The organism is Amycolatopsis sp. GA6-003 (genome assembly GCF_046267895.1).
Lineage (GTDB): Bacteria > Actinomycetota > Actinomycetes > Mycobacteriales > Pseudonocardiaceae > Amycolatopsis.
This window is the reverse complement of record NZ_CP176499.1, coordinates 7,328,776-7,559,461: the sequence shown is the minus strand read 5'-3', so window position 1 is coordinate 7,559,461 and position 230,686 is coordinate 7,328,776. Positions and strand designations below refer to the sequence as shown.

The following is a 230,686-nucleotide window of genomic DNA, read 5'->3' as shown; positions in this document are numbered from 1 at the left end:
ATTACTAAGCAGCGCATTTCTGCTCACCGCAGCCTTGCTCCTCCCCACCCCGGCCGCATCCGCCGCAGCGGGCTGCACCTGGCATCCCACGGCACTTCCTGTGCCAGGCCAAGGTGGGCTGCCGACTGCGACCGATCACCAGGGCGGCTTCGCCGGCACTGCCGAGACCGCCGACGGTTTGCGGGCGATTACTTGGAAGAACGGCTCCTACTCCGTCTTCCCCCGGATCGGCACCTTGACCGACTACGAAGTGGCCGACGAGAACCGCGCGGGCACGATTGTCGGGACTGCGCGGGTCAGCTTTCCCGGGGTGTCCGTGAGCACCGCGTTCCGCTCTCGGGGCGGCGTGCTGGAAGAACTGCCGAAGCTGGGCAGCAACACCAAGGCCGCCGCGCTCGGCATCAATGACGCGGGCGACATCACCGGCTACGTCTGGGGCGACAGCAGCGGTCTGACCACGGTGGTGCGGTGGCCTGCCGCGCAGCCGGGCACCGTCACCACGCTCCCGGGGCTGGCTCCGGATCCCACCTCGCCTCAGGCGGTCGACGAGGACGGGTCGGTGTTGCTGCTGCGCGACTCCGGTCTCGCAATCTGGCGGGCGGGCACGATCACCCGCCTCGGCACGCTGCCGGGCCTGCGGTTTCCCGACGGCACAGCGTTCTCCAACGGCCGCGTGGTCGGCCACGCCACGTACAACGGCAAGAACGTCGGCGTCTACTGGGACCAGCAGGGCGCCGCGCACGTGCTGCCCAACTCGAGCTACAACCTGTCCAACGGCAACCCGGACTTCGACCTCAATCGCGACGGCCTGATCACCGGCCGGATCGACGAGGCGCACGGCGGCAACGACCTCAACGGCACCGGCTACGGCGTGTGGCGGCAGGGTGCCTGGGTGTCGAACTTCGGCGACCTCAAGCTCGACCTTCCGTCCCGGATCGGCGACGACGGCACGGTGGGCGGGGCGCGCATGAACGCCGACCAAACTTTCCGTCCGTACACCTGGCGCTGTTCCTGACCGCAGTGCGCGCGTCGGCCCCGGTCGCCTTCTCGGCAGCCGGGGCCGATTCGCGACGGCTCCACTGTGGACGGCCGGACTGGCTATGCCTGGCTCGGCATCGAGACGACCGCAATGGGCATTGGACACGCATCTGGCCCGCGCCACATGCTGATGCCGCGCACATTTCAACGGCGAAAGGGTACCTTCCGTGACCGCACCGTACGTCCTCGTCCACGGCGCCTGGCACACCGGCGACCACTGGGAACCGATCGCCGACCGGCTGCGGCGGGCCGGTCACACCGTGCACACCCCCACCGTCGCGGGATTCGGCGAGGGCGCGGACCCGGACGTGACCCATGCCGACGGGGTCGATTCGATCGTGCGTTACGTCGCCGACCGCGGCCTGCACGACTTCGTCCTGGTCGGCCACAGTTTCGGCGGCACGATCATTTCCAAGGTGGCCGAGGCGATGCCGGAACGCATCCGCAGGCTGGTGTTCTGGAACGCCTTCGTGCTCGAAAACGGAAACAGCATCAATGACGAATCGCCGGCCAGCTACCGGGAAATGGTGCGCGGCTCGGCGGTGGACGGCAGGTTCTCCCTGCCGTGGCCGGTCTGGCGCGAAGCGTTCCTCAACGACGCCGACGAGCCAACGGCCCGCGCCGCGTTCGAAACGTTGTGCCCCACTCCGGTTTCCATGCTGGAGGACAAACTGGACCTGGCGAAGTTCCACGAGCTGATCGCGGCGGGCCGGCTGCGGTGTTCCTACCTCAACTGCACCGAGGACATCGCGATGCCGCACGGCGAGTACGCGTGGCACCCGCGCTTTTCCTCCCGCCTCGGGCTGTGCCGGATCGTGCAGATGCCCGGCAGTCACGAAGTCCTCTTCACTCAGCCGGATGCCTTGGCGGCAAAGATCATCGAGGCCGGCCGCGACTGAACGACCGCACCGGCAGTTGCCCGTCGCAGATCCTCTCCCCGGAGCGTCCTATGTGTCCTGTCCCTGGTTCGACGGCGGCTGCTGCCGCTTCGGTCACCCGCCGCTCGCTGATCGGCGGGGTGGGCGCCCTCGCCGCTTCGCTCGGCGTGGCGGCCGCTGGCGGTCCCTCGACGCAGGCCGCGGCGGCGTCGGTCGCTTCGCCCGCGCGGTCCCGGCTGGAGGTGATCCTGTTGGGCACCCAGGCCGGGCCGCCCGTGTCGTCGGACCGCAGCGGGATCGCCACGGCGCTGGTGGTGGACGGGCGCACCTACCTTGTCGACTGCGGCCGGGGCGCGACCACCCAGTTCGTGCGGGCCGGGTTGAAATTCCGGTCGCTCGAAGCCATTTTCCTCACCCATCTGCACGCCGACCATGTCGCCGATTACTACGACTTCTTCCTTCTCGGCGGCAGCGTGCCGGTCTACGGCGGGGACAACGTGGCGCGGCCGGTCAAGGTGTACGGGCCGGGACCGGCCGGCGGCCTGCCGCCGAAGTTCGGGGGCGGCGAGGCGCCCACGGTCTCCCCGGAGCATCCCACGCCGGGAACCGCTGACCTGACGCGGCGCTGTCACGACGCCTACGCCTACAGCAGCAACGTTTTCCTGCGGGACATGGGAATCGCGGACATCCGGACGCTCGCCGACGTCCGCGAGATCGCGCTTCCCGAGGTGGGAGCCAGCTTCCGCCGCACCCACCCGGCGATGCGGCCGTTCCTGGTGCTGGAGGACGAACGGGTCCGGGTCACCGCGACGCTCGTTCCCCACGGGCCGGTGTTCCCCTCCTTCGCCTTCCGTTTCGACACCCGGTACGGCTCGGTGACGTTCTCCGGCGACACCACCTACAGCGACAACCTCGTCACCCTCGCCAAGGGTTCGGATCTGCTGCTCCACGAGGCCATCAACCTCGAAGGCATGAACCTCTCCCCGGTGTTCCGCGACCACCTGCTGGAGTCCCATGTGGAAGTGCAGAAAGTCGGCGGAATCGCGGAAAGCGCCGAAGCCAAGCACCTCGTGCTCACGCATTTGGGCAGTGCGAACGGCTCCCGGATCAATCCGGCACAGTGGAGGAAATGGGCTCAGCGCGGATACGGCGGCCGGGTAACCGTGGGCGAAGACCTGCAACGGATCGTCGTGGCTTAACCGCCGTTTCGGGCCAGCCCGACGTACTCGTAATACCCGGTCCCGGAAACGGGTTGGCCGTTGTGGGTCCCCTCGTAGTCCATTCCCCCGAGCCAGCCTCGGCCCAAGCCGTAGATCACGTGGGAATCGGTGACGACGGACAATTCGGTGGGCGAACCCGAACCCGCCGGAATGAGCCAGCGGAACCGGCGCGGCAGCCTGGTCCGGGCGCCGTCCGGGGCGATCACCGGTTCGTCGTGGTATTCGAGCACGTCCAGGCGCACTCCCCGGACCTGCCGCCGGTCTTCGCCGTCGAGGTCCTTCAGGTAGGCGGCCGGCGCCATCCGGCCGCCCATTCCCATGCCCGCCAGCATCAGCAGGGTGCGCGGCCCGAGTTTGATCACCTGCCAGGTGAAGACGTCGATCGGCATTTTCAGCGCGCGGGGAACCGGGCGGTCGGCGATCGCGGTGGTCGAACTGATCCGTGCGTATTCCAACGACAGCAGCCCTTCGACCGGGCGGGATTCGCCGTGCCAGCGCAGCGTTCCCCGGTAGGTCGCCGGGTATCCGAGATGGTCGTAAACCGGGCTGCGAATGAACCGGGTGATCCGGTCGGCGCATTCGGCCTCGAGGTCGAGAGCGAAATCCGGCCGGCGGATCTGTATCCGGTAAGAGGGGAACTGTCCGGCGATGGTCAGCACGTCGGCGACGCGGAGCCGGGAACCGTCGGGGAGCAGATCGCAATCGTCGAAGACGTGGTAGGCGGAAAACCAGTCCGGCGCGGTCGCCGCCGTGCCGACCGCGAGAGTCAGGGTGGTGCGCGGCGACCCGACAACCGCGTGGTCGATGTCGAACGCGCGCATTCCCGGCCGGCCGACGAGGGTCGCGCATCCCAGGAAACGGTGCGGCGCGGGCAGATCCGGGATGACCACGTTCCAATGCGCCGCGGTGTATCTGCGCCCGGTCGTGTGCGGACGCAGGAATTCGCGGTGCGGGAAGGGCGCGTCGGTCTCCGCTCCCCCGTTGAGGAACCGGCGTGCCGCCGCGATCAACGCCGCCGCCGAGCGACGGCGAACTGCTCCGCCCATCCGTTCCGCCCTTCTTTCGCACCCGCGACGGACCGCGTGCGCGTGGTTCGATTTTCGAACCACCGTATAGTGAGCCCGTGAGCGAAGCAAGACCGCCGATCCCGGGCCAGCCCGTCCGCGGGTCCAAGACTGGACAGCCGCTCATGGCGGCTTTCGACCTTCTCGGGCGGCGCTGGGCCATTGTCATCCTGTGGCAGCTGCGCACCGAACCGGTTGGATTTCGAGATCTGCGGCGGGCTCTGCCGGACATCTCCTCCAGCGTGCTCAGCACGCGCCTGCGGGAACTGGCCGGCGCGGGCGTCACCGAAACCGCCGCGGACGGCAAGTACACGCTCACCCCGATCGGTCTCGAACTCCTCTACGCCCTCGCGCCGCTCAAGGCCTGGTCGCACAACTGGGCCAGGCACCTCGGAGTCAGCACCTTCGCCCTCGGCCATCCGCCGGAGAAGGACGGACTGATGTGACCGGCGCGCGGCTTCATCGCGCCGGACGCGGCGGCAGCGTGCCGAGCGGGCTGCGGCCGGTGCAGCCGCTGGCTCCGCATTCGCAGGCCCAGCGGTAGGGCGCGGTAGTACTGCCGGGAATCACGTCGCGCCCGGTGGCCTCTGCCCAGAGCCGTCCTTGCCGCGCCGCGGCGTCGTTTTCGAAGGCTCGCTGCTCCGCCAGTTCGCGTCCTGGAGCGAGCTTGCCCGCGATGCCGGGTTCGAGAGCGGAGCACACGGCGTCGTACGTCGCTGACCAGTCCGGGTTCTCGGGCACCTCGATCACCGGACGACCGGCGGCGGCGGCCTCGCCGCGGACCCGGTCAGCGAGCACGGTGTCGCGGGCGACGAGGCGTTCGAGACGCTCCGGGCCAGCGTCCGACCGAGACGCGCGCGCCGCACGGGTGCGCCCCGGCGTGGGAAGGAGGAACACCGCGCTTCCGACGGGCAGCGGGGCGGCCATCGACGGCATCAGCTGCGGCCCCTCGACCAGGACAGGCACGGGATCCGCGGCCCGGGCGCGCACGTCGGCGAGGACGAGCGGCAGGCGCGCGTGCGCCGTCGCGACGAATGCGGCCGCGGCGTGCTCGGGGCCTCGCGCGAGTTCCTCGTCGAGTGTCGTGCTCGCCGCGGGGAGCCGCTCCTGGTGGTCGTAGGTCCACAGGTCCACTGGGTGCAGCGGCAGGTCGAGATGCCGGCTCAACAACCACGCGATCGTGGACTTGCCGGATCCCGGAGCGCCGCCGATCCAGAGCATGGCCGGCCACGAAATCTCCCCCACCGGTTCGACCATACCGGCCGCCGAAGGTCACGAAGGGCGGATGAGGCGGCTTTCGTAGGCGAAGATCACGGCCTGGACCCGGTCGCGGAGTTCGAGCTTGTGCAGGATTCGCCCCAGGTGGGACTTCACGGTCGCCTCGGCGAGGTGCAGGGCGGCGGCGATCTCGGCGTTGGACCGGCCGGCGCCGACCTCGACGAGGACCTCGCGTTCCCGGGAACTGAGCCGGCTCAGCCGCTCGTCGCGGGCGGTGGCGGCGGGGTCCGGGAGGTGCGGGCGGAATTTCTCCAGCAGGCGGCGGGTGACGCGCGGCGAGACGACCGCGTCGCCGGCTGCCACGGTGCGGATCGCGGCAAGCAGTTCCTCGGGCCGGGTGTTCTTCAGCAGGAAGCCCGAGGCCCCGGCTTTGAGCCCGGCGAAGGCGTACTCGTCCAGGTCGAAGGTGGTGAGGATCAGGACCCTGGTCCGCGGGCAGTTCCGGAGGATCTGGCGGGTCGCCTCGATTCCGTCGGTCCCGGGCATGCGGACGTCCATGAGGACGACGTCGGGGCGCAGCTCGGCGGCGAGGCGGACGGCGTCGGCGCCGTTCCCGGCTTCGCCGATCGGCTCCAGGTCCGGCTGCGCGTCCAGAACCATGCTGAATGCCATGCGCAGCAACGCTTCGTCGTCGGCGATCAGGATGCGGATCGTCATGCGGACGCCGTCAAGTCGAGGCAGGTATGCACTCCCCAGCCGCCGCCGGGAAGCGGGCCGGCCTGCACCGTTCCCCGGTAGGCGGCCGCGCGCTCGCGCATTCCGGTGATGCCGTTGCCGAAACGGGTGACCGCAGAAGTCGGCGGGCCGGTGTCGGTGACGTCCACCGTGACGGTCTCGGCAGTGCATTCGATCCGGACCTTCGCGTGCGTGCCGGCGGGAGTGTGTTTGAGGGTGTTCGTCAAGGCTTCCTGTACCAGGCGGTAGACGGTCAGTTGCGCGGTCGCGGGGAGCTGCGCGTGGTCGCCGTGGAGGTCGAGTTCGGTCGGGAGCCCGGCGGCGCACATCTGGTCCGCGAGGGACTCCAGCTGCGCGATGCCGGGCAGCGGGTGCCGCGCCGCGTCCGGTTCGTCGGCTCGCAGGACGCCGAGCGAACGCCGCATGTCGGTCAGCGCCTGCCGGCCGGTTTCGGCGACCTGGAGCATCGCGGCGGCGGCTTTGCCGGACGACGGCTGCGCGTAACCGGCGGCGTCGGCGAGCGCGACCATGACGGACAGGTTGTGGGTGACGATGTCGTGCATCTCCCTCGTGATCCGGGCTCGCTCCTCGGCAACTGCCCGTTCCCGCGCTGCTTCCAGGTACGCACGGGTGGTCCGGTTGTTCCTTCCGAGGGCGGCCGCGGCGGCGACCATCGCGGTGAGCGCGACGAACGGGGTCAGGAACCCGCCGTCTGTCGCCCAGCGCAGGCAGGCGAGGACGGCCCCGATTTCGGCGACGACGACTGCGGCGAGGGTGGCGCGCTTGCCGGAGTTCGCGGCCACTGTGTAGAGAGCCACCAGCAGAGCGACGTCCGCGGGCAACTGCACGCCCGCCCACCACTGGACGAAAGCCGCAGCCGCCACCGCACCGAACACGGTGAGCGGGGCCCGGCGCCGCCAGGCCAAGGGCAACGCGAGTGCGACGGTGAGCGCGGCGGCCACCGGCAACTCCGCAGGTGCCCACATGGTCAAGACGTTGAGCAGCAGAAGCGCGGGCAGCAGCGAGTCCCACACTGTCGGCGGCAGCCGGGACGCCCAGCGCCGCTCGGTCCTCACAGCGCGATCGTAGGCCGCCGACCCGCCGCGCACATGAGCCTGCGGGCTGACCGCGGCGAGCCGGATTGCGACCGCGGAAGGAGTCCCGACACCTCCTGCGGTCGCACTCCGGCCGCTGGTTCCGGGGTTCGATTGCCACTGGAGACGCCATCGAGATCGGGTCCGGAGAGCGATGCGGCCGCGCAGGCCCGCGGCCGAACATGGCCCGGTGACCGAGATCATCCCGGGACTGAACCTGTCCCTGCTGGAAATCCTGACCCTGCTCAGCGCCGTCACGCTGGTGGTAGCGCGCTGGCTGCCCGCCCTGGCACGCCGGCGCGGCGCCATCGCCGCGGGAGTGGTGTTCCTGCCGTCCGCGATCGCGCTCGCCGTGACCGGGATCCGCTGGCAGCTGCTGCCGGTGCTGGCAGGCGCCATGCTCGCCTTCCTTCCGTTGGCGCGAAACCGTCCTCGGCGGATCCGCTTGGCGCTGCCGGGATCGCTGGCCTGCTTCGCCCTGATCGCCACCGGCCCCGTGACCGCGTGGGCCTTCCCCGTCCCCGGCTTCCCCGCGCCCTCCGGCGGCTTCGCGGTCGGCACCCGCGTGCTGCAGTGGACCGACCCGAACCGCCCCGAGACCTTCACCGCCGATCCGCAGGACCGGCGCACGGTCGTCGCCCAGCTCTGGTACCCCGCGCGAGACAGTGCTGACGCACCGCGTGCGCAGTACCTCGGACGCACGACGGACGAAGCACGCACGGTCGCCGAAGCACTCGCCCGCGGAGTCGGCCTGCCGGGTTTCCTGCTGGACGATGTCCCGCGCGCCCGCACCCACGCGATTCCCGACGCCCCGGCGGCCAGCGAAGGCGGACGGTTTCCGATCGTGCTGTTCTCGCCGGGGTCGAGCGGCGTGCGTACGCAGAACACCGCGTGGGCGGAGGAACTCGCCAGCCACGGCTACGTGGTCGCCGCGCTAGACCACCCGTACGACTCCGCCGCCGTCGTGCTCGCCGACGGCCGGACGATCACCACCGCGACCGTCTCCACCGGAGACCGGGACGAGGACAACCGCCTTGGCGAAACCTGGACCGCGATCCGGGCCGCCGACCTCAGCTTCGCGCTGACCCAACTGGAAGCCCTCAACCAAGGCGGCTCCGATCCGCTGGCCGGACGCCTGGACACCAGCCGGGTCGCCGCGACCGGCCACTCCATGGGCGGTGCCGCCGCACTGCAAGCGGCCAGACAGGACCACCGGATCGCCGCGGTCGTCGATCTGGACGGCTACCCGCGCGGCCCCCTGTCGCCCGCACTGGACCAGCCGACGCTCGCACTCACCCAGGCCGTCACCCCGGCCACCGACCCTCGTTACCTGCCCCAGCTCACCGAGGTGCTAGCCCGCGGGACAGCGACGAACTACCGCCTCACCCTCCCGGGCGCCGCACACCTCACCTTCACCGACGGTCCGCTGTACTTGCCGCCGGTGCCTTCGATAACCGGTTCGCTGGGCCGGGCCGAGAGCCCGCACGTGGTCGCGGCTGCCACTCTGGTGTTCTTGGATTCGGTTCTGCGTAACGGGTCTGGTGATGTGGCGGGGGTTCTGGCGGGGTATGGGGAGGTGCGCGTTTTTTCTCCGGGGCACAATCGCTGAGTGAGCTTTGTTCCGCGAAACCTTCAGCGCTCGCCAGCTCTCCTCCACGGACAGCCGACCTGCCACGACTTGATCGTCCAGTTCGGCCTGGTCAGGCCAGACTGGCAGCCTTGAGCCACAACGTGAGCGGGACCGTCAACGGATACAGCACGAAAACCCACAACGACCGATCAATACGTCTTCCTCGCCCCTCGACCTCCGTGTCACGGACCGCACGGCTGTGCTCCAACGCAGCGGACAACCGACGTTCGTTCTTCCCGGCGCGTGAACGGTAGCGGCGGGAAATCTTGGACAGCAGCCAAAGATGGTCGAACTCCCACCGGATACTGCTGTTTTCCAGCCCAATTTCAATCTGGTTTCCGCGCTCGCGGACGAAATAGACCTGTTTCCAAGGAACTTTCAGCGACCCGACCGCGTACACGACCTCCACCTCATGCCCGTCCCAGGCGATTCGGGGTCGCAAGCCGCTGCGGCGGATCACTTCGAGCAGCACTGCGGCCAGCGGCAGGGAAACCCCCAGCGGAGGCAACCCTCCGACGTCGTAGACGGCCGGGACTCCGGCGCTGAGGAACACTACGACGAAAGCGGCGAACACATTGATGAATCTGCTGCGCCTGATCTCGCCGTGCACCGTGTCCTCGTCAGTAGTCAGAGCCGCGCTCCCGCCGCGCCGCTGAGGATACCGCTGTCCGGACGAGGCGCGGCCGGGCAGCGCAGCGAAGCAAGCGGCTCCCCGGCAGCACCCCCCTTGACACAGCGTTTCATCAGACAATACGTTCTTGTCACCAGATGAAACACCCTTCAGCAAGGGGAGGCCGCTCGGATGGTTCTCGACACCGCCTGCTTGCTCCGTCGGGCCGGGGCCGCGCATCGGGGTCTTACGGCAGTCGACGACGGGCGTACGGCGCGCACCTTCGGCGAGCTTCTCGACCGCGCGGAGCGGCTGGCCAATGCGATGGACGCGCTCGGCGTTCCGGAAGGCGCGAGTGTCGGGATCCTGTCCGACAACCGCACCGAATTCGTCGAGACCGATTGTGCTCTGGCGCTCGGGCGACGGGTTCGCGTGGCACTCAACGCGAGGCTGCATCTGGAGGATTTCCGTTACGTAGCCGAGGATTCCGGACTCCGTGCGCTCTTCTTCGCCCCGAAATTCGCCGCCGAGGCGCACGCGCTGGCCGAGGAGTTCGGGATCGCGGTGATTCCGTTCGAGGACGATGCCAGCTTCCAGCACTCGTACGAGATGCTGATCGCCAGCGCACGAAGCGGGCCAGTGTTGCGGGACAGCGATCCCGAAGGGGCGGCGTGGATTTCCTACACCTCCGGGACAACTGGGCGGCCCAAGGGAGTCGTGCTGTCGCATCGGGCATTGCGCGAGGTGGCGTTGAACTTGCTGCTGGAGCTGGCACCGGTCCGCGAAGGGGAAAGGATTTTGCTCACCCAGGCCGTTTCGCACGCGTCGGGGTATTTCGTGTTGCCGTATTTGATCAGCGGCGCTGGCGTGCATGTCCTGCCGAAGTTCGATCCCGACGAGGTGTGGCACCGGTCCCGTGAAGAGCATTTCCGGACGCTCAAAGCGGTTCCGGCGATGCTCGAACCATTGCTGGACGCGGCGCGCGGCGAGTGGGGGTTCGAGACAATCGTCTACGGCGCGTCCAGCGTCGCGTTGCCGGTGCTGGAGCGCGCACTCGACCGGTTCGGGCCGACGTTGGTGCAGGACTACGGGCAGTCCGAAGCGCCGATGACGATTACCTGCCTCAGCAAGACCGATCATCTCGACCCGCAGGCCAGGCAATCCGCGGGCAGGCCGTGGAAATCGGTGGCGGTTGAGGTGCGCACCGACGATGGACGGGTCGCGCGGGCGGGCGAGATCGGGGAGGTCTACGTGCGCGGGTCGCATGTGATGACCGGATACCACCGCAAACCCGAGGCGACGGCAGCGGTGCTGGTCGACGGATGGCTGCGCACCAAGGACCTCGCGAGGGCCGACGAGCGCGGGTTCATTCACCTGCAGGGGCGCAATGACGAAATGATCAACTCCGGCGGGTACAACATCGCGCCGCGCGAGGTGGAAAACGAACTGTCCGCGCACGCGGCGGTGAGCGAGGCAGTGGTGCTCGGGCTGCCGGACCCGCGGTGGGGCGACGCGGTCACGGCGGTGGTGCGCTTGCGGGACGCCCAGGTCGCGTCCAGTCAGGAGTTGATCGAGTTCGTCCGTCCCCGGCTGGGGATTCGCACGCCGCGGCGGCTGGAGATCTGGGACGCCATTCCGCGCACCCCCTACGGGAAGGTCGACCGGGTGGAACTGCGGGACAGGCTGATCGGAGGGCTGGAATGAGCGTCGACGACATTGAGATCTTAGGCGTCGGGATGCATCCCTTCGGACGTTATCTCAACTCCTCGTTGAAAGATCTCAACCGTGTCGCGTGCGTATCCGCGCTGGTGGACGCGGGGCTCGAGGTGCGTGACGTCGACGCGGTCTACGCGGCCAACGCGATGGCGGGACTGTTGCAGGGCCAGGAGATGATCCGCGGGCAGTCGGTGCTGCGCGAGATCGGGATCGAGCGGGTTCCGGTGACGAATGTCGAGAACGCCTGTGCGAGCGGGTCCACCGCGTTGCGGCAGGCGGTCCTCGCGATCCGCGCCGGATCGGCGGACGTCGTGTTGGTCGCGGGCGTGGAGAAGATGTTCGTGGAGGACCGGTCTCGGACGCTCGCGGCGCTGGAGTCGGCGGGCGATCTCGACGTGGTGTCCGGGATCGGGCTGCAGTTCACCGCGGTTTACGGGATGCGGCTGCGCAAGCTCATCGCGGCGGGCAAGCTCACCATGGACGATCTGGTCGCGGTTTCGGTGAAGAGCCACGCCAACGGCGAGCGCAATCCGTATGCCCAGCACCGGAAAATCGTCAGCCGGGAGGAAGTGCTGGCGTCGCGGCCCATCGCTGACCCGTTGACCTTGCTCATGTGCAGTTCGATCTGCGACGGCGCGGCGGCGGTCGTGGTCGCCCGGCGTGGGGCGGTTCCGGCGACAGAGAGACCGACCGTCCAGATTAGAGCAGCACAGGCGGCAACTGGATATACCACCACCGGGGACGAGCCATCTCTGACCGAGCTGTGCGCGGCAGCGGCCTATGCGGAAGCGGGGTTCGGCCCCGAGGACATCGACGTCGCCGAGGTACACGACGCGATGGCTCCTGCCGAACTCATCGCGTACGAGCAGCTCGGCTTCTGCAGTCCAGGCGACGCCGGCGCGCTGCTCGCCAGCGGCACGACCCAGCTCGACGGGGCCCGTCCGGTCAATCCCAGCGGCGGGCTGTCGTCGCGCGGCCACGCGGTCGGGGCGACCGGGCTGGCGCAGATCGCCGAGCTGACCTGGCAGTTGCGCGGCGAGGCCACCGGACGGCAGACACGGCAGCCGCGCATCGGCCTCGCCCACAACAACGGCGGCTGGCTGGAGGGCGAATCAGCCGTCTCGTGCGTACATCTGCTGGAGAGGACCGACCCATGGGACTGAACGCCGCCTTGAAGGTTCCGGCCACCGGCGAACGGCCGCGCGACAACGGGCACGCGCTCGTCGGCAGCCGTTGCGGGCAATGCGGCGCGGCCTCGTTCCCGGCGCGCGCGGTCTGCCACCGATGCGGGACGGCCGCGCCGGCGGAGCACGCGTTCGCGGCGACCGGCGTGCTGCTCACCTACACGACCGTGCACGTCCCCCGGCCAGGGCTGCCCGCGCCGTACACGCTCGGCCAGATCGCCCTCGACGACGGCGGGCCGATGGTGTTCGGCCAGGTCCGGACCGGCGGGTCCGCACCCGAAGCCGGGATGGCCGTGCGCGTGCGGATCGGCGAGACCCCGCGCTACTGGTTCGAGCCCGAGCGTTTCGCTGGTTGATACGGTGACCTCACTCGACAAAACGCAGAGGTGGCCAGTGACTGAAACCCCCGACGGCTCCACGGTCCGCGCGGTGAGCCGGGCGATCGACATCCTGTTCGCGCTCGGGCACAGCCCGCTGACGCTCGGCGACGTGGCCGAGGTCGTCTCGCTGTCGAAGCCGACGACCTACCGGCTGCTGAGCACGTTGCGCGCCAAGGGAATGGTCGTGCAGGACCAGGCCAGCGGGCATTACGGACTCGGCCCCGGCTGCTTCCACCTGATGTCGTCGATTTCCAACGGCAATGCGGGTTTCATCTTCGAGGCGACCGACGCGCTGGAGCAACTGCGCGACGTCACCGAGGAAACTGTCGCGGTGCACGTGCGTGCCGGCCGGTCCCGCATTTGCGTGAAGGAACTGCCCAGCCCGCACCTCATCCGTTACATCGCGGGCGTCGGCGTTTCCGAGGGCATCCACACCGGTTCGGCGGGCAAGACGCTGCTCGCGTTCATGCCCGAGGCCGAGCGCGAGCGCCTGCTCAAGGACCTTCCGCTCAACCCCACGACGCCGAATACGATCACCGACCTCGAAACCCTGCGCGCCCAGCTGACGCGGATCGCGGCCGAGGGCATCGCGCACAGCCACGGCGAACGGGCGGTGGGCGCGGTCGGCGTCACCGCGCCGATCACGGACGCGAACGGTTTCGCACTCGCGGCGTTGAGCGTCATCGGACCGGAAGGCCGGCTCGGCAAAGAAAAAATCGCCGCGATCGAACGTCACGTCAGGGAAGTCGCGGCGCGGATTTCGGCGACGGTGTCCGGAGCATCCGAAGTGGACTGAACGAGACGGAGGCCCAGTGCCCCACCACGACGACATCACCACGGCGAACGACGGCCGGGTCCCGGTTCGCATCCGGTACGAGCCGACCGCTGCCGAGCCCGCGCTGAAAGCGTGGAGCGACAACAGGATTGCCGAACCCGGACCGTTCCGGCCGCGCTTCATGGTCTACTCCGGACTCGGCTCGCCCGCGATGACCGCGGAACGACTCGCCGTGCTGCAGGAGGTCGGCGCGGAATCGTTCCTGCTGGCCGCGGACCTTCCGTCGCAGCTCGGTTTCGATCCCGACCACGAGCTTTCGCACGCTCAAGTCGGCCGGGCCGGAGTGTCGTGCGCGACGCTCGACGATTTCGGCACGATCTGCTCCCGGCTCGACCTCGCGACCGCCGACAGCCTTGGCATGCTGCAGAACTCGCTCGGGCACGTCGCGCTCGGGATGGTCCACAGTGTACTGTCCGATCGCGACGCCCGGCACGTGAAGCTAGTGATGCAAAACGATCCGCTCAAGGAATTCACCGCGCGCGGCACCGAAATCCACTCCCCCGCGCAAGCACTGCGGATCGCCGCCGACTGCGTCGCGTTCGCGATCGACGAAGGAATGCCTGGTGCGGCGCTGACCGTCTGCTCCAACCATTACGACGTCGCGGGCGCGGGACCGTTGTTAGCGGTCGCTTTCGCTTTCGGCAACGCCATCGCGTACCTGGACGAACTGGTCGGCCGCGGCTACGAACCCGCGGCCGTCGCCGAGAAGTTGATGTTCTTCCTCAACGAACGCAGCGATTTGTTCGTGGAAGCCTCGGTTTTCCGCACCGCACGCATCCTGTGGAGCGAGATTCTGCGCGACCGCTACGGAATTCCGGTCGCCGAGCAGCCGGTCGCGAAACTCATGGGTTACGCGCATGGGCTGGAATCCGCCGACGAACCGCTGGTCAACATCCCGCGCGTGACGCTCAGCGTCCTCGGTTCCATGCTCGGCGGCGTCGATTACCTCTGCGCCACCGGTTACGACGAGGCGTTGCGCATCCCGTCCGCCGACGCCGCCGCGCTCGCCGTGCGCACGATGCAGGTCGTCGCGTACGAACACGGCACGCTGACGACGATCGACCCGCTCGCGGGCAGCGCCAAACTGCGCGACGTGGACGAGCAGGTGCTGCGCAAAGTCCGGCTCGAACTCGACCGGCTCGCCGAAGCCGGCGGTCCGCTCGAAGCCATCGAGAACGGCTATATCGCCGGCCGGATCGACGAAAACCGAGGTGCCCGCCAGGAACAACTGAGAACCGGCGAGCGGCTGATGGTCGGCCACGGCGTGTTCGACGCCAAGGCCCGCGCGGAGTGGTTCGCGGGCAGGAGTTCGGGCGAGCTCGATTTCGCCAAGGTCGAGCGGGAGGCCGTCGAACGGATCACCGAGCACAAGCGGCGCCGCGACACCGCGCTGGCCGACCGGGCGCTCAAGGCCGTCGAGACCGCGGCCGCGGGCACCGAGAACCTGGTCCGGCCCAGCATCGAGGCGCTGCGGGCGGGCGCCACCTCCGCCGAGATCGTCGGCGCCACCCGGGAAGGGTTCGAGAGATGAAGCGCGTAGTGCTGGCGAAACTCGGGCTCGACGGCCACGACGTCGGCGTCCGGCTGATCGGCAAGCACCTCGCCGACGCCGGGTTCGAGGTCGTCTACCTGGGCAAACGCGTGGCGACGGCGACGATCGTGCAGGTCGCGGTCCAGGAGGACGCCGACGCGGTCGGGCTCAGCTGCCTCAGCGGCGGGCTCGGCCACTTCGCGTCGCTGACCGTCGAGGGGCTGCGCCGCGAGGGCTCCGACGTCCCGGTCCTCGCCGGCGGCATCGACGAGCCCGCCGAAATCGACCGCATGCTGGCGGCGGGCGTCCACCGGCATTTCGGGCCCGGGGCGTCGATGGAGGAGATCGTCGAGGCCTTTCGAGAGGCGACCTGACGCCTTCCGCCGCCCACCTCCCGCTCGGCCGAGCCGGAGGTCCCGATCCTGCCCCGCGGAAGCCCGGCACGAGCCCCCTTGACCTGCGTGACCAGGGCGAGTAGACAATCCATATCACGTAGTGATTCACACGTTTCACTGGATGAAACGTTTCGTCCCACGGCCGTCGAAAAGTGGCGGAAGGAGCGGGCAATGGCGCCGGCGCAGGAACCCCCACAGGCACGACCCGAAACGAGACTGGCCAAGGTCGCGGTGACCGCACTCTCGGCTTCGAGCATCGAGAACTACGACTTCTTCATCTACGGCACCGCGGCGGCGCTGGTCTTCCCGCAGCTCTTCTTCCCCGAGCAGACCGCGTTGACCAGTGCGTTGCTCAGCTTCGCGACCTTCGCGGTCGGTTTCCTCGCCCGGCCGCTCGGCGGCGTGCTCTTCGGCCACATCGGCGACGTGCGCGGGCGCAAAACGGCGTTGATCGGCGCGCTCGCCGGAATGGGCCTCGCCTCGACCCTCATCGGCCTGATGCCGACGTATTCGGTGCTCGGGGTCGCCGCGCCGATCCTGTTGGTATTGCTGCGTTTCCTGCAGGGCATCGCAGTCGGCGGACAGCTCGGCGGCGTTGTCCTCCTCGCGATGGAAAGCGCGCCGCCCCGCAAGCGCGGCTTCTTCTCCAGCTTCGCGCAGGCGGGCGGTCCGGGCGGCATCATCCTCGGCAACCTCGCGTTCATCGCGGCCATTCGATTCACGTCGCCCGCGGCGTTCGAGGCGTGGGGCTGGCGCGTTCCGTTCCTCGCGAGCGCGGTGCTGGTGTGGCTGGCCATTCACTTGCAGCTGCGCTTGGAGGACACCGACGCGTTCCGGCGGCTCAAGCAGGTCAAGAAGCCGGAACGCTCCCCCGTGCTGCGCGCGTTTCGGGTGCACTACAAGCAAATCGCGTTGGTCGCGGCTGCCTACATCGGCATCAACGTGACCTACTACCTGTTCATGACGTTCGCGGTCTCGTACAGCACGAACCCCGCGATTTTGGGGCTGTCGAAGGACACCGTCTTGCTCGCGGTACTCGTCGCGGCTGGCGTGCAACTGGTATTGCTCCCGGCGTCCGGTGCCATCTCAGACCGCATCGGCCGGCGCACCATGCTGCTGGCAGGTTCCGGGTTGCTGTGCGCCTTCTCGTTCGCTTTCTGGCCGCTGCTGAACACGAAGTCGACCTTCCTGATCCTGGTCGCGTTCATCGTCGGCCTCGGCCTGCTGCACACCACGATGTACGGACCGCAGGGCGCTTTCTTCGCCGAAGCGTTCACGACCGGGCTCCGGTACTCCGGCGTCTCGCTGGGCGTGCAGCTCGGCGCGGTCATCGGCGGCGCGTTCGCCCCGCTGATCGCCACGTCGCTGTACGCGGCGACCGGGTCCTCGATGTCGGTGGCCATCTACATGGCGGCCGTCTGCGCGATCACCTTCGGCGCGGTCCTGCTGATGCCAGAGACCCATCTGAAAGATATCAACGAGCCGGTGGTGGCATCCGAACCGGCCGCCGCCAGCGATCCGTCCCGCTAGGCAAAGGAGAACCAGCATGGCGATGCCCCTTCGGCATCTCGGCAAGCTCGACGTCGGCGCGCAAGGACTCGGCTGCATGGGAATGAGCGATTTCTACGGCAGCGGCGACGAAACCGAATCCATCGCGACCGTGCACCGCGCGCTCGACCTCGGCGTCACGCTCCTCGACACCTCCGACATGTACGGCTACGGCGCCAACGAGGAACTGGTCGGGCGGGCGATCGCCGGACGCCGCGACGAGGTCGTCCTGGCCACGAAATTCGGCGTCGTCCGCACGGAGGACGACTCGAGGGCCCGCTCGGTGCGCGGTGACGCGGAGTACGTCCGGCAGGCCTGTACCGCGTCCTTGCGCCGGCTCGGGGTCGACCACATCGACCTCTATCAGCAGCACCGGGTCGATCCCGCGGTCGAGATCGAGGAGACGGTCGGAGCGCTGGCAGAACTGGTCGCGGCCGGGAAGGTGCGCTACCTCGGGCTGTCGGAGGCGTCGGCGGAGACGATCCGCCGGGCGCACGCCGTGCACCCGATCACCTCAGTGCAGACCGAATGGTCGCTGTGGTCGCGCACGATCGAGGACGAGGTCGTGCCGGTGTGCCGCGAACTGGGCATCGGGATCGTGCCGTACTCGCCGCTGGGCCGCGGCATCCTCACCGGGCGCTACCGTTCGACCGACGACTTCGAGAAGGACGACTTCCGGCGGACGGCCCAGCCGCGTTTCGCCGCCGGGAACCTCGAACGCAACCTGGAATTCGTGCGGGCGCTGGAAAAGCTCGCCGAGGAGCGGGGCGTCACGGCGGGTCAGCTCGCGCTGGCGTGGGTGCACAGCCACGGCGACGACGTCGTGCCGATTCCGGGGACGAAGAAGCGGAGCAGACTGGAGGAAAACGTCGCGGCTGTTGATATCTCACTGTCCACCGCTGACGTGGCAGCGATCGAACAGGCCGTGCCCGCCGATCAGATCGCCGGCGAGCGCTACTCGCCCGACCGCATGTCGTTGCTCGAAGCGCCTTGATGGGTGGGTGAAATGCGTTTCGCAGAGCGGGTGGTGATCGTGACCGGCGGCGGTGGCTCGGGACTGGGCCGGACGTTGGTCCGCCGCTTCGCCGCCGAGGGCGCCGCCGTGGTGGTAGCCGACCGCGACGAGGCGGCTGCCGACCAGGCCGCCGCCGACGTGGAAGACCAGGGCGGCCGAGCGCTGGCCGTGCGGACCGACGTCCGCAGCGACGACGACGTCCGGGCGCTGGCCGAAGCCGCCCGATTCGCCTACGGCCGCATCGACGTCTTGGTCAACAACGCCTTCACGTCCAATCCAGCGTCCATTCTGGACACTCGGATCGAGGACTGGAACCGTGACCTCGACGTCGTGCTGACCGGTGCCTTCCGCTGCTCCCAGCAGGTGCTCCCGACGATGATCGAACAACGGCGCGGAGTGATCATCAATGTGTCGTCGGTGAACGCGCACACGCACGTGGGCGCGGCGGGATACAGCGCCGCGAAGGCCGGGGTGGAGGCGCTGACCCGCAACCTGGCCGTCGAGTTCGCGCCCTTCGGGATCCGGGCCAACGCGCTGGTGCCGGGCACCTTCCGCACCGACGTCTGGAAGGAACGCGAGAAGATCGACCCGGACCTCCTCGACCGCCTCGCCACCTGGTACCCGCTCGGCCAGGTCGGCATGCCCGACGACATCGCGTCCGCGGCGCTCTTCCTGGCTTCGGACGAGGCGTCGTTCATCACCGGCAGCTTGCTTCCCGTCGACGGGGGCTTGCTGGCGGGCAATCCGCAGTTCGCGCGCGACGTGCATCCGGAGAACCATCGATGAAGGACGAGGTACGCGTTTCGTTGGTGCAGTTCAGTTCCGCGGTGCTGGACTGTCCAGGCAACGCCAAACGGATGGCAGAGTTCGTCGAGCGCGAGGCGCAGGAGCACGGTGCCGAACTAATCGTCTTCCCCGAGTTGAGCAACACCGGCTACATCCGCTCCGCGCGCGACGACGCTTACGCAGAGAGCCTCTACGCGGCGTCGGAACTCGTACCGGGTCCGACCACAGAGGTGCTGGGTGAAGCGGCCCGTCGTGGTGGGGCACACGTCGTCGTTGGTATGTCACAACGGCACCCTCGGATACCAGAGGTGCTGTACAACAGCGCCGTGGTGATCGGCCCGGACGGCGAGGTGGCCGGGGTGCAGCACAAGGTGCACCCGTGCCGGGACGAGAAGGAATACTACGTCCCCGGCGATGAGATCTCAGTGTTCTCTACTGCACTGGGCACGCTGGCGCTCAACGTGTGTTACGACGTCCGGTTCCCCGAGATGGCCCGCGTCCAGACGCTCGCGGGGGCCGAGATCGTCGTCTCGTTGTGGGCGTCGGCGGTGCAGCCGGGGAAGGTTCCGTCGGACAGCATCGTGTCGCGGTGCGCGACGAGGGCAATGGAGAACGCTGTCTTCTTCCTGGGCTGCAACCGCACCGGCACCGACGGCGAACAGCACTTCTACGGCCGGAGCGCCATCGCGGGCCCGAGCGGCGACGTCCTGGCACGCTCGGACGACGACCGGGAGGACGCGGTCCGAGCGGTGCTGCGGAACTCAGATCTCAAAGCACAGCGCAGATATCTCACGATCTTCCGCGACCGCAGGCCGGAACTCTACGGCCGCGTTGCCGAACCGCTCTCCCGCCCGGAGCACCCATGACCCCGGATCTCTGCCAATGGACGGCCGAGCAACTGGGTGCCGCCTATGCGTCCGGCGAGCTTTCGCCGGTAGAAGCGACGAAGGCGGCGCTGGCGGCCATCGACGTCCACGACAACCTCCGCGCCTTCGCGCACGTCGACTACGAAGGTGCGCTCAATCAGGCTGCGGTGAGTGAACAACGCTGGGCCGACGGACGCGCGCTGGGGCCATTCGACGGAGTTCCCGCGTCGATCAAGGATCTCTTCCTAACCCGAGATATCCCAACGCTGCGCGGTTCGCGTCGCACCGACCCGACCCAGCCATGGCAGACCGACAGCCCTGCCGCGGCAGCACTCCGCGCGAACGGTCTCGTCCTGCTCGGCAAGACCACGACTTCCGAACTCGGCTGGAAAGGCGTTACCGACAACCTCATCGACGGCATCACGCGGAATCCGTGGGATCCGACCCTGACCGCGGGCGGGTCGAGCGGCGGGAGCGGCGTGGCAGTCCGGACCGGGATGGGCGCGGTGTCCGTCGCCACCGACGCCGCCGGTTCAGTGCGCATCCCGGCCGCCTTCTGCGGAGTCGTGGGCTTCAAGCCGACACACGGACGCATCCCGATGTACCCGCCCAGCGTCCTGGGCACGCTGGCGCACGCCGGTCCGATGGCCCGCTCGGTGGCCGACGTCGCCGCGCTGACCGACCTCCTCGCGGCCCGGGACCATCGCGATCCGTCCTGGACACCGACCATCGGCGAGCCAATCGACCCCGTCCGGATCGCGTACTCGCCAGCGCTGGGCCGCGTCGACGTACACCCGGAGGTCGCCGCCCTCGTCGCGGAAACCGTCGCCGCGTTGGCCGGAACCGGCCTGCACGTCGAGGAGGCCGACCCCGATTTCCCTGACCCGGCAAGCGCATTCGACGTGCTGTGGTCTGTCGGCGTCGCGCACATCGTCCGCCGCTACGGCGGCACCGCACCGCTCGACCCGGGCCTGCAGAGGTTGATCGACAGGGGCGCTCAGCATCCGACGGCCGACTATCTCGACGCACAAAGCGAACTCGCCACGCTCGGCGTCGCCATGGGCGAATTCCACACGAGGTTCGACCTCCTGCTCACGCCGACCGTGCCGATCGAGCCCTTCGCCGCGGGCCACGACGTGCCGCCGGACAGCGGGCTGACCGACTGGCCACAGTGGACACCTTTCACCTATCCGTTCAACATGTCGCGGCAACCCGCGCTGAGCGTCCCGATTGGACTGACGTCCCGCGGTTTGCCGGTCGGCATTCAGATCGTGGGGCCTCGGCACTCGGATGCCACGGTGCTCGCGGTCGGCGCACTGATCGAGAAACTACGACCCGCGCTCGGTTATCCGCAGGAGAACTCATGAAGTTCGGCGTCAACACGTTCGTCACGGACGAGAGCATCCGCCCGGACACGCTGGGCCGTGCGCTGGAAGAACGCGGTTTCGAGACGCTGCTCGTCACGGAGCACTCGCACATCCCGGTCAAGCGGGAGACGCCCTGGTCCGGCGGCGGCGAGCTGCCGCGCGAGTATTACCGAACTTACGACCCGTTCGTCGCCCTCGCGCTCGCTTCCGCGGCGACGACGACCCTCACGCTCGGCACCGCCGTCGCCCTGCTGGCCCAGCGCGATGTCTTCCAGACCGCCAAAGAAGTCGCGACGCTCGACGTCCTGTCCGGCGGCCGGGTCCTCTTCGGAGTCGGGGCCGGGTGGAACCGCGAAGAAATGCGCAACCACGGCGTCGATCCGCACCGCCGCGGCCCGCTGCTGAACGAGAAAATCGCCGCGCTGAAGGCGATCTGGACCTCCGAGGAGGCCGAATTCCACGGCGAGCACCTAGACTTCGCCCCGGTCTATTCCTGGCCGAAACCAGCACAACACCCGCACCCGCCCATCGCGATCGGCGGCGAAAGCAAAGCCGCCCTCGACCGCCTCGCCCGCTACGGGGACGAATGGCTGCCCCGCGCGAAAACCCCGCCCGCCGAACTGCGCCGCGTAGCATCGTGGCTGGCCGACACGGGGCGGGCCGACGTCCGCATCACCCTCTGCGGAGCCGCCCTCGACTCCGACCTCGCCGCCTACGCGGAGTCCGAAGTGGACCGGGTGACGTTCACGCTGCCGCCCCAGCCGGAACGGGAAACGTTGCAATACCTCGACAAACTCGCGGATCACATCGAGCGGCAAACCCGCTGAACCCTGGGGGCGGTGCGCGGGCCGCCTGACTGGCCGACCAGGGGGGCCCAGAACAAACCCGGACGGAACGAGAAGCCCCGCGGTACCCGAAAAACTAACGGACGACATCAAACAGCAAACACACCGAACACGAGCGACCAACTGCCTCGCACGGCAGCGCAAGGATTCGGCTTCGTGGGCACACGGTCGTTCGCGCGGCCACAGCGGCAACGGTGTGCTCGAAGAGGTCAAGTCAGTGATCAACGTCGCGCGCCACCCAGGGAAGCCAGGGTCGAGGCACCGACACCCGCAGCACACGCCGCGGACCGCCCTCGACTCTGACTTCGCTGGCAACGCGGAGTCCAGAGTGGATCGGCGACGTTCACTCTGCTGTCCAGCTTGACTGACTGGCCAAAACCGAACCGATCTTGGTAGTCCAGGTTGTGGATCCACCCACGACTCCGGCCTCACCGCGCACATCGAGCCCTAAGCAGACAGACCGCAGACATGCCGAATGCGGCCACCACCACCCCCGGCAGTGACCGCATTCGCCTGCCACCCTTAAATACCCATGCTCGCCCCAAGGCTGTCCAGCGCCTTGTTGACCATGCCCTGCGCGGTAGCGTTCAGGTTCGCATTGGTCCCGTTCACGACCCAGTCCGAACCGGAGAAAATCACCACGGTCACGCCATTGTCGACGCCGCCCTCAGTGCCGCTGCTGTTGATCCCCAGCAGGGAAGCCGCCTTGACCGAGGCTTCGCCCAGTTCCCGGGAGTCGTTGTCCGAAGTGTCCTGGTCGTTGGCGGTCTGCGTGTCGCCGAAGATCGCGCCGATCACCTTGCTCTTGTAGAACATCAGCGCGAACTGCCTGCCCTTGATGCCGTGTTCCTTGTAGAAGAAGTGCGGGCAGGGGCTCTTCTTGTCGTAGCAGTCGTCGCCGAGGACGTAGAACGGGACGTGGTGCGCGCCGAGCGATTTCCCGTTGCTGTCCTTGAAAGTCGTCGTTCCCTGGTGGTCGGGATCGGGGTCGGGGTCGCTGCCGTCGGTGTCGACGGCCAGGCCGGAACCGTAGGCGTAGACGCCTTTCGCCACCTGGTAGACGTTGACGTTCTTGGCCCGCGTCATCGTGTTGATGTGCGGTTTGGAATTGACCTTGTTCGCGTCCGTGCTGTTCTTCTTGACGCCGGCCAGCACTTCGGCGGCCGTATAGGACTTGGCGGCCGCTTCCGGGGTGGCCGCGTGAGCGGAGTTGACCGCGAGCGGCACGGCGAGCGCCAGAGCGGCGCCGACCACAGCGAAACGCCTACGGGAGGATGACATGACCGGGCGACCTCCAGCCTTCATTAGGAAAATTTCCTAACATAGTGAACCACCGGTGACCGGACGTTGTCACGAGGCGACCTGGAGAAAATTCGAGGCGGATGCCTGGTGCTGGGAATCCGGGCGGGAACACGTGCCGCTGAGCGGAAACGGCGCCCGCGGAGCAGCCGGCTACCTCAGTTCGAAGCTGTAGAACTGCCGCCCTTCCACCAGCAGGTAGACCTGGACGACCGGGCTGGCCTGGCGCGGCAGTGCGTCGCGCATCGCGAAGAAGATCTTCTTCATCGCCTGGAACATCGCGGTGCGATCTTTCACCAAGCGGTAACTGGCCGGGAGATCCATGCGCACGCTGGTCCGGTTGTTCTTCTGCGCGTCTTCGAGAAGCGCCGCGGCGGTCGTGGCGAATTCGTTCGACAGGGGATAGTCGCCCTCCCGCTCGGTGCCGCGTGCCTCGAGCGGCGTCAGCAACAGCCGGTCGAATTGCCCGGCCGCGGCCAAGACGGCCGGGCTCGGCGGCGCCGGGGCGGGACGCGGTTTGGACGGATCTTTCCGCGGGGAGAAGTCGAACGGAACCGACGGGCCCTTGATGATCGTCTCGCCGGGCGCGGACGGTACCGGCGGCGCGATCGACGGCGGCACGACCGGCGCGTACGGGCTGCCCGCGCCTTCCTGCTGGCGTTCCATCGAGGCGCCCGGCTGTTGTTTGATCAATCCTTCCACAAGGCTGTGAATAGAGTTCCGTTCCTCAGGGGTGATGCGCGCGTTCGCTATCGCCGTGTCGACCAGTTGAAGCAAGCCTGAGGCGACCGCCGATTTGGCACCGTCCACGATGAGCTTCTTGACGCTGTCGGGCACCTTCATCCGGCGGAGGATCGGCGCGAGGGTCGTGTCGACGAGCACGGCACCGGCCGCTTCCCCCACGTTCTTCGGCCGATTGTCCGGAGCCGCTTTGGCCGGGCCTCCGCGCAATCGCCCCAGCCGCTCCGCTGGGATGGCAGCGGGCAGCTGCCTGGCGACTGCGTGCGCGAAGCTGGCCGGGGTGCCAGGCACCGTGCCGGACAGCCAGGCCTGCACGGACGCCGACCGCACCGGGTCTCCGATGAGCAGCGACAGGACCGCGACCTTCACCTGCTCGGTATTGTGCAGCGTCTGCCCGCCCTGGTCCTGCTGCACTTCCTGCAGGTAGGCGGTGAGCACCTTCTCGACTTCGTCGCGGCTCACGACCGTCTTCTCGCTGGTGCGATCGACCTGCCGCTGGACCGCGGCCACTGGACCGCCGGGGATCGCCGACCCCGCGTCGGCCGCCCGCTCGGCCGCGTCGCCGGGGGAACTGACTCCCGGCACGAGCCTGCTGGCGTGCCGCTGGTGCACGACGTGCGCCGCCTCGTGCGTCAGCAGGTGCTCGTCGGGATCACCCGCCACCACAATGTCTTCCCCGGCGGTGTACGCGACCGCGCCCAGGTCACGTGCGGAGCGAGCCGCTTCGGGACCGGTGTGCACCCGGACGCCGCCGAGGTCCTCGCCCCACCGTTCTTCCAGCTGGTGCCGCACCTCGGCCGGGAGCGGAGTTCCCGAAGACCGCACTGGGATATGACTGAAGTCCGTTGAGATGGCAGTTGGCCTCGCCTGGTCCTTCTCCGGCCCGGCCTGAGGCGCCAGATCAGCCGGTTGCCTCGTCGGACGGTGGCCATGAGCCCGCATCCCGCGCCTCGCTTCCGATCGCCTGGCCGCAGCTTCCGCCCAGGATCGGACTGGTCCGTCACCGCGGCATCACCCGCTCCGCCCAGGATCGGACTGGTCCGTCACCGCGGCATCACCCGCGACGAAACCCCGGGCGCGGCTCGCCAGGCGGCCGCCGGGATCACCCGGCGGCCACCCGCCCCGCCCGACCGGATCTCACGACGCGCAGTAAGCCTTGAACGCGGCGTTGCCGAGCGTGGTCTGCCCCCGGGTCGCGACGCCCGCCAGATGGTTCTCGTTGGCCGCCACCAGCACCTGCTTGCTGCCGTCGTCGCTGGTCAGCCACAGGTTGAAATATCCCAGCACCCCGCCGCTGTGATTCCAGGCCAGTCCGCAGGGCGTCGGGGACAGGCCGATTCCCAGCCCGTACCGGGTGCCCGCGTTGTCGGCCGGCACCGTCGTCTTCAGCTCGGCCTGCTGCCGCGGCGGCAGGAGTTTTCCGCTCAGCAGTGCGCGTTCGAAGGTGGCCAGATCGTCCTCTGTGGACACAATGGCGCCCGCGGTTCCGAACGCCTGCACGTTGGAGACGGTGACGTCGTTGTAGAACACGCCGAGCCAGATGTAGTAGCCGGTCAGGTAGTTGCCGGTCAGCGAAGGGTCGGAGGTCGGGAAGGACGTGTTGGTCAAGGAGAGCGGCTCGAAGACGCGCCGCTGGATCTCCGCGGCCGGTTCGTTCCCGGTCACCGCCTTGATCACCATGCCGGCGAGGATGTAGTTGGTGTTCGAGTAGTGGAACGCCGCGCCCGGCGCGCCCAGCGACGGATGCGACGTCGCGATGTCCACCAGCGTCTGCGGCGGCCACGCCTGCCGCGGGTTGGTGTTCGCGACGTAGGAGTTGATGAACCGGGCGTCGGCCGCGTAGTCCGGCAGCCCGGAGGTCTGGTTCAGCACCTGCCGGACGGTGATCTTCGTGCCGTCGTTCCCGTTGGCGTTCACCGAGCCGGGCAGCCAGCGGGCGAGCGGGTCGTCGAGGGAGAGCTTGCCCTCGGCCTCCAGCTGCAGCAGGACGGCGGCGGTGAACGCCTTGGTGTCGCTGCCGATCCGGAACCGCGCTTTCGGGTCCGCCGGGGTCTTGGCGGTGAGATTTCCGTACCCGGCGTGGATGTACTGCGCGGCTTCCCCGTTCCGGACCAGTCCGATCACCCCGGGGTAGCCGACGCTGACCCCGGCCTGGGCGGCCGCTTGGAGGATCTCGGCCGGAGTCTCCGCCGAAGCCGGGGCGGCCAGGCCGGTCAAGGCCGCCGCCACGGCCGCCGCGACGGCTCCGAAAGCTTTGCGTCTCATCGCACTCCTCAGTTCGACGGTCGCCGAAGCCGCCGTTTCCCGAACGGGCACAGCGGTTTCCGGCGAGAGGAGTGCACACCGTATCCGCTCCCGATCAAACCTCGATGAACCCGCGGATCACAGCTTCGCCGCGTCCACGATCGCCTGCGCGAACGGCCGCGGCGCCTCCTGCGGAACGTTGTGCCCGATCCCGTCGAGGATCCGGTGCTCGTATTTTCCGGTGAACTTGGCGCGGTAGCCCTTGCCGTCCTTGGCCGCGCCGTCGAAATCGCTGGCCAACGTGATCGCCGGGACTCCGATGGTCGCCCCCGCAGCGAGTTTCTGTTCGTACGCCTCGTACTGCGGTTCTCCGGGGGCGAGGCTGAGCCGCCAGCGGTAGTTGTGGATGACGATCGCGACGTGGTCCGGATTGTCGAACGCGGCGGCGGTGCGGTCGTACGTCGCGTCGTCGAAGTGCCACGCCGGCGACGCCGTTTTCCAGATCAGTTTGTTGAAATCGTGCCGGTTCGCCGCGTAGCCGGCGCGGCCGCGCTCGGTCGCGAAGTAATACTGGTACCACCAGCCCAGTTCGGCGGCCGGCGGCAGCGGCTGGAGGTTCGCCTTGAGGTTGGCGACGATGTACCCGCTGACCGGGACGACGGCCTGGCACCGCTCGGGCCACAACGCCGCGATCACCGCGGCCGTCCGGGAACCCCAGTCGTATCCGCCGAGAATCGCTTTGTCGATTTTCAACGCGTCCATCAGCGCGACGACGTCGAGCGCGATGGCCGTCTGCTGCCCGTTGCGAACCGTGCCGGCCGACTTGAACACCGTCGGACCGAACCCGCGCAGGAACGGAACGATCACCCGGAACCCTTGTGCGGCAAGCAATGGCGCGACATCGGCGTAGCTGTACGGGTCATAGGGCCAGCCGTGCAACAGCACCACCGGTTTGCCGTTCGCCGGGCCGAATTCGGCGTACGCCATGCTCACGAGACCGGCGTCGGCGTGCTTGATCGTGCCCAGCGAAGTGTGCTCGCCCGACCCCGCCCGCAAATCGGCCCCCGCGGCAGGTCCGGACCCAGGGGCAGACCCGGCCCCAGCGGCAGGTCCGACCCCAGTGGCAGGCGAGGAGCAGGCAGCGAGAGAGGTCGCCGCCACCCCGGCCGCGAACATCTGGGTGAATCGTCTCCTGCTGATCATCTGAACTCCTGTGCGCGAGACCGTGGGACAGCCTCGACGCTAAGGAGCCCGGCCGCCGCCCGCGCCCGTCGGATGACGCAACCGGCGTACGTCAGTCGCCGAGCGCCTTCACCGCATCGGCCAGCTCAGCACGGGAACTCACGCCGAGTTTGGGGAAGATCCGGTGCAGGTGGGTCCCGACGGTCCGGTGCGAAAGATAGAGCCGCTGCCCGATCTCCCGGTTCGTCAGCCCCTCGGCGGCCAGCTGCGCGATGCTCAGCTCGTGCGGCGTCAGCTTGTCGCGCGCGTCCGGGCTCCGGTTCGGGCTCGACTCCCCCGCGCTGCGCAGCTCGCGCCGCGCCCGCTCGGCCCACGCCGTCAAGCCGAGCGCGTCGAAAGTCTCCCGCGCGGTGCGCAGGTGCGCCCGCGATTCGACGACCCGGCGCTGCCGCCGCAACCACTCTCCGAACGCCAGGTGGACCCGCCCGCGTTCGGCGGGCCATCCGCTCAAGTCCGCCCGCAACGCCGTGGTGAACAGGTCTTCGGCGGACTCCTTCGGCGCGAGCACGGCCCGCGCGTACCGCAGCCCGATGTGCAACGCCGGCGCGGAGGTCGTGGTCGCCAACGGCTCCAGTCCGGCCAGGATTTCGCGCATCGCGGCGGTCTGCCCGGCCCGGACGGCGGCTTCGGTCAGCTCCGCGACGCAGTACGCGCGCAGGGCCAGCTGGTAAGCCGGATCGGCCGGGTCGAGCAAGCGGCGCAGGTCGGCGAACGCGTCCTCGTACCGGCCTTCGCTCACCGCGACGAGCCCGCGCGCGAGCTGGACCGTGGCCAGCACCGGCCGCGCACCGGCGGCGAGTCCAGCGCGTTCGGCCTGGTCAGCGAGGGTGCTGGCCTGTTTGTGGTCGCCGCGCAAGGCCGCGATCTCGGCTTGGACCGCCAGCGCCAGCCCGCCCATGAACGGCTGGCCGGTCTCCTGCGCGAGCCGGACCGCCTCCGCGGCCGACGGTGCGGCCCCGGCCAGGTCGCCGAGCCGGACCCGGCTCCACGCTTGAACCGCCAGGGCCCGCGGCAACAATCCGAGCCTGCCTTGCGCCCGCAGGCCCGGCACCGCGGCCGTCGAGAAGCGGGCCGCCAGGTCGAACGCGCCCACCTGCAAGGACGCGCTGCCCAGGTACCGGTCGGTTTCCGGATCAGCCCCGGCCGCGCCGGCGAGGACGCGCAACTGTTCCAGCACCGCGGTGCCCCGCTCGAACGGCGCGACGTACGCGGCGACCGCGAGCAGGCGCGGATCGTCGTCCGGGATGGGCAGTTCGGCGGCGACGTCCAGCAGGGTCCGGCGGACCGGCTCGCCGGGTTCGGCCCAGAAACACCGCATCGCGGCACCCCACAGGATCCGCATCGCCGCGTCGTGCTGCCCGTCCGCGGCGACGGATCCGGCAAGCGCCGCCAGCTCCCCGATCCGGGCGGGGTCCTCGCGGACGCCGTCCTCGAAGCCGCTGAGCAACTGGCTCGCGGTGGCCTTCCGGCGCGGGGAAAGCGGTCCGTTCCGGGCGTCGCGCACCAGACGTTCGGCAGTCTCGCGGCGACCGGTTTCCACCGCCAGCTCGGCGGCCCGCAGCAACCGGTCCGCCCGCGCGTCCGGGTCTTCGCTGAGCCGCGCCGCCTGCTCCAACGCGGCGATCGCGGCGGCGGCCCCGCCTCTCCGGCGCGCCCGATCGGCGGCGGATTCGAGGGCCGCCGCCACCGTTTCGTCCGGCCCGGAGGCCGCCCGGGCCTGGTGCCAGGCGTGCCGATCGGGCTGGTCACGCACCGTCTCGGCCAACGCGAGCTGCGCGCGCCGCCGGTCGCCGAGCGGCGCGGCGGCGGGAATGGCCGAACGCATCAGCGGATGCCGGAACCTCACGCAGCCGACCGCGAACTCGACCAGCCGGGCGTCGGCAGCGGGGCTGAGCACCTCGGGAGCCACCGGGCTGCCGAGGAAAACCCCGGTCGCGGCAAGGGTTTCGGCGAGTGAACCGGCCTCGTTGAGCGCCGCGATCAGCAGCGCGGCGCGGGTGGCCTCCGGCAGGGTCGCGACCCGGGAGGCGAACGTCCGCTCGAGGCGTTCGGTCAGCGGCAGGACCGGATCGAGCACGTCGAGGTCGGCCACCGCAGCCGGAAGCTCGGTCAGCGCGAGCGGATGGCCCGCGGACTCGGCGAGCAGCCGGGTGCGGACCATCGGGTCGAGCCGCGGCGCGACCGAGTCGAGCAGTTCCGCGGCGGCGTCGTCGGGGAGGCGGTCGAGCGGCACCGGGGAGAGGCCGGCGTCGAGCAGCGGACTGGACGCGTCCCGGAGCGTCGCGATGAGCGCGACCGGTTCGGTTTCGATCCGCCGGGCGACGAAAGCCAGGACGTCGGCGCTGGCGCGGTCGAGCCAGTGAACGTCCTCGGCGAGCACCAGCACCGGCTTCGCGGAGGCGGTATCGGCGAGCAAGGTCAACGCGGCGAGGCCGACCAGGTAAGCGCTGGGTTCCGGCCCGTCCGCGAGCCCGAGCGCGGTCTCCAGCGCCGTCCGTTGCGGCGCGGGCAGCTCGGCCACGCCCGCGCGAACGGGGTGCAGCAGCTGGTGCAGCCCGGCGTAGGCGAGGTCCTGCTCGGCCTCGGTGCCGGTCGTGCGCAGCACTCGCGTCCCCGCGACCGAGGCAGCCTCGGCCGCCGCGGCGACGAGCGCGGACTTCCCGATCCCGGCCTCGCCCCGGAGGAGGACGCCGACACGTCCTTCCGGGCCGTCGACCAGCTCAGTCAGCTCCTTGAGCTCGGCGTCCCGTCCGTACAGCGTCATGGTCCTCCCCTAGCCACTGCCAGCGACGATACCGGGCGACGTACGACGACGACGTCGTCCGACGGGCGCGGAGACGGTCGCGAGCGCCTTAGCTTCAGGCGACAGCGACCCTCCACAAAGGAAAGCGATGAGACGTACTCTCTTGGCGTTGCCGCTCGCGGCGCTGCTGGCGACCACGGTCACCCAGCTCGCGCCCAGCGCCGCCGCGGCCGAAACGACCGCCTGCGCCACAGTTCCGGTCGCCGCGCCCAGCGGCGCGAAAATCGAATCGGTGCGGGCCGAGCCGAAGCCCGGCTATTGCGAAATCACCGTCACGCTCACCCATCCCGGGGCCAACGACCACGTCAAGGTCGCCGTGGCCTTGCCGCAAACCGGATGGACCGGACGGCTCCAAGCGGTCGGCGGAAGCGCGTACGCCGCCGGGGACTTCGGCGCACCGCTGGCCCAGGCCGCCAAGGACGGCTACGCGGGCGTGACCACCGACGCCGGGGTCGGCGCCGGATTGGACACCTCGTGGGCGCTGACCGCGCCCGGCAAGGTCAACCGGCCCCTGCTGACGAACTTCGCCACCCGCTCGGTGCACGAGGCCGCGCTGGTCGGCAAGGACGTCGCCCAGCAGTTCTACCAGCGGCCGGTGACCTATTCGTACTGGAACGGCTGCTCGACCGGCGGCCGCCAGGGCTACTCCGAGGCGCAGAACTACCCCGGCGACTTCGACGGCATCCTGGCGAACGCGCCCGCGGTCCACTGGACGCAGTTCGCGGTCGCGACGCTCTGGCCGCAGATCGTGATGAACCAGGAGCACGACTTCCCGAGCGCCTGCGTCTTCACCGCGTTCCGGCAGGCCGCGATCAAGGCGTGCGACGCGAACGACGGCGTCCGGAACGGCATCGTCGACCGGCCGGACGAATGCAGCTACGACCCGCGGTCGCTGATCGGCACGAAGGTTCTCTGCGCCGGCGAGGAAATCCCCGTCACGGCCAAGGACGCCGACGTCATGCGCAAAATCTGGGCCGGGCCGACCGACGAACGCGGCCGGAAGCTGTGGGACGGCCTTCCGAAAGGCGCCGATTTCGCCTGGCTGGCCGGAACCGGCGACAGCCCGTACGCCACCGGGTTCCCGGTCGCGGTCAAATGGGTGCAGTCGTTCGTGGCCAAACAGGCTGATTTCGACGTTTCGAAGCTCAGCTACGCGCAGTTCGCCCAGGTGTTCCGGCAGTCGGTGCGGGAGTACGACGACGTCATCGGCACCGCCGGCCCGGACCTGTCGGCCTTCCGCCGGACCGGCGGGAAACTGCTGACCTTCGTCGGTTCGGACGACCAGCTCATCCCGCCCGGCGGCACGCTGCGCTACCGCACCGAGGTCGAACGGGCGATGGGCGGCCCCCACCGGGTGAACGACTTCTACCGGCTGTTCCTGGCCCCCGGCGTCGAACACTGCGGCGGCGGGAAGGGCGCGGCGCCGGTCAACCCGCTCGGCGCGCTCGTCGACTGGGTCGAACACGGCAAGGCGCCGGCCACCTTGCCTGCCGCGACCGCGGACGGGAAGCAGACCCGCGACCTGTGCGCGTACCCGCGGGTTTCGCGGTACCGGGGCTACGGCGACCCGGCCGTGGCGTCCAGCTACCGCTGCCGCTGACCTGTGCCGTGCGTGCCGACCCCAGCGGCACGCACGGCACTTCCCTTACGAATTCCCTTATGACGTACAGCAATGCGGTCAGCCGACCGACGCGAAGGTGATCAACAGCGGCCTAGTTTTCGTTCCATGGCTCATTTTCTTCGCACCGCGATTCTCGGCTCGGTTGTCTTGCTGGCGACGGCTTGCTCCGCTTCTGCCGCACCTCCTCCTGCCTCGCCCCCGGCGCCCGCCGCGCCTCCCGCCGCGGCCTCGGGATGGCCGCCCGCACCGGTCGTACCGCTGCCGTCCCAGCCGCCGCCCGCGCTCGTCGTCGACGCACCGCTGCCGGAACAGCTCGCGAAAGGCCTCGTCGTCCTGCGCTACCGGGCGGAAAATCTGCGCATCGTCCCGGTCTACGGCCCCGCCGCGCTCGACGTTTCCCCGCGCATCGGCCACATCCACGTCACGGTGGACGACGCGCCCTGGCACTGGGCCGACGGCAGCGGCGAACCGCTGATCATCCAGTCCCTGCCGCCCGGCCCGCACAAGGTGTGGATCGGACTGGCCGACCCGACGCACAAGGTGCTAGACAGCAAAACCGTCAGTTTCGTCGTGCCGCCGGGCGGCCAGCACCACTGAGCGGACCGGCAGAATCGAACGCATGACCGACCGCGCCGATCTCGTCGACGGCAGACTCAAGCTCCGGCATCTACGTTACGCGGTGGCCATCGCCGAACACGGCTCGCTGGTCGCCGCCGGCGAGCGGATGCACGTCACCCAGCCGGTGCTGACCCGCGGGCTGCGCGAACTCGAGTCGATCCTCGGGCTCGAACTGTTCGAGCGCGGCCCGCGGGGAACGACGCCGACCCTGTTCGGCGAGGTGTTCGTCGACCACGCCAAGGCGGTGCTCGCCGAGCTTCGCCGGGCTGGGCGGCATCTCGAAGAACTGGTCAACGGGCACGCCGGCACCGTCACGATCGGCATCTTCCTCGCCGGCGCGAGCGTGCTGTTGCCCCGCGCGGTCGCGCGGGTGAAAGCCGTCGCGCCGGACCTGACCGTCGTCATCCGGCACGGCGGCCCGGAAGCGCTGTACGAGGCGCTGCTCGCCGGCGACGTCGACCTTGTCGTCGGCACGCTCGAACCGGCGAACAACGACCGGCTGCGCCAGCACCACCTCTACTACGAGCCCGCACGCGTGGTGGCGCGCAGCCAGCATCCCGCGCACCAGCGGCCGGGAGTGACACTCGCCGACCTGGTCGGCGAGCTCTGGTCGCTGCCACCCGCGGACAACCCGCAGCGGCGGCAACTGGAGGAACACCTCCTGAGCCGCGGCCTCCCGACCCCGGCCAACCGCATCGAATGCGGTTCGTTCCTCGCCGTGCGCGCCATCGCGCTGGAGACCGACACCCTGGTCGTGATGCCGCAGCTGGTCGCCGAGACCGAACCGGGGCCGGCCGTGCTGCCGATCGACCTCGGCATCGTGGAATCGGTCGGCGTCACGCTGCCCGCGGGCAGGCAGCTCACCCCGACGATGTTGCTCGTGATGCGAAGACTGGACGAGGTGGCGGCCGAGATCCGGGCGGCGATCACCGGCTATGCCCTACCGGCATAGCGGAGCACCAATGCCGCATTGGACGGGCATGGCCACGACTTCTAGCGTGCGAATCATGGAAATGAATTCCCCGTGCCGCATTCCTCCCGGTTCCGGTTCTGGTTCGGTGGCCAGTTCCGGTTCGGCGGCCGTTTCCGATTTCGCTTCGGCGGCCGTTTCAGGTTCGGCGGCCGGTTCCAGCAGCCGGCGGAAGTTTCCGGCCGGTCGGTGATTCCGTCAGCCCCGTGCTCCCGTTTCGGCACATACCTGCTCGCCTTTTTCGCCCCCCCGCGCCCGGCAGGTGCGGATCACCGGACTGACCCAGTCAGCGACCGCCCTCGGGAACAACGGCGGCTTCATGCGCTGCTCAGCCGATCACCACCACGTGCTGCCTCGGCCGCCGTCGCGCTTCTTCTGATATCTCAAAAGACCCGGCCGGATATTTCAGCGAGCAATCGACTGCGACCTCGGCGCGCGCATGTCCGGACAGCATTCCCCAGACACCCTCGAAAAGGAGAGACATCGTGACAACCGCCCTGTACGTCCCGCAGATTCCGGACAGCCTCAACATCCGCTTCGTCGAAAACCGCATCGTGGTCAACCGGCCGGTGCAGGAGGTCTACGACTGGGCGACCACCTGGCCGAACCTGCCGAAGTGGCTCCCGATGGCGTCCGGAACCGAAGTCCGCCGCGGCACGGCGGACGTCCCCGCGGAACTCGGCGACGTACTGCTCGAAACCATCGTTCCGGACCTGAACGAAAAGCCGAAGCTGTACAGCGTCGTCGCGCGGGTCCCGGGCAAACTCTGGACGGTGGCCGGCCGCGACGTGCTCGACGACGGGACCCTGGCGCCGTCGCTGCACGCGATCGCCACCTTCACCACCTTCGACCTCGGCGACGGCACGACTTTGTTCTGCCGCCTGTTCGAGCGCCTGGTCCCGCCCACCGAACCGGCCGGCCCGCACCCGGTCGAGGATCCAGCACGCATTCAGCCCGGACTGGAACTGCTCAAGGCACACCTCGAGGGCACCGCCGCGTAAGACCCGCGGCCGGCCTCCCTTACCGCGTGACGGTGACCGTCGGCCCTTCCAACGTCTCGTACGAGTAATTGTCCCCGACGAACTGGTGCTCGATTACATACTGGCCGGCCTGCGCGTTGGCGAAAACCCCGATGGAGAAGGTGAAGGTTTTGCTGCCGTTGAGCGGGACGTCGCCCACGTCGTAGCGAATGGTGTTTCCAGCCTGATAGCACAGCGCGCAGGTGCTGACGTCCAGAAGCTGATTGATCGCCCCGTTCGCCACGCCCAAACCGAGCTTTCCGCCTTTCAGCGGATCGGCGTCCGCGTTCGACAGGGTCACCGAGAAGGTCAGGGCCGCCCCGGGCGCGACCGTGGCCGGGGTAATGCTCACCGCACTCGACGGCGCCGGATCGGCGCTCGCGGACGTGCTGATCGCCAACAAGCCAAGAGCACACAAAGCCGCGACAATGATTTTTCTCATGACAGCTGATCACCCACTCCATGCTGGCACCACACAAGAAAGGAATTGACCCGCCTCGGCCGGTTTCGCACTCGCACCGCCATTCGGAGCACGCTGCTCATTCTTTCGGCCGCACCGCATTTCGTCGCTTTCCGACCGGATTGACCGAGAACGGGGATTACGACCTCCTTCTAGGCCAGACCCCCGACAGGCCGACGTAAACCCGGAAAGGATAGCGGGAATCAAGCCCGTCGCGCGAGAACTGTTTGGCCGATCGCCGCTATCGTCGGAGACCAGTCGACGAAAGGGCTAACCTGCTCGTGGGGACGGCAGCAGCACCCGATCCGAACGGCCCCGCTGATCAGCCAGCGGGACAGTGCGGATCTCCCATCGGGACGCGAGCACCTACGTCCTGCCCGAGCTCGACCTCGACGCCCCGGTCCTCCGTTCAGTCGCGCTCGAGCACGAACTCCTCGGCGCGTCCGGCCTGCTGGCGAACGGCTTCGAGGACGAAGACAGCAGCGCGACGCTCTTCCTAGACATCACCGACGGCACCGTGATATCTCAGGCCCGCGCGCACGATCCACGGTCGCGGGGCCTAGCGAATTCCCCACCGGCGAGCAGGATTACGGAATCTTCCGCGCAATACGGACCGCGCCGGGGCGCACTGGCCCAACCACGTTTTGCTGCCCATCAATCGACACGGCGGCATTCGGTGTCCCGAATCCGAAAACATCCGCCAATCGCGCTCTCGATTCCACAGTCTGACCGAAAACGCCCCCTACTCCGCGAACCGCTGTTGCGCGATCCCTACACCACGCAACCGGCGCTGGACCGCGACGGCACGGCCGTTTTCGGGACAAAAGGACGGAGGCACTAGTCAGCAACCAGCCCAAACGACGAACCGTCCCCGCGCCACGGAGGCCATCTCAACGACAACCCGTGAGATACCAGCAACACCGTCACCGCACCACAACATAACCTCCCCCAACCCGCGCCGCAGCAAGATCGGCGTGCGTGGAGGCACTGGTCAGAAACCGTCCCTGGACGACGCGCACCCATGAGCCCTCCAGAGGGAAGACGAGCACCAGCTTCGTCCCGTCAGTTCCGCGCACCATCGCGCCCTTCCGCAAGTTTCCGAGAAACTCGATGACGTCGCGCTCGATCTCCTCCGCGAACTCCCGGTACTTGGCCTGCGAGATGTCGTACAGATCCGTGTCTATGGCGTAAGTGGTCCGCTTGCCGGTCGCCGGGTCCCAGGCTTCGAACTCCATCCCGAGCCAGCGCCGCGGATCGACGATCACCGTGGCCTGCCACGTCAACCCGCTGAGTTGCCATCTCACCGAGGCGTCGTCGGCGACCACCGTCCACGGGGTGGTTGTCGGGAGTTCGCGGAGGAATGCAAGAAGCCCTTGGCCGGTCACGCGGCCCAGTCTATGCCGCGGACCTCCGAATCAGCGGACCGTGAACGGCAAGATCGAATAGGAATGCTGGCAGTCCAGCGCCACCCAGTAATTCCCGTTCCCCGCCGGAGTCACGTCCGGCCGGACACTCGCCTGCGCGGTGCCGACATAGGTGGGCGGGTTCGTCGGGAACCCGGTGAGCACGTTCGACCACAGCTGGCGTACTGGTCCGTCGTCCTTGCTGCACTGCCAGCTCATCGTCACCGTATCGCCAGGTGCGCCCGAGGTCGGATCGAGAGTCAGCTGCGAGGTGGCTGACGCGGGCGCCGCCGTCCCGATTCCCGCCAGCCCCAGTATTCCCAGCAAGACAATTGCCCTACGAATCATGACCCCTCCCCAGGTTTCGAACTCCTCACAATAGAACCTCGCGCTTCCGGCTGTCCAGGCGTCCGTCAGGAGGCGGCATTGCCATACCACCGGGCTGGCGTTCGTGTCTCAACCGACCGCCGTGTCATGTTCAGCGGCCACCGGCAATGGACCGCTCCGGAACAGCAGTGCGGCCAGTACCGCACTGCCGAGGAAAACCGCCGCCGCGATCCAGAACACCAGGTGGTATCCGGCGAAGGTCGCCGCGGCGAGGGTCTCCGGGCCAGTCGCCGGATGAGCGGCCAGGTATCCGGCGACCGCGGACGTCGTGAGGGAGCTGAATACCGCGGTCCCGATGGAGCCGCCGATTTGCTGGGCCGTCGTCACGAGCGCGGATGCCACCCCGGCGTCGTGCGGCTGGACACCGCTGGTCGCCGCGTTCTGGACCGGGCCGAAGATGAAGCCGAATCCGACGCCGGTGACCAGCAGGGCGGGGAGGATGTTCGCCGCGTAGCTCGAATCCGCGCCCAGCCCGGTGAGCAGGACCATGCCAGCCGCGGCGAGGAGGCAGCCCAGCGGAACGATCGGCCGAGGCCCCCAGCGCGGCAGGAGCACCGCCCCGGAGAACACCGCTCCCGCCATGACCAGGCCGATCATCGGCAGGAAGGCCACACCGGTCTGCAGCGGACTGAATCCCAGCGTGTTCGCGAGATAGAACGTGAGGAAGAGGAAGACCGCGAACATCCCGGTCCCGGTGATGCCCAGGGTCAGGTACGCCGCGCCGCGGACCCGGTCGAGGAGCACCCGCAACGGCAGCAGCGGATGCGCGGTGCGGCGTTCGATGACCACGAAGGCGGCGATGAGCACGACGCCCGCGAGCACCGGACCGAGCGTCCGGATGTCGTGCCAGCCGTTTCTTTCCGCGGTACCGAGCCCGAACACGATCCCGATCAGGCCGGCCACGACGGCGGCCGTGCCCGCGACGTCGGGACGCACCCGCTGAGTCCGATCACCGTCGCGCAAAAGGATTAGCCCGCCGACGAACGCGACCGCCGCGATGATCAGGTTGACGTAGAGGCACCATCGCCACGACAGGCCCTGCGTGAGGACGCCGCCCAGCAGCAATCCCACTGCACCACCCGCACCCGAGATCGCGCCGAATATGCCGAACGCACGGCCGCGTTCCTTCGGGTCGTCGGCAAAAGTGATGGACAGCAAGGACAACGCGGCTGGTGCGAGCATCGCGGCGAACGCGCCTTGACCGATGCGTGCGGCCAGCAGCGTCGCGAAATTCCCGGCGGCACCACCGACCGCGGAGGCGAGCGCGAACCCGCCAACGCCGATGAGGAACAGCCGCTTCCGTCCAAAGTAGTCAGCGAGCCGTCCGCCGAGGAGCAGGAGACTGCCGAACGCGAGCGCGTAGCCGGTCAGCACCCATTGCCGGTAATCGGCGGGGAATCCGAGATCGTGCTGCGCGCTCGGAAGGGCGATGTTGACGATGGTGGAATCGAGGATGTCCATCAGCTGGGCAAGGCTCAGCACGACGAGCGTCAGCCAGCGATGCTTGTGGCGCACGGCGTTTCCGGGCGCGCTTCGAGGAGCCGGCTGGGCGATCCCGGTCGGCGAAAGGTCAGAATTCATGGAGTTCTTTCGATTGAGTGAGGGGCCCGTCAACTGGGCAGCAGGACAAGCTTTCCGCGCACGCGGCCCGATTCGCCGACCCGGTGCGCTTCCGCGACCTCGGTCAGCGGGAACGTCTGCCCGACCGGCAGCGTGAACTTCCCGGCTTCGACCAGTTCGCCGAGCTGAGATATCACATACAGCGCGTGCCCGCCGTCGCCGCGGCTGAACCGCACGCCGTACTGCTGGGCACCGGCGAAATCGGCGATAGTGAGGACGTGGTCCGCGCCGCCGGCGAGCTGGATCAGCTCCGGCAAGACGCCGCTCCCCGCGACGTCCAAGGCCAAGTCGACGCCATCGGGCGCGAGCGCGCGGACCCGATCTGACATACCAGGGCCGTAGGCAACGGGCTCGGCACCGAGCGAGCGCAGAAAGTCATGCGTGGCAAGGCTTCCGGTGCCGACCACGCGCGCACCCCGGGCCACGGCAAGCTGAACCGCGGCACTGCCCACACTGCCGGAAGCACCGTTGACGAGCACCGTGACACCGCTGCCGACACCTAGTTGGTCGAGCGCACGCGCCGCAGTCTCCGTCGCGGCGGGCAATGCGGCGGCTTCCGCGAAACTGAGCGACGGCGGGATGGGCGCGTAGCAGGACAGCACGGCCAATTCCGCTTGTGCGCCACTGGAAGCGGTGAAACCGAACACGCGGTCGCCGATCTCGACATCCGTCACGCCCTCGCCGAGTTCGTCCACGATGCCCGCTGCTTCGTGCCCCATGGCCTGCGGGAGTTCCTGATCCATCAGGCCCTGCCGCTTCTTCCAGTCGCTCGCGTTGATTCCCGCCGCACGCACGGAAATCCGGACCTGATCGGGCCCCGGACGCGGATCCGGGACCTCGGCGAGTTCGAGGACTTCCGGGCCGCCGAACCTGCTGAACCGGACCGATTTCATGAGGCAATCCCTTCCCGGTCCGAGACCGAGGATCGAAGCGGCAGGCACGGCAATCGCGACCAGCCCACCCGTTCGCGGGGCAGCGCGACGGAAGACCGTGAGGTCGCCCTCGCTCGTGCCGCGGACCCGGCCGGGAGCGGACGTCGCCACTGGCCGCCGAGCCGCGATGAAGGCACCTGCCGGTCCGGTGAACGCAGGCCCGCGATGTACGAACACCGTTCTATCAACGAACGGTGTTCCTGTCAAGGCGCGCGAAGTCCACCGCGGGGAGATTTCAGCTAGACACACGACCGACCGGAGGGCCCTGACCTGGGCTTACTCACCCCGGGGGCCTGCCAGCAGGGTGGAACTTGCCGGGGGCCAGACCGGCAGCCGAGTACTGGCCAGCGCTCATCCGAGGCCGAACCGCTGATATCCGTCCGGTGGTGCGCTGGCATGGCAGACGGCAGCGGCTGATCGCCTCACAACGCGTCCGGCCGCCGGGCACCGACCTACCGACGGGCCAGACCGTCGATCATCACCTCGAGCGCGAAGTCGAACCGGTCGTGCCCCTCACCGGCAGTCAGCTCGGCGGCATGGCTTGCGGTATAAGGAAATTCCTCCGCGGGCAGCGAAGCGAGACGACGCCGCATCTCCTCCCTCCCCACAATCCACACGGCATCCTTCTCCGCCACCCGCCGGCGCACGATCGACGTCTCGAGGCAGTAGGCGGCCACATAGAGCAGGAGCGAATCCACGCCCCAAGCCGCGGCCTGCGCCGGGACGCCGCCGTTCAGCAGGATCGCCAGCATGCCCTCGGTGAGCCGCGCCGTGTCGAGGTCGGTGGGCGCCACCGCGAACGCGGCGCCGGAGATCCCGGGGTAGGCCAGGTACAGGTCGCGCAACTGGACGCACACGTGGCGAATCTGCTCGCGCCAGTTCGCGGGATCCGGTTCCGGCAGGACGATTTTCGCGCTCAGCCGCGCGATGAGCAGCTCGTCGAGATCGGTTTTGTTGACCACGTGCGCGTAAAGCGAAGCGGGACCGGTGTTCAGCGCGTCGGCCACGCGGCGCATGGACAACGCCTCGTACCCCTCGGCGGCGATGATCGCCAACGCGGCGTCGACAACCTGCTCCACGGTGATCGGCACCGTGCGCCGCCGGGGTTTCGGGCTGGTTCCGGGCTTCGGCGGCTGATGCCGTGCCGCACGCCGCTGCTTGGGGTCCACCGGCCCACCTTATCCGGGACGGCAGCCGTTCGTTCGCCGAACACCGTTCGCCCGGAGGCTAGAACCGGTACCGAAGCACCCGGGTGCCCTGCCTGGACAACCAGGCGCTGCACCCCATCGCCCGGGTCGTCGCCCGCAGCGGCTGCGGGAACTCGCGGACTTCCGGAGCGCGGGTCAGCAGCTGCTCGTCGGCCAGGGTCAGCCCGGCCTGCCAGGTCTCGGGCTCGTGTGCGTCGTCGAACCCTTGCGCGGCGCTGATTCCGATGGCCTTGATCGCCGGGTGGTACTTCATCGACCAGGCGGCGAACCGGGTGTAGCCGTTGAGCGCCAGCTCCCCGGTGCGGAAGTGCTCGGTGAGCTGCCGCGTCAGCCGCTGGAACGCGGCACCGGGCAGGAAGGGCAGGACGCCCTCGGCGACGATCATGGCCGGCCGGTCGCGCGGCAGCGGATCGAGCCAGCCGAACGTGGTCAGATCAGCACCTACCCGGTGAGATATCTCAGGCAGGAACTGGGATCGCAGCGCGACGACGTCGGGAAAATCGACGTCGTACCAGTCGATGCCGTCAGGCAGGTCACAGCGCAGCACCCGGGTGTCGAGGCCACACCCGAGGTCGAGCACGACCGCGTCGGGATGCGCCGCGGCGAACGCCCGGACCGCTTCGTCGAGTTTCTTGGCCCGCAGGGCGGTTCCGCAGACGAGGCTGGGTTTGACCTTGAGCCGGGCGAAGTCGTAGTCGATCCGCTCGGCGATCCGGGCCGAATGAAGGTCGCCGAGGATCGGCCGCGGCGACCGGGCGTCCAGGGCCCTGGCGTGAAGGGTGAGCAACAGGGTTTCCCGGAGCGGGTCCAGGTCGGGACGCAGGCGTGGCACGAGAAGTCCTTACGTTTTCAGGGGGTGGCGCGCGGCGAGGTCGCGCAGCCAGGTCAGCGACCGCTGCGCGGCGCGGATGCGTTCGGTGTTCGGGCCGCCCCCGGCGAGTTTCATGCCCTCGTCGGCGATGTCGCCGAAGGCGCCGAGGCTGTCGAGCTTGCGCTGGACCACCTTGTGCCAGGCGTCGTCCTCGATGCGGTAGTACGTGGTGCGGTCGCCGGGGACGCGGACCTTGCGGACGAGCCCGATCGTGGTCAGGAAGCGCATGTTCGACGTCAGCGAGGCGCGGCTGGCCTGGATCGCGTCGGCGATCCGGCCCGCGGACTGCTCGGGCGGGTCGCAGATCATCAGCAGGCCGAGGATGCGCCCGGTGATCGGCGGGAGCGCCCATTCCTCCACACAGAACGTCGCCACCCGCTCGACCCACTGCAGCACCTCGGCCTGCTTGTCCTCATTGGACATCGCGCGTCCTCCTCGACCTGCTCTCCGGCAGCTGTCACTCTGTCATGGCAGCCCCCGCACCCGGGGAAGGCACCGGGGTGACGCCGGGCTGCGGCACCTTGCGCAGGTGCTGGTCGAACCAGTCCACGGCCAGCGCCATCGCCTCCTCCAGGCCCGGTCCGGTGTAGAGGCCGAGCACGTCGTAGGGCAGCACCTCGAGCCGTTTCGGCTCGCCTGCCTTGGCGAACGCGCTCTGCGCCTCATCGAGCAAGTGGTAGGGATCCCAGCCGCCGTTGGCGATCATCAACAGCGGGGTCGGGGCCAGCCGGTGGATGAGCTGCTCCGGCGCGAAGGTGAGCAGATGCTCGGTCGAGTCGAGGGTCTTTTCGTTGCGGTAGGAGGGAAACATCTGCGCGGCGACGTCCGGCGCGTCCCGCACGCTGTCCCCCAGTTTCAGGTGCGGGACTCTCGCGCTGGCCCCGCCCTCGTAGCGCCGCTGCCAGTCCGCGTCGAGCTGATCGCGCATCGCGCGCACCCCCGCCCAGCCGGCGAGCCGTTCCAGATACCGCCACCCGTTCCACACGCTGGGGCTCTGCACGACGACACACTTGGCGCGCCGGTCGAGCACGGCGGCCTGCACCGCGACCGAACCGCCGATGCTGACACCCCACAGCCCAATCCGTGCCATATCAACTTCCGGCCGCTGTTGTAGGTAGGAGATCGCACTGCGGAAATCCTCCGCCTGCCGTTCCGGGTAGTCCTGTCCCCGCGGCTCTCCCTCGCTGCCGCCGACCGTGCGGTAATCGATCGCCAGCACGGCGAACCCGGCGCGCACGAAGTACGGCGCGAAGACGGCCAGCGCCTCCTTGACCATCACCCCGCTGTGCCCGAGCACCAGACCCGGCACCGGGCCTTCGGCGTCCGGCAGATACAGGTCACCGGCACACCAGGTGCCGAGACTGTTGAACCTCACCTGTTCGGAGTCCATTGCCGCCCCCTTCTTGCTAGTTATTTCAGTCTGCACTGAAACTTCTAGCATCGTCAATACGCCAGACTGGCCGCCATATACAGCTCGCCGGTATATGCTGCCGAGGTGAACGACAGTGCTCTGCGCGAGCCGACCTTCCTGATCCTCACCGCGCTCGCCGCCCAGCCGCAGCACGGGTACGGCGTGCTCCGCGACGTCGAGACGATCTCCGACGGCCAGGTCAAGCTGCGAGCGGGCACGTTGTACGCCGCGCTGGACCGGCTTCACGCGGAGGGCTGGGTGGAGGTGGACCGCGAAGAGGTCGTGGACAGCAGGCTGCGCCGCTACTACCGGCTGAGCGAACCGGGAGCCGCGCGACTGGCCGCCGAAATCCAGCGACGGAACCGCCACACCACGGTCGCCGAACTACGGCTTCAGCTCCGCAATGGGGGTAAACGGGCTTAAGCCCCCGCAGCCGCCGGGTCCTGCCCCACGTGCGCATCGAGCTGTGCACGGCGAAGAGGCTCTGGGCGCATCAGCGCACCGGCGGACCGCCGACTGTTCGACGCCGCAGAACACGCGGAGCGGCCAGGAAGCGGGTTTCACCCATCGGCGCGGGCGGCCCGGTATTCAGCACGATCGCCAAATCCCCAAGGCGCGACGGGATTCACTGCGGCGTTGATCGCGGCGGAAGCTGGCGCGCTCCCGCCGCGATCCGCAGACCGCTACCCCGCCGCGATTTCCTCCACTGTGGACCCGAACCGCACCCAGCTCGTCGCCCCGATGGTGTGCAGGAACGGGAGGTCGTGGCTGACCACCACGAGGGCACCAGCGTACGACTTCAGCGCCTGTGCCAATTGCCGGACGCTGGCCAGGTCCAGATTGTTCGTCGGCTCGTCCAGCAACAGCAATTGCGGCGCTGGTTCCGCCAGAAGCAGCGTCACCAGCGTTGCCCGGAAACGCTCGCCCCCGGAAAGGCTCCCTGCTGGCTGGTCCGCCCGGCTGCCGCGCACCAGGAACCGCGCGAGGTGAGCGCGGATCTCGTTGTCCGACGCGGAGGGCGCGGCGCGGGCCACGTTCTGCGCGGCGGACAGCGTGTCGTCCAGCAGGTCGAGCCGTTGCGGCAACCAGCGCACCGGCACCGGGACTTTCACCGTCCCGGATCGCGGCTCGATCGCGCCGGTGATCGTCTGCAGCAGCGTGGTTTTGCCGGAACCATTGGGACCGACCACTGCGACCCGCTCCGGCCCGCGCAGTGCGAAATCCACCACGAGGCCGTTCCGAAGCTCCACATCGGACAGAGTGAGCACTTCTTTCCCGGACGCCACCGAGGTTTCCGGCAGTTCGATCCGGATCTCGTCGCCGGTGCGGACCGCCTCCTCCGCCTCCTTCACTCGGTCCTTGGCCGCCGCCACCTTGCCAAGATGCATCGTGCGGTGCTTGCCCGCGGCGATTTCCGCGTCCTCCTGCCGCTTGCGCATCCGCACCTTGGGCTCGCGCTTGTTTTCCCACTGCTTCCGGCCGTACCGGGCGCGCCGGTCCAGTTTCGTCCGAGCCTCGGCCAGCTCCCGTTTCTGCCGCTTGAGATCCGACTCCGCGGCCCGCAGCAGGCGCGAAGCCGCCTCCTGCTGGACGGCCACCGCCGCCTCGTAATCGTCCAGATCGCCGCCGTATAAGGTCACCTCCCCGGAGCGGAGATCGCCGATCCGGTCGACGTGCCGCAGCAACTCGCGGTCGTGAGATACCAGGACCAGCACTCCTTTCCACGTCCGGACCGCCTCGCCGACCAGCCGCCGGGCCCGCAGGTCCAGGTTGTTGGTCGGCTCGTCGAGCACGAGCACGTCCGGTTGCCGCAGGAACTGCGCGGCGAGGCCGAGCAGGATCAGTTCACCGCCGGACAGCTCCCCCGCCCGCGCGTCCGGGGCGACGTGCGCGAGGCCGAGCCGATCGAGGGTCGCGCGGGTGCGTTCCTCGACGTCCCACTGCTCGCCGATGGTCGCGAAATGGCGTTCGTCGGCCTCCCCGCGTTCGATCGCGGCGAGCGCGGACCTGATCTCCGCCACGCCCAGCACCTCGTCGACCCGGCGTTCGGCGTCGAGAATCAGGTTTTGCGGCAGATAACCGAGTTCGCCGGACACGCTGATCGAGCCCGAAGCCGGCCGCAGTTCGCCGCAGAGCAGCCGGAGCAGGGTCGATTTCCCGGAACCGTTCACTCCGATCAGCCCGGTGCGGCCCTCGCCGATCGCCAGGGAAAACCGATCGAACACGACCTCGCCGTCCGGCCAGGCAAAGCTGAGGTCCGAGCACACGATGGACGAAGACACAGGCGTACCTCCCCGTTCGCGGATGGGACAAGAACGTGGGGACACCGCGGCGGAACCGGCGAGCACGGGACGGATTCAGGATGCCGTCCTCCGAGGCCAGACGCGCGACGGGCGGAAGAACCCGAGATCGCGGTGTCTCTACACCTCAGAAGATCAATGCACCTCTCCGATGAACGGCAACAACGGAGAAGAGCGTACCCAACAGACCCGGCCGCTCCAACGAATTAACGCAGCGGGCGCGGTACCCGGACCGCGCCCGCTGACCGTCACCCGCCGTGTTTCCCCGGTGCCGCGCTGCCGGTGTACTCGGCGAGGCCGGAGATGAGGTCCGCGATGTCCGGCACGTTCTCGAACCGGGTCCGGTGCACGTCGGCGATCTTCGCGCCGATCTCCGGGTCCGGGTCGTCGGTGATGTCGGACGACATGAACTCCTCCACCAGCGGCAGCCCGACCCGGTCCAGTTCGAGGTGCGCGGGATGGTTCATGTACTCCGCGTATCCCTCGATGTCCTCGAGCACCAGTACGGCGCCCAATTCGTATTTCCCGCCGAAATCACGGCCGACGACGCGCGCCTTGATCGCCGGGATCGCGGTGAACAGTTCGGTCATTTTCGCGACGACAGCGGTCTTTTCCTCCGGCGTGACCTCAGGTTTGAGCGCGAACCGAATGCTGTGGTAGATCATCGGAATTCCTTTCAGAGGGCCGCGAACGCGGCGGCGTAGTCCCGGGCGAACTCGGTGAGATCACGGGCAGGTCGTCCGGTCAGCTCGGCGACGGAGGTGTGCACCTCCGCGGCCTCGCCCCGGGAGTAGTGGGCGTAGTCCTCGACCAGACCGTCGATCTGCCACGACGGGAGCAGCCCGGTCAGCGCGGCGGCGAACTGGTCGGCGGGCGCGTCGTGGAAGGCGATGTCCCGTCCGGTGACGGCGGAGAGCGCGTCGGCGATCTGGGCGTGGGTCACGGCGCGCGGGCCGGTCAGGGTGTAGGTGCGGCCGGAGTGACCGGTGCTGGTTAATACGGCAGCGGCGGCAGCTGAGATATCTCTGGTGTCGATGGCGCTCACGGCCGCGTCGCCGATGGGCGCGGCGAAGAATCCCTGCGCGATGGTGGCGGAGAAGTTGAGCAACGCCTGCAGGTAGAGGTTGGGCCGGAGCACGGTGTAGTCGAGCCCGAGTTTCGCGACGTGCGCCTCGACTTCGGCGTGCCAGCGCAGGAAGCGCACCGGCGAATCGGCCCGGGCCGCGTACTGGGAGAGCAGCACGAGCCGGTTGACCCCGGCGTCGCGGGCCAGGTTCGCGAACCGGATCTGCAGCTCGGCGGCGTCGGGGGCCGAAGGGCTGTTCAGGAAGACCGCGTCGACGCCCTTCAGCGCCGCGGCGATCGAGGCCGGGTCCCGCAGGTCGGCGACGACGGTCTCGACGCCGTCGACGGGACGGCCCCGCGTCATGGCGCGGACGGTGCCGCCGCGGGCTTGCAGGGCGGGAATCAGCGCGGACCCGACGGTCCCGGTAGCGCCGGTGACAAGCACTGTGTCCATTGTGGAATTTCCTTTCCTCGGGTGACCTGCCACCACCATCGCCCTGCCCTCCCACCGCTCGCGTCGGCGACTATCACCTACTTCGCCTACGCACCTGCCCTAAGGTTCGGACCATGCCCACGACGTCCTCCCTCATCGGCCGGCACGACGAGATCGACCGCCTCCTCGCGCTGGTCCGTTCGGCGGAACAGGGCGAGGGCGGCGTCCTCGTCCTGCGCGGCGAGCCGGGCATCGGCAAGAGCGCGCTGCTGGACCACGTCGAGCAGGCGGCGGAGGGGTTTCAGCGCATCCGCGCGTCCGGGTCGGAGTTCGAGGGCGAGCTGCCGTTCGCGGCGCTGCACCAGCTGTGCGTTCCAGTGCTCGCACACCTGGAGACCCTGTCGACGCCCTACCGCGACTCCCTCCTGGTCGCGTTCGGGCTGGCCGACGGCGCGCCGGACCCGTTCCGCGTCGGCCTCGCCGCTCTCGAACTGCTGGCCACCGCGGCCGCGGAACGCCCGATGCTGTGTGTGATCGACGACGCACATTGGCTGGACGCCGCCTCGGCGCGCGCGTTGACCTTCCTGGCCAGGCGCATCTCGGCCGAACCGATCGCGATGGTGTTCGCCGCCCGCGACCAGGACCCGGTCCCCGGCCTGGACGAGCTGCCCGGACTGACCGTCGGCGGGCTGAGCGACGCGGACGCGCGCGCCCTGCTGGCCGGGGAGAAGACCGGGACGCTCGACGAACGGGTGCGCGATCGCCTCCTCGCCGAGGCGCGCGGCAACCCGCTCGCCCTGATCGAACTGCCGAAAGCAGGCGGTTTCGCGCTGCCGACGCCGTCGCCGATCGCGAGCCGGATCGAGCGGAGTTTCCTCGCGAGAATGGCGGAGCTTCCCTCGGACGCGCGGGAGCTGCTGATCCTCGCCAGCGCCGATCCCACCGGCGACCCGGGCCTGCTGTGGGCGGCCGCCGAACGGCTGGACCTCGACGTGTCCGCGGCGAGCGCCGCCGCCGAGGCGTCCGGGCTGATCCAGTTCGACACGCGGGCGCGCTTCTGCCATCCGCTGGCGCGCTCGGCCGCTTACCGCGCGGCTGAGCCGAAACAGCGGCGAGCGGCGCACCGTGCGCTAGCCGATTCGACCGACCCGGACACCGCTGGCGACCGGCGCGCCTGGCACCGCGCGCAGGCCACCGCCGGGCCGGACGAGGAGGTCGCGGCGGAGCTGGAAGTGTCGGCGTCCCGCGCGCAGGCCCGGGGTGGCGTCGCGGCCGCCGCCGCGTTTCTCGAACGCGCCGCCGCGCTGTCGCTCGACCACGGCAAGCAGGTCGAACGCACGCTCGCAGCCGCCCGGGCGACGCTCGCCGCGGGCCGGACCGAAGCCGCGGCTGACCTCCTGACCAGCATCGACGCCTCGACTTTGGCGGTCCCGCAACGGGCCTCCGTCGACCTGCTGCGCGGGCAGATCGCCTTCGTCCAGGGCGCGGACGGGGCGGTTCGCGGGCCGGAGATCATCCTGGGTGCCGCGCAGCAGCTCGCCGCGAGCGACCCGGAACGGTCGCGCGAGTTCTTGGTGGCGGCGCTGGAGATGGGGCTCGTCGTCGGGAGGGCCGCGGGAGTGCTGGACCGGGTGCTCGCCGCCGCGCCCCCGGCCGGACCCGCGGATCTCCTCGCCGCGCTCGTGCGGTTGACCGCCGAAGGACCTCGCGCCGGGGTGCCGGCGATCCGGCGGGCCCTCGCCGGCGACGACTGGACCCGCACGCCCGCACTGGCTGCCGTGCTAGCGGGCGAGCTGTGGGATCTCAGCCTGCACCGGACGATCGTCGACTGGCTGACGCGGACCGGACAGTCGACCGGCTCGCCGATGACCGTCCGGCTCGGTCTGTCGCAGGCGGCGATCTACGCGGTGCTCACCGGGAACTTCGGGCAGGCGATGGCCGCGATCGCCGAGGAAGAAGCCATCGCCGACGCACTCGGCGACCCTCCCCAGCTCTACCCGCGCGTGCACCTGGCGGCGATGCGCGGACGCCGGCAGGAGGTGCTCGACCTGTTCGCCGAGGCCACGAGCCGCCGCACCGGCCAGCTGACCGCGAACGCCCACTGGGCGACGGCCGTGCTGTACAACGGCCTCGGCGACTACCCGGCTGCTCTCGCGGCCGCGACGCAAGCAGTGGCGAGCGGTGATCTCTTCCTCGCCGGCATCGCCTTGCCCGAGCAAATCGAGGCCGCCGTGCGATGCGGGGAGGACGCCGTCGCTCGGTCCGCGTTGGAAGACCTGGTCGAGCGCACGGAACCCGCCGGCACCGACTTCGCACTCGGCGTCGCGGCTGGCGCGCGGGCGATGGTCCACGACGCCGAGGACGAGTACGTCGCGGCGCTGTCGTACTTGACCGGTACTCCGCTTTCCGTGCAGACCGCGCGGGCGCACCTGCGGTACGGGGAATGGCTGCGCCGCGCTGGCCGCCGCCGGGATGCGCGCGAACATCTGCGTACCGCACATGAGCAGCTGTCGGAGATCGGAATGGAGGCGTTCACCCGGCGGGCGGCCGATGAGCTGCGCGCTACCGGAGAGGTGGCGCGCAGCCGATCAGCGCATACCTACGACCGGCTGACCATGCAAGAGATGCACATCGCGCGCGAGGTCGCCGCTGGGGCCACGTCGAAGGAGGTGGCTACGCGGCTGTTCCTCAGCCCTCGGACGGTGGATGCCCATCTGCGTAATATCTTTCGGAAGCTCGGTATCACGTCACGGAGGCAGCTCAGAGATATGCCTGATCTTCGGGACCCGAGCTAGGCGCCTCCTGCCGACGACGTTCTCCGCGGCGAAGCGGCCCGCGCCGAGAGAAGCCCGCCGATTCCCGGGATCAACGCCAGCAGCCACACCCGATGCCGGCCTTCCATCACGAGTACGGCGCCGATCACCGTCCCCATGTAAGCCAGCCCGTGAATCGGGCCCAGCACCCCCGACACCGTCGGCTGATGCACGGTCGCCACATTTCCCAGCATCAGCACCAGCGTGACCAATTCCACCGCGCCGATGATTTCCAAAATCCGTCGCGGGCTCACAATCCCACCCCCGTCGTCGAGCCGGGACGGTAGATCATCAAAACGACGACCGCCGCCCACAGCAGGTTGAAAATTCCGGTGGTCATTCCCAGCCGGACGGTCACCGGCCGGTCAGAACCGAGCGCGTCGACGACGCGTTTCTGGCCGGGCAGGATCAACCCGACCAGAATTCCCGCGGCGGCGACGGTCAGGACCAGCGAGACGATCAGCCACGCGTCCCCCAGCACCCCGATCCGCGCACCGGTCGCGAGGCCGAAGACCGGGACCAGGACCCCGATCACCGCGTAAACCCGGGTGGTCCGGTGGAGAACCTGCAGCGTCGCGGCCTTCTTCGGGTCGTCGGAAGCGAGCCGGGCGGCGCTCGGGAACATGCTCGCGGCGACGGCGACCGGCCCGATCGCGAGAATGGCCGCCAGGACGTGCACCGACAAAAGAAAAGCGTTCACGCGGAGATCCGTTCACCCGTCACGCTGGTGCGCGGAAGCCGCCCGGCGCGGGATTCGCCGGAAAGGGAGTCGCCGTGCACGGTGACGGCGTAGTCGAGATTGAGCCGCATCGGCCGGGTGATGCGTTGCCGCCAGGTGAATCGGTCGCCGGAGGCCGCGAGTTCGGTGAGCGGCGTGGTTTCCCCGAAGCCGCTCGCACTGCCCTGGAGCACGCCGTCCGTTTCTTCGAAAGTGTAGGTGGCTTCCATGGTGCCGATCGGGGTTTTCATCCGCAGCAGCCAGGTTCCGACAATGGTGTTCATTCTTTCCCTTTCAGTGCGCGGCTTTCCAGGTGGTGCCGCGCCGTTCGTACTCGAAAAGCTCCTCGACGGCGTGTGCGGTGTGCGAGCCGAAATCGCGCTCCAGCACGTAAAGCGCCACATCGAGACCGGAAGTGACCCCGCCGCCGCTGATGAGGTCTCCGTCGTCCACGACGCGGGCGCGGACGGCGTTCGCTCCGGTGGCCTCGAGCAGGTCGATGCCGAGCACATGCGTCGTCGCGGTACGGCCCTCGAGCAGACCCGCCATCGCCAGTGCGAGTGAACCCCCGCAGATGGTCACGACCGTGCTGTCCGGATTGTCGAACGCGCGCCGCAGCAACGGCATCGCGTCCCCCGACGCGAAGCGCGACAACAGGACGGGGATGGTCTCGACACCCGTGTCCGGATCGCCGTCCACCGGGCCGGCCGCGCCGGGGACGAGGACATAGCCGGACGCGTCGGGGTCGAACGCGGCGGTCGCGGTCAGGGTGAGCCCGGGGTTGCCGGAGCGCACGACGCCGGGACCGTCCGCGCTCACGAGTTCGACGGCGAGCTTGCCGCCGAGGAACCCGCTTCCGGCTGACAGCACCTCGAACGGCGCGACGACGTCGAGCGGGTCGAACCCGTCGAAGAGGACGAACTGGGCCCGAAGCATGAGTGGTTCCTTTCGATGGACGCTTTCGTCCATCGAAGCCCGTCGGCGATGATCTTCCCAGTGGCTATCTGGACAACTTCCACTCAGATCTGGCCACGCCGCCGATGCCTTATCCTGCAGGTATGTACACCACGGTGGTGCTTGCCCTGCCGGACTCGATCGCCTTCGATCTGGCCACGCCAATCGAGACCTTCGGGCGGGTCCGGCTCCCCGACGGCCGCCCGGGGTACCGGACGCTCGTCGCCGGTCCGGCGCGCGACGTCGAGGCGGGCCCGCTGCGCCTGGCGGTCGACGAAGGCCTGGACGCCCTCCACCGCGCCGACCTCATCGTGGTGCCCGGACGCAACAACCCGCTGGCCCCGACGGCGCCGGAAGTCCTGGACGCGTTGCGCGCGGCGGCCGACCGCGGCACGCGCATCGCGTCGATCTGCGTCGGGGCGTTCACGCTCGCCGAAGCGGGATTGCTCGACGGCCGGGACGCGACAACGCATTGGCTGGCCGCCGACGGATTCAAAAAGAAATACCCGGCAGTCCGGATGAATCCCGACGTGCTTTACACCGACAACGGGAAAATCCTCACCTCCGCGGGCGCGGTCGCCGGAATTGATCTGTGCCTGCACATCGTCCAGAACGATTACGGAACCGCCGTCGCGGCCGACGCCGCCCGGCTCGCGGTCGCGCCATTGCACCGGCCCGGCGGACAGGCGCAATACCTCGTCCGCAATCGCCCGCCCAGCCGCGCGACCGCACTCGGCCAGATACTGCCGTGGATCGAGGAAAACGCCTACCGCGACCTCGCTCTCGCGGACATCGCCGACGCGGCCGGGCTGAGCGTGCGCACGCTGACCAGGCGGTTCAAGGACGAAACCGGGCAAAGCCCGATGCAATGGGTGGCCGGAGTGCGCATCCGGCAGGCCCAGGAACTGCTCGAAACCACCGATCACACCGTCGACCGGATCGCCGCGCAGACCGGATTCCCGACGACGAGCAACTTCCGTTCGCAGTTCTGCCAGGTCGTCGGGGTGCCGCCGGGCGCTTACCGGAAAGCGTTCCGGCCGGGGCCGCGCGGAGCAGCCCATTAGGCCGGCTTATCGAATGCGATGCCGGTCTTCTTGCCGAAAAACCTGACCCTTCTCTAGTTTTTGCCGACAGGACGGTGAAACCGAGGGGGTGGCCAGGTGACCGAACCCCAGGCCGCCGGGACCCGGGCGGAACCGGAATCCGGCGGCGGGCCGTGGCGCCGGGGAATCCGGGCGCTGCTCGGCAATTCCCGGGTGATGGCGTCGGCGGCGGTCCTCGTCGTGATCGTGGTGCTCTGCCTGCTCGCGCCGCTGTACGCCAGCCAGGTCTCCGGAACCGATCCGTTCGTCGCCGACCCGGTCGGCACCACCGTGCTCGACGACGGAACCGTGCTGCCGTTGCTGCAACCCGCGTCCCAGGGCGTCGGCGTGCTGCCGATCGGCCCGACCGGACAGGCGCATTTCCTGCTCGGCGCGGACGGGGACGGCCGCGACGTCGCCGCGCGGATCCTCTACGGCGGCCGGAACACCCTGGTGATCGGGGCGCTCGCCGGCCTGGTCGCCTGCGCCGGAGGCCTGGTGATCGGGCTGCTCGCCGGATACGTCGGCGGCGTGGTCGACGGGGTGCTGTCCAGGATCCTGGACGTCGTATGGGCGTTTCCGGTGCTGATGCTGGCGATTTCCCTTTCCGCGATCAGTTTCGCGTCCGGGATCAGCCTCGGTTTCGTCCGGATCAGTTCCGGCAGTCTCGCCTTGCCGGTCCTGATTATCGGAGTGGTCTATGTGCCTTATGTCGCGCGGCCGGTGCGCGGGGCGGTGCTGTCCGTGCGCGCCGCGGACTACGTCGGCGCGGCCACGTCCTACGGCGCCGGGCACGGCCGGATCATCCGCCGGGAAATCCTGCCGAACGTGCTGTCCCGGGTGCTCGTGCTGTTCCCGCTGATGGTGGCGACCGCGATGCTGCTGGAATCCGGCCTGTCGTTCCTCGGCATCGGCGTGCATCCGCCCGCCGCGAGCTGGGGCACGATCATCGAGGACGGCACGCAATTGCTGCGCAACCGGCCGCTGATGGCGATCGTGCCCGGTGCGCTGCTCGCGATCACCGTGTGCGTGCTGAACATCCTCGGCGACGCGATCCGGGACGCCTTCGACCCGAAGGCCGAGCTGCGGATGCGTGCCCGGTGATCGGCTACGTCGTGCGCCGCGTGTTCTCCGCGGCGGGCGTGCTGATCGCGGTGAGCGTCCTGGTCTTCCTGATCTTCTTCAAGACCCCGGGCGTCGACCCGGCGCGGCAGATCGCGGGCAAACAGGCGACCCCGCAGGTGATCGCGCAGATCCGGGCGGATTTCGGCCTCGACAAGCCGTTGCCTGCACAGTACTTCGAGATGATGAAGCGCCTGGTCGTCGACCGGGACCTGGTCTCCTACACCGATCGCGGCCCGGTGCTGTCCCGCGTCGCCAAGGCCGTTCCGGTCACGCTGTCGCTGGTCGGCGGGGCCGCCGTGCTCTGGCTGCTGCTCGCGCTCGGCGCGGGCACGCTCGCCGCCGTCTTCCGCGGCCGCGCGGTCGATCCGCTGCTGATGGGGCTCGGGCTGATCGGCATGTCGCTCCCGGTGTACTGGCTAGGCGGCGTGGTTAACCTGCTCACCCAGGGCACCTGGCATACCAGCGTCTTCAGCTGGCTGCCCGAACTCGGCTACACGCCGATCAACGTCGACCCGCTGAAGTGGTTCGGGCAGCTGCTGTTCCCTTGGATCACGCTGGCGATCGGCACCGCCGGGCTGTACGCACGCGTGCTGCGGGCCGACCTGATCGAGGTCGACCGGTCCGAATTCGTGCTCACCGCCCGCGCGAAGGGCCTTCCTGAATCCCGCGTGCTGCTTCGCCACGTGCTGCGGAACTCGCTGATCCCGTTCGTCAGCCTCTTCGGCCTCGATCTCGGGGCCATGCTCGGCGGGGCCGCGGTGCTCACCGAGCAGGTGTTCGGCCTGCCCGGGGTCGGCAACCTCACCTTCCACTCGCTCAGCCGGTTCGACCTGCCGGTGCTGATGGCGGTGACGCTGTACGGCGCGTTCGCCGTCGTGCTGGTGAACCTCCTGGTCGACCTCGGTTACGCGGCCCTTGACCCGAGGATCCGAGTGCGATGACGACCTTGTCCGCGGAAGGCCTGACCGTCGAGTTCCGCACGCGCAACGGCTTGGTGCGGGTGGTGGACGACGTGTCGTTCTCCCTGCCGGAGGGCGAAACCCTCGGCGTGGTCGGCGAATCCGGCTCCGGGAAGTCGGTCACCATGCTCGCGCTGCTCGGCCTGATCCGCGACAGCAACGCGATCGTGCGCGGCCGGGTGCTGTTCGACGGCCGGGATCTCCTCGCCCTGCCGCCCAAGCGGAGGCGCGAGTACCGCGGCAGCCGGATCGCGATGATCTTCCAGGACCCGATGACGTCGCTGAACCCGGTGTACCGCGTGGGATGGCAGATAGCCGAACAGATATGTCACCACCAGCGCGGTGGCATGCGAGCCGCCCGCCGCCGCGCGGTCGAACTGCTCGGCCTCGTCGGCATCCCGAGCCCGGACGCCCGTGCGCGGGACTATCCGCACCAGTTCTCCGGCGGCATGCGGCAGCGGGTGATGATCGCGATGGCACTGTCCTGCGAACCCGACGTCCTGATCGCCGACGAACCGACCACCGCGCTGGACGTTTCGGTGCAGGCGCAGATCCTGCGCATCATCCGGGACCTGAGCGCGCGCAGCGGGACCAGCGTCGTCCTGATCACGCACGACCTCGGTGTGCTCGCCGGAATCGCGTCGCGGATACAGGTGATGTACGCGGGACGGATCGTCGAGCAGGCACCGACCGCGCAGCTGTTCGCCCATCCGCGGCATCCGTACACCGTCGGGCTGCTCGGCTCGATTCCGCGGCTGGATGTGCCCCGGCCGCCCCGGCTGCCGTCCATCGAGGGCTTGCCGCCGCTCGCGGCCGACATCGGGCCGGGCTGTGCGTTCGCGCCGCGTTGCCCGGACGCGCAAGCGGTGTGCGTCCAGCAACGGCCGGTTCTGCTGCCGTCGGCCGCGGAGCATTTCCACGCCTGCCTGCTGCGGCACGCGCCCTCCCCCGACGAAAAGAGAACCGCCTGATGTCCGAACTCATCAGCACCACCGACCTGGTCAAATGGTTCCCGGTCCGGCGAAACCGCTTGGGCCGTCCCGCTCGGCTGCACGCCGTCGATCGCGTCACGCTGTCCGTGCGGCGCGGCGAAACGCTCGGTCTGGTCGGCGAATCCGGCTGCGGCAAGTCCACCCTCGGCCGGTGCCTGGTCCGGCTGTACCGGCCGAGCAGCGGGTCGATCAGTTTCGCCGGCAGAGATATCAGCCGGACCGGCCGGCGCGGGCTGCGCCCGGTGCGCCGGTCGGTGCAGATGATCTTCCAGGACCCGTACGCCAGCCTGAACCCGCGCCGCCGGGTCGGCGATTCGGTCGCCGAGCCGCTGCGCGTGCACCGGCGGCCCGCGACCCGCGCGGACATCGCCGAACTCCTTGTCCTGACCGGGCTTTCCGCCGAACTCGCCGACCGGTTCCCGCACGAGCTGTCCGGCGGCCAGCGGCAGCGCGCGGTGATCGCGCGAGCGCTGGCGCTGCGGCCGCGGGTCGTCGTCGCCGACGAACCGGTGTCCGCGCTGGACGTCTCGGTCCAGGCGCAGATCCTGAACCTGTTCGACGACCTCAAGGAACGCCTCGGCCTCACCTACGTGTTCATCGCGCACGACCTCGGCGTCGTCCGGCACACGTCCGACCGGGTCGCGGTGATGTATCTCGGCCGGATCGTCGAACAGGCACCGGTCGCTGAGATCTTTGCCGCGCCGCACCACCCTTACACCGCGGCACTGCTGGCGTCGGTGCCGATCCCGGACCCGGCGGCGGGCACGGGCTGGCGGGACACGACGCTGGCCGGAGACGTGCCGAGTCCGCTCGACCCGCCGCGCGGCTGCCGGTTCCACCCGCGCTGCCCGCGCGCCACCAGCGTGTGCCGGACGACGGAACCGTTGCTGGCCAAGGAAAACGCCCGCCACGAGGTCGCCTGTCACCACCCGCTTGAGCCGGCCGTCCAGGTGGCGCCGGCCGAACCGAAGGCCGCTCGCGATGACTAGCGCCGAGACCGACCAGTCCACCCGTCCGACGCTCCCGCAGCTCGCGGCGCTGATCGCGATCTCCGCGACCGGTTCGTTCGCCGGGGCCGCGACCGCGCTCGGCTGCACGCAGTCCGCGGTGAGCCAGCGGGTCGCGAGCCTGGAGCGCGGGCTCGGGGTCCTGCTGGTGCACCGGTCCCGGCAGCAGCGCCGGGTTTCGCTCACCGAAGCGGGCGACACTCTGGTCGCCGCCGCGGAGCAGGTCGGCGGGATCCTCTCGGTCGCGATCAGCCAGGTGGAGACGATCCGCAAGGGCCTCAACGCGACCGTCCGGATCGGCCTGTTCACCAGCGCGAGCGAGCGGGTGATCCCGCCGATGATGGCGGCGCTGCGGCGGCAGCCGGTCGACTACCGGATCGAATTGGTGGAACTGGACCAGCAAGCCGAAGTGTCGCGGCTGGTGCGCAACGGGGACGTCGACCTCGCTTTCGTGAAGCTGCCGATCGCCGATCCCGCGCTGCTCACCGCGGAACTCATCACCGACCCCTTCGTCCTGCTGACGCCGGCCGGCGCCCCGCCGGTCTCGCCCGGCCGGCTCGCCGGGCTGCCGCTGATCGGCCTGCGCGGCCAGCGCGACCCGATGGAGGCCTGGGCCGCGTCCGCGGGCGCGGAGCTGAACTGGGTGCTGGAGATGGAAACCAACCACGCCGTCGAGGCGATGGTCGCCGCCGGGCTCGGCTACGGCACCGTGCCGCGGCTCACCCTCGGCGGCCGGACTCCCGGCGTGCGAAGGATTTCCCTCGCCGGCACCGTGCCGGCGCGGACCGTTGGGATCGCCTGGCGGCGGTACCACCCGAGGCTGGCGTTCATCCGCGGGGTCATCGACATCATCCAGCGGGTGTGCGCCCGTTCGGCGGAGATCCTGCCGCCGGTCGACGGCGAAGGGCTGGCGCGATGAGACGGAAACCGGCCGTGCTCGCGGCGCTGGTGCTCCTGGCGGCGAGCGGATGCGCGGTAGACGACACGCTGGATCTGACGTCGGTCGCGCCCGGCGATCGCGGACATCAGGGCGGGATCGAGGTTTTGCTGTCCTCGGGCAATGTCGGCACCGCCGATCCGATGGTCAATTTCTCCACGTCGTCCTGGACGCTTTTCACCGCGACCTACGACGGCCTCACCGCGTTCACCAAATCCGGCCCGGAAACCGGCCAGCACGTGGCACCCGATCTCGTCACCGAAATCCCGAAACCCGCTGCCGACGGTCTCAAGTGGACCTTCACCCTGCGCTCCGGCATCCGGTTCAGCGACGGACGCGAGGTTCGGCCGAAGGACGTCAAAGCGTCCTTCGAGCGGATGTTCAAGGTGCACGGGCCGACCACGTCCTCGCAATTCGACGTCCTCGCGGGCGCGAAAGAATGTCTCGACGCTCCGGAAACCTGCGATCTGTCACAAGGCATCGCGATCGACGAGACGACCAACAAGATCACTTTCACGCTGACCGAACCGGATCCCGAACTCCCCCAGCAACTCGGGCAGCCGCTGGCGTCGATTCTGCCCGCGGACACCCCGCCCGCCGACGTCGGCTCGGACGTGGCGAAACTGCGCTCGACCGGACCGTATTACTGGGCGAGCTACGATCCGACCGACCGCGTCGTGCTGAAACGCAATCCGTATTTCCGCTCCTGGTCGCCGCTCGCCGCCCCAGAGGGATATCCGGATCAGATCGTGCAGAAATTCGGCCTCGAACCGACCGACCAGATCACCGCGGTGATCAACGGCCAGGCCGATCTCGCCGCCGACCAGCCGCCGCCGGACCGGTTGAACGAGATCAGCGTCGACCACCCGCGGCAATTGCACCTCGACCAGCTCGGCCACGTCTGGTATTGGGCGTTGAACACCCGGATTCCGCCGTTCGACAATCTCAAGGCCCGGCAGGCATTGAATTACGCGTTCGATCGCAACTCGGCAGTGCTGCAGGCGGGCGGCCCTGGGCTGGCCGTGCCGACCTGCCAGATCCTGGTGCCGAACATCCCGGGCTACCAACAGTATTGCCCGTGGACGAGCAACCCGGGCCCGAACGGCCGCGGACCGTGGCGCGGCACTGATCTCGCGAAAGCGAAGCGGCTGGTCGCCGAATCCGGTACCGCCGGAGCCGCGGTTTCGGTGGTACCGGGAAACAACCGGATGCATATCGCGATGGGCGAATACATGCAGACGCTGTTGACCGATCTGGGCTACCGTGCGACGCTGAAACCGATGGACGAAGGATTGCAGTATCCCTTCGTCCAGAATTCCGGAAACCACGTCGAAGTCGCCTTGACCGACTGGTCCCAGGACTATCCGGCCCCGAGCGATTTCCTGAAAGTGCTGACGTTCTGCGCCTCGTTCGTGCCGAATTCGGACGCGAGCCCGAACGTCGGCGGCTTCTGCGATCCGGCCGTCGACGCCCGGATGGCCGAGGCCTTGCGGCTGGCCAACACCGATCCGGACGCGGCGAACGCGCTGTGGGCCGAGGTGGACCGCGCGGTCACCGATCAGGCTCCGTGGGTCTCCATGTACGTGCCGAAATGGATCGACTTCGCCTCGGCGCGGCTCGGCAATTACCGGTTCAGCGGCCAATTCGGCTTTCTGCCCGGAGTCGCCTGGCTGCGCTGAGCTTTCCCCGGAAGTCCCGCCCAGCGAAGGAGTGGCATGCCGAATCCCGACGGTTCCTCTCGATACGCACCCGACGCCGCCACGTTGCGCCGGCATCTCCTGCCGCTGCTCGCCGCGCGCGGGCCGTCCGGCTACGAGGACGAACCGGTGCGCGCCTGGGTCGAATTGGCGGGCGAATTCGCGGACGTGCACGTCGATCCGCTCGGCAGCGGGCACGCGGTGGTCAATCCGGGCGGCAACCCGCGAATCACCCTGATCGGGCACATCGACGAAATCGGGCTGAGCGTCAGCCACATCGACGACGCCGGGCGGCTGTGGGCGGTCAGCATCGGCTGCTGGGACGCTGCGATCCTGTACGGCCAGCATGTCGTGGTGCTCGCGGAAAACGGCCGGGTGCCCGGCGTGATCGGCACCGCGCCGCCGCATTTGAACGACGGTGATTCGACCCCGAAAATGGCCGATTTGTGGATCGACATCGGCGCCACCAGCCGGGCCGACGCGCATTCGGTCGTGACGGTCGGCGACCCGGTGGTCTTCGGCGCGCCTCCGGTCGACCTGCGCAACGGCCGGATCGCCGCACCGGCGCTGGACAACCGGCTCGGCGCGCTGGCCGTCCTCGAAGCAGCTCGCGCAGCAGCCGCGGCAGCGGGCACCGCTGAGATCTCAGCGGTCGCCAGCGTGCGCGAGGAAACGAGCTACCACGGCGCGATGGGAGCCGTTTACGCGACGGAGCCGAATTTCGCACTGGCGATCGACACCACGTTCGCCAGCGACATCCCGGAAGACGGCATCGAACGCAAAACCGGCGACCACCGCCTCGGCTCCGGCCCGGCGATCGGCCGCGGCGCCGTCACCGACGAACCCATGGCACGCACCTTGCGCACCCTGGCCACAGAACTCGGAATCCCTTACACCATCGAGGCATACGGCGACGAAAGCGGCTCGGACGCCGATGCCATGGCAGCTGTCGCCGCTGGTATCCGTTGCGGCGTCATTAATATCCCAATCCGGCACATGCACAGCTCCGGCGAGGTCGCCGATCTCGCCGATCTGGCCAGTACGATCGATCTCGCGGCCGCGTTCTGCCTCGCCGGAGGGACCCGATGAGCCGCCCGCAGCGGGAACCTTGAGGATCCCGCCCTCGCAAGGAGGCCAGTCCATGACCGGCGCGGAACGACGGAACCGGCTCGGCCGGGTGGTGCTGGACGCCATCTGGTCCGACGGAGGCCGGCTCACCCTGCTGCAGCTGAGAGCCCTTTACGCGGTCGCGAACGAAGGCTCCTTCGCGGCCGCCGCGGTAGCGCTCGGCTGCAGCCAGCCCGCGGTCAGCCAGCGCATCGCGTCGATCGAACGGAGGCTCGGCGTCGTACTGGTCCGCCGCATGTCCGGCCAGCGCCAGGTGCGGCTCACCGACGCCGGGATCGCCCTGGTCAACGCCGCCGAACAGGTGCAGGTCGTCCTCCGCACCGCGACGAGGCACATCCAGGACATGCGCGACGGCCGCGAGCCGACCGTCCGGATCGGCGTGTTCTCAAGCGTCGCGGTGCGGGTGACGCCGCTGGTGCTGGCCGCGATGCGCACCCAGCAGCTGCCGTGCCGGATCAAGCCCGTCGAGGTCGACGACGACGTCCGCCTGCAGGAACTGCTGCGGTTCGGCGAGATCGACATCGCGTTCGTCATCTTCCCGCTGCAAAGCGGGGAAGCCCACGGCCTGGAACTGTTCAGCGACCCGTTCATCCTGCTCGCGCCCCGCGGCTCCCCGCTGGCCTCGATCGCCCGGATCCGCCCGGCGGATCTGCGCGGCCTGCCCATGGTGTGCCTGACCAGCGAACAGCTCGAGGTCGCCGCCGAACTCCGCCGGCAGGGCATCGAACCGAACTGGGTCTTCGGCACCGACAAGATCCACGTCGTGGAACCGCTGGTCGCCGCGGATGTCGGGTACTCGATCGTGCCGCAACTGGCGCTGGGGCAACGGCATCCGGGCGTCACGCGGTTCTCGCTGAGCGAGATCATCTCGCCGAGGGAGATCGGGATCGCCTGGCCGCCCCACCACCCGCGGCTCGGCCTGCTGCTGCGGGTGGCGGACGTGATCCGGGGCGTGTGCGCGGATCCGGCGGACATTTTGCCGCCTATCGACGAGCCTGGATGCGCTGCTGCGTCCAGCAACTCCCACTCGGTCCTGCGCTGACTCCACCCGGTGGGCGGAAAGGTCCGGCACCGGCGTACACCGCTTCGTCGTGCGCCGCCACGACGACCACCCGTGGCTGATCGGAAACGACCAGCAGGAAATGGAAACCAGCGGCAATGCCGAGTCGGTCGCCGAGGCTCGGGACTTGTATCCGTTGCTCGACCAGGCAGGCGCGATCTTCGTCGACGCTCCCAACTACGAGCCGGGCACGCCGCCGGACCCTCCGTCGCTGCGGCCGGTGCCGCCGGTCAAGCCGCATTACCTTGAGCAGTAACCGATCCCGACCACCACGGCCAGCACCGGGACGATCGCCAGACCGAACGGCGAGCGATGGCGCGTCCTGTGGCTCATTGCGGAGTTCTTTTGCCGAGATCCGAAGGGCACACTCGATTGACGGTGCGCAGTCTGATTCCCTGCAGCCAGGAGGTACGCCAGAATTCTCAGCATTGGACCAGCTTCCGCCGGTCGCTCGCCGCGCGGCGACTCCCGATTCGACCAATCGGACGCCTGGCGACCATTGGCACGCCGATGTTTCCGGCTTGCTTTCCATCGAGACGATCGCTGAACCACTGCGCTGTCCGCCGCGCGCCCCTGCGCAAGACTGAGTTCGCCGGACAGACCCGTCCGGTCGCCACCAGCAAGGCCTATTCGCGGTCGGCTTGGGCATGCCGCTGCGGTGGAGATGCGGTGCCGGGACCCCGTTGGCCCGGCACCGCACCATGGTGATCGTGCCCGGAGACGTCAAGCCACGATCACGCGTTGGGGTTGCAGCAGGGGCAAGCCCAGCCGCCCTGACGCGGGCGTTGGACCAGAAACCCGTACCGCTTGTCCTTGGCGGCTCCGATGGCCGCCGTCGAGCGGTGGCAGTTCGTCGGGTGGTTGCAATCCGAGGAGCAGCCCTTCCCGAGGCGACGGCGACGCGTTCGCGGCCGAACGATTCCCGCGGACCTGACGACCGCGAGCGAAGCGACCGAAGCCACCCCGGCGATCTTCAGAGACGCAGGCCCCATCGTCATGATCCCCATTCTTTTCCACCCCCTTGAGCGGAGTGCTCCCCTTGGCCTGAGCGAAACCATTCAGGTTTACCCCGGCGCAGTAATGCCGGGCGGAACAGCCCCGTCGCGCCCGTCGGCCCCCAACGCCGACGGGACGTGTGCACCGGACCATTCCGGCGGGCAGGCGCGGACGAGAAGGACCGGCGCATACGCACCCGCCGTCGTGAGCCCGCTGACCCGCGGCGACAGTTATTTCGTCACAGAGCGCCGCGGCTCGTGCGCGGTGTGAAGAAAAGCGGTGAAAACACCTGGGATCCCCCTAGCGCTCGACTCCCCCATCTGACGCTGGAACAAAACACTACCGAACGTGCCCGCAAGCGGCCAAACGTCTTTCCGCGACGTCACTGGGATGGCGTAGCCGTTCCCGCAGCGTCGCGCCGGTTACTGCCACTCAGACCAGCCAGCACCGCCGAATGCCGCCGGGTGCTTTCCTCCTTGCTTTCGACGGATATTCGGCACCCGTTTCCGAATACCGTCCGCTGCCGGACTGGTAGAATCGCGGGACAACCGCGGACAGGAAGGACCCGCGCGGTGTCACGCGCTGCAGAGCCGGAAACGCCCGTCGAGCGCCCCGGCGCCTACCGGAGCCGCTTCACCGGCGCGCTGGAGTCGCTGCTGGCGGAAAAACGCTTTCCGAAGATCACGATCGGCGACCTCGTCGGCCGGGCCCACACCTCGCGCCGCGGCTTTTACGAGCATTTCGACTCCAAGGAAGCCTGCCTGCTCGCCCTGCTCAATGAAGCGGCCGAATCCGGATGCGCGCAGATCTCCGCCGCGGTCGACCGCACCGCCCCGTGGCAGACGCAGGTCCGCCAGCTCGTCACGGCCTGGATCGGCGTCGTGGATGCCCGACCGGCCGTCACGCTGAGCTACCTCCGCGACGTACCGCTGCTGGACGCCCCGATTTCCGCCGGTCTGAACCACGACGCGTACGTCAACGTCGTACGCGCAATCTCGGCCGGCGAAGAATTCCAAGAGTCCGGAGGTGCTCCGCTGTCGCGAGTCCGCGCCCTGGTTCTGTTGGGAGGACTGGGAAAACTAGCCGAGGATGCGCTGCAGCACGGCGAAGCGGCAAGCACGCACCTTGAGGAAGCGGTACGGGCCGCGCTTCTCCTTGCCGCTTCGTGATATCTCAACTCGCCGGAGCTGATACCGCATCGACCCGCGTCCGGTAGGCCAGGGTGACCACAGCCGCGCCCGCGATCACCGCTGCGGTGGTGAGCGACGTTAGCGGCCAGCCGATCCGCTCCGCCGCCGTCGCGCCGAAGGCGGTGCCCAGGCTTCCGCCAGCGAAATACACCACCATGTACGCACTGTTGAACCGCGCTGGCGCGTTCGGCTCGATCGCCAGGACCGTGCTCTGATTAGCGACCTGCGCGGCGAAAAGACCAGCGTCGAAGAGAGCCAGACAGACCAGCGTCGAAACAGTGCTCGGCAGCGCGAAGGCAAGCACCGCACTGGCAACGCCAGCGAGAATCAGTCCACAAAGGACGACCCGGCGAGCACCCACGCGGTCGGTCCAAGCGCCCGCGACCCGGGTGGCGAGAATTCATGATATGCCAGCGAAAGCGTACAAGCCGATGCGTTCGGCGGAATACGAGAACGGCGGTTTCGACAGAGCGACCGCGATCCCGGACCACACCGCGCAGAACGCGAAGAACCAGAGCGTGCCGCGCACTGCCGCGAGCCGAAGAGCCGGATAACGCAGGTATAGTCCGGGAATCGAACGCAAAGTGGCGAGATAGCCACGATTGTTCGCACCGGCCACCGACGGAAGCACAAGCAGCACCGCGACCGCGGCCACCGCGCATCCGGCAGCGAAAACCCCCAGCATCGCGCGCCAGCCGATCAGGTCGGCCAGCCAGCCGCCGACGATGCGGCCCGCGAGGATTCCCGCTGAGATACCAGCGGTGACGATTCCCAGCGCGGTAGCTCGTCGGTCCGGGCTCGCCAGCCGGGCAGTCACCGAACTCAGTCCGGCGCCGACCGACGAGCACGCGCCAAGCACGCCGAGCACCAGGCCGAGCAACCACGCCTCGCCGACGATCGCGTTCAGTCCCAACGCGATGGCGAGCGCACCGAACTGTCCGGACAGGACGTAGCGCGGCGGAAACTGATCGACGAGCGGCACCAGCAGCGCGAGTCCGCACAGGTAACCGATCGGCGCGCAGGCGAGCGCGACCCCGACCGCGCCGAGCGACGTGCCGAGCGCGTCGGCGACCTCGGCGATGGCGGGCTGCAGCGGGTAACTGGCGGCGGTGCCCAGCGCGGCGGCGAGGGAGACGAACCCGACGACCGAACCGCGAAGACGCGGGCTGAGATCTGAATGCACGGGCCGAGCGTAGAAAGGACGGAGCGGCAAGCGCTGGCGAGAAACCGCCATCACCCATGCTCGCGCGAAGGACCGGACAAGGTGCCGCGGTTGTGGGATGATCGAGTTCCATGACGACGCCACCACCTGTGTCCGCCGAGCCGCTGGGGTCCAGACAGTTGGCCGGGTCATGACCGGCGAGCGTGCGCAGCAGGTCGACATCGGACGGCTTCCCGCGGACGTCGTGGACCTCATCGACGCACTCAGTCCCGGCGAAAACCTCGTCCTCACCAGGGACGGCGACCCGGTCGCGACGATCTCCAACGCTGGTTCGCGGCCCGGGCACCCGCGGACGGAGTACGACGACGTGACGGTGGTCGCCACCGCGATGAAGCTCTCGGCCTCGGCCCGGATGTCGCTGTCTGCCGAACTCGGCCCCGACTATCTCGTGCTCGACCTGCACTCCGCGCCGGCCACCGCCGACGTGCTGCTCGTGCCGCCGGTCAGCCCGCAGCTGATCGGGAACCTGCGGGCGAAGTTCCCGAAGGCCCGGGTCGTGCTCGCCGAGGTCGAGGACGCGGAACTGGGCGTCAGCTACCACGGTCCGGTCCGGCGGCTGCTCGACGCCGGCGCGGAGACCTACCTGACCTCGGCGAACGTCCCGCACCTGGCGCGGCAGCTCGACCACGCCGTCACCCAGCGGCAGCAACTCGCCGCCGGAACTGCCGCGCCGTTGGAGATCGGTCCCGCGGATTCGTGATGTTCCAGCTCCCCCGTCTCTGCCGCACGGTTCGGTGCCGCCAGGCCAGGGCGGCGAGACCGAACCGAACCCGTCAGCCGGGTCGCGGAGACAGGTGCGGAAGCCGGGTTCGACATTGTCGTGCATCCGATAGCCGGATCCGCAGCGCGACGAACCCGATGACCTCTCGGGCCACGCGCAGACGTGCGTGTGCGCGTTCACCGACGACCCACCGATGATCACTCCGCGCCGCTGTCCGATCATCGTCGGGAGCACCTGCTGGGAGCAGCGGAAGGAACCGACGGTTCAGCGCCCAGCCACCCGTCGATCAGGACGGCGCCGCCGAGGTCGCGCGACGTGGTCCGGCGTCGGTGAGATTTCGCCGCCCCGCAGCGACTGGTCCCGGAAACAGCTCCGCACCGTTGTCGCGTACCGCATCCGAGATAGCGAATTCGCCGCCCCGCGGATTCCCCTGCCCCGACTTTCAACCGCCAAACCGACGTATCTCACGCCGCCGCTCGTCATATGCCACCCATCCCGGATTCCCCTCCTTCGCGAACGCGACCCACGCGCCATGCACCTCCGCGGCGAGACCGGCCGGAGCGGCGTCCGGGCCGAGCAGGCCGGTGTCGCCGTGCAGCCACGGTTCGTCCGCGACATCGAAGACGAACGGCAGCTCGACCGTATGCGCCGCACCGAGCCGTCCGTCCAAGGCAGTGGAGCGGTAGCCGAACGAATAGACATAAGTTCGGCTCGTTGATATCTCAGCGTGCGCCTGTGCCATCCGAGCGGTGCCAGCTCCGAACAGCAACTCGCCCAGCTGGTCGGCGGGACCGTCCGGTTTTCCCTGCGGCACCAGGTACAGCCGCCCCTCCTCGGTGTTCGTGCCGATCAGCAGGTCGACGTCGTTGACCAGGCTGTCCGCCGGCTGCACCGGCAGCACCAGGCTGAACGCGCTCAGCCCGGCAAGCGGGTCCGCGGCGGTGGCGGTACGCAAGTCCAGTCCGGCGAGGGCGGGCAAGATATCCAGAAACCGTTCGTCTGAGATCTCAGCGAACGCCGCTGGAGTCGCTTCAACACCCAGCGCGGCAGCCGCAGCGGTAGTGACCCGGCGCGCCTGCTCTGGAGTGAACGCACCCGTGCCGCTTCCACTTTGGACAATCGCGCGGCGGAACAGTCCCTGCGCTTCCGGAGTCGCGAGCAGCGCACCGGTGAGCGTGGCCCCGGCCGATTGCCCGAACACCGTGACGTTCCGCGGATCCCCGCCGAACGCGGCGATCGAGTCGCGCACCCAGCGGAGCGCGGCGATGACGTCGAGCAGCCCGCGATTGTCCGGAGCCCCTTCCAGAGCAAGGAAACCAGGAATGCCGAGCCGATAGTTCACCGTCACGAGCACGATGCCGTCGCGAGCGAAGGCGCTGCCGTCGTAAAGCGCGGCGCGGGTCGAACCGGTGACAAACCCGCCGCCGTGCACGAAGACCATGACCGGGCGGTTACCAGCGTCCGCGGCTGGCGTACGAACGTCGACCGTCAGATATTCCTCGCCGCGCACCCAGCCCGGACCGAAGTACGGAGTCAGGTCGAGGCGGCCGAAGTCGCGGACGGGCTGCGGAGCGGTCGGCGACGGCTGGGTACCGTCGCGGACTCCGGACCAGCCCGGATGCGGCTCGGGCCGAGCGAACCGGCCGGGACCGACCGGGGCCGCCGCGTAGGGAATGGCTCGGTAAAGCTCCCCCGCATCGTCAACAATGCCGCGCACCGCGCCCGCCGCGGTCTCGACAATCGGATTTTCCCGCTGAGACACCAGAATCACTTCCTTCAGGAGATCCGGGAGAACCCGGCCCACTTCTTGATCGCGAATTTCGCCCCGTCCCGCTCGACCTCCGCCGCTCCCGATCCGGGGAAGTGCGCGGGGAAGAGCAGCGCGTTGTCCTCCGCGGCCCGGCCGAGCAGGGTGCGCCGAGTCGCCCGCGCCTCGGCCGGGTCCTCGCAGAAACAGGAGTTGGTCTCCGGCTCCGCGATCTGCAGCGGGGTGTGCACCAGATCGCCGACGAACAGGGCCCGGTCGCCGCCGGATTCCAGCGTCAGCACGGACGAACCGGGGGTGTGCCCGGGAGCGAGGTCGAGGCGGAGATTCTTGTCGATCCGCCAGGTCCCGTCCCACAGCTGGACCTGCCCCGCCTCGCGCACCGGGGCGACGCTGTCCTCGAAGACGTTCTGGTTGCCGCGGCCGAGCACGGTCTCGTTCTCGTTGGCCGGGTCCCAGAACTCGAAGTCCCGCGCCGGCATCAGGTAGGTGGCGTTCGGAAAGGTCGGCACCCAGTCCCGGCCCTCGAGGCGGGTATTCCAGCCGACGTGATCGATATGCAAGTGGGTGTTGATCACGACGTCAACGTCCTCGGGTGAGATACCAGCGGCGGCGAGGTTCTCCAGGTAGCTGGTGTCGAGGCGGCTCCACACCGGCGCGTACGGCCGGTCCTTGTGGTTGCCGACGCCGGTGTCGACCAGGATCGTCCGGCCCTCGCTGCGCAGCAGCCAGGACTGGATCGCCGACTGGCATTCGCCGGTGTCCGGGTCCCAGAAATCGGGGGCCAGCCAGCCGCGGTGCTCGTCCCACGCGCCCGCCGGGCTGTCCGGGAAGAACTGGCCCGGACTCATCTCGACCGACCCGTAGAACTCCTTGACGCGGGTGACCGTGACGTCGCCCAGAATGATCTCGTCCATGCGACCGAGACTGGGCGGCCCGGGCGGCCGGGACCACTCCCGCGTTTTCCTACCCTGCGCAGGGAGTGGCAGTGATATCTCACGCGGTGGATAGTGGAATCCATGACCGCCGGCCCACTCGGAGACTTCCTGTACGCACGACGCGCCCGGCTGCGCCCCGAGGACGTCGGCCTGCCCGACGTCGGACCGCGCCGCCGGGTCGCCGGCCTCCGGAGGGAGGAGCTGGCGCACCTGGCCGGCGTCAGCGTCTCGTACTACACCCGGTTGGAGCAGGGCCTCTCGCGCGGCGCGTCAGCCGAGGTACTCGACGCGATCGCCCGCGCCCTGCGCCTGGACACCCACGAACGCGCCCACCTCGACCGCCTCGCCGACGCGGCCCGCCGCACTCCTCAGCCACGCCGTCCCCGCCCGGAGAAACTGGCCGACGAAACGCGCGACCTCCTCCGCGCGGTCGACGGCGTCCCCGCGCTGGTGCTCGGCCGCCGGACGGACGTGCTGGCGTGGAACCGCCTCGGCCACGCCCTGCTGGCCGGGCACCTGGACCTGGCCCAGCGCCCAAACCTGAGCCGGATGCTGTTTTTGGACCCGCACTGCCGCGAGCTGTACGCGGACTGGAAACGCAAGGCCCGCGCAGTGGTCGGCAACCTGCGCGTCGCCGTCGGGAAACACCCGGACGACCCGCTGCTGGCCGAGCTGATCGGCGAGCTGACCATGAAGAGCCCGGAGTTCGTCTCGCTGTGGCGGGACCACCGGGTCGGCCCCTGCGACGCCGATTCGTACGAACTGCGCCATCCGGTGGTCGGCCGCGTGACGGTGACGCAGCAGACGCTGTCGGTGGCTCGGTCGCCGGAGCAGGTGCTGATCGTGTGCACGACGCCGGCGGGGTCGGCTTCGGAAGAGGCCTTGAGCTTGCTTCGGCAGGTCAGCGAACAAGCGACGGACGCGGCCGAACCGGTGCGCACCGCGAGCTGAGCGATCCGCTCCCCGACCTGCGGATCAATCAGGCTCCCCGGCCCCGCTCACCAGGTCTATCTCGGCCGTCATCTGCGACTTGGCCGCCGCCCCGAGGAACGAAGCCTCCACCGCGTTCTTCGCCAGCTGAGCCACCTCCGCCGCCCGCAGGCCGAGCGCCGTGGCCACCGCAAGGTACTCGCCTTCGAGCGTCGCGCCGAACATCGGCGGGTCGTCGGTGTTGAGGGTGACGACCAGGCCGTGGTCGAGCATGCGCCGGACCGGGTGGGCGGCGATCGAGGGCGCCTGGCGGGTCCGGACGTTCGACGTCGGGCACACCTCGAGCGGGATCCGGTGTCCGGCGAGATATCTCAGCAGCTCCGGGTCCGCCGCGCAGCTCGTGCCGTGGCCGATGCGTTCCGCGCCGAGGTCGTGCACCGCCGACCAGATCGTCGCCGGCCCGCTCGTTTCGCCGGCGTGCGGGACGCTGTGCAGGCCCGCCTCGCGCGCGGCGGTGAAAAACGGCTCGAACTGTGCTCGGCCGACGCCGATTTCCGGGCCGCCGAGGCCGAAACTCACCAGTCCGTCCGGGCGTTCCCGCAGCGCGAACACCGCGGTCTCCCGTCCGGCTCGGACGCCGTTGTCCCCGGGAATGTCGAAGCACCAAGCCAATTCACGCCGTGCTCCGCCTTCGCGCCGGCGCGGCCTTCGACGAGCCCGGTGAGCAATTCGTCGCCCGGCATGCCGTCGAGGACGGCGTGACAGTCACTTCGGCGTAGCGGACGTTCTGGCGGGCGAGTTCAGCGGCGAGGCCGAGCACGAGCGTGCGGATGTCGTGGCGGTCTTTCAGCATCGATTGCACCGCCCGGTACACCGTGAGGAAATGCTCGAAATCGCGAAATGCGAAGAAATGTTCCAGCTCCGCGCGATCCGCGGGCACGACCGCTTCCGGATGGCGGCGGGCGAGAGCGAGAACTGTGTCCACGCCGGCGGAACCGACGAGGTGGACGTGCAATTCGGCTTTGGGCAGGGCGTGGATGAAGGCGCGCAGGCTTTCGCCGGGCATGAGGAAGCTCCCTGAGAGAGGAAGAGGTGTCGGAGAACGAAAAACGGGACGACGCAGGGAGCGAGGTCGGCTCCGTAGAGCGGCACCTGGAACTCCGGCACGGGATCCACTGCAACGGAGCGCCCGGAAGAGAAAAAGCTACCGGCGATGGCTGGGCCGGGCCTGGTTGAACAGCACCGCGCTGCAGATCAGCACCAGCCCGGCGACCGCGACCCCGACCACCGGGCTGATCAGCAGCGCCACGGCGCTGATCACGCTCGCGGCGAAAGTCACCTGCACACACCCCCACAACACCGGGGCCAGCCACGACAGCGTCTCGGACGCCGCGCACACCCACCGGCGCCGGGCGACCGGCTTGCGATGCCGTCCGGGGCCGCGGCGGGCGAAGACTTTCGTCGCGGCGGCCAGCATCTCCTCGCGGGTGGCGATGCGGCGACCGCCGCGCGCCGGGGCGACCGCCGCCCCGAATTCGACGCGTTCCACCCGTCCGGCGCGGTCGTCGTCTAGCGGGCCGGTGTTCTCCAGCGGTACAGTCATCCGGTCTGTTCCTTTGCCTAGAAGGGGATAGCAGACGTCCGCGTGGCCCCCTGTTCCAGCAGGGGGCCACACCTTTTTCTCCGGGCGCGTGACCCAGTTCCCATCTTGGTCACGAGTGCGCGCAGACCTCGATACCCACTGACGGTTGTCTCGCCAAGCGGCGCGCAGCCGTCGGTTAACGGCAAAGAGACACGACGAACTACGGTGCGCGAGACCAGTCCACCGGTTCAGCGCGGCAGTCGCGGTAACTTCGGCGAACACGAACTCCCCGGCCTAACTTCGGATCTCCGCCGGCGAACCGCGTTCCGACCTGCCTCTGCCTGCGTTAACAGCCGCGCCGCGGCATTGCACGCGAAGCCCTCGGCAGGGGCCGAAACGCTCGTCGAACCGGGAGACAGCGGCGATTCCTAGCGCATCGGGAACGCATTTTCATCACTCACAAGAGTGGTAGGATGCGGTTGCCGTCCAGCGCTCGCAGCAGAACTGCGACACCCCGCCACCGAGAGCCCTGACCAGTGATTTTCCCGCGAAAACCCGGACCGCCGGAGAACATTGGCATTCCGCCAACCCACCGCGAAGTTCCCCGCTCATCGCATCCGTCACGACATCTGCCGACTGGAATATGCATGGCTGACCGGCCTGGGCAGAATATTCTGACATGCCTGGCCGCGACGGCTTCCGGCGCCCCGGCCCCGGCTCCCCGGAAAGCCGCCGAGCAGCCCATAACCCGGTCCCGGCGGGCAAATCCCGGCCAGGAAAAGGACAGAGCCGGTATCCTCGATCACCGCGAGAAAAGTGTCCCGACGCCAAACAGGTGAACCTATCGGGCCATTTCGGCATGGCACAAGTCCTCGCCTTGCCTTCGGCATATTCCGTCCTCGATGCTGAGGTTGAATATTCCGGAAAAGGTCAACGGCTTGACAAGGACGAAACCATGAGTTCTTACGATCCGAACACCGTGGGTTCTTCGCTCGACGACGCCGCCTGGCAGCGTCCGTCGGCGTGCGGCGGCAACGGCGGAGACTGCGTCGAGATCAATCTCAGCGATCCCGACGTCGTCGCGCTGCGGGATTCCAAGATCGGCCGTTCGCCCGCGCTCGTCTTCGACAATCGGGAATGGGCGGCATTCGCCGGCGCGCTGCGCGAGGGGCAGTTCGACCGCTGAGCGCGCCGATCGCCCGCCCCGGTCCCCCATTCGGCACCCCGTCCGGGCTAGCCCGTCCGTCTTGGCCGCGCGTAATACGAGGGACTATCATGAATTCGTGCCCGGAAAAGGTGTCGTTTTCTCCCCCGATCGGACGGCTCGCGTCTCGTGAGCCGGCTTTCGGTCGAGGCCCAGCTTGTCGAACTGGGCAGAACTCTCGTCGCCGCCCGCGTCGAACGCGGGCTGACCCAGGGCGAACTCGGCGACGCCCTCGGCTACACGCAGCCGAACATCAGCAAGATGGAGCGCGGCAAGACCCGGATCCATCCGCATTTGCTCGACAAATGGATCGACGTGCTCGGGATCGATTCCGCCGAGGCGGAGCGGATGCGGCAGTACAACCAGGCCGCCCGCGCCGACCGGGTGTGGAACGCCCGCAGGCTCGCGGCCAGCCCGGCCTGGTTCCATCCGGTGTTCGAGGCCGAGCAGGAAGCCGCGATCGTCCTGAAGTGGACCGGCGAGCGCATCAGCGGGATGCTGCAGACCGAGGACTACATGATGGAGCAGTTCCAGGCCTACGGCCGCACGGACGTGACCGACGCCGTGCACGAGCGCAAGCTGCGGGCCAAGCTCCTCGACGACTACCCGGACCGGACGTACAAGTTCATCCTCAGCGAAAGCGCGGTCCACCGGCTGACGCGGGCGCGCACGGACAATCCGTACGTCGCGCTCGGCCAGGTCCGGCATCTGCTGAACCTCTCCCGGAACCATCCCGGGGCGACGATCCGGTTCGTTCCGTTCGACAAAGGCCCGTTGCACGTCGGCCCCGATTTCACCATTTTGCAATTCGCCAACAACAAGCTCGACCGTTCGTTCGCCGAAACGTCGAACGGCGTCCAGACGTTCATGAACGACACGGAAACCTACGACACCGATCTGCAATCGTGGGAATCCCTTTCGAGTGTCGCCCTTTCGGCGGAGGAATCGGCAATTCTGCTGGAAGAGGCCGAGGCGGATCTGCTCAGCACCCGTCCGCCCGCTCCCCGCAGGCCCGGAGAGACGCTACGCTGATCCCGCGCCGTCGACCACGAGGAGAAACTGGTGACTGGCCTGGAGCACGAGTCTTTTCCGCCGCCGGGGATCGATCTCAGCCATCCCAGCGTGGCCCGCGTCTACGATTATTACCTCGGCGGTACCGCTCATTGGGAAATCGACCGGCAGTTCGCCGGGCGCATGCTGCGCGATTATCCGATGGTGCGCCCGATCGCGCGGGCCAACCGCCGTTTTCTGCACCGGGCGGTCCGGCATCTGGTGCGCGCGGGAATCCGGCAGATCGTCGACCTCGGTTCCGGCCTCCCCACGATGGGGCACGCGCACGAAATCGCCGAGCAGATCGCGCCGGGCGAGGTGCGGGTCGCGTATGTCGACAGCGAACCGGTCGCCGTCGCGCATTCCACCAGCCTGCTGCGGGAAACCGGCGACCCCGCCCGGCAGGTCGCCCTGCACGCCGACCTGCGCGACCCGCGGCGGCTGTGGTCCCTGCTCGCCGGGTCCGGTGTCATCGACCTGGACCGGCCGATCGCGCTGCTGCTCGTCTGCGTCCTGCACATCCGGCAGCCGCCCGCGCCCGGCAGCGGAAGCACCGCCGACCTCGGGCCCAGTCTCACCGCCGAGTACCGCGATCTCCTGGCGCCCGGGTCGTACCTGGCGCTGTCCCACGTCACCCACGAGGGCGTCCCGCCGCACTGCGAGCAGCTGCTCGCCGACGCCAAGGAGCGGTACGCCGAGGCAGGCACCGACCTGATCTACCGCAGCCGGCGCGAGATCGCCGGCCTGTTCGGGGATTTCGCCCTGCTCGAGCCTGGTATCACCTGGACCCCGCTGTGGCATCCGGAGGCGGGCGGCCCGGACGACCAGACCTTCCCGCCGGAGAAGGCCAACGAGGCGCTGCTGCTCGCCGGGGTGGCGCGCAAGGAGCCGCGACACTGATCTTCCGACCACGGGCGGTGGTCGCGGGCGCTCCCGCGGCGGCCCGGCGCGGCAGGTAGGCTTCACCAGTGTTTCGCCAGGTGATGTGCCCAGTTTGATGGCCGATACCTACCCCCCCCCCGGACTTTTGTCACGGAGAGTGCCCGTGGATCCTGGGTTCGCCCACTGGTTGACCGTCGGTTTCGAGCGCCGGGTCCTGGTGGTTGTGCGGACCGTGACGACGCTCAACCGGTTGCTGGACGTGCTCACGCTCTTCGGCGGCGACCACCGCGTCCAGATCGTGTTCACCTTCGACCGGGAGCGTCCAGCCATCCTCGGGGCGGGGGTTCCCCGGCTGCTGGAGCGGCTGGGCGCCGCGGTGCTCCCGTGGCGGCAGGCGGTCGCCACCGAGTTCGACCTCGCGATCGCGGCCAGCGAGAACGACGATCTCCACCTGCTCCGCGCCCCGGTCGTCCTGCTGCCGCACGGGATCGGGCACCAGAAGTACTACCCCGGCAGTTCGGTCGTCGCCGGGCTCAATCCGGAACGGCTCGTGCACGACGGCGAGGTCGTCCCGGCGCTGATCGCGGTCGCGCACGCCGAGCAGCGCGACCAGCTGCGCGCGGCGAGCCCGGAGGCGGCGGAGCGGGCGGAGGTCGTCGGCGATCCGTGCCTCGACCGGCTCGTGGCCGGCGCGCACCGGGCGGACGAGTACCGCGCGGCGCTGGCCGGACGGGGCAAGCGGCTCGTGACGATCGCGTCCACCTGGGGTCCGTCCTCGGTGCTCGGACAGCGTCCCGACCTTCCGCTCCGGCTCGTCGCCGAGCTTCCGGTCGACACCACGACGGTGTGCGCGATCCTGCATCCGGGCATCGCGGCGGCGCACAGCTCGTGGCAGCTCGACGCGTGGCTCGCCGAGGCGAAACAGGCCGGGCTGCTGGTGATTCCGTCCGAAACCGGGTGGCAGACCGCGATTACCGCGTCCTCGTGCGTGATCGGTGATGAAAGTTCGGTGTCGCTCTATGCCGCGGCACTCGATCGGCCGATGCTGATGGCCGGGAGCCCTTCTCCGGCAACGGTTCCCGGCTCTCCCGCCGCGATGCTCGCCGCGCGCGCGGACTCGCTCGCCGACGACCGTCCGCTGGCCGCGCAGATCGACGACGCGATCGACCGGCACGTTCCGGGGAGCTACGAACCGATCGCCAAGCAGGCGGTCGCGGTCCCCGGGAAATCGGCTGAGCTGGTGCGCGCCGCGTGCTATCGCCTGATGAAGCTGCCGGAACCGAGTTCGCCCGCGGAATTCGCCAGCTACCCGGTCACCCCGTCCGACCGGACGGAACCTGCCGCGTTCGTCGCGGGCCTCCGCGCACACGGGTCGACGGAGGTGCTCGTCCGGCTGCCCGCGACCGAGGTGCCGCAGCGACTGCATCATCTGCACGTGCTCGCGCACCACACCCGTGCGTCGCTGCGCGAATTGTCGGCGGCGGCTGTCGTGTTCACCGACGACGCCGAGGTCGACTTCCCGGACTGGGCCGCCGCCGTCCTCAAGCAGTGGCCGGACGCGCGATTCGCCGCTGCCCGGCTCGAAAACCGTTGTCTTGCCGCGGATCGGAGCGGTCGCCGGTACGAACTGATCCCGGCGTCTCGCCAGGTCGATCCGCTCGCGGCGGTTTCGATGCTCTACTTAGGACTGTCCGAACTGGACTTCGGACGGCAGCGGGTCAGCGTAGCGATTCGAATTCAGTGAGATACTCGTTCGTCCGCGGGTGACCGAGCTTCCAGGCGTCGCCGGCCAGCTGTCCCCACGCCGTGCGAGCGGCCTCCAGCTGGCCTTCCTCGGCGAGGAGGCGCGCCTCGATTTCCCTGACCTCCCACTGGTATTGGTCCGCGCCGGTGGATTTCAGCTCGGCGCGGGCCCGGCTCCAGCACTCACGTGCGCGCCCCACGTCGCCGAGCGCGAGGAACGCCCGCGCGGCCACCATGTCCAACCGGCTGAGGTTGCGTCCGGTGGCGTGGCGGCGGCCGCTTTCGATCTCGGCCATCGCTTCCGCCGGACGTCCGGCCTTGATCAGCACCGAAGCGAGCATTCGATGGTGAATGCCGAGCGCGTAGCCGTGTTCGAGGTGCTGGTCGAGCGCGATGGCTTTCCGCAGCCAGCCCTCGGCTTCGACGAGCAGGCTGGCACGCTCGGCGGCTCCCGGAGCGAGAGTGTCGGCCCGTTCCTCGAAAAACCGCGCCCGGAATTCCGCCACTGACGCCTGCAACCGCTCCCGCCGCGCCGGTCGGAGGTGCACGACTTCGGCGATCTCCCACGCCTGCCGAAGATCGGCCTCGGCGGTGTCGAAAGCCCTTGCCAGGAACCAGGTTTTAGCCCGCATGGACAGCGTTCGCGCGTAGAGCGCCTGCGGCTCGCCGTCGGCAAGAGCTGCCGCCGCGCGCACCGCGAGGTCGCTGATCTCGGCGTACTCGCGCCACAGCCAGCGCGCGGTGATCAACACTTCCAGCGCGCCGGCGAGCTGGCACACCTCCACGTGCTTCCCCCGCCGAGCGGCCGCGCGCACCACCTCGGTAATCATGCCCAAATGCCGGTGCAGCCAGTCGATCCGGTTTTCCGCGAGTGTCCACGACAGACCGGGCGGCACCACGTACTCGCGCAACCGTCCGGCGTCGCCCGCGAGATCGGCGGCGACGGCTCGGTCCCGGACATGGCTCAACAGCCGGAGAAACGCCGCGTCGCGGTCTGCCGGAAGCTTTGCCGCGTACTGAGATACCAGTGCGGTGAGCCGGTGCCAGCCGCCGACCTGTTCGGTCAGCATCGCGCTGACGACCGCGTCGAAGACATCGTCCGGCATCCCGAGATAGGCGACCGCGGTTTCCCGGGTGAACCAGTGCCCGGGGAATCCGGCCAGCAACGCGACCGCTTCCGCGGTTTCCGGTGCCAGGGAAGAAAAAGTCTGGTCGAGCGAGTCCTTGACGACTCCCTCGGCGTCCACGATCCCGTTCGCCCGGTAATGCTCGAGGACTCCGTTGACCGGATACGGATCCCCGCTGTGCCGCGCGAGACTCAGGCCCACTTCGCGAATCGCGGACGGCATCCGGCCGGACATTTCCAGCAGCGCGTCGGCCGCTTCGGGTTCGGCATCGAGCCGGACCGCCCCGCAGTAGTGCGCGAGCATTTCCCGCGCGCCCTCGGGTTCGAGCCCGCCCAGCAGGATCGGCGAGGGGTCGAGCGCGTCCAGGTCCCGGGTGCGGACGGAAGAGGTGGCCAGCACGAGGTTCATCCGGAATGGCCGGAAGAGTTCGACTTCGCGGGCCGAAACGACGTTGTCGAGGATGACGGTGAACAGCCGGGTCGCCAGCACGGAGCCGAACTGCTGGTCCAGACCAGCGTCGTCGGTGGCGATCTCGCCGCCGGGAATGCCGAGCTTCAGCAGTGCCTGGCGTTTGACGAGCGCCAGATCGACGACCGCGCCCGTGCGCATTTCCGCGATGTCGATCTCGATCCAGCCGCCCGGGAACCGGTTGCGCAGGAGCCCGGCGATCTGCCGGGCAAGCTCGGTTTTCCCGGACCCGACCGGACCGTAAATGAGGCAAATCCCGGATTCGCGCGGCGCACGAAGGTGTTCGGCGTGATTGAAAAACGGCTCGACACCCTCCGCCGCCGGCGGCCGCCGCTCCGCCGCGTTCACCAGCGCGACGGCCTCCATCAGTTCGGCGCGGAACACCGGATCGTCCTGGCAAGCGGCCAGCACCTGTTCGCGAAGATCGGCCACGGTGCCCGGCCCGGAGCCGAATTTCGCCCCGAGCTTGGCCCTGGCGATGCCCGCCAGCCTCCCCAGCCCTTTGTCGACCCGCCCGACCAAGGCGGTGGCCAGCAGTTTTGCCGCCTCAGTGGAAAACACCGCAACCGCGTCGATCAAGCCCCACCCCTAGTTCCTCGTACGCGCGCAACCACGCTAGCAGTGCGACGGGTGCGCGTCACCCCACGTCACACCCGCGCGCCCGGCCCTCCGTGAAGGCCTTCCTGGAATCCGATCCCCCGCCCGACCCGTCGAGCGCTTCAGGACAACAGCCGCTGCTCCTTGGCCACCGCGACCGCCCCGGCCCGGGTGTCCACCCCCAGCTTCTCGTAAATCCGCCCCAAATGGGTCTTCACCGTAGCCTCGCTGATAAACAACCGGCGCGCGATCTCCCGATTCCCCACCCCTTGCGCAAGCTGCCCGAGAATATCCCGCTCCCGATCGGTCAAGGCCGGCCGAGGAGCCCGCAACTGCGCCATCATCCGGTCCGCCACCGGCGCCGACAACGCAGTACGGCCAGCCGCGGCAGCCCGAATGGCCGCGTACAACTCATCCGCGGATTCAGCCTTGAGCAAATATCCGGTCGCCCCAGCCGCAATAGACCGCGTGATATCCGCGTCGGTGTCGTAAGTAGTCAATACCAGCACCCGAGGCGGCTCCGCGGCGGACCGAATTCGCCGAATCGCCTCCACCCCGTCCATTCCGTCGCCCAGCTGCAAATCCATCAACACCACATCCGGCCGCAACGCGGCGGCGAGATTGATCGCCTCCTGCCCGGTCGCGGCCTCGCCGATCACCTCGATCCCGCCGGCACCGGCCAGCAACGCACGCAGACCGGCCCGGACCATGGCGTGGTCGTCGCAGAGCACGACCCGGATGAGCTGGTCGTCAGACATGGCTTGGTCCCAACGGAATCGCGGCCGAAATGGCGGTGCCCTGTCCGGGCGCGGATTCGACGGTCAACCGGCCGCCGAGCTGCGTCACCCGCGCGCGCATGGCGGGCAGGCCGTGCCCGCGGCCGTCGGCGGTCGGGGCGGCCGGGTCGAAACCGAGGCCGTCGTCGGTGATGTCCAGCACGACCTCATCGTCGAGGTAGGTGAGGGTGAGCGCCACTTCCGACGCGTCGGCGTGTTCGCGCGCGTTGGCCAGTGCGCCTTGCGCGATCCGCACCAAAGTGGACTGCACCCGGCCGGGCAGCGGCCGCGCGGGCCCGTCGACCTGGACGCGCACCGGCTGCGGTTCGCGCTCCGCGACGTTTCGGAGGGCTTCCTCGACCGAATGCCCGTCGAGGTCGGCGGGGGCGAGGTCCTGCACGAGACCGCGGGCTTCGGCGAGGTTTCGCGCGCCGATCTGTTGTGCCGCACGCACATGCTCCCGGGCCAGATCCGGATCGGCCCACGCCCGGTCGGCCGCTTGGAGCAGCATCGCCTGGCTGGACAGACCTTGCGCCAGCGCGTCGTGGATCTCACGGGACAGCCGCTGGCGTTCGTCCAGCATCCCCGCGCGCCGCTCGGTTTCGCGCAGCCGCACCGCCTGCCGCCGCAGGTACGTGATCACCGCGGCGGTCACGGCGGCGACGGCCACCGGCACGATCGTCAGGTTCGGGTCGAAGCCGCTAGAGAGCCGGTTCTGCGAGATCACCACCAGTGCGGTCACCAGCGTCACGAGCACCAGCGCGGGTCCGGTGGGCAGCGTGCGGAGGCCGGTGACGAACAGCGGGACCGCGCACCACGCGAAGCTCGGCGCGAGCAGCACCAGCACCACCCACAGCACGGTCACGACGGTCAACCAGGCCAGATATGGCACGGTCACCTGCTCCGGCCCGGTGACCCGCAGCACCAGGCCGACCGCGTAGACCGCGGCGAGGCAGCCGGTCAGCGCGATCACCCAGGGTGCGGCCGGTTCGCCGCGATGGTGGTCGAGGTACCGCACGATCGACGCGACCAGCAGCAGGAAGAACGCGGTGTGCATGGTCGCGGCCAGCCACCGCGCGTCCCGATCGGTCATCGCCGCCCTCCGTTTCCCGTTCCGCTCTGGAGCCTGACCGGTGCGAACCCGGTCGGCATCAGCCGATCGGATGACCCGAGTGTCGGCCGTTCCGCGCCGCGAGGCGAGCCGGGACTCCGATCCGGTGAGGGCGGCCGGCGACGCACGATGACTGCGTCAGCCGGACAAGCCAAGGAGCACCCGATGAAGAACTTCACCGCCAAGACCCGCATCGCCACCGTCGTCGGCGGACTCGCCGTGATCGGAGCCGCGACCACCGGGGCGCTGGCCGCCAACGCCGCCACCTCGGCCGCTTCGGCCGCTCCCGCCGCTCCCGCCGCCGCGCCCGCGCAGGCCGCGCAGGCCGCGCCGAAGGGCTTGGTCCAGACCACGCACCTGTCGATCGCCGCCGCGCAGAAGGCCGCGCAGGCCGCGCTCAACGCCGCCGAGAAGGCGGGGCAGAAGGTGTCGGTCGCGGTGGTCGACCGCGACGGCAACACCATCGTGACCCTGCGCGGCGACGGCGCGGGCCCGCAGTCGTACTCGTCGGCCGAGGAGAAGGCGTTCACCGCGGTTTCGTGGAACGCCAAGACCTCGGAACTGACCGGCCGGCTCCAGCAGACCCCGACCCTGAAGGACATCAAGGGCACCCTCTTCCTCGCCGGAGCGGTTCCGGTGGACGCGAACAACGCCCCGATCGCGGCGGTCGGCGTGGCCGGTGCGCCGTCGGGTGCACAGGACGAGACCTTCGCGCAGGCCGGGGTGGACGCGCTCGGCAAGTAGGCCCCGCGCAGGTGAGCCCGGCACTGGTTCGGTGGGCCTCGTCGTTCCCGGCGAGGCCCGCCGGCGACCGGCTCTGTCACTGGCCGATGCGCAGTCAGGTCAGCCGGATTCTCCCGGTCCAGTTCGGACCCGGCCGCTCGCGCGCGCCCGGTACCGCAATCCGTCCAAGAGGATTTCGGTGATCCGGACCGCTTCTTCCTCCCACCCCTCCGCGAGCCGCATCCCGCAGATCCCGCCGAGCGCGCGCAGCACCGTGCGCTCGCCCACATCGGCGCGGAGCGTCCCGTCCGCCGCCCCGGCTTCGAGCAGCTGGCCTAAAGCACCGGCCAGCTGAGCACGGGCGTCCTCGAAGACCGGCGAATCCGTCGCCATGATGCTCTCCAGCGCGACCGCCATTCCCTTCCCGACGGACGCGTGTTCCACCAGCCGCAGCAGGAAATATCTCAACGCCTCGGCCGGCGCGTGCTGCCGGAGCAGTTGAGATGGCACAGCACACAACTGGTCGACTTCCTGCCGGTAGACCTCCTCGACGAGGGCTTCGCGCGTCTCGAAGTGCCGGTAAAGCGTCCCGACCGCCACCCCGGCCCGCTTGGCGATTTCGTCCACATGCGCGTCGGCCTCTCCGGCGAGAAACGCTTCGCGCGCGGCGGCGAGGAGCGCGTCGCGGTTGCGTCGTGCGTCGGCGCGCAGCGGTCGTGAGGGAGACACCGCACCTCCATAAGGTGAGTCAGGTTCAGTTTAGGGTTGAGTTTCCGGAGTCCGGACGAGGGTCTCGCCGGCCTCCGAGTACTGGTCACCGGCGGCAGCCGCGGCCTCGGCGCGGCAACGGTCCGCCGCTTCGCCGCCGCGGGCGCGACTGTGCTGACAGCCTCGCGCAGCGCTCCGCCGGACGATCTGCCAGCGACATTCTTCCCCGCGGACCTCTCGTCCGAAGCCGGTGCGGCCGACCTCGGCCGCCGGATAACCGAAAGCGTCGGCGGGGTCGACGTGCTGGTCAACACGCAGGAGCAGCGACCGGCCCGGCACCGACATTGGAGCGGACAGACGCGTCCTGGCTCGCCGATCTGGAGATGAACCTGCTGGCCGCGGTCCGGCTGGATCGGGCGCTAGTGCCGGGAATGACCGAGCGCGGGTCGGGCGTGGTGGTGCACGTGTCGTCGATCGCGAGCCACCTGCCGCAACGTGGCGAAGCTTCCTACGCGGCGGCGAAAGCGGCGCTCAACGCGTACAGCCGTTCGCTCGCGACGGAGGTCAGCACACAGGGCGTCCGGGTCGTGTGCGTGGTGCCGGGGTTTGTCGCCACGGAGGGCGCGGTCGCACATCTTCAGCAGAGCGCGGTGCGGGAAGGCGTTGGCGTGGACGAAATTCAGCAGCGGATCGTGGACCGGCTGGACGTTCCGATGGGACGGCCGGGCGATCCGTCCGACGCGGCGGAGATGATCGTGTTTCTCGCCTCCAGCCGGGCGAAATGGCTGACGGGCGCTGAATTCCGGGGCGACGGCGGGATCCTCCCGACGATCTGAAATCCGCGCCAAGCTGCCGCCGCCGGGTCCACCGACTCCGGCACTCGCCCCCGACGCCGCATTCAACAAAACGCCCCACCCACACCCGGCCGAGCGCATTACCCCAGCATTCCTCGTCGCGGACAACCGCCCCGTCTACCCGCCGAACCGCTTCGCATAGTCCTCCACGATGGGCCGTTCCGGGGCGATGAGGTCTTCCGGGAGCCGGTCCAGTGCGAAGAACTCGTAGCCGGTGATCTCCGTGCCGTCCACGGTGACCTCGGTGTTTTCGACGGTCGCGGTAAACGCGGCGGTGACGTTGTGGACCTCGTCGCCGTGCGGGTACCGGTAGAAGTACTCCGGTCCGGAGTAGACGCCGAACAGTTCGAGGTCCCGCACCGTCAGGCCGATTTCCTCCCGCACCTCGCGGCGGCCCGCGTCCTCGAAGGACTCGCCGGGGTCGAGGAATCCGCCGGGCAGTCCCCAGTCCTGGCTTTCCCCGCGGAACACCAGCAGCAGCCTGCCGCGCTCGTCGGCGATCAGCACCGACGTTCCGGGCAGGATCAGCGGGCGGGCGCCGACGAGTTCGCGCAGTTCGGCGATGTAGTTCATCAGTGGTCGGCACCTTCTTGGTCGGATGCGGTTCCGCCGCGCGGGCGGAAGGCGACGATCGGCAGCTGCTGGACCATCCGGAGCCGCGCCGCGTCGGAGCCGTCGTAGCGCCAGCCCAGCAGTTTGCTCAGCACCGGATGCAGAATCGGCCGCAGCAGCAGATTTCGCCGTTCGTAGTCGGCGATCGCGTCGGCTGCTTCGGATTCGCCGAGGACGCGGTGCGCGGGGACGAACTTCCGCCGGCCGATCGCGACCTCCGCCGCCGGGGCTGCCTGGAGGTTGCGGTACCAGTCGGACGACGGGCCCAATCCGGCAATGGCCAGCACCTCGCCGGTTCGCGGACGGACTCCGATCACCTCCAGCACCGTGCGGTACCGGCGGCCGGATTTGCGGCCGACGTGGGTCAGGCACAGGAAACGCTTGCCCAGCAACCATCCCAGGTCACGGTCGTACAGCTTCGCCGGCGCCTTGAAGACCGTGCGCGCGATCGGGTTCACGGGCGAACTCCTTCCCTGGCCGAATGGTGCGGGTTCGTCATGAGCGCGGTGGATTTCCCGGTCGAACTCCCGGCCACGAATCGGTCAATTCGCGGCAACCGACGGGACGCCACAGCCGTTCGCATCCCAACAGTCCTTCGGAAATCGACGACGCGCGGTTCAGCTGCTCGGCCAGTACGGACATGCCCAGCGACGCTCCCTGTCCGGCCAGCAGCGACAGTGCACGCCGCGTCTCCGACCAGCGTGGCACGGCCTGTGCTCCACGTTGATATCTCAACCTGGGCGGTCTGGTCGCAGTCCAGCAGAGGCCTCCGGATCCTCAGCGCACTTCGCCTCCCCGGGAACGCGTGACCAGCCCCCGCAGGACGGTGTTGACCGCCGCCGGGTCTCCCCCGGGAGCGAGACCTCGGTGCAGGAGCAAGCCGTCGATGGTCGCCACCAGCACCTCCGTGGTCGCGTCCGGCTCGGGAACGCCGCGTTCGGCGAGCCAGCGGCTGAGCTGCGCGCGGAACGCCAGGAGCAGTCCCCCGATCTGGTCCCGAAGCTCGTCGTCGCGCCGCGCCGCCAGATACGCCTCGACGAACAGCACCGACAACGGGTCCACCCCGGTGTACGGCTCGACCGACCTGAACAGCGCAGTCACCAGGTCAGCCGGGTTCTGCGTCGCGGCCAGCGAGGGGCCGACGCTCTCCAGCACCTCGCGCATCGCGTCGAGAACCGCCTCGCGCAGCAACGCCTGCAGCGACGGGAAGTGGTAGTGCACCACGCTCGGCGTCACCCCGGCCCGGTCCGCCAGCACCCGGGTGCTCACCGCCGTCCAGCCGCGTTCCGGCACCAGCTCGGTGGCCGCTGCCAGCAGTCGCTGCCGCACGTCGCGTCCGCGTGCCGCCGCCGGTGAACTCATCCGCTTTCTCCTGGTCGATCGCCCTGGGCGTTCGTACAGGGCGATCGTCCTGTACGACTGCCCTGATCGTAGCGCGGCGGCTCTCCACGGGAAAGATGCACAACTCGGGAGGCTGAAACGCTGTCCAGGGGAACCAGCGTCAGCTGGCCAGCACCGCTGCCCGCTGCCGGATCCGCGGCCGGACAGTGAACCCGCTCGGCTTCAGCGTCAGAGATTCGACGATCTTCAGCTCGTACGCCGGATCTGCTTCGAAGTCGTAGCGCTGCAGCATGATCCCCAACGCCAGCACCGCTTCGTGCAGCGCGAACTGGCGGCCGATGCACGCGCGTTCCCCGGTGCCGAACGGTTTGTACGCCTGGGCCGGACGCTTCCGCACCGCAGCCGGCTCGAAGCGGTCCGGGTCGAATTTCTCCGGATCCGGCCCCCATACCGTCGGGTCGCGGTGGAGCATCGGCAGCGGGACGATGACCGAATCGCCCTTGCGCATCGGGTATTTCCCGCCCAGCACCACGTCTTCGCGCGCTTCCCGGGAGTAGCCCGGCGCGGTCGGCCACAGCCGCATCGCCTCGTCGAGCACCCGGCGGACGTACCGCAGCTTCGCGACGTCCCCGAAGGCCGGTTCGCGATCGCCCCACACCGCGTCGACTTCGGCGCGGGCCTTCTCCATCAGCTCGGGGTGGCGCGTCAAGTAGTACAACGCGAACGACAGCGCGCCGGACGTCGTCTCGTGGCCCGCGACGACGAACGTGATCGCCTGGTTGCGGATGTTCACCGGATCGAGCTGCTCGCCCGTCGCGGGGTGGCCCTCGGTAAGCATCAGGCCGAGCAGATCGCGGGCTTCGCCGCCCTCGCGTCGGCGCGTCTCGATGACCTCGTCGACCAGATTCGTCATGGTCGCGATGTCAGCCTGGTTCTGCGCCGCCGACCCGGCCAGCACGCGCCGCACGAACGGGATCTTCACGTTCTCCAGCTGCGCGAACCGCAGCGCCCGGATCATCGCGGTGACGAACGGATGCGGTTCAGCGCGTTCGAACGACCCGAACCGGTAGCCGAAACCGGCGAGGCCGATCGTCTCGAGGGTCAGCCGCGTCATGTCGGCGGCGACGTCGACCGGCCCGGTCGCGCGGTCCCACGCCGCGGTCAGCTCGCCGGCGACCTCGAGCATCGTCGAGTGGTAGCGGCGCATCGATTCCGCGGAGAACGCGGGCTGAAGGATGTCGTGGGCCAGCCGCCAGTTCGGCTCGCGGGTGTGCGCGGTGAACAGCCCGTCGCCCGCGACCGCGCGCAACCGCTCGACACCGAGCCCGACGTGCTTGCCGAACTTCGTCTCGTCGTTCAGCTCGGTGACCAGGTCGACCCCGGTGACGAACACGATCTCGAGACCGAAGAACTTGCGGGTGAAAATCGGCCCGAGCTTCTCGCCGGCGCGCATGGTGCCCTGCAGGGGCGTGCGAAAACTGGCCCCGAGCAGGTCGCCGACGACGGGCAGCCGCCCCGGACGGTGCGGAATCGCGGTGGTGTCCAACGTGTCGCTCCCCTACTGAACCCACATCCAATAGGGTCACGATCCCCCGCTGCTGAACCGGTGTCAAGTAAGCTGGGAGGATGCGGACGCGCCTGAGCACGGAGCAGCGGCGCGAACAGCTGCTGACCATCGGAGCAGGCCTGTTCGCGGGCCGCCCGTACGACGAGGTGTGGATCGAAGAGGTAGCCGAAATCGCCGGCGTCTCGCGCGGTTTGCTGTACCACTACTTCCCCACGAAGAAGGATTTCTTCGCCGCGATCGTCCGCGAGCAGCGCGACCAGCTGCTGAAGATGAGCGAACCCGACCCCGCGCTGCCAGTGGCCGAACAGCTGCGCGCCGGACTGGAGGTATACCTCGAGTTCGCCCGCACCCACCCCGACGGCTACCGCATCGTGCACCGCAGCGCAGGCGACGCCGACCGCGAGATCCGGGAAATCTGCGAAGCAGGAATGGCAGCGAACGCCGAGCGAATCCTGTCCGCAGTGAGCCTGCTGCGCCCAGTCACGCCAACGACCCGCCTGGCAGTCCGAGGATGGCTTTCGTTTGTGGCGACACTGATTCTCGACTGGCTGGACGAGCCCAAGATCAGCACGGAAGAACTGCGAGATCTTTGCGCGAGAATCCTTTTCGCCGCAGTAGAAATAGACCCGAACACACTCTGACCCAGAAGCAAAGCGTCCGCCAGGACGCCCCTTCCCCGCCACCCAACCGCACCGATGCACCCAAAAGCGAGGCACCCACCCCTCCCCCACCCCCGATACACAGCCAAAAACACGGCGCTGGGGTGCTTGTCAAGGCATCTTTCCCGCCTTGACAAGCACCCCAGCGCCGTAGTCACACTAAAAAATCGGGGGGCCAACGCACCCACCCGGGCGCAATGTCGCCGCCAGGCGACGAGCCGCCGCCCCACACTTCACACAGTCACCACAACCTCATCCCCCACCACCCGAACCGGAACCCCCCGCAACCGCACCCGCCCATCCGCCGGATGCCGCCCAGTCAACACATCGAACTCAAACCCATGCCAAGGACAAACAATATTCCGATCAGCCGGATGAAACGCAGGCCCAGCGCTCTTCCGATCCTCCCGAACCGGCTGAACAGTCCGAGGCATGATCTTCCCCTGGCACACCGGCCCGCCCTGATGCGGACACACATTATGCCAAGCCCGCACCTCCCCGGCATGAAAGTAAACCCCCACCTCCAGCCCGTCGACCTCCACCACGATCCGCCCCCGCGCCTGGAGATCCGCGAACCCGGCGACAACGACCTCCCGCCGTACCGCACTCATTCGGCCCTCCGATACCAGATCGCCATATCGAAAAGATTGACATCCGCGGCGTCCAGCAACGCGGTAACCAGAACCACAGTCTCCGTAGCAGTCAACGCGTCCTCGCGAATCGGCCAGGAAATCTTCCCCACCCGATCAGTCTTGGCGGAGAACAACCGGGCCGCCGCGTACAACAGATCAGCGATCTCCTCATCGGCCACCGCGGCGGCCTGGTCCCCGGAAGCGATCTCAGATGTCAACGGCCCGAGCCGAGATACCAATGACGTCAGTTCGGATGTCATGATCACGAAACCCCCGGACGCTCACGGAGCACGCTCTGCGCGGCGGGCTTCCGGCGGTCAGTAGGAAGGTTGAAAACCCGGGCGGCGTTAAGCCCAAGAATGTTCCGCTTGGCCTGCTCCGACAAAAACGGCAGCCGCGTGATGGTCGACGGTGCGTCCCAGTCCCAATGCGGCCAGTCCGACGAATACAACAACTGCGTCTCCGCGTTGAACGCCTTCATCCCGGCCTCCAGCAACTCCATGCTGGTACGCTCCATCGGCTGGCTCGTATACCACATGTCCTTCATGTACTCGCTGGGCAACCGAGTCAGCCCCGGCGCCTCGCTGGGACGCATCAGCACCTCATGGTCGAGCCGCTGCATCAGGAACGGGATCCACGCGAGTCCGCTCTCCACCCACACCATCTTCAGCCGAGGGAACCGCTCCGGCATCGCGTTGATGATCCAGTTCGTCACATGAATCTGGTTGTAATGCGTAAAGGACAACGCGTGCATCGACAAGAACCGGTTCAGCTGAGCGAACGACGGATCCCCCCAGTGATACCCGGAGTGGAACGCGAGCGGCTTACCGCTGTCCTCGATCAGCTTGTACAGCCGGGTGTAGACATCCGAATGCACTGGATTGTTGCGTGTCGAACACACCGTGTACCCGATAATCCCGGCGTTGTCGGCGTATTTCTCGACCAGCTCCTCGCAAACCTCCGGCGTGTTGTACGGCAGATACAACATGCCCTTGAGCCGATCGTCCTGCGGCAGAACGACTTCAGTCAGCCAGCGGTTGAACGCCCGGCCGAGCACGACCTCGATCTCGTCCTGCGGGTGCATGCCCAGCAACAGCATCGCGCTCGGGAACACGACCTGGTAGTCCAGCCCCATCGCGTCCATGCCGCGGCGAGCAGCGGCGACGAAGGGATGCCCGTCCACCCCGTCGAGCGGCTCTTTGCGGCCCTGGTGCCCGAGCCGTCCGCCAACGCTCTGATGTGACATACCAGGCTGGATGTTCAGCAACGCGTTGTTGCCGGCGAACTTCCCGAACTGGTCCATGCCGATTTGGCGCCACACGTCGTTGTCGATGAGTTCCAGCACCTCGCCCCAGAAATGGTCTTCCGAGACGTGCGCGTCGATGTCGACGATGAAATAGTCGTCGTACTCCCGTTCGGCCTGTTTGGTCGCGTGGGCGAGCACGTCGCGGGTGTCGGTGCGCCCGCCGATCTCGGCGAGTTCACGGATCCGCGGCCCGTCGGAACGAGGAGTGGGCAAAGCGGGCACGGATTCTTCCCTTCGTCCGGCGTCAGCGGGGCGCGACGGCGGCATCGGTCATCGTGGTCAGGTAATCGTCGTCGGAGGGAGCCGCGTTCTCGTGCGGGATGACGACGGCGCGGTCGGGGCTGACCGCGAAAGTGTGTTCCTCGCCCGCGGTCGGGACGGATTCCGCGGACAGTTCGGCCGTTTCGGTGCGCACGCGCATCGGGAGGCCGTCCGCGCGGACGAGGAGGTTGACGGCGCTGCCGAGGTAAGTGGTGCGCTCGACAGTCCCGCGAAACGCGCCGGGAACCCCCGAACCCTCCGAGGACAGCCGGGCGTGCGCCGCGCGGAACGCGATGTCGGCCCGGTCCCCGAGCGAAACCTCGCCGGTCGTGATCCCGGAAAAGACCAGCGAGGTGTCGTCGACCCGCACCTCGGCGGTTTTGCCGCGCACCCCGGTGACGGTTCCGGGAAGAATGTTCTGAAATCCCATGAAATCCGCGACATACGCCGAATTCGGGCGGTCGTACAGGTCGCTCGGCGTGCCGGACTGGACGATGACGCCCTCGCTCATCACGATGATCCGGTCGGACAGCGTGATCGCTTCCTCCTGGTCGTGCGTCACGTAGACCGACGTCGTCTCGAACCGGTTGTGCAGCGAGCGCACCTGCTGGCCCATCTGATACCGCAGTTTGCTGTCCAAATTGGACAACGGTTCGTCGTAGAAAATGATCCCCGGCCGGGCGGCCAGCGCACGGGCGAGTGCCACGCGCTGCTGCTGACCGCCCGACAAAGCGGTGACCGAACGTTTCCCGAGATCGGAAAGACCGACCGCGTCCAGCATTTCCCGCACCCGCTGCGCGCGCTCCCGGCCGGGCATCCGGGCCACCTTCAGCGGATACGCGACGTTGTCGGTGACGCTCAGGTGCGGCCAGAGCGCATAGCTCTGGAACACCATGCCGACCTTGCGTTTGTCCGCGGGCACGAACGTGCGCCGCGCGGTGTCGACCACGACCCGGTCGCCCATGACGATCCGGCCGGACGTCGGCCGCTCCAGCCCGGCCAGGCAGCGCAACGTCGTGGTCTTGCCGCAGCCCGAGGGGCCGAGCAGCGTCACGAACTGCCCCGACTCGATCGTCAGGTCCAGTTCGTGCAGCGCCGCCTTCGCGCCGTACTTCTTGGTCAGTCCGGATACCTGGACCTCGGTCATCGTGACCTGCGCTTTCTCTTCGGCCGGGAGGCGAGGTGCTACTTCTTGAACGCCTGGGTGATGAAGTCGAAGTACGGCTTGTTGAACGCGGGGTCCGGGTTCGAGAACGGCAGCCGCGGCAGCTTGTCCAGCGACGGCAGTCCGGGCGGGCCGGGCGCGGTCGGAGTGCGGCCGTAGGAGTTGTCCTTCTCCGCCAGCGCTTTCTGCCCTTCCGGCGAGTACAGCCAGTTGACGTACAGCTGGGCCGCCTCTAAGTGCGGCGCGTCCTTGATCACGCACAGCGCCGAGCGCGCCATGTAGTTTCCGCCGTCCTCGAGCGGGAACACCATCTCGATCGGCGCGCCCTTCTGCTTCTGCGCCTCGAAGTAGCCCTGATATACCGCGATGCCGACGGGGAACCGGCCGCTGGCGACATCTGTGGGCACCATCGGCTCGGATTGAGATATCTGCAGATCCTGCGCGGCGAGCTTCTCGAGGTAGGAGCGGCCCCACTTCTTCTCGTTCTCGGGCAGCATCAGCGATTCGAGGATGTACCGGATGCCGCCGGGCACGGTCATGTCGCCGACCGCGATCTTGCCCTTCCACTTCGGGTCGAGCAGGTCGTGCCAGTTCTTCGGCGCGTCCTGCTTCTGCACCTGGTCGGTGTTGTAGACGAACCCGAAGTAGCGCAAGGCGAAGTAGGTGAGCCTGCCGTCGTTGTCGGTCGGGATCTTGAACCCCGGATCGGCCGTGCGCACGTCCGCCGGAGTGCAGATGTTCGGTTTCGCGGCCGCCTGCGGGGATTCGCCGCCGACGTAGATGTCCGCGATCCGGTTGCCGCTCTGCGCCTCGGTGTCCAGCTTGGTGAGGATCTGCGCGTCCGCCTGGTCCTGCGGGAGCAGCTTGATCCCGGGGAAGCGTTTGGTGAACACGTCGTTCATCGCCTGGTTCGCGGTCACGCCGGGTCCGTACAGCACGAGCTGGGTGTGGTTGGCCGCGAAGGCCTTGTCGTACAGCTCGTTCATATATTTGTTGGCCTCGGCTGACGCACCAGGGACCTCGACTGGCGTACTCGGCTTGGTCGCGCCCGCCGACGCGCAGGCGGTCAGCGAGGCGAGCAGGCCGGCGGTGAGCGCCAACGCCGGCGCGCGCAGTTTCGTACGGGAGAACTTCATTGTTCTTCCTCTCGGATCAGGGAGTGAGGCGGGAGAGCGGACCTGCGGAACGGTCGCGGCCGAGGAACCGGCCGCCGAGCTTGACGGACACCGCGGCGAGCGCGAGGACGGCGAACGCGGCGAGGAGGATGATCATGAACAGTGCCGCGCCCCGTGACATCTCACCGGTGAGGAACTGCTGGAAGGCGGTCAGCGACACGGGTTCCAGGCCGGGCGGCGCGAGCAGCATCGGCACGGCGAGGTTGCCCGAGATGAACAGCGCGGACAGGAACCAGCCGGCCAGGAAGCTCGGGATCACCAGGCGCAGCACGATGGTCACCAGCACCCGTCCCGCGCTCGCGCCGGACATCCGGCCCGCTTCCTCGAGTTCGGGGGACAGCTGGGCGAGCGCGCCCTCGGCGATCCGGCTCGACACCGGGATCGTGGCGACGACCAGCACGAGCGTCATCAGGAACGCCGAACCGTAGAGCCCGCGGAAGGCCGGGAGGTAGAGCACGGCGAACATGTAGGCCAGGCCGAGCACGACCCCGGGCAGCGCCCACGGGATCCAGACCGCGAACGAGGTGTAGCTGCGCAGGAATCCCCGGCGCCGCGCGGTGACGTAGGTCGTGAGCAGCGCGATCGAGATCGACCCGAAGCCGCCGATGACCGCTAGCCACGCGGTGAGCGCCAGGCTCGAGCTGAACTGCGGGTCGGTGAGCATCGTGACGTAGTTGTCGAGGGTCAGCCCGGTGCTCATCACCCCGAAGATCGGCTGGAGGCTGCCGAGCACCATCGCGAACAGCGGCAGCAGGAAGTTCAGCAGCACCACCACGACGATCAGCGCGGACAGCACCCACCGGATCGGGCCCAGCTCCTGCGGATCGCGCCGGGACGTCTTGCCGGTGAGCGTGGTGAAGCTGCGGCCGCGCAGCATCCAGCGCTGCGCGAGGAACAGCAGCAGCACCAGCAGGATCAGCACGAGGGACAGCGCGAACGCCTTGGTGTATTCGGCTGGCGCCTCATCCCGCACGTAGTGATATATCTGCGTCGAGAACACGTAAATCCCCGCCTGCCTGCCGATCAGCTGCGGTCCGTCGAACGACTGGAACACCAGCACCGCGATCAGCAGCGCCGCGCCGGTGATCGCCGGGCCGACCGACGGGATGGTGATGGTGAAGAACGTCCGCACCGTTCCGGCGCCGCTGATCGCCGCGGCCTCGTCGAGCGACTGGTCGCGGTTCTTGAACGCGCCGAGCAGCAGCAGGTACGCGAACGGCATGTAGCCGAGCGAAGTCAGCAGGATCAGCCCGCCCCAGCCCTGGATGTTGATCAGCGGCCCGTGCGTGCCGAGCGCGCGGCCGAGCTGGTTGAGCAGGCCGTTCTGCGCGTTGCCGAGCATGATCCAGCCGAGCGTGTGAAACAGCGGCGGGACGAAGAGGTTGATCACCATGATCGGGGTGAGCAAGGTGCGGCCGGGCACGTTCGTGTTGGCCGCGATCCAGGCGAACAGGCCGCCGCCGGCCACCGAGATCGTGCCGCACACGACGACCAGCACGATCGAGTTCCACAGCGTGTGCCACGTTTCCGGGGATTCGAACGCGGCGAGCAGACCGCTCGTCGTGAACGGCATGTTGTCCGAGGGCAGCCCGTCGCGGAAGGCGCCGAGCACGATCATCGCGACCGGATAAACGAAGATCAGCGTGAGCCCGGCGAGCAGGGTCGCTTTGAGCACGCCGCCGGTCACCGAGCGGCGCGTCGAGGCCCGCCGGTCGTGCTCGAATAGGCGCTCCGTCACTGCAGTCGTTCCTTCCTGCGAGCGGCCGGTTGCCCGCCGCGGGGACGAACAGCTCCGTCCGTCCTGCCGGTTAGCGTAAGAACTCGGGTGCGGCGGCTCATCGAGCGGCTCTCCGAAGTCCTTCCGGTTTCCTCCGACACGGTGTCGGAGGAAACCATTGGTCACCTGAGAGCGGAAAGCACCGCGTCGTTTTCTTCGGGCAGCCCGATCGTCACGCGCGCGCCGCCCGCCTTCGGGAACGGCCGGGCGAGCACGCCGCGAGCCTCCAAACGGGACAGCAGCTCGGCGGCATCTCCGGGCAGGAAAAGGAAATTCGCTTGGCTGGGCAGATACGCGACGCCGGCCGCGGTCAGCTCGGCCTCGACCCGGGCGCGCTCGGAGACGATGACCGCGGTTCTTTCCTTGGCCACAGCCAAACCTTCCGCGCTCAACGCCGCGATGACCGCCGCCTCGGCCACGCTGTTGAGCGCGAATCCGACGGACGTGCGACGCAACGCTTCCGCGATCCGTGGCGCCGCAGCGGCATAACCCACGCGGATGCCCGCCAAACCGTGTGCTTTGGACAATGTCCGCAGCAGCACGAGATTCTCGAACTCGTCGAGCAATCCGACAGTCGCGTCCACCGGTTCGGCAGACACGAACTCGCGGTACGCCTCGTCGACAACAACCAGCACGCGCGCCGGGACGCTTTTCAGGAATTCGCGGATATCCTCGACACCGCGCAGCCCGCCCGTCGGGTTGTTGGGATTGCAGAGGTAGACAATGCGGGTTTCCGGGCCGACGGCGGCGAGCATCGCGTCGAGATCCATCGCGCCGTTCGCGTCGAGACCGACCTCTGTGGACTCCGCGCCGGCGAGCGAAAGCGCGGCCGCATACGCCTCGAAGGACGGTGCCGGACGCACACCGTGCACGCCGGGTTCGCACACCAGCCGGGCGAGCGCGTGCAGCAGAGTGCCGGAGCCGTTGTCGATCGCGATGCGCCCGGCGTCCAGGCCCATCGCCTCGGCGACGGCGGCACGGGCCGCGGCCCGGTGGTAATCGGGGTAGCGATGGGCGTTCCGGGCCGCGTCGGTCATCGCGGCGACGATGACGTCGGCGGGAGCCCACGGCATTTCGTTCTGGGACAAGCGGATCGGCGGCTGCGCACCGCGGGACGAGCGATCCGGGGCGGCGAGCACGCGGTCGACCACACTGCGGAGCTCCAGCAGCATGCATCCTCCTCAAGCCGAGCGATTAACTGTAATGAATATACATAATTCTGAGCGCGTGTACATCCATCAAGTTCGCCCGCTTGAGATATCAGGAAGGCCGGGCTGCCACAGCAGGTCGGCGGTGCCGCGCAATCGCCGACTCCGCCAGGTCGTGGTCGCGCTTCATGACCGCCTCGGCGAAATCGAGGTGCGTCCGCAACCGCTCCTGGGTGGTCGGCGCGGTGACGCCTTCGAGCCGTGCGGCGATGATGTAGTCCACGAGATTCGTGTACAGGCTGCGCAAAAGCTCATTCGGCGACACCTGCGCGATCCGCGCGTGCAGCGCCCAGATCGCAGTGGGAGCCTCGGCGGAATCCCAGGCCGCCTTCAGCGTCTCGGCGCACGCTGAGATATCAGCGATGTCCTCGTCGCTCGCGTTCTCGACCGCGTCGTGCAGCACCGAACCGTCGAGCGCGTCCAGGACGCGCAGACAGTTCTCCACGGTCGCCTTCCCCTCCCGCAACTGGAGCAGCTGATCGCTCAGGTGCGTGAACGGCGAGCGCGTCGCGACGAAGATCCCGCCGCCCGGGCCGGGCTTCGCGTCGACGATGCCGCGGGCGCGCAGCAGCTGGATCGCCTCGCTCAGCGTCGCCGGAGCGACCCCGAAGCGCGCCATCAGTTCTTGACGTCGGCCGACGAAGTGCCCGGCGCTCCAGCCCTCCGAGACGATCTCGTCCTCGAGCGCGCGAGCGACCTGGACGGCTGCGGCGGTGTTCGTGATCTGCGGCAAGGGTCCTCCGAAGTACTCGGTCCGGTGACGTCGCCGACGCGGGTCACGCGTAGTGACAGATTAGAGGCGCACCGGAACCCCGAACACCCGGCATCGTCTATATTGATTGTAGACATTAGACGCTGGCGTCACCAGCGCGGCACGCACCGTTGCCTAAGGAGCCCCATGCCGGTTTCCGCCTCGATCCTCGCCGACTCCGCCGCCCTCCTGCCAGACCTGATCGCCCTCCGGCGCACCCTCCACGCCCAGCCCGAAGCCGGGTTCGCCCTTCCCCGCACTCAGCGGACAGTACTGAACGCGATGGCCTCACTGGACCTGGAAGTGACGCCCGGCCCGCACGATTTCACCTCGATCGTCGCGGTACTGCGCGGCACCCGGCCCGGACCGACGGTCCTGCTGCGCGCGGACATGGACGCGCTGCGCGTCACCGAGGAGACCGGACTGCCCTTCGCCTCGCAAACGCCCGGATTGATGCACGCGTGCGGCCACGACCTGCACACCGCGGCGCTCGTCGGCGCAGCGAAACTGCTGAGCGCCCACCGCGACGAAATCGCCGGCTCAGTGGTCTTCATGTTCGAACCGGGCGAGGAAGCCGGCGGCGGCGCACAACGATTGATCTCCGAGGGCGTGCTCACCGGCGTCGAGGCGGCATACGGCATCCACGTCCTGCCCGGACGCGCCGGCGTGTTCACCACCCGCCCCGGCCCGGTCATGGCAGGGGCCAGCAGCCTGACCGTTCGCGTACTCGGCCGCAGCGGACACGGATCACGCCCGCATCAGGCAGTGGACCCGGTTCCCGCGGCAGCACAGATCATTTCGGCACTGCACACCTATGTCACCCGGCGGTTCCCAGTATTCGACCCCGTGGTGCTGTCGGTGACCAAAATGCACGCGAGCGAGATCATCAACGCCATCCCCGACGAAGCAACGCTCGGCGCAACGATCCGCGCCCTCTCCCCGGAGAACGTGGAGACCCTGTCCCGCGAACTGCCTTCACTGACCGACGGGATCGCATCAGCCTTCGGTTGCCGAGCAGAAACGGAATTCAAGTCGGTTTACCCAGTCACCTCAAATGATCCAAAAGCAGCCACCCATGCGCTGAACGTACTCGGCGACCTGTTCGGCGCAGAACGGGCCGTGCCGCTAGAACACCCAATAATGGCGTCAGAAAGCTTCTCCGCCGTACTGAACGAAGTCCCCGGCGCCTTCATCTTCCTGGGCACCACCCCAGAGGGAGAAAACGCGGACACAGCGGAAATGAACCACTCCCCCCGCGCAGTCTTCGACGACAACGTCCTAGCCGACCAGTCAGCAGCCCTGGCAAGCCTCGCACTAAGCCACGTCCACCACCCCTGAAACGCAGCAAACGCACCCAAACAAGCGAGGCACCCACACCCCTCCCCCACCCCCGATACACAGCCAAAAACACGGCGCTGGGGTGCTTGTCAAGGCATCTTTCCCGCCTTGACAAGCACCCCAGCGCCGTAGTCACACTAAAAAATCGGGGGGCCGACGCAACAACCGTCTGCAAAGTCGCCGCCAGGCGACGAGCCGTCAACGCTTCTCGTGAATCAACGGCCAAGGCGAAGGAAAAACCCCGACCGGCACCTTCACCACCGCAGGCCGCCGAGCCGCCACCGCCGCCCCCACGCACTTCTCCACCGCGGCAGCATCCTCCGCCAGCGCAAAATCCAGCCCAAACGCCTGCGTAAGCAGTTCAAAGTCCGGATTAGTCAAGTCCGACCCAATGAACCGCCCCCCGTAAGTATCCCGCTGAATCCGCCACACATTCCCAAACCGGGAATCCTCGAACAACACAGTCACCAGCGGAATCCCGTACTTCTTGGCCGTAGCGAACTCCTGCATCGACCACCCGATCCCCCCGTCCCCGGTAACCGCGACCACCGGCCGCCCGCCAGCCCCCACCGCGGCCCCCAGCGCAGTAGGCATCGCGTACCCGAGCGTCCCCTGATACCCCGGCCACACATAAGACCGAGGCGCCCGCACCGGAAACCCATACGTCGACACATACCCGATCTGCGTCAGCTCGTTGACGAAAACCCCATCCTCCGGCAATGCGGCCCGGATAGCGTCCACGAACTCCATCTGCGGCCCAGCCTGCTTCCGAATCCGAGCGTCGCAATCCTCGCGCAACCGAGTCAGCTCGGAACCCCACGCAACCCGAGGCGAGAGCCGTTCCACCAACGCCGCCAACACCGCCACCGCATCAGCATTAATTGCGAGATCCGGACGACGAGGCGCGCGAAGATCAGCAGCATCGATATTGACCAACGCAAGCCGAGCGTCGCCGATATTCAACTGCTGCCCGAACGGCGTCAGGAACCGGCTGCCAAACGACACCACCAAATCCGCCGTAGCCCGCAACTCCCACAACGCGAACGCGGGCAACGCATGCGGATCCCGGGCATCGATCGCCCCTCGCCCGTTCTCGCTCATCACCACCGGCGCGTCCAGCAATTCAGCGAGCCGAGCCAGCAGCTTGAACGCCCGCGGGTCGCGCATCCCCCCGCCGACATGAATCACCGGCCGCGCAGAAGCCGCCAGCAACCGAACAAGGTCAGCCACCTCCCGCTCCGGAGCCTCCGGCTCCCGCACCCCGAACGGCTCCCCCGGCTTGAGATCCGCCACCGCGTGCAGCAAATCCGGCCCCAGCTCAAGCGCGACCGGCCGCGGCCGCCCGGTCCGCATCTGCCGGAATCCCTCGTGCACGAGGTCCGGAATCTCCTCGACCCGCTTCGGCCGCGCCGACCATTTCGTCAGTCCCTGGACCGTGTCGGTCTGCCGGGGAATCTCGTGCAATGCCCCGAGCCCGGACCCGACGAGCGGCGACGGGACAGTCCCGGCCAGCAGCATCACCTGCGAGGAACAGGCATAGGCCGTTGCCATGCCAGCGCCGGCGTTCAGTACTCCAGGCCCCGGCACGACCATCGCCACGCCGGGCCGCCCGGAAGCGCGGTAGTAGCCGTCCGCCATGTAGCTGGTCGCCTGCTCGTGCCGCGGGACGACCAGTTCCAGCTCGTCGCGCTCGCGGTACATGCCGTCGGTGAGCCCGTCCAGCTGGACCCCGGGAATGCCGAAGACCGTGTCGACGCCCTCGCTGATGAGCGCCCTGGCGAGCGCGTCACCGCCTGTCATCTGTGCCATGCGGAGCCCTCTCGTCAAATGTCTATAATGAATATAGATCAAATCTCCGGCAGCTGGCAACGGAAGAGGCGGGCATGACTCTCGAAGGACAGGTGCAGGCCTACGCCGACCGGCTCGGGCGGCCGGTCATCGTGTTCGACGTCGACTTCACGGTGATCGCGTTCAGCGTGCACGACCAGGACGTCGACCACGCCCGGCTGGCGATCATCCTGTCCCACAAAGGATCTTCGCGCGCCCGGGAGTCCATTAGGGACTATCGGGTCGGCCAGGCGCGGGAGCCGGTCCGGATCCCGCCGCTCGACGGCGGGCAGTCCCGGCTGGTCGCGCCGGTGCGGCACGAGGGGCGGCTGGTCGGCTACCTCTCCTCGACAATCCCCGAGGACGACGAATCCGCCTACGAGGACGACGACGAGCTGCGCGAACGCCGGGACCAGATCGGATTGCTGCTGGCCGCCATGGCGCTCGGAAACCGGGAAGACGAGGACCGGGCCCGACGCCTGCTCGCCGCGCTTCTCGAAGGCAACGAGGACCAGCGCGTCCGCGCCGCCGACGAACTGCTCGCGAGCGGCCTGCTCTCCCCCGTCCCGCACTACACGGTCATCTCCATCGCGACCCCGCCACGGGCCGAGCCCAGTTCCGCGACACTCCGGCTCGTGCTGGACCGGGCGTTGTCGAGCATTCCGGTCTTCCCCACGTTGAAAGCGGCCGGCGCGGTGCTCGGCAGCGAAGCGGTCTTGCTGGTGCCGTACGAAATCGACACCGACCGACTGTCGACCCTCCTTGCCCAGCCCGCCTTTTCCGGACTGCACGCGGGAGTCGGCGGGGCGCACGCGCCGCTGTCCGCGGCGCACCGGTCGCTGCGGGAAGCCCGGATTGCCTTGCGCGGCGGCGACACCGGCTGCGTGGTCCACTGGTCGGAGTTGGGATTGGACCGGCTGCTGTTGCAACTCCCGCTCGAAGACGTTGATATCTCAGATCTCCCCGATGCTGTCCGCCGGCTGCTCGCCGCGCAGTCCGGACCGGATCTCGCGCAGACCCTGGAGACCTATCTCGACTGCGGCTGCGACGCCCAGCGCACTGCGCTGACGCTGCACGTCCACCGCAGCACCCTCTACTACCGGCTGGATCGCGTCCGCGCGGTCGCGGACGTCGATCTCGCCGACGGGAAGGTGCGCCGCGAACTCCACACCGGACTGCGGATCGCGACGCTCGCCGGCCTCCGGTAGCCGCGCCTGGTCGCACCTGGTCCCGCCGCCCGCAATTGACTATATTCAATGTGAACTTTTACGGAAGGGTCCCGCATGAACGCACTGCTGACCACCGTCTCGGTCGCCGACGACCGCGGGCGGCCCGTCTTGGACGCCGCGACCAGGGAAGTCGTTGGCCACGCACCGGTGCACACGGTCGACCAGCTGAACGCCGCGGTCGCCGCCGCGGCGGCCGCACAGCCGTCTTGGGCCGCGCTGGGACACGCTGAACGGTCGCGAATCCTGCACGTCGTCGCGGACGACATCGACGCGCACGCCGAAGAACTCGGCGAGATCATCACCGCGGAGCAAGGCAAGGCCGGCGGTGCCGGTGAGGCGCACGGCGCCGCGCATTGGCTCCGGGCCGCGGCGGACACGGTGCTCGAACCGCAGCCGCTTCCGGATGGCGCGGAACAGCACTACGTCCCGCTCGGCGTCGTAGCGTCGATCGGCCCGTGGAACTTCCCGGTGATGATCGCGGTGTGGCACGTCGCGCCGGCGTTGCGGATGGGGAATACGGTGGTGCTCAAGCCTTCCGAGCAGACGCCGCTGAGCGTGCTCGCGCTCGCGGAGATCTTCCGCCGCCGCCTTCCCGCGGACGTGCTGACCGCGGTCTCCGGGGATCGCGAGGTCGGCGCCGCGCTGGCCGCGCATCCGCGGATCGCCAAGATCGTGTTCACCGGCTCGACCGCGACCGGACGCCGGATCGTCGAAAGCTCGGCGGGCAACCTCGCGCGGCTCACCCTGGAACTGGGCGGGAACGACGCCGCGATCGTGCTGCCCGGCACGGACGTGGAAGCCGTCGCCGACAAGCTCTTCTGGGCGGCTTTCATGAACACCGGCCAGGTGTGCGCCGCGCTCAAACGGCTTTACGTGCACGAATCGCTTTACGACGACGTCGTCTCCGCGCTGGCCGAACGCGCCGAGAAAGCGCCGATGGGGCCGGGACGGGACAAGGCGAACCGGCTCGGGCCGGTGCAGAACCCCGCGCAGTTCGAGATCGTCTCCCGGCTGGTCGAAGAAGCGCGGGCGCGCGGTGCCCGGATCGTCACCGGTGGCATGCCAGCGACCGAACTGGGGCCGCTGTTCTACCGGCCGACGATCATCGCGGACGTCGAGGACGGTGCCGCGGTAGTCGACGAGGAGCAGTTCGGACCGGTGCTGCCGGTGATCCGCTATACCGACGTGGACGACGCGGTGCGCCGCGCCAATGGCACTGACCAGGGGTTGGGCGCTTCGGTCTGGGGTGCCGACGCGGACCAGGTGAACGCGGTAGCGCAGCGGCTGGAGGCGGGCACCGTGTGGATCAACCAGCACGGCGGCGTCGACCCGGCCATCCCCTTCGGCGGCACGAAGGCGTCCGGGTACGGGCTGGAGTTCGGCGTGGAAGGCCTGAAAGCCATGGCGGCCAGCAAAATCATCCGCCGGTGAAACCAGTGAAGGCCTCCTCGAGGGGTTTCCTCGAGGAGGCCTTCACTGGGGGCCAAGGGGTCAAGCGCCGCGAAGCTTTTCCCACAACTCGGCCGCGGCCGCCCGGTCGGGCGGAGCACCTCGCCAGACCACAGTCTGGTCCTGACGTACCAACGTGACGGGGCAAAGATATTCAGCTGGCAGCGTGGTCACTTCAACGACCGCGAATGGGATACCTCGGCGTGCCGCTTCACCGGTCAGCGTTGAGATATCAACGCCGCGCCCGGTGATCGCCGTGTAGCCGGGCGAGAAGTGGTCGTACAGGGAGGAGCCGTCCGCCAGCGTGAAGTGCGGGGCACGGCAACCGGGCACAGTGGACGGTGTGTAGCTGCCCATCGTGTAGCCGGGTGCTTCTTCGCCGTCGTAAGCGATGATCGGGGAATCGTGGTACGCATACCCGTAATTCAGCCCAGCGGCGGCGAACTGCGGCTCGTTCAACTCCCGTACGGCAGCGCCGAACGCCTTGCGCGCGGCGTCACCGGCCGGGGTATCGTCCTCCAGTTCCGCAGGAAGCCCTGGCCGGGCCAGCTTTCGCTGGTGGTTCATCGCGAAGTGCGACACCTGTTCGGTGATCGGCCGCCGTTCGGCTTCATAGGCGTCCAGGATCCCTTCCGCCGCCCAGCCACCAAGGTGGGCACCGAGCAACCAGGTCAGATTGAGCACGTCCGCGATGCCCGCGTTCATCCCGAATCCGGCGAACGGCACCCACAGATGCGAAGCGTCCCCGGCGAGGAACACCCGCCGATCGCGGAACCGGTCGGCGAGCAGACGGCGCGCGACCCAGTCCTCTTTGGACACGACGGCGTACTCGAACGCCTCGTCCACACCGAGAATCGCGCGGATCGCCGCGTCCCGGTCGACGGATTCTTCCGGCGATGAAAGGTAGGTGTGCACGAGGAAGGTTTCAGTGCCGTCGATCGCGTACACGTGCCCGACTCGGCGTGAATTGAACGTGTAGTACCCCCACGCTCGCGGTTCGTCGGCGGACATCAGCGAGTACAGCTTCGGTGCACGGATGCAAGTGGACTGCACATGCTGGAGCACCGGATCGCCGCTGAGCTTCGCGCCGATCTGCTTGCGCACCGCCGAACGGCCGCCGTCCGCTCCGATGAAGTACCGCGCGCGCAGAGTCCGTTCGCCCGCGCCGTCGGACACTATTGCCGAAACGGATGATTCGTCCTGGCTCACCGCATGGAACCGGGTGCGGTTGAGCAACGTCACGCCGGGGGCGGCAGCGGCGTTGCGGGCGAGAATCGGCTCCAGGAACGTCTGGTTGATCCGGTGCGGCGGCTCAGGCGTCGCCCAACTCGTGTCGGGACCGACCCGGGAGGTGTACCGCTCCCCGCTCGCCGGGATCGGGATGCGCGACAGTTCCCGCCCGGTCAGCGAGGTCCGGAACGCGACGTCCTGCGGATAGTCGCGCGGCAGTCCGGCGGCGCGCACCTCCGCGGCGATTCCGAGCCGGCGGAAGCTTTCCATGGTGCGCGAGGCGACGTGATTGCATTTGACGTTCGGCGGTTCGAGAAACTCCCGCTCCTCGACGACGATCACCGAGACCCCGCGGCTGCTCAGGTCGAGTGCGGCGACCAGGCCGACCGGACCGGCCCCGACGATGAGGACGTCTGCGTCCATGGTTTCTCCGTTCAGCACGGCATTCCTTGCGCCACCACGCCAAGGTGCTCGGTCATCAGCCGACGCGCGGCCTCCTCGTCACGGTCCTCAATGGCCTGAAGGATGCGGCGGTGCGCATCGACCGCACGAGTCGCCCGCTCGGCGTTGGTGTGCACGGCATAAACGCTTTCCCGAGGGCGGTTCAGCGCGCCGACCGACGCGGCGATCGCCGGATTTCCGCTGAGCAAGCCGAGCCGGGCGTGGAATTCCAGCGACAACGGGTTGTACCGGCTTGCGTCGTGGACGTGTTTCTCCGATTCCTCGACCAGCTCCCGCAATTGTGCGACTTGGTCGTCGCCGGCCGCCCGTGCGGCGAGCGCGGCGGCCGCTGGTTCGACCGCGTGCTGTGCCTCCAAAAGCTGTTCGGTGCGCATGCCGTGCAAATGCAGCTGAATGGAGAGCGAATCGGCGATCCGCCCGATGTCCGCTTCGGCCTCTTCCGCCGTGCTGAGTTCGCGGTATTCGCCGGACCAATACAGCAGCGGCTGCCCGGTTCCCCCGCCCGCGGAAACGACTTCGCCGACGAGGATGATGTGGTCGCCGCCGCCCAGCATGGTGTGCACAGTGCAGTCGAACCAGCTCAGCGCGCCGGTGACGACTGGTGCGCCGGTGGCTTCGGTGTGCGTCTCGACCTCGTCGAACCGTTCCTTGCTCCGGCCGCGACCGCGTCGAGCGAAGCACGCGGAAACGTCCTGTTGATGGCGGCCCAGCACGTTGATCGCGAAGACTCCGCTCGCGCGGATTTCGTCGAGGATCGGGCTGTGCGAATTGATCGATACTGTCACCAAAAGGGGGTTCAGCGAAAGGGAGACGAACGACGTCGCGGTGATTCCGTAAAGGTGACCGTCGAGCGCGGTCGTCACCACCGTGACGCCGGAAGCGAATCGTCCAGCGGCCTGGCGGAAACTGTCGATCCGTTGCTGGTCGGAGGTCATCGGGTCACCTCCCTTCGTCCGGGACGCCGAGGCCGCGAAAGTCGTAGACGTCCAAAGTGGTCTCGCCGGAACGGAGCCGGTCCAGATAGGACTCTTCCTTCTCCGCACGGGCGCGGGACGCGGCCAGCACCCGGTCGTACTCTCCGGCCGGGAGCACGACGACGCCGTCCCGGTCGGCCACGACGACGTCACCGCGGCGAACCACCCGGCCGCGCAAGGTGATCGGGCGGCCGACGGTGCCCGGCCAGTTCTTGATCGTGCCGCGGATCGAGATCGCCGTGCTGAACACCGGGAATCCGAGCGACGCGAGCTGCCGGGTATCGCGGACGCCGCCGTCGATGACCAAACCACTGATCCCTCGGGCCTGCGCCGCGACCGCCATCACCTCGCCCCAGTACCCGAACGGCGCGCCACCTGCGTCGACCACAAGCACGTCACCAGGGCCAGCGGCCTCGATCCCGTGGTGCAGCGCGAGGTTGTCGCCGATTTGCGCCGACACCGGCACCGCGCTCCCCACAATCTGCGCACCGTCCCAGGCTGGTCGGAACGCGGCATCCAGGAAGCAGTCGAGGCCAGAAGCTTCGTACAGGGTGGCCGTGCCGAGCGTCAGCAGTTCCTTGCTGTCTTCGGCCAATGTGGTCATGCGTCCGCCCGCTGCAGATCGTGGTAGCCGTACTTCGCGCGGGCCTCGGCGATCGTCGCGCCACCGAGCGCCGCGGCGAGGATCGCTTCCTCCCGCGCTCGGATCATCTCGGCGACCTCCAGCACGTCGTCCTCGCAGTCGCGCGGAATCGCCACGACCCCGTCCGAGTCGCCGAGCAAGATGTCGCCGTGCCGGACTGTTACGCCGCCGATCGTCACTGGCCCGCGTTCCTCGGCCACCTCGACCCGGTCCTTGCCGGTGCGCATGAACCGACCGCGGCTGTAGATCGGATAGCCGATGGACAGCGCGCGGTGTGTATCGCGGCAGACCCCTTCGATGACCGTGCCTGAGATACCACGTTGGTGCGCTACTGCGGTCAGGATGTCGCCCCACACGGTGCAGTCGAGCCGGCCGTCATTGTCGAGCACGATCACCTGACCCGGTTCGACCTGGTCGATGAAGTCGCCGACGGTGCCCGCGGGGACCTGCGCACTGACGTACCGCACGGTGAACGCGCGGCCGACCATGCGCTGTCCGTCCGCGAGCGGAGCGAGACCGAACAGGCTGCCCGGGCGCTTGAGCTTGTCGAGGGCGTCGGAGACCGTCGCGGTGCCGAGCGCGGAGAAGCGGTCAAGGAGAGACATCAGCGCTGCTCCACGGTGACTGAGGGGAATTGGGAATCGTGCATGACTTCTTGCACGTCACGACCGGACCGGACCGCCTCCGCCATCCGGGCTTCCCGCTCGGCGATCCGCTGCGCGAGTTCGATGACGCGTTGAGCGGCTCCGGCGGCGACGAAAACGACACCGTTGACATCCGCGAGCACAAAGTCTTGCGGGGCAACTGAGATACCAGCGATCTGGATACGCTCGTCCATCGCGGCCTGGACGATGCGGCCCCGCGCGCTGACCGGAACCGCAGTGCGCGCGAAGACCGGAAGCTTCCGCGCTTCGCTCTCTTGGACGTCGCGGCAGGCACCGTCCACGATGACGCCTGCTACGCCGCGCCGGACCGCGGCCTCGGTGAGCAGGCCACCCCAGCACGAAACATCCGTGCGGCCGTGGTTGTCGATCACCACGACGTCGTCCGGCTCGGTGATCGCGACCAGCGGGGTGGCGATGTGCGTCGCCGGTCCGGCGGTCGCTTTGGGCGCGGCGGTGACCGTGCGCACCCGACCAGCCAGGACCGTTCCCACAGGCCACATCGGCTTCAGCGCGGTGACCGCGCCGGGCAGGCCGAGGGTGTCCAATGCGTCCGAAACCGCGCAGCTGTCGAGTCCGCGCAGCGCGGTGATGATCTCTTCGGGAGACATAGTCACTTCCGTTCCCAGGTAAGGAAACCCATCGCGTTGCCAGTGCCAGCTTCCGTTCGGTAGCACGGTTCGTAGTCCACGCTCGTCACCGCGAGCCCGGCTTCGTCGGCGATACCGGCAACCGCGATCCAGTTGCGCAGCTCCGAGGCACCGGATCGCATCTCGGCGGCTGGGACGCTCGAGAGGTAGCCAGCGTCGTGGTCCCGCAACGCTTGGAGGAACTCCTGGTCCAGCTTCTCGTCGATCACGAAGTGGCTGAGCCCGCCCGACGCGACGACGCCGACGCGCAGGTCCCCGGGGAACGACCGGATCGCCCGCGCGACCGCGCGCCCGAAGTCGTAGCAGCGTTTGGCTCCCGGCGGATTCGGCTCCCAGAAGGTGTTGATGAAGATCGGCACCATCGGCAGCGTCGATTCCTGGCCGAGGAACCGCTGGTAGATGAACCCGAAGCCGTGCGGAATGGCGTGGTTCTCGTACCGCCCGGCCGGGATGACCTCGGTGGCGCCGGTGTCGAAGTCCTCGGCCTGGGTGGACTGGATGAGGTGCTTGCCGAGCGCGCGGTGCGTGGGCCGCATGATCGTGCGGTCCGGGACGTCGCCGGCCGCGGCCTCGGCCAGGCCCGGCGCCATCGCGTCGAGCTGCGCCTGGGTGAACGGCACATGCGCGACCTCGTCGCCCCAAAACACCGAGAACGGGGCGAGCCATTCGTCGCCGTAGGTTTCCTTGTGGTCGCTGGAGACGATGACGACGACATCAACGTCCTGAGCACGAATGAAGGCCGCGAGCCGGTCCATCGACCGCTGGCAGCTCTCCCAGCGACGCGCCATCGCCTCCGGAGTGATCTCCTGCGAGAAGTCCTCCCGCAGCTCGCGCAGTTCCTCGTAGCGGTAGGTCTCGCCGCGGAACTTCAATGCCTTGCTGGCGCGGTCCGCCGTACCCCTGATATCCCAGGCGTGCGGTGGTGGCGCCTTCAGCTGCGGTCCGTGCGAGGTGCCGAATCCGGCGACGATCTCCGTCATGGTCGTCCCCCTCAGAGCTGGAAGAGCGCGCGGGCGTTGTTTTCGAGGACGTCGGCGCGTTCCTTCTCGCCGAGCCAGGCGATGTCGTCGATGAGCAGGTGGATGTCGTCGAACCAACGGCCGGTCTCCGGGTCGATCTGCGATCCGGTGCCCGGTTTCTCCGAGCCGAACAGCACCCGGTCGGTGCCGACGACCTTCATCAGCAGCTCCAGGCTGTCCTGGGTGTACAGGCAGGAGTCGAAGTGCAGCCGGCGCAGTTTGTCCAGATAGGACACTCCAGTGCGCACCACCGACGGCAGGAACCGGCCCACCTGGTACGGAATCGCGCCGCCGCCGTGCGAGACGATCACCTTGAGGTCCGGGAAGTCCTTCAGCACTCCCGAGTTCACGAGACTCCACACCGCGACGGTTTCTTCCTGGATGAAGTGCAGGCTGTACGGTTCGCGCGCGGGCGGCTTGCACCCGGCCGCGTGCAGCAGCACCGGCACGTCGAGTTCGCACAGCACCTCGTACACCGGGTACCAGTACCGGTCGCCGAGGGCGAGCGGGGTTTCCGTGCCCTCGTAGGGATCGGTGTTGAGCATCGCGCCGACGAAGCCGAGCTCCGTCACCGTGCGGCGCAGTTCAGCGGTCCATTCCCGCGGCGTCAGGTCCGGGCTCTGCGGCAGCCCGGCGACGCCCTTGAACCGGCCGGGGAACAGTTCGGTCGCGCGGTGGATGAGGTTGTTGGTCTCCTCGGTGAACCACTGCACGAGCTTGGCCGGCCGTTCGCTGTGCATCATCTGGAACGGGCGGGGCGAGATCATCTGCAGGTCGATCCCGGCGCCGTCGAGGTGCGCCAGATGTGAGATATCACCGAAACTCGGATGCGGGTGGTGGTACGCGGCGGCGAGCGCGTCGTCGCTGATGGCCGGGGGTTTGCCACCGTGCGCGCCGCGATGCGACAGCAGCGAGGCTTTCCAGGCGTAGTAGGCGTCCGGCGCGGACATGTGGCCGTGGACGTCGATGATCACGGAAGGCTCCTTGCGGTCTCAGGCGAGCGGCTTGCTGATGAGTTCGTCGACGCGCGCGTCCGTCGCCGACGTGTCGTAGAAGCGCAACAGCCGGGTGCGGCCCGCGCCGGGGTCGCCGCGGTGCAGGTACTCGTACAGTTCCTGGCGCATCCCGAAACTCGAGCCGGCGAGTTCCCAGCCGAGCCGGAACAGCCGCGCCTTCTCCGCGGCTCCGATGTCGTGGCCGCGCATGTAGAGGTCCAGGAAGGGGCGCAGTTCCGGATTCGCCAGGTCGGCTTCGGTCGGCTGCATGATGAGGCCGGACGCGGCGACCTGGCGCAGGATCTGAACCATCCGCGCTGAGATGTCAGCCGACCAGAAGCCGACGCCGTTGGTGTTGCTCGGGGCGAGGTGCCCGCCGGGCGTCACGACCGCGTCCGCCTCGGCGCCCTTGATCGCCAGTTCGAGCGTCTGGACGTAGGAGAGGAGTTCGCCCAGCTGTTCCTGGATGCCGCGGAAGGTGTCCACGCCGATGGAGTGCGCGAGCTTCTTCGCGACCGAGGCGAAGAACTTCATCCGGGCGAGGAAGCGGATGTGCGTGCTCTGCAGGCTCCAGACGTTGATCCGGCCGAGGCCCTTGAGCGCGCGCAGGGAGTCGCCGAGCAGGAAGATGCGTTCGCGCGGCAGGAAAACATCGTCGAAGAACAGCATCGCGTCCTGCTCGTCGTACCGGTTGCCGAGCGGGTGCGAATGCCCGCTCTCCGGCGCGCCGAGCGGTTCGCGCAGCAGGATTTTCAGGCCCGGCGTGTTCATCGGCAGCGCGAACCAGATGACAAAGTCTTCCGCGCCGCGCGCGGCAGTGACGCCGTTGAGATATACCAGCACCTCGTGCGAGAACGGCGCGAGCGTGGCGAGTTGCTTCGCGCCGCGCAGGACGACGCCGTCCTCGCGCTCCTCCACGACGCGCAGGGCGAGGTCCGGGTCGTCGAGCGGGCTGGCGCTGCGGTCGATCTGCGGGTCGCCGAGCGCGTGCGTCAGGACCAGGTCGTGCTCCATCGCGAACCGGCGGTAATCGCGCGCGTTCTGGCCGAACCCCTCGCGGTTCTGTTCGAGTTCGTCGGCGTAATCGGCGAGTCCGGCGGCCACATTCGACATGAAGTCGGGCGAACGACCGAGCTGCCCGAGGCTTTCCCGCATCCACCATTCCGACGCGGCGAATTTGGCGCGCAATTCCTCGGGGGTCTTCGGCAGCGAAAACGCGTAACTGACCTCGTTGCCGGTCTCCTCGGACTTGAACAGGGTCGCCGCCCGCCCCTCGGGAGTGGCGAACCGCAGGTCGAGCAGCCGGGCGAACTCGTCGACAGTCGGCTTCAGCGCCGGGTGCTCCGCGACGTTTTCGATGCGCTTGCCGTCGAGCCAGACCTCGCGGCCGTCGTTGAGGCTCTTTTTGTACTGCTCGCCGGTCAGCGCCCCGGTGGCACCGGAAATGTCCATGTACTCCGACTCCTTTGTCTGTGACGGGCCCGCACCGGGCGACAATGCGAAGCTACGGAAATCGCGACGCCAGGTAATCGGCCCGCTGCGGGAATCTCCGCCGCGGGCGTCCGACACCGTGTCGGAAAGTCCGACGCGGTGTCGGAAACGCTCAGTGCTGGATCGTCGGCACCGTCACCCATTGCCAGTAGGTGAACTCGTCCAGGTTCCAGTGCCCGCCGTGCCGTCCGCCGTTGCCGGACGCGCCGAGGCCGCCCATCGGGATGTGCGCGGCGTCGTAGATGGTCTGGCCGTTGAGGGCGACCATGCCGGCACGCAACCGGGAGGCGAAGCCGAGGGCGCGCGCGACGTCGCGGCTGTGGATCGCGGCGGACAGGCCGTATTCGGTCGCGTTGGCCAGTTCGAGCGCTTCTTCCTCGGTCGAGAACCGGGTTACCGGCGCGACCGGACCAAATATCTCACTTCGGAAAGCTGCGTTGTCAACTGTTACGCCGTCCAACACGGTCGGTTGGTAGAACGCACCGTCGTGCGCGGCACCGTGCACGACCCGCGCGCCCCCGGAGACCGAGGCCTCGACGATGTCGTGCACCCTCTCGGCCTGCGCGGTCGTGATCAGCGGACCGAGTGTCGTTCCAAGGGCCTTCGGATCGCCGAGCCGCAGCTTCTCCGCCGCCGATTTGAGCCGTTCCACGTACTCGTCGGCAATGCTGTCGTGCACCAGATGCCGTCCGGTGGCCATGCAAATCTGGCCTTGGTGCCGGAAAGTCCCGCCGGCGCCCGCGGCCGCGGCACGCTCGAGATCCGCGTCCGCGAACACGATGAAGGCGTTGTTGCCGCCGAGTTCGAGCACCACGCGCTTGAGCAAGCCGCCCGCGATCTCGCCGACCCGACGGCCAGCGGCGGTTGATCCGGTGAACGAGATCGCGTTGGTGTGCGGCGAACGCACCACCGCCTCGCCGGTCGCCGCACCGCCGGGCAGTACGTGCAGCACACCGTCCGGCAGACCCGCTTGCTCGAAGATGTGCGCGAGCACCGCACCTCCGGAGAAGGCGGTCTTCACGTCCGGCTTGACCAGCACCGCGTTGCCGAGCGCGAGCGCCGGGGCGACCGAGCGGATGGCGAGCATCAACGGCGCGTTCCAGGGGGCGATCACCCCGAGGACGCCGACGGGGACCCGCCGGGCGATGCCCAGCGTCGTCGGGTCCTCGACGGGGAGAAGGTCGCCTTGCGACATCGTGACCAGCCCCGCCGCGGCGATCAGTTCGTCGATCGCTTTGTCGACTTCATGCTTCGCCTTCGCGGGCAGCGAGCCGCTCTCGCGCACGAGGACGTCCTCGACGTCGGCGCGGATGTCGCGCAACGCGTCCGCGGCCCTGGTGAGGACGTCGGCCCGCTCGCGGTACGACGCACGGCTCCACTCAGCCTGCGCTTGCGCGGCACGCGCTCCGGCCCGCTCGACGTCGTGCTGATCGGCAAGGCCAGCCAGGCCGACTTTTCCGCCGTCGCCCGGCGAGACGACCGGCTGCGTGCCACCGCCGCCGGTACGCCAACCGCCGGAGTAGATATGCCCGTCTGCCTCGCTGAGATCCCACCGGGCCATCGTCGTCGCCTGCCAATCCTGGTGCGGGTGCGGAGATCGCCGCGATGCTAGGTCGGCGCGAGCGCTCGCTTCATCGCTTCGGCGACGCAAATCCCGGGCCCGCGACTGGACACGGTGTCGGAATCAGGCGGTCGGGATCACTGCCGCAGCTGGCCGTTCACGCGGATTTCGATCAGCCGCGGACCGTCTTCCGGTCCCGGGTCCTCGGCGAGAGCGGCCCGCAACTCCTCGGCTCCGTCGACCGTCGTCGCCTGGATGCCGAACGCCGTCGCCAGCGCTGATATCTCAACGCCGCTGATGTCGGTGAGCGGATACTCCTCTCGTTCGCCTCCGCTTTTCCGCATACCAGCGACCACGGCTTGGTATCTCCCGTTGTTCACCACGAGATATGTCACCGGCAGCCGGTGGCGTACCACGGTCCAGAACGCGGGTACGCCGAACTGGACCACGCCGTCGCCGACAACCGCCAGCACGCGCTCTCGCCGGGCCATGGCAACCCCTGCCGCAGCGCCCATTCCCCAGCCGAGCGAACCGCTCGCGGTGGCGAACAGCGAATCCTCCCGAGTGCGCTGGAGAAAACGCAGCAACGGCAGCGTCGAGGTGACCGCGTCGAGGACCAACAACCGTTCCCCGCCGATGACGTCCGCCACGGTGCGCATCGCGACCGCGGCACTGAACTCCCCGGCTAAGCAAACTTCGGCTTCCCAACGGGCGCGCAGGTCCTCGCTGTCCTTCCGTACCCGGGCGAGCCACTCGCTCCGCGATGGTGCGCACTCCGGACGAACCCCTTCGGTCAGCCCGCGGAGCACCGCCGCGGTATCGCCTACGACAGCTCCGGCTGGGACGTACCGGCGGCCGGGCTCAGCAGCGTCTTCGGAGAGATGCAGGATCGGCACGCCCGGCGGTAGCGCCGCGACCTCGGCCGAGAACTCCACCGGTGTCGGCATGCCTGCCAGCACCAGCAGATCCGCTTCCTCCAGCAACGGTGCGCGGGGTTCGAATAGCCCGGCGTAGAGCGGGTGATCCGTGCGGAACGACCATCGTTCGAGATCCCGCCGGGACTCCACGAACACCGGTGCGCCGAGCCGTTCGGCCAACCCCGCCAAGTCTCCGGTGGCTCCGCGCCGCGCGACGTCCGAGCCGGCGACGACCACTGGCCGCCGGGCCGCATCGAGCAACGCGCTCGCATGCCGAACCGCCTCCGCGGCTGGGCCCTGCCGCGCACCCCAGCGGACCGGAGGAGCGACACCGGGTTCGGCAGTCAGATGGTCCTGCGGAATCGCGAGAATCGCCGGTTGCTCCGGGACGACCGTGGTATGCCACAGCGTCCGGCTGATATCTTCCAGCAGGTCTTCAGCGCGCAGGTTCTGCCAGGAATAACCCACGTACGGCGCGGCCGTTTCGAGCAAACGCGGCGAAGTCGTCAGCGCGCGGTGCGGAAGGGTCGCTGTTCCCTTGATGCCAGCGAGAATCGCGACGCTGCTGCGCGCGACCTGCGCCGCATACAGATGCGCCAAGCCATTCGCGACACCGACGTTCGTGTGCAGATAAGCCACGCCGATCCGTCCGGAGGCGCGCGCGTAACCGTCGGCCATGGACACCGAGATCGCCTCGTGGGTGGTCAGCACGAACTCGGGACCGCCGCGACTGGTGGCAAGAGCTTCGAGCACTGGTATCTCAGTGGTGCCGGGACAGCAGAAAACGTGCTCGACTCCCCACTGCGCCAGGGTTTCCAGCAACCGCGCGGCAGCCGTCATGTCGTCTCCTCACCGCATCGACGGCCCCGCACGTTACGCAGCACACCGGGCGGTGCGCTCGGACGCGGCGACGGAAGAACCCTCGCGGACTGTGCGACACGGTGTCGAGATCGGAGTAAGTTGCGGTCTCGACACCGGCGAAAGGCAAGGCGGCTCAATGACTTCTGCCCGGCACGACGGAGACACCTGGGATCTGGCGTCCAGCGTCGGCGCGACCGCGACCATGGCCGCGGCGGCGCGAGCGATCGCGACCCGCGAGGACAGCACGCTGTTCTCCGACCCGTTCGCCGAACCACTGGTCCGGGCAGTCGGCGTCGACCTGCTCGCCAAGCTGGCGTCCGGCGAGACCGCCTCGGGCGCCCTGGTCGGGCAGGTCTGGATCGACGCGGCCAAGATCCGCGGCAAGTTCTACGACGAGTTCTTCCTCGACGCGGCCGCGGCGGGCATCGCACAGGCGGTGATTCTGGCGTCCGGATTGGACTCCCGCTCCTACCGGCTGCCCTGGCCGGACGGAACCGTGGTGTACGAGATCGACCAGGAGCCAGTGGTCGAGTTCAAGTCCCGCGCCCTGGCCGACCTGGGCGCCGAGCCCACCGCGGACCGGCGGCCGGTCGGCGTCGACCTGCGCGACGACTGGCCCGCCGCCCTGCGCGCCGCCGGTTTCGACCCGGCGCGGCCGACCGCGTGGAGCGCCGAAGGCCTGCTGGGATATCTGCCCCCGGAAGCACAAGATCTTTTGCTGGACACCATCACCGAACTCAGCGCGCCGGGAAGCCGCGTCGCCACCGAAAACCGGCCCAACCCGCGCCCGGGCGACGAGGACAGGACGAAGGAACGCCTCGACCGCATCTCCGAACAATGGCGCGGCGAGGGTTTCGACACCGACATGACGAGGCTGCGCTACTTCGGCGAGCGCAACGAGGCGGCTCCGTACCTGACCGGACTCGGCTGGACGGTGCGGGGAAGCACGGTCCGGGAGCTGCTCGCGGCCAACGGTCTGCCGCCGCTGGAGGACGACGATCTGCGCATGGGCGAGCTTCGGTATATCAGCGGGGTCCTCGCTTAGACGTCTCGCGCAGCCGGCCCCGCCGTCGGCAGTGGTCAAACCATCACGCCTGGTCACAGACGCTTCGCGACCGGATTGTGAGGGTGGTCACGAGGCATACCGCGGGTTTGCTCCCGGCTCGCGAGAATCCCGAGCACAGCCCCCGATCCCGAATAGTTTTCCGGTTCGACCGCCCGTCCACGCAGGTCAACGGGAGATAACGGTTTCATGGAGATCCGTGCGTTCCGGGCGAGGATCTGCGTGTGCTCGCGCCCGCCGACCAGGTTCGTTTCGCCTTCGAGCCGCTGTACAGCCTCTACAGCGGCTCGGCTGTCGCAGTCGAAGCGGTCGGGCATCCGGCGGCGGGCTGGGTGCAGGATCTTCTCGACGCGGCGGGCGACCAGGCCCAGCTCGTCGACGCGGACCTCGACCTCGTGGCCCGCGCGGCCGCGGCGGCCGGACGGACGGCAGCCGGGGTGTCGTTGCATCTCAACCTGAGCGCCAGTGCCGCGGGCGCGCCCGCCGAGCGGTTCATCCCGCTGCTCCAGACCCTGGAACGCACCGGCCGCCGCCCCGCCGACGTCGTGCTGGAAGTCACCGCGCCGCTCGCCCTCCCGAAGCCGGGCACCCTGCTGCGGGGCCTGCACCGGCTCCGCGACCTCGGCTTCCGGCTGGCCTTCGACCGGCTCGGGGCCGCGGGCCTGCCGATGAACCTGCTCGCCGAAGCGCCGATCGAAATGATCAAACTGGACCGTGCGACGCTGCGCCGGCTCCCGGCGAACGCGGCGACCGTCGCGCTGGTGGAGGCGCTGGTCCAGTTCGCCGCGCAAACCGACCTGCGGCTCGTCGCGACGGGAATCGAGAACGACGCGGAACTCGACGTCGCCCGGCGCTCCGGAATCCGTCTCGTGCAAGGGAATCTGTTCGCCACCGCCGCTCCGGAGCGTGTGCTGCCCGCCGCCGAACGCGGCGACCAGCCGGGCACCATGGTGGTCTCGCCCGCCGCCGGACTGCGGATCCCGGAATTCCTCCGGCAGGCCAAGACCCTGCCGGACGACGCGACCTGCGACGACGTCCACGCGATCCTGTCCGCCGAGCACGCGCCGAAGGCGATCGTCGGCCTCGACCAGCAGGCGCGTCCACAGTGGACGATCGACCGGATGCGGTTCCTGCTGGCGGTGACCGGCCGGTACGGGCACGCGCTGTACTCCGGGAAACCCGCGGCGAAACTGGCCGGTCCGCCGCGGCTGGTCCGGATCGACACCGGCACCCGCGAACTGCTGGAACTCATCGCCGACGGCGGAGCCGAGCACAGCGGCGACGACCTCGTCGTGACCGACGCGTCCGGCCGGTACCAGGGCGTGGTGCGGCCGAACGAGGTGATGCGCCGGATGGCCGCGGTGAAGGTCGAGGCCGCGGTCGCGCTCAACCCGCTCACCCGGCTGCCCGGCAGCGACGCGATCGCCCAGGACGTCGCCCGCCGGGCCGGCGCCGGACGGCCGTTTGTGGTGGCCTGGCTGGACATCGACCACTTCAAACGGCTCAACGACACCGCCGGGTTCGCCGCGGGCGACGACCTGATCCGCGCCATCGGCCGGGCGTTGACCGACCACGCCCGGCGGCTCGGCGACGTCACCATCGGGCACGTCGGCGGCGACGATTTCCTTGTGGTGTGCGGGGTCGAGGACATCACCGCCCTCGCTGACGCCGTGCTCGGCCAGGACTGGTCGACCGACGGAGTGCCGATCACGCTTTCCCTGGCGAGCCTCGTCCAAACCGGCGCGTCGGCGGGCACGTACCGCGAAAGCGCACGGCTGCTGGCCCCGTTGAAGAAGCAGGCCAAGGGGATCCGGGGGTCAAGCTGGGTCAACAGCTGGCCCGGTGCCGGACGGGCGCAGGTTCTTCGTGGCGGCAAGGAAACGAGCAGTCGGTCGCCGATGCTGATATCTCAGCAGTAGTCGACACTGATATCTGCGGCCAGGCAGCGAAAACCGCCCGGCCACCGTCAGCACCCCGGCAGCTCACCCGCAGACAGCAACCCATGCAATCGCCCAAGCCGCGACCACACCGCCGCAGCAAGCTGATCGAAAAGAAACCAGCAGCCACTCGCCAACGCTGATATCTCAGCAATAGCCGACACTGATACCTGCAGCCAGGCAGCGAAAACCGCCCCGCCCACGGTCAGCACTCCGGCAGTTCGTCCGCGGAAAGCAACCCATGCAACCGCCCAAGCCGCGACCGCACCGCCGGAGCGAGCTGATCGACCAGCACCGCGCAACCGGCCAGCTCCGCGCCCGCCTCGGTCACCAAGTCGCGCACGGCCAGCGCCTGGCTGCCCGTCTCGATCCAGTCGTCCACCAGCAGCACGCGGTCGCCGGGCGAGAGCGCCGACCGCTGCATCCGCAGGACGTGTCGGAAACCCCGGTAGTCCGGGTCCGTTTCGCGGGTCAGCTTCTCGCCGGGGAACAGCCCAGCAGCCTTCCGGACCGCGGCGAACCCGACGCCCAGTTCCAGCGCGACGGCACCGCCGAGCAGGAAGCCCCGCGATTCGATTCCGCACACCGCGGTCACGCCCGCGTCGCGGAACGGCTCGGCCAATGCCTTCACCACCTCGGCGAACGCCTCGCCGTCCCGGAAAACCGGCCAGAGATCGGCATGTCCGCCAGTCCAGCGGAACCGCTCCAGCAGAAGAGCACGTGTCATTCGGCGATCCTGGCCGGTCACCCGGTCGTCAGGCGAGGCGATTTCTCCGTCACCTGGCGAGCCGGGCGCGGGCCTCCTCGGTCTGCGGCGCGAACAAGTTGACCAGGTTGCCGTCCGGGTCGCGGAACAGCAGCGAACGGTTGCCCCACGGCATCGTCGTCGGCTCCTGCACGACCTCCGCGAGCAGCGGCCGCAGCCGCGCGAACACCTGGTCCACGTCCTCGACCAGGAACTCCAGGATGACGGTCCGGTTCGATTCCGGCACCGCCGCGCCCGCGCTGAACAGCGCCATCGTCTCGGCGCTGCCGATCGCCAAGGTCGCGGTTTCGCCGACGAACTCCGCGAACTGCTTCGCCGGCCGGCTCGCCACGAGGCCGGTCACCTGCTCATAGAAGGACGTCAGACGGTCGACGTCACTGGTGATGATTCGGACAGAAGTCAACTGCACGGCCATATTCCTCTCTAGGTGTCTGCTTGCCACGCTAGAAGCAATAGTGGACAGGATCCGCCCGGTATTGCGAGAATGCCGGCCATGACCCGGCCGATCGCCCGCGTGCTGGCGCTGCTGGAAATCCTGCAGGGCGGCGGCACCCGGACGGTCGCCGAACTCGCCGGGCGGCTGGACGTGGACGAGCGCACCGTCCGCCGCTACGTCGAGCACCTGCTTGACCTGGACATCCCGGTCCGTTCGGTACGCGGCCGCTACGGCGGGTACCGGCTCGCCCCCGGTTACCGGATGCCGCCGCTGATGCTCACCGACGAGGAGGCGCTCGCCGTCCTGCTCGGCCTGGTCGCGGGACAGCGCGCCGGCCTGGTCACCACGTCGGTCGCGGCCGTGGAAAGCGCAGCGGCGAAGGTCCGCCGGGTGCTGCCCGAGGCGCTCGGCCGTCGGCTTGACGCGTTGCTGGAGGTCGCCGATTTCACCGCACCCGCCCGCACCTCGCTCACCGCGGAGGCCGAGGTGCTCCTCGCCGTCGCCGAGGCAGCCCGCGACCAGCGGCCGATCAAACTCGCCTACACCGCGGCTCACGGGCGAAGCAGCGAACGCGTCGTCGAACCGTACGGTGTCGTGGCACACTCCGGCCGTTGGTATCTCACCGGCTTCGACTCAAGTGCCGGACAGGTGCGCACGTTCCGCGTCGATCGCATCGAGCGCGCCGAACCGCAGGACGGAACCTTCAGCGCCCCAACGGATTTCGATCCCTCGCACCAGGTGCTTACCGGGATCGCCGAGGCACCGCACCGGCATGACGTAGCAGTGCGGATCGACGCGACCGCGGAGGAGATCCGGGCGGTGTTCCCGCCGTCCATCGCCATCCTCGAGGCGGACCCCCCATGGATCCGGGCACGCATCCGGGCCGAACGCCTGGACTGGATCCCGCCGCGACTAGCCGCGCTCGACCGGCCGTTCGTCATCGAGCAGCCGGACGCGCTGCGCGACCAGATGCGCGCCCTCGCCGACCGGCTGACGGGTTACGCCGGAGCAGATTCGGGTGCGGTCTCCGGCATCGCGCCTGGCTCGGCGGACTGAGCGACCGCACCTCGACACCACGCCGACTGGCTCTTGGACTCCACGGAGCCGACTCGAACGCGGTCTCCCGCAACGCCCCCTGGCGCGGCAAGCTGAGCCACCCCCGACCCGCCACCACTCCCCGACTACGCCAGAGGAGACCGGAACGCGGTCACTGCAAACGCACCCCACCCGGCGAACTGAGCCCAACCCCAAGTCGACACGACCCGACTGGCTCCCGAACTCCGGCAGACCAGACTCGAACGCGGTCGCCACGCACCTGGCGCGGCAGTGCCGAGCGACCCCCGACGCACCATCCGCCCCGACCGGCCCTTCGCCTACGTCAGAGCAAACTCGAGCGCGACTTCCCCAACCCACCCAACCCGGCGATCTGAGCCGCCGCCACCTCGGCACCACCCCGGCGGCTCCCGGCCTACGCCGAATCCGCCTCCAAAGCGATATCCAGCAACGTACCCAGCTCATTGAGCTGCGCCGCCGAAAGCCGGCTGAACGACTCCTTCACCACGACGTCCACGACTTCCTGCCCCGCCGCCCGCAGTTCCGCGCCCTTCTCCGTGAGGCGGTGCCGCACTGCGCGGCCCGGTCCCGGCACTCGTTCGATCAGGCCGCGATCGACCATGCGCGCGGCCAGCGTGCCGAAGGACTGATCGGTCTGGAAGGTCAGCACGGCGAGGTCGTGCAGCGACGCCTCCGGGTGATTGTCCAAGTGCCGCAAGGTATCCCACTGCACCAGCGACAAACCGAGCGGCTGCAGCGCCTGGCTCAGCGCACGGTGATGGCGGTGCTGCAGGCGCTTGACGGCCAGAGCGACGTCGGCGTGGCGGTACTTCATGGCCGCGCAGCCTACCCGACCACAGCACAGGTTGCTTATCTAAGGTTGTTTATATAAGGTTCCTGATATGACTTTCTCCCAGACTCTTCAACTCCGCTCGCCCGGCCCGGTCGAGATCACCGTCCAAGACCAGGACCGCACCCAGACGTTCCTGCTCCTGCACGGCGGAGGCGGAGTCGCGACAATGGCCGGTTTCGCCGATCTCCTGGCCGAACGCACCCGCTCGCGAGTCCTGCTGCCCACCCACCCGGGGTTCAACGGCACGCCGAAAGCCGCCGAACTCACCGACGTCACCGCGTTGGCCAGGGCCTACGTCGCGATGCTCGACCACCTCGACGTCTCGAACGTCACCGTGCTCGGCAATTCCTTCGGCGGCTGGCTGGCGGCGGAAATCGCGCTGCTGCACAGTCCGCGCGTCAGTCGCGTGGTGCTCGTCGACGGCATCGGCATCGAGGTCGACGGCCATCCGCTGGCCGACGTCCGCGGCAAAACGGTCGCGGAAATCCAGCAATTTTCCTTCCACGACCCGGCGAAGGCACCGACCCCGCCAGCGGGCGGCAGTGGTCCGAGCCCGGACGTCCTGGCACTGGTCGGCTACACCGGTCCGTCGATGTCCGACCCGACACTGGCCGAACGGCTTGGCAAAACAGACCTCCCCGTCCACGTCCTGTGGGGCGAAAGCGACCGAATCGCCGATCCGCAGTACGGCGAGGCCTACGCGGCCGCGATCCCGGGCGCGACGTTCACCGTGCTTCCCCGCACGGGACACTTGCCGCAGGTCGAAACTCCGGAAGAACTGCTCGACGCACTGCTCGCCCTTGACGCATAACCACACCGCCCGGACGAGCACTCCCGCCCACTGCGCGCAGAGCGCCACGGCCCGCTGCCCTGCTCGACGCCCCTCGCACCGAGCATCTGCCACCAAGCCGTAGCCGCCCCGGAACATCTGCCCGGGACGCCCAGACGATCACCGGGGCCAGGAAATCCGCAGGTCCACGCCCTGCTCCGGACAACACCCGCAGTCTTCAGCAATACCTCCGGTCACCTCCTGCTACGACCAGTTAAGGATTAAAAAATGGCAACTACTGCTTGCTGATATCTCAACTCAGACCTACTGTGATCCCAGTCGCTCGCTGAACGAAGGAGATCGCAGTGCCTCGCAGTCACGATCCTCGACCGGCCGGCTGGCGGGTCGGCGCCGACATCGGCGGCACGTTCACCGACGTCATCGCGCTGGGCCCGGCCGGGGAGGTCGTCCCGATGAAGGTGCCGTCGACGCCGCCCGACTACGGCGCGGGCGTCGTGACGGCGACGACCGCGGTGCTGTCTTCCGCCGGAACGCGGCCGGAGTCCGTCGTCGCGATGCTGCACGGCACGACCGTGGCCACCAACGCGATCCTGTCGATGAGCGGCGTCCGGACCGCGGTGGTCACCACCCGGGGTTTCCGCGACGTGCTGGAAATCGGGCGGCTGCGGCGGCCGAAGCTCTACGACCTGTCCTGGTCGAAGCCGGAACCGTTGGCCCGCAGGAGGAATCGCTACGAACTCGACCAGCGCATCACCGCCGACGGGCAGCTTTCCCCCGCGACTGACGCGGGCGAAGTCCGCGCGCTGGCCGAGCAATTGCGCGCGGACGGCATCGAAGCGGTCGCGGTGTGCCTGCTCAATTCTTACGTCCGGCCGGACGAAGAGCGGCGGGTCGCCGAGCTGCTGCGCGCCGAGCTGCCGGGGGTCTACGTCACGGCATCGGTCGACGTTTCCCCGCAGCCGCACGAATTCGAACGCACCAGCACGGCGACGGTCAACGCTTACGTCGGCCCGGCGGTGCACGGCTACCTCACCCGACTGGAAGCGGGGCTGCGCGCCGAAAACGTCCACGCGCCGCTGCTGGTCATGCAGTCCAGCGGCGGCCTGCTCGACGCCGCGTCGGTCGCGCAACGGCCGGTGCAGATCATCGAATCCGGTCCGGCCGCCGGGGTCACCGCGGTGCAGAAGCTCGCGCAGCTGATCGGTCTGTCCACAGTGGTCGCTTTCGACATGGGCGGAACCACGGCGAAGGCCTCGCTGATCGAGCACGGGGAACCGTTCGTCTCGGCGGATTACGAGGTCGGCGGCGGGATGAACGTGGCACGCGGGCTCAGTTCCGGGGCCGGCTACCCGGTGCGGGCCCCGTCGATCGACATCGCCGAGGTCGGTTCCGGCGGCGGCAGCATCATCTCCGTCGACCCGGCGGGCGCGCTCCACGTCGGACCGGCGAGCGCCGGATCGCGGCCAGGCCCGGCCTGCTATGGCCAGGGCGGCGAACTGCCGACTCTGACGGATGCCAACGTGACGCTGGGATATCTCAGCCCGCAGTCCCTGGCCGGCGGCCGCGTAGCGATTCACCCGGACCTTGCCGAAAAAGCCCTGTCCACAGTGGCCGAACAGCTCGGCGATGACATCCCAGGTGCCGCACGCGGGGCATATCAGGTCGCCGTCTCTAGTATGACAACCGCGGTCAAAGCGGTTACCAGCGAACGGGGCCGGGACCCGCGAGAGGCCACGATGGTCGCGTTCGGCGGCGCCGGCCCGCTGTACGCCGCCGCGCTGGCCCGCGAACTGGGCATCGACACCGTGCTCGTCCCGGTGCACCCCGGGCTGTTCAGCAGTCTCGGCCTGCTCGTCGCCGACACCGAACGCCACGAACTCTCGCCGTACCGCGCCGAATTCGCGGAGATCTCCGCGCTCGCCAAGGAATTCGCGCGACTGTCCGAAAAGGTCCGCGAGGAACTCGGCGAGGACGCGGTCGTGGACCGGCTGCTGGACATGCGCTACCGCGGCCAGCGCTTCGAACTGCGGATCCGCGTACCCGACGGCGAACTCACCGAGGACCTGCTCGCCGAGACCCGCGCCCGGTTCCACGCCGAGCACAAGCGCACCTACGGCCGCGCTGGCACCGACGATCTGGTCGAGCCGGTCAACCTCCGCGTACGCGGCAGGCAGCCCACCCCAGTCTCTATTTCGGACATACTGGCGCTCCCCGAGGACGAGAGCACGGCACCGAAGACCCGCGAATGCCGTTTCGCCGAAACAGTTTCCGCGCCAGTCCTCACCCGGTCCGCGCTCGGCACCGAGCCGGTGGACGGACCGATGATCATCGAGGACATGGACGCCACCACCCTGGTGCCGCCCGGCGCGCAGGCGCACCGAGACCGGTTCAACAACATCGTGATCACCTGGAGTGCCGCATGATCCGCGACGCCGTGACGTTCGAGGTCTTCCGCAACGCCGTCACCGGGATCGCCGACGAAATGGCGATCACCATTCTGCGCACCGCGCATTCGCAGCTCGTCGCGTCCAGCATGGACTTCTCGGCCGCGCTGTGCGACGCCCGCGGCCGCGTCATCGCCCAGGCGAACACGCTGCCGGTGCACCTCGGGTCCATTCCGGACGCGATGGAAGCGATCTTCGCCGAGTTCGGCGATTCGGTGCGCCCCGGCGACCTCTACCTGCTCAACGACCCGTCGCTCGGCGGCATGCACCTGCCGGACATCTTCGCGGTCTCCCCCGTGTTCACCGGGGAAACGCTGCTCGGCTTCGCGGTCACCGTCGTCAACCACACCGACGTCGGCGGCTGGGCGGCCGGGTCGATGGCAGTCCAGTCCACTAATATCTTTGCCGAGGGAATTCAGATCCCACCGGCGCGGCTGATCGACGCGGGCGCCACGAACGAAACCTTCCTGCGGGTGCTGCTGCGCAACGTCCGCGAGCCGGAACTCCTGCGCGGCGACCTGGAATCTCAACTGGCCGCCTGTCATACCGGAGCCGAAGGGCTGCGCGCCCTCGCCGAGCGCCACGGCGTCGAACGGCTCACCGAGCTGATCGACGAACTGCTCGACTACTCCGAAACCCTCCTGCGCGCCGCGCTCGCCGAAGCCGTGCCCGGCACCTACGAGTTCACCGATCACATCGACGATGACGGCCTCGGCTCCGGGCCGATCCCGATCCGCGTCAAGGCGACGCTGTCGGAGTCCGGAATCGAACTCGACTTCACCGGTTCCTCGCCGCAGGTCGGCTCCGCGCTCAACGCGACCGCGTCGTTCACCCGCTCCGCCGCCTACGCCGCGCTGCAAGGCGTTCTCGCCTCCGACATCCCGGCCAACAGCGGCTTCTACCGGCCGTTCAGCTTCGTCATCCCGGAAGCGTCCATCCTCAATGGACAGCGCCCGGCCGCTCGCGGCGCCCGCGGACTGGTCGGCTTCCGGATCATCGACGCGGTGCTCGGCGCGCTCGCGCCGGTGTTCCCGGACCGGGTGCCCGCCGCGGGCGAGGGCGGTCCGGACGGAATCGCGATCGGGCTCGTCGGGCCGGACGGCGAATCCATGGTGCTGTGGGATCCGCTCGCCGGTGCCTGGGGCGCCCGGCCCGACCGCGACGGCGTCGACGGGATCAGCTCGCTGGGCGCGAACCTGACCAACACGCCGGTCGAGGAACTCGAACGCTCCGGGCACCTCCGCATCGACGGCTACGGCTACCTGCCCGACAGCGGCGGCGCGGGACGCTGGCGCGGCGGGCTCGCGACGTTCCGCGACATGACGCTGCTGGCTCCCGAGGCCAGCGTGCAGATCCGGTCCGACCGGCGGAAGTTCCTGCCGTACGGGCTGGACGGCGGCGCACCGGGGACTCCGTCGCTCAACGTCCTCGACCTGGGCGGACCCGGCGAACGCGTGCTGGAGTCCAAACCGCACTTCACCATGACCGCCGGCACCCGGCACCGGCACGTGACCGCGGGCGGGGGCGGCCACGGACACCCGTTCGGCCGGGAGCCGGAGCGGGTGCTCGAAGACGTGCTGGACGGCAAGGTCACCCGCGAAGGGGCCGTCCGGGACTACGGCGTCGTCATCGACGACGGGGGGATCGACCAGGCCGCCACCGCTGCCATACGAGGCGGAGCGCGCTGACATACCACCACTCCCATTCCCCGACAGATCGGACTTCGCCATGAGTTCCCATGTCGCCGCCGGCCGGAGCACCGTCTCGCCGCGCACCTGGCGGAAAGCGGGCCTCCGGATCATCCCGCTGGTCGGGCTCGCCTACGTGGCCAGCTACATCGACCGCGCCAACGTCGGCTACCTCGCCGCCCCGATGTCGCGCGACCTGCACCTGAGCACCGGCCAGATCGGGCTCGCCGCCGGGCTGTTCTTCATCGGCTACATCCTCGTCGAGGTGCCGAGCAACCTGGCGCTGCGGCGGTTCGGCGCGCGGAAGTGGATCGCGCGCATCATGGTCACCTGGGGCCTGGTCACCGCGGCGACCGCGGCGGTGAACTCGGCCGCGACGCTCTACCTGGCCCGGCTTCTGCTCGGGTTCGCCGAGGCCGGGCTCGCCGCCGGGATCCTGCTCTACCTGACGCTGTGGTTCCCGCGCCGCCAGCGGTCCTGGGCGTTGTCGGCGTTCTTCCTGATGACGCCGGTGTCTTCGATCATCGGCTCTCCGCTGGCCGCCGCGCTGCTCGAATGGGGCCAGCAGTTGTTCGGCATCGCGGGCTGGCGGTCGCTGTTCCTGGTCGAGGGCATGCTGACGGTGGTGGTCAGCGTCCTGGTCTTCGTCTTCCTTCCCGACCGCCCGGCCACCGCGCGCTGGCTCGACGACGACGAGAAGGCCGCGATCGAGGCGACGCTGGCCGCGGAAGCCGAGGAACACCGGGCCCACGGCGCGCTTTCCGGTCTGCGCGAGGCGCTGACCAGCCGCCGCGTCTGGATCATGGCCGTGACGTGGTTTGCCATCGCGTTCGGGCTCTACCCGCTCCAGTTCTTCCTGCCGACGATGCTCCGGTCCATCACGCACAGCATCGGCGGCGCGGGAGACGTCAGCAGCGTCCTGTTGTCCGCGATCCCGTACGCCGTGGCTTTGCTGGCGCTGCTGGTGTGGGCACGCTTCGCGGCCCGGCGTACCGCAGTCACCGCCACTGCCATACCAATGGCCGTCGGTGTTGTCGGTCTGCTGCTGGCGACGTTCACCAGCAGCGGCACGCTGTTCGTGATCGCGGTCTGCCTGAGCGTCTCCGGGATTCTCACCGCGATGCCGCAGTTCTGGCGCATCCCGGCGATCGGGCTGACCGGCGCGGCCGCCGCGTCCGGGATCGCGCTGATCAACTCGGTCAGCAATCTCAGCGGGTTCATCGGCCCGTACTTCACCGGCGCGGTCGCGTCGGCGACCGGCAGTTTCACCTATGCGCTGCTGGCGATCGCGATCATCATGACGCCAGGACTGGCCGCCCTGCTCACCACGGGGCGGCGGATGGAACGACTGGACGGGAATCTTTCATGACCACTGCACTGATCGTCGGCGACCTCCAGCGGGGCATCACGGACGGCTACCCGTTCGCCCGCCAGGTCGTGCCTCCGCTCAGCGCCCTGCTGCCGCGGGCCCGGAAGGCAGGCGTGCTCGTCGTCTTCGTGCACTTCGCCATGCGGGGCAACGGAACCGACCTGCCCGACGGCGCGCTGTACCGCTCGTTCTTCGACGCCGGCGACGCGTTCCACGAGGGTTCGCCGGGCACCGAATTGACGCTGCCGACCTCCGAGGAGGACGTCGTCATCCTGAAGCGGCGGGCCAGCGCCTTCGCGGGCACGGACCTCGACCTCGTGCTCCGCGCCCGGGGCGTCCGCGAGGTCGCGGTCGCCGGGGTGGCGACCAGCGCGATGGTCACCGCCACCTGCTACGACGCGGCGGATCGCGGTTACCAGGTGACCGTGCTGCGCGACGGATGCGCCGACGGCGACCAGACCGTCAACGATTTCTTGCTGGACAAGGTCTTCCCCAGCCGGGGGTTCGAGGTCGTGTCCTGTGCCGAGTGGACCGGAGGCACCGCGTGAACACCGCGTTGCTCGACCGGCTCCGCACCGATCTCGAGAGCCGCCGGATTCGGCGCGACCTGGTGGTCTCCGGTGCGCAGGGACCGACGCTGAGCGTGGCTGACGAGGTGCTGGTCAACCTCGCTTCCAACGACTACCTCGGTCTCGCCGGCTCCCCGGAAGTCCTTGCCGCGGCCCAGGAAACGCTGCGAGACCAAGGACTCGGCGTGGCCGCGGGCCGGGTGCTCTGCGGCGGCCGGAGTGTCCACAGTGCACTCGAAACCGCCATCGCCGACCTGGTCGGCGCCGAGGACGCGGTGTTGTACAGCTCGTGCTTCGACGCGAACCTCGGTGTCTTCGCCGCCCTGCTCGGCCCGGACGACGTGATCTTCAGCGACGCGCTCAACCACGCCAGCCTGATCGACGGCATCCGGTTGGCGCAGGCCCAGCGGCGCGTCTACGCCCACTCAGATCTCAACGAGCTGGAGCGATATCTCAACGAGAGTGCGCAGGCACGGCACCGGCTGATCGTGACCGACGGCGTGTTCAGCATGGACGGCGACCTCGCCGCTCTCCCCCAGCTCGCCGAACTGGCGCGCCGCTACGACGCGGTGCTGCTGGTCGACGATTCGCACGCGACCGGGGTGCTCGGCGGCGGGACCGCAGAGCACTTCGGACTCGTCGGCGAGGTCGACCTCGTGACCGGGACCCTCGGCAAGGCGCTCGGCGGCGCGGCCGGAGGCTTCGTCGCCGGGGCGCGCGCGGTTACCGAGACCCTGCGCCAGGTCTCGCGGCCGTACATCTTCACCAACGCGATGGCACCTCCGCTGGCGGCCGCCGCACTGTCCGCGATCCAGCTGGCCACTCGCCGTCCGGAGCTGCGAGAACGCTTGGCCGCCAACACTTCCTGGCTCCGCAGCGCGTTGCGGGGGCTCGGGTACGAGGTGCTGCCCGGCGAACATCCGATTGTCCCGGTGATGCTGCGCGGCGGAACGCTCGCCGTTGATATTGCAGCAGCCCTGCGGCGCGAAGGCGTCCTCGTCTTCGCGCTCGCGCACCCGGTCGTCCCGGCTGGTGAAGAGCGGATCCGGGTACAGGTCTCGGCCTCGCACACGATGGAGCACCTCGAACGGGCAGCCGCTGCTTTCGGCCGGGTGCGCAGCTTGGTGGCGGCCGCATGAGCGCCGTCGAAGGCCTCCGCGCGCCTACCCGCGCCGACAGCAGCGAACTCGCCGGCCGGGTCGCGATCGTGACCGGCGGCGCGAGCGGCATGGGACTGGCGACAGTGCACGCGCTGGCCTCCCGGGGCGCGACCGTCGCGGTGTTCGACCCCGCCGCGCGTGCCGTCGAAGAACTGGCGGCGACGCTCTCGGTTCCGGCTGAGCGGCTCCGGTCGATCGCGGTGGACGTCACGGACGCCGACCGGGTCGGCCGCGCGTTCGACGCGGTGCTGGCCGACCAAGCCCGGCTCGACATCCTCGTCAACGCGGCCGGTATCGCACCACCGACGGCGTTTGAAGATATCACCGAGGCCGAGTGGAATCGCGTGCTCGCGGTGAGCGTGCACGGGACCTTCCTGTGCTGCCAGCGCGCGCTGCCCGCGATGCGGACCGGCGGCTGGGGCCGGGTCGTCAATTTCTCCTCCACCGCGGGCAAAACGATCAGCACGGCGGGCGGGGCGCATTACACGACCGCCAAGCACGGCGTCCTCGGCCTCACCCGGCACCTCGCGAAGAACTACGGCCCGGACGGAATCACGGTCAACGCCGTCTGCCCTGGCCTGATCGACACGCCGATGGTCCGCGGCCTGCTTTCCGCGGAAGCGCTCGACGAAGCCACCCGGTCGTTCCCGGTCCCGCGCGCCGGGCTGCCGTGGGAAGTAGCGGAACTCGTCGCGTTCCTCGCCTCCGACCGGGCGGCCTACATCACCGGCGCCGCGATCGACATCAACGGCGGCGACCTGATCGTCTGAGCCGCCCCCGGCGAAAACCCTTGCCCCGCATCAGCATCGGCGTCCGATGCTGCCCCGAAACCCTGACCAAGAAGGCGAGCCCCTCGTGCACCCCATCATCCGACACCGCATCGGCGGCCGGGAAACCACCGGTCATTCGACCCGGACCGCGCCGGTGTGGAATCCCGCGACCGGCGAGCGCCAAGCCGACGTGCTGCTCGCCGAACCCGCCGACGTCAACGCCGCGGTGCAAGCCGCGCGCATCGCGCTGCCGGACTGGGCCGACACGTCGGTCATGCGCCGGTCGCGGCTCATGTTCGCGTTCCGCAATCTGGTCGAGAAACGCCTCGACGACCTGGCCCGGATCGTTTCCGCCGAACACGGCAAGGTTTTCGAGGACGCGAAGGGCGAGCTGGTCCGCGGCCTGGAGGTGATCGATTTCGCCTGCGGCATCCCGCAATTGCTCAAAGGCGAGTACTCCGACCAGGTCTCGACCGGCGTCGACCTGTTTTCGTTCCGGCAGCCGCTCGGCGTCTGCGCGGGCATCACGCCGTTCAATTTCCCCGCCATGGTCCCGATGTGGATGCACCCGATCGCCATCGCGACCGGGAACACGTTCGTGCTCAAACCGTCCGAACGCGACCCTTCCGCGGCCAATTTCGTCGCCGAACTCTACGCCGAAGCGGGATTGCCGGACGGCGTTTTCAACGTCGTGCACGGCGACAAGGTCGCGGTCGACGCGGTGCTGGACCATCCGGACGTCGCCGCCGTGTCGTTCGTCGGCTCGACGCCGATCGCGCGGTACGTGCACGAACGCGCGACCGCGAACGGCAAGCGCGTGCAGGCGCTCGGCGGCGCGAAGAACCACGCCGTCGTCCTGCCCGACGCCGACCTCGAAAACGCCGCCGAGCACCTGGTTTCCGCCGCGTACGGATCGGCCGGCCAGCGTTGCATGGCGATCTCCGTCGCCGTCGCGGTCGGCGACGTGGCCGAGCCGCTGCTCAAGCTGATCAGCGAAAAGGCGCGGGCGATCAAGGTCGGGCCGGGGCTGACGCCGGGATCCGAGATGGGGCCGGTCGTGTCGCCGGAAGCGCTCGACCGCGTCCGCGGCTACATCGACGCCGGGGTCGCCGCGGGCGCCGAACTCGTGGTCGACGGCCGGGACGTCGCCGTCAAGGAGAGCGGATTCTTCGTCGGGCCAACGCTTTTCGACGCCGTTACCCCCGACATGAGCGTGTACCGCGACGAGATTTTCGGCCCGGTTCTCGTGGTCGTGCGCGTCGATTCGCTGACCGAGGCGATCGAACTGATCAACGCGAGCGAATGGGCCAACGGCACCGCGGTTTTCACCGGCAGCGGCCGGGCGGCCCGGCAATTCCAGCGTTCGGTGCAAGTCGGGATGATCGGCGTGAACGTGCCGATTCCGGTGCCGATGGCGTTCTACTCGTTCGGCGGCTGGAAACAGTCTCTGTTCGGCGCGCACCACATGCACGGCCCCGAGGGCGTCGCTTTCTACACCCGGGCCAAGGCGGTGACCAGCCGCTGGCCGGAATCGCCGGAGGAGGCGAGCCTGCATTTCCCGACCGCAGTCTGAACGGGCGGCGGCCCGGGGAGAGCGCTCTCCCCGGGCCGCACCGGTCAATTCAGCGGGATTTCGATGTTGGCCCTGCTGACCGACGTGCTCTTGGTCAGCACCTGGAGCACGTCGCGGCGCACTCGCTCGCACCGCGCCTGCATCGCCATGCGCGCTGCTTTCGGGTCACGGTCGCGCAGGCTCTCGAAAATCGCGTGCAGCTCGCCCGGCGGGCTCGCGACGTCCGGCGCGATCATCAGCACCATCCGCAGCACCCGCTCCAATTCGTCGAGCACCTCGACGAGCGATTTCGTGAGCCGGTTGTTGCCGCTGAAATGGGCCATGATGGCCTCGAATTCGATCCCGACCGGGAGCCAGTCGTCGAGTCTCGTCTCGGCCGGAACGTAATCGGACGCGATTTCCGCCAGTATTCCGAGCCGTTCGAGCGCCGCCGGCGGGACTCCGTTGCTTGCTGCCTCGGCAGCCGCCTCGGAGGCCAGCAGCGACCGCAGGCCGCACAGATCGTCGGTGTCCTGCAACGTGATCGAACTGACGATGTAGCCCGCGCGCGGAAGCGCGCTCACCAGTCCGTCGCGCCGCAGCCGCGCCAGCGCTTCTCGCACCGGCGTTTTGCTGATCTTCCACTGCTGCGCGAGCGACGTCTCGGTGAAGCTGCTGCCGGGCCGCAGGGTCAGATCGATGATCTGGCGCCGGATCGCCCGGTACGCCTGACTGGTCCGGTCTAGGGCGGATTCGTCCTTGCCCACCAGCAACAACGCGGGAATGTGCGCAGTGCTGGGAAGGACGTCGTGGATGTCGGACACCCGTTGAGAATACCAGTACGACCCGTTGATATAGCACTCAGACATCTCTATACACCTCCAGAGATATCTACCATTGATACTGATATCTCAGTGTGCGAAGCTGGTGTCATGCCGCGAAGCAGCTCGACCTCCTGGGTTCTCCCCGCTTCCCGCGAGGTCCCGGCGCTGGGCGCACTGAGCGCCCGCGACCGGGCCCGCCGGACCGGACTCCCGATGCTCCCGCTGGTGGGCGCCCCGGTCCTGCCGATGCCCGAGCACGTGCGCGAAGCGGTCCTCCGCGCAATGGACAAACCGGACCCGCGCGACAGCCGGGGCCTTCCCGAACTCCGGTCGGCCATCGCCGCGGAACTCGGCCCGGACATCGACCCCGAGCGCAGGCTCCTGGTAACGCACGGTGCGCAGCACGGCCTTTCCCTGGTGCTGCGCACCGTCCTCGAACCCGGCGACGAGGTGCTCGTGCCGACCCCGGCGTACTTCTTCGACGGCGCCATCCGCGAATCCGGCGCGGTGCCCGCGTATGTCCCGTCCCGAGAGGACTGGAGCTTCGATCTCGACGGCATGGCCGCCGCGATCACGTCCCGCACCCGCGCCCTTCTCCTGTGCAATCCGGTCAATCCCACCGGCTACCTCCCCGATGCCGAAACCGTCGCCGCGGTGGTCGGTCTCGCCGCCCGCCACGGCCTTGTCGTGATCTCCGATGATTCGTGGCGGCAGTTCGCCTTCGATCAGAACGAACACCATCCGATCGAGCGACTTTCCGGGCAGTGGCCGTATCTGATCACCGTCACCAGCCTCAGCAAGTACTACGCGCTCGCGACCTGGCGGATCGGCTACGTGCTGGCGCCGCCGGAAATCGTCGACGCGATGGAACGCCGGCTGCAATGGGAAGCCGTGTGCTGCGGCGCGGTCGCGCAGTACGCGGCGACCGCCGCGCTCACCGGGCCGCGCGAATGGCTCGACCGGGAGCTCGCGACGTACCAGCGGAAACGCGACCTCGTGTGCGACGGCCTCGCCGCCAGCGGCCTGCCCGCCCCGGTGCGCCCCGGCGGCGGCGCGTTCCTGCTGGCCGACTGCGGCCGGCTCGGCGGCACTCCGGAAGACATCGACCGGGCCTTGCTGCGCAACGGAATCACCGCGATCCCCGGCGCCGACCTGCACGCGCCGGAGACCCACGTCCGGCTCACCTTCGGCGCGGCGGAGCCGGTGCTGGAGGCGCTGGTCAGCGCGGTGAAACAAGCCGTCGAAGAGGCATAACCGAACCGGTTTCGCACTGCGCGGGAAGTCCGCTACGCTCGGTAGGAGCATCTATCACCGTGTCAACACGCGGGAGGTACGCGTCGTGGCCGACGCACTCAACGCACCGCCGGGGGTCAACCCGAACCAGTCGAGCGCCGCCCGCGTTTACGACTATCTGCTGGGCGGGAAAGACAATTACGAGATCGACCGCCAGGTCGCGCGGGAAGCCGCCCGGGTGATGCCGGACATCGCGGAAACCGCGCGGGTCAACCGGCACCTGATGACCCGGATCTGCCGGTTCCTCGCCTACCACGCGGGCATCCGCCAGTACATCGACTGCGGTTCCGGGATGCCGACCTCGGAGAACGTGCACCAGATCGTGCAGCGCGCGGATCCGACCGCGAAGGTCGTCTACGTCGATTACGACCCGGTGGTGGCCAGCCACGGCCGCGCGCTGCTCGACGAAAACGAATTCACCGAATACATCCAGGCCGATTTCTTCGACCCGCCGAGCATTCTCGACCACCCGACGGTCAACGAGCACCTCGACTGGAACCAGCCGATCGCGGTCCTGTTCCTGCTCGCCCTGCACCACCAGACCGGCGACCGCGAGCTGCCGGGAAAGGTCACGAAGGAATTCATCGACCGGCTCCCGTCCGGTTCCTACGTGGCGATCTCGCACCTGCTCGACGCCCACGACGGCTCCGAGGACGACCACGTGGTGCAGGGCATCATCGAATCGGTCCACAATGGATCGATGAAGGACGTCTCGTCCCGCACCCGCGCCGAGATCAAGGCGCTGTTCCACGACCTCGAGCTGATCCCGAGCGGACCGAACAAACCGGCCGAAATCGTGCCGGTGGTGGAATGGTGGCCGGACGGCCCGCTGCTGGGCGAGCCGACGGTCGCGCAACGGATCGTGGCGGTCGGGGTCGCGCGGAAACCCTGACCCGGCAACGGATTCCCGACCGCGGGCCGATGCTCCGGCCGAGCAGACCGCTCGGCTGGAACACCGGCCCGGACCGGTTCACGACGCGACCGGCACCGGTTCCTCCGCCTTCGCCGCCGGGGACCGCCGCAGCGCGACCATCCCGACCACCGCGAACACCACCACGACCGCCGCGCCGATCCCGGCGACCGTGTGCAGCCCCGAGCTGAACGCGTCCCGCGCGGCAGCCAGCAACTGCCCGCCGAGAGAACCGGGCAGCGTCGCCGACGCCTCCATCGCTCCGGCCATGCTGTCGGTCGCCTGCGCGGCGGCCCCGGCGGGCACGTGGACCGGGAGCGCGATCTGGTCGCGATACACCGCTGTCGCGACGCTGCCGAACACCGCGATCCCCATGGCGATCCCGAATTCCGCGCTGGTTTCGGACATCGCCGAAGCCGCGCCCGCCCGCTGCGGCGGAACCGAACCGACCACCATTTCGGTGCACAGCACGCCCTGCGGCCCCATTCCGAAACTGGCGATCGACATGCCCAGCACCACGAACGCCACCCCGCCGGATCCGCCGGCGAGCGTGAACAACACGATTCCCCCGGCCGCGATCAGCATTCCGAAGCCCAGCACGAATTCCGGGCGGAACCGGCGCGCCAGCCGCGGCGCGATCATCGACCCGGCGACCACCGCGAGCGCCTGCGGGACCAGCAGCAGCCCCGCCTCGGCGGCGCTCAGCCCGGCGACCAGCTGCAGATACTGGCTGACCAGCATGAACACCCCGCCCATGGTGACCGCGCCGACCAGCATGATCGCCACCGCCGCGCTGAACGCGCGCACCCGGAACAGCTGGAGGTCCAGCAGCGGATGCTCGAGCCGCCGCTGCCGCCGGACGAACGCCGCGCCGACCGCGAGACCCGCGGCGAGCACGGCGATTTCGGTCAGGGACAAGCCGTTCTTGGCGATTTCCTTGAGCGCGTAAATGACCGGCAGGATCGCCGCGAGCGACAGCGCGACGCTGGCGAGGTCGAGGCGTCCGGCGGCGGCGTCGCGGTATTCCGGCAGCAGTTTCGGCGCGGTCGCGAGGAGCAGGAGCATCACCGGCACGCCCATCAGGAACACCGAACCCCAGCGGAAATGCTCAAGCAGGAACCCGCCGATGACCGGGCCGGCCACCATGCCGCCCATGAAACAGCTCATCCACACCGCGATCGCGGTGCCGCGCTGTTTCGGGTCGGGGAACATGTTGCTGATCAACGCGAGCGTCGACGGCATGAGCGTCGCCCCGGCGATCCCGAGCGCGGCCCGCGCGGCGATCAGCATCTCCGGGCTGGTCGAGAACGCCGCCGCGACCGACGCGAGCCCGAACGCGCCGCCGCCGATCATCAGCAGCTTCCGCCTGCCGATCCGGTCGCCGAGGGTGCCCATCGTGACGAGGAACCCGGCGATCATGAAGCCGTAGATGTCGATGATCCACAGCAGTTGCGTGCTGGACGGCCGCAGATCCGCGGCGAGGTGCGGAACCGCGAGGTGCAGCACGCTCATGTCCAGCGACAACAGCACGGTCGGCAGGGCCAGCACCGCCAGGCCCAGCCACTCGCGTCGTCCGGCACTCATTCGTCTCTCCCCTGAAGTCGTCTCGTCGGTGGTCTCACTGAGGCGACGATCGGGGCGCGCGCGGATCGACATCCCCCGGCAAAACTTTTCGAGCGAATTCGGGGGACGGTTTCGGCTCAGGCCACGGCGTAGTCCCCGAGCGAGGGTTCCAGCAGGTCGAACGCCTGCGCGGCCTCCGCGGCGACCGTCTCCGCGACCTCGTCGACCGGCCGTCCGGCCAGGGTGAGTTCTTCGATTCGCCGGAAAAGGATGTGGTGCACCGCGCCCAGCAGCCCGGCCGCGGTCCGGACCGTGATGTCCGACCGGGAGCCGCCCACCGCGTCCGCGAGTGCGTCCGCCAGGGCTCGTTCCCGCTGTTCGTGCAGGCCGCGCAGACACGCGGACAGCGTCGGGCTCTCGGCGATCATCCGGCTGAACTCCAGCCCGGCGAACCCGACCACCGGATCCCTCGCCTCGACCGCGGCCTCGAACGCCCGCCGCAGCGCCGCGAGCGCGGACTCCCCGGGTTTCCGCGCGGACACCGCGTCCGCCAGGGTCGCGACGAACTCGTCCTGATGGTCGAGGACCAGGTCTTCCTTGCGGGCGAAGTAGTTGGTCACCGTTTTCTTCGCGACCCGCGCGGCCGCCGCGACCTGGGCGATCGTCGTCTCCTCGAAGCCCTGCTCGAGGAACAGCCGCGTCGCGTGGTCGGAGATCAGCTGGCGCGTCTCCTGCTTCTTGGCTTCCCGCAGGCCCAGCTCCATGGAAACTTACCTCCGACGTAATTTTGCCTTGACACCCTTCTGGCGTCTCGGCATACTTTTACTACCGACGTAAATATAGCCCGAAGGAGCCCCTCTTGTCGATCGCCGCTCTCCCGTCGCTCGCGGACCAGGCGGACCAGCTGATCGCGCTGGGAGTGCCCGAGATCGCCCGGATTTCCGCCGCCGAGCTGCGTGCTTTCGCCGCGGACCGCAGCGGCGCGGACGGCGCGCTGCTGGCGGTCCACCCGGATCGGGCTCCCGCGTCGGCGCTCTCGCCGCTGCTCCGCCGCGAAGGGAAAGCCGGGTTCGTCGTCACCGACATGCCGGACGTCGACCAGTTCGCGCCCACCGGCATCGAGCTGCCCGACGCGCCGCTGTACCTCGTCACCGGCGTGGACCGCGGCGACGAGATGGCCAACTGGAGCCCGGAGGAAGCCCTGCCCGCGATCACCAAGGCCGGACGCAGTCCGCTGCTGCTCACCGAGGGGATCCACTGGGTGCTGCAGCAGCCGGCGGCACTCGAGCGCAATCATTGCTTCATGACCATCGGCTCCCGGCTGCGCAAGGAAAACGGCAAGTTCGACGCCCGCACGCCGGCGCTGTGGATCAGCAACGGCACCGGCCGCGACGGCAGCGAGCGCCGCGACGCCCCTAAGGTCGGCTGGTGCTGGTGGGGCAACCGGCACACGTGGCTGGGCTTCGCGTCGGCCACCGGCCGCCGTTGACATATCACCGAGGAGAGTTCCCATTTTCCCTGATCCGAACGTCCTGCACCCGATGCCCGGCCAGCCGCGGGTGGTGCTGCTGAAACCGCTGGTCGCCTCGCCGCTGATCGACGTCGGCGAGTTCTCCTACTACGACGACCCGGACGATCCGACCGCCTTCGAGACCCGCAACGTGCTGTACCACTACGGGCCGGAGAAGCTCGTGATCGGCAAGTACTGCGCGCTCGGCGAGGGCGTGCGGTTCATCATGAACGGCGCGAACCACCGGATGGACGGTCCGTCGACGTTCCCCTTCCCGATCATGGGCGGCGACTGGGCCGAGCACTTCGACCTCATCACCGGCCTGCCCGGCCGCGGCGACACGGTGCTGGGCAACGACGTCTGGCTCGGCTACCGGGCGACGGTCATGCCGGGCGTCCGCATCGGGCACGGCGCGATCGTCGCGTCCGGTGCCGTCGTGGTCGACGACGTGCCGGACTACGGCATCGTCGGCGGCAATCCGGCCAAGCTGATCCGCCGCCGGTACCGCGACGAGGACGTCGAGCGGCTGCTGGCGATCGCGTGGTGGGACTGGCCGCTGGACCACCTCGCCAAGCACGTCCGCACAGTGATGTCCGGCAGCGTCGACGACCTGGCGAGAGCCGCGGAGGGGCTCGCGTGACTCGGTAACGTGGCAGGCGTGCCCAGTGAGATACCAGAGGAAGCCCGCCGAAGCACCGCGCTTTTCCTGTCCACAGTGGACCGAGCCGCTCCCGGACTGGTGACCGGTTTTTACCTGGTCGGCTCGGTCTGCTTCGGCGACTTCCACGCCCCCGGCGCCGGACGCGGGCGGCTGGGCACGGCCAGCGACATCGATTTCGTCGCGGTCACCGAGCGCCGCCCAGGGCCTGCTGAGATATCAACCCTGGCGCAGGCGCATGCCACCACGGTGACGCGGTTCCCGAGGCCGCATTTCGACGGAGCGGTGCTGACTTGGGCCGACCTCGCGGCCGGACCGGATGCCTGTCCGGACGTTCCGTGCGCGCAGGAAGGGCGGTTCACCGCGGCGGGCCGGGACGGCGTCAACCCGGTGCTGTTCTGCGAACTCGCCAGCCGCGGGATCGCGCTGCGCGGACCGGAACCGTCCGACGCGGACGTCTGGGCGGATCAGGACGCCTTGCGCGAGTTCACCGCCGGGAACCTGAGCGGCTATTGGCGGCCGTGGTGGGAGAAGCACCGGAAGATCAGCGCGTTGTCGCTCGCGGTCGGAACCAGCCCGTGGTTCCCGGTGTGGGCGGTGCTGGGCGTGAGCCGGCTGCACCACCTGCTGGCCACCGGGGAAATGACGTCCAAGACCGGCGCGGGCCGTTATGCGGCAAGGGAATTCGACTCGCGCTGGCAGCGCATCGTCGCGGAAAGTTTGAGCCTGCGCACCGGAGGCGCGGAGGGGCGGCGCAGCTACCGGAATCCCTTGGCTCGGCGCCGCGACACGCTCGCGTTCCTCGACGCCACGATCGACGACGCGCTCGCGCTGGCCTAGCGGAATGGGTGACGGTGTCCCGCTGGCCGAGCGGGTGAGGGAGCTGGCGCCCGGCTGTCCCGGGGGCCGGGGAACTCCGGCGGCCCCCGCGGTTGACCTTCAAGCTGCTTGAAGCCTGATGATGGGCGGGTGCCTGACCTGCTCACCATCGGGGCGTTCGCCCGCCGTTGCGGCCTGACCGCCAGCGCGCTGCGCTTCTACGCCGATTCCGGCCTCGTGCGGCCAGTCCGGGTCGACGAGGACTCCGGCTACCGCTACTACTCCCCCGGCCAGGTCTCGGCCGCGCTGCTGGTCCGGCGGTTGCGGGAGATCGGCCTGCCGCTGGAGCGGGTCGGCGCGGTCCTCGCCGCCGAACCGGCCGAGGCGGCGCGGATCGTCGACGACCACGTCTCCGGGTTGATATCTCAGGTCCAGCAGGCGCGGGAGGCCGCCGCGGCGGTGAAGGCCACGCTGGGTTCCCCGGCCCTCGCACCGTCGGTCCAGGTCACCGGGGCCGTGTTCACCGCTGCCGTCGAGCAGGTGCTGACCGCTACGACGCAGGACCTGCCGGTGCTGAACGGCGTGCACCTGGAAGTCTCCCCCGAGGCAATCGTGCTCACCGCCACCGACCGGTACCGGCTCTCGACCCGCACGCTGGTCCCCGCCAGGCCGGGCACTGCCGATTGGACCGCCACCGTCGACGCCGACGACCTGCGGCTCGCGATGCCGTGGACGCGACGCCAGCACGACCTTCGCCTCAGCCTCCGTGCCGCCGAGGTGTGCTTCCAAGGCGACGAAGCGGAACGAACCTGCCGCACGGTTGCCGACGACTTCCCCGACTACCGGTCAATGCTCGCGGCCTTGCCAGAAGTCCTTACGCGGGCAGTGATATCTCGAAACGCGCTCGTGGCATGTCTAGAACGCCAGTACACCCCGCAGATCCGGCTGGACCTCTCCGCCGCCGCGGTCACGGTGGGCACCGAAACGCTCCCGGCAGCCGTCACCGGACCGCCGATCTCGCTCTCCCTCGCCGTGAGCACGCTGCACCCGGCGATCAGCACTGCCGTCGGCCCGGACGTGATGCTGGACGTCGCGGCCCCGCACCTGCCGGTCGTCGTGCGCTCGGCCGACGACGGCGACCTCACCACCCTTGCCATGCCAGTGAAAGGAACTGCCATATGACAGACACGATGGCCGAGATCACCGCCGCGGTGACGCAGGGCCGAACGGGGTCGGCGGATGCCGCACGAGCGCGTCTGCAGGAACTCTGGGATGAGATCGGCCCGGGCGGAGATCCGTTCTACCGCTGCGTGCTCGCGCACTACCAGGCAGATCTGTTCACTGACCCGGCAGAGGCCCTGGTGTGGGATATCAGAGCGCTGGACGCCGCGGCGACGGTGACCGACGAACAGGTCCAGGCCCACCACGCCGGGCTTGGGATCGCGGGCTTCTACCCGTCACTGCATCTGAACCTGGCGGACAACTTCCGTCGCCTGGGATCCTTCTCCGCGGCGGCGGAGCAGATCGAGGCAGCGCGCGATCGACAGGACGCACTGGCCGACGACGCGTACGGTGCGATGATCCGCCAGGCGATCGACGGCGTCGCGGAAGCCATCGAACGCCGGTCCACCGAACGACGTCCGACAGCACCGGGAGTCGAATAGCGGGGACCGTGGCTGTCGGGTTGGTATCGCACAGCCCACGGCTGCCAAGTGCAGGACGAGCACCGCGGTCCAGGCTTTGGTGTTGCTGCCGATTCGTCAGTGCTCGTCGCCGGTGCTCGTGCGGCCGGTCTCGACGGCGGCTTTCCCCGGCCGCAGGAACACGCGACTGCGGAAGCCGTGGGCTAGTGCCGCGGTCACAGCGCTCGCCCAAGCTCGCATCTCCTCAGGCTGCGAAGAGAGTTTGCGAAGCGACGGTGTGCTCGCGCAACGCGGCCGGATCGACTGTGACGCCGCCGCCTGGGCCATCTGGAACGGACAGACAGCCGTCCTCGAGTTCGAACGGCACGGTGAGATCTGTGGCGTAATACCGGTTCGACGCTGAGATATCATTGGGCAGCACGAAACCGGGCAGTGCGGCGAGGGCGAGGTTCTGCGCGCGGCCGATCCCGGTTTCGAGCATTCCGCCGCACCACACCGGGATTCCGTGTGCGGCACACACGTCGTGGATCCGGCGTGCTTCGAGGTATCCGCCGACGCGGCTGGGTTTGACGTTGACGATCCGGCACGCGCCCAGCCGGATCGCGAAGGCGGCGTCGCGGGCGGAGCGGATCGATTCGTCCAGGCAGATCGGGGTGCGCAGGAGTTTCGCGAGTTCGGCGTGCCCGCCGAGGTCGTCCGCGGCGAGCGGTTGTTCGAGCTGGACCAGGCCGAACTCGTCCAGGCGGCGCAGCCAGTCGGCGTCGGAGAGGGAGTAGGCGGTGTTCGCGTCGGCCTGCAATATCACGGCAGGGCCGAACTCGGCACGGACGGCGCGCACTGGTTCGAGGTCCCAGCCGGGTTCGATCTTCAGTTTGATCCGGACGTATCCCTCGGCCAGGTATCCGGCGACGGTGTCGATCAGTTCCGGCACGGTGTCGGTGATTCCGACCGAAACTCCGGCGGGGATGCGATCGCGCACGCCGCCCAGATAAGTCGACAACGGCATCGCGTAGGCGCGGCATTCGGCGTCGAGAATCGCGGTCTCCAGCAAGGCTTTCGCCAGCGGATTTCCCTTGACCGGAGCCATCGCGCCCGCGACCCGGGCAGCGGTCAGCTCCGGCAAGGCGGTGACCCGCGGGACGAGATGGTCGCGCAGCAGCCGTTCGGCCCCGGCCGCGAACTCCGGGCTGTACACCGGTTCCGGATCGCCGCCGAATTCCGCCCAGCCCTCGCTGACGTCGGTCGCCACCCGCAGCAGCAGAGTATTGCGTTCGGTGTCCACCGAGCACGAAGTCCGAAATGGACGGACCAGCGGGAGGCTGACCTCGATCAGGTCGATCCGTTCGATTTTCACGCCAGCTCCCCTTCGGTCAAGCGGTACCACCCGGACCGGCTGAACCCGGTCGCCGTGCAACCTTCGGCGAACAACGGGACCAACGCGTCCCGGATCGCGTAGCGCCACTGCGCGCTCAGCCGCGCGTCCAGGCGGCGGACGTCCACGATGTCGGCCGGGACCCGGCACCAATACCCGGAACTGTCGCGGGCCAGGAACGGCTCGCCGTCGGGCGCGCGGCGCGGGTCGACCTCCGCGGCGGCCAGATCAGGGCCAGTGAGTCGGGCGGGATTCGGTTCCCGCAGCGGCCATACCGCGGTCAGCCGGTCGGTTTCGTCCGTCCCGTTGAGGCCGTCCTCGATCTGGCCGTAGAAGTCCACTGTGTACTCGGTCCCGTGCGCTCCGAGCTTCGCCAGGTTGAAATGCGCGTTGCGGCTGACGAGCGGATCAAAGGTCCAGACCATGGTTTCCGCGCCTCTGTCGAGTGCCCATACCCGCTGAGCCTGTTTCAGCGCGAAGCCCACTCCCCGGTCGCTCGCGCGCGCGGCGGCGATCAGCGAGTAAACCGCGCGGGTCGCCGGCGGGCAGAAAATGAGCGCCGAGGCCGCCAAGATGCCCTCGTCGTCAGCCGCGTAATGCACCGCACCGCCCGCGTGGACCACCCCGCGCAGCACGTCCGCGCCGAACGGCGCCTGGGTTTCCGGCGTCTGCCACACCCGGGCGAAGAACCGCGACACCGCTTCGAGCGTCCGGATGTCCTCAGCCAGCCGGATCCGGACGCCGGCCCGGTTCGCGGCGCGCAGGGCGGTCGAGACGGCCGAGTCCGGGGCCGGAGGGGGTACGGTCGCGGGTGCGCCTGGTGAAACGTGCATGCTGACAGCCTCGCGGCCGGACCCTCCGGGTGCGTGCAGTGCCGGTCCAGAGATTCCGCGGATGTTTTGTGCGTCTGGCTAAAGAGGTGAAGATGCTCGATCCGGAGGCGCCCGACCTCGGACAGGTCCTCGACGCGCTCGGCGCTTCGCTGCTGCGGCCGGTCACCCCGCTGCCGGACCGGCCGGTGCCGGTGTCCGGCGTGCTCATCCACGAGCGGCGCGGCGGCGCACCGCCGGGGCAGGACACGATCCTGCTCGCGGTCGGAGCCGATCCGGCCGAGGTGAAAGATCTCATCGGCTCGGCGGTGAGATATGCGGCGCTGGTGGTGAAAAGCTTCGGCGAACCCCTCACCGAGCTTTCGGCCGCCGCGCAGGACGCCGGTGCGGTGCTGCTCGCCGCCGACGAGGCGGTGCCGTGGCACCACCTGGAGGCGATGATCTCCGCAGCGCTCGCGCCCGCCGTGCGGACGCCCGGCGCGCCGGCAGCGGGCGATCTTTTCGCGCTGGCCAACGCCATCGCCGGAATGGTCGGCGGCGCGACCACGATCGAAGACCCGCACCGGCGGATCCTGGCGTACTCGACGCTGCCCGGCCAGCCCATCGACGAAGGCCGCCGCCAGAGCATCCTCGGACTGCAGGTGCCGGAGGTGCCGGTTTTCTACGAGAACCAGTACCGCGAACTCGCGCGGGTCCGGCGGACCTGCCGGTTCCGGTCGCTGCCGGGCTCGCTGCCCCGGCTCGGCGTCGCGGTGCGGGCGGGCAGCGAAATGCTCGGGTCGATCTGGGTGGTCGACGCCGAGGACAACCTCGACGAGGCCGCCGAACAAGCGCTGTTCAACGCCGCCGAGATCGCCGCGTTGCATCTGCTGGCCGCGCGCACCGCGGTCGACGTGGTCCGCCGGCGGCGCGCTGACCTGCTGCGCCGCCTGCTGGCCGATCCAAGCAGCGTTACCGCCGTCGCTCCGCAGCTCGGTTTGGACCCGGACACCCCGGTGGCGGTCGCCGCATTCACCGTCACCGATCCCGAAGACGTCCTGGCCGCACACGCGGCGACGCGGCTGGCCGATTTGGTGAGCCTGCACTGCGAAGCGCACTACGGCAAACACGGTTGCGCGCTGATCGACGGAACGGTCTATGCGTTGCTGCCGAAGGGTCCCGCGCACCGCGAACTGGTCGCCGACATCGCCCGGCGAGCACACGGCGCGCTGCGGATGCCGGTGCAAGCCGGGCTCGGGTCGACCGTCCCGGGGCTCCGGTCGATCGCGTCCTCCCGGGCCGACGCGGACCTGGTCCTGCGGACGCTGGCGGAACAGCGGACCTCGCCGGAACCGTGCCAGGTGGCGGCCATCGAGGAGGTCTGGGCCGGGGCGACGTTGTCGGTGCTGGCGCAACTGCTGGCCGGGGACTCGGCGCTGCCTCGCCGGCTGGGTCCGGCCGTGCGGGCCCACGACGTCGAGCACGGGACCACTTACGCGCCGACGATCCTGGCTTACCTCGACACGAACGGCGACATCGCGGCCGCGTCGGCGCGCTTGTCGGTGCATCCGAACACGATCCGGTACCGGCTCTCGCGGGCGGAAGAGATCTTCGGGTTCGACCTGTCGGATCCGGACGAGCGCCTGGTGATGTGGCTGCGGTTGCGGTTGGGGGATCAGCTCGGCTGGTAAGGCTGCGTTCCGGTTGGGGGATCAGCTCGGCTGGTAAGCCCGCGTTCCGGTTCGGGAACCAGCAGCCGCGGCGAACGCGAGGGGTCGGCGCGGTGTGAACCGGCATGGCCGCACGACCCTTCCGCGCCGCACGGCCCGCGAGCACTCCGGTCGGTTTGCCGTCTCACAGCGCGTTCGCTAGCACGGTTGGTGTTCGTGTCGAGTACAGCCGCTGTCGAGGTTGACCGCTTAGTTGGCGAGACAAGCGGTCCGGCCGTCCTGGAATTTCGCGCCGGTGCGGAGTGACCACGCCATGTCAGCGGCAGTGACGCCGCCAGCCGTCAGCCGTCAGCACACGACGGCCAGCAGCGCCACTGCCGCGCGGCGGAAACGGTTTCTCCTCAACGCCGCCTAGGGCGTGAAGGTGCGGTAGAGCGGGCATCCGCAGTAGTCGGCGCGGACCGCGACCCCGTTGAGCACGACGTCGAACTTCAGCCGTTCCGGCAGCCGTTCGTCCTCGCCGACGCGGAACGAGCCGTCCGGCAGCGGGACGAGTTCCTCCGGCGGGCGGCCGGCGATCGACACCCACAGCCGGTCGTCGTGGGCGTAGACGCGCAGATTGGACAGCCACGGGTTGTGGCAGCGGTAGTGCCCGACAATCTCGGCCCACTGCGCGGGCGGGTCGTCCGGGGCCGGCGGTTCCGGACTTTTCCCTTCCGGCAGAACGAATTCCGGCACTGGTTCTCCGCTCCGGGCGGCTCGCGTCGCGGCGATGAGGTGCACGACGGTCTCCTGCCACGGTCCCCTGCCGTTGGCCAGCACGACGGCCCCGATTCCGGCGTCGACGTCGCAGGCGATCGCCGCGGCGTAGCCGATCATGCCGCCGGTGTGCCAGACGTGCGGGCGGCCGTCGAACTCGCTGATCAGCATGCCGAGGCCGTACGAATAGTCTTCCCCCTCGATCCGGATCTCCGGGCTCGTGAGATCTTTCAGCGCTTCGCTGGAAAGCACCGTGGACCCAGAGCCCATCAGGAGCCGCAGCCAGGCCGTCATGTCGCGCGCGTTCGCGACGACGCTGCCGTCCGCGGTGGCGGTCTCGATCCAGGTCGCCGGGACCAACCCGTCCTCGCGAACCGGGAAGCGGTCGTCGTAGCGCGGCTCGTATCCCACGGCACTGCGGGCTCGGATCTCCTGGGTGACCGCGGGGACGGCGTCCGGCATTCCGGCTTCGGCCAGGAAGTCGCCGAGGATTTCCTGATACGGCCGTTGATATATCACTTCCAGGACCAGCCCGAGCGCCTTGTAACCGGCGTTCGAGTAGTGGAACCAGGTTCCCGGCGGCGTCGTGGCTTCGGTGTCGCGCAGCGTCCACACCTCGAAGGCGGAATCGCCGGAAACGTCGGTGCCCCCGACGATCCCGGCGGTGTGGGACATCAGATGGCGCAGGGTGATCGGCGCGTGCGCGGACCGGACGGAGAACCACGGCAGGTACTCGGTCAGCGGCCGGTCCAGATCGACCAGCCCGGCGTCGCGCGCCCGCAACAGCAGCGCGGCTGTCATGCCTTTGGAGATGGAGCCGATCTGGAACAGCGTGTCTTCGGTCGTCGGCCGGGCGGCGGCGAGATCGGCGTGTCCGAACGCACCGGACGCGAGAATCCCGTCGCGGTCGGTGACCGCCATCGAGAGCCCGCCGGCGAACGACTTCTCGTGCAACACGGTGCGACAGGCCTGGTGAAGCGCCTCGTCCACGGTCTGGGGCAGGGGCGGCGTCATCTGCTGGGAACCTCCGGAGCCTCGATGTCCCGACCGCGGTGGGTCGATGGGCGCAAGTATCGATCCGGCCTGATCGCGGCAGCCTTGGACGGGAGCCCAGAGATTCGGCCCGGGCGTTGTGGCGGTCGCCAATGCAGGGGGGAGCTACCGCGTCCCGGAACAATGTCAACTGAACGCCGGTGAGATCTCACGCGGTCACAACTCGCCGACGAAGGCAGCGTTGTTCGACCCGGTGCGGCTGATTCGCGCGGGCGTCGCCAACCGTCGCACCGCCGAGGCTGACATCGACCTCATCACGGGCCGGTTGGCCGTGCCGGGACCGTCCTTTGTGGACCGCGTCGAATGGGCGTGGCGGTGGGCGAAGACCGAACGACTCCTCGCCGCGTCACCCGATCGGGTAGAAAACCGCGCGAGGCCGCCCGTTAACCGCCAGCTAGCCTTGCCCGTCCAGAATCCGGCGATCCGGGACGCCTCCCCAGCAACCACAACGCCCCGGCAACCAGGATCCGCGCCTTGACCCGCGAGCCGAACTAACCCGGCACCTTCAGCGCCCGCATCCGCGCATACAACGTCGTCCGCGAAATCCCCAGCGTGCTCGCCGCCCGCACCTTGTTCCCGCCCGCCGAGCGCAGCGCCGCGACGATCGCGTTTCGTTCGGCTCGCTCGATCGGGGCCAGCTCGGGTCCCGAAGCGTCGGCCACCAAAGCGGGCGGCAGGTCGGCCGGGCCGATCGCGCCCGCCGAGCGTTTGCGGATCGCCTGGCTCAGCACGCCGCGCAGTTCCGGCAGGTTGCCCGGCCAGTCGTACGAGCCGAGGATCCGCAGCGCCCCTGGCGTGATGTTGTGCGTGCGCGCGGCCCCGAGTTCGGCCAGCATTCGTGCCGCGACCTCGGGAAAGTCCGGCCGGTGCGCCAGCGGCAGCAGTTCGACGTTCTCCGCGCACGACGCGATCAGCGCCCGTTCCGGGCCGGTCAGCCCCTCGCGCGGGCCGGTCGTCAGCACGAGGTGCGGGCCGACTCCGCGGGCGGCGTGCGTGGCGACCAGGTCGACCAGTTCGGCGGGCAGCAGGTCCGCGCCGTCGACGCAGATGCTGCCGGAGCCCGTCTCGACCGCGGCGGTGAAGCGCGCGGCCCAGGCCGCTGACCCGCCGAGCACCGCTTCCGAGCCGGTCAGCGTGGTGCACGGTTCCTCCGGCACTCGCAGCCGCGCCTCGGTGGTGCGGCCGGTCCCGGGCGGGCCGGAAATGTGCACATGACCAGCCGTCGGACGCGGCTCGACAGCACCGCGACGGCGTGTGCGCCGGACCTCGGTCCCGCTCAGCGGGCGGATCTCGACCAGCACTCCGCCCCGGGCGCCGGGCACCGGTTCGGCCCGGACCCGGGCGCGCTGGCCGGAGCGGAGTTCGGTCTCCATTTCGGACGGTCCGGCCGCGTCGCCCGCCAGGTTCCACAGCAGCGCGACGTCCGCGCCTTCCAGCAGGTCCGCGGCGGCTTGGTTGCACAGCAACAGGTCCGGGCCGATCGCGACCACCGGACGGGTCGGCCGCGACGCCGCCTGGAAAGCGGCCAGCAGCGACCGTTCCGAGACCCGGCTGCCCTCCAGCAGCTGCCGTTCGATCTCCTCCACGGCCTTCGCGACCAGCGGCGCGAGCAGCGGATTCGCCTCGGCGGCCAGCAGCGTGATGTCGAGCGCGCCTTCCAGCCTGCGCGTGACGGGATGGAAAATCGGGTGCCCGTAGCAGCTGAATCCGCGCAACGCCTCGGCGTAGTGCTCCTCCCCGTGCACCACGATGCTCGACCGGGTTTCCAGCGCGGTGCCCGGACCGGTGGTCCCGACCTCGTCCTCCAGCAGGCAGGTGCCGACCCCGATGCCCAGCCGGTCGAGGCAGTCTTCGACGGCGCGGTCGGCGCTCCACCGGTGCACGAGCCTGCCGTCGTGGTCGACGAGCACCGTGGACATCGCGGTTCCGGCGAGCCGGTCGTCGAGGTCCGCCAGCACCGGCGCGGCCGCCGAGAGCAGCCTGCTGGCCGGGTCGACCTCCTCGGACCGCAGGTCGAGCAGCGCGGTTTCGGGACGCACTCCGGCGAGCGAGGCACGCCGCCAGGACTGGGCGATCGGTTCCCGCAGCACCACGCTGCGCGAGGACGTCATCGAGCTCACGCGGATCTCCACCTTCGTTGGTGACGCGCAGCAGGATAACCATCGCTCTCCGCTGCCGCTGTACAGAACTTGAACACTCACACCCCGATTCACCCGGCAAGGTGGTCCCTCACCACCACCCGCGTGCACGTGTTGCCTTCCGGCACGCGGTCCTTACCTCGAAAGGGGAATCAGCGTGACTCTCAGTCACTCCGAGCCGGACACCGGGAAGGAGCGCGCGGGCGTTTCCCGGCGCGGGTTCCTCGGGTACGTCGTCGCGGCCGGGACCCTCGTCGTCGCCGCGGACGTCGGGCTCTCCACCCCCGCCGCGGCCGCCGTCCCGTCGGCTCCGCAGCCGCCCGAGCTGTACGACCTCAACGACGCGCTCACCGACGCCGGGCTCCCGACGTCGCAGCTGATCACCGTCACCATCAACAAGGACGGCAGCGCCTCGTTCGAAATCCCGCGCGCCGAGGTCGGCCAGGGCATCACCACCTCGACCGCGATGATCATCGCCGAGGAACTGGACCTGCCGGTCGAGAAGGTGCACGTCACGCTCGCCCCGGCGCGCCCGGAACTGCTGTTCAACCAGCTCACCGGCGGGTCGAACACCACGGTTTCGACCTACACGCCGATCCGCGTCGCCGCCGCGATCGCCAAGCAGCAGCTGCTCGAAGCGGCGGCCGTCCTGCTCGGCGGGACCGCGGAACGGTTCATCGTCAAGGGCGGCGTCGTCACCGCGCCGAACGGCAAGACGGCGACGTACGGCGAGCTGGCGACGAAGGCCGCGTCCAGCACCACCAAGCAGGTGCAGCTGGACCCGAGCAAGCTCAAGGGCTCCAGCGAGTTCAAGGTGCTCGGCAAGCCGCAGACCCGGCTCGACGCGCTCGACATCGTGACCGGCAAGAAGCAGTTCGCGATGGACCTCGACATCCCCGGCGCGCTGCCGACGATGATCTGCCGTCCGCCGACGCTCAACGGCACGCCGAAGGCCATTCGCAACAAGGCCGACGTGCTGAAGCTCCCCGGCGTCACCGACGTCGCGATCATCCCGACCGGCGTAGCGGTCCGCGCGGAGACGTTCGGCCAGTGCATCGACGGCGTGCGTGCGCTGCGGGTCGACTGGGGCCCCGGCAGCGTCGAGGGCGAGAACGACGAATCCGTGCTCGCCAACCTGCGCCGCGCCGAGCTTCCGCTGGCCGTGCCGAAGGTTCCGGTGCTGGCCAAGACGGTCGAGGCGGATTTCGAGTTCATGTTCCGCTCGAGCGCCGCGCTGGAGCCGTACTGCGCGGTCGCCGACGTCCGCGACGGCAGCGCGGAGATCTGGGCCGGGCTGAAGTCGCCGATCGTCGCCCAAGGCGAGGTCGCGCAGGCGGTCGGGTTGCCGCAGGGCAAGGTGAAGGTCCACGTCGTCACCGGCGGCGGTTCCTTCGGGCACAAGCTTTTCGGCAACCACGCGGTCGAAGCGGCGCAGGCGTCGAAGGCGTTCGGCAAGCCGGTCCGGCTGATGTGGCACCGTGCCGACGAACCGCGGCAGGGACGGCTGCACCCGATGGCGACGTCGCGGATCCGGGCGACCGTGCTCGCCGGGAACGTGCTCACCTTCGAGCAGCGGCACACCTCCGTGGAGACGTCGTTCCGGCACGGGCTCGGCGAAATGCTCACCTCGGTCGCCACGAAACTCCCGACCGGGCTGGGCAACCTCGGGGTCGCCGAGGCGGTTTTCGTGCTGAGCCAGGAAATGCCGTACAACTTCGGCGTCGTCGACCAGACGCTCACCGAAACCGACCAGCGGTTCAACACCGGGTCGATGCGCAACGTCTACTCGCCGGACGTCGGCTGCGCCAACGAGCTGGTGGTGGACATGCTCGCCAAGGCGATGGGCAAGGACCCGTACGACTTCCGGATGGAATTCCTCAAGAGCGACAAGGTGAAGGGCGTGCTGCGCAAGGTCGCCGAGGTCGGCGGCTGGGGCAGGAAGATGGCCCCGGGCACCGCGCAGGGCATCGCGATCCACAAGGAATACAAGGGCGCGAGCGCCTGCCTGGTGGAAATCGACTGCCGCCCGGAAACGGTCAACCGCAAGGTGCGCGACGGCGTCACCGGACCGCGCGTGACGAAGGCGGTCATCGCGATCGACGCCGGGCTGGTGATCAACCCGCGCGGGCTCGAAGCGCAGATGATGGGCTGTTTCTCCGACGGGCTGGCGCTCGCGCTCACCAGCAGTGTCCACCTGAAGGACGGGCACTTCCTGGAAGCCAGCTGGGACAACTACTTCTACACCCGCCAGTGGAACATCCCGCACGACTTCACCGCGATCGCGATGCCGTCCAACGGCGAGCAGCCCGGCGGCGGCGGCGAGGCGGGCGTCGCTTGTTCCGTGGCGGCCGTCGCGTGCGCGTACGCCCGCGCGACCGGGAAGGTCCCGAAGCGGTTCCCGATCAACCACGACGACCCGATCGGCTTCGAGGTCAAGTCGTTCGTTCCACCCGTTCCCGAATCGCCGACCGACGGCCTCGACTGGACCTTCTGAGGAGCACTCCACCGATGAGCAAGCACACCTTCATCCTCAACGGGAAGCCGGTGTCCGTCGACGTCGACGACAACGTGCGGCTGCTGTGGGTCCTGCGCGACGTGCTCGGCGTGCGCGGCCCGAAGTACGGCTGCGGCATCAACGTGTGCAAGGCCTGCACGTCGCACTTCAACGGCAAGGCGTTCAACCCGTGTTCGGTGCGGGTGGCCGACATCAAGGCCACCGACGAGATCACCACGATCGAGGGTCTGCCGGACACGGTGAAGGCCGACCTGCACCCGATGCAGGAGGCCTGGCTGGAGCACGACGTCGCGCAGTGCGGCTACTGCCAGCCCGGCCAGATCATGGCGGCGGTCGCGAAGGTCAAGGAGGCCAAGGCGAAGGGCCGCGAGATCACCGACGCCGACCTGGACGAGATCCGCAACGTCTGCCGCTGCGGCACCTACTCCCGGATCCGCGAGGCGATCAAGGTCGGCGCGGCGAAGATGTAACCGGGTTCGCTTGCCCCGCAGCCGGTTCCGGTCGCGGGGCAAGCTTTCCCGTCTGTGCCAACGTTCCTCCGCCGAGCAGCACCGCCACCCCGAGCAGCTGCACCGGACCCAGCGCCTCGCCCAGCAAGAGCCACGCGAGCAGGGCGGCGACCAAGGGTTCGGCCAGCGCCAGGACTCCGGCCAGGGCGACCGGCAAGCCGCTCAACGCGTGCAGCCCCGCCAGATACGGCAGCACCGTGCCGAAGACGGCCAGAATCAGCAGAACCAGCCAGACCGGGATCGTCGCGCTGCCAAGCGGCACCGGACTCGAGGCGATCTTTAACGTCCACAATGGACTTACCGCGATGGTCGCCACCGCCCCGATCGCCAGCCCGGCCGCGGTCATCCCGAGCGGATCGTGCCGCCGCGCACCGCGTTCGCCGAGCAGGAAGTAGCCCGCGGAACACACCGCCGACGCCACTCCCGCCGCGACGCCCAGAAAGTCCAGCCTCGCACCCGGTCCGAGACCGGCGATCAGCACCAGCCCGGCGATCGCCAGCGCGATGCCCAGCCACACCGCCGCCGGCAGCCGTGTCCGCCGCACGACGCGCACCCACAGCGCGACCAGCACCGGCGACAGGTTCACCAGCACCATCGCCACCGCGACCGGAATCCGGGACACCGCAAGGAAAAAGAACAGCTGCACGCCCGCGACGCCGAGGAGTCCGTAACCGAGCGGCAGCCACCATTCCCCGCGCCGGAACCGCAAGGCCCGAGGCCGCAGCAGCGCGACGCCGGGTACGAGCAGAACCGCGGCGAGGCCGATCCGGACCGCCGTGACCGCCGCCGGGCTCCAGCCCGCGTCCAGCACCGCCTTGGCGAGCGGGCCGGAACTCGCGAACAGCGTCCAGGAGACCAGGCTCAGCCCGGTCGCCCGCGCGGTCCCGCCGTGGTCGGCCATCTCCGCATTCTGCGTCCCGTCCCGGCGGCCGGGCCACCCGTTTTCCGGATGCGACGCGGGTCACAGCCAAAGCTGTCACATCCGGCGGGCGGCCGGCATCTCATGGGCATCCGCTTCACCACACTGGAGGATCTGATGAGCGCACGGTTCGACCTGATGAACAACGACCTCGGCAAGTCGCTCGCCAAGCGGTTCGCCGGGCTGAGCATGCTGCTGAACAACGCGCCGCTGCCGAAGGCGACGCAGGAGCTGGTTTCGCTGCGGGCCAGCCAGATCAACGGCTGCGGCTTCTGCACCGACATGCACACCAAGGACGCCACCGCGGCCGGCGAGACCGCGGAACGGCTCCACCTGGTCGCCGTCTGGCGCGAGGCGACCGTGTTCACCCCGGCCGAGCGGGCCGCGCTCGCGCTGACCGAGGAAGCCACCCGGATCGCCGACCGCGGCGAGGTTTCGGACGAAGCGTGGGCGCAGGCGCGCGAGCACTACGACGACGACCAGCTCGCCGCCCTGATCTGCCTGATCGGGCTGATCAACGCGGCGAACCGGATGAACGTCATCGTGCGCACGCCGGCCGGGCTGTACCAGCCGGGCCAGTTCGCGAACGTCGTCTGAACGCGACACACGGGCCGCCGCCGGGCAACGGTGGGACCCGGCGGCGACCCGTCGCCAGCACGGGGCGACCCGTGCGTCTTCATTCGATGCGGGCGATCGGCGCGCCCTGCTTCACCACTTCGCCCTCCCCCACCAGAAACCGCACCACGCCGGAAGCCGGGGCCGGCACTTCCGCGTCGACCTTGTCCACCGCGACCTCCGCGATCAGCTCGCCTTCGCGGACCGTCGCCCCGTCCGAGGCGAACCAGGTGGCGAGGACGCCCTCGCCGTCCGGGTCGTTCTCGGACAGGACGGGAAACGGAACGTCGGTCATGCGCCCACCAGGTTGAGCACGGCCTGGCGGATCCGCGCCGGGGTCGGCAGCACCGCGTACTCCAGCGGTCGCGCGTACGGAATCGGCACGTCCGGTACCGCTACGCGCGCCGCGGGGGCGCGCAGCAGGGTCGGATCCCGCTCCACGACGCGGGCGATCACCTCGCCGGACAGCCCGAACGACAGGTAATCCTCGTCGACCACGAGCAACCGGCCGGTTTTGCCGACCGAGCCGAGAATCGTGTCGGTGTCCAGCGGGACCAGGCTGCGCAGATCCACGACCTCGCAGTCGACGCCCTGCCCGGCCAGCTCGTCGGCGACGTCCAGCGCGTGGTGGACCGACAGCGACAGCGTCACGACGGTGACGTCGCTGCCCGGGCGCACGACGTTCGCCTTGCCGATCGGGACCTCGTGGTCGCCTTCCGGGACCGGGCCGATGGAGCGGCGGTTCTTCGCCATCCACGGCAAGCCCATGACTCCCTTGTGGAACAGGTACACCACCGGGTTGTCGTCGCGGATCGCGGAAGTCATCAACCCCTTGGCGTCCGCTGGATTGCTCGGCACGACGACCTTCATCCCGGGCAGATGCGCGAACGTTCCCCACAGGCATTGGGAATGCTGTGCCCCGTCCGAATATCCGCCGCCGACCGCGGCGGTCAGCACCATCGGCACGGACACGTTCCCGCCGGATTCGTAATGGATTTTCGCCATGTGGTTGTAGATCTGGTCCATGCAGACGCCGAAGAAATCGACGAACATCAGCTCGACCACCGGCCGCAGGCCCTCGACCGCCGCTCCGATCGCGGCGCCGATGAAGGCGGTCTCGGAAATCGGCGTGTCGAGCACCCGGCCCGGGCCGAACCGGTCGAGCAACCCCGTGGTGGAGCTGAAGATCCCGCCGTAGGACCCGACGTCCTCGCCGAGCACGAACACCCGCTCGTCGTGCTCCATTTCCCGCGCGATGGCCTCGACCATCGCTTTCGCGGTGCTGAGTTTCCGCCCGGCGGGCGCGGAGGGTTCGGTGAGCGTCATTGCTGCGTCTCCTCGCTGTGTCGTCAGGCTCGCGCGAATACGAAATCCAGCGCGGTGGCGGGGTCCGGCTCGGGGCTTTCCTTGGCGAACGCGATCGCCGCTTCGACTCGTTCGCTGGCCGCGGTTTTGCATTCGGCGACTTTCGCGTCGTCGAGCACGCCGTCGGCACGCAGCTGGTTCTCGTAGGTGGGCAACGGATCCCGCCCGGGTACACCGTCCAAATCGGACCGATAACCCTGTGCGTCGCCCTCGAAGTGGCCCCACAACCGCAGTGTGTGCACCTCGAGCAGGCTGGGCCCCGCACCAGCACGAGCCCGCGCGACCGCCTGGCCCGCGGCTTCATGGACTGCCTCGACCGAGTTGTCCTCGACGCGTACGCCCGGAATCCCGTACCCGGCGGCGCGGTCCGCGTTCGACGTGACACACGTGGACGCGCTGCGCGGCACCGAGATGCCCCAGTCGTTGTCCTCCACCACGAAGACCACCGGCAGCTTCCACAACGCCGCGAGGTTGAGCGATTCGTGGAACGCGCCCTGGTTCGCCGCGCCCTCGCCGGTGACCGCGACGGCGACCCGGTCCGTGCCGCGGCGCTGGAACGCGAGCGCCTGCCCGAGCGCGGGCGGGTAGCCCTCGGCGATGATGCCGGAGCAGGAGAAGTGCACGGCGGGGTCGAACAGGTGCATATGCCCGCCGCGGCCGCTGCCCAGTCCAGTTGCCCGGCCAAATATCTCAGCGGTCATCCGGTGGAGATCGACGCCGTGCGCGATGGCGAAATGGTGCGGCCGGTGCGTCGCGGTGACCGCGTCGTCGCCGGTGAGATGCGCGCAGACGCCCGCCGCCACCGGCTCCTGCCCGGCGGACAGGTGCATCTCGCCGGGGATCAGGCCGGCGCCGATGTCGAAGACGGGTTTCTTGTCGGCGTGGTACTCGCGGAGGATGGCCTCCTCGTAGGTGCGGATCAGGACCATCGTGCGGTAGAGGGCCAGCCTGTCCTGCGGTTCCATCGGACCTCCCGTTCGCTCTGGAGGCCACTTTCGCCGGGCTTTCCCCGGCGGACAACGGGCGGGATTTCAGATGGTGATAACGGGCCGGTTCAGCGCGTGACGGCCAGTGCGCGAGACACCCGTTGGGCTGCTCGGCGCAACGACTGCAACGGCGCGGAGCCCAGCCGTCGCGCGGGCAGGGAGATCGCGACCGCACCCAACGCACCCGGCGTGCGGACGGTCGTCGCCAAGCACGCGGTGCCGAGCAGATACTCCTCGCGGTCGTTGAACACATCACCGCTCTGCGACAGCCGCTGCTCCAGGACCCGGCTGTCGGTGATGGTGTGCGGCGTGAGGTCGGCCAGCTGATGGCGCGACAGATAATCCCGGCGGCCCTCGCTGTCGAGACCGGACAGGATGCACTTGCCGAACGCCGTCGCGTGCGCCGATTCGTGCACGCCGACCCACAGGTCGACCGACGGGGCGGCCGGGCCGTCGGCGATGTCGATGAGCTTGATGTCGCCGTCGGAGTAGAGCGAGAGGTAGGCCGCGCCGTGCACCTCGTCGCGCAGGGCTCGCAGCACCGGGCGGATCTTCGGCAGCAAGGCGTGCAGCGACGTGTGCTGGCGCAGTTCGCTGACCTGGCTGCCGAGCGCGTAGCCGTCTTCGAGTTTGCGGAGATATCCCTCGTGGACCAGGGTGCGCAGCAGGTGATACGTCGTGGGCAGCGGCAGCCCGACCGTCCGGGCGAGCACCTTGGCCGGCACCGGCCGTTCACTCGCGCCGACCGCGTCGAGCAGGTGCAGCGCGCGCTGCACGGACCCGATCAAGGTCGGCTCAGCCGCCATGGGTGTCACCTCCGCCGCGTCCCTGCGGAGTCCAGCATGCGCTACCGCCCTGACCTGGGCAAGAGCGGTTCCACCGGACGGCTCACGGGGTGCCGCGGCGGGTTCGTTCGGCGGCGATCAGGGTGGCCAGCCGACGACACCCGGCCGCCACCGGTGAGATGGCACAGACCGTTCCGAGAGATCCGCTGCCTGCCGCTTGGATCGCTGCTTGGTCGCGGTCGGCGAACCGGGCGTCGCTGGCCAGCCCCCGAAGCGACCGGCCAGCGCACCATTTCCGGCCTGCCTCGTCCTATCCGCGGGCGGGCCGAGGCAAGGGAGCTACCGGTCGGCGACCGCGGTTCCCTCCAGTTCGACCAGCAGGGTCGGGATCGCCAGCCGGGTCACGCCGAGCATCGTGGTCGCCGGGGCGGCGCCGGCCGCGGCCAGGCGGGCGGCGAGGACGCCGTAGTGCTGGAAAAGCAGGTCGACGTCGGTCGTGAAGACGTTGAGCCGGACCAGGTTTTCCAGCGACATGCCCGCTTCGGCGAGCACTGCTTCCACGTTGTCGAGGCTCAGCGCCACCTGCTTCGCCATGTCCCCGGCGTGCTGGGGTTCGCCGTCGCCGTTCATCGCGGTCTGCCCGGAGCAGTACAGGGTCCGGACCGGCCCGGAGACCAGTTCGCCCTGGTTGTATCCCATCGCCGTCGACCACGGCCACGGGTTGACAGTCGTTCGCTCCACCACTTGCTCCATTCGCGTTCTCAGCAGTACCCGGAGCAGCCTCGCAAGCAATAGACGACATCTTGTGTCACGTATTAGGTAGAGTTTCCGGCATGCGCGCCGACCGGTTGGTCTCGCTGGTCCTGCTGCTGCGCCAGCGCGGCCGGCTGTCCGCGGCCACCCTCGCGCGCGAGCTGGAGGTGTCCACTCGCACCGTGCTGCGCGACATCGACTCGTTGTCCGCGGCGGGCGTCCCGGTCTACGCCGAACGCGGGCGGAACGGCGGTTTCGCGCTGCTGCCCGGATTTCAGACCGAGCTCACCGGGCTGAACCACGACGAAGCACTCGCCTTGCTGGTCGCCGGGTCGCGGCGCGGCGCGCAGGCGTTCGGTCTCGGTTCGGCGCTGGCTTCGGCGATGCTCAAGGTGGTCGACGCGCTGCCGGAAAGCCATCGGGCGACGGCCGCGGGCGTCGCCGAACGATTGCTCATCGACCCGGAAACCGACCTCCTCTCCCGCCGCTCGGTCGCCGACGAGGTGCCGGACGCCGTGGTCGCCGAGATCCGCCGCGCGGTGTTCGCCGGACATCAGGTGCGCATCCGCTACCAAGCGGTGAACCAAGCCCCGAAATGGCGCACAGTGCACCCGATTGGACTGGTCACCGTGCGGGAGCTGGGATATCTGCTGGCCACGCGCGACGGTGCGGACCGGACCTACCGGCTGTCCCGGGTGCTGGCCGCCGAGGAACTCAACGAACCCGCGCAGCGGCCGGATCGAGTGGACCTGGGCCGGGCGTGGCAGGAACGCAGCACCCGGTTCCGCACCGGAGGCGACCGCATCGTCGCACTAATCCGAATTCGCCCGGAGCAGCGAGAAGAATTGACCCGCACCGCGCTCGCGATTCACCGGGAAGAAACCAGTACCAACGGATGGCTTCAGCTGGAGGCGGCTTTCCAGGATTCCCGGCACGCCGAATGGGCGCTGTGGCAGCTCGCCGGGAACGCGGAAGTCCTTGCCCCGCAAGCGTTGCGCACCGCGATCCACGACCGCGCCGCCGCGCTCGCCGCCGCCTACGCCGGGCCCGCCTGAGCCTCCCGCGCCGGCCGTGCCTGCACCTTCCGTAGTTGTGCGAATACCTACTCGCTGGTAAGTTACCCGCCAGTCGTGATCCACTTCATGGTTCAAAGGGGAGTCATGATCCCGAAACCCGTCCGTGCGCTGATCGCCGCCGCCGCTCTCGCGATCACGTCCGCCGTCGCGCTGCCCGCCGCGGCCTCGGCCGATTCCTTCTACAGCTACGACGGCAGCACGCCGCTTTCGTCGTACGCGCCGGGCACCGTATTGAAGACGCGGACGTTGACATATCACGTCTTCGGCTTCCCGACCCCAGTACAGGCCACGCAGCTGCTCTACCGGACCGCCGACGCGCGCGGCAACCCCACCGCGAACGTCACCTCGGTCGTCCGCAATCCCTTGAACAACAACGGAAAAGCCGTGTCGTACCAGTCCGCGTACGACTCGCTGGACCCTGCGGACGCACCGTCCCGCGCGATCGCGGGCGACGTCCGGCTCGGCGGCCTGCTGCCGAACGCCGAGTCGCTGCTCATCGCGCCCGCGCTCGCGCTCGGGTACAGCGTCGTCATCCCGGACACCGAAGGCCCGACCGCCGATTTCGCCGCGGGTCCGGAATACGGCAAGACCACTTTGGACTCCATTCGCGCCGCGACGCACGCGTCCGGAACCGGAATGACCGAAAACACCAAATTCGGCCTCCTCGGCTATTCCGGCGGGGCGATCGCGACCGGCTGGGCGTCGGCGATCGCCGGGAGCTACGCGCCGGAGGTCGAGAAGAACCTCGTCGGTTTCGCCGAGGGCGGGGTGCTCGTCGACCCCGCGCACAACCTCAAGTACGTCGGCGGCAGCCCGATCTGGTCCGGCGTGATCCCGATGGCGTTGATCGGGGTCGCGCGCAGCTACGACATCGACCTCAAGCCGTACGCCAGCGAGTACGGCCTCAAGGTGCTCGCCGAGCTGGAGCACGCGTCGATCGCCAACGCGCTCGGCCACTACCCCGGGCTGACCTGGCAGAAGCTCGTGAAGCCGGAGTACGCGGACCCGGATTCGGTGCCGCCGTTCGTCGACGCGGTCAACAAGGTGAACATCGGCTCGGCGGCGACGCCGTCGATTCCCGGATTCATCGCGCAGGCCAACAACGGCGCGCTCGAAGGCACGGTCAGCAACGAGCCGGGCATCGGCACCGGCGACGGCGTGATGGTGGCCGGGGACGTCCGGGCGCTCGCGAATCAGTACTGCGACACCGGAAACACCTCGATCAAGTACACGCAGTACGACGCGCTCAGCCACGCCACCGCGGTCCCGGTGTGGGCCCCGGCCGCGACCGCCTGGCTCAACGACCGCTTCGCGGGCAAAGCCGCGCCGTCCAGCTGCGGGCACATCCCGCCGGGGAACTCGCTGGAACCGGAGCAGCACACCGGGTCCTGACCGGCTGATTCCGGGCAACGGTTCGGCGACGAAATCCCTGCGACTGCGTCACCTTCGTCGCCGAACCGCCCGGTCCGCCCGCACACTGACCGCATTCCGCCCGGCCTGCCCCGGGACCTCCGACCGCCCTCGCGGCGGCTACCCAGGCAGGCACGTCATGAACACCACTCCTCCACCGCTGCGCAGACTTCCCCTCCGGTGCGCGCTCCCGGCCGGGATTCTGCTCCTTTCCGCGTGCGGCGGGCCTACTGCCGTCCCAGCGCCGTCGAGCATCGCCGCTCCCAGTACCACGGCAGCCCAGAAGGCGACCGCAGGACCGTCCCGTTCGGACGGTCAGCCCTCCTGCACCTCGACGCGGAATTGGGGCACCGGAAGCAATGAAAGCTCCGGGGCGACCACGAATGCGTTATACCTGGTCACGGTCAGCCGACATGAGTGTTACGACGAAGTGGTATTCACCGTCGATGGCGCGGGCGCAGCCGGATTCACCGTGCGGTATGTGCCGCTCGTGACCGCCGATCCTTCCGGGAAGCCTTTACCAGTACCCGGAAACGCAGTCCTGCAAGGTGTAATTCGCGCACCTGCGCAAGGCTTCGACGACAGTGGACACCAACCCGGTCGCGTGCTCGCGCAAATCGGCGATTATTTAGCACGGCCGACCGGTTGGGCGTCCTTGCGCGCGGTCCGTTTCGCGGGTTCTTTCGAAGGTCAGTGCACTTTCGCCATCGGTGTCCGGGATCGGGTGCCGTTCCGGGTGAGCAGCCAGGAAGTGCCTGCAGACCAGATCCGCCGGGTAGTAGTCGACATCGCGCATTGAGACCCGGATCAGTGGCGCAACGCGTCGGCGGGCCCTCGGGTGCCAACAGTGCCAGCCGCCACCAGTGCTCCACCACCGCACGCACGTTGAGATATCACGGTGGCCACCTGGAAAGCGGGGCGTCCGCGACTTGCCCGCCCCACGTCGGGGCTGAAACCGAGAAAGCCTCTGCCCGCACACCGGCGGACAGAGGCTTCCCCAGCTACTGGATCAGCCGTCCGAATCGGCCGACGGGATGAACGCACCCGGCACCTGATCCGGCGCGAAGATCTTGTCCTCGCCCGGATACGGCTGGGTCCATCCGTGCACCTGGTACCACGTGAAGTGGTCCATCTGCGCGGGGTTGGCGTAGTCCGCCGTGGCGTTCGGGCCGGTCAGCTTTTGCTGGGCCTGCCATTGCTGCCACTGCTGCGCCAGCTGCTGCTTGTCCGCGGGCACCGCCGCCGAGGCCGCCGCGGTGGAGGCGGTCGGGACGTTGTCCGTGCCGCACGGCGGCGGGGTCTTCAGTCCCGCGGTCAGCGACGTCTGGTTCGGCACCGCGGTGAACGGCGTGTAGTCCGGCCGCGGCGTGAACGCGGTCGCCATCGGGGTGGCCGCGCTGTCCTTCTGGTTCATCGGGTGGATGCCGAGGATCTGCTCGATGGTGCGGATCATGGTGATCTGCGAGTAGTACCGGCTGTCGGTCAGCTTGCGCTGCGCGTACGGGCTGATGATCTGGACCGGGGCGCGGTGCCCGTCGACGTGGTCCAGTCCGGCCTGGGAATCGTCCTCGACGACGAAGATCGCCGAGTCCTTCCAGTACTGGCTGTGCGAGATCTTGTCCACGATCTTGCCGACGGCCAGGTCGTTGTCGGCGACCTGCGCGGCCGGGCTCGGCGGTCCGCCGGTGTGGTCGCTCGACAGCCAGAACATGTTCAGGTCCGCCGGGCCGTTCTTCTCGAAGTCGTTCTTCCAGATCTCGTACCGGTACTGGTCCGGCACCGCGGTGTCGAACTTCGGGAAGCCCGGCACCGAAACGCTGTTCAGCGACGGGATCGGCGACGACGAGACCAGCGGGTAGGCGGTCGGCGCGCCGGTCGCGGCCATGTTCTTCGAATCGCAGTACAGGTTCTGCCAGCTCGCGCCCGCGGGCTTGGTCAGGAACTGGTGGAACTCGCCGAAGTCGCGGACGGTCTTGCCCGCCGCCTGCGCCCCGGTCCACAGGAAACCGCTGCGCTGGTGTCCCAGCGCGTCGTCCTCAGTATCGTAGCTGCGCTTGTACTCGCCCGCGGACGACTCGGTGTACTCCGGGTTGTCCGCCTGCATCAGCCAGTTGTGCCCCTCGGCCGAGTTCGTGCCGATGTCGTAAGTGTTGTCGTACAAGCCGAACTGCTCGGCCAGCGCGTGCTGATTCGGCGTGACCGCCTTGCCGAACTGCGCGAGCGCCGGGTCGCCGTTGCCCTTCGCCATGTCGCCGAAGAGCTGGTCATACGTCCGGTTTTCCTTGACCAGCAGGAAAACGTGCTTGATCGTGGACGGGTCGCCGAGCCGTCGCGGCACCGGAACCGGCTTGACGTCGCGGTTGCCGTACGCCTTCTGCACCGAACCCGGCGTCCAGCCGTTCTGCTTGAACACCCGGGAGGTCTGCGTCCAGGTCTGCCAGTCGGTCGGCAGGGTGAACCGCTGCAGGCTCGACGTGGTGTCGTGCGTGGCGTGCCCGGCCGCGGTGGTCGGACGGCGGGCGTCGATGCCGCGGGTGTTCGCGACGAGGATGTTGTTGCCCGAGGCTGAGATACCAGACGGGAAGTAGTCCGTCGGCAGCAGGCCGATGAAGGCGGCGGGGGCCTGCGGGAACCAGTAGCGGTAGACCGCGACCGCGTTCGCCCGGCCGAGGGTCACCAGCAGGTGCCCGTCGTCGGTGAGCGCGATGTCGGTCGGTTCGTAGCCGACCGTCGCTTCCGGCCACGGCTGCGTCGCGATGGTCTGGACCACGACGTCGCGCTGGGCGTCGATCACCGAAACGCTGTCGCCGCCGGTGTTCGCCACGAACAGGGTGTTGTTCTTGGCGCGCAACGCGGTCGGGTGCAGGCCGACGTCGATGCTCTTCACCGGAGCGGACGGGTTCGCCAGGTCGATCACGCTGACCGTGCCGGTGGTGGCGGCCGCGGTCTTCGGGTCGGCGACGATGTCGGTGCCGTACGAATTGATCGTGGTGTCGCCCGGCTTCGCCGCGCGGCCGCCCTCGTTGCTGACGTAGATCCGGTTGCCGATCCGCACCAGCGCCCGCGGCGCGTTGCCGACGGTCCAGCTCTGCTTGAGCTGGCCGCTGGCCGCGTCGATCGCGACGACGCGGTTCTGGCCGTTCACCGCCGAGTACACAGTGGACCCGTCCGCGGAGAAGATCGCCCCCGCGGCAAGGGAATGCTTGTCCCCGTCGGCCGGGATCGGCACGAACGCCGGGTTCGCGACGCTGCCGTCCGGGTTGACGGCGAACTTGCGGTAGCCGTCGATCTGGCCCAGCCACAGCGTTGTGCCGTCCGGCGAGTACGTCGGGCCTTCCTGGCCGACGTCGTTTCCGGGCAGCTGCAGGTCGGCCTTCTTGTCCTTGCCGACGAGCTGCTGCACCTTCCAGCTCTTCAGGTCGACGATGGTCAGCGCGATGCCGCCGTCGGCGGTCAGCGCGGCGAGGTGGCTGCCGTCCGGGCTGACCGCCGACGACATGATCTTGCCGCCTCCCAGGACCAGCCGCTCGCCGATCGGCTTGAGGTACTGGTCGCTGGAGATGGTCAGGCCGTTTTCGGTTTCCTGGCCGACCTGGTCGGTGCCGAACTGCTTGGTGGAGGCGAGGCCGATGCCCGAGCCGGCGGCGACGAGAGCGACCGCGGACGCCCCCGCCGTGACGAAGCGCAGCTTGCGGGATCCGCGGAGTCCGTTCTTCCCGCCACGCCTGCGACGGCGCGTTACTTGCATGTCCTCATCCCTTCGTGGAGGAGAGCAGCTCGACGTTGCCGTCGAACTGCCACAGCGGGTTGGGCCGGTCCCCCTCCGGGGTCCGCACCTGGAAGTAGCCGTTCACTTCCTTCGGTCCGTCGCCGTCGGCGACATACCGCCCGTCCGAGGTGACATCGAGCTGGTAGATCGCCTGCCCGGTCGCTGAGATACCAGGGAGATGCCACGAGACGACGCACCGCCAGTCGTTGCCGGGGCCTTCGGCTTCGACGAGGCCGCCGCCCTTCGTGCATTCCGTGCTCGCCGCGAGCTGCTCCTCCGTCACGTCCGGCCGGTGCAGCTGGGCAGCCTGGATCCGGTAGAGGTGCGCGAACTCGGTGGACAGCGACTGCTGCAGCTTCGCCTGGTCGATGCCCGAACCGGACGCCGGCGTCGCGACCGCGACGACCGCCGCCGTGACGCCGATCAGCGCGGCCAGCGGCAGCAAGCCCGCCGTTAAGATGCGACGACCGGCTCCGTCATATGTCAGATCGGTGAAGTCGCGTCTCAGGAACAGCACGTAGGCCAGTGCAGTCGCGACCACTGCCCAGACCAGGCTCACGCCCACGCCGATCAGCAGCGGACCGAGCTGGGCGGGATCGGTGAAGAGTCCGTTCCACGAGATGAACGCGTACGTCGGCAACGCGAGCCGCACCACGACCGGCAGCGGCAGCAGCTGCGCCACCGCCATCACGAGCGCGACCACCGCGGGCAGCAGCAGGCCCATCGGCGACCGTCCTAACGCGACAGAGCCGAGCAGGCCGATTCCCGCCAGGGCAAGGGTCGGAGCGAGCACGCAGATCCACGCGAGCACGACCTTCACCGCCGCGTCGCCCGAGGACAGCAGGTGTCCGTCGAGCCCGATCAACGGCTGCCCGCCGACCGCGACGAGGCCGCCGACCGTGCCGGACACCGCCAAGCCGAGGACCAGCAACAGGATCACGGTGAGACTGGCGAGTGCCTTCGAGACGAAAATCCGCCGGTACGACCGCATCGCCACCAGTAGATGCCGCCAGGTGCCGAGCCGGTCCTCGGCGGAGAAGACGTCCCCGGCGACCAGCGAGGTCAGCAGCGGAAGCGCGTAGCTGCCGGCGAATCCGAGCAGTACGAGCGGACCGGCCCAGCCGGTGAGGTTCATCAGGCGGCCGAAGAGAGTGTCCACCGGCAGGTCGCTTTGCTGGCTGACCGCGGCGACGAACACCGCGGGCGCGAGCCAGCAGGCAAGCAGCAACACGCGGATCCGCCACTGCGACACCAGTTTCACCAGCTCGAACCGGTAACCGCGGCCCAGTCCGACCGGGCGGACGGAGGCCGGTGCTTCCGGGGCCTCGAGGACGGTCATCGCTTCTCCCCCTGCTCCGTCAGCTCCAGGAATGCCGCCTCCAGCGGCAAAACGACCGGAGCCAGCTCCCGAACGCCGATGCCCTTGCCGACGACCCGCGCGACCAGGTCGTCCAAGGCGGGCACGAGGCCGCTCACCACCAGGACGTCGGCCTGTCCGCGCGGGGTCTGGGTGTCGTCGATCCGCAACCCGGGGACATTTTCAGCGATCTCGCGCGCGGCTTTCTGGTCCGAAGTGACCAGACGGTAGGCCAGCTCTCTGTCCTCTGAGGACAGTTTCGCCAGCGGGCCGGTGAAAGCCACGCGGCCGGCGGACAGGATGGTGACCTCCGAGCAGAGCGCTTCGAGGTCGTCCATCCGGTGGCTGGACAGCACCACCGCGGTGCCCTCGTCGGCGAGCCGGGTGAGCACGCTGTGCACGTGTTTCTTGCCCGCCGGGTCGAGGCCGTTGGCGGGCTCGTCGAGGATCAGCAGCCGCGGTTTGGTCAACAGCGCGGCAGCGAGGCCGAGGCGCTGGCGCATGCCGAGGGAGAACCCGCGCGTCCGGTCGTCGGCGACGTCGGTGAGCCCGACCTGCGCGAGGAGGTCGTCAAGGTCGACGGTCTGTCCGCGCAGCGAGGCCAGCGCGGCGAGGTTCTGCCGCGCGGTGAGCGAGGGGTACAGCCCCGGCCCGTCCACGAAGCCGGAGATGCCGTCCGGGGTGGCGAGCGCACGGCCGACCGGACGGCCGAGGATCTCGAGTTCGCCCTCGTCCGCGACCGCGAGTCCGAGCAGCAGGCCGAGCAGGGTGGTCTTGCCCGCGCCGTTCGGTCCGACAAGCCCGTGGATCTCGCCGTACGCCACGTCGAGATCGACGGCGTCCAGCGCGAGCACGTCGCCGAAACACTTGGTGATCGCGCGGGCTCGCACCGCGTCGCTGGTGTTCATGATTCCCCACTTTCCGAAGCCGTGAGGAACTTAGGCACGACAAGTGACATGCGAACCCGCGCCAGGTTGAACGTTGGGGAAACCCCGTGCGCCGGAGCCGGTTTCGCGGCGATCAACCGGACAAAACGGGATCAATCGCGCGACGGCAAGGCGTCCGAGATCTCCCGGACCAGCGCATAGGACCGTTTCCGCTCCGCGTGGTCGTGCACCGCAGTGGTGATCATCAGCTCGTCCGCGCCGGTTTCGGCGATGACTGTGCGCAACGAATTCCGCAGTGCCGCCGGGGCTCCGGCGAGGACCGGGCCGGGGCCGACCGCCGGGTCCACGACCGCGTCTTCCGGGCGCGGCAACAAGATCCGCTCGCCGCGCGAACGGCTCAATGCCTTAGCCCGAATGGACCTGGCCAGCCATTCGGCCCGGTCTTCGGTCGCCGCGGCGATGACCGCGACGCTGACCACAATGGACGGCTCGAGTGTCCGACCGGGACGGAAGTTTTCGCGGTAGATCCGGGTCGCGGCGGCGGCTTCGGCGGGGCGGAGGTGGTAGGCGAACGCGTAGGGCAGACCGAGTTCCGCGGCGAGGTGTGCGCTTGCCGTGCTTGAGCCGAGCAGCCAGATGTCCGGAACGTTCCCTTGGGCGGGAGTCGCGCGCAGCGGCTGGTCGGTATCGGCGAAGTAGGCCAGCAATTCCTTGACGCGGCGGGGAAAGCTCTCCGCCGGGCCGGGTTTCAGGGCTTCCGCCACCCGTTGCGGACCGCCGAGCGCGCGGCCGAGTCCGAGGTCGATCCGGCCCGGATGGAACGCGGCGAGCGTGCCGAATTGCTCGGCGACGACGAGCGGCGGATGGTTGAGCAGCAGGACGCCGCCCGCGCCGACGCGAATCCTCTTCGTCGCGTCCGCGATCCGGGCGGCCGCTACCGCGGGCGCGGCGCTCGCGACCCCGCGCATGCTGTGGTGTTCGGGCAGCCAATAGCGGTGATATCCCAGTTCGTCGGCCAGTTCGGCGAGGTCGACCGTGCGCTGCAACGCCTCGCGCGCGGTCGATCCCGCGACGATCGGCGACGTGTCCAGCACTGAAACCCGCACCCGGGCATCATCCCGGACCCGGCGCGGCAGGACAACCGGACCGCCCACGTCCTCAGTGGACGGTCCAGCCGCGGCTTACGTGGTCTCCCGCACCGGCGCGGGCTCGGCCTCTTCCTCCACCGCCTCGCTCAGCTGCCAGCCGCCCCGGCGACGCAGCACCACGAGGTAATATCCCAACGCCAGCAACGCGATCCCCGCCGTGACGATGAGGCTGGGCCGCCCGATCACCGGGTCGGTCGCGTTCACGTACAGCACGAATGCCAGCGCCACCAACGCCACTACCGGCGCGATCGGGAACCCGGGCATCCGGTACTTCGCCCCCGCCGTCGCTCCGGAGCGGCGGCCGAAGATCGCGCCGAGGCACAGCGCCGCGTACACCACGACGATCGACGTGCTGGTCACGACTGTCAGGATTTGCGGGTCCACAAAGCACAGTGCGGCGGCGATGAAGCCGGTCGCCAGCGTCGCGACCCACGGGGTGCCGAACTTCGGATGCACCGCGGACAGTGCGCGGTTCATCGCCTTCGGCCACGCGCGGTCGCGGCCGCTGCTGAACACCAGCCGGGAGCTGATGAGCACGATCGCGAGCACGGCGTTGATGATGGCGAGCGCGACCGCGAGGCTCAGCACAGTGTCCAAAGTGGTCCCGCCGCGGGCCTGCACGAAGTACGACAACATGTTGGGAGAGCTGAACAAAGTGCCGAGATCCGGTGCGCCCATCAGCACCGCGGTGACCGGGACCAGTTCGGCCAGGACGGTGACCCCGAGTCCCATGAGGACAGCGCGCGCCACCCCGCGTCCGGCGTCCTTGGTCTCCTCTCCGAAGTAGACAGCCGAGCCGTAGCCGTTGTAGGCGAAAATCGCGATCGCGGTCGCGATCATCACCGCGCTGATCGTCGCCGGACCGCCGCCCGGCGCGACCGGATGCGCGAGCAGATCGGTGAACGGACGCGCCGGGCTGGCCAGCCCGAGCACCGCCACCACGGCCAGCGCGAGCAGCTCCACCGCGAGGAAAACGCCGGTGACCCAGGCGTTCAGCTTGATGTCGAACACCGCGACGATCGCGGCGAGCACGCACGTCACCGACGCCACGACCGCCGGGGACACGCCGGGCAGCACCACGCTCAGGTAGGTGCCGACGCCGAGCGCGATCACCGCGACGATCAGCACCTGCGTCACGATCATGATGCCCAGCACCATGAAACCGGGCAGTTTGCCCAGCGTGCGGGCGGCGATCGTGTACTCGCCGCCCGCGCTCGGGAAGGCCGAGCCCAGTTCGGCGTACACGAAGGCCATGAAGATGCCGACCACGGCGGCGGCGAGGAACGCGTAGAAGGCGCCCGATCCGGCGCCGGCGAGGACGCCCGGCGCGATGACGAACACCGAGGACGCCGGGCTGATCGCGGAAAGCGTGATCAGCAGCATGCCGAGGGTGCGCAACCCGCGGCGCAAGACAGGGGTGGACAACGCTGGCCTCCATCACGTCGTTGCTGAAGTCCGTTGTTTGAATGGAACTCAAATAACCAGCTGGGCGTTCAGCTAAGGCCCTCGCGCCCGCCACGTCAAGACTTTGGCGGTCTCGATCCGATCGGGGGTTGCGTTTTTCGCGATTTGTTCAAAGAATCAAGGCATGGCAAGACCGAGCAAGGCCCCCGAGCGGCGGGCGGAACTGGTCGCGGCGGCGCGGCACACGGTCGTCGAACGCGGCGTGCTGAACCTGAAGCTGCGCGACGTCGCGGACCACGCCGGCATGTCGCCGGGTTCCCTGTTGTACTACTACCCTTCCCTGAGCGACCTGCTCGAAGACGTGCAGCAGGAGGCCGTCGAACGGTTCTGCGTGGCACGCGAAGCCGCGGTCGCGGCCGAGTCCGACCCGCGCGCCCGGATGCGCGCGATGATCAGCAGCGGGCTGCCGAACGGCAAGAACGACGAGCTGTGCGTGCTGCTGTACGAACTGGGCACCATCGCCCGCCGCGAACCGGCGTACGCCGCGCGGCACATCGCGCTGTACGAACGCCAGGTCCGCGGGTATGTCGGCATCCTGGAAGCCGGTGCGGCGACGGGGATTTTCGACTTGACCGACGACCCGGTCACCATCGCCCGCAACCTCGTCACTCTCGAAGACGGGTATGGACTGCACCTGACGCAAGCAGTCCCGCCGCTCGACCGGTCCGTCGCCGAGTCGATGGTGCTGTCCTACGCCCGCGTTTCGACCCGATGCTCCCTGGAGGACCCCGCATGACCCGCGCCCGCGACCTAGGACTCGCCCTCGGCGGCAAGCCCGGACCGCACAACGCGATCACTGATATCCCAGGCGTCGAGGTCGGGTACACCACTTTGATCGAAGGCGATTCGGTGCGGACGGGCGTCACCGCGATCCTGCCGCGCGGCCGCGACCAGTTCGACGTGCCTTGCTCCGCGGGCACCTTTTCGTTGAACGGCAACGGCGAAATGACCGGACGCGCCTGGCTTGCCGAGACGGGTTCGCTGACCCTGCCGGTTCTGATCACCAGCACGCACTCGGTCGGACAGTGCCACCGGGGGACGATCGACTGGGTCGTCCGCGAGCGCCCGGACGCCGCCGCGGAGTGGCTGCTGCCGGTTGTGGCAGAGACGTGGGACGGATATCTCAACGACGTCAACGCCCCGACCATCCGGACCGAGCACGCCGTCGCCGCCATCGATGCGGCGACCTCCGGACCTATCGCGGAGGGCTCGGTCGGCGGCGGTACCGGCATGACCTGCTACGGCTTCAAGGGCGGGACCGGCACGTCGTCGCGGGTGGTGGCGCATGGCTCGGACAGCTACACCGTCGGCGCGCTGGTGCAGGCGAACTTCGGAAGCCGCTCGGAACTCACCGTGGCCGGCACGCACCTGGGCGGCGAACTGGCCGACGACAACCCCATGGCCGACACGAGCTGGCTCGCTCCGGCCGGTGCGGGGTCAGTGATCGTCGTGATCGGGACCGACGCGCCCCTGCTGCCTGGCCAGTGCACCGCGCTGGCCCGCCGGGTGCCGCTGGGCCTGGCCCGGACCGGAACCACCGGGTCGCACTTCTCGGGTGACCTGTTCCTGGCCTTCAGCACGGCGAACGCGGGGGCTTTGACCAGCCATTTCCCGCGACCGGACGACGAACCTTACGAAAGCCTGCGGTTCGTGCCGTGGGGAGCGATCGACCCGTTCTTCGAGGCGGTGGTGCAGGCGGTGGAGGAGGCGGTGCTGAACGCGCTGGTGGCGAATGAGGAGATGGTCGGGCACCGGGGGCACCGGGTTCCGGCGCTGCCGCTGAGCCGCTGGCAGGAGGGGGCCTAGAGCAGGCGCGGCGGGCTCGCCCGGGCGCTTGGCTGGGTATGCGCCGCGCCTGGGCGAGCCGGAGCTTCACAGCACGCTCCGCGTGCGAGAGACCCGCCCCCGCCGAAAAAAGCCTCGTGAGCGCTTGTCACGGTTCTCACCGGGATGAGCGCTCACGAGGCCCATCTTGACGCCGCCGCATAATCCGCCGAGACGGGCGCAGGGCACGCATCAGAACGGCGAGGTCTCGAAGCCCCTTGGTATCTCCGGTCTTGTGCACGATGAATGCCGCGAGGCCGAGCACTGCTACGAAGGCAGTCAGGGTGCACAGGGGTATCACCAGCAACAGCAAGTCAACTCCGCAACGACGTACACCGGCCCCGGTGCCGATGTTGCTGCTTCGAGTTGTCTGCAGTTGCTGCGGCTCACGTCTCCATCCCCCTGGAACCGAGCAGTCATCCGGGCACTGCTCCGTAGCTGCGTTGCACACAGCTCGCGCCGTGGCACCAGCGCTTCCAGGGCTCCCCAATAAGGGCCATAAGCCACAAGTACCGCAGATAGTACTGGCCGACGCGCGGCATCGCGACACCCCCGGCGCGTCGCCACCCCTTGCCCAGACCCGCCAGGATCGTATATCTTTTGAGATATCTTCCTCTCCCGACGACATCCGGGCAGGTCAACCCCCATGAGTCCCGCATCGAGCACCACCCCGCCGGAGCGGCCGGGCAAGGTCATCGCGCTTCATCTGAACTATCCGTCCCGCGCCAGGCAGCGCGGGAGGGTCCCGGCGAAGCCTTCCTACTTCGTCAAGCCGGCCACCTCGATCAGCGCCTCCGGCACCCCCATCGAGCGTCCGGCGGGCACCGAACTCCTTGCCTTCGAGGGCGAAATCGCGCTCATCATCGGCAAACAGGCCCGGCGCGTCAGCCCCGAGGAAGGCTGGAGCTGCGTCGAGAGCATCACCGCCGCCAACGACTTCGGCGTATACGATTTGCGGCACGCCGACGGCGGATCCAATCTCCGTTCCAAGGGCGGCGACGGTTTCACCCCGCTCGGGCCCGCCACGATTCCCGCCGCTGAGGTCGACCCGCGGAACCTTCGCGTCCGTACCTGGGTCAACGGAAAGCTCGTCCAGGACGACACCACCGAGGACCTCATTTTCGACTTCGGCACCCTCGTCGCCGACCTCTCCCAGCTGAGCACCCTCGAACCCGGCGACGTCATTCTCACCGGGACGCCGGCGGGATCGTCCGTCGTGAAGCCGGGCGACGTGGTCGAGGTCGAGGTCAGTCACGGCGAGAAGACCACCGGGCGGCTGGTCACGCCGGTCACCGAGGGCACCACGCCGCTCCCGGAGTTCAGCGCACAGCCCAAAGTGGACGACAAGCAGCGCGAACAGGCTTACGGCGACCGGGAATCCGCGGGGCTCCCGCCGGAATTCGAACTCACCGAAGAACTCAAGACCAAACTCACCAGCGTAGGCACCGCAACGCTTTCCGCCCAGCTGCGCAAAAACGGCTACAACCACGTCTCCATCGACGGTCTCGGCTCCACCCGCCCGGACAAGAAACTCATCGGCCGGGCCAGGACACTGCGCTATGTCCCGTTCCGCGAGGACCTCTTCAAATCCCACGGCGGCGGCTTCAACGCCCAAAAACGCGCCATCGACTCCCTCAACCCCGGCGACGTCCTGGTCATGGAAGCCCGCGGCGAAAAGGGAACCGGCACTGTCGGCGACATCCTCGCCCTGCGCGCGCAGGTCCGCGGCGCGGCGGGAATCGTCACCGACGGCGGCGTTCGCGACCTGGCGGCGGTGGCAGCGCTGGACATTCCGACTTACCACTCCGGCCCGCACCCCGCGGTGCTCGGCCGCCGGCACGTTCCGTGGGACGTCGACATCACCATCGCCTGCGGCGGCGCGACAGTGCAGCCGGGCGACGTGATTGTCGGCGATTCCGACGGCGTGCTGGTGATTCCGCCGCATATGGCGGAAAAGATCGCGGACGCGGCGATCGAGCAGGAGCGCCAGGAAACGTTTATCGCGGAACAGGTCGCGAACGGCGAAAGCGTCGACGGCCTCTACCCGATGAACGAACACTGGAAGGCCAGGTACGCCCAGTGGCGCCCGTAGCAGGCGAAAGCAAATCCCAGCGCGCGTACCGCTGGATCAAGGACCGGATCGCCGACCGGACTTTCGGTCCCGGATACCGTTTGGTGCTGGGGCAAATCGCCAAGGAACTGGACGTCAGCGTCGTCCCGGTGCGCGAAGCGATCCGGCTGCTCGAAGCCGAAGGGCTGGTCACGTTCGAGCGGAACGTCGGCGCACAGGTGGTGATGGTCGACGAGACCGCGTACGAGCACACCATGCAAACCCTTGCCCTGGTGGAAGGTTTCGCCACCTCGCTGTCCGCGCCGAAACTGTCCACAGCGGACATCGAACGGGCGCGCGCGGTCAACGAGCAAATGCGGCTGTCGCTGGAAAACTTCGAACCGCACCGGTTCACCGAACTGAACCAAGAGTTCCACTCCGTCCTTTTTGAACCGTGCCCGAACCCGCACGTGCTCGACCTCGTGCACCGCGGCTGGCACCGGCTGGCCTCACTGCGCGATTCGACCTTCAGTTTCGTCCCGGGCCGCGCGCACGAATCGGTCAAAGAACACGAACAACTGCTGGTGCTGATCGAGCAGAACGCCGACCCGCTCGAACTCGAGCTGGCCGCGCGCCGGCACCGCACCGCCACCCTCGACGCCTATCTCGACCGGCGGGCCGCCCCGCCCGCCGAAGCTACCCGGAAGGACCCCACCCCATGAGGTTCCGCAGTACCCCGAACGCCATCACCGGCTCGATCGCGCCGCTGATGACCCCGTTCACCGCGGACGGCGCGGTCGACCACGAGAGCCTGGCCAACCTGGTGAACTGGCAGCTCGCGTCCGGTTCGCACGGCGTCTCGATCGGCGGTTCCACCGGCGAACCCGGCGCGATGACGGTGGCCGAGCGCGCGGAGACGATCCGCACCGTCGCCAAGGCGGTGGACGACAAGGTGCCGTTCATGCCCGGCACCGGTTCGGCGAAGCTCGACGAGACGCTGGAACTGACATCTCAGGCGCGGGACGCTGGTATCGACGCCGCGCTGATCATCACCCCGTACTACGCGCGGCCCACCCAGGAAGCGCTCTACCGCTGGTATGCCACGGTCGCCAAGGAATTCCCGGACCTGCCGATCGTCGCCTACAACGTGCCGAGCCGGACGTCGGTCGACCTCGCCCCGGAGACGGTCGCGCGGCTGTTCCGCGATTTCGACAACTTCGTCGGGATCAAGGAGACCACCAAGGACTTCGAGCACTTCTCCCGCGTACTTCACTTGTGCGGCAAGGAATTGCTCGTCTGGTCGGGCATCGAGCTGCTGTGCCTGCCGCTGCTTTCCCTCGGCGGCGCCGGGTTCGTGAGCGCCACCGCCAACATCGCCCCGGCGGCCAGCGCCGAGATGTACCGCGCGTGGACCGAGGGCGACTTCGACCGCGCCCGCGAGATCCACTACGGCCTGCACCCGCTGGTCGACCTGCTGTTCGTGGAGACCAACCCGGCGCCCGGCAAATGGGTCCTGGAGCAGCGCGGGCTCATCCGGTCCGGCTTCGTGCGCCCGCCGCTGATCACGCCGACCGAACCGGGCCTCGCCCGGATCACCGAACTGATGCGCCAGGGCGAGCAGTACCTCTCGCCCGTCGACGGCTTCACTGTGGAAGGAAAGTGACCATGACCGCGCACTACGTTCCGGACAACCTGCCGGAGCACATCCGCCACTACATCGGCGGAGCGCCGGCCGACAGCGTCTCGGGCGAGACCTTCGAGGTGCTCGACCCGGTCACCAACGAGCCGTACATGACGGCTTCGGCGGGCAAGGCCGAGGACATCGACCTCGCCGTCGCCGCGGCAAAGGAAGCGTTCGACCACGGCCCGTGGCCGAAGATGCTGCCGCGCCAGCGCGCCCGGATCCTCAACAAGATCGCCGATCTCGTGGAGAGCCGCGACAAGCAGCTGGCCGAGCTGGAAACCTTCGACACCGGCCTGCCGATCAAGCAGGCCCTCGGCCAGGCACAGCGCGCGGCGGAAAACTTCCGGTTCTTCGCCGACCTGATCGTCGCGCAGGCCGACGACACCTACAAGGTGCCCGGCAAGCAGGTCAACTACGTCAACCGCAAGCCGGTCGGCGTCGCCGGGCTGATCACGCCGTGGAACACGCCGTTCATGCTGGAGAGCTGGAAGCTCGCGCCGGCGCTGGCGTCCGGCTGCACCGTAGTGCTGAAGCCGGCCGAATTCACGCCGCTGTCGGCGAGCCTGTGGGCGGACATCTTCCGCGAGGCCGGCGTGCCGGACGGGGTGTTCAACCTGGTCAACGGCCTCGGCGAGGAAGCGGGCGACGCGCTGGTCAAGCACCCGGACGTCCGGCTGATCTCGTTCACCGGCGAAACCACCACCGGCGAAACGATCTTCCGCAACTGCGCGCGCGGCCTCAAGGGCATGTCGATGGAGCTGGGCGGCAAGTCCCCGGCGGTCGTGTTCGCCGACGCGGACTTCGAAGCGGCGCTGGACTCCACGCTGTTCGGCGTCTTCTCGCTCAACGGCGAACGCTGCACGGCGGGCAGCCGGATCCTGGTCGAGCGCCCGATTTACGAGGAATTCTGCGCCCGGTACGCCGAACGCGCGCGCAACATCGTGGTCGGCGACCCGCACGACCCGGCCACCGAGGTCGGCGCGCTGGTGCACCCGGAGCACTTCGACAAGGTGATGAGCTACATCGAAATCGGGAAGACGGAAGGGAAACTGCTCGCCGGCGGCGGCCGTCCGGAGGGCCTGGAGACCGGGAACTACGTGGCCCCGACGGTGTTCGCCGACGTGAAGCCGGACGCGCGGATCTTCCAGGAGGAGATCTTCGGCCCGGTCGTGGCGATCACGCCGTTCGACACCGACGAGGAAGCGCTCGAGCTGGCCAACAACGTCAAATACGGCCTGGCCGCCTACGTCTGGACCGCCGACCTGACCCGCGCGCACACCTTCGCGCAGAACATCGAAGCCGGAATGGTCTGGCTGAACTCGCACAACGTGCGCGACCTGCGCACGCCGTTCGGCGGGGTCAAGGCGTCCGGCCTCGGCCACGAAGGCGGCTACCGCTCGATCGACTTCTACACCGAACAGCAGGCCGTGCACATCACGCTCGGCGACGTGCACACGGCGCGCTTCGGGGCCGGGAAGGACAAGGCATGACCACGACCCCGCCGGACGTCATCCGCTGCGCGTACGCGGAACTGATCGTCAGCGACCTGAAGGCGTCGCGAGAGTTCTATGTGGACGTTCTCGGTCTCGTCGTGACATACGAGGACGACGAAGCGATATACCTGCGCGCGTTCGAGGAATACCTGCACCACTCGCTGATCCTGCGCAAGGGCGCGGAACCGGCGCTGGCCGTGCTCGCCTACCGCGTGCGCGGCGAGGGCGAACTCGACGTCGCCGAGGCGTACTACCGGGAACTCGGCGTCGAGGTGCGCCGCGTCCCGGCGGGCACCACGCGCGGTATCGGCGAGGCGGTGCGCGTACTGGACCCGCTCGGTTTCCCGATCGAGTTCTTCTACGAGGCCGAACACGTCGAGCGGTTCACCCAGCGCTACGACGTGCACGGCGCGGGCGCGCTTTCGCGGCTGGACCACTTCAACGTGAACACGCCGGACGTCCCGGCCGCGCGGGCGTACTACGAGGGCCTCGGCTTCCGGGTGTCAGAAGACATCCGCGACGACGAGGGCACCGTGTACGCGGCGTGGATGTTCCGCAAACCGACCGTGCACGACGTCGCGCTCACCGGCGGCGCGGGACCGCGGCTGCACCACATCGCGTTCGCGACCCACGAGCGGCACCAGATCCTGCACATCTGCGACCACCTCGGCGCGGTGCGGAAATCGGACCAGATCGAGCGCGGCCCGGGCAGGCACGGCGTGTCGAACGCGTTCTATTTGTACGTGCGTGACCCGGACGGGCACCGGATCGAGATCTACACCCACGACTATTACACCGGCGATCCGGACAACCCGGTGATCAGCTGGGACGTGCACGACAACCAGCGCCGCGACTGGTGGGGCAATCCGGTGGTGCCGAGCTGGTACACCGAGGCCTCGCGGGTGCTCGACCTCGACGGCAAGCTCCAGCCGGTCGTCGAACGCACGGAAACGAAGGAAATGGACGTGACCATCGGCGCGGACGGGTTCTCCTACACCCGCGCCGACGGGGCCGAGCAGGGTTTCAAACTGGGCGAACAGGTCTAAGGTGCGTCCCGTCCGGGGAAGGGGCGCCAGGTCCCTTCCCCGGGCACGCAGCGGTACCGGCACTTCGACGGAGAGGTGACATGATGACGGCAATCTTGCAGACGCCGACCACGGTCGCGCAGGACTTCACGGAGTTCCGGTCCGCTGTCCTGCGGTCGTTCGTGCCGCTGCAGGTGAGCACCGAGCACCGCGACCGCTTCCACGGCAGGCTCCGCACGCACGAGGCGGGCGAAATCGCGCTCACCGAGATCACCGCGTCGCCGCACGCAGTCGAGCGCACGCCGGAGCTCATCGCCCGCGCCGACCGGCCGTGCTACAAGCTGAGCGTCATGCTGGCCGGCACCGGAATCCTCACCCAGGACGGCCGCGAGGCGGTGCTGCGTCCCGGCGACGTCGCGCTGTACGACACGAACCGGCCGTATTCGCTCGTGTTCGAGGAGAATTTCCGGACGCTGGTGCTGATGTTCCCGCAGCAGCAAGTTGACCTTCCACGCGACCTGGTTGGTCAGCTCACCGCGGTGCGGATGTCCGGGCGCTCCGGGGTCGGGAACGTGGTGGTGCCGTTCCTCGCGCAGCTGGGCGGGAATCTGGACGTGCTGACGAGCCCGGTGGGAGTGCGGCTGGCGCACAACGCGGTCGACCTGCTGACCACGATGCTGGCCACCGAACTCGACTTGGACCGCACGGCCGCCGACCCGCACCACGACCTGATGCGGCGGATCCGCAGTTATATCGACGCGAATCTGTCGCGGTCCGATCTCGGGCCCGCGCAGATCGCGGCGGAGCATTACATTTCCACCCGGCATCTGCACGGGTTGTTCCAGGAGCAGGGGACGACGGTGGCGGGGTGGATCCGGCAGCGTCGGCTGGAGCATTGCCGCCGGGATCTGCGGGATCCGTTGCTGGCCGCGCGTCCGGTCGCGGCAATCGCGGCGCGGTGGGGATTTGTCGACGCGGCGCACTTTTCCCGGGTTTTCCGGGCCGCGTTCGGCCAGTCGCCCAGCGAGCTGCGCGCCCGCGGCTGACCGCCTCCCCACCACTCACGGCGCTCCCGCTCACCCGGGGGCGCCGCTTGTCGTTTCCGGCCCGAACCCGCTGGTATTGACCGCGAGCGTCCGGCAGTTGCCCGCCAGCGCATGAACGTTCGCTCCCGGGGCGAGGCGCGGCGAGCATGATGGGCATGTCCGACCCTTCCCCTGACGAATGGCGCACCTACGACGAGTTCGCCGCCGGGATCGACACCTACCGGCTGCCCAACGCGGACCTCACCGGGCGGCAGCTCACCATCACCCAGGATGACGGAGCGAAGCTCGAACTGCGGTTCCTCGACAGCGAACGGCTTACCTGCAACGGCGTCGAAGACCCGTACGACGCGGTCGCCGTGCGTCCCGACGTCTTCTTCGTGAACCTGCCGCTGACGAGCGTCGAGGGCGAATCCCTCACGATCGTCTACTCGACCACCACGCACCGCGCGCTGACCGTGCGGTCGGTGATCGGCGACGAGGACGTCGAAGGCACGCCGCGGGTTTCGCAGACCTTCCACGCCGGCACCACCGACGGCGGCGAGCCGACCGGCGACGTGCCCGGTCCGTCGCGGGACCTCATCGGCAAGCGCAACGTCTACCGCTACAGCCCGAACCACCTGTACGAGCACGTTTACCTCTCCTCCGAACGCTACTGCTGGCAGTGCGTCGAGGGCGTGCAACGCGGACACGGCGACGTTGATATGTCAACCGTCTGGAAGTTCGCCGACGGCCTGTACCTGTTCTGCTTCCGGGAGTTCCGGATCGCGGTGGCCAGCGTGTGGCTGCACGACCTCGGCTACGACCTGCGCACCACCGGCGTTTTCCTCGGCATCACCGGCGACGGCCGGTCCGAGCATTCCCGCGCGGGCGGGCACATCTACCCGCTCGGCTCGATCAGCTACCCCGACGTCCAGCCTGTCTAAGGAGATTCCCCGTGTCCAATATGGACGTGATCACCGCGCACTACGAGGCCAGCGACCGCGGCGACCTCGACGGCATGCTCGCCCCGATCGGCCCCGAGACCACCTGGACCGAGGCCGCCGGATTCCCCTACGCGGGCACCTACACCGGCCCGGACGAGGTGCGGCGCAACGTCTTCGAGGCGATCGCCCGGGACTGGGACGGCTACAAGTTCACGCTGTCCGCGCTGCTGGACGCCGGCGATTCGATCGTCGGGCTCGGCACCTACACCGGCACGAACCGCAAGTCCGGCAAGGCGTTCACCGCGCGCGTGGCGCACGTGTGGAAGTTCGACGGCGGCAAGGTCGCGAGCTTCGAGCAGATCGTCGATTCCGCCCCGGTCGCCGCGGCGACCGACTGAGCCTCCCGCGAACGGCGGTGCCGGCCCTTCCTCCGGCACCGCCCCCGTTCTCCCTCCCCTCCCCTCTGGTCACTGTGGACCGGAAAGCCGAGCCATGATGAGAAAGTTCCTGCCCGCGCTCGCCTCGGCCGTGCTGGTCACGCTGGTCGCGGCGGGCTGCGCGGGCACCGCCGACCCGAACGGCCCGATCGTGGTCGGCTCGGTCAACGCGCTGAGCGGACCCGCCACCTTCCCGGAATCCTCCCAGGCCGCCAAGGCCGTCTTCGACGCGGCGAACGCGGCGGGGGGCGTGCACGGGCGCAAGATCGAATACCACGCCATCGACGACAAGGGCGACCCCGCCGCCGCGGCGGCCGCGGCCCGCGAAATCGTGGGCGGCGACCAGGCGGTCGCGCTGGTCGGTTCGTCCAGCCTCATCGAATGCCAGATCAACGCCAAGTACTACCAGCAGGAAAAAGTCCTGTCCATCTCCGGAATCGGCGTCGACCCGTCGTGCTTCACCAGCCCGAACATCGGCCCGGCCAACGTCGGGCCGTTCCACGACATGACGCTGACCCTGCTGTACGGCTCCGAAGTGCTGCACCTGCAGGATATGTGCGCGCTGCTGGAAATCGCCGGGAACACGCTGCCATACTACCGCGCGGCCATCGACGAATGGTCGAAAATCACCGGCAAGAAGCTGAAGTACGTCGACGCGACCGTGCCGTACAACGGTTCCGACTACACGCCCTACATCGTCAAAGCCCGCGCGGCCGGGTGCAAAGCCGTGACGGTCAACCCGGTCGAACCGGACTCGATCGGCCAGCTGAAGGCCGCGCAGGCACAAGGCTGGAAAGACGTGACCTGGCTGCTGCTCACGAGCGTCTACAGTGAACAGTACGCGAAGGCGGTTTCCGAAGCGGGCAAGGGCGTCTACGTTCCCGCCGAGTTCTACCCGTTCACCGACCCGTCGAGCCCGCGCACCAAGGAGTGGCGGGACCTCATGACGCGCAACAACATTCCGCTGACCTCGTTCAGCCAGGGCGGTTACCTCGCGGCGAAGTACTTCCTGCAGGTGCTGAACGGCATGCCAGGCGAAATCACGCGGGAAACGGTGACCAAGGCGCTGCGCGAGATGAAACCGATCTCCGACCCGATGGTCGGCACACCGTACGTGTTCGGCCCCGGACAAACGCATCACGACAACATCGCGGGCTGGCCGGTCAAGCTCGCGACGGGCACGAACCGGTGGCAGATCGCCGGTACCGACTGGCTGCGGATCCCGCGGCGCTAGCCCGATCCATTCTGGACAGAGGAGACTGCAATGGTGCAGGGAGCGCTGGCCGGGCTGGCCGCCGGCGGGCTTTACGCGGTGCTGGCGGTGTGCCTGACCCTGATGTCGCGGCTGGTCCGGGTCGTCAACTTCGCCCAGGCGGCCACCGGCATGTTCGGCAGTTACGTCGGGGTGGCGCTGTCCGTCCACGGCGGACTGCCGGAGTGGCTGGCGGTGGTGCTCGGCGTGCTGCTGGGCGGTTTGCTGAGCGTGCTGATCGGCTGGGTCGTCTCGACCTGGCTGGCCGAAGCAGGCACCGGCACCCGCTCGGCGGTCACGGTCGCGGTGCTGCTGCTGTTGATCTCGTTGTCGTTCATCCTGTTCGGCAACAAACCGCAGCCGTTCCAGGCGTTGCTGGCCGGTCCGGCCTTCACCGTCGGCGGCGTGGTGGTCAGCCAGGTGACGGTCGTGACCGTCGCGCTGGCAGTGGCGATCGCCTTCGCCGCGCGGCTGATCTTGACAAAGACCCCCGTTGGTATCTCACTGCGCGCGTTGTCCGAACGCCCGACGACCGCTGAACTGCTGGGAATCCCGGCGAAACGGCTCAGTGCCGCGGTCTGGGGCGCCACCGGGCTGATCAGCACGGTCATCATCGTGATCGTCGCCCCGTCCCAGTCGAACGACGCCACCTCGCTGGCCATGCTGGTCGTGCCCGCCGCCGCGGCGGCGCTGCTCGGCGGGTTCCGCCGGCTGGACCTCGCCGTCGTCGGCGGGCTCGTCCTCGGCATGCTGCAGGGCGCGCTCGCGCAGGTCGACCAGCTGTCGGTAGTGCGGAATTTCGTCCCGTTCCTGGCCATCGTCGGCCTGCTCGTGTGGTCTCAGCGCAAGGAGGTGTGGGATGCAGCTCGCTGACCGGGCCGCGGTGTCCCGCTTCGGAACCCCACTGGTCGTCGCGGTGGTCGCGGTGCTGGCCGGAATCGGCCTGACCGTCGGCCTCAACGGCTACTTCGCCTACCTCGGCGTGAGCGTCGTAGTGGCTGCCATCGCGCTGCTCGGGCTGGGGGTGGTCACCGGCAGCGCGGGCATGATCTCGTTGTGCCAGTTGACCTTCGGCGCGATCGGCGCGTGGGTCGTGTCCGCGCTGAACGTCGCGCACGCCCCCGGCGGCTTCCTTTTCTGGCTGCTGCTGGGCGGTCTCGCGGCGGGCGTGGTCGGTGTCCTCATCGGACTCCCCGCGCTGCGGCTGCGCGGCATCAATCTGGCGGTGGTGACGCTCGGCCTCGCCGCGGCCGCCGACGTCACCCTGGTGGAAATCCAGTTCCCCGGCACCACCGAAGGCGTTTCGGTGGACCGCCCGTCCTTGGTCGCCGACGACAACGCGTACTTCCTGTTGTGCGTCATCGTTCTGATCATCTGCGCCTTGCTCGTGCACTTCCTCCGGCGCGGTCCGTGGGGTAGCAGCTGGGCCGCGGTGGCGTTCTCCGAACGCGGCACTGCCGCGGCAGGGGCGAGCGTCCGCACGGCCAAGCTCTCCGCCTTCGCGGTCAGCGCCACTCTCGGCGGCATCAGCGGCGGTCTGCTTACCGCGCAGGTCGGGTTCGCCTTCCCGACCAGCTTCGCCCCGCTTCAGTCGCTGGCGTTGTACGTGCTCGCGATCATGTCCGGCGCGCACCTGATTGATATGGCAGTGTTCGGCGCAGTCCTGTGGGTCGCGGTACCGGAGCTGCTGAAGCGATGGGGTGTGCCGCAGGACTGGGGTTACGTGATCTTCGGTCTGCTGGGCATCCAAGCGCTGGCCGGACGCGGCAACCTGGGCACCGCGATCCGCGAACTGCGGCGTCGTCGTTCGAGGGCCAGCGCCGGGGTCCAGATCACCGCGCTGGACGAGGAACCTCCGCGCCTGCCGCCCGGCGAACCGGTGCTGGTGGTCCGCGGGCTGAGCGTCACCTTCGGCCAGGTCAAGGCACTGTCCGGAGTGGACTTGGCGGTTCCGAAGGGCGGAGTCCTCGGCGTCATCGGGCCGAACGGCGCGGGAAAGTCCACTTTGGTCGACGCGATCAGCGGTTTCCTGCCCCAGGCCGCAGGAACCGTCGTACTGGCCGACCGTCCGCTCACCGGCAATCCGACGCAACGAGCCCGTTCCGGTCTGCGCCGGACGTTCCAGCAGGACCGAGTCCCGGCAGGACTGACCATCGAGGCGTACGTCCGTTTCGTAGCCCGCCGTCGCCCGCCTGCCGCCGAAGTCGCCGCCGCACTGGAGTTCTTCGGCTGCCCGCCGGCGGCAACGCCGCTGGACCGGGTCGACGTGGGCGCACGCCGGCTGGTCGAAGTGGTCGGCCACCTGATGGCCAAACCGCAGGTGCTGCTGCTCGACGAACCGGCGGCCGGTCTCCCGCACGAGGAACACGTCGCCTTCGGCGAACGCCTGCGCCAGGTGCCGGCCAGATTCGGCGTTTCGGTGCTGATCATCGAACACGACCTGGACCTGGTCCGGTCGGTCTGCGACACCCTGACCGTGCTCGACTTCGGCGAGGTGCTGGCGAGCGGCCCGCAGGCGGAGGTGCTGGCGGATCCGGCGGTTCTGAAGGCCTACCTCGGCGAAACGGAGATGCTGTGAGCACGCTGCGAATCGAGAACCTGACCGTCACGCGCGGTGCGGGCCCGGTTATCGCCAACGTCGGCCTGACCCTGGAACCAGGCAAGATCACCGCGCTGGTCGGCCCCAACGGCGCGGGCAAGACCAGCCTGCTGGAAGCGCTGTCCGGAGTGATTCCCGCTTCGACCGGTTCGATCCACATTGGACATACCGACGTGACGAAACACTCGCGAGTGGCCAGAGCGCGGCTCGGACTGGCGCACGTCGAGCAAGGCCGGGCGGTCTTCCCCAGCCTGACCGTCCTGGAAAACCTGCGTCTGACCGCCAAAACTCCCGCCGGAATAGAAGAAGTCCTCGCCCTCTTCCCGGAATTGGAGAAACGCAAGAACTCCCCCGCCGCACTGCTGTCCGGCGGCGAGCAGCAAATGGTGGTGCTGGGCCGGGCTTTCGCGGCGAAACCCCAGTTCCTGCTCATCGACGAGATGTCGCTGGGCCTGGCTCCCGCCGTCTTCACCCGGCTTCTCCCTGCGGTCACCGAATTCGCCGACGCGGGCGCGGCGATCCTGCTGGTGGAACAGTTCACCCACCTGGCGCTGAAAGTCGCGCAGGAAGCCCTGGTCGTCTCCTCCGGCAAAGTCACCTACGCCGGCGAGGCGCAGCCTCTGCTGGACGACCCGGACACCTTGCACCAGGCGTATTTGGGCACCAACTGACCCGGGGTGCGGGCGTTCCGCGGTGGGACGCCCGCACCCCGGCCGGTCAGCCTTCCCGGATGGTCATCTTGGCGATCCGATCGCCCTCGACGGCGAACACGAACTTCGACCGGCCGTTGGCGTGGTTGCTCCGCCAGTCGCCGACCACGGTGATCTCGTCGCCGGAAACCGTGACCTCTTCCGGGGTCAGCACGCCGCGCGAGCCGATGAACTCGACGTCGCTCCACCCCTTGATCGCCGCGCGTCCGGCGAATGAGCGGCCCCAGTCGTCCACGACGCCGTTTTCCGTGAACGCGTCCAGGAACGCGGCGTCGTCGTGCCGGTTCACCGCGTTGACGAACGACGCCACCGGTTCCGGAATCTCCACTTCGGACATTGCGCTTCCCTTGCTGTCGAGGCGAAATCAGCGGGTAGTGTAGCCGCCGTTGGCGAAAATCGTCTGCCCGGTGATCCACCATCCGGACGTCGCCAGGAACGTCACGATCGGCGCGATGTCCTCGATCTTCGTCAGCTGTCCGCCCATTGCCTGCGACTTGTGGAATTCCACCCGTTCCGGGGTTTCCTGGCCGTAGAAGAACGGCGTGTCCATCGGGCCGGGCCCCACCGCGGTGACCGAAATCCCGCGCGGCGCGAATTCCTTGGCCGCGGCACGGGTGAAGTGCTCGACCGGGCTCTTGCCGCCCGCGTAGGTCGAGTAGCCGTCGGTGAACGCGGCGAGCAGGCTGGTCACGATCGTGATGATCTTGCCGCCGTCGGCGACGTTCTTGCCCGCTTCCTTGATGAAGAAATACGCCGCCTTCGAGTTGATGTCGAACATCGAGTCGTACTCGTCCTCGGTGGTCTCGATGATCGGCTTGCGCAGCACCTTGCCCACCGTGTTCACGGCGACGTCGATCTTTCCCAGCGCCGCTTCGGCGTCCGCGAACAGCTTCTCGACGTTCGCCGGGACGGTCAGGTCGCCGGTGAGGACAACGCCCTTGCCGCCCGCCGCCTCGACCGCGGCGAGAGTCTCCTCCGCCTGCGGACGGGTCGACTCGGAGTTGTAGTGGATCGCCACGTTCGCGCCGGCCTGCGCCGCCTGCCTGCTGACGAGGCCGCCCAGGTTCTTCGCCCCGGCGGCGACCAGGACGTTCTTGCCCTTGAGGGTGTGGTCGGTCATGCGAACTCCTCCATCTCTTTATCGCTGATATGTATCACTGTATCACTGGAACAGTGGCTACTATAGCGCTGTGACACAGATGGCGAACGCGGATACCCGGACCCGGCTCCTGGACGCCGCCGCCGAGCAGGTCGCCGCGACCCCGGGCGAGGACATCTCGCTGCGCGCGATCTGCGCACAGGCCGGGGTGAAGATGCCGACGCTGTACCACTTCTTCGGCAGCAAGAAGGGCCTGCTGGACGCGGTCGTCGAGCGCGGCTTCGACCTGTACCTGGCGGAAAAAGGCGCGCGCGAGCCCTCCGGCGACCCGATCCAGGACCTGCGCGACGGCTGGGACGCGCACGTTGCCTTCGGGATCGCGAACCCCGGCTTCTACACGCTCATGTACGGCCAGGTCCACCCCGGCCACGCGCCCGAGGCGCAAGAACGGCCCAGCGCGATGCTGCGCGCCCTGACCCAAGCCGCCGCCGACCAGGGCCGCCTGACGGTCCCGCCGGACCAGGCGGCCGCGCACATCCTCGTGGCGAACATCGGCGTCACGCTGCGCCAGATCATCCTCGCTGAGGAGGACCGCGCACTGTCGGTGGCGGTCCGGGAGGGCGCGATCGCCGCGATCACCGGCACTTCGGCGGCTGGTGATCGGCACGCTGAAATCCACCGGGTGCTGGAACACGCGGCGGCGCACCCGGAAGTCTTGGGGGCCGCGGAAACGCAGCTGCTCACCAAGTGGCTGCGAACGCTGGCGGAATCAAGCTGACATACCAGTCGATGCCGCGTCGGATCTCAAGCACAGACCCGTCAGAAGTTCTCGCATAACCGGCGGGGCGCGAAGAATTCCGTCTCGACCGGACCTCGGCTTGCGCCGTCACGTCGTCACGTCGGCCGACCAGCGGATCCGGGGCGTCCGCTCGCCTCGCGGAGGACTTCGGCGGCGGCGTTGCGCACGTCGTCCAGGACCCCGGTGGCCCACTGCCGGGTGTCGGCGTCCTTGAACTCGCTGTCGACCACGCCGGTGAGAACGGTCGCGGCCCGGGCCATCGCGGCGGCGAGCGTGCCCGCGGCGTCGGCTACCTTCTCGACCCAGTCGTCCCCGTATGCGTCGGACACGACCGCCACCGGCACCTGTTCGACGTGGTAGAAGGTCCGGCTGGCGTCGCGGGCCGCGGCCAGGATGGCGAACACCCGGTCGGCGAGCGCCTCGCGGGCGCGCGCGACCGGGTGCCGCGGATACGTCATGGCCTCGCGGCCGAGCAGAACTTCGACTTCCCGGGCGATCGCGACGGCCAAGCCCCGCGAACCGCTGGTTGGCCGTCGCGGTCTTCGCCGCCCAGTCCCCCTCGAACGTCATCCGGCCAGTATGGAACTACATGCCGGCCCGCTCAAAGGCCAACGTGGGCAAGTCGACCGCGTGCGCCCCGCCGTCGGCGACCAACACCGCACCGGTGACATACGAGGACTCGGACGAACCCAGGAACCGCACGATGGAAGCGATTTCCTCCGGCTCGGCAGGACGGCGCAACGGCACCTCGGCGGTCACCCGCCGGTATCCCTCGTCATGTCCGCCATCGAACCCGGCCGCCTCGGCGAACTGCTCCATCTCCCCGTCCGCCATCGGCGTCCGCACCCACCCCGGGCACACCGCGTTCGCCCGGACGCCGCGCGGCCCGTAATCCCGCGCGATGGAACGAGTCAGCCCGATCAACGCGTGCTTGGCCACCGTGTACCCCGCGACATTGGGTCCGGCGAACAATCCGGCCAGCGAGGAAACAATGACGACCTGCCCGCCGCTCTCCACGAGAGAAGGCAACGCGGCCCGGCAGAACACGAACGCACTGGACAAATTGGACCGGAGCGCGATCTCCCATTCCTCGTCCCCGGTGTCCACCACCGAAGAAAGCCCGTGCCCGCCGGCATTGGCCACGATCACGTCCAGCCGGCCGAACTTCTCGAGCACCTCCGCGATCGCCGCCTCCGCGTCCTCCCGGACGCTGGCGTCGCAAGCGATCACGTGCGCGCCGGTCTCCGCCGCGACCTTCTCCAGCGGCTCCCGCCGCCGCCCCAGAACCACGACCTGCGCACCTTCGCCGGCGTACCGCCGAGCAACCGCAGCCCCAATGCCCGTCCCTCCGCCGGTAATCGCCACGACCCGCGTGTCTGCCATCGTCATTTCTCCCTTTCAAGCAGGAAACCCAGACCGAGCCGAAAAGCCGAAGTCGGCGAGCAAGGCCTGGCCGTTCACCGTCCGCGCCCGCGCGGAAGCCAAATACAAAACCTGCTGGGCGACGTCGTCGGCCGCTTGCACCGGAAAACCCGGTTCGTCCAGCAGATCCCCCAAATCCCCGCGCGCCATCGGCGTATCGACCACCGACGGGCATACGCAATTGACCCGGACCCCGTCGAATTCGACCGACAGCGCCCGCGTCAGCGACACCACCGCGCCTTTCGACGCGCAGTAGGGCACCATCCCCGGCGCGCACACGAAGGCCGAATCGCTGGCCAGGAAGACGATCGAACTCCCGTCTCCCAGCCACGGCCGCGCGTGCTTCGCGACCAGGAACTGCCCCAGCACGTTCACCGACATGACCTCGGTGAAGTCCTCGGCGCTGGTCTCGGTGAGCGGCCGCCCGACCGGTCCTGATATCCCAGCGCAGCCGACTACCACGTCAATCCCGCCGAACTGGTCCGCCACGAGCCGGACCGCCGCGGCGACCTGCCCCTCGTCGGTGAGGTCCGCCCGCGCCGCGACGACGTCCCCGGCCAGCGACGGCGGCCGCGCCCGGTCGACCACGCCGACCCGCGCGCCCTCCTCCAGGAACGCCCGCGCGCAGGCCAGCCCGATCCCGGACGCGGCGCCGGTGATCAGCACGGCCTTGCCGGAAAGGTCGAGTCGCATTCCGCAATCCTGCAGCAACGGCGCAGCCGGGGATTGGCAACGAGTGCATCCTTGTTGTCAGCGGCCGCACGACCCCCGGAGCGTGGCTACCGCTACCCCCGGGCCACCGCGAACACTGCGGCGAGGAGCGCGAAGGGACACCATGAGCAACGCACACCCGCACCCGCTTGACCCGCTGACCGCCGAGGAGCTGACCGCCGGCCGGGCCGTGCTGGAGGCACGGGGGCTGATCACCGAGACGACCCGGTTTCCGCAGGTCCTCCCGGTGGAGCCGGACAAGGCCGCCGTGCTGGCCGGCGCCGAGACCGACCGCCGGATCCAGTTCACCCTGCTCGACACCGCGACCGGCGAATCGGCCGACGCGGTCGTCTCGGTGACCGCCGGGGAGCTGGTCAGCCACGAGAAATGCGGCGAGGGCCAGCCGCCGTACCTCTTCGAGGAGTACGACCTGGCCGAGGCCATCACGAAGGCCTCCCCGGAGTGGCAGGCGGCCATGCGCCGCCGCGGCCTCGGCGACCGCATCGAGCACGCGTTCTGCGCGCCGCTCGCCCCCGGCTACTTCGGCCGCGAGGACGAGACCGGCCGGGTCATCCGTTCGCTCACCTTCCTGCGCGAGGACAGCACCGACAGCCCCTGGGCGCATCCGGTCGAGGGCCTGGTCGCGCACCTCAACCTCACCGAACAGCGCGTCCTCCGCGTCGAGGACGAGGGCGACACCCCGGTCCCGGCGGACTCCGGCCGCTACGGGCACCACCCCGCACGGACCACGCTCAAGCCGATCGAGATCACCCAGCCGGAAGGCCCGAGCTTCCAGGTCGACGGTTCGCTGGTGACCTGGGAGGGCTGGCAACTGCGCGTCGGGTTCAACGCGCGCGAGGGCCTGACCCTGCACCAGCTGACCTTCCAGGACCGCTCGGTGCTGTATCGGGCGTCGGTGCCTGAGATGGTTGTTCCCTACGGTGATATCTCAATCGGCCGGTTCTGGATCAGCTACTTCGACGCCGGGGAATACCTGCTCGGCAAGAACGGCAACAGCCTGCGGCTGGGCTGCGACTGCCTCGGCGTGATCCACTACTTCGACGCCTTCCTCGCCGACGACCACGGCCAGCCGGTGCGCGTGCCGAACGCGATCTGCATGCACGAGGAGGACTACGGGATCCTCTGGAAGCACACCGACCTCGACGGCAATGCCGAGGTCCGCCGTTCGCGCCGGCTGGTGCTCTCGTCGATCTCTACCATCGGCAACTACGACTACGGCTTCTTCTGGTATCTCTACCTCGACGGCACCATCGAATGCGAAGCCAAGGCGACCGGCATCGTGTTCTCCGGCGCGGGCGAGCCCGGATCCGCGCAGCCGCACGCGTCCGAGATCGCACCCGGCCTGTTCGCGCCGGTGCACCAGCACCTGTTCTGCGCCCGGCTCGACTTCGCCGTCGACGGGCAGCGCAACTCGGTATACGAGGTGGACGCCGTTGGCATCCCAGTCGGCCCCGAGAACCCGTATGGCAACGCCTTCACCTGGAAGGCCACGGAACTGCGCACCGAACAGGAAGCCAAACGGCACGCGAACCCGGCGACCGCGCGGGTGTGGGAGGTCCGCAGCACCGAGCACACCAACCGGCTCGGCGCGCCGACCGCCTACCAGCTCGTGCCGCGGCCGTCGGCAACCCTGATGGCGCAACCGGAATCGACGGTGTACCAGCGCGCGACCTTCGCCACGAACCACCTGTGGGTCACGCCGTACGCGCCCGACGAACGCTTCCCCGCGGGCGACCGCCCCAACGCGCACCCGGGCGGCGCCGGGCTGCCCGCGTGGACGGCGGCCGACCGCTCCGTCAGCGACACCGACATCGTGCTGTGGCACGTCTTCGGCCCGACGCACATCCCGCGTCCGGAGGACTGGCCGGTGATGCCGGTCGACTACTCCGGATTCATGGTGCGCCCCTACGGGTTCTGCGACCGGAACCCGGCACTCGACCTGCCCTCGGCCGCCCACGGCCACTGTGCCCACTGATGACGAACCCTGAGGAAGGCTCCATGCCCGCGACCAATCTGTCCGACACCTCCACCTGGCTCCCGCTCGACGGTCTCGCCCCCGGCTTCGACGCCAACAAAGCGGCCACTGTGGACGATCTCGACAACCAGTCGTTCACACTGGACTGTGCCGACGGCGGCACGTTCTCGATCAGCTTCTCCGGCGGCCGCGCCTCGTGGAATGAGGACGGCAGCACCGGCGAGACCGCTTCCGAGACGTTCCTCGTCGACGCCGGACTGTTCTACGTGCAGTTCCACCCCGGCGCGGAAACCTCGTACAGCCTGCTGCTGGACGTGCGCCAGGGCCGGGCGCTGGTCGTCACGAGCACGATCGGCGACGGACTTCCGCGGGTGACGCAACGGTTCCGTCCCGCGACCATCCAGGGCCGCGAGGCGCACGGCGAGGAAATCGCGCCGAGCACGGCGTTGATCGGCCGCCGCGTGCAGTGGGTTTACAGCGAAGAGCACGCCTACGAGCACGTTTACCTCACCCCGCACTGGTACAGCTGGCAGTGCCTGTCCGGTCCGGAGCGCGGCCTCGCCGACACCGACGAGAACTCCGTGTACCAGATCCGGCCCGGGATCTACGTCTTCACCTGGCGCGAGAAGGTCATCCCGTGCGCGTCGGTGACCGTGGCCGACCACCGGAACGTGCGGGAGCTGCGGTCGCACGGTTCGCTGTTCGGGCTCGCCGAGGACGGCAGGACGCCGACGCACTTCACCTTCGGCGCGTACGGCCGGCTGCTCAGCAACACCGTTTACTCGCCGGACTACGACCCCGCTGGACAGTGACCCGTGGCGGCTGAACTGCTCCTCACCAACGCCACTGTGTACACAGTGGACGAAGACCGGCCGTGGGCGACCTCGCTCGCGGTGGAAAACGGCCGGATCACGACCGCCGAGGCCGGACCGGACACCGAGGTCGTCGATCTCGGCGGCGCTTTCGTGCTGCCAGGTTTCGTGGACGTGCACAGCCACCACGCCCTCGCCGGGCGGGAATTGTTCGAGCTGCGCCTGAAAAGCGGGGCGGGTCTTGACGAAATCCTCGCCGCGGTGAGGGAATGGTGCGCGGGGCTCGGTCCGGACGAATGGGTCGTCGGCGGTGCTTGGCCGTCCACTTTGGCCCCGGAACTCGGCCGCGATTCCGTGCGGCGCGCGCTGGACGAGGCGGCGGGCGGACGTCCGGTGGTGCTGGTCGAGGACAGCAGGCACAACCGGTGGGCGAGCAGCCGGGCGCTGGAACTGGCCGGGATCACCGCGTCCACTCCGGACCCGGCGGGCGGGACGATCCACCGCGATCCGGTCAGCGGCGCGCCGACCGGTCTGCTGATCGAGACCGGGGGCTTGGCGGTGGAGCGGGCGATGCGGGACACGCGCACGCTCACCGCCGAGCAGCACGCCGAAGCGTCGCGCCGGGCGATCGAAATCCTGCATTCCTACGGCATCACGGCGTTCCAGGACGCCGGGGCCACTTTGGACATTCTCGCCGCGCTGAAAACCCTGGACGACGCGGGCGAACTGGCCGCGTGGGTAGTGTCGTCGATGCTGGTCAACGATCCGATCTTCGGCGCGGACCCGATCGGCAAACCGCTGCTCGACCGTGCCGCGAAGTATCGCAGCGAACACCACCGGCCGGACTTCGTGAAGATCTTCCTCGACGGCACCCCGCCCGCGCACACGGCGGCGTTCCTGGAGCCGTACCTGAACCACGAGTGCTTCTGCGGCGACACCACGATGCCGCCGGAGGAACTCGCGGAATGGCTGGACGTCGCGGTCGCGGCCGGGCTCTCGGCGAAGATCCACTGCGCGGGCGACGCGGCCGTCCGGGCCACTTTGGACGCTGCCGCCGCCCTGCGCGCTCGCGGCGACCACACGACGAAAATCCAAGTGGCGCACGGGCAATTCATCCACCCGGACGACCTGGAACGGTTCGCGACGCTCAACGTGTCGGCTGATATCTCACCGTTCTTGTGGGTGCCCGGCGTGATCCCGGACGCGATCGCGCAGGTGATCCCCGCCGAACGCGCGGCGCGCATGCAGCCGAACCGGACCCTGCTGGACACCGGCGCGCTGGTCGCCGGCGGTTCGGACTGGCCGGTGAGCGAATCCCCGAACGCCTGGGAGGGCATCGAGGGCCTGATCACCCGGCAGGACCCGTGCGGCAAGCACCCGGGAAGCCTGTGGCCGGAACAGGCGATCACGCTGGCCGAGGCGATCCAGGTGTTCACGCTGAACTCGGCGCGGGCCTGCGGGCTGGACGACGTGACGGGCTCGCTGACGCCGGGGAAGTCGGCGGATTTCCTGGTGCTGGACGAGGATCCGTTCAAGAAACCGGCGAACGAACTGGCCGGGATCACGGTGCGGGAGACGTGGTTCGGGGGGAAGCGGGTCTTCGCGCGGGACTGAGGACGTCGTGCGTGGTTACGCCGGGTCTAACCGTGCATAACCACGCACGACTTCCTCCACCGTCTCGCCGCTCTCCCCGCGCACCAGCAGCATCAGGCGCGCGGGTACGCCTGCCGCGGCGTAGGCGGCCAGCCGGTGGTGCCCGTCAAGGATGACGCCCAGCACGAATCGTTCCGGCCACTGGGCGCTGACGTACCGGTCCTCCGCCCACGCCAGCAGCAACGCCGCCGGACGCTCGCCGCGGGCGATCGCTTCCGCGTACCGGTCGACTGTCGCCGGGTCCAGCGCGTCCAGCGGTTGCGACGGAACCACGCTGCCGTACGTCGGCATCTCGCCGGGAATCGCCCGCGGGAGCTGGAAATGCTCGATGCCCGGCCAGTCCGGGTCTCCCTCCCACGCACTGCGTGTCTCGGTTCTGCGCACCCACCACCACGACTGCTCCGCCGTCCGCACGCGTTCCAGCGGCAGGTCGGCCAAGAGCATTCGGTAGTGCCCGGTCTCCAGTTCCTGGAGCAGTGGTTCCAGCGCACGCACTGTCGCGGTGCCGAGTTCGCGCGGCTCGGCGAGGACTTCCCGCACCTGGGCCGCGCCTGGCAGCGCTTCGGCGGGACCGAAGCCAAGCAGGCGCAGCGTTGTTTCGCAGGTCTCGCACCCGGAACCGACGCCGTATCGCGCCTGCTCCCCGACGCGGAGCGTCTGGTCCCAGCGCGGCCACATCGACCCCGGCAGCGCCGGGTCGAACTCGACGCGCACCCGGGCCCGGCCCTCGTCGACGGAAAAGCGCAGCGCGGAAGGAGAATCGACGGCGACGTCCCGCACCCGAGGGACCGGCTCGGCGGTGAGATCGAGCCCCGCCCACACCTCGCGGATGTCGGCGGGCGACGGGAGCAACGGCGACCGTCCGGAGAGCCGGACCAGCGCCCGGTGGACGTCCCCGGCCGGCAGCTCCGGGCCGTTCGCCAGCCAGTCGAGCAGCACCGGAACCGCGGCCGGATCGCCCATCTCCTCCAGTGCGACCGTCAGGAAGACGTGCTTGAGCCCGGCGAACGCGGAAAGCCGCCGGGCGATCGGCACCGTCCATTCGCGGGCGCCGAGCCGGGCCAGCGCGAGCGCCGCCCGGCCGCAGAGGTCGTCGTCTTTCAGCAGCGCACCGAGCGCCTTCGCCCGCCGGCGATCCCCGGACAGCCCTGCCGCGTCAATGACGGGCGGCTGATATCCCAGTTCCTTGACCAGCTGGTCCAGCACGGGCTCGGGCACCGGCAGGCCCCGGCGCACCACCTCCGCCAGCAGCCTGGCCGTGCGGAGCCGGGCCAGCAGGTCGAGCAGGACCGGATCGCCGTCCGTCCCGAGCAAGTCCAGCAGGTACTCGAGACGCCGCCGCTGCTCGTCGTTCGCGGCCGGGTACTGCTCGCCCGCGCGCGCGGCCAACGCGGCCGGTCCCGCGGGCGGGTCGGCGGCCAAGGCGTCGAGCATCGAGTAGTCGGCGGCGAGAAGGTCGTCCACCCGGCGAGCCTACTGACTCCCGCGCCCGAGTTACGCCAGCAGGAATTCCGCCACCCGCTCCCCCATCAGCACCGCCGGCGCGTTCGTGTTCCCGCTGATCACCCGTGGCAGCACCGAGGCGTCCGCGACTCGCAGGCCGGACACTCCGCGCACCGCGAGCGTCGGGTCCGTCACCGCCAGCTCGTCGGTTCCCATCCGGCAGGTGCCCACCTGGTGGTGATACGTGATCGCCGTGCGGCGGACGTACTCCCGGACATCCGCCGGCCCCGGATAAAGCTCCCGCGCGCCCCATTCCTCGGCCAGTGCCGGGGCGCGGCCGATCAACCGGCACTGCTCCACCGACGCGACCAGGCTTTCGAAGTCCGCCGGGTGCGCGAGCGCGGCCAGATCGATCAGCGGCATCTCGGCCGGGTCCGCGCTGCGCAACCGCAACGTTCCCCGGCTCTGCGGCGTGATCATGCCCGCCATCAGCGAAAACCCGGTCGGCGGCCCGGTCATCCACGGTTCGTACATCGGCACGCTGAAGTGAATCGGTTGCGTGTCCGGCACCGCCAAACCCGGGCGGCTGCGCCAGAACAGGTGCGTTTGCGTCACCGAAAGCCCGGTTTGCGGCGGTGCGACCTCGCGCCGGTCGGTGGCGAAGATGACCGGCGACAGCAGGTGGTCGTGCAGGTTTTCGCCGACGCCCGGCAGGTCCGCGACGACGTCCAGGCCCAGCGCGGAGACGTCGTCGGCCGGGCCGATTCCGCTGCGCAGCAGGATCGCCGGGGACGCGAGCGCACCCGCGGCTAGCACGACCTGGTCGGCGAAAAGCGGCTGCAGGTCGCCGTCGATCTCCGCCAGTACGCCGATGCAGCGGTCGCCCTCGAAAAGCACGCGGTGCACCAGAGCGCCGGTGTGCACAGTCATCTGGTCGGCGACCGGCTGGGCGTAGCAGAGCCAGGTGTTGCGCCGCCGTCCGCCGGTCATCGTGACCTGCTGCACGGAGATGCCGTCGAGGACGCCGCTGTTGTAATTGTCGTTGAACGGCAGGCCGATCTCCCTCGCAGCGTCCACAATGGACTGCTGGATCGGCTGCAGCGGATCGTGCCGTTCCAGGTCGAGCAGGTCGCGTTCGATCCGTTCGTAGACCGGGCGCACGTCGTCCCAGGTCCAGCCGGGCAGGCCCCATCCGTCGTAGTCCGCCGCCGCGCCGCGGACCCAGATCATCGCGTTCAGCGAATGCGAACCACCGAGCACCTTGCCGCGCGGCAGGTGCAGCCTGCGGTTCCCGGCGTGCGGCTGCGGCACCGTGTAGTAGTCCCAGTCCTCGGCGGCGTGCCACAGTTCCGCCGCGCGCGACGGGTCGTGGATCGCCGCGTTCGTGTCCGGTCCGCCCGCCTCCAGCAGCGTCACCTTCGCGCCCGCGTCGACCAGCCGCCGGCACACCACCGAGCCCGCCGAACCCGCACCTACCACGATCACGTCCATGCCCTGATCCTGACCGGTCCCCTGCCCGCGCCCGGCATTGTCTTCACTCGCCGACAACGGGCGTGCCTTCGCGGACAAGACCGCCGGGCCGCCGCGCGCCGATACTCGAACGCGACCAGAAGATCGGGACTAGGGAGCACCATGGCGACACGGCCGACACGCCTGTTCATCGACGGTCAGTGGACCGAGGCCGGCGGGGAGCCCATCCCGACCCGCAATCCGGCCACCGGCACGGTTCTCGAAGACGTCGGGACGGCGACGCGGGCCGACGTCGACGCCGCGGTCGCCGCCGCGCGCCGCGCGCTGACCTCGCCGGAGTGGGCCGGGCTCGCGCCCGTGCAGCGCGCGAAACTGCTGTTCCGCCTCGCCGACCTCGTCGACGAGCACCACGAGGAACTCGCCGCGCTCGAAACCCGCGACCAGGGCCAGCCGATTGGCATCTCCCGGCAGGTCAGCGTGACCGGCGCGGCCGAGCACCTGCGGTATTTCGCCGGCTGGGTCACGAAAATCCAGGGCACCACGAACCCGGTTTCGTTCCCGGACACCCTGCACTACACGCGCCGCGAGCCGGTCGGCGTGAACGCGCTGATCACGCCGTGGAACTTCCCGCTGATGATCCTCGTGTGGAAGCTCGCGCCCGCGCTCGCCACCGGCAACACCGTGGTGATCAAGCCGAGCGAGGTCACTCCGCTCACGAGCATCCGGCTGGTACAGCTGACCGAGCAGGCTGGTATCCCAGCGGGCGTGGTCAACCTCGTCACCGGCGACGGCCCGGTCGGCGCGATGCTCAGCTCGCACCACGACGTCGACCACGTCTCCTACACCGGTTCCACCGCGGTCGGGAAGCTGATCACCGCGGCGAGCGCGGAGTCCAACCTCAAGCGGCTGACCCTCGAACTCGGCGGCAAGGCACCGAGCATCATCGCCGCCGACGCCGACCTGGACGCCGCCGTCGCGGGCAACCTCGCGGGCGCGACGCTGAACACCGGGCAGGTCTGCGCGGCGTACACGCGGTTCTACGTCGACCGCAAGCGCGAGCAGGAGTTCGTGGAGAAGATGGCCGCGGGCCTCGCCGGACTGCAGATCGGCCCGGGCCTGGACGAGACGACCCAGGTCGGGCCGCTCGTGTCGGACAAACACCGCAAGCACGTGGCGAACCTCGTGGCGACCGGCCGTTCCGAAGGCGCGGACCTGATCACCGGCGGCTCGGAGGTCGACCGCGAGGGCTACTTCTATCAGCCGACGCTGTTCGCGGGCGTCACCGACACCATGACGATCATGCGCGAGGAGATCTTCGGCCCGGTGCTGGCGGTGACGCCGTACGACGACCCGGACGAGCTGGTCGCGCGCGCGAACGACACGCAGTACGGCCTCGCCGCGACCGTGTGGACCCGTGACATCCGTACCGCGCAACGCTATGCGGACGGGATCCGCGCGGGTGCGGTGTTCGTGAACATGCCGCCGATCCCGGACATGGCCGCGCCGTGGGGCGGATACAAGGCGTCGGGCTGGGGCCGCGAAATGGGTCCGTGGGCACTGGACGCCTACACCGAGACCAAGGCAGTGTGGCTGCACTACGGTTACTGAACGCTTTCGGGGCTCGATGGTCCACTTAGGACTGCCGAGCCCCGATCAGCGGGCCAGTTCGGCCAGCGACAGCAGCAGATGCGCCGACTCCGGGTACCAGATGTCCGAATGCGCCCCGGCTGGATTCCACCACCGCCCGCGCCGGAACCGCCATCGCGACTCGACGTTGACGATCCGCCGGTCCATTTCGGACCGTGAATACTCCGTCTCCACCTTGTGCAGCACCGTGTTCGCCACGTCCTCGGCCGGGGCCCGCACCCCGACGTTCCCGATTCCCGGCACGCCTTCCGCCAGCCGGTGCCACAATCCGGTGGCCCGGTCGAAACGGGAACGGGTCAGCACGATCGGCCCGTTGATCGGGGCGTCGCGCAAGACCGGGGCGAACCGGCCGGTGAAGATGTCCGGCCGGGCGGCCATCTGGAATACCAGCAGAGTGTCCACAGTGTACGGGTAACGCGGGTCGGCGCGATCCCAGCCGAGCACCGGCGGTCCGTCCCCCGCGGCAGCCTGTACCGCTTCCACCACGAACCGGCCGCCGAAGGAATGGCCGACGCAGTGCAGGTACTGGCCGGTGACGGTCCGCAGGCTCGGCGCGCTGCCGGGCAATTGGCGTTCCGCGTTCAGATATCCCAGCAGCTGGCCGAGCGCCTCCGCGGCCCGCCCGTCGGTGGTCATCTTGTGCGCCCGGTCGCGGATCCTCCGGTAGCCGGTCAGGAACGGGTTGCTCATCGACGGCCAGCGCACCAGGACGTAAAAGCCCTGCCACGCACCGAGTCCTTCGTAGGAGCCCGCCGCATAGCGTTCTTCCAGGAGGCCGAAGAACTGCCGGGCCCGCCGGTCCGCGGTTTCCCGGTTGTTCTGCCAGCCGTGCACGAACACGACGATGTCGGTCGCCGTCTCCGGAACTTCCAGCCACCGGGCCAGAAACCGCGGAGTCGCCTCGGCGGGCACCGGCCCGCCGGTTTCCGGGTCCACGAAATCGCCGCGCTCGTCGAGGTCCAGGATCACCGGTTCGGTCACGGCCGCCCTTCCTGCCACAAATGCACGTCGATCCCGCGGTACAGGGAGAACATCAGCCCCAGCGGATTGTGGTGCTCGTCGGCGAACGAACGCGCCAGCGAACGCACGATGTCGCCCAGTTTCGCGCCCGAATCGATGAATTCGGTGAACAGCCGCCTCGAATACTCGCACGCGAACGCGGGCGGCAGGTCGATCTGCGGGCCGATCAGGCAGCGTCCGCCGTTGCCGAGCAGCGCTTTGCCGAAGGCCGAGTAGAACGCCGACGTCACCTGTCCGCCCTGGCAGGCGCCGACGTACACGAACGGCCGCGTCGGCAGCGGCGCTTCCGCCAGCCACGCGATCAGGTCGGTGCCGTAAATCCGTTCGCCGTCGCCGAGTTTCAGATACGGCTGTTCGACCAGGCCGCCGGAACCGCTCACCTTGCCGTGACAGCCGAAATACGTGACGTGGTCGGCGAAATCGCGGCTGCGGAAGTGCGCGGCCAGCGTTTTCTTGTCCGGCCGCAACACGACTTCCGCCCGGCCGTGGAAGAAATCGACCACCGGCGCGATGTAGGGCGTGTCCGGGAATTGCCGGTCGACACCGTGGTCGACATTGAGCCCGACGACCGGTTTCCCGCCGTCCACGGTGATCCGCGCGTCGAAGTCGTCGACCCGGGAAAAAGTGTGCTCCACGACGTGCCGGTAGCCCCAGAACCCGGCGAGCGACCAGTTTTCCTCGTCCGGATACTCGTCCGGCCGCCGCGGCGACGTGTAGAGCATCCCCCACGGCACGATCAGGCTGTCCGATTCGATGCTGATCACGTTTTCGCCCTCGGCGAGCGCCAATTCCAGCAGCGCACGGATCCGCCGCAACCCGCGATCGGGACCGGCGAACAGCAGCCGGTACATCAGGTGTCCCGCGTCCGCGAGGGCCAATCCGGCGCGCTGCAACAGCTCCGGCCGTGCGGAAAGATCCCAGCCGTCGGCGAACGGATGCCGGCGAGGCCCGCGTTCGGTCCGCTCGGCGAGGTCCACGACGTGCCGCTGCCACGTTTCGCGCAGGATGTCGATCCGGGAGTTCAGCTCGCCGAGGCTGTGCGTGATCCGGCCCTGGTACCCGCCGCCGCCGTCCTCCGGGAACGCGCTGCCCCACGCCTGCACGAGAAGCCCTGGTACGCCAGGGAATTCGAGGAAGCGCAGGTTGACCGTCCGCGCCCGGTTGTACGGCGGCACCGCGACGCGGCTCAGCCCGGCGGTGTTGTCGACGGTCACCTCGGCGCTCAGCTGACGGGTCATGACGGCACCTCCACCGGCAGCACGGCCGCGATTTCCAGGAGCAGCTGGGCGTCGTGCTCGCGGTAGATCCGGAACACCAAACGCAACGGCCCCGGCGCGGCCGGGACCACGTCGAACTCCGCCGGATCGCGCAGCCGGTCCCCGGTGATCCAGCCGATCCGCGACATCGGTTCGGCCGTCCCGGGCACGGCGTCGAGCAGCACGCGCACCCGCACCACCCCGGACGGCGCGGTCGCGGAATCCTTGCGCCGCACCGAAACCGCGACCCGCACCGGCTGGCCGACGACGACCGGATCGTCGGACCGGCATTCGACGGTCGCCGCCAGCAAGTCCGCCGCCGGTCGCGGCACGTCGTCCGGCACCCTCGCGGCGAACCCCCGCCGGTCCGCCCAGAGCACGCGCCGGGAGTAGAGCGGCGTCACCCCCAGATCCAGATCCAGGCCCTCGCTCGGCGCCGGATGCCCGGCCCGGCCCGCCCGCCAGGTCGCGGGCCCCGAATCCACCCGCCGGGAGTCGACGCGGCGGGAATCCACCCGGCGCGAATCGACCCGCCGAGAGTCCACCCGCCGAAACTCCACGCGCCGCGAGTCCACCCGGCGAGAATCGACCCGCGAGCTGAGCACCGTCCCGTAAACAGCCGAATCGGGCGCCTCGACGTCCTCGTCCGCCGCGGGCACGAGCTCGCTCGAAACCACCGTCCGCACCCGCGACGGCACCGAAAGCCGCTCCGAAAGAAACTGTTCCCCGGTCAGCGGTCCGCGAAGGCTGACCAGCCCGTTCTCCGCGTCGACGAGGTCCACCAGCAACCGCAGCCGGCCCAGCACCGCCTCGTTGCCCTGCGCGGTCGCCAAAGCCGCCGCCGAACCCAGCGCGTCCAGCGTGGCGCCCAGATTCCCGTCCTGGTACGCGGAAACCGCGGCGTCCACCGCGGCCCCGAGACCGAGGTGCGGACCGGCCGGCGCTGCCGCCAGCCGGACCGGATCGTCGGTCAACCGCACCGAAACCGTCTCCGCCTCCGACTGCACGGAGTCCTGCTGCGCCCACATCGCGACCAGCTGATGCTCTCGCTCGGCCGCCAGCCCCGACGGCACGAGCAGGCTCAGCGCGTAATCCCTGGTTTCCCCCGCCGCCCATTCCCCGAGATCGAGCACCAGGTCGCTGCTTCGCCGCTGCGGCAACGGCATCGGCACTTCCACCGGGGCCAGCAGGGCGACCCGGTACACCACGCAGCCCGGCGAATCCCGCACGAGCAACCGCAGCGGACCGCCGCCGGAGCCAGCCGTGACAGTGACCTTCACGGTCGTGCTGGAAGCCCGCGACGGCAGGTAGCGGGGATGGTGCACCACGACTTTCGGCTGCGCGGCCGAAACCGGGGCCGGCACCTCGAGACCGCGCACCCGGCTCGCGTGCTCCCGCAGGATCGGCCACGCCCGGTCCGCGTGCTCCCAGTAGAGCTGCGCGAGGTCGTGCTTCACCTGCCGCAGATCCGGCAACCGGCTGACGGGCTGTTCGGCGGCGAGCCGCAGCAGCGTTTCGCCGACCACCGCGGTGAGCCGGTCCTGTTCGTCCTCGTCCAGGTCCAGCTCGCCGAGCCGGGACCAGGCGGCGGCGGCTTCGTCCGGGCTCGGCAGCGGCACTCCGCCCGGCACGAGCGCGGCGAGCGCTCGCACCGCGCCGACCCGCGCGGCCGTGCCGGATTCCGTGCCCAGTTCGCGGCTGGCGGCGGGCACCTCGTCCAGAACCGCGGCCGCCCCCACCCGATCGCCCCGCGCGAGCCGGGTCCGGGCGAGCCCGAAGGCCGCCGAAACCACTTCCCGGTCGCGCGCCCACACCGCTTCGTAGCAGCGCGCCGCAAGGTCGGCCGCGCCCCGCATTTCCGCACAGAAACCCAAGGCCAGCCACGGAACCAGCTCGCCGGGCGCCAGCCGGGCGAGCTGGCGGAACTGGTTCTCCGCGTTGTCGAGGTTTCCGCGCTCCATCGCGAGGTAAGCAGCACGCCAGGGCCCTGCCAGTTCATCCGCCGCGGCCGGAAGCAGCGACGGCAAGGCGATCGCCACGTCGTGCGTCTCCGGGGCCCCGTCGGCACGCAGCGGGGGTCCGTCCGTCCAGTCGCCCCATTCGGGCACGCCGAGCCCCGCCGCGACGAGTTCGCCCGGGGCGCCGAACGCCTGGGACGCGGCCGGATGCGGCACGCGAGTGCGCTCGCTGAGCAGTTGCCGCAGCACCCCGCGCAGCTGTTCGGCCATGTCGGCGGCGGTGGCGAACCGGTCGGCGTAGTCCGCGGTCGCCCGATCGAGCAACGCCCGCAGCATTTCCCGGCCGAGACCGTCGCCGGACTCCGGGCAGGCACGCAGCAATTCCTCCAGCGTGCGGCCGATCGAGTAAAGGTCCGAGCGGACGCTGATGCCCTCCCGGTCCAGCTCGGCCCGCGGCGGCTGGTAACCCGGGGTGCCGACGATCGCGCTGTCCCGGTCGTCCTCGCGGCGCACCGAGCCGAGGTCGACGAGCGTGATCCGATCGCCGTCCTGCAGCACGTTGTCCGGTTTCAGATCGACGTACAACAACCCGTGCCCGTGCAGGTAACCCACGGCGTCGAGCAGCTGCAGCCCGTACGCGGCGACGTGCTCCGGGCGAAGCCGCCGCGCGAGCCGGAACACCGTCCGCAGCGAAATCCCGCGCACGTACTCCATCACCAGATACCCGATGGACCGGCCGGTTTCCGGGTCCGGATGCTCGACGTGCGCGAGGGTGCGGACGACGTTCGGATGGGCCAGTTCCAGCAGTTCCGGGACGACGGCGGACTGCGCGGCGGCCAGCGCGCCGCCGCGGTCCCGTTCGCCGATCAAGCTTTTGAGCACCACGAACCGGCCGCCCTCGGCCTCGTCGCGGGCGAGGTAGATCCAGCTGAACCCGCCGTGCGCGATGCAGCCGAGCACCGCGTAGCGGCCGGCGACGACCGTGCCCTGCTCCAGCGTCGGCAGGAAGGCGAACGGGGTGCCGCAGCGCACGCAGTACCCGCGCACCCGGCCGAGCCGCCCGCCCTCGCCGCGGCCCACCGGATGGCCGCACTCCGCGCAGAACCGGTGCCGCTCCGGCAGGGCCGCGTCGGGCAGCACGGCGTCCAGCGGATCCGGCGGCGTCGCCTTCGGCAGCGAGACCCGCAGGTCCCCGGCTTCCGGCACCGGATGGCCGCCGGTGCGGACGAGGAGTTCGTCGAGCCGGTCCTCGACGGCCGAATCGTCGGTCACCCATTCGCGCAGCTGCGGGAAGTACTCCAGCACGGTGTCCGCCGGGACCAGCCGCACCGCGTAGTCGACCACCACGATGCCGAGCAGCCGCCCGGTGGCGCGGTCGAACGCGGGACAGCCGGACAGGTCCGGGTCGGCGCGGCCCTCGAGCAGAGTGAGCGGAACCCGTTCCCCGTCCGCCGCACCGGTGGTGGCCCGCACCCACATGCCGTAGCCGAGGCGGAGCGGAAGGCTGTGGATCCGGACTTCCCGCCCGGATCCGACCTTCCGCCGGAGCGTGGCGCCGTGCCGCACCGGCGTTTCCAGCTCGAGCAACGCCAGGTCGCCGCGGCCCGCGCGCGGCGGGACCAGCCCGGCCAGCGCCGCGGAACCCGCCGACTCGATCTGGAACGCGGTTTCGTCGCGGGCCGCCCGGGAGCAGGTCAGCACGTACCGGCCGCCGATCAGCACGCCGGCGCCGAGGAGGCGGCCGTCGGCAGCGCGGATGCGCGTCTGCCCCGTATTCCACCCCAGATCAACGGCCACGAGGTAAAACCTTACCCGGGAAAGGCCGCCGGATCGTTCGGTTGCGGCAAAGCCGTCCGGTCACTCGGCGCGACGGGTCGCCCTCCCCGAATGGACGTACCGCGCGCGGCCGGTGCCGTCGTCGCCGAGGAAGACCAGCGGCAGGTGGATCCCGGCCTGCGCTTCGCGAAGGATCAAGGTGTCGCCTTCGAGGTGAACCAGTTCGGATTTGCTGGCGGCGCTCAGTTCCGCGGCTGTCCCTTTAGGACGTTGCTCCAGCCAGACCCGGCCGTCGTCGTCCTGGGAGACCACGAGATCGGCGACCGTGCTGGCGTAAGTGCCGAGATACCGGTCCGCGGCGAACGGCTCCGGCTCGGCGGGCGGACGCGGCGGCAGCGGCACCTCGACGCCGCCGAATTCCTTGAGCAGCGCGGGCACGAGATCGGCGTACAGGCTCATCGCGTCGCCGCCGTTGGTCAGCAACGCCACCACGAGATCGCGTTCGGGCACCAGCCGCAGGAACGCCGCCTGGCCGACGGTGTTGCCGTCGTGGCCGTAGACCTGGCCGGCCGGGGTGTCGAACAGCTCCCAGCCGAGCCCCCACGCGTCGCCCATGATGCCGAGCGGCGGGAGGCTGACCTGCCGTTCCACCATGGCCGCGGCGCTCTCCGCGCTGACCACTCCGGCGCCGCCCGCGAGGTGCATCCGGGCGAAGGCGAGCAAATCCGCCGCGGACATCGCGAGCGACGACCCGGCCGGCCCGTTGGACCGCAGCATCGACCAGAACGGCGCGGGCACGAGATCGGCGCCCGGCTCGGGTTCGAGATGCCCGATCGCGGCGCGGAAGCGGATCGCGTCGAGGGCGTTCGGGCAGAACCGGGCGAGTCCGAGCGGTTCGGCGAGGTGCTCGCGCAGGCAGTCCTCGTAATGCTTGCCGCGCAACAGTTCCACCAGCCGCCCGAGCACGACGTACCCGGCGTTGTTGTAGGAGAACAGCTCCCCGGGCGGGAACAGCTGGGCGACGCCGTCGAGGGTCGCGACGAACTTCTCCACCGCGTCGTCGCCGGGTCCGGTGTCGGTGAAAAGGTCGCCCTCGAACCCGGCGGTGTGGCTGAGCAGCTGGCGCACCGTGATGGCCGCGTCGCCAAGTTTGAGATCGGGGAGGTACTGCCGGATCGGGGCGTCGAGGTCGACCCGGCCCTCGTCCACGAGCTGCAGGACGAGGGTGGCCGTCCACACCTTGGTGATCGAGCCGATTTGGAATACCGAATCGGCGGTGGCGGTGACGCCGGTGCCGAGATTCAGTACCCCGGCGGCCGCGGTGGCGGTCTCCTCGCCGAGCCCCACCGCCAGCACGGCAGCGGGGACCCGGTGGTGTTCCAGCAGTGCGGGAAGGTCTTGCTCCAGCCGCCTGCGGAGAGCGTCGAGCTTGTCCATCCCGGGACGGTATCGCCGCCGCGGGACCGGAAGTTCGTCGCCGCGGACGGAAAAATCCGCGCGCGACTGGAGCCCCGGACGAACCTCAGACGAGCACCTCGCCGTCCCGCGCCACGACCCGGCCGCCCGCGATCACCAGGGCGCGCACCGGCACCCGCGTCAACGCGTCCGGCACGTTCTCCGCCGCCACCAGCACCACGTCCGCCCGGCAACCCGGCGCCAGATCGTGCCGCTCGCGGTCCACGAACGACGCCGCCCGCCGCGTCGCCAGCTCCACCGCCGCCGTCAGGTCTTCGTCCGTCCGCAGCCCGTGCAGCCGGGCGAAACCGAGCGCGATCTGCAGGAGGTCCCCGTCGCCGTACGGGGACCACAGGTCGCGGATCCCGTCCGTGCCAAGGCCGACCGGGACCTCGCGGGCGGACAATTCCGGCCACGGCAGCGGGGCCACCCGCACCGGCGCGACAGTCGCCAGCGAGATGCCCGCCTCGGCGATCCGGTCGAGCAGCGCCGCCTGCCGCGCCGGGGGAACCTCGCCGAGCGCGAAGCCGTGCGACACGGTGACCTTGCCCTGCAAGCCGGCCCGCACGGTCCGGTCGGCGATCAACTCGTACTGGAACGCGCCGAGTTCGCCGCCGTCGTGCAGGTGGATGTCGAGGCCGACGCCGCGTCGCTCGGCGATCTCGAACAGCCCGTCGAGCTGGCCGACCGGGTCCCGGTCGATGCCCGCCGGGTCGAGCCCGCCGATCCGGCCCGCGCCCGCCGCCGCGGCCTCGTCGAGCAGCTTGAGCACGCCCGGCCGCCGCAGCACGCCGTCCTGCGGGAAGGCCACGATCTCGACCTCCACCGCGCCGCCCAGCCGTTGCGCGGCTTCGCGCACGATTTCGATGCCGCGCAGGCCGAGCCCCAGGTCGACGTCCACGTGGCTGCGCGCCGCGGTGGTGCCGTGCCGCAGGAACTCGCGCAGCACCGTCTCGGCGGTCTCGACGCTCGGGATCCCCAGCGCGTCCCGCTCGGCCCGCTCGTGCGCGATCCGGCCTTCGGTGGTCGCGACGCCGCCGTAAGACACCCACGGCTTGCCCCACCAGCTCTTGTCGACGTGGGCGTGCGAGTTGACGAACCCGGGCAGCGCGAGCAGCCCGGCGCCGTCGATCCGGTCGCCCTCGACCGGGGCCGAACCGGCGGGCCGGACGTCGGAAATGCGGTCGCCGTCGAGGACGAGGTCGGCCGGGTCCCCGCCCCACGGGCGCACGCCGGTCACGGTGAGAGAAGCCATACTAATGGTATACCAAATTATCCGACGGCTGTCCCGCGAGCCTGGCCCTGACACTCCCAGGACCGACGGGTACTGGCCGCGCCGCGCGGCGGCCAGCACCATGGACGGCAGCCGCGGCGGCGCGGCGAGGAAAGAAGGGCGGAACATTGACCGACAACTTCCCCGGCGGGACGTTCACGTTGGCCGGGCGCACCGTCGCCCGCCTGGGATACGGCGCGATGCAGCTGGCCGGACCCGGCGTCTTCGGGCCGCCGAACGACCGCGACGAGGCGCTCGCGGTCCTGCGCACGGCCGTCGAACTGGGCGTGAACCACATCGACACCGCCGATTTCTACGGGCCGTACGTGACGAACGAACTGCTCCGCGAAGCGCTCGCGCCCTACGACGGGCTGCAGATCGTCACCAAGGTCGGCGCCGTCCGCGACGACCAGGGCGGCTGGATCCACGAGCGCTCGCCCGAGCAGCTGCGCGCCCAGGTGGAATCGAACCTGCGCAACCTCGGCGTCGAGGCGCTCGACGTGGTGAACCTGCGCGTCGGCGGCGGACCGGACGGGCACTCGCCGGTGCCGGGTTCGCTGGCCGAACCGTTCGGCGCGCTCGCCGAACTGCGTCAGGAAGGCAAGATCAAGGAGCTCGGCGTGAGCGTGGTCGACGCCGAGCAGGTGGCCGAGGCGCAGTCGATCGCGCCCGTGGTCACCGTGCAGAACTGGTACAACGTCGCGCACCGCGGGGACGAGAAGCTGATCGAATCCCTTGCCGCGCAAGGAATTTCCTATGTCCCGTTCTGGCCGCTCGGCGGGTTCAGCCCGCTGCAGTCCTCGACGCTGGACGACGTCGCCGCCCGGCTCGGCGCCAGCCCGAAGGCGGTCGCGCTGGCCTGGCTGCTGCACCAGTCGCCGAACATCCTGCTGATCCCCGGCACGTCGTCGGTCGCGCATCTGCGGGAAAACGTGGCGGCGGCCGACCTGGAACTGCCCGAGGACGCTCTGGCCGAATTGGACACTATCGCCGGATAACACCCAGACCGGGATGCCGGCTGTCCGGTGCGCGGACGGCCGGCATCCCGCTGAACCCGGCGGCAGTTTCCGGTGAACAACCCGCGAATTCCCTTCGCTCGGTTACCCGACTAACGACGGTGCACCAGAAGTCCCGGCGCGATTAGCGTGGCCGACGGCAGTTTCCGCCACGCTAAGGAGAAACCGCGCCGATGAATGTCAAAAACGCCTGCGCCGCGATTCTCGCCGGCGCCGGGCTGATCGCCGCCCCTGGCGCCGCCTCGGCCTCGGTGTCCGCATTGCCCAGTTACGAACAATGGCAGGCCGACGTGCGCGAAGCCGTCGCCCCGGCCATTCCGTGGCTGACCGACCGGGTCGCGCGGGGCGGGTCCGGACTGGCGATCGTGCTGGACATCGACAACACCTCGCTCGAAACGGAATACCACCCCGGCGAACCGAACCGGCCGGTGCTCGCGGTCGCCCAGTGGGCGGGCCAGCACCACGTGTCCGTGCTGTTCGTGACGGCGCGGACCAGTTCCTCCTCGGCGCGCACGCAACTGCGCGACGCCGGCTACCCGATCGACGCGATCTGCACCCGCAAATCCGGCGAGGGCACCGCGGAGGGCAAGCAACGCTGCCGAGCGGACCTGACCGAACAGGGCTACACGATCACGGCGAACATCGGCAACCGGCCCACCGACTTCGCGGGCGGGGACTACGAAAAGGGCTTCAAACTGCCGGACTACGACGGCGAGCTTTCGTAACTCCTGAATGGCGTTGCCGGTTCTGTCCGGCAACGCCATTCACGAGTTCAGCCACTCCGCCAGCCCGACCTTCCCGCGCCACGAACCTTCCGCGGGCACCAGGCTGTCCTTGCCCAGCACCGTCCCGAAGTACTTCGCATTCGGATCGGTCACCACCTCGCGCGGGTCCTTCCGCGCGGTCAGCACCCGCCGGATCCACTCGTCCATCGGCAGCACGTCCGGCCCGCCGATCTCGACGATCCCGCCGGCCGGCGGCTCGCCCGCGGCCCGCGCGACCGCCACCGCGACGTCCTCCGCCGCGATCGGCTGCGTGCCGCCGTCGGAAAGCCGCACCACGCCGTCGACCGTCGAGGCGTCCGCGATCGCGACCGCGAACTCCAGGAACTGCGTCGCGCGCACGATCGTGTAGCCCACCCCGCTTTCCTGGATCAGCTTCTCCTGCGCGGCCTTCGCCCGCAGATACCCGGAATCCGGCAGCTCGTCGGCGCCCACGACGGACAGCGCGACGAAATGCCCCACCCCGGCTTCCCGCGCGGCCCGCACCAGATTCCCGGTCGAGCGCTGGAAGAACTCCATGACGTCGTCGTCCGCGAACGACGGCGAGTTCGACACGTCCACCAGCACGTCGGCGCCCCGCAGCACGTCGGACAGCCCTTCGCCGGTCAGGGTGTTCACGCCGGTGCTCGGCGCGGCCGCCACCACCTCGTGCTCCTTGAGCAGCCGCACGACCTGCGAACCGATCCGCCCGGTCCCGCCGATGACGACGATCTTCATGCTCGTTCCCTCCTGTTCCGCCGCGACGGTCGCCGCGGTGTCGCCAGTCAGGACCGGACAGCGCGCCGATTTGTGACACCCCTGCCCGCTAAGCTCGCGAACGCCCGCCGGACCAGGAAGGAACGCGCCGCTGATGGAGGAAATCGCCGAGGCCGCCTCGGTGTTCGCACAGGTCCGGCCGCGGCTGTTCGGAATCGCCTACCGGATGCTGGGCAGCGTCGCCGACGCCGAGGACCTCCTGCAGGACGTCTGGCTGCGCTGGCAGACCTGCGACCGTTCGGCCGTCCGCAATCCGGGCGCGTTCCTCGCCACCACCACGACCCGGCTGGCCATCACCGCGAGCCAGACCGCGCGCGCCCGGCACGAAACCTACGTCGGCCCCTGGCTGCCCGAACCGATCGACACCTCCGCCGACCCGCAGCTCGGCGCCGAGCGAGCCGCCGCGCTCGAGGTGGCCGTGCTGTTCCTGCTGGAGAAGCTGCCGCCGACGGAACGGGCCGCGTACGTGCTGCGCGAAGCGTTCGACTATCCGTATCAGCAGATCGCCGACATCGTGCAGACCACCGAGGTGAGCGCGCGTCAGCTGGTCAGCCGCGCACGCAAGCACCTCGCCGCGGAACGCCGGACGCCGGTCCAACCGGCGGAACAGCGGCGGCTGCTCGAAGCGTTCGTGGACGCCGCGCGCTCCGGAGATCTGGCGACGTTGGAGAAACTGCTCGCCGAGGACGTCGTCAGCTACTCCGACGGCGGCGGCGCGGTCCGCGCGACGCGGATTCCGGTGGTCGGCGCGCTCACGGTGGCGAAGTACGTCCGCGCGTTCGCCGACCGGTTCTGGTCCGGCACGAAGGTGCGCTGGAGCGAGGTCAACGGCCAGCCCGCGGCGGTGGTGAGCCACGACGGAACGGTGACCGCGGTGCTGACCGTGTCGGCCTCGGCCGAGGGCATCCACCGCGTGTTCTGGCTGATGAACCCGGCCAAGCTCGGCGCGTACTCCGCCTGAGCCCGGGGTACCCGGCGGGGATGAAGCGACCCGGCCCGGTGCGCTGGCTGCACTACGTCTACGGCGGGGTGCTCCCCGAGGAGTACCGCGAGTGGGTGCTGCTCGACGCGACCGCGAAAACCTGGGTGCTGCGCTTCGCGTTCCGGATCTTCGTCGAGGCGCTGCCCTGGCTGATCGCGGGGTACGTCGTCCTCACGCTGGTCACGCCGATGCCCGCCGGGATGATCGTCGCCGCGTTGCTGATCAGCCTGCTGCTGAGCCTGTTCCTCACCGTCACCAGCGCCGACGAGCTCGCCGAGGTCCGGCTCACCAAGCACGGTTTCCCGCCCGGCACCGGAAAAGAGGTCCGCAAACGCCGCGGCGGCGCGTCGACCTGGCCGTGACGAGCTTGCCAGACGCGTAACCGCTGGGTTACGCTTTCCGCCGTGGACCTGGCCGCCAGCGCGATCGCCGACCCGGTGCGGCGGGACATCCTGGCGCTCCTGCGGCACCAGCGGCTGCCCGCCGGGGAGATCGCCGCGCGCTTCGCGATCAGCAGGCCCGCGGTGTCGCGGCACCTGCGCGTGCTGCGGGAAAGCGGGCTGGTCCGCGACGAACTCGCAGGCAGGCAACGGTTTTACTCGCTCGACCCGGAAGGCTTCGCCGAACTCGCCGCCTGGCTCACCCAGCTCCTCGCCCCGCCGGCCTGGCAGCAGCGGCTCGACGCGCTGGAGACCGAGGTCCACCGCACCCGCCGCGAACGCCGCCGGGACACCTCCTCCGGAGAGGAACACACCGCATGAAACCCGTGCCCACCGCGAGCGCGCACCGGCTCGCCGACAGCATCGACCTCGTTCTGCCGCGCACGTTCCGCGCGCCGATCGACGACGTGTGGGCGGCGATCACCGAACCCGAACGCACCGCGCGCTGGTTCGGCCCGTGGGAGGGCGACGGGACACCCGGTCGGATGATCCGCGTCCAGATGGCGTTCGAGGAAGACGAGCCCTGGATCGACCTCCGCGTCGACGCCTGCGAACCGCCGCGGCGGCTGGCTGTTTCGTCCGCCGACGAATCCGGAGGCTGGCGGATGGAGCTGCGGCTCGAGTCCCGGGGCGCGGCAACGGAACTCCGGCTGGTGCACCACCTGGACTCCGCGGACAAGATCCCGGACGCCGGCCCCGGCTGGGAGTACTACCTCGACCTGCTCACCGCCGCTTTCGAAGGCACCCCGAAGCCGGACTTCGCCGACTACCACCCGGCGATGACGCCCTATTTCACCGAATTGGCCGGAAAGTTTTCCTGACCGCCCGTCAATAGTCCACTTCGGACAGTCGGCGGCCGAACGAAATGTCGTTGAGCGGCCACGGCTTCCCCGTTCGGCTGACAGCGGAATCCGTCGCGGAATCGCGCGGCCGAGTGGCCGATCCCCGGCGGCGTATGGAGTACACTGCTGTACCAGTTACTTTCAGTAGTCCCGCGTGACGAGGTGTGGGCCGGTCCGGTGGGAGGTGCACGGTGGACACGACACTGGGCAGCACGCTGGTCGCCGATGCGGACGAGGACGAGCGCACCGACGCCGAACTCCTCGCCGCCGTACGCGCCGGAGATTGCCAGGCGGGCGGCGAATTGTTCCGGCGGCACGTCACGCTGATGCGCCGCGTCGCCGCCGGTTTGGTGCGCCAGCAGGCCGAACGCGACGACCTGGTCGCCGAAGCGTTCGCCCGGGTGCTCAGCACGGTCGCGGCAGGCGGCGGCCCGGAGTCGAACGCGCCGGCGTATCTCGTGGCCACCATGCGCAATCTCTTCGCCCGGTGGAGCCGCCACGAAAACCGTATCGATCTCTATGCGACGGTTCCGGAACCGGTGACGCTCGACGGCGGAGCTGACGAACTCGCCGTGATGCGCTCGGAAGACCGCCTTGTGTGGTCGGCCTACCGAACCCTGCCCGGCCGCTGGCGAACCGTGTTGTGGCGCATGTCCGCCGAAGGCAACACCCCGGCGGAACTCGCGCCGCTGCTCGGCGTCTCCCCCAACGGCGTCGCGGTGCTCGCCCGCCGCGCCCGCGAGGGATTGCGCCAGGCGTACCTGCAAGTCCAGGTGCCGGACGCGAAATTGCCGCAGTGCCAAGAAGTCCGCCGCCGGATGGGCGCGTGGCTGCGCGGCACCCTGCCCGCCCGCCGGGCCGGAATCCTCGCCGAACACCTCGCGGTGTGCGAACCGTGCCACGCGGTCGCCGCCGAACTGGCCGAGGTCAACCGCGAACTGCCCCGGATGACGGGTTGCTGCGATCCGGCGATCCCGGAGCCCCGCTAGCCGGATCCCGGTGCGCTCAGGCAGCGGAGGCGAACAGCGCTGGTCCGTCGCCATCGACAGGCAGCGGAGGCGAGCAGCGCTTTGTCCGCCGCCATCGACAGGCAGCGGAGGCGAACAGCGCTTTGTCCGCCGCCATCGACCGGATGACCCGGGGCCGCGGGTCAGGCGCCCCGCGGATGCTCAACGCCGTCCAGCACTTCGCCGGAGCCAGCGGTGCCGCCGCGCTCGGCACGGTGCTTGTCGCTCGCGCCGGACCGGCCGCTGAACTGGTTTCGGCCTCTGCGGGCACGAAAAACCGCGGGCCCGGACCGTGACCGGTCCGAGCCCGCGGCGGGAAAACCCTTGGTGCGCCAGGATCAGTGACCCAGGTGCAGGTTGTCCAGGTGCACGTTGCTCGCGTGCGACTCGAGGCCGCCCGCCACGTCGTGCAGGTGGTTCTGGACCTCGTTGAGCGGCGCGGTGTGCGCGGCTTCCGGCAGGTCGCCGGTCGGCGCGTGCTGAGCGCCGGTCTCGACCGCGTCCTGAACGGTGTTCGCGACGTGCTGGACCGCGGTGTTGACGGCCGGAGCGTGCGCGGTCGCACCCTCGATGGCGTGGGTCAGCGAACCCGCGTTCGGGGCGGCCGGCAGCGCCGGAGCGTGCGGCAGCTCGCCGACGCCCGGGACCGACGGGGCCTGCGGCAGCGCGCCGACACCCGGCACGGCCGGAAGCGAACCGGCGCCCGGCACCTGCGGGAGCGAACCCACGCCCGGGACCTGCGGCAGCTCGCCCGCGCCCGGAACGGCCGGGAGCGCGCCGGTGACGTGGTCCAGCGTGCCGGACAGGTCGCCGGCCGAGGTCAGGTCGCCGGTGGCCTGGGTCAGGTCGGCGCGGACGTCGTCGCCGTGGACGCCGACCGGGGTCGAGCCGATCGCCTCGTTGACGGTGCCCAGCAGGTGCGAGCCGCCCTGGCGGACGTCCTCGACGACACCGCTGACCGGGCCGCCGACGAGCGGGAGCTTGCCGGTCTCGGACACGACGGCCTTCCAGGTCAGCGCGTCGCCGAGGTGGTTGGTGGTGGCGTCCACCGCGGAGCCGACGAGCTTGCCGTCGAAGACGTGCTCGCCCACCGCGTTGACGGTGTTCTGCGTGTCGATCGCGGCGGCGTCGACGATCGGGCCGACGACCGGGACCGAGTGGGTCGCGGCGGCGACGTGGTCCAGCACGCCGGAGACCGCGCCCAGCGCGCCGTGGGTGACGGTGTTCAGGCCGGTCGCCTCCGCGACGTGGCTGACGCCCTCGAAGACCGGGCTCAGGTTCGGCAGGCCGCCGGCGAGACCGCCGAGGGCGTCGCCCGCCTGGTGCGCCACCGGCTCGGCGGCGGCGTTGGCCTGGTCGAAGGCCCGGCCCAGGTCAGCGGACGGAACGCTCGGCGCGGCGGGCACGCCCGGCACGGCCGGGATGCTCGGAGCGGCCGGGACGGCGGGGGCGGCCGGCAGCGGGGCGCTGTCCATGACCAGCGGCATGATGTCCTGCACGTCCGACGGGTTCAGCTCGCCCAGGCCGGCGCCGTTCAGCACCCCCTGCGGGTCGGCCTTGTACTCCGCCAGGGACTGCGGGTCGTTCAGCAGGTTCAGCGCGAATTCGTGCAGGGTCTGCACCGGGCCCATAGTTCGTATTCTCCTGTGGTCACAACGGATCGGGGTGGGGTGTCCGAGAAGCGGACGAGCCGGCCCCAGAGCCGGCTCCTTTTCCGAACATAGGACTCCGCCGAATGCCCGCCATCGGGGGGTCACCCGGGTTAGCCGGGGCACCCACTAGGGACTTCGCCCCTCCCCCGATTAGGGGCATTAGGGGATTCGGCGCGTCCTCGCTGGTCACGGGGTCGGCGGCGCGCCACCCCGCCGGGCGCCGCCCACCCCACTGATCGGGGGACGGACGCGGGTCGCCCGAAGAGGTTCGCCAGGACCACCCAATGGTGTGACACCTGCCGGGCTTTCCGGGCCGGCCGGAAAGCCGGAACGGCGAGAAGACCGGGGTTTGCCCGGCTTCTCGCCGTTTCGGAGACTTCGCGGGAGTTCGGCGCGGAATCCGCGTTGAATACCGTTCGAAGCGGTTGAGCACCCTTCGATTAAGGCGATTCTTCGCGGAATCCGCCGCCGGACGCGGGGCTCAGGCGGTAGCGACCCGCACCGAGTCCGGCATCTCCAGTTCCCGCAGCAACTCCTCCTGCCGCCGCCGGTAGGCCGCCACGTTCGCCAGCTTGATCTCCTCGTACCCGCGCACCGAGTCCGGCAGCGCGGCCAGTTCGACCAGCCGGGCGTCGCCCCGGTCGGCCACCTCGAGCGCGCGCGTGAGCGCCTGCCGGTACTCCCCGATCAGCGCCCGCTCGACGCGCCGGACCTCCGCGCGGCCGAACGGGTCCAGCTTCGTCCCGCGAAGCTTGCGCATGGCCCGCAGCGCCGCGAACGCGGGCCGGAAGCTGCGGCCGCCGAGGCTGATCTTGCGGTTCATGCCCAGCGCGCGCAGCACCGGCGGGTGCAGCCGGTGCGCGAATCGCGTGCCGACGCCGAACTGGGCTTCGATTTCCGCGGTCAGCTGCGGGTCCAGCGACAGGCGGGCCACCTCGTACTCGTCCTTGTAGGCCATCAGCTTGTACAGGTTCCGCGCGACCGCTTCGGTCACCGAAGCGCTGGCGCGGGTGCGGACCCGCTCGACGAACTCCGCGTACTCCCGCGCGTATCGCTCGTCCTGGTACGCGATGAGGTCCGGGATCCGCAGGTCGAGCACCCGGGCGAGTTCGCCGTCCGCCTGCACCAGCGCGCGCACGCGACGGACCGCTTCCGCGTCGGCCGCGGCCGGAGCCGCGTCGTCCGAGGACGGGGAGAGTTCCGCGTTGAGCGCGTCCGGGTCGGCGACCAGCTGCCGGCCGCGCCGGAACGCCTGCAGGTTCGTCTCCACCGCGGTGCCGTTGATCTTGATGGCCTGTTCCAGGCTTTCCGCGGTGACGGCCAGCGAGCCGGTCTGGTAGGCCGCGCCGAGCTGGAGGATGTTGGCGAACTGGTCGTCGCCGAAGATCTGCTCGGCGAGGCCGCGCGCGTCGAGGTAGTGCCCGGCGGCGGTCGCGTCGCCGAGCGCGCCGCGGATGCTCGACTGGTCCGGATAGGAAACTTCCTTGTCCACCACCATTCGCCCGGTCGGAACCTCCGAAGTGGACACAACGGCGACCGTGCGCTCCGGGTCGGCCACGCCGAGGTACGCGGGATCGGCGGCGACCAGCGCGTCGCAGGCGAGGTAGAGGTCGCACTCGCCGTTCGCGAGTTTCGGGGCCTGCTCGACCGCACCGGTGGAGATCTTCACGTCCGAGACGACCGCGCCGCCCTTCTGCGCGAGGCCGGTCTGGTCGAGCGTGCGCACCTGCTTGCCGTCGAGAACCCCGGCGACGCCCAGGATCTGCGCCACGGTGACCACGCCGGTGCCGCCGATGCCGGTGATCCGCACGGCGACGTCGGACAAGGTTTTCGCCGGTTCCGGCAGCGCCTCCGCGCTGATCGGGGCGAGATGCCGCCGCTTGACCTCGCCGGTCGGGACGACGGTCAGGAACGACGGGCAGTCGCCGTCGAGGCACGAGTAGTCGACGTTGCACGACGCCTGGTGGATCTGGGTTTTGCGGCCGAACTCCGTCTCGACCGGTTGCACCGAAAGACAATTCGACTTCACGCCGCAGTCGCCGCAGCCTTCGCAGACGCGTTCGTTGATGAACACCTTGCGCGCAGGCGTTTCCTGCTTCCCCCGACGACGCTTGCGGCGCTTCTCCGCCGCGCACTCCTGCTCGTGGATCAACACCGTGACCCCGCGGTGCGCGGCCAGTTCTTCTTGCGTGCGAAGGAGTTCCGAGCGGTCCCGCACCTCGACCCCGCGCGGGAGCTTGCGCTTGCGCAGCCGACGCGGAGCGTCCGAAGTGATCACGACCTTGGCCGCGCCCTCGGTCAGCAGCAGCGCGGCGACCTTCTCCACGGACAGCCCGCCGACGGCGTCCTGACCGCCGGTCATCGCGACCGCGGAGTTGTAAAGCAGCTTGTAGGTGATGTCGACGCCCGCCGCCACCGCCGCGCGCACGGCGAGGCTGCCGGAGTGCATGAAGGTGCCGTCGCCGATGTTCTGCATCAGGTGCGGCGTCTCGACGAACGGGGCCATGCCGATCCACTGCGCGCCCTCGCCGCCCATCTGGGTCAGCCCGACGACCTCGCCGACCTGCTCCGGTTCCATGAACAAAGCCATGGTGTGGCAGCCGATTCCGGCGCCGACGAGCGTGCCGTCCGGGACCTTGGTGGACGAGTTGTGCGGGCAGCCGGAGCAGAAGTACGGCGTACGGGCCAGCAGCGGCACGGAAATCCGCTCGCGGCGGCGCCGCGCCTTCCACGCCGCGACGGGTTCCGCGTCGGGAAGGCGCTTGGCCAGTCCGCTGGCGATGCGGTCCGGATCCAGTTCGCCGAGTTCGGTGAACAGCACCTGGCCGTGCGGATCGGACTTGCCGTACACACGCGGCGCACCGGTGCGGCCGTAGAGGATTTCCTTGATCGCCGGTTCGATCAGCGCGCGCTTCTCCTCGATCACGAGGATTTCGTCGAGGCCCTCGGCGAATTCCTTGATGATGCCGGGTTCGACCGGGTACACGACGCCGAGCTTCAGCAGCCGGATGCCGTAGCGGGACAGTTCCGCCTCGTCGAGGCCGAGCATCCGCAGCGCCTGCCGGAGGTCCAAATAGGACTTCCCGGCGGTGACGATGCCGACGCGGTCGCCGCGTCCGGACCGGACGATCCGGTTGATTCCGCTGGCGCGCACGTACTCCATCGCGAGCGGCAGCCGGACGCGGTGCAGGCTGTGCTCGAGGGTGATCAGCTCCGGCCCGAGCAGGCGGCTGTTCGGCTGGTGCTTGTACGCGCCCTCGGGCATCTCCGGCGCGGTCCATTCCGAATCGACCAGCGCGGTGCCGCCGGAGTCGGCGACGTTCGCGACGATCTTCATCGAGGACCACAGCCCGCTCGCGCGGGAAAGTTCGACCGCGTGCCTGCCGTGCTCCAGCACGTCCTGCGAATCGGCCGGGAAGAACACCGGCATCGCGAGGTCGGCGAGCGCGTGCTCGGACGCACACGGGATGGTCGAGGATTTCGCGTTGGGGTCGTCGCCGACCAGCGCGACCGCGCCGCCGCGCGGATCCGTGCCGGCGAGGTTGGCGTGCCGCAGCGCGTCGGTTGCCCGGTCCAGGCCGGGGGCCTTGCCGTACCACATGCCGACCACGCCGTCGTGCCGCATCGTGCCTGCTCGGGCGGCCAGCTGGCTGCCCATCACCGCGGTCGCGCCGAGTTCCTCGTTGACGCCCGGTTTGTGCACGATGTTGTGCTCGGCCAGCAAGGCCGCCCGCCGCGCCAGCTCCAGGTCGAACCCGCCGAGCGGCGAACCCTGGTACCCGGAGACGAAAGCGGCCGGATCGGCGCCGTTGTGCCGGTCCAGCCGGATCCGGTCGAGCAGAACGCGCACCAGCGCCTGGACCCCGGTCAAGTAGACGGTGCCCGCTTCGCGCACGTACCGGTCTTCCAACGTGAAGGCGTTCATCCGCACTTCCCTTCCGCACGCCATCGAGCCCACGGGCGCCCGCCGCCTGGACGTGAGCCACCTCACCCCACGCCTGAGCCCGGCGCAACGTGCCCGGCCACTGTAGTGGCAAGGACGCAAAGGATGACGCGCGAGAGGCCCGATTGGGCGGATCCGTTGCGTACGATGCCGCTCATGGCCGAAGAACTGCTGGACGCGACCGACCACGAGATCATCGCGTTGCTCCGCGAGGACGCCCGGCGCACGTTCTCGGACATCGCCGCGCGGGTGTCGCTCTCGACCGCGGCGGTGAAGCGGCGCGTCGACCGGCTCCGGGAGAAGGGCGTGATCACCGGCTTCACCGTGCAGGTCGACCACGCGAAACTCGGCTGGGGCATCGAGGCGTTCGCGCAGCTGAGGTTCTTCGGCAGCACGAACGTCGCGGAGATCGTGGAGACGACCACCCGGATCCCGGAGGCGCAGGCGGTGTTCACCATCGCGGGCGACCCGGACGCGGTGGTGTGGCTGCGCAGCCGCGACATGGCGCACCTGCAGAGCACGATCGACGAACTGCGGCGCAGCCACCGGATCACCAGCACGCGCACGTTGATCGTGCTGGATTCCTGGGTGCGCGGGGAGGAGCGGCCGGAGTGAGCGGATGCGGTCCGGGCGGAGGCCGGGCGGGTCGCCGGGGGTGCGTGACCGAGTAGTGTCACCGGGTGACAGAAGCGTTCGCGGGAGGGGGCGGCATGGCTGCTGATCCAGGCGCCGAGGCGCGGCCTCGGAGGGGGCGGCCTCGCGGGACCAGTGCGCGGCAGCTCGAGGAGATCGCGTTGCGGCTGTTCACCGAGCAGGGGTTTCACGAGACGACGGTGGATCAGATCGCGGCCGCGGCCGGGGTGAGCCGGCGGACGTTTTTCCGGTATTACGACGCCAAGTCCGACGTGTTGTGGAACGAGTTCGATTCCGAGGTCGAGACGATTCGGGAATTGCTTGCGGAGGCGCCGGAGGATGTTCCCGTGCTGGAAGCCGTCCGGCGGGCGGTTTTGGCTGCCAACCATTATCGGGCCGAGGACGTGCCTGAGTTGCGGATGCGGATGAATTTGCTCAGTACTGTCGCCGAGCTGGCGGCTAGTGCTACTCGGCATTATGACGCCTGGGAGCGGGCGGTGATCAGTTTCGTGGCGCGGCGGACCGGGCAGGCAGAGGATTCGTTGTATCCGTTGGCGGTGGGGCGGGCGGTTCTGGCTACTTGCCGGGCGGCTTACGAGCGGTGGTCGGCTCGGGCTGATGCGGATTTGACTTTGTATTTGGATGCCGGGCTGCGGGCGTTGGCGGCTGGGTTCGCGGATGAGGTTTTGGTGGGGGATCCTGGGGTTTGACGGGGTCGCCCCCAACCGGCGGCAAGGGCTGCGCGGGTTCCCCTCACGGGCGGTCCAGCAGGGCGGCTAGGGCCGCGGGGGCCGCTGCGGCTCCGCTCAGCGGATGCCAGCGGGCTCCTGCTGCCTTGGCGAACCGTTCCGCTTCTCCGCAATCCTCGGCTGGGGCCAGGATCAGGAGGTCTTCGCACGCGCGAGCGGGCGGTAGCGGATCCTGATCATCTGTTGCTCTGCAGTCCGACAGCAGCAGGACTGTTTTTCTCGCTGCGCGTGATGAAGCGAGTTGTTCGTTCGCCTTGTGCAAAGCGGCTGCCAATGCGGTCACTCCGTGTCCTCGCAACGACAACACTGAATCCACTACCGCTGCCTTTGTTTTGGAGGACCACAGCGGGCGGATTACTTCTGCTGTTCGGGCGAAGGACACCACTGCGTGTTCCGCCGGGGCTCGCCACGAGCATGCTGCTGCGGTGAGGGCGGCGGCGGCCAATCGGGTGCCGGTCATGGAACCGCTGGTGTCGATCACCAGGCAGAGGGCCAACTCTGGGCGGGCCCACCTGCGGGCCACCAGGTCGTCCAGTGCTGGGACTCCCCCGATCGCAGCCGCGTCCAGCAGGGCGGGCAGGGAGCGGTCCAGGTCCAGTTCGCCGCCTCGGTCGGCGCGGTCTCGGCGTAGTTTTCCGACGCCCCTGGCCCTCGCCACCCCGCGGCGGGCGACGTCGATCATCAGGCGGCGGGCCAGGTCCCGGGCGGCCGCGCGCAGGGATTCGTCGGTGGCTTTGCTCATCTCGACCAGCAAGGCCATGGCCTCGTCGGCGTCCTCGCGGAAGGCGGTGCTGAACGCTTGCTCGTCCAGCACACCTACCTCAGGCGAGATTTCCGCGAAGCGGGCGTTGCGGGACAGTTCGGAGCGCGGCGTGGTGCTGCTGCGCGCCGAACCTGGCCGGGGTGTGCGTGGTCGCGGGGGGCCCGCCGGCGGCGGGCTCAGGCTTCCCCCGGCGGATCACCGCCTTCTGAACCAGGTGGCGGGGATTCCGTTCCGAAGATGGCGACATACAGTTCGTCGATCACCGATTCCGCGGTGCGGCCGCTGGATTCGTGCAAGGCGATCCGACCGGACAGAGCGGCCAGCGCGGCGTCGTGGCCGATCCGCCAGTCGGTCGCCGAAGCGCCGCGGATGCGGGCCAGCGAGACCGCCAGCCGTACCACGTCGATCGCGCCGCGTACGGAGGAGCCGACCCGGACATCGGCGTGCTCGCGCGTGCGGCGCACCAGATCCACGACGTTGTCCCGCCATTCCACCGGGACGGACGGGCTGCGGCGGGCGACGATGTCGCTTTCCTCATCCTGGGTTTGGTAGCCCATCACGATCCGGCAGACCCGGTCGTAGATCGCCGACGAGATTCGGGCCGTGCCGACCGCGTCGAACGGGTTCATCGCGGCCACCAAGCGGAATCCGTCCGCGGCGCGTACCCGGCCCAGGCGGGGCACGTGGAGTTCGGCCTCGGACATGACGGTGATCAGGACGTTGAGCGTCTCCTCCGGGATCCGGTTGACTTCCTCGACGTACAGCAGGCCGCCGGTGCGCAGTGCCTCGATCAGCGGACCGTCCACAAAGGTCTCCGGCACGTAGCCTTCGGCCAGCACTCGCGAAGGATCGAACTGTCCGACCAAGCGAGCAGGGGTCAGTTCGGCGTTGCCTTCGACGAACACGAACGGTGTGCCGCCCGCCTCCGCGACGGCGCGCAGCAGGGTGGTTTTGCCGGTGCCGGGCGGGCCTTCGAGGACGACGTGCGCGCCGCAATCCAAGCCGGCCAGCAGGAGTTCGATTTCGCGTTGCCGGCCGACCACGTCCGCGGCCAGGAGGGGAACCGCGGGCTGCGGACCGGAAACCGGCCCGCAGCTCGCGGACAAAGCCGTCACGGCGCGTCGTGGACCAGCACGCCGCGCACGTTCCGGCCCTCCAGCAGATCGTCGTACCCCTGGTTGACCTCTTCCAGGGTGTACGTGCGGGTGATGATTTCGTCCAGCTTCAGATCCCCGCTCTGGTACAGGCCGAGGATCTTCGGGATGTCCGTGGTCGGGTTGCAGTCGCCGAACAGGCTGCCCTTCACCGTCTTCTTGAACAGCGTCAGGATCGAACCAGGCAGATTGACGTTGTTGACCGACAGTTTGTTCAGCCCGGTCAGCACGATCGTGCCGCCCTTGCCGGTGGCGTTGAACGCGCCGGTCACGATCTCCTCGGTGACGATGCCCGCGGTGACGATCGTCTTGTCCGCTCCGTTGCCGTTGGTGAACGACTGCGCCAGCTCGGCCGCTTCCTCCGGCGTCGCGACCGCGTGCGTCGCGCCGAGTTCCATCGCCTTTTCGCGCTTGTTCTCCAGCGGGTCCAGCGCGATCACGTTCTTCGCGCCGGCGTAGCGCGCGCCCTGCACCGCGTTGATGCCGATGCCGCCGACGCCGGACACGATCACCGTTTCGCCCGGGCGGACGTTGGCCGCGTTCACCGCCGAACCCCATCCGGTCGGGACGCCGCAGCCGACCAGCACCGCCTTGTCGAGCGGCAGGTCGTCGTCGACCTTCACCACCGAGTTCTGGTGGATGGTCGAGTACTGGCTGAACGTGCCGAGCATGCACATCGCGCCGTATTCCTTGACCGGGCCGGGGCCGCTGAACGGGAACCGCTCGCCCGGCAGGTAGCCCTCGAGGATCGTGGCGCCCATGTCGCAGATCGCCTGCTGCCCGGTGGAACACCAGCGGCACACGCCGCAGTTCGGGATGAACGAGCACACCACGTGGTCGCCCGGCTTGACCCGGGTGACGCCGGGGCCGACGTCCTCGATGATGCCCGCGCCCTCGTGGCCGAGCACCATCGGCAGCCGGGCCTCCAGGTCGCCGTGCGCGATGTGCACGTCCGAATGGCACAGGCCGGCGTGCGTGTACCGGATCAGCACCTCGCCCTCGCCGGGGCCTTCGAGATCGAGTTCGACCACCTCGATCGGCTTGCCCACCTCGTAGACGACCGCTGCTTTCGTCTTCATCGGGAACTCCTTTGTTCGAGCGGGCGGATCACAGCGCGATGTTCACGGACTTGGTCTGCGTGTAGAGGTCGAGCGCGGCCGCACCCAGTTCCCGGCCCCAGCCGGACTGTTTGTAGCCGCCGAACGGCATCGCCGTGTCGAAGCCGTTGTACTGGTTGACCCACACCGAGCCGGCCTTCAGTTCCTTCGCAGTACGGTGCGCCTTCGCGACGTCGCGTGTCCAGACCCCGGCGGCCAGGCCGTATTCACTGTTGTTGGCCGCGGCGGCCACGCCCTGTTCGGCGTTGAACGGCATGGCCGCCACGACCGGGCCGAAGATTTCTTCGCGGACAATGCTGAATTCCGGTTTCACGTCGACGAAAACGGTCGGTTCGATGAAGTATCCGGTTTCGCCCCAGCGTTTTCCGCCGGTGAGCGCGCGGGCGCCGTCGGCGAGCCCCTCGCCGAGGTAGCGCGAGACGCGGTCGAACTGCTCCTGGGAAACCATCGGGCCCAGCTGGGTTTCCGGGTCGAGGCCCGGCCCGATCTTCACCTGGCTCGCCGCCTGCGCGACCGCCTGGGTGAACTCCTCGAAGATCGTGTCCTCCACGTACAGCCGCGTTCCGGCGACGCAGCACTGGCCGTGGTTGAACATCCACGCGTTGACCGAACCGGGCACCGCGAGGTCGAGATCGGCGTCGGCGAACACCACGTTCGGGCTCTTTCCGCCCAGCTCCAGGGAAACCTTTTTCAGGTTTCCGCTCGCCGCCTGGACGATCTTCTTGCCCACCTCGGTCGAGCCGGTGAAGGCGACCTTGTCCACGCCGTCGTGCGCGGCCAGCGCGGCCCCGGCGTCGCCGAAACCGGTGACGATGTTGACCACGCCGGGCGGGAATCCGGCCTCCTCGAAGAGCTGGCCCAGCAGCAGCGCGGTCAGCGGCGTCTGCTCGGCGGGCTTGAGCACCACGGTGTTGCCCGCGGCGAGCGCCGGCGCGATCTTCCACGCGGCCATCAGCAGCGGGAAGTTCCACGGGATGATCTGCCCGCACACGCCGACCGGCTCGCGCAGCGTGTAGGCGTGGAACTGCGCGTCCGGCGCGAACGGCATCGACACGTTTACCGTGCTGCCTTCGATCTTGGTCGCCCAGCCCGCGTAGTAGCGGAAGACGTCGGCGGCCCAGCCGGTGTCCACGGCCGTCGCGATCGCCGCGGACTTGCCGTTGTCGAGCGCCTCCAGCTGGCCGAAAATCTCCGCCCGTTCGGACAGCAGATCGCCGATGCGCCAGATCAGCCGTTCGCGCTCGTTGGGCTTCATCGCCGCCCACGGGCCCTCGTCGAACGCCTTGCGCGCGGCGGCGACGGCGCGGTTGACGTCCTCGGCCTCGCCGTGTGCGACCTCGGCGATCTTCTCCCCGGTGGCCGGGTCGTAGGTCGGGAACGTGCGGCCCGACGCGGCCGGGACCCAGCGTCCGCCGATCAACAGCTCAAGCGGGCCGGTTACGAACTCGCGGACCTCGGTGTGCAGGGGGAATTCCACCGTTGCGGTCACCTGGCGCCTCCTCACTTCGTTGTGACGGAGGTCATCGTCACCCGGCGGACCGGGGGCGGAGTGTTACAGAAGTGGACAGTCGTCGGTCACGCCGAGCGCCTGCATGCGGCGGTAGAGCGTGGTGCGGCTGATGCCGAGTTCGCGGGCCGCGCGCAGCTTGTTGCCTTCGCTGGCGCGCAACGCCGTGACGATCGCGTTCCGTTCGGCGAGTTCGCGCCCGCCGAGCTGCCGCGTACGGGAACTGCCGCGGTAGGCGGGCGGCAGCTGGGCGAGGTCGATCACGCCGGTGTACGGAAGACGGGACACCTCGCGCATCGCCGCGCGCAGTTCGTGCAGGTTGCCCGGCCACGGATGAGTCCGCAGCGCGGCCAGCGCGGTGCCGGTGAAGTGGGGTTTCCGGTCGGGATATTCGTCGCGGAGCATCGCCACGGCGATCCCGGGCAGGTCGTCGAGCCGCTCGCGCAGCGGGGCGAGGGCGACGGTTTCCGCGCACCTCGCCGCGATCGCCGCGACGGCTGGGGACATCGCGGCCGAGGGGACGGAAGTGAGCAGCAAGCGGGCCGATCGGGGGTTGTCGAGCGCCTCGCCGACCAGCGGGAGCAGGCTCTCCGGGAGCAGGTGAACGTCGTCCAGGACCACGGCGGTGCGCGGCTGCGCGACGAGGTCGGCGAATCTCGTCGCCCAGGCTCGCGGTTCCTCGCGCAGCGCGGCGGCGGCGTGCAGGACGACCGGATCGTCCGCACCCGCACGCGCGCGGGCTTCGGTGGTCCGGCCGGTGCCCGGTTCGCCGGTGATAAGGACTGAGCGGGCGGGTTTTACGGCTGTGGGCGTGGGTTTTCGGCTGCTGGTGCTCCGCGCGATCCGGAAGACGGCACCGTCCGTCGAACCCTCGACGCGTTCGGCTACGACCGAAAGACTGATTCCGTCACCCACTTCGAGGCGAGTGTCGAATACTCCGCGTTCCGGGACTTGCGGCAGCAACGTGCGCAACAGGGTCGGATCGGCCGGGCGGAGCTGTTCGATGCAGGTTTCGTTGGCAAACACCAGATCCCCGCCGAGCACCGCCACCGGCACGCTGCGGTGGTGCGTGGCCTGCTGGAAAGCCAGGAAGAGCCGCCGTTCGCAGGCGCGGGCGCTCTCCAGCACGAGCTGCTCGATGTCGCCGACGACGCGTTTCACCAGCGGCCCGAACAGCGGGTTGCTGCTGTCGCTTTCGCCGGTGATGTCGAGAACGCCTTCGAGCCGTCCGGTGAGCGGATGCCGGATGGGATGGCCGTAGCAACTGAACCGCTTCAACGCGTCGGCGTAGTGCTCCTGACCGTGGATTTCCACCGCCTGGCGGGATTCGTGCGGGGTGCCGAGCGCGTTCGTGCCGACGCGGCCCTCGCTGAGCTGCGAACCGTGCAGCACGCCGATCTCTTCCAGCTGGCGCTGCAGGCCGCGGTCGCCGAACCAGCGGAAGACGAGCCGGCAGTCGCGGTCGGCGAGCAGAATGGAGAACCGGGTGCCGGTCAGCTGCTCGACGAGCTGCTCCAGCACCGGCCGGGCGGCGGTCATCAGCCTGCTGCGCGGATCGACCTCGCCGATCGAAATCGCGGCCTGGTCCAGCTCCGGCTCCACGCCGAACAGCCGGGACCGGCGCCACGAATCGGCGATCGGCGGCCGCAGGACGGCGGAGCCCTGCGACGGTGTTCCTCCGAGCGACACTGCTCCTCCCGACTACCGACGACGACGTAGCGGTTCGTGTGACAGTACCGTCGCGAATCGACAAGTTCCAGACGTGCGTCCTCTCGCGACCCGTATTGTCCTTTGTGGACACTGGTAGGATCGGGTGAGTGCTGCGCCGTTTTCTGCTGCTTTTCGTCGCGTTGGCCGGCTGGGCCGAATGGGAACACTGGCGCTCCTCGCGCCGCGGAATGGGCAGCCGCCCCGGGACGTCGGGCACCGGCGAGGCGGTGGTCGTGCTCGGCTACCGCAACCGCGGGTCGCGAGCCAATTTCGTGAACCGCTGGCGAGTACGGGCGGCAGTACGTTCCCAGGCGCCAGGACCGTCCCGCCTGGTGCTGTGCGGCGGGGCTGTCGGCGGCCCGGAGCCGGAGGCCGCGCTGATGGCCCGGTACGCCCGCTCGCGCGGCTACCGCGGTTCGCTGGTGCTCGAGACGGAGAGCCGGTCGACGTGGGAGAACGTGCTTCATGCGGCGCCGCTGATCGAGGACGCGGACCGGATCAAGATCGTCTCGGACCCGTTGCACGCGGAGAAAGCGCGGCTTTACCTGCGCAAGCATCGACCGGATCTGGCGGAGCGACTGGTGCCCGCACGGGACTACCGGTTCGGGGAATGGACGGCGGTGAAGCCGGTACTGGCGGTGCTGGGGAAACGGAGTTTGCGGCGGCTGCGGCGTTGAGCCTGGGGGGTTGAACCTTGGGGGGTTGAGCGTGCGCGTGCGGGCTGGCATCGCGAGCGCGGCAAGCTAGCAAACGCGAGCCGGGCGCGGTCGCCGCGCACTGACCCCGCGGGCAAGCGCGAGCCGGGCGTCGTCGCGCGCTCCGCATCGCCAGCACCACGAGCCGGAGACGTCTCGACGCACTGCCACGGCGAACATCACGAGCGAGCAAGCCCCACCGCACCACCGCCGACCTCGCCGCCGAAGTGGACGGGCTCATGAGCGGCAAATTCCGGCCCCAACCGACGCCGCCGCTAGCGAGCAGCCCCCACCACGCCACCGCCGAAGCGGCAATCCCGGCCCTAGCCGACGCCGACACTAGCGAGCAGCCCCCACCACGCCACCGCCGAAGCGGCAATCCCGGCCCTAGCCGACGCCGACACTAGCGAGCAGCCCCAACGCACAGTGTCGTGAGCGGCAATCCCGGGCCTAACCGGCACCGCCACTAGCGAGCAGGCCCCACCGCGCCACCGCCCCGCCGAAGCGCACGGCCTCGCGAGCGGCCATTCCGGTCCCCACCGCCCCCCTCACTAGCCCCCGGGCAGGTGCGCGTTGATCTTGGCCACCGCCGCCTCCAACCCGGCCCGTTCGTCCCGGTCGAGCGGGGCGAAGACCATCTCGTCGGCCTCCGCCAGCACCGCGTCGAGGCCCGCGACCACGGCGAGCCCGGCCGAGGTGGCGTAGACCCGCTTGCGCCCGCCCTCCGTGCGGCGCTCGACCAGACCCCGGCGTTCGAGTCCCTTGAGCAGCAGGGAAACGTTCGCGGGCGTCGTGCAGGTCATCTCCGCGACGTCCCGCTGGATCATCCCGGGCTCCCGCTCCAGATACCCGAGCACCATGGCCTGCTCAAAGGTGAGATCGCGCGTGCGGCTCCATTCCTCGACCCGCTTGCGCTGCCCCCACCGAATCGAGCGGAAAAGGTCTCCGCGCATCGGTTCCGGCCGAGCGCCATCCCGATAAGTTAAGTCCTTAACTTCAGAATTCGGTTGCACGAGCGGCAGGAAAAGGTCGTCGACGATCGACCGGATCCGCGCGGGCCGCAGCGGGGTGAGGTCCATCAGCAGGTCGTGCCGGACCAGCTGGAACGGCATCTCGAGCACCGTCCCGGACAGCCGCGTCAGGTCGATCTCGCCGCGGGCGTGGGCGCGCTGGTAGAGGTCTCGCGGAAGCAGCCGGTCGCCGATGATCTGGTCGCGGACCTGGGCGGGAGTGGCGCCGAGACTGGCCGAGAATCCGGAGTGGGAGGCAGCGACGACGATCGCGAAGAACCCGGCCAGGGCTTCGCTCACCGCGGTCAGGTACGCGAGCAGGTCGCCGCGCAAGCTCCCGGTGTCCGGCATGGCGATCGGGTGGTCGTCGCGGTGCCGCCGCATCGCGGCCAGCACGAGTTCGTCCTTGTTGGCCCACCGCCGATAGAGCACGGCCTCGCTCGTGCGGGCGCGGACGGCGACCGATTCCATGGTCAGCCGCGCGTACCCGGCTTCGACCAGTTCTTCCCATCCGGCCGCCAGCAGCGCGGACTCCAGCTGCTCGCCATGCCGGCGACGGACGCTCTCAGGGGCCACGCCTCCCACCATAGAAAGGTTTGTCTTTCTTAGCAAGGCACCCTACTCTCGCGGACAGTAGTTCCGAACCAGGGGGAATCGAAATGCTGCTCGAAAACCTGTCCGCGCCGGAATTGCCGGTCCTGATCGCCGGAGCCGGCCCGACCGGGTTGACGCTGGCCTGCGAACTCGCCCGGCGCGGCGTCGCGTTCCGGCTGGTCGAAGCGTCCCCCGGCCCGCGCCCGGGCTCGCGCGGCAAGGGGCTGCAGCCGCGCACTCTCGAGGTGTTCGACGACCTGGGCGTCATCGACCGCATCCTCGCGAACGGCCGGTCCGCGATGCCGATCCTCCGGACCGACGCCGAGGGCACGACGAGCGGCGGGCCGACCTTCGAGGAGCGTCCCGATGTTCCTTACCCCGCAACGGTGATCATCCCGCAATGGCGCGTCGAAGAAACCCTCGGCCTCCGCCTCGAAGAACTCGGCGGAGAGGTCGAATTCGGCACCGCGCTGGAGAGTTTCGACCAATCCGCCGACGCGGTGACCGCAGTGCTGCGCACCGGCGACGAGACCGAAACCGTCCGCGCGCAGTGGCTGGTCGGCTGCGACGGCGGCCGCAGCGTCGTCCGCAAACAAGCCGGAATCGCCTTCGCCGGCGAGACAGACGAGCAGATGCGGATGATCATCGCCGACCTGGCCGTCGACGGCCTCGACCGCGACGCCTGGCACATGTGGCGCTGCGAGGAGGGTTTCGTCAGCCTCTGCCCGCTGCCGTCGACCGGGCTGTTCCAGTACCAAGCGCCCATCGGCGACGAAACCGACCTCGACCTCGCCACCCTGCAGGCGATCTTCGACCGGCGAAGCGGCCGCACCGACGTCCGCCTGCGCAGCCCGGAATGGACGTCCGTGTGGCGCTCCAACACCCGGCTGGCCGACCGCTACCGCACCGGCCGCGTCTTCCTCGCCGGCGACGCCGCGCACGTGCACTCCCCCGCCGGCGGCCAGGGCATGAACACCGGCATCCAAGACGCGCACAACCTGGGCTGGAAACTCGCCGCCGCCTCGCCCGCCCTGCTGGACACCTACGAGTCCGAACGCCGCCCGGTCGCCGCCGGCGTGCTGCAGCTGTCGACCGCGAGACTGGCCGAAGCGGTCGCGCAGAAGAGCATCCCGATCCGCAGCGACCGGGACACGACCCAGCTCAACGTCAACTACCGAGGCTCCGTCCTGGCCCGCGACGACCGCGCCGAATCCGCCCAGCTCCGAGCAGGCGACCGCGCCCCCGACGCCCCCGGCCTCACCACCACAGCCGGCGAACGCCGCCTGTTCGACCTCACTCGCGGCGGCCAGTTCACCCTGCTGAACTTCGGCCCGCGGTTCGACTCGGCCGTCCGCACCTTCCACGTCGTCGCCCAGCCCGCCGCCGACGACGAGATCGCCGATTCCGCCGGCCACCTCGCCCGCGCGTACGCCCCGACCGACCGCACCCTGATCCTGCTCCGCCCCGACGGCTACGTCGGCCTGATCTCGGACGCGGGCGACTTCTCCGCCGTCGAGCAGTACCTGCCCTAGCCTCGTCCGTCCACAGTGGAACCCGGATGCGTTTCCTCCGCTTCCTGGTATCCTGGCCAGCGGACCGCAGAGTTGATCAAGAGGATTTCCATCGTGGCAGGTGAAGACGACATCTCCGGGTGAGCCCGGGGCACGGGCCAGTACGGCACCGGCCCCTCGCTGATCCCTGCGCGGCCTCGAGCCGCGCGTGGAGGTTCCCGCGCTGGTCAGGCGACATGCGCCACCGGACCCGCGGGCTGCGAGGCAATCGACCGAGGCAGGCGGGTCAGCACGCCGCCGAGCAGGTCGGGCATGGGCTGGTTCCGCATGGGCTCATCCACGTCGTCCACATCACCGACCAGCAGAGGGCGCCCCTCTGCCGATCCACCGCGAGGCCTCACATGTCCGATCTCCGCATCGTCCTGTCCGGGATCTCCTTCTCCTGGCCCGACGACACCCTCGTCTTCGACCAGCTCTCGGCCACCTTCCCGGCGGGCCGCACCGGGCTCGTCGCGCCCAACGGGGCCGGGAAGTCCACTCTGCTGAAGCTCATCGCCGGGCAGCTCACCCCGGCCAGCGGCAGTGTCAGCGTGGACGGGGTGCTCGGCTATCTCCCGCAGGACCTGCCGCTCACCGCGGAGCGCACGGTCGCCGAGGTGCTCGGCATCGACGCGATCCTCAAGGCCATCACGGCGGTCGAGGGCGGCGACGCGGCCGAGGAGCACTTCACCACCATTGGCGCGGACTGGGACATCGAGGACCGCACCCGCGCGCAGCTGGACCGGCTCGGGCTCGGCGATCTCGCGCTCGACCGGCTGCTCGGCACGCTCAGCGGCGGCCAGGTCGTCTCCCTCGGCCTCGCCGCGCAACTGCTGCGCGGCCCGGACGTCCTGCTGCTCGACGAGCCCACCAACAACCTCGACCACACCGCCCGCCAGCAGCTCTATTCGGTGCTTTCCGACTGGTCCGGCTGCCTGCTCGTGGTGAGCCACGACCGCGCGCTGCTGGACCGGATGGACCGGATCGCCGAACTCGGCGCGGACGAAATCCGGTTCTACGGCGGCAATTTCACCGAATACGAACAGGCGGTCCAGGCCGAACGGGAGGTCGCGGAAAAGAACATCCGCAACGCCGAACAAGAGGTCAAACGCGAGAAGCGCGAAATGCAGCAAGCCCGGGAACGCGCGGCGAAACGGGCCAGCAACGCGCAGCGAAACCTGTCCAGCGCCGGTTTGCCGAAGATCTTCGCGGGCACGATGAAACGCAACGCGCAGGAATCCGCGGCGAAGGCGGACGGCACGCACGCGGCGCGGGTCAGCGCGGCGAAGGCCAAGCTCGACCAGGCTGAACGGTCGTTGCGCGAGGAGCAGAAGATCAGCCTGGAGCTGCCCAAAACCGCGGTTCCGGCTGGGCGGACGTTGTTTTCCGGCAAGCATCTTCGGGTGCGCGAGCTGTTCGCGGGCGACGGTGCGGAGCTGTCGATCCGGGGTCCGGAAAGAATTGCGCTCACCGGCCCGAACGGGGTGGGCAAGTCGACCTTGTTGCGGCTGATGCACGGCACGCTCGCGCCGGACGCGGGCGAGATCAGCCGTGCGGACGGGCGCATCGCGTATCTGTCGCAGCGGCTCGATTTGCTGGATTCCGAACGCACTGTCGCGGAAAATCTCGCCGACGCCGCGCCGGAAATGCTGCCCGCGGATCGGATGAATCTGCTGGCGCGCTTCCTGTTCCGCGGCGCGCGGGCGCATCTGCCGGTCGGCGTGCTGTCCGGCGGCGAACGGCTGCGCGCGACGCTCGCGTGCGTCCTGTTCGCCGAGCCGGCCCCGCAACTGCTGCTGCTCGACGAACCGACGAACAACCTCGACCTGGTCAGCGCCGGCCAGCTGGAAAGCGCGCTGAACGCTTACCAGGGCGCGTTCGTGGTGGTCAGCCACGACGAGCGGTTCCTGGCCGAGATCGGCGTCGACCGCTGGCTGCGGCTGGAAAACGGGCAGCTCCGGGAAACGGCCGGGATCGCGGAATGACCGCCCTGCGCGCGCACGAGATCGTGCGGGTGCTCGGGGGACGGCGCGTGCTCGACGGAGTGTCGGTCACCGCCGCCCCCGGCCGCCGGATCGGGGTGATCGGCGAGAACGGCACCGGGAAATCGACCCTGCTGAGAGTGCTCGCGGGCGTGGACGCGCCGGATCGCGGCGAGGTCGAGCGGCCGCCGGAGCTGGGTTTCCTGCACCAGGAAATGCCGTTCGACCCGGCACAGACGGTCGCCGAGTTCCGCGACCAGGCCCTCGCCGCGGCCCGCGAAGTGCTGGCCGGACTCGACCGGGTCGCCGCGCTGCTCGCCGAAGCGCCGGAAGACGCCGCCTTGCTGGCCGAGTACGCCGAATTGCTCGACCAGGCGCAGCAACACGAGGCGTGGGACGCGGACCGGCGGGCGGAGATCGTGCTCGCCGGGCTGGGGCTCGCCGAGATCGAACCCGAGCGCACGCTCGGTTCCCTCTCCGGAGGCCAGCGCGGACGGCTCGCGCTCGCCGGGCTGCTGGTGCGCCGTCCGTCCGCGATGCTGCTCGACGAACCGACCAACCACCTCGACGCCGAAGCCGCCGCGTTCCTCGAAGCCCAGCTGCGCGAGCTGCCCGGCGCCGTGGTGTTCGCCAGCCACGACCGGGCGTTCCTCGACGCGGTGTGCACCGACATCCTCGACCTCGACCCAGCCCCGGACGGCCCGGTCCGGCACGGCGGCACCTACACCGAGTACCTCGGCTGGAAACGCGCCGAACGCGAACGCTGGGAACGGCAGTACCTCGAAGAGCAGGAAGAACTGGAGGAACTGCGCGACGCGCTCGGCGGCACCGCGCATCGCGTCGCGCCGGGCCGGCTCGCTCCGGACAACGAGAAAATGGGCCTCGGCCGCAGGTCCGGCCGGGTGCAGAACCAAATCTCGCGCCGCGTCCGGGCCACCACGCGGCGGCTGGACGAACGGGAACGCACCCAGCTGCCCGCGCCACCGCCGCCGCTCCGGTTCCGCCCGCGCGCGCTGGCCGTCGAGAACCCGCGGGAAACCCTTGTCACGCTGGAGAACGTGCATCTTCCGGCCCGGCTTTCCGTCTCCCGCCTGGAGATTCGGGCGGACACCCGGCTGCTGGTCACCGGCCCGAACGGCGCCGGAAAGTCAACGCTGCTGCTCCTCCTGGCCGGAGATCTCAACGCGGAAGGCGTGACGCGCCAACCCGGCATCACCACCGGAATCCTCCGTCAGGACACCACTTTCGCGCGCCCGCAACGCACCGCCCGCGCCACCTATCTCGCGACGCTAGGCCCGGAGCGCGTCGCGGCCGTGCCGTTGAACTCGTTGGGGCTGCTGACAAATCGCGAAGCCTCCCGGCCGGTCGGCGAACTGTCCGTCGGGCAACGCCGCCGTCTCGCGCTCGCGCTCCTCATCGCCGACCCGCCGCACCTGCTGCTGCTCGACGAACCAACCAACCACCTGTCCCCCACGCTGTGCGACGAACTGGAGGACGCACTCGGCACCAGCCCGGGCGCGATCGTCGCCGCCACGCACGATCGGCGGCTGCGCGAAAACTGGACCGGGCAAGTCGTGCACGTCGGACCCGACCACCGCGTTACGCCGTTAGAGTGAGCCGCGCCGGGCGGAGGTCCGGCGGAAAGGCCCGGCAGCGACCACCCCGCGGAACATCCGCCCGCGAAGGGAACGACCGATGATGCACGAAGTCCTGCGCCGCCACGTCGAGTCCGGGTTCATCCCCGGCGCGGTAGCCCTCGTCGCGCGCGGCGACGACGTCGAGGTGACCGCGGTCGGGCAGCTCGCCGTTGAGAGCAGCGCGCCGATGACCCGCGACTCCATCTTCCGCTTCGCCTCCATCACCAAGCCGATCACCGCCGCGGCCGTGCTGACGCTGGTCGAGGACGGCCGGTTCGACCTGGACGCCCCCATCGCCGAATGGCTGCCCGAGCTGGCGAACCCGCTGGTGGTGCGGACGCCGCGAAGCCCGGTCGACGACGTCGTACCCGCGCGGCGGCCGATCACCGTGCGAGACCTGCTGACCTTCCGGGCGGGTTATGGCTTCCCGTCGGACTTCTCCTTGCCGCAGGTCCAGGAGCTGCGCACGGTGCAGACCGACGGCCGCGAGGTCCGGTTGCGCCCGGAACCCGACGAATGGCTCGCCCGGCTGGCCCGCGTCCCGCTGCTGCATCAGCCCGGCGAGGCCTGGCTGTACGACACCTGCTCCGACCTGCAGGGCATCCTGATCGCGCGCGCGTCCGGCCAGTCGCTGCCGGACTTCCTCGCCGAGCGGGTGTTCGAGCCGCTCGGCATGGTCGACACCGCGTTCGAGGTCCCCGCCGCCAAACGGCACCGCTTCGCCAGCTACTACCGCGGCGGCGAAGCCGGTCTGGAGCTGGCCGACGCCCCGGACGGCCAGTGGCGCGAGGTGCCGCCCTTCCCCGCGGGTTCCGGCGGACTGGCCGGCACCGCGGACGATTGGCACCGCTTTGCCCGGATGCTCCTTTCCGACGGGGAAGGACTGCTGTCGAAGGAATCCGTCCGGCAGATGACCGCCAACCACCTGACCGCTGAACAAATCGCGGCCAATCCGGTCTTCCTCGACGGACAGGGCTGGGGGTTCGGCGGGGCGGTCGACGTCGCGCCGACGCGGCCCTGGCAGGTCCCGGGCCGCTACGGCTGGGTCGGCGGCACCGGAACCAGCGCCTACCTGACGCCTTCGACCGGTTCGGTGGCGATACTTCTCACCCAGCGCGGGGTGGACGGCCCCGGCGGCATCCCGCAGATGCAGGACTTTTGGCGGGCGGCGGCCGCGCCGGAATGATCCGGCGGGGGCCGCGCACTGTACTGTGGCCCGCGGGCACGAGGCAACGCGACGAGGGGTCAGACGTGGGCATCTTCGACAAGATCCGCGGCGAGTTCATCGACATCATCGAGTGGACCGACGACAGCCGGGACACCATCGTGTGGCGCTTCCCGCGCTACGACAACGAGATCAAGATGGGCGCCAAGCTCACCGTCCGCGAATCGCAGGCCGCGGTGTTCGTCAACGAGGGCCAGGTCGCGGACGCCTACCCGCCCGGCATGTACACGCTGCAGACGCAGAACATGCCGATCATGTCCACCCTCAAGGGCTGGAAGTACGGCTTCAACTCGCCGTTCAAGGCCGAGGTGTACTTCGTCAACACGCGGCAGTTCACCGACCTCAAATGGGGCACGCAGAACCCGGTGATCCTGCGCGACGCCGAATTCGGCATGGTCCGGCTGCGCGCGTTCGGCGGCTACGCGGTCCGCGTGGTCGAACCGGTCGCGCTGCTGAAGGAACTGGCCGGCACCGACCCGCAGTTCCGCACCGAAGAGGTGTCGGACTACCTGCGCAGCATGGTGATCAGCAAGCTCGGGCCCGCGATCGCGGCCGCCCAGGTGCCGATGCTCGACCTGGTCACCCAGCAGGAGCAGATCTCCGGCAAGATCGCGAACGCGCTGAACCTCGAACTGCGCGAGGTCGGCATCGAGATCTCGAAGTTCCTGATCGAGAACATCTCGGTGCCGCCCGAGGTCGAGGCCGCGATGGACAAGCGGACCCAGATGGGCGTGGTCGGCGACCTCGACCAGTACACGAAGTTCCAGTCCGCGAACGCGATCGAGGCGGCGGCGAACAACCAGGGCGGCGCGGGCGAGGGGCTGGGCATCGGCCTCGGCATGGCGCTCGGCCAGCGCGCGGCCGGACCGCAGCAGCCCGCCCCGCAGCAGTATCAGCAACAGGCTCCCCAGCAATACCAGCAGCCGCAATACCAGCAGCAGTCCGCGCCGCAGCAGCAATACCAGCAGCAGGGCCCGCCGCAGATGCCGCCGCCGCTGCCGCAGAGCGAGCAGTGGTTCATCGGCTCGAACGGCCAGCAGCTCGGCCCGTTCGACCGCGCCGGCCTCGGCCAGCAGATCTCCTCGGGCACGCTCGCGCGGGACACGCTGGTGTGGAAGGCGGGCATGGCGCAGTGGACGCCGGCCGCGCAGGTGCCGGAGGTGTCGGCGCTGTTCGGCGCGACCCCGCCGCCGCTGCCGCCGTCCTGAGCCGCGTCGACCTTCTGGGGGACCCATGACCGACCCACGTTCCCAGCAGAGCGGCGTGGCCAACACGACGTATCCGTGCGGCGGCTGCGGCGCGCGGCTGGAGTTCGCGCCGGGCACCACGGCGATGCAGTGCCCGTACTGCGGGTTCCGGCAGGAAATCGCCGCGGGCGACCGGCAGATCCGCGAGATCCCGTTCGCCGAGCTGGCGAACCTGGCACGCAAGCCGGTGGGGTCGATCGGCAAGTACGTCTTCGTGTGCCAGCGGTGCGCGGCGAGGACGGAGACCAACGAGACCGCCAGCATGTGCCAGTTCTGCGGCGCGCCGCTGGTGATCGACCCGGGCGCGTCCGGGCAGCTGGTGCCGGAGGGCGTGCTGCCGTTCGCGTTCGACCGTTCCGCGGTGAGCACGCATCTGAAGAAGTGGACGTCTTCGCGCTGGTTCGCGC

General features: G+C 69.2%; 207 protein-coding genes and 1 pseudogene (1 of these 208 cut by a window edge). 106 read left to right on the top strand and 102 right to left on the bottom strand.

Annotation, left to right across the window (positions count from 1 at the left end):
* Positions 1-100: 100 nt before the first annotated feature.
* The 3 genes from F9C12_RS34280 (at position 101) to F9C12_RS34270 (ending at position 3,115) form a co-directional block, all read left to right on the top strand.
* The gene (locus F9C12_RS34280) at positions 101-1,015 is read left to right on the top strand and encodes a hypothetical protein (RefSeq protein WP_409463168.1); all 915 of its coding nucleotides are present in this window, start codon (positions 101-103) and stop codon (positions 1,013-1,015) included.
* Positions 1,016-1,205: 190 nt separating this feature from the next.
* Positions 1,206-1,937, top strand: coding sequence for an alpha/beta fold hydrolase (locus F9C12_RS34275; RefSeq protein WP_409463167.1), 732 nt, complete (start codon positions 1,206-1,208; stop codon positions 1,935-1,937).
* Positions 1,938-1,987: 50 nt separating this feature from the next.
* Positions 1,988-3,115 (top strand): MBL fold metallo-hydrolase, encoded by a 1,128-nt coding sequence (locus F9C12_RS34270; RefSeq protein WP_409463166.1) that lies wholly within the window; start codon positions 1,988-1,990, stop codon positions 3,113-3,115.
* Here the strand turns inward: F9C12_RS34270 and F9C12_RS34265 are convergent.
* Positions 3,112-4,182 carry a DUF6670 family protein gene (locus F9C12_RS34265; protein ID WP_409463165.1) on the bottom strand — a complete coding sequence of 357 codons (1,071 nt, stop codon included), beginning with the start codon at positions 4,180-4,182 and terminating at the stop codon, positions 3,112-3,114. The two genes, F9C12_RS34270 and F9C12_RS34265, sit on opposite strands and share 4 nt — an antisense overlap.
* Positions 4,183-4,259: 77 nt before the next feature.
* On the opposite strand from F9C12_RS34265, the gene F9C12_RS34260 reads away from it, so the two are divergent.
* Complete coding sequence (locus tag F9C12_RS34260) at positions 4,260-4,646, top strand: winged helix-turn-helix transcriptional regulator (protein WP_409185895.1); 387 nt, start codon at positions 4,260-4,262, stop codon at positions 4,644-4,646.
* 13 nt (positions 4,647-4,659) lie between these two features.
* Here the strand turns inward: F9C12_RS34260 and F9C12_RS34255 are convergent, their stop codons facing one another.
* From F9C12_RS34255 to F9C12_RS34245, 3 genes are read right to left on the bottom strand one after another with little or no spacing between them, the layout of a single operon-like run.
* Complete coding sequence (locus F9C12_RS34255; RefSeq protein WP_409463164.1) at positions 4,660-5,445, bottom strand: hypothetical protein; 786 nt, start codon at positions 5,443-5,445, stop codon at positions 4,660-4,662.
* Between the two features lie 27 nt (positions 5,446-5,472).
* A complete protein-coding gene (locus F9C12_RS34250) occupies positions 5,473-6,135 on the bottom strand; it encodes a response regulator (RefSeq protein ID WP_409463163.1) in 663 nt (220 codons plus the stop codon).
* Complete coding sequence (locus tag F9C12_RS34245) at positions 6,132-7,229, bottom strand: sensor histidine kinase (RefSeq protein ID WP_409463162.1); 1,098 nt, start codon at positions 7,227-7,229, stop codon at positions 6,132-6,134. The genes F9C12_RS34250 and F9C12_RS34245 overlap by 4 nt, the downstream gene beginning before the upstream one ends.
* Before the next feature lie 208 nt (positions 7,230-7,437).
* On the opposite strand from F9C12_RS34245, the gene F9C12_RS34240 reads away from it, so the two are divergent.
* A complete protein-coding gene (locus F9C12_RS34240; protein WP_409185891.1) occupies positions 7,438-8,856 on the top strand; it encodes an alpha/beta hydrolase family protein in 1,419 nt (472 codons plus the stop codon).
* A 91-nt stretch (positions 8,857-8,947) separates the two neighbouring features.
* Here the strand turns inward: F9C12_RS34240 and F9C12_RS34235 are convergent, their stop codons facing one another.
* Positions 8,948-9,487: a hypothetical protein gene (locus tag F9C12_RS34235; protein WP_409185890.1), complete on the bottom strand. Its 540-nt coding sequence runs from the start codon at positions 9,485-9,487 to the stop codon at positions 8,948-8,950.
* Between the two features lie 192 nt (positions 9,488-9,679).
* Here F9C12_RS34235 and F9C12_RS34230 point away from each other — a divergent pair, with 192 nt between their 5' ends.
* The 12 genes from F9C12_RS34230 (at position 9,680) to F9C12_RS34175 (ending at position 21,937) form a co-directional block, all read left to right on the top strand.
* A complete protein-coding gene (locus F9C12_RS34230) occupies positions 9,680-11,191 on the top strand; it encodes a class I adenylate-forming enzyme family protein (protein WP_409463161.1) in 1,512 nt (503 codons plus the stop codon).
* Entirely contained in the window at positions 11,188-12,366 is a 1,179-nt protein-coding gene (locus F9C12_RS34225) for a thiolase family protein (protein WP_409463160.1), read from the top strand. Before F9C12_RS34230 ends, F9C12_RS34225 begins: the two co-directional genes overlap by 4 nt.
* Positions 12,357-12,743 (top strand): Zn-ribbon domain-containing OB-fold protein, encoded by a 387-nt coding sequence (locus F9C12_RS34220; RefSeq protein WP_409463159.1) that lies wholly within the window; start codon positions 12,357-12,359, stop codon positions 12,741-12,743. The genes F9C12_RS34225 and F9C12_RS34220 overlap by 10 nt, the downstream gene beginning before the upstream one ends.
* 37 nt (positions 12,744-12,780) lie before the next feature.
* Positions 12,781-13,563, top strand: a complete 783-nt coding sequence (locus tag F9C12_RS34215; protein WP_409185886.1) for an IclR family transcriptional regulator — start codon at positions 12,781-12,783, stop codon at positions 13,561-13,563.
* A gap of 16 nt (positions 13,564-13,579) precedes the next feature.
* Entirely contained in the window at positions 13,580-15,133 is a 1,554-nt protein-coding gene (locus tag F9C12_RS34210) for a methylmalonyl-CoA mutase family protein (RefSeq protein ID WP_409463158.1), read from the top strand.
* Positions 15,130-15,507: a cobalamin B12-binding domain-containing protein gene (locus tag F9C12_RS34205; protein ID WP_409463157.1), complete on the top strand. Its 378-nt coding sequence runs from the start codon at positions 15,130-15,132 to the stop codon at positions 15,505-15,507. The genes F9C12_RS34210 and F9C12_RS34205 overlap by 4 nt, the downstream gene beginning before the upstream one ends.
* Positions 15,508-15,699: 192 nt before the next feature.
* Positions 15,700-17,058, top strand: coding sequence for an MFS transporter (locus tag F9C12_RS34200; protein WP_409463156.1), 1,359 nt, complete (start codon positions 15,700-15,702; stop codon positions 17,056-17,058).
* A gap of 22 nt (positions 17,059-17,080) precedes the next feature.
* A complete protein-coding gene (locus tag F9C12_RS34195) occupies positions 17,081-18,070 on the top strand; it encodes an aldo/keto reductase (RefSeq protein WP_409467119.1) in 990 nt (329 codons plus the stop codon).
* 12 nt (positions 18,071-18,082) lie between these two features.
* Positions 18,083-18,877, top strand: coding sequence for an SDR family NAD(P)-dependent oxidoreductase (locus tag F9C12_RS34190; RefSeq protein WP_409463155.1), 795 nt, complete (start codon positions 18,083-18,085; stop codon positions 18,875-18,877).
* Positions 18,874-19,743: a carbon-nitrogen hydrolase family protein gene (locus F9C12_RS34185; RefSeq protein WP_409463154.1), complete on the top strand. Its 870-nt coding sequence runs from the start codon at positions 18,874-18,876 to the stop codon at positions 19,741-19,743. Before F9C12_RS34190 ends, F9C12_RS34185 begins: the two co-directional genes overlap by 4 nt.
* Positions 19,740-21,110 (top strand): amidase, encoded by a 1,371-nt coding sequence (locus tag F9C12_RS34180; protein ID WP_409463153.1) that lies wholly within the window; start codon positions 19,740-19,742, stop codon positions 21,108-21,110. The genes F9C12_RS34185 and F9C12_RS34180 overlap by 4 nt, the downstream gene beginning before the upstream one ends.
* Positions 21,107-21,937 carry an LLM class F420-dependent oxidoreductase gene (locus F9C12_RS34175; protein ID WP_409463152.1) on the top strand — a complete coding sequence of 277 codons (831 nt, stop codon included), beginning with the start codon at positions 21,107-21,109 and terminating at the stop codon, positions 21,935-21,937. The genes F9C12_RS34180 and F9C12_RS34175 overlap by 4 nt, the downstream gene beginning before the upstream one ends.
* Positions 21,938-22,477: 540 nt before the next feature.
* Here the strand turns inward: F9C12_RS34175 and F9C12_RS34170 are convergent.
* The 5 genes from F9C12_RS34170 to F9C12_RS34150 form a co-directional block, all read right to left on the bottom strand.
* Complete coding sequence (locus F9C12_RS34170) at positions 22,478-23,236, bottom strand: glycoside hydrolase family 75 protein (RefSeq protein WP_409463151.1); 759 nt, start codon at positions 23,234-23,236, stop codon at positions 22,478-22,480.
* 171 nt (positions 23,237-23,407) lie between these two features.
* Positions 23,408-24,820: a DUF4157 domain-containing protein gene (locus F9C12_RS34165; protein ID WP_409463150.1), complete on the bottom strand. Its 1,413-nt coding sequence runs from the start codon at positions 24,818-24,820 to the stop codon at positions 23,408-23,410.
* A 312-nt stretch (positions 24,821-25,132) separates the two neighbouring features.
* Positions 25,133-26,260: a serine hydrolase domain-containing protein gene (locus F9C12_RS34160; RefSeq protein ID WP_409463149.1), complete on the bottom strand. Its 1,128-nt coding sequence runs from the start codon at positions 26,258-26,260 to the stop codon at positions 25,133-25,135.
* Positions 26,261-26,377: 117 nt separating this feature from the next.
* Complete coding sequence (locus F9C12_RS34155) at positions 26,378-27,442, bottom strand: alpha/beta fold hydrolase (RefSeq protein WP_409463148.1); 1,065 nt, start codon at positions 27,440-27,442, stop codon at positions 26,378-26,380.
* Positions 27,443-27,533: 91 nt separating this feature from the next.
* The gene (locus F9C12_RS34150; RefSeq protein ID WP_409463147.1) at positions 27,534-30,245 is read right to left on the bottom strand and encodes an AAA family ATPase; all 2,712 of its coding nucleotides are present in this window, start codon (positions 30,243-30,245) and stop codon (positions 27,534-27,536) included.
* A gap of 127 nt (positions 30,246-30,372) precedes the next feature.
* On the opposite strand from F9C12_RS34150, the gene F9C12_RS34145 reads away from it, so the two are divergent.
* The 4 genes from F9C12_RS34145 (at position 30,373) to F9C12_RS34130 (ending at position 34,494) form a co-directional block, all read left to right on the top strand.
* Positions 30,373-31,884, top strand: coding sequence for a tannase/feruloyl esterase family alpha/beta hydrolase (locus tag F9C12_RS34145; protein ID WP_409463146.1), 1,512 nt, complete (start codon positions 30,373-30,375; stop codon positions 31,882-31,884).
* Between the two features lie 126 nt (positions 31,885-32,010).
* Positions 32,011-32,502 (top strand): DUF6130 family protein, encoded by a 492-nt coding sequence (locus tag F9C12_RS34140; protein WP_409463145.1) that lies wholly within the window; start codon positions 32,011-32,013, stop codon positions 32,500-32,502.
* 22 nt (positions 32,503-32,524) lie between these two features.
* The gene (locus F9C12_RS34135; protein ID WP_409463144.1) at positions 32,525-33,475 is read left to right on the top strand and encodes a LysR substrate-binding domain-containing protein; all 951 of its coding nucleotides are present in this window, start codon (positions 32,525-32,527) and stop codon (positions 33,473-33,475) included.
* A gap of 503 nt (positions 33,476-33,978) precedes the next feature.
* Positions 33,979-34,494, top strand: coding sequence for an SRPBCC family protein (locus F9C12_RS34130; protein ID WP_409463143.1), 516 nt, complete (start codon positions 33,979-33,981; stop codon positions 34,492-34,494).
* A gap of 19 nt (positions 34,495-34,513) precedes the next feature.
* On the opposite strand, the gene F9C12_RS34125 is transcribed toward F9C12_RS34130, so the two are convergent.
* The 9 genes from F9C12_RS34125 to F9C12_RS34085 form a co-directional block, all read right to left on the bottom strand.
* The gene (locus F9C12_RS34125; RefSeq protein WP_409463142.1) at positions 34,514-34,954 is read right to left on the bottom strand and encodes a hypothetical protein; all 441 of its coding nucleotides are present in this window, start codon (positions 34,952-34,954) and stop codon (positions 34,514-34,516) included.
* Positions 34,955-35,895: 941 nt separating this feature from the next.
* The gene (locus F9C12_RS34120; protein WP_409463141.1) at positions 35,896-36,357 is read right to left on the bottom strand and encodes a hypothetical protein; all 462 of its coding nucleotides are present in this window, start codon (positions 36,355-36,357) and stop codon (positions 35,896-35,898) included.
* A gap of 30 nt (positions 36,358-36,387) precedes the next feature.
* Positions 36,388-36,723: a hypothetical protein gene (locus tag F9C12_RS34115; protein WP_409185865.1), complete on the bottom strand. Its 336-nt coding sequence runs from the start codon at positions 36,721-36,723 to the stop codon at positions 36,388-36,390.
* Positions 36,724-36,831: 108 nt separating this feature from the next.
* Entirely contained in the window at positions 36,832-38,343 is a 1,512-nt protein-coding gene (locus F9C12_RS34110) for an MFS transporter (RefSeq protein WP_409463140.1), read from the bottom strand.
* Between the two features lie 29 nt (positions 38,344-38,372).
* On the bottom strand, positions 38,373-39,275 hold the full coding sequence (locus F9C12_RS34105; protein ID WP_409463139.1) for an NADP-dependent oxidoreductase: 903 nt from the start codon (positions 39,273-39,275) through the stop codon (positions 38,373-38,375).
* Between the two features lie 491 nt (positions 39,276-39,766).
* Entirely contained in the window at positions 39,767-40,483 is a 717-nt protein-coding gene (locus F9C12_RS34100; protein WP_409463138.1) for a TetR/AcrR family transcriptional regulator, read from the bottom strand.
* A gap of 58 nt (positions 40,484-40,541) precedes the next feature.
* Positions 40,542-41,354, bottom strand: a complete 813-nt coding sequence (locus F9C12_RS34095) for a class I SAM-dependent methyltransferase (protein ID WP_409463137.1) — start codon at positions 41,352-41,354, stop codon at positions 40,542-40,544.
* Positions 41,355-41,363: 9 nt separating this feature from the next.
* Entirely contained in the window at positions 41,364-41,816 is a 453-nt protein-coding gene (locus F9C12_RS34090) for a GbsR/MarR family transcriptional regulator (protein ID WP_409185860.1), read from the bottom strand.
* A 34-nt stretch (positions 41,817-41,850) separates the two neighbouring features.
* Positions 41,851-42,783, bottom strand: a complete 933-nt coding sequence (locus tag F9C12_RS34085; protein WP_409463136.1) for an alpha/beta hydrolase — start codon at positions 42,781-42,783, stop codon at positions 41,851-41,853.
* 105 nt (positions 42,784-42,888) lie between these two features.
* Here F9C12_RS34085 and F9C12_RS34080 point away from each other — a divergent pair, with 105 nt between their 5' ends.
* A complete protein-coding gene (locus tag F9C12_RS34080; RefSeq protein ID WP_409185858.1) occupies positions 42,889-43,227 on the top strand; it encodes a PadR family transcriptional regulator in 339 nt (112 codons plus the stop codon).
* Between the two features lie 260 nt (positions 43,228-43,487).
* Here F9C12_RS34080 and F9C12_RS34075 read toward each other — a convergent pair whose 3' ends face one another.
* The 3 genes from F9C12_RS34075 to F9C12_RS34065 all read right to left on the bottom strand — a co-directional run bounded on the left by F9C12_RS34075 (position 43,488) and on the right by F9C12_RS34065 (position 46,623).
* Entirely contained in the window at positions 43,488-45,086 is a 1,599-nt protein-coding gene (locus tag F9C12_RS34075; protein ID WP_409463135.1) for an ABC-F family ATP-binding cassette domain-containing protein, read from the bottom strand.
* 266 nt (positions 45,087-45,352) lie between these two features.
* The gene (locus F9C12_RS34070; RefSeq protein WP_409463134.1) at positions 45,353-45,769 is read right to left on the bottom strand and encodes a Dabb family protein; all 417 of its coding nucleotides are present in this window, start codon (positions 45,767-45,769) and stop codon (positions 45,353-45,355) included.
* Between the two features lie 11 nt (positions 45,770-45,780).
* Entirely contained in the window at positions 45,781-46,623 is an 843-nt protein-coding gene (locus tag F9C12_RS34065) for an SDR family oxidoreductase (protein ID WP_409463133.1), read from the bottom strand.
* A 113-nt stretch (positions 46,624-46,736) separates the two neighbouring features.
* Between F9C12_RS34065 and F9C12_RS34060 the strand changes: the two genes are divergently transcribed.
* Positions 46,737-49,397, top strand: a complete 2,661-nt coding sequence (locus F9C12_RS34060; protein ID WP_409463132.1) for an AAA family ATPase — start codon at positions 46,737-46,739, stop codon at positions 49,395-49,397.
* On the opposite strand, the gene F9C12_RS34055 is transcribed toward F9C12_RS34060, so the two are convergent.
* The 4 genes from F9C12_RS34055 to F9C12_RS34040 are packed head-to-tail and all read right to left on the bottom strand — an operon-like array spanning position 49,394 to position 51,069.
* Positions 49,394-49,669 (bottom strand): hypothetical protein, encoded by a 276-nt coding sequence (locus F9C12_RS34055; protein ID WP_409463131.1) that lies wholly within the window; start codon positions 49,667-49,669, stop codon positions 49,394-49,396. The genes F9C12_RS34060 and F9C12_RS34055 overlap by 4 nt on opposite strands.
* Entirely contained in the window at positions 49,666-50,115 is a 450-nt protein-coding gene (locus tag F9C12_RS34050; protein WP_409185852.1) for a hypothetical protein, read from the bottom strand. Before F9C12_RS34050 ends, F9C12_RS34055 begins: the two co-directional genes overlap by 4 nt.
* Positions 50,112-50,417: a hypothetical protein gene (locus F9C12_RS34045; RefSeq protein ID WP_409185851.1), complete on the bottom strand. Its 306-nt coding sequence runs from the start codon at positions 50,415-50,417 to the stop codon at positions 50,112-50,114. Before F9C12_RS34045 ends, F9C12_RS34050 begins: the two co-directional genes overlap by 4 nt.
* Positions 50,418-50,427: 10 nt before the next feature.
* The gene (locus F9C12_RS34040; RefSeq protein WP_409463130.1) at positions 50,428-51,069 is read right to left on the bottom strand and encodes a DJ-1/PfpI family protein; all 642 of its coding nucleotides are present in this window, start codon (positions 51,067-51,069) and stop codon (positions 50,428-50,430) included.
* A 122-nt stretch (positions 51,070-51,191) separates the two neighbouring features.
* Here F9C12_RS34040 and F9C12_RS34035 point away from each other — a divergent pair, with 122 nt between their 5' ends.
* The 11 genes from F9C12_RS34035 to F9C12_RS33985 all read left to right on the top strand — a co-directional run bounded on the left by F9C12_RS34035 (position 51,192) and on the right by F9C12_RS33985 (position 63,239).
* Positions 51,192-52,151 (top strand): GlxA family transcriptional regulator, encoded by a 960-nt coding sequence (locus F9C12_RS34035; RefSeq protein ID WP_409185849.1) that lies wholly within the window; start codon positions 51,192-51,194, stop codon positions 52,149-52,151.
* A gap of 96 nt (positions 52,152-52,247) precedes the next feature.
* Positions 52,248-53,273, top strand: a complete 1,026-nt coding sequence (locus F9C12_RS34030; protein ID WP_409463129.1) for an ABC transporter permease — start codon at positions 52,248-52,250, stop codon at positions 53,271-53,273.
* On the top strand, positions 53,270-54,235 hold the full coding sequence (locus F9C12_RS34025) for an ABC transporter permease (protein WP_409185847.1): 966 nt from the start codon (positions 53,270-53,272) through the stop codon (positions 54,233-54,235). Before F9C12_RS34030 ends, F9C12_RS34025 begins: the two co-directional genes overlap by 4 nt.
* Entirely contained in the window at positions 54,232-55,224 is a 993-nt protein-coding gene (locus F9C12_RS34020) for an ABC transporter ATP-binding protein (RefSeq protein WP_409463128.1), read from the top strand. The genes F9C12_RS34025 and F9C12_RS34020 overlap by 4 nt, the downstream gene beginning before the upstream one ends.
* Entirely contained in the window at positions 55,224-56,234 is a 1,011-nt protein-coding gene (locus F9C12_RS34015) for an ABC transporter ATP-binding protein (RefSeq protein WP_409463127.1), read from the top strand. The genes F9C12_RS34020 and F9C12_RS34015 overlap by 1 nt, the downstream gene beginning before the upstream one ends.
* Positions 56,227-57,171, top strand: a complete 945-nt coding sequence (locus F9C12_RS34010; RefSeq protein WP_409463126.1) for a LysR family transcriptional regulator — start codon at positions 56,227-56,229, stop codon at positions 57,169-57,171. Before F9C12_RS34015 ends, F9C12_RS34010 begins: the two co-directional genes overlap by 8 nt.
* Positions 57,168-58,868 carry an ABC transporter substrate-binding protein gene (locus F9C12_RS34005; RefSeq protein WP_409463125.1) on the top strand — a complete coding sequence of 567 codons (1,701 nt, stop codon included), beginning with the start codon at positions 57,168-57,170 and terminating at the stop codon, positions 58,866-58,868. Before F9C12_RS34010 ends, F9C12_RS34005 begins: the two co-directional genes overlap by 4 nt.
* Before the next feature lie 36 nt (positions 58,869-58,904).
* Positions 58,905-59,975: a hypothetical protein gene (locus F9C12_RS34000; protein WP_409463124.1), complete on the top strand. Its 1,071-nt coding sequence runs from the start codon at positions 58,905-58,907 to the stop codon at positions 59,973-59,975.
* A gap of 52 nt (positions 59,976-60,027) precedes the next feature.
* Positions 60,028-61,056 (top strand): LysR family transcriptional regulator, encoded by a 1,029-nt coding sequence (locus F9C12_RS33995; RefSeq protein WP_409463123.1) that lies wholly within the window; start codon positions 60,028-60,030, stop codon positions 61,054-61,056.
* A 49-nt stretch (positions 61,057-61,105) separates the two neighbouring features.
* On the top strand, positions 61,106-61,330 hold the full coding sequence (locus F9C12_RS33990; RefSeq protein WP_409463122.1) for a hypothetical protein: 225 nt from the start codon (positions 61,106-61,108) through the stop codon (positions 61,328-61,330).
* 1,204 nt (positions 61,331-62,534) lie between these two features.
* On the top strand, positions 62,535-63,239 hold the full coding sequence (locus tag F9C12_RS33985; protein WP_409463121.1) for a TetR/AcrR family transcriptional regulator: 705 nt from the start codon (positions 62,535-62,537) through the stop codon (positions 63,237-63,239).
* Positions 63,240-63,243: 4 nt separating this feature from the next.
* On the opposite strand, the gene F9C12_RS33980 is transcribed toward F9C12_RS33985, so the two are convergent.
* Both F9C12_RS33980 and F9C12_RS33975 read right to left on the bottom strand, forming a co-directional pair.
* The gene (locus tag F9C12_RS33980) at positions 63,244-63,621 is read right to left on the bottom strand and encodes a hypothetical protein (protein ID WP_409463120.1); all 378 of its coding nucleotides are present in this window, start codon (positions 63,619-63,621) and stop codon (positions 63,244-63,246) included.
* A 39-nt stretch (positions 63,622-63,660) separates the two neighbouring features.
* Positions 63,661-64,443 (bottom strand): MFS transporter, encoded by a 783-nt coding sequence (locus tag F9C12_RS33975; protein ID WP_409463119.1) that lies wholly within the window; start codon positions 64,441-64,443, stop codon positions 63,661-63,663.
* Between the two features lie 97 nt (positions 64,444-64,540).
* Here F9C12_RS33975 and F9C12_RS33970 point away from each other — a divergent pair, with 97 nt between their 5' ends.
* Entirely contained in the window at positions 64,541-65,182 is a 642-nt protein-coding gene (locus F9C12_RS33970; RefSeq protein WP_409463118.1) for a hypothetical protein, read from the top strand.
* A gap of 463 nt (positions 65,183-65,645) precedes the next feature.
* Here F9C12_RS33970 and F9C12_RS33965 read toward each other — a convergent pair whose 3' ends face one another.
* Positions 65,646-66,965, bottom strand: coding sequence for a carboxylesterase/lipase family protein (locus F9C12_RS33965; protein ID WP_409463117.1), 1,320 nt, complete (start codon positions 66,963-66,965; stop codon positions 65,646-65,648).
* Positions 66,966-66,979: 14 nt separating this feature from the next.
* A complete protein-coding gene (locus tag F9C12_RS33960) occupies positions 66,980-67,885 on the bottom strand; it encodes an MBL fold metallo-hydrolase (RefSeq protein ID WP_409185835.1) in 906 nt (301 codons plus the stop codon).
* Between the two features lie 102 nt (positions 67,886-67,987).
* Here F9C12_RS33960 and F9C12_RS33955 point away from each other — a divergent pair, with 102 nt between their 5' ends.
* On the top strand, positions 67,988-68,857 hold the full coding sequence (locus F9C12_RS33955; protein WP_409463116.1) for a helix-turn-helix domain-containing protein: 870 nt from the start codon (positions 67,988-67,990) through the stop codon (positions 68,855-68,857).
* Between the two features lie 24 nt (positions 68,858-68,881).
* On the opposite strand, the pseudogene add reads toward F9C12_RS33955, so the two are convergent.
* Positions 68,882-69,902 (bottom strand): annotated as a pseudogene (add, locus tag F9C12_RS33950) (adenosine deaminase).
* Between the two features lie 138 nt (positions 69,903-70,040).
* Complete coding sequence (locus tag F9C12_RS33945) at positions 70,041-70,439, bottom strand: hypothetical protein (RefSeq protein WP_409185833.1); 399 nt, start codon at positions 70,437-70,439, stop codon at positions 70,041-70,043.
* 934 nt (positions 70,440-71,373) lie between these two features.
* Between F9C12_RS33945 and F9C12_RS33940 the strand changes: the two genes are divergently transcribed.
* From F9C12_RS33940 to F9C12_RS33925, 4 genes are all read left to right on the top strand, one after another.
* On the top strand, positions 71,374-71,604 hold the full coding sequence (locus F9C12_RS33940) for a DUF397 domain-containing protein (protein WP_409463115.1): 231 nt from the start codon (positions 71,374-71,376) through the stop codon (positions 71,602-71,604).
* A gap of 147 nt (positions 71,605-71,751) precedes the next feature.
* Positions 71,752-72,654, top strand: coding sequence for a Scr1 family TA system antitoxin-like transcriptional regulator (locus F9C12_RS33935; RefSeq protein WP_409185831.1), 903 nt, complete (start codon positions 71,752-71,754; stop codon positions 72,652-72,654).
* 30 nt (positions 72,655-72,684) lie between these two features.
* Positions 72,685-73,572: an SAM-dependent methyltransferase gene (locus F9C12_RS33930; protein WP_409463114.1), complete on the top strand. Its 888-nt coding sequence runs from the start codon at positions 72,685-72,687 to the stop codon at positions 73,570-73,572.
* Between the two features lie 145 nt (positions 73,573-73,717).
* Positions 73,718-75,298, top strand: a complete 1,581-nt coding sequence (locus tag F9C12_RS33925; RefSeq protein WP_409463113.1) for a hypothetical protein — start codon at positions 73,718-73,720, stop codon at positions 75,296-75,298.
* Here the strand turns inward: F9C12_RS33925 and F9C12_RS33920 are convergent.
* The 3 genes from F9C12_RS33920 to F9C12_RS33910 all read right to left on the bottom strand — a co-directional run bounded on the left by F9C12_RS33920 (position 75,273) and on the right by F9C12_RS33910 (position 79,358).
* Positions 75,273-77,471 carry a hypothetical protein gene (locus F9C12_RS33920; RefSeq protein WP_409463112.1) on the bottom strand — a complete coding sequence of 733 codons (2,199 nt, stop codon included), beginning with the start codon at positions 77,469-77,471 and terminating at the stop codon, positions 75,273-75,275. The two genes, F9C12_RS33925 and F9C12_RS33920, sit on opposite strands and share 26 nt — an antisense overlap.
* Before the next feature lie 140 nt (positions 77,472-77,611).
* Positions 77,612-78,247, bottom strand: coding sequence for a response regulator (locus F9C12_RS33915; RefSeq protein WP_409463111.1), 636 nt, complete (start codon positions 78,245-78,247; stop codon positions 77,612-77,614).
* Positions 78,240-79,358 carry a sensor histidine kinase gene (locus tag F9C12_RS33910; protein ID WP_409463110.1) on the bottom strand — a complete coding sequence of 373 codons (1,119 nt, stop codon included), beginning with the start codon at positions 79,356-79,358 and terminating at the stop codon, positions 78,240-78,242. Before F9C12_RS33910 ends, F9C12_RS33915 begins: the two co-directional genes overlap by 8 nt.
* A 183-nt stretch (positions 79,359-79,541) precedes the next feature.
* Here F9C12_RS33910 and F9C12_RS33905 point away from each other — a divergent pair, with 183 nt between their 5' ends.
* Entirely contained in the window at positions 79,542-80,120 is a 579-nt protein-coding gene (locus tag F9C12_RS33905; protein WP_409463109.1) for a GlcG/HbpS family heme-binding protein, read from the top strand.
* Between the two features lie 99 nt (positions 80,121-80,219).
* Here F9C12_RS33905 and F9C12_RS33900 read toward each other — a convergent pair whose 3' ends face one another.
* Positions 80,220-80,828 carry a TetR/AcrR family transcriptional regulator gene (locus F9C12_RS33900; protein WP_409463108.1) on the bottom strand — a complete coding sequence of 203 codons (609 nt, stop codon included), beginning with the start codon at positions 80,826-80,828 and terminating at the stop codon, positions 80,220-80,222.
* 36 nt (positions 80,829-80,864) lie between these two features.
* Here F9C12_RS33900 and F9C12_RS33895 point away from each other — a divergent pair, with 36 nt between their 5' ends.
* Positions 80,865-81,194, top strand: a complete 330-nt coding sequence (locus F9C12_RS33895) for an SDR family NAD(P)-dependent oxidoreductase (protein WP_409463107.1) — start codon at positions 80,865-80,867, stop codon at positions 81,192-81,194.
* On the top strand, positions 81,152-81,643 hold the full coding sequence (locus tag F9C12_RS33890) for an SDR family oxidoreductase (protein WP_409463106.1): 492 nt from the start codon (positions 81,152-81,154) through the stop codon (positions 81,641-81,643). The genes F9C12_RS33895 and F9C12_RS33890 overlap by 43 nt, the downstream gene beginning before the upstream one ends.
* Positions 81,644-81,778: 135 nt before the next feature.
* Here F9C12_RS33890 and F9C12_RS33885 read toward each other — a convergent pair whose 3' ends face one another.
* The 4 genes from F9C12_RS33885 to F9C12_RS33870 all read right to left on the bottom strand — a co-directional run bounded on the left by F9C12_RS33885 (position 81,779) and on the right by F9C12_RS33870 (position 85,160).
* Positions 81,779-82,234, bottom strand: coding sequence for an NUDIX hydrolase (locus F9C12_RS33885; protein ID WP_409463105.1), 456 nt, complete (start codon positions 82,232-82,234; stop codon positions 81,779-81,781).
* A complete protein-coding gene (locus F9C12_RS33880) occupies positions 82,234-82,731 on the bottom strand; it encodes a nitroreductase family deazaflavin-dependent oxidoreductase (RefSeq protein WP_409463104.1) in 498 nt (165 codons plus the stop codon). The genes F9C12_RS33885 and F9C12_RS33880 overlap by 1 nt, the downstream gene beginning before the upstream one ends.
* Positions 82,732-83,050: 319 nt before the next feature.
* Positions 83,051-83,635, bottom strand: a complete 585-nt coding sequence (locus F9C12_RS33875; protein ID WP_409463103.1) for a TetR/AcrR family transcriptional regulator — start codon at positions 83,633-83,635, stop codon at positions 83,051-83,053.
* 139 nt (positions 83,636-83,774) lie between these two features.
* On the bottom strand, positions 83,775-85,160 hold the full coding sequence (locus F9C12_RS33870; protein WP_409463102.1) for a cytochrome P450: 1,386 nt from the start codon (positions 85,158-85,160) through the stop codon (positions 83,775-83,777).
* Positions 85,161-85,240: 80 nt separating this feature from the next.
* On the opposite strand from F9C12_RS33870, the gene F9C12_RS33865 reads away from it, so the two are divergent.
* Positions 85,241-85,822, top strand: a complete 582-nt coding sequence (locus tag F9C12_RS33865) for a TetR/AcrR family transcriptional regulator (protein WP_409463101.1) — start codon at positions 85,241-85,243, stop codon at positions 85,820-85,822.
* Between the two features lie 251 nt (positions 85,823-86,073).
* On the opposite strand, the gene F9C12_RS33860 is transcribed toward F9C12_RS33865, so the two are convergent.
* The 8 genes from F9C12_RS33860 to F9C12_RS33825 form a co-directional block, all read right to left on the bottom strand.
* A complete protein-coding gene (locus F9C12_RS33860; protein WP_409463100.1) occupies positions 86,074-86,451 on the bottom strand; it encodes a Rieske (2Fe-2S) protein in 378 nt (125 codons plus the stop codon).
* Positions 86,448-86,732, bottom strand: a complete 285-nt coding sequence (locus F9C12_RS33855; protein ID WP_409463099.1) for a hypothetical protein — start codon at positions 86,730-86,732, stop codon at positions 86,448-86,450. Before F9C12_RS33855 ends, F9C12_RS33860 begins: the two co-directional genes overlap by 4 nt.
* Before the next feature lie 2 nt (positions 86,733-86,734).
* Entirely contained in the window at positions 86,735-88,000 is a 1,266-nt protein-coding gene (locus tag F9C12_RS33850; protein WP_409463098.1) for an amidohydrolase family protein, read from the bottom strand.
* 22 nt (positions 88,001-88,022) lie between these two features.
* Positions 88,023-89,186 (bottom strand): ABC transporter ATP-binding protein, encoded by a 1,164-nt coding sequence (locus F9C12_RS33845; protein ID WP_409185814.1) that lies wholly within the window; start codon positions 89,184-89,186, stop codon positions 88,023-88,025.
* A gap of 38 nt (positions 89,187-89,224) precedes the next feature.
* The gene (locus F9C12_RS33840; RefSeq protein ID WP_409463097.1) at positions 89,225-90,340 is read right to left on the bottom strand and encodes an ABC transporter substrate-binding protein; all 1,116 of its coding nucleotides are present in this window, start codon (positions 90,338-90,340) and stop codon (positions 89,225-89,227) included.
* Between the two features lie 16 nt (positions 90,341-90,356).
* Positions 90,357-92,117, bottom strand: a complete 1,761-nt coding sequence (locus F9C12_RS33835) for an ABC transporter permease (protein ID WP_409185812.1) — start codon at positions 92,115-92,117, stop codon at positions 90,357-90,359.
* A gap of 161 nt (positions 92,118-92,278) precedes the next feature.
* The gene (locus F9C12_RS33830) at positions 92,279-93,328 is read right to left on the bottom strand and encodes a pyridoxal phosphate-dependent aminotransferase (protein WP_409185811.1); all 1,050 of its coding nucleotides are present in this window, start codon (positions 93,326-93,328) and stop codon (positions 92,279-92,281) included.
* Positions 93,329-93,416: 88 nt separating this feature from the next.
* Positions 93,417-94,097, bottom strand: coding sequence for a FadR/GntR family transcriptional regulator (locus tag F9C12_RS33825; RefSeq protein ID WP_409185810.1), 681 nt, complete (start codon positions 94,095-94,097; stop codon positions 93,417-93,419).
* A 165-nt stretch (positions 94,098-94,262) separates the two neighbouring features.
* On the opposite strand from F9C12_RS33825, the gene F9C12_RS33820 reads away from it, so the two are divergent.
* Positions 94,263-95,453, top strand: coding sequence for a M20 family metallopeptidase (locus F9C12_RS33820; protein ID WP_409463096.1), 1,191 nt, complete (start codon positions 94,263-94,265; stop codon positions 95,451-95,453).
* A gap of 198 nt (positions 95,454-95,651) precedes the next feature.
* Here F9C12_RS33820 and F9C12_RS33815 read toward each other — a convergent pair whose 3' ends face one another.
* The gene (locus tag F9C12_RS33815; RefSeq protein ID WP_409463095.1) at positions 95,652-97,262 is read right to left on the bottom strand and encodes a thiamine pyrophosphate-binding protein; all 1,611 of its coding nucleotides are present in this window, start codon (positions 97,260-97,262) and stop codon (positions 95,652-95,654) included.
* 74 nt (positions 97,263-97,336) lie between these two features.
* Here F9C12_RS33815 and F9C12_RS33810 point away from each other — a divergent pair, with 74 nt between their 5' ends.
* On the top strand, positions 97,337-98,488 hold the full coding sequence (locus tag F9C12_RS33810; protein WP_409463094.1) for a PucR family transcriptional regulator: 1,152 nt from the start codon (positions 97,337-97,339) through the stop codon (positions 98,486-98,488).
* Between the two features lie 75 nt (positions 98,489-98,563).
* Positions 98,564-99,940 carry an aldehyde dehydrogenase family protein gene (locus F9C12_RS33805; protein ID WP_409463093.1) on the top strand — a complete coding sequence of 459 codons (1,377 nt, stop codon included), beginning with the start codon at positions 98,564-98,566 and terminating at the stop codon, positions 99,938-99,940.
* A gap of 60 nt (positions 99,941-100,000) precedes the next feature.
* On the opposite strand, the gene F9C12_RS33800 is transcribed toward F9C12_RS33805, so the two are convergent.
* The 10 genes from F9C12_RS33800 to F9C12_RS33755 all read right to left on the bottom strand — a co-directional run bounded on the left by F9C12_RS33800 (position 100,001) and on the right by F9C12_RS33755 (position 111,402).
* Positions 100,001-101,611, bottom strand: a complete 1,611-nt coding sequence (locus tag F9C12_RS33800) for an FAD-dependent monooxygenase (RefSeq protein WP_409463092.1) — start codon at positions 101,609-101,611, stop codon at positions 100,001-100,003.
* Positions 101,612-101,622: 11 nt separating this feature from the next.
* The gene (locus F9C12_RS33795) at positions 101,623-102,585 is read right to left on the bottom strand and encodes a flavin reductase (protein WP_409185804.1); all 963 of its coding nucleotides are present in this window, start codon (positions 102,583-102,585) and stop codon (positions 101,623-101,625) included.
* A gap of 4 nt (positions 102,586-102,589) precedes the next feature.
* Positions 102,590-103,228, bottom strand: coding sequence for a 4-carboxy-4-hydroxy-2-oxoadipate aldolase/oxaloacetate decarboxylase (locus tag F9C12_RS33790; RefSeq protein WP_409463091.1), 639 nt, complete (start codon positions 103,226-103,228; stop codon positions 102,590-102,592).
* Positions 103,225-103,872, bottom strand: coding sequence for an RraA family protein (locus F9C12_RS33785; RefSeq protein ID WP_409463090.1), 648 nt, complete (start codon positions 103,870-103,872; stop codon positions 103,225-103,227). Before F9C12_RS33785 ends, F9C12_RS33790 begins: the two co-directional genes overlap by 4 nt.
* Entirely contained in the window at positions 103,872-104,540 is a 669-nt protein-coding gene (locus F9C12_RS33780) for an RraA family protein (protein WP_409463089.1), read from the bottom strand. The genes F9C12_RS33785 and F9C12_RS33780 overlap by 1 nt, the downstream gene beginning before the upstream one ends.
* A gap of 2 nt (positions 104,541-104,542) precedes the next feature.
* Positions 104,543-105,559: a hypothetical protein gene (locus tag F9C12_RS33775; RefSeq protein WP_409463088.1), complete on the bottom strand. Its 1,017-nt coding sequence runs from the start codon at positions 105,557-105,559 to the stop codon at positions 104,543-104,545.
* 11 nt (positions 105,560-105,570) lie between these two features.
* Positions 105,571-106,572, bottom strand: coding sequence for an amidohydrolase family protein (locus F9C12_RS33770; RefSeq protein WP_409463087.1), 1,002 nt, complete (start codon positions 106,570-106,572; stop codon positions 105,571-105,573).
* Between the two features lie 18 nt (positions 106,573-106,590).
* Positions 106,591-108,045 carry a 4-hydroxyphenylacetate 3-hydroxylase family protein gene (locus F9C12_RS33765; RefSeq protein WP_409463086.1) on the bottom strand — a complete coding sequence of 485 codons (1,455 nt, stop codon included), beginning with the start codon at positions 108,043-108,045 and terminating at the stop codon, positions 106,591-106,593.
* A 151-nt stretch (positions 108,046-108,196) separates the two neighbouring features.
* Positions 108,197-109,645: an aldehyde dehydrogenase family protein gene (locus F9C12_RS33760; protein ID WP_409463085.1), complete on the bottom strand. Its 1,449-nt coding sequence runs from the start codon at positions 109,643-109,645 to the stop codon at positions 108,197-108,199.
* 137 nt (positions 109,646-109,782) lie between these two features.
* A complete protein-coding gene (locus tag F9C12_RS33755; RefSeq protein ID WP_409463084.1) occupies positions 109,783-111,402 on the bottom strand; it encodes a thiamine pyrophosphate-binding protein in 1,620 nt (539 codons plus the stop codon).
* Between the two features lie 157 nt (positions 111,403-111,559).
* On the opposite strand from F9C12_RS33755, the gene F9C12_RS33750 reads away from it, so the two are divergent.
* The gene (locus F9C12_RS33750; RefSeq protein WP_409463083.1) at positions 111,560-112,468 is read left to right on the top strand and encodes an SAM-dependent methyltransferase; all 909 of its coding nucleotides are present in this window, start codon (positions 111,560-111,562) and stop codon (positions 112,466-112,468) included.
* 242 nt (positions 112,469-112,710) lie between these two features.
* Positions 112,711-114,405 carry a bifunctional diguanylate cyclase/phosphodiesterase gene (locus F9C12_RS33745; RefSeq protein ID WP_409463082.1) on the top strand — a complete coding sequence of 565 codons (1,695 nt, stop codon included), beginning with the start codon at positions 112,711-112,713 and terminating at the stop codon, positions 114,403-114,405.
* Between the two features lie 223 nt (positions 114,406-114,628).
* On the opposite strand, the gene F9C12_RS33740 is transcribed toward F9C12_RS33745, so the two are convergent.
* Both F9C12_RS33740 and F9C12_RS33735 read right to left on the bottom strand, forming a co-directional pair.
* Positions 114,629-115,150, bottom strand: a complete 522-nt coding sequence (locus F9C12_RS33740) for a phosphoribosyltransferase family protein (RefSeq protein WP_409463081.1) — start codon at positions 115,148-115,150, stop codon at positions 114,629-114,631.
* Positions 115,151-115,199: 49 nt separating this feature from the next.
* Positions 115,200-115,598 (bottom strand): VOC family protein, encoded by a 399-nt coding sequence (locus F9C12_RS33735; RefSeq protein ID WP_409463080.1) that lies wholly within the window; start codon positions 115,596-115,598, stop codon positions 115,200-115,202.
* A gap of 84 nt (positions 115,599-115,682) precedes the next feature.
* On the opposite strand from F9C12_RS33735, the gene F9C12_RS33730 reads away from it, so the two are divergent.
* Positions 115,683-116,681 carry a helix-turn-helix transcriptional regulator gene (locus F9C12_RS33730; RefSeq protein ID WP_409463079.1) on the top strand — a complete coding sequence of 333 codons (999 nt, stop codon included), beginning with the start codon at positions 115,683-115,685 and terminating at the stop codon, positions 116,679-116,681.
* 412 nt (positions 116,682-117,093) lie between these two features.
* Here F9C12_RS33730 and F9C12_RS33725 read toward each other — a convergent pair whose 3' ends face one another.
* Positions 117,094-117,513 carry a MarR family winged helix-turn-helix transcriptional regulator gene (locus tag F9C12_RS33725; RefSeq protein WP_409463078.1) on the bottom strand — a complete coding sequence of 140 codons (420 nt, stop codon included), beginning with the start codon at positions 117,511-117,513 and terminating at the stop codon, positions 117,094-117,096.
* A 67-nt stretch (positions 117,514-117,580) separates the two neighbouring features.
* On the opposite strand from F9C12_RS33725, the gene F9C12_RS33720 reads away from it, so the two are divergent.
* The 8 genes from F9C12_RS33720 (at position 117,581) to F9C12_RS33685 (ending at position 127,894) form a co-directional block, all read left to right on the top strand.
* The gene (locus F9C12_RS33720; protein ID WP_409463077.1) at positions 117,581-118,342 is read left to right on the top strand and encodes an alpha/beta fold hydrolase; all 762 of its coding nucleotides are present in this window, start codon (positions 117,581-117,583) and stop codon (positions 118,340-118,342) included.
* A gap of 323 nt (positions 118,343-118,665) precedes the next feature.
* A complete protein-coding gene (locus F9C12_RS33715) occupies positions 118,666-120,744 on the top strand; it encodes a hydantoinase/oxoprolinase family protein (RefSeq protein WP_409463076.1) in 2,079 nt (692 codons plus the stop codon).
* A complete protein-coding gene (locus F9C12_RS33710) occupies positions 120,741-122,453 on the top strand; it encodes a hydantoinase B/oxoprolinase family protein (RefSeq protein WP_409463075.1) in 1,713 nt (570 codons plus the stop codon). The genes F9C12_RS33715 and F9C12_RS33710 overlap by 4 nt, the downstream gene beginning before the upstream one ends.
* A 40-nt stretch (positions 122,454-122,493) precedes the next feature.
* A complete protein-coding gene (locus tag F9C12_RS33705) occupies positions 122,494-123,822 on the top strand; it encodes an MFS transporter (protein ID WP_409463074.1) in 1,329 nt (442 codons plus the stop codon).
* Positions 123,819-124,370, top strand: coding sequence for a cysteine hydrolase family protein (locus tag F9C12_RS33700; protein ID WP_409463073.1), 552 nt, complete (start codon positions 123,819-123,821; stop codon positions 124,368-124,370). The genes F9C12_RS33705 and F9C12_RS33700 overlap by 4 nt, the downstream gene beginning before the upstream one ends.
* Positions 124,367-125,530 carry an aminotransferase class I/II-fold pyridoxal phosphate-dependent enzyme gene (locus F9C12_RS33695; protein WP_409463072.1) on the top strand — a complete coding sequence of 388 codons (1,164 nt, stop codon included), beginning with the start codon at positions 124,367-124,369 and terminating at the stop codon, positions 125,528-125,530. Before F9C12_RS33700 ends, F9C12_RS33695 begins: the two co-directional genes overlap by 4 nt.
* The gene (locus tag F9C12_RS33690) at positions 125,527-126,321 is read left to right on the top strand and encodes an SDR family NAD(P)-dependent oxidoreductase (protein ID WP_409185783.1); all 795 of its coding nucleotides are present in this window, start codon (positions 125,527-125,529) and stop codon (positions 126,319-126,321) included. Before F9C12_RS33695 ends, F9C12_RS33690 begins: the two co-directional genes overlap by 4 nt.
* An 85-nt stretch (positions 126,322-126,406) precedes the next feature.
* Entirely contained in the window at positions 126,407-127,894 is a 1,488-nt protein-coding gene (locus F9C12_RS33685) for a CoA-acylating methylmalonate-semialdehyde dehydrogenase (protein WP_409463071.1), read from the top strand.
* A gap of 44 nt (positions 127,895-127,938) precedes the next feature.
* Here the strand turns inward: F9C12_RS33685 and F9C12_RS33680 are convergent, their stop codons facing one another.
* The gene (locus tag F9C12_RS33680; RefSeq protein ID WP_409463070.1) at positions 127,939-128,742 is read right to left on the bottom strand and encodes a GntR family transcriptional regulator; all 804 of its coding nucleotides are present in this window, start codon (positions 128,740-128,742) and stop codon (positions 127,939-127,941) included.
* A 63-nt stretch (positions 128,743-128,805) separates the two neighbouring features.
* On the opposite strand from F9C12_RS33680, the gene F9C12_RS33675 reads away from it, so the two are divergent.
* Together F9C12_RS33675 and F9C12_RS33670 are read left to right on the top strand one after the other, a co-directional pair.
* Positions 128,806-129,951 carry a pyridoxal phosphate-dependent aminotransferase gene (locus F9C12_RS33675; RefSeq protein ID WP_409463069.1) on the top strand — a complete coding sequence of 382 codons (1,146 nt, stop codon included), beginning with the start codon at positions 128,806-128,808 and terminating at the stop codon, positions 129,949-129,951.
* Between the two features lie 85 nt (positions 129,952-130,036).
* Positions 130,037-130,882 carry an SAM-dependent methyltransferase gene (locus F9C12_RS33670; protein WP_409185779.1) on the top strand — a complete coding sequence of 282 codons (846 nt, stop codon included), beginning with the start codon at positions 130,037-130,039 and terminating at the stop codon, positions 130,880-130,882.
* A gap of 78 nt (positions 130,883-130,960) precedes the next feature.
* On the opposite strand, the gene F9C12_RS33665 is transcribed toward F9C12_RS33670, so the two are convergent.
* Complete coding sequence (locus F9C12_RS33665) at positions 130,961-132,556, bottom strand: MFS transporter (protein ID WP_409463068.1); 1,596 nt, start codon at positions 132,554-132,556, stop codon at positions 130,961-130,963.
* Positions 132,557-132,600: 44 nt separating this feature from the next.
* A complete protein-coding gene (locus F9C12_RS33660) occupies positions 132,601-133,227 on the bottom strand; it encodes a TetR/AcrR family transcriptional regulator (protein ID WP_409463067.1) in 627 nt (208 codons plus the stop codon).
* A 95-nt stretch (positions 133,228-133,322) separates the two neighbouring features.
* Between F9C12_RS33660 and F9C12_RS33655 the strand changes: the two genes are divergently transcribed.
* The 5 genes from F9C12_RS33655 to F9C12_RS33635 all read left to right on the top strand — a co-directional run bounded on the left by F9C12_RS33655 (position 133,323) and on the right by F9C12_RS33635 (position 137,114).
* Complete coding sequence (locus F9C12_RS33655; RefSeq protein WP_409185776.1) at positions 133,323-133,952, top strand: DUF5701 family protein; 630 nt, start codon at positions 133,323-133,325, stop codon at positions 133,950-133,952.
* A gap of 52 nt (positions 133,953-134,004) precedes the next feature.
* The gene (locus F9C12_RS33650) at positions 134,005-134,613 is read left to right on the top strand and encodes a CatB-related O-acetyltransferase (protein ID WP_409463066.1); all 609 of its coding nucleotides are present in this window, start codon (positions 134,005-134,007) and stop codon (positions 134,611-134,613) included.
* A gap of 18 nt (positions 134,614-134,631) precedes the next feature.
* Positions 134,632-135,471, top strand: a complete 840-nt coding sequence (locus tag F9C12_RS33645) for a hypothetical protein (protein WP_409463065.1) — start codon at positions 134,632-134,634, stop codon at positions 135,469-135,471.
* A gap of 129 nt (positions 135,472-135,600) precedes the next feature.
* Positions 135,601-136,632, top strand: coding sequence for a MerR family transcriptional regulator (locus F9C12_RS33640; RefSeq protein ID WP_409463064.1), 1,032 nt, complete (start codon positions 135,601-135,603; stop codon positions 136,630-136,632).
* An 8-nt stretch (positions 136,633-136,640) separates the two neighbouring features.
* Entirely contained in the window at positions 136,641-137,114 is a 474-nt protein-coding gene (locus F9C12_RS33635) for a hypothetical protein (RefSeq protein ID WP_409463063.1), read from the top strand.
* 96 nt (positions 137,115-137,210) lie between these two features.
* On the opposite strand, the gene F9C12_RS33630 is transcribed toward F9C12_RS33635, so the two are convergent.
* From F9C12_RS33630 to F9C12_RS33620, 3 genes are read right to left on the bottom strand one after another with little or no spacing between them, the layout of a single operon-like run.
* Entirely contained in the window at positions 137,211-137,333 is a 123-nt protein-coding gene (locus F9C12_RS33630; protein WP_409463062.1) for a hypothetical protein, read from the bottom strand.
* 4 nt (positions 137,334-137,337) lie between these two features.
* Complete coding sequence (gene menC, locus F9C12_RS33625) at positions 137,338-138,447, bottom strand: o-succinylbenzoate synthase (RefSeq protein WP_409463061.1); 1,110 nt, start codon at positions 138,445-138,447, stop codon at positions 137,338-137,340.
* Complete coding sequence (locus tag F9C12_RS33620) at positions 138,444-139,298, bottom strand: hypothetical protein (RefSeq protein ID WP_409463060.1); 855 nt, start codon at positions 139,296-139,298, stop codon at positions 138,444-138,446. The genes menC and F9C12_RS33620 overlap by 4 nt, the downstream gene beginning before the upstream one ends.
* 92 nt (positions 139,299-139,390) lie before the next feature.
* On the opposite strand from F9C12_RS33620, the gene F9C12_RS33615 reads away from it, so the two are divergent.
* On the top strand, positions 139,391-140,965 hold the full coding sequence (locus F9C12_RS33615) for a PucR family transcriptional regulator (protein ID WP_409185769.1): 1,575 nt from the start codon (positions 139,391-139,393) through the stop codon (positions 140,963-140,965).
* A gap of 390 nt (positions 140,966-141,355) precedes the next feature.
* Here F9C12_RS33615 and F9C12_RS33610 read toward each other — a convergent pair whose 3' ends face one another.
* Positions 141,356-142,717, bottom strand: coding sequence for a serine hydrolase domain-containing protein (locus F9C12_RS33610; protein WP_409463059.1), 1,362 nt, complete (start codon positions 142,715-142,717; stop codon positions 141,356-141,358).
* Positions 142,718-143,247: 530 nt separating this feature from the next.
* Entirely contained in the window at positions 143,248-144,867 is a 1,620-nt protein-coding gene (locus F9C12_RS33605; protein WP_409467118.1) for a sigma-54-dependent Fis family transcriptional regulator, read from the bottom strand.
* Between the two features lie 184 nt (positions 144,868-145,051).
* Between F9C12_RS33605 and F9C12_RS33600 the strand changes: the two genes are divergently transcribed.
* Together F9C12_RS33600 and F9C12_RS33595 are read left to right on the top strand one after the other, a co-directional pair.
* Entirely contained in the window at positions 145,052-147,388 is a 2,337-nt protein-coding gene (locus F9C12_RS33600; protein ID WP_409185767.1) for a molybdopterin cofactor-binding domain-containing protein, read from the top strand.
* A 14-nt stretch (positions 147,389-147,402) separates the two neighbouring features.
* On the top strand, positions 147,403-147,879 hold the full coding sequence (locus tag F9C12_RS33595) for a (2Fe-2S)-binding protein (protein ID WP_409463058.1): 477 nt from the start codon (positions 147,403-147,405) through the stop codon (positions 147,877-147,879).
* On the opposite strand, the gene F9C12_RS33590 is transcribed toward F9C12_RS33595, so the two are convergent.
* Positions 147,854-148,819 (bottom strand): EamA family transporter, encoded by a 966-nt coding sequence (locus F9C12_RS33590; RefSeq protein WP_409463057.1) that lies wholly within the window; start codon positions 148,817-148,819, stop codon positions 147,854-147,856. The genes F9C12_RS33595 and F9C12_RS33590 overlap by 26 nt on opposite strands.
* Positions 148,820-148,954: 135 nt before the next feature.
* Between F9C12_RS33590 and F9C12_RS33585 the strand changes: the two genes are divergently transcribed.
* On the top strand, positions 148,955-149,434 hold the full coding sequence (locus F9C12_RS33585) for a carboxymuconolactone decarboxylase family protein (RefSeq protein WP_409463056.1): 480 nt from the start codon (positions 148,955-148,957) through the stop codon (positions 149,432-149,434).
* Between the two features lie 79 nt (positions 149,435-149,513).
* Here the strand turns inward: F9C12_RS33585 and F9C12_RS33580 are convergent, their stop codons facing one another.
* From F9C12_RS33580 to F9C12_RS33560, 5 genes are all read right to left on the bottom strand, one after another.
* Positions 149,514-149,747 (bottom strand): biotin/lipoyl-containing protein, encoded by a 234-nt coding sequence (locus F9C12_RS33580; RefSeq protein ID WP_409463055.1) that lies wholly within the window; start codon positions 149,745-149,747, stop codon positions 149,514-149,516.
* Positions 149,744-150,778, bottom strand: a complete 1,035-nt coding sequence (locus tag F9C12_RS33575; protein ID WP_409463054.1) for an alpha-ketoacid dehydrogenase subunit beta — start codon at positions 150,776-150,778, stop codon at positions 149,744-149,746. Before F9C12_RS33575 ends, F9C12_RS33580 begins: the two co-directional genes overlap by 4 nt.
* A 23-nt stretch (positions 150,779-150,801) precedes the next feature.
* On the bottom strand, positions 150,802-151,782 hold the full coding sequence (locus F9C12_RS33570) for a thiamine pyrophosphate-dependent dehydrogenase E1 component subunit alpha (protein ID WP_409463053.1): 981 nt from the start codon (positions 151,780-151,782) through the stop codon (positions 150,802-150,804).
* 89 nt (positions 151,783-151,871) lie between these two features.
* Complete coding sequence (locus tag F9C12_RS33565; protein ID WP_409463052.1) at positions 151,872-152,609, bottom strand: IclR family transcriptional regulator; 738 nt, start codon at positions 152,607-152,609, stop codon at positions 151,872-151,874.
* A gap of 318 nt (positions 152,610-152,927) precedes the next feature.
* Positions 152,928-153,329 carry a RidA family protein gene (locus F9C12_RS33560; protein WP_409463051.1) on the bottom strand — a complete coding sequence of 134 codons (402 nt, stop codon included), beginning with the start codon at positions 153,327-153,329 and terminating at the stop codon, positions 152,928-152,930.
* Positions 153,330-153,421: 92 nt separating this feature from the next.
* On the opposite strand from F9C12_RS33560, the gene F9C12_RS33555 reads away from it, so the two are divergent.
* Both F9C12_RS33555 and F9C12_RS33550 read left to right on the top strand, forming a co-directional pair.
* Positions 153,422-154,396, top strand: coding sequence for a helix-turn-helix transcriptional regulator (locus F9C12_RS33555; protein WP_409463050.1), 975 nt, complete (start codon positions 153,422-153,424; stop codon positions 154,394-154,396).
* Positions 154,397-154,501: 105 nt separating this feature from the next.
* Complete coding sequence (locus F9C12_RS33550) at positions 154,502-155,809, top strand: lipase family protein (RefSeq protein ID WP_409463049.1); 1,308 nt, start codon at positions 154,502-154,504, stop codon at positions 155,807-155,809.
* 1,027 nt (positions 155,810-156,836) lie between these two features.
* Here F9C12_RS33550 and F9C12_RS33545 read toward each other — a convergent pair.
* The 5 genes from F9C12_RS33545 to F9C12_RS33525 all read right to left on the bottom strand — a co-directional run bounded on the left by F9C12_RS33545 (position 156,837) and on the right by F9C12_RS33525 (position 164,413).
* Positions 156,837-159,575, bottom strand: a complete 2,739-nt coding sequence (locus tag F9C12_RS33545; RefSeq protein WP_409463048.1) for a bifunctional YncE family protein/alkaline phosphatase family protein — start codon at positions 159,573-159,575, stop codon at positions 156,837-156,839.
* A gap of 4 nt (positions 159,576-159,579) precedes the next feature.
* Entirely contained in the window at positions 159,580-160,935 is a 1,356-nt protein-coding gene (locus F9C12_RS33540; protein ID WP_409463047.1) for an ABC transporter permease, read from the bottom strand.
* Complete coding sequence (locus F9C12_RS33535) at positions 160,932-161,861, bottom strand: ABC transporter ATP-binding protein (protein WP_409463046.1); 930 nt, start codon at positions 161,859-161,861, stop codon at positions 160,932-160,934. The genes F9C12_RS33540 and F9C12_RS33535 overlap by 4 nt, the downstream gene beginning before the upstream one ends.
* A gap of 131 nt (positions 161,862-161,992) precedes the next feature.
* Entirely contained in the window at positions 161,993-162,946 is a 954-nt protein-coding gene (locus F9C12_RS33530) for an MsnO8 family LLM class oxidoreductase (protein ID WP_409463045.1), read from the bottom strand.
* Between the two features lie 75 nt (positions 162,947-163,021).
* On the bottom strand, positions 163,022-164,413 hold the full coding sequence (locus tag F9C12_RS33525; protein WP_409463044.1) for an APC family permease: 1,392 nt from the start codon (positions 164,411-164,413) through the stop codon (positions 163,022-163,024).
* 163 nt (positions 164,414-164,576) lie between these two features.
* Between F9C12_RS33525 and F9C12_RS33520 the strand changes: the two genes are divergently transcribed.
* The 14 genes from F9C12_RS33520 to F9C12_RS33455 all read left to right on the top strand — a co-directional run bounded on the left by F9C12_RS33520 (position 164,577) and on the right by F9C12_RS33455 (position 179,456).
* Entirely contained in the window at positions 164,577-165,188 is a 612-nt protein-coding gene (locus tag F9C12_RS33520) for a TetR/AcrR family transcriptional regulator (protein WP_409185751.1), read from the top strand.
* Positions 165,185-166,258, top strand: a complete 1,074-nt coding sequence (locus F9C12_RS33515) for a P1 family peptidase (RefSeq protein ID WP_409185750.1) — start codon at positions 165,185-165,187, stop codon at positions 166,256-166,258. The genes F9C12_RS33520 and F9C12_RS33515 overlap by 4 nt, the downstream gene beginning before the upstream one ends.
* 664 nt (positions 166,259-166,922) lie before the next feature.
* Entirely contained in the window at positions 166,923-168,368 is a 1,446-nt protein-coding gene (locus F9C12_RS33510) for a fumarylacetoacetate hydrolase family protein (protein WP_409463043.1), read from the top strand.
* A complete protein-coding gene (locus tag F9C12_RS33505; protein ID WP_409185748.1) occupies positions 168,356-169,048 on the top strand; it encodes a GntR family transcriptional regulator in 693 nt (230 codons plus the stop codon). The genes F9C12_RS33510 and F9C12_RS33505 overlap by 13 nt, the downstream gene beginning before the upstream one ends.
* A complete protein-coding gene (gene dapA, locus F9C12_RS33500; RefSeq protein ID WP_409463042.1) occupies positions 169,045-169,989 on the top strand; it encodes a 4-hydroxy-tetrahydrodipicolinate synthase in 945 nt (314 codons plus the stop codon). The genes F9C12_RS33505 and dapA overlap by 4 nt, the downstream gene beginning before the upstream one ends.
* Positions 169,990-169,991: 2 nt before the next feature.
* Positions 169,992-171,500, top strand: a complete 1,509-nt coding sequence (hpaE, locus tag F9C12_RS33495) for a 5-carboxymethyl-2-hydroxymuconate semialdehyde dehydrogenase (RefSeq protein WP_409463041.1) — start codon at positions 169,992-169,994, stop codon at positions 171,498-171,500.
* Positions 171,497-172,549, top strand: a complete 1,053-nt coding sequence (gene hpaD / locus F9C12_RS33490; protein WP_409185745.1) for a 3,4-dihydroxyphenylacetate 2,3-dioxygenase — start codon at positions 171,497-171,499, stop codon at positions 172,547-172,549. Before hpaE ends, hpaD begins: the two co-directional genes overlap by 4 nt.
* Positions 172,550-172,632: 83 nt before the next feature.
* Positions 172,633-173,574 carry a helix-turn-helix domain-containing protein gene (locus F9C12_RS33485; RefSeq protein ID WP_409185744.1) on the top strand — a complete coding sequence of 314 codons (942 nt, stop codon included), beginning with the start codon at positions 172,633-172,635 and terminating at the stop codon, positions 173,572-173,574.
* A 155-nt stretch (positions 173,575-173,729) separates the two neighbouring features.
* Positions 173,730-174,497, top strand: a complete 768-nt coding sequence (locus F9C12_RS33480) for a MoaF C-terminal domain-containing protein (protein ID WP_409463040.1) — start codon at positions 173,730-173,732, stop codon at positions 174,495-174,497.
* Positions 174,498-174,508: 11 nt separating this feature from the next.
* Complete coding sequence (locus F9C12_RS33475; protein ID WP_409185742.1) at positions 174,509-174,895, top strand: nuclear transport factor 2 family protein; 387 nt, start codon at positions 174,509-174,511, stop codon at positions 174,893-174,895.
* A gap of 94 nt (positions 174,896-174,989) precedes the next feature.
* Positions 174,990-176,168 (top strand): ABC transporter substrate-binding protein, encoded by a 1,179-nt coding sequence (locus F9C12_RS33470; protein ID WP_409463039.1) that lies wholly within the window; start codon positions 174,990-174,992, stop codon positions 176,166-176,168.
* Between the two features lie 30 nt (positions 176,169-176,198).
* On the top strand, positions 176,199-177,059 hold the full coding sequence (locus tag F9C12_RS33465) for an ABC transporter permease subunit (RefSeq protein ID WP_409185740.1): 861 nt from the start codon (positions 176,199-176,201) through the stop codon (positions 177,057-177,059).
* Positions 177,046-178,764 carry an ABC transporter permease subunit gene (locus F9C12_RS33460; RefSeq protein ID WP_409463038.1) on the top strand — a complete coding sequence of 573 codons (1,719 nt, stop codon included), beginning with the start codon at positions 177,046-177,048 and terminating at the stop codon, positions 178,762-178,764. The genes F9C12_RS33465 and F9C12_RS33460 overlap by 14 nt, the downstream gene beginning before the upstream one ends.
* Complete coding sequence (locus F9C12_RS33455) at positions 178,761-179,456, top strand: ABC transporter ATP-binding protein (RefSeq protein ID WP_409463037.1); 696 nt, start codon at positions 178,761-178,763, stop codon at positions 179,454-179,456. The genes F9C12_RS33460 and F9C12_RS33455 overlap by 4 nt, the downstream gene beginning before the upstream one ends.
* Before the next feature lie 46 nt (positions 179,457-179,502).
* On the opposite strand, the gene F9C12_RS33450 is transcribed toward F9C12_RS33455, so the two are convergent.
* Both F9C12_RS33450 and F9C12_RS33445 read right to left on the bottom strand, forming a co-directional pair.
* Entirely contained in the window at positions 179,503-179,832 is a 330-nt protein-coding gene (locus F9C12_RS33450) for a nuclear transport factor 2 family protein (RefSeq protein ID WP_409463036.1), read from the bottom strand.
* Positions 179,833-179,859: 27 nt separating this feature from the next.
* The gene (locus tag F9C12_RS33445; protein WP_409463035.1) at positions 179,860-180,615 is read right to left on the bottom strand and encodes an SDR family oxidoreductase; all 756 of its coding nucleotides are present in this window, start codon (positions 180,613-180,615) and stop codon (positions 179,860-179,862) included.
* Positions 180,616-180,694: 79 nt separating this feature from the next.
* Between F9C12_RS33445 and F9C12_RS33440 the strand changes: the two genes are divergently transcribed.
* Complete coding sequence (locus F9C12_RS33440) at positions 180,695-181,372, top strand: TetR/AcrR family transcriptional regulator (protein ID WP_409186920.1); 678 nt, start codon at positions 180,695-180,697, stop codon at positions 181,370-181,372.
* Positions 181,373-181,488: 116 nt separating this feature from the next.
* On the opposite strand, the gene F9C12_RS33435 is transcribed toward F9C12_RS33440, so the two are convergent.
* The 3 genes from F9C12_RS33435 to F9C12_RS33425 all read right to left on the bottom strand — a co-directional run bounded on the left by F9C12_RS33435 (position 181,489) and on the right by F9C12_RS33425 (position 183,508).
* Complete coding sequence (locus tag F9C12_RS33435) at positions 181,489-181,902, bottom strand: hypothetical protein (RefSeq protein WP_409463034.1); 414 nt, start codon at positions 181,900-181,902, stop codon at positions 181,489-181,491.
* A 76-nt stretch (positions 181,903-181,978) separates the two neighbouring features.
* Complete coding sequence (locus F9C12_RS33430; RefSeq protein ID WP_409463033.1) at positions 181,979-182,776, bottom strand: SDR family NAD(P)-dependent oxidoreductase; 798 nt, start codon at positions 182,774-182,776, stop codon at positions 181,979-181,981.
* A 15-nt stretch (positions 182,777-182,791) separates the two neighbouring features.
* Positions 182,792-183,508: an SDR family NAD(P)-dependent oxidoreductase gene (locus F9C12_RS33425; RefSeq protein WP_409463032.1), complete on the bottom strand. Its 717-nt coding sequence runs from the start codon at positions 183,506-183,508 to the stop codon at positions 182,792-182,794.
* Positions 183,509-183,650: 142 nt separating this feature from the next.
* Between F9C12_RS33425 and F9C12_RS33420 the strand changes: the two genes are divergently transcribed.
* The 3 genes from F9C12_RS33420 to F9C12_RS33410 are packed head-to-tail and all read left to right on the top strand — an operon-like array spanning position 183,651 to position 187,948.
* A complete protein-coding gene (locus F9C12_RS33420) occupies positions 183,651-185,522 on the top strand; it encodes a primary-amine oxidase (protein ID WP_409463031.1) in 1,872 nt (623 codons plus the stop codon).
* 23 nt (positions 185,523-185,545) lie between these two features.
* Positions 185,546-186,334: a molybdenum cofactor biosynthesis F family protein gene (locus F9C12_RS33415; protein WP_409463030.1), complete on the top strand. Its 789-nt coding sequence runs from the start codon at positions 185,546-185,548 to the stop codon at positions 186,332-186,334.
* Positions 186,335-186,337: 3 nt separating this feature from the next.
* Complete coding sequence (locus tag F9C12_RS33410) at positions 186,338-187,948, top strand: amidohydrolase (protein ID WP_409463029.1); 1,611 nt, start codon at positions 186,338-186,340, stop codon at positions 187,946-187,948.
* 15 nt (positions 187,949-187,963) lie between these two features.
* On the opposite strand, the gene F9C12_RS33405 is transcribed toward F9C12_RS33410, so the two are convergent.
* Both F9C12_RS33405 and F9C12_RS33400 read right to left on the bottom strand, forming a co-directional pair.
* Positions 187,964-189,451 carry a hypothetical protein gene (locus F9C12_RS33405; protein WP_409463028.1) on the bottom strand — a complete coding sequence of 496 codons (1,488 nt, stop codon included), beginning with the start codon at positions 189,449-189,451 and terminating at the stop codon, positions 187,964-187,966.
* Positions 189,452-189,481: 30 nt separating this feature from the next.
* Positions 189,482-190,921: a GMC family oxidoreductase gene (locus F9C12_RS33400; RefSeq protein ID WP_409463027.1), complete on the bottom strand. Its 1,440-nt coding sequence runs from the start codon at positions 190,919-190,921 to the stop codon at positions 189,482-189,484.
* A 141-nt stretch (positions 190,922-191,062) separates the two neighbouring features.
* Between F9C12_RS33400 and F9C12_RS33395 the strand changes: the two genes are divergently transcribed.
* Positions 191,063-192,508 carry an aldehyde dehydrogenase family protein gene (locus F9C12_RS33395; RefSeq protein ID WP_409463026.1) on the top strand — a complete coding sequence of 482 codons (1,446 nt, stop codon included), beginning with the start codon at positions 191,063-191,065 and terminating at the stop codon, positions 192,506-192,508.
* A 45-nt stretch (positions 192,509-192,553) separates the two neighbouring features.
* On the opposite strand, the gene F9C12_RS33390 is transcribed toward F9C12_RS33395, so the two are convergent.
* From F9C12_RS33390 to F9C12_RS33370, 5 genes are all read right to left on the bottom strand, one after another.
* Entirely contained in the window at positions 192,554-193,528 is a 975-nt protein-coding gene (locus tag F9C12_RS33390) for a hypothetical protein (protein WP_409463025.1), read from the bottom strand.
* Positions 193,525-194,805 (bottom strand): hypothetical protein, encoded by a 1,281-nt coding sequence (locus F9C12_RS33385; protein WP_409463024.1) that lies wholly within the window; start codon positions 194,803-194,805, stop codon positions 193,525-193,527. The genes F9C12_RS33390 and F9C12_RS33385 overlap by 4 nt, the downstream gene beginning before the upstream one ends.
* A complete protein-coding gene (locus F9C12_RS33380; RefSeq protein ID WP_409463023.1) occupies positions 194,802-198,578 on the bottom strand; it encodes a tetratricopeptide repeat protein in 3,777 nt (1,258 codons plus the stop codon). The genes F9C12_RS33385 and F9C12_RS33380 overlap by 4 nt, the downstream gene beginning before the upstream one ends.
* Before the next feature lie 60 nt (positions 198,579-198,638).
* Positions 198,639-199,994 carry a serine hydrolase domain-containing protein gene (locus F9C12_RS33375; protein ID WP_409463022.1) on the bottom strand — a complete coding sequence of 452 codons (1,356 nt, stop codon included), beginning with the start codon at positions 199,992-199,994 and terminating at the stop codon, positions 198,639-198,641.
* Between the two features lie 85 nt (positions 199,995-200,079).
* On the bottom strand, positions 200,080-201,267 hold the full coding sequence (locus F9C12_RS33370; RefSeq protein WP_409463021.1) for an amidohydrolase: 1,188 nt from the start codon (positions 201,265-201,267) through the stop codon (positions 200,080-200,082).
* A 146-nt stretch (positions 201,268-201,413) separates the two neighbouring features.
* Here F9C12_RS33370 and F9C12_RS33365 point away from each other — a divergent pair, with 146 nt between their 5' ends.
* Complete coding sequence (locus tag F9C12_RS33365) at positions 201,414-202,283, top strand: oxidoreductase (RefSeq protein ID WP_409463020.1); 870 nt, start codon at positions 201,414-201,416, stop codon at positions 202,281-202,283.
* 191 nt (positions 202,284-202,474) lie between these two features.
* Positions 202,475-203,026, top strand: a complete 552-nt coding sequence (locus tag F9C12_RS33360; protein WP_409463019.1) for an HAD family acid phosphatase — start codon at positions 202,475-202,477, stop codon at positions 203,024-203,026.
* 39 nt (positions 203,027-203,065) lie between these two features.
* On the opposite strand, the gene F9C12_RS33355 is transcribed toward F9C12_RS33360, so the two are convergent.
* A complete protein-coding gene (locus F9C12_RS33355) occupies positions 203,066-203,800 on the bottom strand; it encodes an SDR family oxidoreductase (protein WP_409463018.1) in 735 nt (244 codons plus the stop codon).
* A gap of 133 nt (positions 203,801-203,933) precedes the next feature.
* Here F9C12_RS33355 and F9C12_RS33350 point away from each other — a divergent pair, with 133 nt between their 5' ends.
* The 5 genes from F9C12_RS33350 (at position 203,934) to F9C12_RS33330 (ending at position 207,092) form a co-directional block, all read left to right on the top strand.
* Entirely contained in the window at positions 203,934-204,800 is an 867-nt protein-coding gene (locus F9C12_RS33350; RefSeq protein ID WP_409463017.1) for an RNA polymerase sigma-70 factor, read from the top strand.
* A 20-nt stretch (positions 204,801-204,820) separates the two neighbouring features.
* Positions 204,821-205,183, top strand: a complete 363-nt coding sequence (locus tag F9C12_RS33345; RefSeq protein WP_409185717.1) for a DUF5313 family protein — start codon at positions 204,821-204,823, stop codon at positions 205,181-205,183.
* Positions 205,184-205,225: 42 nt separating this feature from the next.
* Positions 205,226-205,582 (top strand): metalloregulator ArsR/SmtB family transcription factor, encoded by a 357-nt coding sequence (locus F9C12_RS33340; RefSeq protein WP_409463016.1) that lies wholly within the window; start codon positions 205,226-205,228, stop codon positions 205,580-205,582.
* Positions 205,579-206,082 carry an SRPBCC family protein gene (locus tag F9C12_RS33335; RefSeq protein WP_409185715.1) on the top strand — a complete coding sequence of 168 codons (504 nt, stop codon included), beginning with the start codon at positions 205,579-205,581 and terminating at the stop codon, positions 206,080-206,082. Before F9C12_RS33340 ends, F9C12_RS33335 begins: the two co-directional genes overlap by 4 nt.
* A 212-nt stretch (positions 206,083-206,294) precedes the next feature.
* A complete protein-coding gene (locus F9C12_RS33330; RefSeq protein WP_409185714.1) occupies positions 206,295-207,092 on the top strand; it encodes a sigma-70 family RNA polymerase sigma factor in 798 nt (265 codons plus the stop codon).
* Between the two features lie 356 nt (positions 207,093-207,448).
* Here F9C12_RS33330 and F9C12_RS33325 read toward each other — a convergent pair whose 3' ends face one another.
* Together F9C12_RS33325 and F9C12_RS33320 are read right to left on the bottom strand one after the other, a co-directional pair.
* Positions 207,449-208,741, bottom strand: a complete 1,293-nt coding sequence (locus F9C12_RS33325) for an IniB N-terminal domain-containing protein (RefSeq protein WP_409185713.1) — start codon at positions 208,739-208,741, stop codon at positions 207,449-207,451.
* A gap of 502 nt (positions 208,742-209,243) precedes the next feature.
* Positions 209,244-212,687, bottom strand: a complete 3,444-nt coding sequence (locus tag F9C12_RS33320) for an indolepyruvate ferredoxin oxidoreductase family protein (protein ID WP_409463015.1) — start codon at positions 212,685-212,687, stop codon at positions 209,244-209,246.
* Between the two features lie 174 nt (positions 212,688-212,861).
* On the opposite strand from F9C12_RS33320, the gene F9C12_RS33315 reads away from it, so the two are divergent.
* Both F9C12_RS33315 and mftR read left to right on the top strand, forming a co-directional pair.
* The gene (locus tag F9C12_RS33315; protein WP_009082060.1) at positions 212,862-213,320 is read left to right on the top strand and encodes an Lrp/AsnC family transcriptional regulator; all 459 of its coding nucleotides are present in this window, start codon (positions 212,862-212,864) and stop codon (positions 213,318-213,320) included.
* Positions 213,321-213,415: 95 nt separating this feature from the next.
* Positions 213,416-214,048, top strand: coding sequence for a mycofactocin system transcriptional regulator (gene mftR, locus F9C12_RS33310; protein WP_409185711.1), 633 nt, complete (start codon positions 213,416-213,418; stop codon positions 214,046-214,048).
* A gap of 43 nt (positions 214,049-214,091) precedes the next feature.
* On the opposite strand, the gene F9C12_RS33305 is transcribed toward mftR, so the two are convergent.
* The 5 genes from F9C12_RS33305 to F9C12_RS33285 all read right to left on the bottom strand — a co-directional run bounded on the left by F9C12_RS33305 (position 214,092) and on the right by F9C12_RS33285 (position 220,318).
* Complete coding sequence (locus F9C12_RS33305) at positions 214,092-214,901, bottom strand: vWA domain-containing protein (RefSeq protein WP_409463014.1); 810 nt, start codon at positions 214,899-214,901, stop codon at positions 214,092-214,094.
* Between the two features lie 125 nt (positions 214,902-215,026).
* Positions 215,027-215,965, bottom strand: a complete 939-nt coding sequence (locus tag F9C12_RS33300) for an AAA family ATPase (RefSeq protein ID WP_409185709.1) — start codon at positions 215,963-215,965, stop codon at positions 215,027-215,029.
* Positions 215,962-217,083 carry an NDMA-dependent alcohol dehydrogenase gene (locus tag F9C12_RS33295; protein WP_009082064.1) on the bottom strand — a complete coding sequence of 374 codons (1,122 nt, stop codon included), beginning with the start codon at positions 217,081-217,083 and terminating at the stop codon, positions 215,962-215,964. The genes F9C12_RS33300 and F9C12_RS33295 overlap by 4 nt, the downstream gene beginning before the upstream one ends.
* 28 nt (positions 217,084-217,111) lie before the next feature.
* Positions 217,112-218,611 carry an aldehyde dehydrogenase family protein gene (locus F9C12_RS33290; protein ID WP_409463013.1) on the bottom strand — a complete coding sequence of 500 codons (1,500 nt, stop codon included), beginning with the start codon at positions 218,609-218,611 and terminating at the stop codon, positions 217,112-217,114.
* 63 nt (positions 218,612-218,674) lie between these two features.
* Positions 218,675-220,318 carry a sigma-54-dependent Fis family transcriptional regulator gene (locus tag F9C12_RS33285; protein ID WP_409463012.1) on the bottom strand — a complete coding sequence of 548 codons (1,644 nt, stop codon included), beginning with the start codon at positions 220,316-220,318 and terminating at the stop codon, positions 218,675-218,677.
* A gap of 128 nt (positions 220,319-220,446) precedes the next feature.
* Between F9C12_RS33285 and F9C12_RS33280 the strand changes: the two genes are divergently transcribed.
* The gene (locus tag F9C12_RS33280; RefSeq protein WP_409463011.1) at positions 220,447-221,016 is read left to right on the top strand and encodes a YdcF family protein; all 570 of its coding nucleotides are present in this window, start codon (positions 220,447-220,449) and stop codon (positions 221,014-221,016) included.
* A 569-nt stretch (positions 221,017-221,585) separates the two neighbouring features.
* On the opposite strand, the gene F9C12_RS33275 is transcribed toward F9C12_RS33280, so the two are convergent.
* Positions 221,586-222,620 carry a TetR/AcrR family transcriptional regulator C-terminal ligand-binding domain-containing protein gene (locus F9C12_RS33275; protein WP_409463010.1) on the bottom strand — a complete coding sequence of 345 codons (1,035 nt, stop codon included), beginning with the start codon at positions 222,618-222,620 and terminating at the stop codon, positions 221,586-221,588.
* An 83-nt stretch (positions 222,621-222,703) separates the two neighbouring features.
* Between F9C12_RS33275 and F9C12_RS33270 the strand changes: the two genes are divergently transcribed.
* The 6 genes from F9C12_RS33270 to F9C12_RS33245 form a co-directional block, all read left to right on the top strand.
* Positions 222,704-224,170: an FAD-dependent oxidoreductase gene (locus tag F9C12_RS33270; RefSeq protein WP_409463009.1), complete on the top strand. Its 1,467-nt coding sequence runs from the start codon at positions 222,704-222,706 to the stop codon at positions 224,168-224,170.
* 380 nt (positions 224,171-224,550) lie between these two features.
* Positions 224,551-226,173, top strand: coding sequence for a ribosomal protection-like ABC-F family protein (gene abc-f / locus F9C12_RS33265; protein ID WP_409463008.1), 1,623 nt, complete (start codon positions 224,551-224,553; stop codon positions 226,171-226,173).
* The gene (locus tag F9C12_RS33260; protein ID WP_409185702.1) at positions 226,170-227,786 is read left to right on the top strand and encodes an ABC-F family ATP-binding cassette domain-containing protein; all 1,617 of its coding nucleotides are present in this window, start codon (positions 226,170-226,172) and stop codon (positions 227,784-227,786) included. The genes abc-f and F9C12_RS33260 overlap by 4 nt, the downstream gene beginning before the upstream one ends.
* Positions 227,787-227,865: 79 nt before the next feature.
* The gene (locus F9C12_RS33255; RefSeq protein WP_409463007.1) at positions 227,866-228,993 is read left to right on the top strand and encodes a serine hydrolase domain-containing protein; all 1,128 of its coding nucleotides are present in this window, start codon (positions 227,866-227,868) and stop codon (positions 228,991-228,993) included.
* A 65-nt stretch (positions 228,994-229,058) separates the two neighbouring features.
* On the top strand, positions 229,059-230,240 hold the full coding sequence (locus F9C12_RS33250; protein ID WP_409185700.1) for an SPFH domain-containing protein: 1,182 nt from the start codon (positions 229,059-229,061) through the stop codon (positions 230,238-230,240).
* A 25-nt stretch (positions 230,241-230,265) separates the two neighbouring features.
* Positions 230,266-230,686: the 5' portion of a hypothetical protein gene (locus tag F9C12_RS33245; RefSeq protein WP_409185699.1), read on the top strand. The gene runs 713 nt beyond the window's last position; the window shows 421 of its 1,134 coding nt (coding positions 1-421); the start codon lies at positions 230,266-230,268; its stop codon lies off the right edge, out of view.

Excerpts from the sequence above, each read along its gene's own strand:
- F9C12_RS33545 (WP_409463048.1), bottom strand. The coding sequence starts at position 159,575 with ATGCAAGTAACGCGCCGTCGCAGGCGTGGCGGGAAGAACGGACTCCGC.
- F9C12_RS33485 (WP_409185744.1), top strand. The coding sequence starts at position 172,633 with ATGACGGCAATCTTGCAGACGCCGACCACGGTCGCGCAGGACTTCACG.
- F9C12_RS33970 (WP_409463118.1), top strand. The coding sequence starts at position 64,541 with ATGATCGAGTTCCATGACGACGCCACCACCTGTGTCCGCCGAGCCGCT.
- F9C12_RS33550 (WP_409463049.1), top strand. The coding sequence starts at position 154,502 with ATGATCCCGAAACCCGTCCGTGCGCTGATCGCCGCCGCCGCTCTCGCG.
- F9C12_RS34250 (WP_409463163.1), bottom strand. The coding sequence starts at position 6,135 with ATGACGATCCGCATCCTGATCGCCGACGACGAAGCGTTGCTGCGCATG.
- F9C12_RS33630 (WP_409463062.1), bottom strand. The coding sequence starts at position 137,333 with ATGCGAGCTTGGGCGAGCGCTGTGACCGCGGCACTAGCCCACGGCTTC.
- F9C12_RS34035 (WP_409185849.1), top strand. The coding sequence starts at position 51,192 with ATGTACACCACGGTGGTGCTTGCCCTGCCGGACTCGATCGCCTTCGAT.
- F9C12_RS34230 (WP_409463161.1), top strand. The coding sequence starts at position 9,680 with ATGGTTCTCGACACCGCCTGCTTGCTCCGTCGGGCCGGGGCCGCGCAT.
- F9C12_RS33845 (WP_409185814.1), bottom strand. The coding sequence starts at position 89,186 with ATGACCGAGGTCCAGGTATCCGGACTGACCAAGAAGTACGGCGCGAAG.
- F9C12_RS33660 (WP_409463067.1), bottom strand. The coding sequence starts at position 133,227 with ATGGAGCTGGGCCTGCGGGAAGCCAAGAAGCAGGAGACGCGCCAGCTG.
- F9C12_RS34190 (WP_409463155.1), top strand. The coding sequence starts at position 18,083 with ATGCGTTTCGCAGAGCGGGTGGTGATCGTGACCGGCGGCGGTGGCTCG.
- F9C12_RS33360 (WP_409463019.1), top strand. The coding sequence starts at position 202,475 with ATGAATGTCAAAAACGCCTGCGCCGCGATTCTCGCCGGCGCCGGGCTG.
- F9C12_RS34225 (WP_409463160.1), top strand. The coding sequence starts at position 11,188 with ATGAGCGTCGACGACATTGAGATCTTAGGCGTCGGGATGCATCCCTTC.
- F9C12_RS33830 (WP_409185811.1), bottom strand. The coding sequence starts at position 93,328 with ATGCTGCTGGAGCTCCGCAGTGTGGTCGACCGCGTGCTCGCCGCCCCG.
- F9C12_RS34160 (WP_409463149.1), bottom strand. The coding sequence starts at position 26,260 with ATGAGACGCAAAGCTTTCGGAGCCGTCGCGGCGGCCGTGGCGGCGGCC.
- F9C12_RS33780 (WP_409463089.1), bottom strand. The coding sequence starts at position 104,540 with ATGTCTCCCGAAGAGATCATCACCGCGCTGCGCGGACTCGACAGCTGC.
- F9C12_RS33820 (WP_409463096.1), top strand. The coding sequence starts at position 94,263 with ATGCCGGTTTCCGCCTCGATCCTCGCCGACTCCGCCGCCCTCCTGCCA.
- F9C12_RS33905 (WP_409463109.1), top strand. The coding sequence starts at position 79,542 with ATGAAGAACTTCACCGCCAAGACCCGCATCGCCACCGTCGTCGGCGGA.
- F9C12_RS34205 (WP_409463157.1), top strand. The coding sequence starts at position 15,130 with ATGAAGCGCGTAGTGCTGGCGAAACTCGGGCTCGACGGCCACGACGTC.
- F9C12_RS33470 (WP_409463039.1), top strand. The coding sequence starts at position 174,990 with ATGATGAGAAAGTTCCTGCCCGCGCTCGCCTCGGCCGTGCTGGTCACG.
- F9C12_RS33450 (WP_409463036.1), bottom strand. The coding sequence starts at position 179,832 with ATGTCCGAAGTGGAGATTCCGGAACCGGTGGCGTCGTTCGTCAACGCG.
- F9C12_RS33730 (WP_409463079.1), top strand. The coding sequence starts at position 115,683 with ATGACCCGGCCGATCGCCCGCGTGCTGGCGCTGCTGGAAATCCTGCAG.
- F9C12_RS33320 (WP_409463015.1), bottom strand. The coding sequence starts at position 212,687 with ATGAACGCCTTCACGTTGGAAGACCGGTACGTGCGCGAAGCGGGCACC.
- F9C12_RS33875 (WP_409463103.1), bottom strand. The coding sequence starts at position 83,635 with ATGAGTTCACCGGCGGCGGCACGCGGACGCGACGTGCGGCAGCGACTG.
- hpaD (WP_409185745.1), top strand. The coding sequence starts at position 171,497 with ATGACCACGACCCCGCCGGACGTCATCCGCTGCGCGTACGCGGAACTG.
- F9C12_RS34040 (WP_409463130.1), bottom strand. The coding sequence starts at position 51,069 with ATGCTTCGGGCCCAGTTCGTCCTCTTCGACGGGTTCGACCCGCTCGAC.
- F9C12_RS33650 (WP_409463066.1), top strand. The coding sequence starts at position 134,005 with ATGCCCGGCCAGCCGCGGGTGGTGCTGCTGAAACCGCTGGTCGCCTCG.
- F9C12_RS33445 (WP_409463035.1), bottom strand. The coding sequence starts at position 180,615 with ATGACCGACCACACCCTCAAGGGCAAGAACGTCCTGGTCGCCGCCGGG.
- F9C12_RS34145 (WP_409463146.1), top strand. The coding sequence starts at position 30,373 with ATGAGACGTACTCTCTTGGCGTTGCCGCTCGCGGCGCTGCTGGCGACC.
- F9C12_RS33430 (WP_409463033.1), bottom strand. The coding sequence starts at position 182,776 with ATGGCAGACACGCGGGTCGTGGCGATTACCGGCGGAGGGACGGGCATT.
- F9C12_RS33705 (WP_409463074.1), top strand. The coding sequence starts at position 122,494 with ATGAGTTCCCATGTCGCCGCCGGCCGGAGCACCGTCTCGCCGCGCACC.
- F9C12_RS33995 (WP_409463123.1), top strand. The coding sequence starts at position 60,028 with ATGACCGGCGCGGAACGACGGAACCGGCTCGGCCGGGTGGTGCTGGAC.
- F9C12_RS33955 (WP_409463116.1), top strand. The coding sequence starts at position 67,988 with ATGACCGCCGGCCCACTCGGAGACTTCCTGTACGCACGACGCGCCCGG.
- F9C12_RS33315 (WP_009082060.1), top strand. The coding sequence starts at position 212,862 with ATGGCCGAAGAACTGCTGGACGCGACCGACCACGAGATCATCGCGTTG.
- F9C12_RS33620 (WP_409463060.1), bottom strand. The coding sequence starts at position 139,298 with ATGCACGTTTCACCAGGCGCACCCGCGACCGTACCCCCTCCGGCCCCG.
- F9C12_RS33775 (WP_409463088.1), bottom strand. The coding sequence starts at position 105,559 with ATGACGGAGATCGTCGCCGGATTCGGCACCTCGCACGGACCGCAGCTG.
- F9C12_RS33635 (WP_409463063.1), top strand. The coding sequence starts at position 136,641 with ATGGCCGAGATCACCGCCGCGGTGACGCAGGGCCGAACGGGGTCGGCG.
- F9C12_RS33960 (WP_409185835.1), bottom strand. The coding sequence starts at position 67,885 with ATGGACGAGATCATTCTGGGCGACGTCACGGTCACCCGCGTCAAGGAG.
- F9C12_RS33580 (WP_409463055.1), bottom strand. The coding sequence starts at position 149,747 with ATGACCGACGTTCCGTTTCCCGTCCTGTCCGAGAACGACCCGGACGGC.
- F9C12_RS33460 (WP_409463038.1), top strand. The coding sequence starts at position 177,046 with ATGCAGCTCGCTGACCGGGCCGCGGTGTCCCGCTTCGGAACCCCACTG.
- F9C12_RS33810 (WP_409463094.1), top strand. The coding sequence starts at position 97,337 with ATGACTCTCGAAGGACAGGTGCAGGCCTACGCCGACCGGCTCGGGCGG.
- F9C12_RS34155 (WP_409463148.1), bottom strand. The coding sequence starts at position 27,442 with ATGATCAGCAGGAGACGATTCACCCAGATGTTCGCGGCCGGGGTGGCG.
- F9C12_RS34135 (WP_409463144.1), top strand. The coding sequence starts at position 32,525 with ATGACCGACCGCGCCGATCTCGTCGACGGCAGACTCAAGCTCCGGCAT.
- F9C12_RS33710 (WP_409463075.1), top strand. The coding sequence starts at position 120,741 with ATGATCCGCGACGCCGTGACGTTCGAGGTCTTCCGCAACGCCGTCACC.
- F9C12_RS33800 (WP_409463092.1), bottom strand. The coding sequence starts at position 101,611 with ATGGACGCAGACGTCCTCATCGTCGGGGCCGGTCCGGTCGGCCTGGTC.
- F9C12_RS33760 (WP_409463085.1), bottom strand. The coding sequence starts at position 109,645 with ATGGCCCGGTGGGATCTCAGCGAGGCAGACGGGCATATCTACTCCGGC.
- F9C12_RS34065 (WP_409463133.1), bottom strand. The coding sequence starts at position 46,623 with ATGGACACAGTGCTTGTCACCGGCGCTACCGGGACCGTCGGGTCCGCG.
- F9C12_RS34175 (WP_409463152.1), top strand. The coding sequence starts at position 21,107 with ATGAAGTTCGGCGTCAACACGTTCGTCACGGACGAGAGCATCCGCCCG.
- F9C12_RS33915 (WP_409463111.1), bottom strand. The coding sequence starts at position 78,247 with ATGTCTGACGACCAGCTCATCCGGGTCGTGCTCTGCGACGACCACGCC.
- F9C12_RS33815 (WP_409463095.1), bottom strand. The coding sequence starts at position 97,262 with ATGGCACAGATGACAGGCGGTGACGCGCTCGCCAGGGCGCTCATCAGC.
- F9C12_RS34220 (WP_409463159.1), top strand. The coding sequence starts at position 12,357 with ATGGGACTGAACGCCGCCTTGAAGGTTCCGGCCACCGGCGAACGGCCG.
- F9C12_RS34070 (WP_409463134.1), bottom strand. The coding sequence starts at position 45,769 with ATGATCTACCACAGCATTCGGTTCGCGCTCAAACCTGAGGTCACGCCG.
- F9C12_RS33805 (WP_409463093.1), top strand. The coding sequence starts at position 98,564 with ATGAACGCACTGCTGACCACCGTCTCGGTCGCCGACGACCGCGGGCGG.
- F9C12_RS33385 (WP_409463024.1), bottom strand. The coding sequence starts at position 194,805 with ATGACCCGTCAGCTGAGCGCCGAGGTGACCGTCGACAACACCGCCGGG.
- F9C12_RS34195 (WP_409467119.1), top strand. The coding sequence starts at position 17,081 with ATGCCCCTTCGGCATCTCGGCAAGCTCGACGTCGGCGCGCAAGGACTC.
- F9C12_RS34115 (WP_409185865.1), bottom strand. The coding sequence starts at position 36,723 with ATGATTCGTAGGGCAATTGTCTTGCTGGGAATACTGGGGCTGGCGGGA.
- F9C12_RS33420 (WP_409463031.1), top strand. The coding sequence starts at position 183,651 with ATGAGCAACGCACACCCGCACCCGCTTGACCCGCTGACCGCCGAGGAG.
- F9C12_RS33335 (WP_409185715.1), top strand. The coding sequence starts at position 205,579 with ATGAAACCCGTGCCCACCGCGAGCGCGCACCGGCTCGCCGACAGCATC.
- F9C12_RS33700 (WP_409463073.1), top strand. The coding sequence starts at position 123,819 with ATGACCACTGCACTGATCGTCGGCGACCTCCAGCGGGGCATCACGGAC.
- F9C12_RS33415 (WP_409463030.1), top strand. The coding sequence starts at position 185,546 with ATGCCCGCGACCAATCTGTCCGACACCTCCACCTGGCTCCCGCTCGAC.
- F9C12_RS33510 (WP_409463043.1), top strand. The coding sequence starts at position 166,923 with ATGAGTCCCGCATCGAGCACCACCCCGCCGGAGCGGCCGGGCAAGGTC.
- F9C12_RS33425 (WP_409463032.1), bottom strand. The coding sequence starts at position 183,508 with ATGCGACTCGACCTTTCCGGCAAGGCCGTGCTGATCACCGGCGCCGCG.
- F9C12_RS33480 (WP_409463040.1), top strand. The coding sequence starts at position 173,730 with ATGTCCGACCCTTCCCCTGACGAATGGCGCACCTACGACGAGTTCGCC.
- F9C12_RS33615 (WP_409185769.1), top strand. The coding sequence starts at position 139,391 with ATGCTCGATCCGGAGGCGCCCGACCTCGGACAGGTCCTCGACGCGCTC.
- F9C12_RS33865 (WP_409463101.1), top strand. The coding sequence starts at position 85,241 with ATGCGGACGCGCCTGAGCACGGAGCAGCGGCGCGAACAGCTGCTGACC.
- F9C12_RS34060 (WP_409463132.1), top strand. The coding sequence starts at position 46,737 with ATGCCCACGACGTCCTCCCTCATCGGCCGGCACGACGAGATCGACCGC.
- F9C12_RS33945 (WP_409185833.1), bottom strand. The coding sequence starts at position 70,439 with ATGACTGTACCGCTGGAGAACACCGGCCCGCTAGACGACGACCGCGCC.
- F9C12_RS33440 (WP_409186920.1), top strand. The coding sequence starts at position 180,695 with ATGGCGAACGCGGATACCCGGACCCGGCTCCTGGACGCCGCCGCCGAG.
- F9C12_RS33720 (WP_409463077.1), top strand. The coding sequence starts at position 117,581 with ATGACTTTCTCCCAGACTCTTCAACTCCGCTCGCCCGGCCCGGTCGAG.
- F9C12_RS33395 (WP_409463026.1), top strand. The coding sequence starts at position 191,063 with ATGGCGACACGGCCGACACGCCTGTTCATCGACGGTCAGTGGACCGAG.
- F9C12_RS34150 (WP_409463147.1), bottom strand. The coding sequence starts at position 30,245 with ATGACGCTGTACGGACGGGACGCCGAGCTCAAGGAGCTGACTGAGCTG.
- F9C12_RS33605 (WP_409467118.1), bottom strand. The coding sequence starts at position 144,867 with ATGACGTCCTCGCGCAGCGTGGTGCTGCGGGAACCGATCGCCCAGTCC.
- F9C12_RS33675 (WP_409463069.1), top strand. The coding sequence starts at position 128,806 with ATGCCGCGAAGCAGCTCGACCTCCTGGGTTCTCCCCGCTTCCCGCGAG.
- F9C12_RS33790 (WP_409463091.1), bottom strand. The coding sequence starts at position 103,228 with ATGACCACATTGGCCGAAGACAGCAAGGAACTGCTGACGCTCGGCACG.
- F9C12_RS33515 (WP_409185750.1), top strand. The coding sequence starts at position 165,185 with ATGACCCGCGCCCGCGACCTAGGACTCGCCCTCGGCGGCAAGCCCGGA.
- F9C12_RS34200 (WP_409463156.1), top strand. The coding sequence starts at position 15,700 with ATGGCGCCGGCGCAGGAACCCCCACAGGCACGACCCGAAACGAGACTG.
- F9C12_RS34085 (WP_409463136.1), bottom strand. The coding sequence starts at position 42,783 with ATGGACTCCGAACAGGTGAGGTTCAACAGTCTCGGCACCTGGTGTGCC.
- dapA (WP_409463042.1), top strand. The coding sequence starts at position 169,045 with ATGAGGTTCCGCAGTACCCCGAACGCCATCACCGGCTCGATCGCGCCG.
- F9C12_RS34005 (WP_409463125.1), top strand. The coding sequence starts at position 57,168 with ATGAGACGGAAACCGGCCGTGCTCGCGGCGCTGGTGCTCCTGGCGGCG.
- F9C12_RS33910 (WP_409463110.1), bottom strand. The coding sequence starts at position 79,358 with ATGACCGATCGGGACGCGCGGTGGCTGGCCGCGACCATGCACACCGCG.
- F9C12_RS33595 (WP_409463058.1), top strand. The coding sequence starts at position 147,403 with ATGAGCAAGCACACCTTCATCCTCAACGGGAAGCCGGTGTCCGTCGAC.
- F9C12_RS34185 (WP_409463154.1), top strand. The coding sequence starts at position 18,874 with ATGAAGGACGAGGTACGCGTTTCGTTGGTGCAGTTCAGTTCCGCGGTG.
- F9C12_RS33755 (WP_409463084.1), bottom strand. The coding sequence starts at position 111,402 with ATGACGGCTGCCGCGCGGTTGCTGGAAACCCTGGCGCAGTGGGGAGTC.
- F9C12_RS33590 (WP_409463057.1), bottom strand. The coding sequence starts at position 148,819 with ATGGCCGACCACGGCGGGACCGCGCGGGCGACCGGGCTGAGCCTGGTC.
- F9C12_RS33565 (WP_409463052.1), bottom strand. The coding sequence starts at position 152,609 with ATGGCGGCTGAGCCGACCTTGATCGGGTCCGTGCAGCGCGCGCTGCAC.
- F9C12_RS33350 (WP_409463017.1), top strand. The coding sequence starts at position 203,934 with ATGGAGGAAATCGCCGAGGCCGCCTCGGTGTTCGCACAGGTCCGGCCG.
- F9C12_RS33690 (WP_409185783.1), top strand. The coding sequence starts at position 125,527 with ATGAGCGCCGTCGAAGGCCTCCGCGCGCCTACCCGCGCCGACAGCAGC.
- F9C12_RS33535 (WP_409463046.1), bottom strand. The coding sequence starts at position 161,861 with ATGAACACCAGCGACGCGGTGCGAGCCCGCGCGATCACCAAGTGTTTC.
- F9C12_RS33785 (WP_409463090.1), bottom strand. The coding sequence starts at position 103,872 with ATGTCTCTCCTTGACCGCTTCTCCGCGCTCGGCACCGCGACGGTCTCC.
- F9C12_RS34125 (WP_409463142.1), bottom strand. The coding sequence starts at position 34,954 with ATGAGAAAAATCATTGTCGCGGCTTTGTGTGCTCTTGGCTTGTTGGCG.
- F9C12_RS33260 (WP_409185702.1), top strand. The coding sequence starts at position 226,170 with ATGACCGCCCTGCGCGCGCACGAGATCGTGCGGGTGCTCGGGGGACGG.
- F9C12_RS33610 (WP_409463059.1), bottom strand. The coding sequence starts at position 142,717 with ATGACGCCGCCCCTGCCCCAGACCGTGGACGAGGCGCTTCACCAGGCC.
- F9C12_RS33840 (WP_409463097.1), bottom strand. The coding sequence starts at position 90,340 with ATGAAGTTCTCCCGTACGAAACTGCGCGCGCCGGCGTTGGCGCTCACC.
- F9C12_RS34110 (WP_409463140.1), bottom strand. The coding sequence starts at position 38,343 with ATGAATTCTGACCTTTCGCCGACCGGGATCGCCCAGCCGGCTCCTCGA.
- F9C12_RS33750 (WP_409463083.1), top strand. The coding sequence starts at position 111,560 with ATGACTTCTGCCCGGCACGACGGAGACACCTGGGATCTGGCGTCCAGC.
- F9C12_RS34090 (WP_409185860.1), bottom strand. The coding sequence starts at position 41,816 with ATGTCCAATGAGGACAAGCAGGCCGAGGTGCTGCAGTGGGTCGAGCGG.
- F9C12_RS33370 (WP_409463021.1), bottom strand. The coding sequence starts at position 201,267 with ATGGCTTCTCTCACCGTGACCGGCGTGCGCCCGTGGGGCGGGGACCCG.
- F9C12_RS33295 (WP_009082064.1), bottom strand. The coding sequence starts at position 217,083 with ATGAAGACGAAAGCAGCGGTCGTCTACGAGGTGGGCAAGCCGATCGAG.
- F9C12_RS33740 (WP_409463081.1), bottom strand. The coding sequence starts at position 115,150 with ATGACACGTGCTCTTCTGCTGGAGCGGTTCCGCTGGACTGGCGGACAT.
- hpaE (WP_409463041.1), top strand. The coding sequence starts at position 169,992 with ATGACCGCGCACTACGTTCCGGACAACCTGCCGGAGCACATCCGCCAC.
- F9C12_RS33885 (WP_409463105.1), bottom strand. The coding sequence starts at position 82,234 with ATGAACTACATCGCCGAACTGCGCGAACTCGTCGGCGCCCGCCCGCTG.
- F9C12_RS33555 (WP_409463050.1), top strand. The coding sequence starts at position 153,422 with ATGCGCGCCGACCGGTTGGTCTCGCTGGTCCTGCTGCTGCGCCAGCGC.
- mftR (WP_409185711.1), top strand. The coding sequence starts at position 213,416 with ATGGCTGCTGATCCAGGCGCCGAGGCGCGGCCTCGGAGGGGGCGGCCT.
- F9C12_RS33400 (WP_409463027.1), bottom strand. The coding sequence starts at position 190,921 with ATGGACGTGATCGTGGTAGGTGCGGGTTCGGCGGGCTCGGTGGTGTGC.
- F9C12_RS33570 (WP_409463053.1), bottom strand. The coding sequence starts at position 151,782 with ATGGAACCGCAGGACAGGCTGGCCCTCTACCGCACGATGGTCCTGATC.
- F9C12_RS33345 (WP_409185717.1), top strand. The coding sequence starts at position 204,821 with ATGAAGCGACCCGGCCCGGTGCGCTGGCTGCACTACGTCTACGGCGGG.
- F9C12_RS34180 (WP_409463153.1), top strand. The coding sequence starts at position 19,740 with ATGACCCCGGATCTCTGCCAATGGACGGCCGAGCAACTGGGTGCCGCC.
- F9C12_RS34105 (WP_409463139.1), bottom strand. The coding sequence starts at position 39,275 with ATGAAATCGGTCCGGTTCAGCAGGTTCGGCGGCCCGGAAGTCCTCGAA.
- F9C12_RS34045 (WP_409185851.1), bottom strand. The coding sequence starts at position 50,417 with ATGAACACCATTGTCGGAACCTGGCTGCTGCGGATGAAAACCCCGATC.
- abc-f (WP_409463008.1), top strand. The coding sequence starts at position 224,551 with ATGTCCGATCTCCGCATCGTCCTGTCCGGGATCTCCTTCTCCTGGCCC.
- F9C12_RS33355 (WP_409463018.1), bottom strand. The coding sequence starts at position 203,800 with ATGAAGATCGTCGTCATCGGCGGGACCGGGCGGATCGGTTCGCAGGTC.
- F9C12_RS33860 (WP_409463100.1), bottom strand. The coding sequence starts at position 86,451 with ATGAGTGCGGTACGGCGGGAGGTCGTTGTCGCCGGGTTCGCGGATCTC.
- F9C12_RS34270 (WP_409463166.1), top strand. The coding sequence starts at position 1,988 with ATGTGTCCTGTCCCTGGTTCGACGGCGGCTGCTGCCGCTTCGGTCACC.
- F9C12_RS34020 (WP_409463128.1), top strand. The coding sequence starts at position 54,232 with ATGACGACCTTGTCCGCGGAAGGCCTGACCGTCGAGTTCCGCACGCGC.
- F9C12_RS33725 (WP_409463078.1), bottom strand. The coding sequence starts at position 117,513 with ATGAAGTACCGCCACGCCGACGTCGCTCTGGCCGTCAAGCGCCTGCAG.
- F9C12_RS33520 (WP_409185751.1), top strand. The coding sequence starts at position 164,577 with ATGGCAAGACCGAGCAAGGCCCCCGAGCGGCGGGCGGAACTGGTCGCG.
- F9C12_RS33795 (WP_409185804.1), bottom strand. The coding sequence starts at position 102,585 with ATGACCTCCGACCAGCAACGGATCGACAGTTTCCGCCAGGCCGCTGGA.
- F9C12_RS33665 (WP_409463068.1), bottom strand. The coding sequence starts at position 132,556 with ATGTCGATCCGCGCGCGCCCCGATCGTCGCCTCAGTGAGACCACCGAC.
- F9C12_RS33270 (WP_409463009.1), top strand. The coding sequence starts at position 222,704 with ATGCTGCTCGAAAACCTGTCCGCGCCGGAATTGCCGGTCCTGATCGCC.
- F9C12_RS33585 (WP_409463056.1), top strand. The coding sequence starts at position 148,955 with ATGAGCGCACGGTTCGACCTGATGAACAACGACCTCGGCAAGTCGCTC.
- F9C12_RS34140 (WP_409463145.1), top strand. The coding sequence starts at position 32,011 with ATGGCTCATTTTCTTCGCACCGCGATTCTCGGCTCGGTTGTCTTGCTG.
- F9C12_RS33465 (WP_409185740.1), top strand. The coding sequence starts at position 176,199 with ATGGTGCAGGGAGCGCTGGCCGGGCTGGCCGCCGGCGGGCTTTACGCG.
- F9C12_RS33765 (WP_409463086.1), bottom strand. The coding sequence starts at position 108,045 with ATGGACATTTCCGGTGCCACCGGGGCGCTGACCGGCGAGCAGTACAAA.
- F9C12_RS33325 (WP_409185713.1), bottom strand. The coding sequence starts at position 208,741 with ATGGGCCCGGTGCAGACCCTGCACGAATTCGCGCTGAACCTGCTGAAC.
- F9C12_RS34015 (WP_409463127.1), top strand. The coding sequence starts at position 55,224 with ATGTCCGAACTCATCAGCACCACCGACCTGGTCAAATGGTTCCCGGTC.
- F9C12_RS34010 (WP_409463126.1), top strand. The coding sequence starts at position 56,227 with ATGACTAGCGCCGAGACCGACCAGTCCACCCGTCCGACGCTCCCGCAG.
- F9C12_RS33680 (WP_409463070.1), bottom strand. The coding sequence starts at position 128,742 with ATGTCTGAGTGCTATATCAACGGGTCGTACTGGTATTCTCAACGGGTG.
- F9C12_RS34170 (WP_409463151.1), bottom strand. The coding sequence starts at position 23,236 with ATGTCATCCTCCCGTAGGCGTTTCGCTGTGGTCGGCGCCGCTCTGGCG.
- F9C12_RS33375 (WP_409463022.1), bottom strand. The coding sequence starts at position 199,994 with ATGGACAAGCTCGACGCTCTCCGCAGGCGGCTGGAGCAAGACCTTCCC.
- F9C12_RS33940 (WP_409463115.1), top strand. The coding sequence starts at position 71,374 with ATGAGTTCTTACGATCCGAACACCGTGGGTTCTTCGCTCGACGACGCC.
- F9C12_RS34000 (WP_409463124.1), top strand. The coding sequence starts at position 58,905 with ATGCCGAATCCCGACGGTTCCTCTCGATACGCACCCGACGCCGCCACG.
- F9C12_RS34265 (WP_409463165.1), bottom strand. The coding sequence starts at position 4,182 with ATGGGCGGAGCAGTTCGCCGTCGCTCGGCGGCGGCGTTGATCGCGGCG.
- F9C12_RS33855 (WP_409463099.1), bottom strand. The coding sequence starts at position 86,732 with ATGACATCCGAACTGACGTCATTGGTATCTCGGCTCGGGCCGTTGACA.
- F9C12_RS33540 (WP_409463047.1), bottom strand. The coding sequence starts at position 160,935 with ATGACCGTCCTCGAGGCCCCGGAAGCACCGGCCTCCGTCCGCCCGGTC.
- F9C12_RS33575 (WP_409463054.1), bottom strand. The coding sequence starts at position 150,778 with ATGACGCTCACCGAACCCTCCGCGCCCGCCGGGCGGAAACTCAGCACC.
- F9C12_RS33255 (WP_409463007.1), top strand. The coding sequence starts at position 227,866 with ATGATGCACGAAGTCCTGCGCCGCCACGTCGAGTCCGGGTTCATCCCC.